A 230,686-nucleotide genomic window follows, 5' to 3' on the forward strand; every position below is an offset into this window, starting at 1 on the left:
GCGGTAAAATAGCCCACCGCGCCGCCGTAGCTACCGCGGCGAGTTTTCTCACTCTCGGCAATCAACTGCATTGCCCGAACTTTCGGCGCACCGCTCAGCGTGCCCATATTCATGCAGGCGCGGTAGGCGTGCAGCACATCCAGATCTTCACGCAGCGTCCCCACCACGCGAGAGACCAAATGCATGACGAAGGAATAGCGGTCAACTTTGGTCAGATCGGCAACGTAACGGCTGCCGGGCTGACAGATGCGCGCCAGATCGTTACGGGCTAAATCCACCAACATCAGATGTTCAGCCAGCTCTTTATGGTCGGTACGCATTTCTAACTCAATACGGCTATCGAGATCGCGATCCAGCGAACCATCGGCGCGGCGACCACGCGGGCGGGTACCCGCAATCGGGTAAATTTCGATTTGGCGGCTGTCGGCATCGTATTTCAGTGAGCTTTCCGGCGAGGCGCCGAACAGCGTGAAGTCCTGATCCTGCATGTAAAACATGTAAGGACTCGGGTTGTTATCTTTCAGCGTTTGGTAAGCGGCCAGCGGTGAAGGACACGGCAGAGAAAAACGGCGTGACGGCACGACCTGGAAAATTTCACCGATGCGGATGGCTTCCTGCATCTGGCTGACAACCTCGCCGAAGGCTTCATCGCTCTGATTGCAGCTCAACGTCATATTCTCGATGGACTGACGCGGCAGTGCGGGAGCGGGCTGGGTAAGCTGAAACTGTAGCTGTTCCAGACGCTGTTGCAGCCGCTGCTTTTCGCTGTGGTTTGGCGTAAACAGGCTGGCTTGCAGCGCGGTCACGCGTTTTTGGTGATCGAGCACCAGCAGTGTTTCTGCCAGATAGAAGCAAAAGTCCGGGCAGCGCTGTTGTTGGCTCAGCGTGGGTAACGCTTCAAACCCGGCAACCAAATCGTAGGCAAACAGGCCACCGAGGAACATGGCTTCACGCTCCTCTGCCGGGCTGGCAACCAGCGTCAAAATTTGACGTAAGGCATCAAAGACCGACAGCGAACGCAGACGAGCGTCTTCATCTTGCATGACGTCTGCCAGTGGAAAAGTGAGCTCACGACCGTTCGGACGCGGTTGATTAATAATTTCCGCTGGCAGTGCGGCATCCAGAAGCGGCAGGAGGCTGGCACCGTTCGCCGTTAATGCCTGAATGGAAACGTGCTGGCCCAGCGCAGTAATGCGTAGCGCGCTATCAACGATTAACAGGCTTTTCAGGTTTTCCTTACTGTCGATTTCAGCCGACTCTAACAGCAACGTGGCTGGTCTGGCACCGCAGAGCTGATGGAAGATGGCGCTGGGGTCGTTACGGTAAACGGCCTCGGTACGCAGCAGTTCCAGTTTAGGTTGTGTTGTTTGCATTCTTGCTACCCGTTTAATGTTGTGCCCATCAAATAAAAAGCCCGCTTAGTTAAGCGGGCCTGGGAATATCTGCATGTGTGATAACAGCGATGCGTGATTAGTCCACCCGCGATAGGGAAGAGTGCCACCAACCATGCTTCATCATTTTCTGCGTTGCCATTATCATCATCTCGCTGTTTGTGTTCGGATTACTGCGCTGAGCTTGTGTACTAGTTAACTGGTTCGTCGATAAAATGTCAACACCTGCAATAGGATTATTTTATCCATGCTTTACGTCATAAAAAGGCAGCAGTTATGTCATTTCATGGGCAAGCATGCCTTCCTGCCACCTCTCTCGCGAAAGAATCCAGGAGATGACCTGAACCAGCGCAGGCATGCTCGGTGGAAGCTGCTGAGCTCTTTATATCCAACCAATTCAGCAACTTGAGAAAGTGGGTATTGGCTATATATGAGGTAATATTCTGCAAGATTCATTTTTACTTCCTCAAGTATATCCTTGAAATAAGCCCCTTCTTCTTCCAGACGCCTCTGCAATGTCCGTGGAGTCATAAAGAGGTCAGATGCGACAGAATGAATATTGCATGAACCGGTTTCTAGTCTTTTGCTAATGCTGTCTCTTACCCGGCCCTTTATTGTTTTATTAAAAAGAATGTCGATCAAGCAGGTTGCGTGTTTTTCGTGCAACTTGAAAAGTGATGCATTGGACGTAACTAATGGCATTAACAGTGTTTCTGCATTCAGATAAACACGATTTCGATCTGTGCCAAAGGTCATTGGGCAAGCAAATAGCGTTTCGTATTTTCTTATGCTATAGGGTTGTGGATAACTAAACTCCATGGCAGAAAAATGAGTAAAATTAGCCGCAGTGAGCCACTGGCAATAAGCCAGTAAACTGGCGACTGTTAATTCATGAAATTGACGGATGATTTCGTTGTTTTTATCTTGTGGATAGAGATAAGTAAATCCAATACAGTATGTTTTTGTGTTTTTTTTATCTAACGTTAGTTGGCATCCGCTGTATAACAGTCTGGAAAAACGGCAAAGGCATTCAAGCGCATGTAATAGATTGTCACTACTCATCATAATGTAATTAACAATGTCATAATCACCAGGATGAAAATATTCATAAGATAGTAGCCCAAAACTTTCTTTTCCCTGGCTGGCATAGGCAATGTCAAGCAACGCTTGAATGTTATAAACACTGGTGAATTCATCATCACTTTCTTCACCCCTGTCACGTATTGTTGTATCGTTTGATAGTGCGTCTACGTTTACCCCTTCCTTTTTTAATATAGTCTCTAATGATGTTATATATTTTCTTCTTATTAAATACATGATGTAATACTCCTTGTTTTATTGTTTTTATCTCATCCAATAAGTAACTTCATGAGATAAAATTTAATTTATCAAAAATGTCATTTAATGGCAAAACAGTGTCATTGATAAGTATTGTCATATGTGGGGTTTTTTGACATAGATAATCAAAATAATGTCATCGTTTGTCATTAATCATAAGTTGGCGAATAAGTATATTAATACTGCGTTAACCATGAAGGTTATAATCATTAGGGTGTTGTAATGTCACTACATTATTTTGTGAAAATTATCATTCCCTGATTATTTCAAATTTTTTTAATGGGATTTTTTAATGTTTGAATTTATCTCTCTTGATAGAGACGGGATTTTATATATTGCAGCTTTTTTGGTGATGATAAGATCTGTGTCACTATATATTTTTTCAAAAGGAAACTATGGTGAGAAGGCCAATGTCAACGTATTGATGCTGGTTTTTTTTCTGTTATTTATGGCGGCATCTTTCCTGTCATCGTGGCCGCTTATTTATTTTTTGGTACTGTTCTTCGTCGGCAGTATGATCTCTTTCACATGGTACAGATACTCAGGAATGATAACCCCCTTCGGTTCGGGTCTTACAGCAATTAGTACTACTTTGCTTTTATGTCTGCTCAGTTATGTATTTTCTTTTTATGAGATGTTTGTCGAACATGGCCTTCAGGCTATTTTTATTACTATCTTTTCATTTTCAATAATAACGTCGATTTATTCATTTTACTATTCCCCGTTTTCTCAAAACTCTTTGTTTTATCTTAATTTTAAGCGAAATAAAAAAGTGGCGCATATTCAGGATTGTAGTGAGATATATTCACCAAAAGTCACTATTCACCTGCCTTGTTATTCAGAGCCGCCTGAAATAGTAATTAATACACTTAATAGTATTTTTGCATTAGATTATGACAATTATGAAGTTATCGTCATAGATAATAATACTCAGGATGAAGCACTCTGGAACCCCGTAAAAAAGCATTGTGACATGTTGGGTGAGAAATTCAGATTTTATCATATTCCTGTACTTGCAGGAGCAAAAGCTGGAGCGCTGAATTACGCATTAAAAATTACGTCTTTTGATACTGAGTTAATCGCTGTTATTGATGCAGATTATATTACTGAGCCAGATTTCATTCGACGTTATGTCAGAATATTTAAAGATGAAAACGTCGGCTTTGTTCAGACTAGCCATGATTACTATAATCATCAATCAAGCCATGTTATGGAAGGTGCCTATTACTTTTGGACATTATTTCATAAAGTAGAGCTGCCATCATATACAGAAATTAACTCTGCATTTACCGTCGGGACGATGTGTATTTTGAGGAAAAATATATTGGAGAAGGTAGGAGGATGGGATGAAACCGCATTGACAGAGGATTCCGAGCTTGCAGTGAGAATGCATGCGCAAGGATATATAGGTTATGTATTTGCCGACACAGTAGGAAGAGGACTGATTCCCACCACTTTTTCTGATATGAAAAAACAGCAAATCAGATGGACTGCGGGACCTGTTCAACAATTACTTAAACATTGGCGACTGTACTTTGGTTTTTCTAGTGAAAATAAAATGACCCTCAATCAAAGAATCATGGAAATTAGACATAGCACATCTAGAGTCAAACCCATTCTTTCGCTAGTATCACTTCATATTATGGTGATGATGAGCCTTTTCCTCTTGAGTGAAAATGTTTATTTAGCTATGCCTTATGAAGTGATTTTTTTCTTTTTATGCATGTTAATAAGTGCCTTTATTGAAAAAATGGCCTGTTTTAGAATGCTTAATTGCTCAAGGGTTCTTTCTGTTTTTTATTATGGGATTATGGCTCGGGCGTTAGAGTGGACTTTTATTTACGGAGTCATTTCATCTCTGTTTGGTCTTTCAATAAAATGGGACAGGACAAATAAATTTGAAAATTCGAAGAGCATTAAACGTGCATTGCTAGCATCAAAAACAGAGGTGGTAATGAGCAGCTTTTTTTTCTTATATTCGTTTTTTTTATTATCTGGGAATCATTCTGGCTATAATGATTTTGTTTTCCTTACAGGTATTGCATGCTTTGTTAAAGGGATAAGTTTCCTGTGTGCGTTGTTTGTGGCTTCCTTATTGGAAAACAATTTGCGTATCTTGGAAGTACCTTAAAAATCTCGCAGGAAAAGGAGAGAAAAGGGCACTTATAGATAGATGAGAATTACCCTTTTCCTCCCATTGATGGCATCATGCGGTCTTCGCATTATTCTTGTTAATGGATAGGCTTGTGCCAGAAGATTCTCAACCGATATCGTCGTTCCCACTTTATGATTTGCATAGCCATACCACGGCATCTGACGGTCTTTTAACGCCGACGGCGCTGGTCAGTCGCGCGGTAGACATGCGGGTGAGCGTGCTGGCGATTACCGATCACGACACGACGGCTGGGCTTGAAGAAGCGCAGAATGCGATTGCACAACAGGGGCTGCCGCTGAGATTGATTCCCGGCGTGGAGATCTCCACGCTGTGGGAAAACCATGAGATCCATATTGTCGGATTGGGGATGGATAGTGCACACTCAGCGCTGACGAGGTTGCTGCAACAGCAGGCGGAGTGTCGACAGAGTCGGGCGGAACAGATCGCGGCTCGTCTGGAAAAAAACCGCATTCCTGATGCGCTGGCTGGCGCACAGCGTCTGGCCACGGGCGGACAGATTACACGCGCGCATTTTGCACGTTATCTGATCGAACTGGGCATCGCGGCGAATATGAATCAGGTGTTCAAAAAATATCTGGCGAAAGGCAAAATCGGTTATGTGCCACCGCAGTGGTGCACCATACCGCAAGCGATCGAGGCTATTCATCAATCCGGCGGTGTATCGGTGTTGGCGCATCCGGGGCGCTACGATTTGACGGCCAAATGGCTAAAGCGTCTGTTAGCTACCTTCGCAGAAAACGGCGGGATCGCGATGGAAGTGGCGCAATGCCAACAGGCACCAGATGAACGGACGCAGTTGGGGCGCTATGCGCGGGATTTCAACCTGATGGCGTCACAAGGATCGGATTTCCACCTGCCGTGTGCCTGGATTGAGCTGGGCCGCAAGCTGTGGCTGCCTGCCGATGTCGAACCTGTTTGGCATCATCCCGTGTTGGTAAATTAACGCTGGCCTGTTCTCTGAATAACCGCGTGCGTTACTCAGTCATATACCTGAAAATAATATTGCTGTTGGACATTCTTTCAACTGCATTGTTGTGCATGTTGATGCCCTGAGGCTGGCTGATAAACGCCCATCCGCCCTGTCTGTTATCAAAATGCATGATGTTAGCCGCGACAGGCATTAATAAAGCATTATTGTGCTGAAAATATTCACTTTCAGTAAAAGCATCGACTTTGCTGCCTGCGATTTCGTCAATAAGGTCCGTCTGTACCTGGCTGGTTGGATGCTGATTATGAAAAATTCGATAATAATTATCGCGAGTGGGATGTTCTCTCACTTCTAACGCGCATCCATTCATGCCGGGCGTAAAGGCAAAAATCGCACTGTCGTCACGTGGCGCATGATGTGGAATTTTCGGAATATCTGTATATCCAGGCGTGACATTACCGCTCTTGAACGGGATCCAGTGTGCGTAAATGACATTTTCTGCCTCTGCCACCGTGGAAACATTGACGGGTTTGAGATGAAATTTACTATTTCCATTTTCGGATGGAATGAGGGCGAAATACCCTTTTTTAAGAACATCATTGAGCATGGAGGTAGTGCTCGTTCGATCATTACTCTTCATTACGCCTGATATATCCAAGATATTTTGCGCCAAAAATCTCTCCGGATTCGACTTGAAGTCCTTCATCGCCTGAAGTGAACCCTTTGATAAATCAGAGGTGCGTATAATATTAGCAATATCTGAAGATGCGCTTGCTTGTGCAGGGTGTGAAGCGCGGATAAACATGGTATGTCCTTTTTAAAACAAGTTAATGGTTTTATGCGTTACCCAATATCTATGAGTAGTAAAACCGGGCGGTGAGTTCCGACTGAATAAAATAAATTTTTTTACAGTAAACACGTTCTACAATAGTCAGTTAGAAGATGGAACATTCGGACTTTGTCACCGACGTGAACGCATTGCACGATGCGCACGGTTGAGGTTCGGGAGTATTGTTACGATGTTGTATGATGCGCGGTCAGGGTGCACAACGCTGCGCAATGTCAGACGTATGAGGTAGGGTCATGAGCCAGTTTTTCTATATTCACCCGCAGAATCCGCAGCCGCGATTGATCAACCAATCGGTGGAGTTTCTGCATAAAGGTGGGGTGATTGTTTATCCCACGGATTCCGGTTATGCGTTGGGCTGTATGTTGGGCGAAAAAAACGCGCTGGAACGTATCTGCCGGATTCGCGATCTGGGTAGCGATCATAACTTCACGTTGATGTGCCGCGATTTGTCCGAACTCTCGACGTATGCCCATGTTGATAACGCGGCTTTCCGGTTAATTAAAAATAATACGCCGGGCAACTACACCTTCATTCTGAAAGCGACGAAAGAAGTCCCTCGCCGCTTAATGAACGAAAAGCGTAAAACCATCGGCCTGCGCGTGCCGTCCAATCCCATCGCGTTGGAACTGCTGGCCGCGTTGAATGAACCGTTGATGTCGACAACGCTGATGTTGCCGGGAAATGATTTCGCCGAGTCCGATCCCGAAGAAATTCAGGAAAGATTGGGAAAACAAGTGGATTTGATTATTCACGGTGGCTCGCTGGGTCAACAGCCGACAACGGTTATCGACCTGACTGAATCCGCACCGCGCGTTGCCCGCGAAGGCACTGGCGATGTCACGCCATTCTTATAGAAGACGCTGCGACAGGTTGTAACAATGGGAATACAAATGGCGCGAAGATCGGTATAATCGCGCCAGCATTGAATACTACGAACGATTTTTACGTACACACTATTTTTACGTAACTAGCTGAATTTTATCAGCAGTTATGACTCCCCCCGACGCCTGGGAAGGCGACACTAGAGGTTGCTCAATGAGCGAAAAGTTACAAAAAGTTCTGGCGCGCGCCGGACATGGCTCACGCCGCGAAATTGAAGGTATCATTCAGGCTGGACGCGTCAGCGTTGACGGTAAAGTTGCCACACTGGGCGACCGCGTTGAAGTGACGAAAGCCACCAAAATCCGTATTGATGGTCATGTGGTTACCGTTAAGGAAACCGAAGAAACCGTGTGTCGCGTGCTGGTGTATTACAAACCAGAAGGCGAGCTGTGTACCCGCAACGATCCTGATGGCCGCCCGACGGTGTTTGACCGTCTGCCGAAAATTCAGGGCTCTCGCTGGGTGGCGGTAGGGCGTCTCGACGTGAACACGTCCGGTCTGCTGCTGTTCACGACCGACGGTGAGTTAGCCAATCGCCTGATGCATCCTAGCCGTGAGGTTGAGCGTGAATACGCCGTGCGGGTCTTCGGTGAAGTGGACGACGAAAAGATCAAACAACTGAGCAAAGGCGTCCAGTTGGAAGACGGCCCAGCGTCGTTCCGTACGATCCGCTATCAGGGCGGTGAAGGTCTGAACCAGTGGTATAACGTGACGCTGACAGAAGGGCGTAACCGTGAAGTTCGCCGTCTGTGGGAAGCGGTTGGCGTGCAGGTGAGCCGCCTGATTCGCGTGCGCTATGGCGATATTACGCTGCCGAAAGGTCTGCCGCGCGGTGGCTGGGCAGAAATGCCGCTGGAACAGCTGAATTATCTGCGTGAGCTGGTGCAGCTTCCGGCAGAAACGGTATCGAAGCTGCCAGTTGAGCGCGAACGTCGTCGGGTGAAAGCGAATCAAATCCGTCGTGCGGTAAAACGCCACAGCCAGATTAGTACCGCTCCGGCCCGCCGTACGTCTCCGAAACCGAAACGCAACGGCTAATATCATTATTTCTATGCTTCACGGGCAGCTTGCGCTGCCCGTTTTCATTTCACGATATTTCTTTTCTCACTGATGGCGGTTTTACCAGTCAATGCCTTGCTGTGCCTGAATCCCGTTATCAAACGCATGTTTGACAGGGCGCATTTCCGTCACGGTATCGGCCATTTCCAGCAAATCACGATGGCAACCACGACCAGTAATAATGACCGTTTGTCCGGCAGGGCGCTGCTTCAGTGCAGTGACAACGTCACTTAAATCCAGATAGTCATAACTAATCATATACGTCAGTTCGTCTAACACGACGAGATCAAGCTGTGTATCGGCCAGCATTCGTTTGCCATGCTGCCAGACATGCTGCGCTGCTTCCGTATCCGTTTGACGGTTCTGCGTCTCCCAGGTAAAGCCGGTCGACATGACCTGAAATTCCACGCCGTGCTGTTGCAACAGGTTCTTCTCACCGTTTGGCCATTCGCCTTTGATAAACTGGATCACGCCTGCTCGTAATCCGTGGCCGATTGCCCGCGTGACGGTGCCAAACGCGGCCGTGGTTTTTCCTTTCCCGTTACCGGTGAAGACAATCAGGATACCGCGCGTTTCATTTGCGGCGGCAATACGGGTGTCGACCTTTTCTTTCAGGCGTTGCTGGCGCTGCTGGTGGCGTTCATCGCTCATCGTACGTGTTCTGCTCTCTTATTCGGCTGGACCGGCTTTTCTGCCCGGCTGTGCGTCAAAACTCATCCCCGTCTTGCGGCGGCTGTCATCACCCATCAGATAAAGATACAGCGGCATAATATCTGCTGGCGTTTTCAGCCTCATCGGATCTTCATTGGGGAACGCCGATGCACGCATTCCCGTACGCGTTCCGCCGGGGTTAATACAATTCACGCGCAGGTTTTGTGAGCGATATTCTTCTGCCAGTACTTGCATCAGGCCTTCTGTCGCGAACTTGGATACGGAGTAAGCTCCCCAGCCAGCTCGACCTTCGCGACCTACGCTCGAACTGGTGAAAACCAGAGACGCGCAAGATGATTTCAATAACAGCGGCAGCAGCGCCTGTGTCAGCATGAAGGTGGCGTTGACGTTAACCTGCATAACCTGATGCCAGATCTCTGGCGTTTGCTGTGTGATAGGCACGATTTCCCCGAGCAGCCCGGCGTTGTGAAGAACACCGTCCAGATGCGGTACAACCTGTGCCAGTTCGTCAGCCAGTTGAAAGCACTGTGCGGAGGATAAGGCCAGCATATCGCAGACCACAACGTGTGCTGGCGTACCGTGTTCCTGCTCGATTTGCTGTTTAACCGCCTGAAGTTTACTTTCTGTTCGTCCTAATAAAATGACGTGTGCCCCGTAGCGAGCGTAGGTCAACGCGGCTTCCCGGCCAATGCCGTCACCGGCACCAGTGATCAGAATGATGCGGTTTTGCAGTAAATCGATTTTAGGCTGGTAATGCACAATGAATTCCTCTTGCCGTGGCGCAAAACAGCCACGCTTCAGATAATGAACCTGCCATTGAGTGTCGGCACGGCGAGATGTATCGGGGCGTACCGCTCAGAACGCCAGATGACGGCGCATCCGGGCAGGGTGAATGGGGGTGTTATGCCTCAAATGTCGTACGTTTTCAATGAGACTGTCTCTATTTATCCCTGTGCTGTTGTAAAAATCAGCAATAGGCATAAAAAACGCAGGAATAACATCGCCATATTGCGTGCCATCAGTTAGGTTATAGGAAGGGTATGGCGCACGACGTCAATGCCACGGTTGGTGAGTAAACCAACATTAATTAATACGCAGTCAATGAGGACGGTGTTTGTGGAATTACTTTCTCTGTACGGTTTATTCCTGGCTAAGGTACTCACTATCGTGGTGGCTATTGGTGCGTTAGTCGTTCTGGCATTCGGGATGACGCAGCGTAAGCGCCAGCATAAAGGTGAGTTGCAGGTCACGAATCTGGGCGAGCAATATCAGGAAATGCAGCGCGAAATGCAGACTGCCTGTATGAGCGACACCGAACGTAAGCTGCTATCGAAACAAGAAAAGAAGAAAGACAAAGAAACCGCGAAACAAGATAAACAGCGCGCCAAACGTGGTGAAGAGAAAAGTGTCAAACCGTGCCTGTACGTTCTCGATTTCAACGGCAGTATGGATGCGGGCGAGGTCAGTTCACTGCGCGAAGAGATTTCCGCCGTACTGGCTGTCGCGAAGCCGCAGGATGAAGTGCTGTTGCGTCTCGAAAGCCCCGGTGGTGTGGTGCACGGCTATGGGCTAGCGGCTTCGCAATTACAACGTTTACGTCAGGGCGGTGTGCGTTTGACCGTAGCCGTGGATAAAGTGGCTGCCAGCGGTGGTTATATGATGGCCTGCGTGGCTGACCGTATTGTAGCGGCTCCTTTTGCGATTGTGGGTTCTATTGGTGTCGTGGCACAAATTCCCAATTTCCACCGTTTGCTGAAAAACAAAGACATTGATGTTGAGCTGCACACCGCCGGTGAATTCAAGCGTACGTTGACGCTGTTTGGTGAGAATACCGAACAAGGCCGTGAGAAATTTCGCGAAGATCTGAATGTCACGCATACGCTGTTTAAGGATTTTGTGCAGCAGATGCGCCCTTCGTTGGATATTGATTCGGTTGCGACAGGAGAGCACTGGTTTGGCACGCAGGCGAAAGATCTGGGATTGATTGACGCCATTGGCACCAGTGACGATCTGCTGATTGCTGAAATGGCCAGCCATGAAGTATTAAGTGTGCGTTATACGCGCCGTAAACGCCTGTTGGATCGCCTGACGGGCAGCGCTGGGGATACGGCAGAACGACTGATGCTGCGCTGGTGGCAACGTGGTTCAAAGCCCCTGTTGTAATCGCTCCAGTTAAGCACTACACGATCAAATGCCCGCAGTTCGCGGGCATTTGCTTTTAATCAATCAGATAATATTTTTCGGATAAAACATGTGCAAGATGCTTGAACATGTTAAATACCGCAGTGCTTTTTAAGGTTGGCATTCCATTCTCATCGAGAAAAAACTCACCGCGAAAAACCAGCACGCCGTTTTTTTGTTCTACGCTATCAGCGACCATGCCATGCAAATAGTCATCGTGATGTTTAATGATGTCATTGGCTTCAACTAATAAGCTCTGGCGGTCAATAGGACGCTTTTCTTCGTTAACCTGATGTTCAGGTGACATGATTCTTACTCCTGTACTCACCCTTGAAAAGGGGGTAGTTGCACGCAATCTACAATGCGCGGTCTATCAACGGAATGCGATTTATTAACGACGTTACTTCGAAAACCGATACCGCTATTTCAACAATCAATAGGGCTATTTCAAATAGTCGCATCAAGGGAAAGGGTACTGCGATACGGTTTCAGCGTAAAGGGTAGATTATAATGCAAATGGGCTACATTTTAGGGGCTTACCTGCCGATATTCCGTATGGCAGGAAGCGGATAAAACCGGATTTCCATGCTAATTAGGTTGCGTGGCAGTATTTATCAGGTAGAGTGTGGGATTTTGCGCAGTCAGTAGAATCCGCTCTGGATGCCCCGAAAAATATCTGATTTTCAGAAGAATTCAGCAGGTAATAGTACATATGGGTAAAGCTCTCGTTATCGTCGAGTCCCCGGCAAAAGCCAAAACGATCAATAAGTATTTAGGCAATGACTACGTGGTGAAATCCAGCGTCGGTCATGTACGCGATTTGCCGACGAGTGGCTCAGTCAGTAAAAAGAGCGCGGACTCAACGACTAAAGATAAAACGAAAAAGAAAGTCAAAAAGGATGAAAAATCCGCGCTGGTTAATCGTATGGGCGTCGACCCTTACCATGGCTGGCAAGCCAACTACGAAATACTGCCGGGTAAGGAGAAGGTTGTCTCCGAATTAAAAACGCTGGCGGAAAATGCCGACCACATCTATCTCGCAACCGACCTTGACCGCGAAGGGGAAGCCATTGCCTGGCACCTGCGGGAAATCATTGGTGGTGAAGATGAGCGTTTCAGTCGCGTGGTGTTTAACGAAATCACGAAAAATGCCATTAAACAGGCGTTTGAAAAGCCAGACACGTTGAATATTGATCGCGTTAATGCACAGCAGGCGCGTCGGTTTATGGATCGCGTGGTGGGTTACATGGTATCCCCGCTGCTGTGGAAAAAAATCGCCCGCGGCCTGTCTGCCGGACGCGTGCAGTCGGTTGCGGTTCGCCTGATTGTCGATCGCGAACGCGAGATCAAGGCGTTTGTGCCGGAAGAATATTGGGAACTGCACGCCGATTTGCTGGCAGGCAGCGATATTCAACTGCAAATGCAGGTAACGCACCATAGCGGCAAGCCGTTTAAACCGGTTAATAAAGAACAAACACAGGCTGCGGTTAGCCTGCTTGAAAACGCCCGCTATGTGGTTGCCGATCGTGAAGATAAACCGACCAGCAGCAAACCGGGCGCGCCGTTCATTACCTCAACGCTGCAACAGGCCGCCAGTACACGCCTTGGCTTTGGCGTGAAAAAAACCATGATGATGGCACAGCGTCTGTATGAAGCGGGCTACATCACTTACATGCGTACTGACTCAACGAACCTCAGTCAGGATGCCTTGACGATGGTGCGTGGCTATATTGGCGAAGAATTCGGCAAACGTTATCTGCCCGAATCTGCGAACCTTTACAGCAGCAAAGAAAACTCTCAAGAAGCGCACGAAGCAATTCGTCCTTCCGATGTTGGCGTGCTGGCCGACAGCCTGAAAGATATGGAAACCGATGCGCAGAAGTTGTATCAGTTGATTTGGCGTCAGTTCGTCGCCTGTCAAATGACACCTGCGCAATACGATTCCACCACGTTAATCGTGGAAGCGGCCGATTATCAACTGCGTGCGAAAGGCCGTACGCTGCGTTTCGATGGTTGGACGAAAGTCATGCCTGCGCTGCGTAAAAATGATGAAGATCGCACGCTGCCAACCGTGGCGGTGGGCGAAGCGCTGTCACTGCAGAAACTGCTGCCTGGACAACACTTCACTAAACCGCCTGCACGTTACAGCGATGCATCACTGGTTAAAGAACTGGAAAAACGCGGTATTGGTCGACCTTCTACCTACGCGTCTATTATTTCAACCATTCAGGATCGCGGCTATGTTCGAGTGGAGAACCGCCGTTTCTACGCCGAGAAGATGGGCGAAATCGTTACCGATCGGCTGGAAGAAAACTTCCGCGAATTGATGAATTACGATTTCACCGCGCGGATGGAAAGCCGTCTCGATCAGGTCGCCAATAATCAGGCGGAATGGAAAGCGGTGTTGGATGAGTTCTTCAACGAATTCAGCCAGCAGTTGGAAAAGGCAGAGCAGGATCCGGAAGAAGGCGGCATGCGTCCCAATGCGATGGTGTTGACCAGCATTGACTGTCCGACGTGCTCTCGCAAAATGGGGATTCGTACTGCCAGCACCGGGGTGTTTCTGGGCTGTTCCGGTTATGCACTGTCGCCGAAAGAGCGCTGCAAAACCACGATCAACCTGATACCGGAAAACGAAGTGCTGAACGTGTTGGAAGGCGATGATGCTGAAACCAACGCGCTGCGTGCCCGTCGTCGCTGTGAAAAATGTGGTACGGCGATGGACAGCTACCTGATTGATAATCAGCGCAAGCTGCACGTTTGCGGGAATAACCCAGCCTGTGACGGGTATGAGATCGAAACCGGCGAGTTCCGCATCAAAGGCTATGATGGCCCGATTGTTGAGTGCGAAAAGTGTGGTTCCGAGATGCATCTCAAAATGGGACGCTTCGGTAAGTACATGGCGTGCACCAGCGAGACGTGTACTAACACGCGTAAGATCTTGCGTAATGGCGATGTTGCGCCACCGAAGGAAGATCCGGTGCCGTTGCCTGAGCTGCCTTGCGAGAAGTCCGATGCTTATTTCGTGTTGCGTGACGGTGCAGCAGGGGTGTTCCTTGCCGCTAATACGTTCCCGAAATCTCGTGAAACGCGGGCACCGCTGGTAGAAGAATTAGTGCGCTTCAAGGATCGTCTGCCGGAAAAACTGCGCTATTTGGCGGAAGCGCCAGTGGTCGATAAAGATGGCAACAAGACGCAGGTGCGTTTCAGCCGTAAGACCAAACAGCAATATGTCTCGTCAGAAAAAGACGGCAAGGCAACGGGCTGGTCAGCGTTTTATATCGATGGCAAATGGGTTGAAGGCAAGAAGTAACCACCTTCTGCCATCTTACGCATAATCCCGTTATGTGTGAGCAATAGCGACATCAAGCCAGCCGCAAGGCTGGCTTTTTCGATCGCAGAAAATCTCCAGATAAAACAGAGGTATGAAGATTGTCCTGCGGTAGCATGAGGATTGTTGATCCGTGATAGAGAATCATGCGGTTTACCTCGGTGATAATCGCACGTACTGCGTTCTTTATCGCTATCACCATGTAAAAATGGTTATATAAAAATAATTTTTATGATTAAATGACATTAATTGATGGAAATATACGCCAGATGGTTAAGGCGTAGTCAGATCAATAAAACGGAACGTCGTCAGAACGTCGTGAGATGCCACGTGCACACTTCAATTGGGAATGGGATAAATTATGAAACTACAACAGCTTCGTTATATTGTTGAAGTTGTTAATCACAACCTGAATGTGTCTTCTACCGCAGAAGGGTTGTACACCTCCCAGCCGGGGATCAGTAAGCAGGTCCGCATGCTGGAGGATGAGTTGGGCATTCAGATTTTTGCCCGTAGTGGAAAACACCTGACACAGGTGACACCAGCCGGACAGGAAGTCATCCGCATTGCACGTGAAGTGTTGTCGAAAGTCGATGCCATCAAAGCGGTTGCCGGAGAGCACACTTATCCCGATAAAGGGTCGTTGTACGTGGCGACCACGCATACGCAGGCACGCTATGCGCTGCCAAGTGTGATTAAAGGCTTTATCGATCGCTATCCCCGCGTGTCGCTGCACATGCATCAGGGGTCACCGACGCAGATTGCGGAGGCTGTTGCGAAAGGGTCTGCGGATTTTGCTATTGCGACCGAAGCGCTCCACCTGTACGACGATCTGATCATGCTGCCGTGCTACCACTGGAACCGCGCGGTGGTGGTAAAACCCGATCACCCGCTGGCCTCCAAAACAGATATCTCCATTGAAGAGCTGGCTGCTTATCCCATCGTCACCTATACCTTTGGTTTTACGGGGCGCTCCGAGCTGGATACCGCGTTTAACCGTGCGGGGCTGACGCCGCGTATCGTCTTTACTGCCACGGATGCCGATGTAATTAAAACCTACGTGCGTTTAGGTCTGGGTGTAGGGGTGATTGCTAATATGGCGGTCGATCCGCAAACGGAAACCGATCTGGTGACCATCAACGCGAACAGTATTTTCAGCTACAGCACAACGAAAATTGGCTTCCGTCGCAGTACGTTCCTGCGTAGTTACATGTATGACTTTATCCAGCGTTTTGCTCCGCATTTAACGCGTGATGTCGTCGATACTGCCGTTGCGCTGCGTTCAAATGATGAAATAGAAGCGATGTTCAAGGATGTCACGTTGCCGGTGAAGTAAGCGTCATTCAGGGCGGATAAACCAACGTAAAAAAGCCAGACATTGTCTGGCTTTTTATCATTTATATCATCAAACGCTTTGCTCATCGCACCTCACACGTTCATTGGCGTGAGGTGCTCAGGCTGGTTATCAGGCGGATGCTGTCGTAGTGGCGGCGTCCGCAGGAACGTCGGTAGCGACATCTTGCGTCATGCGCGTCAGTTTTGGCGCGGTCAGCAGCATTAGAACGGCGATGATGCCCGTAACGATACCAATCTGCATGAAGACATTGCTGTAAACCTCAAGGGATACGTGCGGGTCTACGACGTTCTCAGGCACGGCCATCATGTTAGCGACGTAGCCTGCGATAATGGCGGCACCCGCTGATGTCAGGAACCAGGCACCCATGATGAAGCCCATCAGGCGCTGTGGCACCAATTGAGCGACCATCGCCAGCCCCAGACCGGAAATCATTAATTCCCCGATACTTTGCAGGCCATAGCAGAGGATCAGCCAGTTAACGGACACGATACCCTGTTCGTTTGCCATGCTGGCGCCCCACGGCAGTACCAGGAACGCGCCGGAGCACAGCACCATACCAATCGCAAACTTGTGCGCCATCGGCAGTTGGTCGCCCATTTTGTTGTAAACCGCAGCCAGAAGCGGGCTGGCAACCATGATCCAGAATGGGTTGAGTGCCTGATACTGCTCCGGCTCAAAGGCAAAACCTAAAATAGAGTGCTCAACGTTGCGAATCGCAAAGAAGTTCAGCGATGTTGGCATCTGGTTGTACAACACAAAGAAGACCACGGCCTCCAGCATGAGCAGAAGCGCAACGATCATTTTCCGGCGTTCAGCACCGCTCACCGCCAGCATTTCTTTGATGAAGATGGCGACAACGGCCAGTGAAATGATGGTCAGAATCCAACGGGCAACGCCCTGATTGTGCAGCAGCCAGGTGGAGAGCGCGACCAGCACCACGATACCCGCGAGGGTAATGACCAATTTTTTCAGGTTGATTGGTTGGAAATCTGGCTGAGAACCTTGTGTGCTAACCCACTTACGGCAGAACATGAAGTTAACCAGCGTCAGAATCATACCGACTACGCTCAGGGAGAAGGCAACGCTCCAGCCATAGTTCGCTGCAAGCACCGGCGTTGCCAGCATAGAGAAGAAGGAACCAATGTTCACCGCCATGTAGTACATGGTGAAGGCGCCATCCAGACGTGGATCGTCCTTCGCATAGCAGGTAGACAGCAGGGCTGACGGGTTGGCTTTAAACAATCCGTTACCGACGGCAATGGTTGCCATACCGATATAAACCCACGCCACGCTGTGGCCTGAATAGGCAATCATGGTGTAACCGATCGCCAGCACGATAGCACCCAGCACGATCACACGTTTGGTGCCGAGGACCTTATCACCCAGCCAGCCGCCAATAGCGACGAAACCGTATACCAGCGCGCTGAACGAGGAGAAAAGGGTGATGGAGTCGGTTTCGGACATGCCCAGCATTTTGACCAGATAAACGGCCATGATGCCTTGCAGGCCGTAGTAACCAAAACGCTCCCACAGCTCAATGCTAAAGATGAGATAAAACGCTTTTGGTTGTTTGAAAGCGTTCATGCTGACGCTTTCGGTAGATTCGCTGTTGTTGTTTGCTGTTGACACAAAGACCTCTGATTTTACATATCTCGTTTTTTTTAACGAGAAAATAACAAGAGTGAAACAGTGAAACTGCGTCCTCTTTTCATTGTTATGGGGAGGAAAAACGGCGTTATATTGACGTTATTTTACGGACAGGCAAGCTTTTTGACATGTTTTGTTACAAGTGGGTTTTGTTACGGGATAAAACCATAAATCAAATGTTATGCAGAGTTTAATTTCATATCTTGCTTTCACTTCAAATTATTATCTCGGTTTTACGTTTTTGTTTTCCCGTGAAGGGATATAATCTGCCTTTTAGTTAAAACCAAGACAATATCATTAACTATGAATGAATATGCGGTTTAATCTTTTGCATATTACTAAATATGCAGTGAGTATAAAAATCGATCAAATGCACGTAATAAGATGAATATAGGGATAATCACTCTAAGTGACTTTCAATCACTAAATTTTCTATTAAAAATAACTTATTAGCCTTAAATAGTGGTTATGTGTGTTTTTATACAGGCTTTTTGATAGAAGAATATGCTACAACATAGGATTTGGGGAGCAGCGAAACAGTAACCGCAGTTAAGCGGTTACTTTAAATAGCCATTAAATTAAATATTAATGTGCTACGCCATTATTCTAATGATGTTGAAATGAAGGCCGGAAAGGTCGAACTGGACATTGCCACCTCAAAACTCTCTGCTTCAGTGTTCAAAAGCCCCTTCGCAAACAGATAAAAACAATAAACGTCGCGGAAGTTCGAACCCAGACCAAGTGAAACACGTATTGCTCCGCAGTGGCCCTTGCTGAGGATCTTGTCATCAAAGGTTTTGCAGTCGAGGATTTTTTCATACTTATCAAGCTCACAGTGTTCCGCTCCGGCAGTAGTGTATGTCGCCTGCTGAACAGTGCCCAGATTGCAGAAACACCCGTTACGCACAATGATTCCCACGTTCTCCAAAGCTTGCCTGATCAAGGCGTGGGAGAAGATGGCGTTATTGCAGTCGAAAAAATTTAGCATCACTGTGGCCCCTTTATTTTTCACCGACAGTCCATACACCTGACAGAGAGGGGTACCGAGTTTAGTGCTGTGCCGAAGTTCTGACAGTTTCAGCTCAAGCCATCGCGCAAGAGCAGATGAACGTCTCTCAACCTCTTCAAGTCCCAACTCGGAGAGAAACTGAAATCCCAAGGCAATGGCATGGAAGGAGGCATAGTTTGGCGTACCGATCTCAAATCGCCGACCATCATCACGGTACAGCAGTCGCTCCGTTGGAGACCACGGTCCCGAGTAGTAGCACACGGCACCGCCAGCAAAGGAGTGCGGCACCAGTTTATCCAGCGATGATCTCCTGGCAATAAGACAACCAGCCCCGGTCGGATAACCAAACATCTTGTAAAAGGAGATAGTCATAAAATCTGGCTGGTGTTGCGAATAATCCAGTCTGGACTGCGGGACAAACGCAGCTGCATCCAGCAAAACCATGGCTCCCTTCTCCTGTGCGGCATTAACCCACTTCAGGCTGTGCCTGATACCGGTGGCGTTTGACTGCGCTGGGTAGGCCAGCAGATGGGTATGCCTGGGGGACAAATTATCCAGTGCCCGCCGCATTGAACTGTCAGGGATCTGGAGAGCCTGGTCCAGGGGAATATATTTTACCTGTGCCCCCTTTGATTTAGCGTATTCCCGAATGCTGTGGACAGAGGTGTGGTTATCTTTGGTCAGCAGAACTTCTGTTCCATTTTCGTAGGGGAACGATTCCGCCACAAGGCGGATAGCACTACTGGCGTTAGCGGTGAAGATGATTTCATACTCATCTGGTGAACAGTTGAAAAAGTGATAGATCGCCTGACGGGCCTGCTCATAAATTTCCTCGGAAGTCCTGGAACCACTGTGTGGATTGCCCAGGATAGTGTTCCTGAGCATCTGGTAATTCCCTTCAATAAGACACAGTGGTGCCAGCGTGCCACCTACATGGTCCAGATAGGTCACCTTGCGAGACTCCATACGTGAAAAGTTGCGTGCACGAAGCGCCTCAACCTTGGCTTCAGGGTATGTGGGATATTCGGACAAGAATACCTGCTTCATTGCCAGGTACTGCTGTAGTGGTTGAGAATTTTGCAGCAAGGGCGGTAATGTCTTTCTCTTCCTGAATGCTTCTGGCGTTAGTTGATAAAACGCGGCCAACGCTGCAAATTCAGGACCCGGAGCCTTTTTAACAGATGTGTTGCCCGTTTTATCGACCTGTCCGCGTATCAGCCAGGCTTCGACCTGATAGTGTCGGTCCGGAACCTGCGCATTAAAAGCGCGGAGCATGGTATCCAGATGTTGCTCTCGCATGACGCTGTCACACTGGTTGAACTCTTCCAGAAGAATGCAGGCATTAAAGAGGAATTCACGCGTATCATCGTCACTAAGCTGAAAACTCATGGGGTACAGGGTGACGCTCTCATCGGTATTCTGACACAGTCCCTCAAGGGAGAAGGCCTGGGTGATAGGGGAGTGATCGCTCAGGCTAAGCGCTGCGTCCATAATTGCAGAGGGGATACCAAAATATTTCTGCGATTCACTCCGCGCCAGATCGAATAACACGTTGTAATGAAAAACCGTGCCGTAAATTTTTCCACCGGAACGTAGCACCCGTTTAAACTCACGGGCGATCCGAACTTTGTCCGGCGGGAACATCAGCCCAAAGCCACACACGATAATGTCAAAACTGTTGTCTGCAAAAGGCATATCGGCCATGTCCACATCCGCCATGAAGGTGACATCCCGCCTCATCTCATCACTGACCACACGCTGTGCCATGTCAATTGCGATCTTCGACAAATCGGTCGCGGTGAGTTGGATATTTAGTGGCTTTGCCAGCCCCTCATAGATTGCAGTGGTGATTCGGCCTGTTCCACAAGCTACCTCCAGGATGCGGGTGGGCGGCGTCCTGGTATCAATATCTTTTCGAATCTCGTTGACAAGCAGTTCTCCATAGGGTTTGTAGAGTCTGGATCCTAGGACTCGCTCATAGAATTCCGTGAACGTACTCAATGACCATTGTTGATCTGACACAACCTTGCAGTGATGCTGTGCTGAATTATTCATTGTCGGGTATCCAAAATTATCGTGGTCAACGATAACAGACCACAGTTTTAGCATTGTTTCGGAATCTTTTTCCGATTCATCGGGCGTCACTCCGCTGGGGCCTGTGCATAATTTCAGGGTTCTATGAACCGTCTGATTCATACAGGCCTGTATACCGCTTCAAAACGTAGTTCATACTATTCTTTGTGCAAATCCCGTGAAAATGGACGGCTGAACGTTATGTCCATAATGAAAATAAACGAGGAAATGACAGGGTCATTCTGACTGTAGGATAACTAAAGACGAGGCGGAGTGAGGAATAACGGAGAAGGCGGTCTGGTGAGTGGGTTTCTACCAGACCACAAGAGATTAGGCGTCGATCTTCTCACCAAATTCGCACAAATCTTCAATCAGGCAGGAACCACAGCGTGGTTTGCGTGCGATGCAGGTGTAACGACCATGCAGAATTAGCCAGTGATGGCAGTCGACTTTAAATTCTGCTGGAACGACTTTCAGCAGTTTTTCCTCTACCTGCTCAACGTTTTTACCCGGCGCAAACCCTGTGCGGTTGCTGACACGAAATATGTGGGTATCAACAGCAATGGTCGGCCAGCCAAATGCGGTATTCAGAACTACGTTTGCGGTTTTCCGTCCGACACCCGGTAAGGCTTCCAGTGCCGCGCGATCTTCAGGAACCTGTCCCTGATGCTTTTCCAGCAATAGACGGCAGGTTTTGATGACGTTCTCCGCCTTGCTGTTAAACAGACCGATGGTCTTGATGTAGTCTTTCACGCCGTCCACACCGAGTGCGAGCAGGGTTTCCGGCGTATTCGCGACAGGGTAGAGTTTTGCCGTTGCCTTGTTGACGCTGACATCGGTTGCCTGCGCGGAAAGCAGAACGGCGATGAGCAGCTCAAACGCTGTACTGAACTGCAATTCAGTCGTGGGATGAGGATTGTTAGCGCGTAAACGCGTCAAGATCTCAATCCGTTTGGCTTTGTTCACAGCGATTCCCCTACGGTGCCGGTTGCCGGAGCGGCTTTCTCTTCGGTGGCAGCGGCGCGAGCTCGACGTTGTTTCATTTTCTCATCGATCAAATATTTCGCAGCCAGCAACAGTCCCAGACCAATAAAGGCGCCCGGTGGCAGCATCGCCAGCAGGAACGGGGAGTCAAGGTGTACAACCTCGATACGGAGAGATTTAGCCCAACTACCCAACAGCAAATCCGCGCCGTCGAACAGCGTGCCGTTACCCAGAATTTCACGTAAAGAACCGAGCACTACCAGCGCGCTGGTGGCTCCCAGCCCCATCGCCAGGCCGTCAATAGCCGAAGGGAAGACGGCATTCTTGGACGCGAAGGCTTCGGCGCGACCGATAACGATACAGTTCGTCACAATCAGAGGAATAAAGATCCCCAGCGACTGATATAAGCCGTAGGCATAGGCGTTGATCAACATCTGCACGGTGCTGACCACCGAGGCGATGATCATGACGTAAATAGGAATACGAATTTCCGCTGGCACCCAGCAGCGTAGCGCAGAGACGGCCATATTGGTACAGGTGAGTACCAGCGTGGTTGCCAGTCCGAGCCCCAACGCGTTCGTTGCGGTGGATGACACGGCGAGCAGGGGGCAAAGACCCAGCAATTGAACCAGTGCCGAGTTGTTCTTCCATAACCCTTCAATAAAAAGCGCTTTGGTCTGACTCATTGGTTCTCTCCACAGGCGGATAGCGTGTTGATTTGTGACGGCAGCGTTTGCAGGTAAAGCGCGCTGCGTTTTACGCTATTAATGACGGCGCGTGGCGTAATCGTGGCCCCGGTAAATTGATCAAACATTCCGCCTTCTTTCTTCACTGCCCAGCGGGCATCTTGCTCGCTCTGTACCGTTTGTCCGCTGAATCGGGTGATCCAGTCAGAGATGCGTATTTCGATTTTATCACCCAGCCCCGGCGTTTCATGATGCTCGGTCACACGAACGCCGAGTACCTTGCCATGAAAATCGGCGCCAACCAGCAGCCGAATAGCACCAGAATAGCCATCTGGCGCGGTACTTTCTAGTGCTGCTGCAACAGGTTCACCGTCCTGACGGGCGATGAACACGCGGTGCGGCGCTGACGATCCTAATGCTGGGTTAGTGACAACGTAACACTCTTTTTGCATGTCACTGTTGTATAGCTCTGCCGGAACTACCTGATCCAACAGCATCTTTTGCTGCAACATTGCCTGATGCGAGATCGTGGGTTCCGTCAGCATGTTCACCACGGCAGTGACTGCGGTAGTGAAGGCGGCAAACAGGGCCAGTGTTGTCGCGTGGCGACGCATTGTTGTTATCATGAACGTCCCCTCAGCGACGGTGGCCGTAAGCGCGCGGCTTGGTGTAATAGTCGATCAGCGGCACGGTAATATTCGCCAGCAAAACGGCAAACGCGACGCCGTCCGGATAGCCACCGTAGGTTCGAATCAACCAGACCAGTAATCCAATTAGCGCGCCAAAAATCAGACGGCCACGGTTTGTGGTCGAGGCGGTAACGGGATCGGTCGCAATGAAAAAGGCACCGAGCATGGTGGCGCCGGACAGTAAATGCAGCATCGGCGGAGCGAATTTCTCCGGTGCGATAACCCAGCTTAGCGAAGCGCAGAACATCAGTGACAGCAGGAAACTGACCGGAATATGCCAGCGAATGGTGCCGCGCATTAGCAAAAACAGCCCGCCGATGAGAAAACCGATATTCACCCACTGCCAGCCAATGCCAGACAGCGATTGCGCAAACATCGGCTGTTGCAGAATGCTCTGCGGCGTTTGACCGGATCGCAGGCTGGTTTTAAAGGTATCCAGTGGGGTAGCCTGACTGATGCCGTCAACGTTATGCATCAGCTGCTGCATGGTGTATCCGTCAGGCGTATGTCCGGTAAAAATAATGACTAACGCATCATGGAAACCGACGGGGATGGTTTGCAGTGGCACAGGTGGCAGCCAGCTTGTCATCTGCACCGGGAAAGAGATCAGTAGCACCACATAGCCAATCATCGCGGGATTAAAGGGGTTTTGCCCTAAGCCGCCATACAGCTGTTTGGCGATAATGATAGCGAAGACGGTTGCCATGACCACCATCCACCAGGGGGCAAGCGGCGGCAGGCTGATGCCGAGCAGCACGGCAGTCAATAGTGCAGAATTATCCGCCAGCGTCGTACGTACGGCAAACTTTCTGAGTGACAGTGTCACGCCTTCTGCGATGAGTGCCGTGGCTGACGCTAGCCCGACCTGAATCAGGTTGCCGTAACCAAAGAAATAGACCTGTGCCAGCATGCCGGGCAGACAGGCCAGAATCACCAACAGCATGATGCGCTGTGTGCGCTGTTGGTTATGTGTAAACGGTGAACTCGCAATTCTAAAAGCCATTTATTCCTCTTGATGTGACGATGCCTGCGCGGCTTTACGGGCTTTAACGCGAGCTATAGCGGCAGCAACAGCAGCCTTGCGGGGATCTTCCGGCTCTTGTGTTTCAACAACCGCAACAGGTTCTGCAACTATGTCAGAGGCAACCGATGAAACGGATCCCTCGACGTTTGTCGCCGTCTGCTGGGCAGCCTTACGGGCTTTAACGCGAGCGATAGCGGCAGCAACAGCAGCCTTGCGCGGATCTGCCGGCTCTTGTGTCTCAACGACCGCGACAGGTTCTGCAACTACGTCAGGGGCAACCGATGAAACGGGAGCTTCTGCGTTTGTCGCCGTCTGCTGGGCAGCCTTACGGGCTTTAACGCGAGCGATGGCGGCGGCAACAGCAGCCTTGCGTGGATCGTCCGGCTCTTGTGTTTCAGCGGCCGCGACAGGTTCTGCAACTACGTCAGAGGTAACCGATGAAACGGGAGCTTCTGCGTTTGTCGCCGTCTGCTGTGCAGCCTTACGCGCTTTAACGCGTGCAAGAGCGGCGGCGACTGCCGCTTTGCGAGGATCATCCAGCTCGGTGGAAGGCACGTCGACCGTTGGTGTTTCCTGTTGCGCCTGGTTTTCACGCGCTCGCTCTTCACGAACTAATGCCTTCCGTGCCGCGCGTGCGGCGATGGCAGCGCTGTTATCCGGCTGCGCATCAGGCATAACCGCGATTGGTGCCCCAATCTCTGTTGTGGCGCTTTGCTTGCGACGCACGCGTTCCAGCGCTGCCTGGACGGCATCTTTATCGCTAGTGGATACGCCAGCCGCTGCCTGTTTATGGCGCAGTTCGCGCGCGGCTTTTTCCCGTTCCAGACGCGCCTGTTTAGCATCAAAGCGCACTTTAGCCTGCGCGGCACGCTGTGCGTCTTCGTCAATTGCCCGAATTTCGGCTTTTTCCTGACGGTAATACTGAACCAGTGGGATGTTGCTGGGGCAGACGTAAGCGCAGGCACCGCATTCGATGCAGTCAAACAGATGGTGATTGCGCGCTTTTTCGTGTTCCTGCCCGCGGCTGAACCAGTAAAGCTGCTGTGGCAAAAGGCCTGCCGGACAGGCATCGGCACATTGGCTACAGCGAATACAGGACTGCTCTTCGGCAACGGGCTCCATTTCCGTATGTGACGGTGCAAGCAGGCAGTTGCTGATTTTGACGATCGGCACATCCAGCGACGGCAGGGTAAAGCCCATCAGCGGACCACCCATCACTACCATCGGCTGCTTATTGACATGGAAGCCGCCCTGTTTAAGCAGGTGACGTACGGGAGTCCCCAGCCGCGCCCACACATTACCGGGTTGGCGTAAGGCTTCACCAGTGAGTGTCACCACGCGTTCGGTGAGCGGCTCGCCGTCGATCACCGCACGTTTGATGGCGAAGGCCGTACCGACGTTCTGCATTAGCACGCCAATCGCGGCGGAGTGTTTCCCGAACGGGACTTCTTTGCCCGTCAGAATCTTGGTGAGCTGCTTGGCGCCGCCTGATGGATACTTGGTGGGGATGACGCGCAACTGCATATCGCTGCGTTTACCCAATGCCAGCCGCAGGGCGCTGATGGCTTCTGGTTTGTTATCTTCGATCCCGAACAGAATACGTTTCGGTTGCAACAGGAATGACAGAATCTCGACGCCCTGAATTATCTCGTCGGCGCACTCCTGCATGAGTCGATCGTCGGCGGTGATATAGGGTTCACATTCTGCGCCGTTGATGATCAGGGTTTCAATCCCACGCATCCCACCCTGTAACTTGGCGGCGGTAGGGAACCCTGCGCCGCCCAGTCCTGCAATACCCGCCTGATGCAAGTGGGCAAGCAGGGTGTCGGTGCTCTGTGTTTGATAATCCGCCAAAGTCTGGCGATCGCACCAGCGATCTTCACCATCCGGCACGATAATGATGCTGAGTTCGGACAAACCAGAAGGATGTGCCGTCGTGTGCTGACGGATTGCGTTCACCGTTCCCGACGTCGGTGCGTGAACGGGCAAGGTGCGGCCTCTGCCTCGGGTGAGCGGTTGGCCGCGCAGCACTTTATCGCCGACGCTGACGCAGATCTCTCCTTCCGGCCCAAGATGCTGCTTGAGTGGAATAATGAACTGTTCTGGCAGAGGAATTTGGCGCAGTGGCGTCCGGCTGGACTGCGTCTTCATTTCCGGCGGATGAATGCCGCCGTCGAAATCCCAAATCCTGTCTTTTTTAAAGGCGGAAAACAGCTTAAGCATGTCGTTCTACTTGAATAACGCGTACTGGAATCGTATCAAGATCCCATTTCCAGTTAGCGGGAGTCGGAGCGATAGGACGTAACTCGATACAGTCCGTCGGGCAAGGGGCGACGCAGAGATCGCAGCCAGTACATAAATCGCTCACGACGGTGTGTACCGCTTTGGTACTGCCGATGATGGCATCAACCGGGCAGGCCTGAATGCACTTGGTACAACCGATGCAGTTGTTTTCGTCGATCCAGGCAACCTGACGCGCAGGTGCTTGCACATCGGCATCGCCTTCCAGCGGCTGCGGTTCGACGTTAAGTTTTTCAGCCAGCTTCAACATCATCGCTTCGCCGCCGGGGCCGCACTTATTAATATTTTCCCCATTCAGCGCGACGGCTTCGGCGTAAGGTCGGCAGCCAGGATAGCCACACTGGCCGCACTGGCTTTGTGGCAGCATCGCTTCCACTTCTTCTACGATCGGATCATTTTCGACTTCAAACCGACGGGAGGCGTAGCCGAGCACCAGACCGAATGCCAGCGCGAGTGCGCTTAATGCCGCAATGGCAATCCAGATAGCGCTCATCAGAATTTCACCAGTCCGGTAAAGCCCATAAACGCCAACGACATGAGGCCTGCGGTGATTAGCGCGATAGAAGAACCCCGGAACGGTGCGGGAATATCCGACACGGCGAGGCGTTCGCGAATAGCGGCGAAAAGCACCATCACCAGCGAGAAGCCTGCAGCACCGCCGAAGCCATAAATCGTCGATTGCAGGAAACCGTGCGATAGATTGATGTTAAGCAGGACGACACCAAGCACCGCACAGTTGGTGGTAATCAGCGGCAGAAAAATCCCCAGCAGGCGGTACAGCTCCGGGCTGACTTTGCGTACGAACATTTCGGAGAACTGCACCACAACGGCGAGCACCAGAATAAACGCCATGGTGCGTAGATAGAGAATATCGAGCGGAACGAGAATAAACTCGTTGATCAGCCAGGAAAACATGGAGCCCAGCGTCATCACGAACGTGGTCGCCATTCCCATGCCAATCGCCGTCTCCAGCTTTTTGGACACGCCCATAAAGGGGCACAGCCCAAGAAACTTCACTAAGACGAAATTATTTACCAGAAGGATGCTAACAAAGAGCAATGCGTATTCGGTCATTACGGTGCCTACAAAACAAAACCGGACTATTATCAGGCATTGTCGGGTTTTCGACAACATACCCAAAGTAGGGTTATCGACGACCCCAGCAAGGGGCGAAAGGTTAGTTGTTCTGAATAAGAGAAACGCCGGGCTGTCAGACAGTCACGCAAAGTACGTTCTGAGCCATTGCCCGGATGGAAATTATTGCATAATTATTCTTTTTATCGCTGATAACTATTTATCACTACAGGACGTGATGCCAGACGGATTTTGGCACGCAGCCGATATCGAATAAGCGCCCGCCAGACACCAGTTCAGCCCGCCGATGATCCGCGGCACGATACATGTTGATGATTTCCTGACTGTCTGTCAGAGAGTAATTGAGGTGATCAAAGAGTTTTTCCAGACTTTCTGTTGAGCTGACTTTTCTGAATTTAAGCAAATAGTCATGAACGGTCATGGTGATTGGTCTAATAGTTATGTGATTGAGATGACTAAGTATATGCAAGCGATAAAGCCTGTCTAGAGGGCGATGTAATAAAGTACGCTTATTTTTCAACAACAAACAAATGAAAATGAAAAATAATGAATTGACACGAAAAGATGCCGAATGCTAAGTCGACGCGCTAAATAGCGCGTGGGAAGGGTGAATGCCTATAAAGGGGCAGATTATGTGGGAATCTGCCCCTGATGTTTGCTTCTAACGATGCTTCTAGCGACTACACAGCTTGTAGTACACCTCATTCCAGCGCAGCGCATCTTTGAATTCGTGGAGTCGGGTTTCGTTGTCGATGACCAACAGTTCAATGTTCTGCATCTCGGCGTAGAGCCGCATGTGTTCGAGATCTAACGCCTGACTAAAGACAGTGTGGTGCGCACCGCCAGCCAGAATCCAGGCTTCGGCCGCCACGTCCAGCGACGGCTGCGCTTTCCAGATGGCACGGGCAACCGGCAATTTCGGCAATGGGTGCGGCTGTTCGATCGTATCGACCAGATTAACCAGCATTCTGAAACGGTCGCCCATGTCGATCACACTGGCATTCAGTGACGGCCCGGCTGGTGTGGAGAAAATCAAGCGAGCAGGGTCGGCTTTTCCTCCAATACCAAGGTATTGCGCATCCAGAATCGGTTTCTGTTCTTTCGCAATGGTGGGGCAGACTTCCAGCATGTGGGAGCCAACGACCAGATCGTTACCGTTCTGGAAGTTATAGGTGTAATCCTCCATGAAGGACGTTCCGCCCGACAAACCGCCGGCCATCACTTTCATGATGCGCAGTAGCGCGGCGGTTTTCCAGTCGCCTTCGCCACCGAAACCATAGCCCTGTTGCATCAGACGCTGTACCGCCAGCCCCGGCAGCTGTTTCAGACCATACAGGTTTTCAAAATCGGTAGTGAACGCATGGTAGCCGCCTTGTTCCAGAAAGCGTTTCATCCCGAGTTCGATCTGCGCTGCATCCAGCAGGTTCTGGCGGTTAGCGCCGTTGAGTTTCACCGCATCCGTTAACTGGTAGCTGGCTTCGTATTCGTCGACCAGCGCATTGATATCGCCTTTGGATACGGCATCAACCACGGCAGTTAAATCACCCAGTCCCCAGGCGCTGACGGAATAACCGAACTGGATCTGCGCGCCGACTTTATCGCCTTCGGTGACGGCGACTTCACGCATGTTGTCGCCAAAGCGCGCGACCTTCAGCTGTTTACTTTCCTGAATGGCGGCTGCTACCCGCATCCATTTCCCGATACGGGTATGGGCGTTTTTATCCTGCCAGTGGCCGACGACCACCTGATGCGCCTGCCGCATCCGGGCGCCGATAAAGCCAAATTCGCGTCCGCCGTGCGCGGTCTGGTTCAGGTTCATAAAATCCATGTCCATGGTATCCCACGGCACTTCGGCATTGAACTGGGTGTGGAATTGCAGCAGTGGTTTACTGAGTATGCTCAGGCCACCAATCCACATTTTGGCTGGAGAGAACGTATGCAGCCAGGTCAGCAGGCCGATACAGTTATCCTGATAGTTGGCATCGCGACACAGCGCCAGAATTTCGTCCGGTGTTTTCACCAGCGGTTTCAGCACCAGCTTAACCGGCAGGTTCGCCTGTTGATTCAACCCGGCGACGACCTTTTCCGCGTTCTCTTTTACCTGACGCAACGTTTCCGGCCCGTAGAGGTGCTGGCTACCGATGACGAACCAGACTTCAAGCTGCTTAAAATGATCCATGATGACTCCTGTAACGTGATCCCCAGAGGGATAAAATTAGTTTTTTGCCGTAGACGTTGGGCTATAGGCCGGTTCCGCGAGGCGACACCACTGCTGATAGCGCGCATAAAGCTGCTGATAACGGGCAACGCGCTGGCTGTCCGGCATTAAAGTGCGTTCGATGCCGCTGGCCATATGCTGCTGTGCTGTTGGGATATCGCCGTGAACGCCGGCAGCGACGGCGGCAAAGATTGCCGCGCCGAGCGCACAGCACTGATCGGAAGCGACGATCTGCAAAGGACGATTCATCACGTCGGTACAGACTTGCATGATGACGGGAGATTTCCGCGCGATGCCGCCCAGAGCCAGCACGTTCTCGACGGGGACACCCTGATCTTCAAAGCATTCCATAATCGCGCGAGCCCCAAAGGCGGTCGCCGCAATAAAGCCGCCGAACAGCGTGGGGGCGTCGGTCCCCAGATTGAGATCGGTAATCACGCCTTTTAGGCGCTGATTGGCGAACGGCGTTCTACGGCCGTTAAACCAGTCCAGCACGACAGGCAAGTGATCCAGCGTGGGATTTTCCGCCCAACAACGGGTAAGCCGCTCCAGCAGCTTGGCTTCCATCGCCTCTAATGACGTTTTGAGTTCGGGATGACCTTGTTCGGCATAGTCTTTTGCCGCTTCCTGTAACGACCAGCCCAGCAGTCGCCCAAACCAGGCGTACATATCGCCGAAGGCGGACTGTCCGGCTTCGAGACCGATATAGCCAGGGATGACGCTGCCGTCGACCTGTCCACAAATACCAGCGATGGTGCGATCGGCAATACGTGCGTCGTCGGCAATCAGAATGTCGCAGGTAGACGTACCAATCACTTTAACCAGCGTATACGGCTGTGCGCCTGCGCCGACGGTGCCGACGTGGCAGTCAAATGCACCGCCCGCCAGAATAACCGTCTCGGGAATGCCGAGCCGCTGCGCCCATTCGGCGGTAATCGTGCCGACCGGCTGTTCGGCGGTCCAGGTATCGGTAAACAGCGGGTACTGTAATGTCTCGGTCAGGCAGGGATCGAGTGCGTGTAGGAAGTCTTTTGGCGGCAGTCCACCCCAGCTTGGGTGCCAGAGTGATTTATGTCCGGCACTGCATCGACCACGGCGGATATCGGCAGGCGCCTGCGTACCGGAAAGCAGGGCGGGCACCCAGTCGCACAGTTCTATCCAGGAGACCGCAGCCTGACGCACGGCGGCATCTTCACGCGAGACATGCAGGATTTTGGCCCAGAACCATTCGGACGAGTAAACGCCACCGATATAACGGGTGTAATCCGGAAATTGGCCGCTCCGGCACAGCGTATTAATCGCTTCCGCTTCTTCTATTGCCGTGTGGTCTTTCCACAGCACAAACATCGCATTGGGGTTATCAGCAAATTCGGGGCGCAGCGCGAGGATCTGACCGTGTTCATCAATCGGTGCGGGGGTGGATCCGGTCGAATCCACGCCGATGCCGATGATGTGTTGTCGCTGTTCGTTCGTCAGGCGGGAAACCACCACCTTAATCGCCTGTTCCAGCGATTCGATATAGTCCAGTGGATGGTGTCGGAACTGGTTGTTGGCAGGCTGACAATATTTACCCTCGCGCCAGCGGGGGTAGTAGACCACTTCTGTTTCCAGCTCTTGCCCGCTTTGGCAGTCAACGGCTAAGGCGCGTACCGAATCACTGCCGAAGTCGAGGCCAATCGTAATAGCGCCCGCACTCATGCTTTGCTCCTCATTAATCCCAGATCGTTGGTGTTTACGATAGGCAGGGAGACGAAGAGGCGGTTAGGAGCGGTTAGCTGGAAGTATGTATTTTTCTGTCGCCAGCAGCCATTTTGTGAAGCCCGTCAAAGGTTAATGATTGGTTAAAATCGCTAAATGTATGTACAAACCTGCCATTGTTCCGGGATGTGATAAAGCTCTATATTCGGACCGAAAATAACGACTAAAACATAAAGCGTCTGAATGCTACTGAGTAAAGGATTGCGCTAAGTCTGTGTTTTTCCTTTATCCAGACCGGAAATACCTTACCCACAACGTGAACGCGTTTCGGCGTTGCTGGCGAACGAAAAGATAATTACACCGGAGAACATCATGCATAAATTCACTAAGGCGCTGGCAGCAATCGGGTTGGCTGCGGTTATGTCACAATCAGCTATGGCAGAGAACTTAAAGCTGGGATTTCTGGTTAAACAACCGGAAGAACCCTGGTTCCAGACCGAATGGAAATTCGCGGATAAAGCAGGAAAAGATCTCGGTTTTGACGTGATAAAAATTGCGGTTCCCGATGGGGAAAAGACCCTGAACGCGATTGACAGCCTGGCGGCCAGTGGAGCAAAAGGTTTCGTTATCTGTACGCCCGATCCGAAATTAGGGCCTGCCATTATGGCGAAAGCGCGCAGCTACGATCTGAAAGTGATCGCGGTTGACGATCAGTTTGTGAATGCCAAAGGCCAGCCGATGGATACCGTACCGCTGGTGATGATGGCCGCTACCAAGATCGGTGAGCGTCAGGGGCAGGAACTGTATAAAGAAATGAACAAACGCGGCTGGAAAGTGGACGAAACGGCCGTGATGGCGATTACCGCGAACGAACTGGACACCGCGCGTCGCCGTACCTCGGGTTCTATGGATGCGCTGAAGGCCGCAGGCTTCCCGGAAAAACAGATCTATCAGGTGCCGACCAAATCTAACGATATCCCCGGTGCGTTTGATGCCGCTAACTCCATGCTGGTGCAGCACCCCGGTGTGAAAAACTGGCTGATTATCGGTATGAACGACAATACCGTGCTGGGCGGCGTGCGTGCGACGGAAGGTCAGGGCTTTAAAGCGGAAAACGTGATTGGTATCGGTATCAACGGCGTGGATGCGGTCAGCGAGCTGTCCAAAGGTCAGGCGACAGGCTTCTTTGGTTCACTGCTGCCAAGCCCGGATATTCACGGCTACAAGAGTATCCAGATGCTGAATGACTGGGTCACCAAAGGCGTAGAGCCCGAGAAATTTACCGAAGTAACCGATGTGGTGCTGATCACTCGTGACAACTTTAAGGTCGAACTGGAGAAAAAAGGCCTGATGTAATCACGCCTGATTTCGTAAAGACGCGGATAACGCCGATCGGCATACGCTGGTCGACGTTATCCTGATCGAAGTTATCCGCGCTCTACCTGCATCGTTATGAGGAAACAGACATGACAGCACAGTCACCCTATTTGTCGTTTCATGGGATTGGCAAAGAATTTCCCGGTGTTAAGGCACTTTCGGATATCAGTTTTGCCTGCCATGCCGGCCAGATCCATGCATTGATGGGGGAAAACGGGGCGGGCAAATCGACGCTGTTAAAGATCCTGAGCGGCAACTATTCTCCGTCAGCGGGTGAAATCTATATTCAGGGCAAACCCGTGCAGTTTACTAACACGATGGATGCCCTGAATGCGGGTGTTGCCATCATTTATCAGGAACTGCACCTGGTGCCGGAAATGACGGTCGCCGAGAACATCTATCTGGGGCAACTGCCACATAAATACGGCATGGTGAATTATTCGCTGCTGCGCTATGAAGCCAAGCTCCAGTTACAGCATCTGGGATTGGATATCGATCCTGATACCCCGCTGAAATACCTGTCTATCGGGCAATGGCAGATGGTGGAAATCGCCAAGGCGCTGGCCCGTAACGCCAAAATTATTGCTTTTGATGAACCGACCAGTTCGCTGTCTGCCCGTGAGATCGAGCAACTGTTCCGCGTGATTACGGAATTGCGCAGCGAAGGCCGGGTCATTTTGTACGTTTCGCACCGGATGGAAGAAATTTTTGCGCTGAGCGATGCCATTACCGTGTTTAAAGATGGCCGCTATGTGCGCACGTTTGACGATATGCAGCAGGTAAACCATGAATCGCTGGTTCAGGCGATGGTAGGGCGTAACCTGGGGGATATCTATGGCTATGCGCCGCGTCCGCACGGTGAAGAACGTTTGACGCTGAAAGACGTGAAAGCGCCGGGCGTGAAATCTACCGTTTCCCTGAACGTGAAGCAGGGGGAAATTGTCGGGCTATTTGGTCTGGTTGGAGCTGGCCGCAGCGAGCTGATGAAAGGGCTGTTTGGCGCGACCAAAATCACCGGCGGTCAGGTGCTGCTGGATGGCAAGCCGCTGGTGGTGAATTCTCCTATCGACGCGATTCGTCAGGGCGTGATGCTCTGCCCAGAAGATCGTAAAGCGGACGGTATCATTCCTGTCCACTCGGTGCGTGACAACATCAATATCAGTGCGCGGCGTAAGAGCCTGAAAGCCGGTTTTATTATTAATAACCAGTGGGAAGCGGATAACGCCTCGAAACGGATTGCGGCGCTGAATATCAAAACGCCGTCCGATGAACAGCTGATTATGAATCTTTCCGGCGGTAACCAGCAGAAAGCCATTCTTGGCCGCTGGCTGTCCGAAGAGATGAAGGTCATTTTGCTCGATGAGCCCACGCGCGGTATTGACGTCGGCGCGAAGCACGAAATTTATCATGTCATCTATGAACTGGCGAATCAGGGGATCGCGGTGCTGTTTGCTTCCAGCGATTTACCAGAAGTGCTTGGGCTGGCCGACCGGATTATCGTCATGCGCGAAGGGGCTATCTCCGGCGAGCTGCTGCATGCCGATGCCACAGAGCAGAAGGTGCTCAGTCTGGCTATGTTACGAACCCCCGATATCGAATCTGCGGTTGCCTGACCGCGAAGGAGCAAAATAATGTCAACGGTTACATCTGCAACCTCAGAAAAGAAGACCGGCAGTTCGGGGTTTTCCCGGATTTGGGATAACTACGGCATGCTGGTGGTGTTTGCCGTGCTGTTTCTTGGCTGTGCGATTTTCGTCCCGAATTTCGCGACGTTTATCAATATGAAAGGGCTGGGGTTAGCGATCTCGATGTCCGGTATGGTGGCCTGCGGGATGCTGTTCTGTCTGGCATCTGGCGATTTTGACCTGTCGGTGGCCTCCATCATCGCCTGCGCAGGGGTAGCCACGGCAGTGGTGATCAATATCAGTGAAAGCCTGTGGATTGGTGTCAGTGCCGGGCTGCTGCTGGGCGTGGCGTTCGGTTTGCTCAATGGTTTTGTGATTGCCCGTTTGAAGATCAACGCGTTGATCACCACGCTGGCGACGATGCAGATTGCGCGTGGTCTGGCGTACATCATTTCCGATGGTAAAGCGGTAGGGATTGAAGATGAGCGCTTCTTCGCACTGGGTTATGCCAACTGGCTGGGTTTGCCCGCGCCAATCTGGATCACCATCGGCTGCATGATTCTGTTTGGGCTGCTGCTGAACAAAACCACATTTGGCCGCAATACGCTGGCGATTGGGGGCAATGAAGAAGCGGCGCGTCTGGCTGGGGTACCAGTGGTGCGTACCAAGATCATCATTTTCGCTTTGTCCGGCCTGGTGTCAGCCGCTGCGGGGATCATTTTGGCCTCGCGCATGACCAGTGGCCAGCCGATGACCTCCATCGGGTATGAGTTGATCGTAATTTCTGCCTGTGTGCTGGGTGGTGTGTCGCTGAAAGGTGGGATCGGTAAAATTTCTTACGTGGTGGCTGGTGTACTGATTTTGGGGACGGTGGAAAACGCGATGAACCTGCTGAACATCTCTCCATTTGCCCAGTATGTGGTGCGCGGTCTGATTCTGCTGGCGGCGGTTATCTTCGACCGCTACAAACAGCTGGCGAAGAAAACGGTGTAAATGCCTGTGCGGCAGGTAAGAGCCTGCCGCTTTCTTTCTTATTAGCGTGTACCGGAGGCTCGATGTATCACCGTATGGCGCATGAATCTCAGCCTAATCCGCTGCTGCCGGGATATTCGTTCAACGCTTACCTCGTGGCAGGCCTGACGCCGATTCTGGCAGAAGGACCGCTCGATTTCTTTATCGATCGTCCCGATGGTATGAAAGGCTACATCATTAACCTCACCATGAAAGGACAGGGTCAGGTCTTTGACGGCGATGAGACCTTTTTCTGTAATCCTGGCGATCTGCTGTTGTTCCCGCCGAAATCGAAACATTTTTATGGTCGTTCGCCGAGCAGCGACTGCTGGTATCACCGCTGGGTCTATTTTCGCCCGCGCGCCTACTGGGCGGACTGGCTGGAATGGCATACTAAAAGCAGCGGCATTGGCCGCATGAGCCTGCCGAATAACCAATTGCTGCTGGAGTTCGACAGGCTGTTTGCCAATATCGAGCAGACGCAGCGTTCCGGGCGGCGTTTTTCAGAAGAGTTGGGCATGAATTTGCTGGAGCGCTTGTTGCTGCGAGCGATGGAGGAAGATCCGCAGAGTCCGCAGAAGATCATGGATCCGCGCGTGATAGAAGCCTGCCAGTTCATTACCAGCAATCTGGCTGGGGAGCTGCGTATTGACGAAGTGGCGCGTCACGTTTGTCTGTCGCCGTCGCGGCTGGCGCATCTGTTCCGTGAGCAGGTGGGCATTAATATTCTGCGCTGGCGTGAAGATCAGCGCGTGATTCGCGCCAAACTGTTGTTGCAGACGACGCAGGAGTCTATCGCCAATATTGGCCGCGTGGTGGGGTATGACGATCAGCTTTATTTCTCACGCGTATTCCGTAAGCGAGTCGGCGTTAGCCCCAGTGATTTCCGCCGCCGTAGCAGTGAAATCAATTACCCGGCGGCCAAAACGCTGCCTATGGCGTGGGGAGAGCGAATGCCCAATGTCGTAAGCGGTTAATATTCCGAAACGAGTCAGATTCCCCTGACTGTTATCCCTCTCTGCACTCTGGCGGATGACGGGTATATACTGAGTGAGAAATCACAAAGTCAAAATAAGTTAAGGGGAATCGTCATGAGTGAGACCGTTCGTGTTGGGTTGCTGGGCTACGGTTATGCCAGTAAGACATTCCACGCGCCGTTGATTGCAGGTACGGCTGGTATGGAACTGGTCGCGGTATCCAGCAGTAGTGCTGAAAAAGTGCATGCGGATTGGGCAAATCTGCGAGTAGAGAAAGACCCTCAGGCGTTGTTTAACGATCCCGATATTGACCTCATTGTTATTCCTACCCCCAATGACACGCACTTCCCGCTGGCAAAACAGGCGTTGGAAGCGGGCAAGCATGTCGTCGTCGATAAACCTTTCACCGTGACGTTGTCACAAGCATACGACTTAGGCGCGATTGCCGAACACGTCGGAAAAGTGCTTTCTGTGTTCCATAACCGCCGCTGGGACAGCGATTTTCTGACGCTGAAACAGCTGCTGTCAGCGGGAACGTTAGGAAATGTGGTGTATATGGAATCGCATTTCGATCGCTTCCGTCCTGAAGTGCGTCAGCGCTGGCGTGAAGATGGCAGCGAAGGCAGTGGGATTTGGTACGATCTGGGGCCGCACTTGCTGGATCAAGCATTAGAGCTGTTTGGTTTGCCGGTCGCGATTCAGGTGGACATGGCGCAACTGAGGCCGGGGAGTAAGGCAACGGATTATTTCCATGCGACGCTGATTTACCCGCAGCGCCGGGTGGTCCTGCACGCCAGTATGCTGGTGGCCGCGGCTTCTGCACGCTATACCGTGCACGGCACGCGTGGCAGTTTCGTCAAATACGGGCTCGACCCGCAGGAAGATCGCCTGAAAGCGGGCGAACGTCCACCGTTAGCCGACTGGGGACAGGATAAGCATGATGGTGTGCTGACGTTGTCTCGCGATGGCATAACGGCAGAGCAAACGATCGCCACGATTCCAGGTAACTATCCCGCCTACTATGCGGCGGTGCGCGATGCGCTGCTCGGTAAAGGGGAAAACCCCGTCAGTGTGCATCAGGCGATTCAGGTGATGGAGTTGATCGAGCTGGGACTGCTTTCCCATGAGCAGAAAAAAGCCGTCACGCTGAAAAATAGCTAGATTTACTGCACTTTATTCCAGATAGTTAACGGTTTGTTTATACAGGCGGTCTTAGGATCGCCGTAGACTGCCATTTTGGGCGATCTTCGGGTCGCCCGTCTTGTTAGGGTGTTCATCAGATAAATAACAGGCTAGAGGAAAGGTGTCAGGCATGGGGTGGTTACAACGGTTACGCATTGATAAGTTTTTATTGGTTCTGATTCTGGTTGTGCTGACGGCGTCGATTCTTCCAGCTGAAGGCGGCGTGAAGGTCTTCTTTGAGTATCTGACAACGGCGGCGATTGCTCTCCTGTTCTTTATGCATGGCGCAAAGCTCTCGCGCGAAGCGATTACCGCAGGGATGGGACACTGGCGTTTACATCTGGTGGTGTTTGCCAGCACGTTTATTCTGTTCCCGCTGCTGGGCATCGGCATGAGCCTGCTGTCGCCGGTTGTGCTGACGCCAACGTTGTATCTTGGTTTTCTCTATCTGTGTGCGCTGCCTGCGACGGTGCAGTCGGCGATTGCGTATACCTCAATGGCTGGCGGTAACGTAGCGGCTGCTATCTGTAGCGCATCGGCATCCAGTATTTTGGGCGTGTTTCTTTCGCCGATTCTGGTTGGTTTGCTGATGCACACGCAGGGCGGAGAAACGGATACGCTGCATGCTATCGGTTCCATTATTATGCAGCTGATGGTGCCTTTCGTGATTGGGCATCTGTCTCGTCCGTTGATTGCTGGCTGGGTCGATCGCCACCGTAAGCTGATTAATATCACTGACCGGTCATCGATTCTTTTAGTGGTGTACGTCGCTTTCAGCGAGGCGGTTGTGCAGGGGATCTGGGGACAAATCAACGGCTGGTCATTGCTCGCCGTCGTCGGCTGTTCGATGGTGCTGTTAGCGATTGTGCTGGTGGTGAATACGCTGGCCGCGCGCAAGCTGGGCTTTAACACCGCCGATGAAATCACTATTGTCTTCTGTGGTTCGAAGAAGAGCCTGGCGAATGGGATCCCGATGGCAAACGTGCTATTTCCTGCCGCAGCGGTAGGGGCGATGGTGCTGCCGCTGATGATTTTCCACCAAATTCAGTTGATGGTGTGTGCGGCTCTGGCTCAGCGTTATGTCAAGCGACTACACAAGGAACAGAATACGCCTAACCAATAAGCGGTGATCGTTCTCTCAACATGATAAACGCCCCCGGTCTTACACAGGCCAGGGGCGTTGTTATTTTCCGCTATCACTTGTAACTACTCGGAAATACAATAAATAATCTATTGCAGTGATAGTTACGTAGATTTATTACTTTTTCGATCCGTTACGTTATAACGAGTGTGGCTCATCGAGAGACGTTATCGATAGAGCAGGACGCAGTTAACGATAATTATTAGTTGAGATCGAATGAATATGTTAAAAAAAACGGTGTTAACTTTCGCGATGTTAGGGACGTTGGCCTCCGCATCTGTGCAGGCGGCTCAGAGTACCGAGTGTGTGAAAACCAGTAAAAAAGAGATTGCATCGTTATTTGACCGTTGGAATGCATCGTTACAAACAGGGGATGCGAAGAAAGTTAATAAAAACTATGCGTCGGATGCCGTTTTGTTGCCGACACTATCGGGTAAACCGCGTACAACTGACGCGGAGCGCATTGATTACTTCGAGCACTTTCTGGCGAAAAAGCCGGTAGGTAAGATTGATACCAGCACGATCCGTATTGGCTGTAATGACGCTATCGATACCGGAACATACACGTTCAGGTTTGGTGATGGGAGTGAAGCGAAGGCACGTTACACTTATACCTACATCTGGGACGTGAAGCAGAAACAGTGGCTGATTAGTTCACACCATTCCTCGGCGACCCCGAACGACTGATATCTGTGACTCGTTGGAAACAAAATCATGTCAAACGGCTAACAAAAGTTAGCCATTTTTTCGTGAGTTTTGGCTCGGCGTGACGATACGACGCTATCAGGCTGTGCCACGTTTACGCAGTACCTTTTCACGCAGTTGCTGCTTTTCCTGCTCGCTGATAAACGCAATGTTCAGGCCGTTTTCCTGTGCTTTACGCGTTTCTACCGCTGTCAGGCCAGCAAGTGGGGCGGCAATCTCATATTCATGGCGGATTTCTATGCCTTGAACCGCCGGATCGTCCGTATTGATGGTGGCGGGGATTTCATAGCGCAGGAAGTGGACGAGCGGATGTTTATCCAGCGATTCCACCGTGCTGGTCTGAATGTTGGAGGTCAGGCAAGATTCAATCCCGATCCCGTTTTCTGCCATATGTGTCATCAGGTGAGGATCGATAATGGCAGTCACGCCGTGTCCGATTCGCTCGGCACCCAGATGAGTAATCGCCTGCCAGATACTTTCCGGACCGGCTGCTTCACCGGCGTGAACCGTGATGTGCCAGCCGGCATCGCGCGCCTGTCGGAAATGAGAAGTGAATAGCGCACCAGGGTGCCCCAGTTCATCGCCAGCCAGATCGAGTGCGACGATACGGTCACGCTGGGACAGCAACGCGTCCAGCTCTTGCTGGCACGCCTCAGTGCCGAAGGTGCGGCTCATGATGCCAATCAGGCGAATGTCGGTATCGAAATCACGGCAGCCGGCGGTAATACCGTCGATCACCGCTTCCACCACGCCAGCAACCGGAAGCTTATGGTTCATCGCCATATAGTAGGGAGAGAAACGCAGTTCGGCGTAATCCAGCCCGGCTTTCACGGCATCTTCAACGTTCTCGTAAGCGACGCGGCGACAGGCGTCCAGTGAACCGAGCACGGCCACGCCCCAGTCAAGTTTTTGTAAAAAACTCACCAGATCAGGTTCATTTTTGGTGACCTGAACGTGAGGGCGAAGCGCCTCAAGATCGCGGGCGGGTAACGCTACATTGTACTGGTGTCCTAGCTCCAGAATACTCTGGGCGCGGATATTGCCATCCAAATGGCGGTGGATATCCGTCAATGGCAGGAGTAAATCGATCATAATATTATTGTCTGATTACTGTTTTTCATACGACAAAGTATAAAAAGAAATCGTGGTAAATAGCCAATTGTTACCGCCGAAACGCGACTCCCTGAGCAATCATTGAGCAAAAACAAACGCCTATCGCTTTTCCTGCCTAGAGTTACACGCGTTCAGCTTAGGAATAACCCGGATATAAATAAGCTCGCTGAGTAGCTCCACTAACGTTTGGCTGACGATGACCGCAGGAAGTAGCGGTAGCGCACCGGGTATAGCCAGCGCTAATGGCAAGATAACCAGAGAATTACGCGTGCTGGCGCTAAAGGCTACGGCGCGTCCGCCAGTGGAGTCCAACCGGAAAACGCGGCCAGTGAACCAACCGAGTAGCGGTGCCAGCAGCGCGAAGAGTAGATAAAATGGCACTGCGAGCAACACCGATGCCCAAGTGGCGCGCAGTTGTGGAATCACCGCAGCCACTACGACAAATAGTACCAGCGCGGTAGCCGGAACGGGGAAATAGCCCAATGCATCCGCAAAGACTGTCATCGTACGTTGGCGTGCTGCCAGCCATTGCAGAATCGCCGCCAGCGCTAAAGGCACGGCAATCAACCAGATAAACGCATCGATAAAAGGCGCGAAGACGATGAGTCCGGCGGCATCATGGCCGAGAAACAGCGTCAGGTAGAAGGGCAAGGCCAACATTTGCAGCAACAGTAAAATAGGCGTTGCGGCCAACAGACGGGCGGCATCGGCACGACCCAGATGCGCGAATGTTACGACGTAGTCAATACACGGCGCGAGTAACACCAGTATGATGCCCAGCTTGACCAGCGGTTCGGCAGGAAGAAAGGGTAACAGCGCCGCAACCAGTAAGGGGATCACGATGAAATTGGCAACGAGCAGTGCGCCGATGAATCTGACCTGAGTGAGGCTTTTTCCGATCGTAGTCAGCGGAACTTGCAGAAACGTGACAAACAGCATCAGCGCCAGCGCCGGATTAATCACGACATCCCACTGCTCCGTTCCTGGCAGCATCATGGCCGTTGCTACCGCTGCAATCACGGCAACAAAGTAGATTGCCGCCTGATGAGATTCCAAAAAGGGTTTTAACGCAGACATGGTGTCATCTCGACATCAAACTGAATAAGCGGGCAGAAAAAACGGTGGCTGCAAGTGCGGCCACCGTGTGTTTTAGCACGTAGTCTTACCGTGTACGGGCTTATTGTGCCGGTGGCGTGACGGGTTCTTCCTGTGCGCCAGGCAGTGATTCTTCACCTTGTTCCGTTGGAACGGAGAAATAAGGGGCGATGAAATCGGCCAGTGCTATTTTGTTGCCGTTGAAGTCAATTTGACCTTCGGCATAGTGCAGCGAGCTGGTAATCGCGTTGTCTTTGGTGACGCTCAGTTGGTTCATTTGACCGATGTCTGCCATCATCTTCGCTTGTTGCTGCGCCATTTCTGTCGCCTGCTTTTGCTCTTCATCGTTAGCTGGTTTTGGTCCTGCCTGTACCATTAATTCTGTCAGCATATCCAAAGGCACATTGAGCTTGGCATCGAGTTTTTTGACGGACTGACGAATGATTTTTTCTTCGTCAGATACCGCTGATTCAGCGGCTTTATCCGTGCTTTGCAAGGGATCGGTTAAATCCAGCGCCAGTGTGAACGTTCCTTCACCTTTGCTGTTTTTCCAACTGATCGGGGAGATAGCAATGTTCGGGTTGCCTTTCAACAGCTGCGGCAGGTATTGCAGAACAGACATAACAACTTCGTGCTGATACGTGTCGGGATCCATGGCGGCCGGATCCTGCAACAGCTTCTGCACTTTTTCCTGATAGGCGGTGAGGAATTGCTTGGTGCCCGCGCCATCAAGCTGTGAGATAGACATGTTTACGTTACCCGACCCCAGATTGCGGTCGCCGATGATTAACGAACCCAGCGTCACAGCCATGTTGCCCGCTAGATTTTTGTCATCTTCCGTTGCGCTACTTTTTAAAGAAAAATCGTTCAACGTAACGGGTTCGCCACCTTCTACGGTAAACGTCATCGCTTTAAGAGACAGTGCGCCATCGCCTAAATCAAGATCGAATTTGCCTTTTTGATTGGTTCCTTTGATGGAGAAATCGGTGACATCGACATTCTCTGTCTGGCCCCAGGCATTTTTCCTTTCCATCTTCACGCTGCTGATGGTGGTATCCAGCTTGCTGCTACGCAAATCGTGCCCGATATCCAGTAGCGCTTCCGCACCGCTGAAAGAAAACTTTTGTTCTGGTGACTGATGGTCGATAGGAGCCAACGTAATGAGTGACTGAGTATCCCCGCTGTAGGCGACGCGAGTTTCGGACGTAAAGAACGGTTTATCTTTAGTCAAATCAAACCATGCTTTGACGGCCGGCGTGTTGGCTAACTCGGTATGGACAGAGGCCATTGCCGGAATGAGGTTGAATTTCTTGAGCTGTGCCAGCGGGAACGGTCCGTGAGACACGGTTTCGTTGAAAACGAGTTCTTCACCGGGCGCCAGGAACTGTGCGCCTTTTGCCGAGCCGTCTGCCTGCAAAACATAGGCCAGAGTACTAGTGAATACGCCGCCCTGATAGTCGCGATAGACTACTTTCAATCCGGCGTTCGGGTAGTTTTGCTTGAGTTTAGTATTCAGCATATCGGTAAAACCATCAATCTGCTGAGCTACCTGCTTGCCGGTGTACCAGGATGCGCCGGTCCAGACGGCACCCAGAGCAACAATAACGCCTACGGTGACTAACGACTTTTTCATTTTTATTCATCCTTTAGTAAAAAAATGCGCGTTTTCAACGCGAAACGCTGGCAGCTTACCCATAGGTAGCCGCCGCGTATAGAACAAGTTATCGGTTAAATACGCGAGCGAGACGCCCCTGTCCCTCAACAGTTATCGGTGACTCACTGGCGGAAATAAAGCAGGATTCTCCCGGACGTAGCGAGAGTCGCTGCTCATTTTTTTGCAGGACGGCGTGGCCGTCAACACAAAATACAATCGCGGCACTGTTCTGGCTGAGCGTTTGCGGGCTCTGCGTCAGTTCGTGCAGCGAAAAAGCAAAATCATCAACAGGGATCGGGAAGCTGAATTCATGGCCTTGGCGGAGTGGCGTCGTCAGCAATTGGTTGGCGGGTTTGGCCTCAAACACGACATTATCCAGCAGTTCTGGAATATCAATGTATTTCGGCGTTAGCCCAGCGCGCAGCACGTTATCCGAGTTTGCCATGACTTCTAATGCCACGCCTTTCAGATAGGCATGCGGTGTTTGAGCAAACAGGAACATGGCTTCGCCAGGCTGAAGCGTGATGACGTTTAGCAACAGCGGGGAGAATAACCCGCTGTCATCAGAATAGTATTGGGTAATCGCGCGAATGGTCGCCCAGGGTTCGTCATTCTGGCTGTTTAGCGCAGCCTTCAACACACCGAGCGCCCGCGATTTTTGCTCACCTTCCATGCTTAGCAGATTGGTGAACAGCATGGCGAGGTTCTTCGCGTCGGGCTGTTGTAAAAACGCAGTGATTGACGGATGTGCGCTGGCAACTGGCTCCAGCAAGCGTACAATTTCAGATAATTCTCGGAACCCGTTCATCGCTTGAAAAGGCGTTAATGCATAGACCAGTTCCGGTTTGTGATTGGCATCTTTGTAGTTTCTTTCGGCCGCATCTAACGGGATGCCTGCTGCATTTTCTTTCGCAAACCCTTGTTCTGCCGATGCTTTACTTGGGTGAACTTGAATGGAAAGCGGCTGTTCCGCGCACAAAACCTTAAACAAAAAGGGCAGTTCGCCGAAACGTTGTGCAATCGTTGCACCAAGATGCGTCGTTGCGTCTTCGGCAATCACGTCCCGCAGGTTACGGGTGTTGCCTTTTTCATCAATAATCGCAGAGCTACTTTTAGGATGGGCGCCCATCCACAGTTCTGCCATCGGTAAATTATTAGGATTATCAATGCTGTATAGCTCGGTTAAAGCGTTTTTGCTGCCCCAGGCGTAGTGCTGGATACAGTTAAGCATTTTTTGCATGTCGGCTTCCTGCTATTACATTAATTGTTAATTTCTGTGATGCTGGCTGTTAATTACCTGAGTGATTATGAATACACTGCATCTTCTTCGCTTCATGGTAATGTTTTATGTAGCGTGATACCAGACAGTGTTAGTAGACCAATAAGTGTTATCAGGCCAGTGAGTGTCATCAGAATAGGCCCAGCGATGTGATCCAATGTCTTCTACTAGTTGAATGTGTTTTTTAAGGAGGAAAGGTAATGAGCACGACGCGTAGTGAAAAAGACTCAATGGGACCGATTGATGTTCCTGCTGAACGTTTGTGGGGCGCACAAACGCAGCGCTCGCTGGAACACTTCCGTATTTCTGAAGAGAAAATGCCACGTGCGCTGATTTATGCGTTGGCGCAAACCAAGCGTGCGGCGGCTCGCGTCAACATGGATCTCACGCTTCTGCCTGCCGAACGGGGAAATGCGATTATTCAGGCGGCGGACGAAGTGTTGGCAGGCAAGCATGCCGGGGAGTTCCCGTTAGCGATTTGGCAGACGGGGTCGGGCACGCAAAGCAATATGAATATGAACGAGGTGTTGGCTAACCGCGCCAGTGAGCTGCTGGGAGGAGAGCGGGGCAACAATCGACTGGTGCATCCCAATGATGATGTCAACAAAAGTCAGAGTTCTAACGACGTATTCCCCACGGCGATGCATGTCGCGGCCGTGGTCGCGCTCAACGAACATCTGATTCCTGAATTGAAGGCGCTGCACGCCACGCTGGCGTCGAAGGCTGAGCAGTTTAAGGATATCGTCAAGATTGGCCGTACGCATCTACAGGATGCGACGCCGCTGACGCTGGGGCAGGAAATCTCCGGCTGGGCCGCGATGTTGCAACATAACCTGAAACATATCGAAAATAGCGTGCCGCACATTTGCGAGCTGGCGCTGGGCGGTACTGCCGTCGGTACGGGGCTCAACACGCACCCAGAGTATGCGGTGCGTGTGGCGGCGGAACTGGCGAAACTCACCGGTCAGCCGTTTGTGACGTCACCGAATAAATTCGAAGCGCTGGCGACCTGCGATGCGTTGGTTCACGGGCACGGAGCCTTGAAGGGGCTTGCTGCTTCGTTGATGAAGATTGCCAACGATGTTCGCTGGCTGGCTTCTGGCCCGCGCTGTGGTATCGGCGAACTGAGTATTCCTGAAAACGAACCAGGCAGTTCCATCATGCCGGGCAAGGTCAATCCAACCCAGTGTGAAGCGCTGACGATGCTGTGTTGTCAGGTGATGGGCAATGACGTTGCGGTGAATATCGGTGGGGCATCCGGTAATTTTGAGCTGAACGTGTATCGCCCTATGGTGATTCATAACTTCCTGCAATCGATTCGCCTGCTGGCTGATGGCATGAAGAGCTTTGATGAGCACTGTGCGGTAGGTATCGAACCGAATCGCGATCGCATCAATCAGTTGTTGAACGAATCGTTAATGCTGGTAACCGCGCTGAATACGCACATTGGCTATGACAAAGCGGCAGAAATTGCCAAAAAAGCGCACAAAGAAGGGCTGACGCTGAAGGCCTCTGCGCTCAAACTGAACTACCTAACCGAAGCGCAGTTTGATGAGTGGGTCCGGCCGGAAGATATGGTCGGCAGCCTGAAAAAGTAATGTAGTTCGCGCGTTATCCTGTAGCCTGCTGGTGTGGATCAGCAGGCTTTTTCTTTTTCATTCCGGCGCATCGGTATACAGATGCAAACGCGGAATGAGCAGACGAAGTTCGGCCGCTTTGGGTTTGTGCTTATGCTTGATGTTGTTGGCGTCATAAGGATTGAGTTCACCGATAATTGGTACGTCGCCGCCGGACTCCTGCTGGCAAAGCACAAGCAGGGGGGATGGGCAGGGATGCTGAACCTGTTTCTGCTGTTCGGGATACCACACGCGTGCGATGGGCTGTACTTTCACCGGCCGTTTGATCTTCAAGACGGCGTCTTCCGGCAGCGGTAATACCGCGTCAATCTCCTGCTCGATATGCTCAATCCACTGCGCTTTGGTGTATGGTGCTGTATGTTTTGCTGCATTCCGACTTTTTGTCAGTTGCTCCAGCAGTTCCCCACGTGTCATATTTTTGATGACGTGCTTATTCGCCCAGCCAAAACGGACTGAGGCAGGGTTCGTTAGGAGCGTCAACGAACGGTAAGCACTCAGCGTAATTAAGCCTTTCAAATGCGTGTGGACGAACTCAAAGCGCTGTTCCGGTTCCAGACCAGACTCGACGGTGATGATCTGCTCCAGCTCTTTTTTCAGCGCGTTGATTTCCGTGATAAGCGATTGTGCCTGCTGATATTGTGTGGCGTTGACGGAAAAACAGAGGGCTCCGGGTAAGCGAATCGCGCTTTTACTGCTGAGCGTTTCCGGATAGTGGTGAATGAACAAACGCTGAAAGTGCGCTAACCCTTTATCACGCGCGTCTTGCCCGACGTACTGTGTTACGGCGATATGCTCGATAGGATCGTGCTCCGTTCCTTTTTCCACAGGGGGAAGGGAATAGACGCGACCTGCCAGCAGTCGATAGTCGGCAAACTGTTGTTGCATTACGGCAAGTTTCTTTTCTAACGTTTGGAAACAGCGGTTCATGCGATCGATTAGCGTGTAGCGATTCATCAATAAGCTCACTTTAGTTACAACATACTTATCTTTATACTAACAAACATACGCATCAGCAACTGTGGATACCATCATTTTTAGCAGGGCTGGTAGGGCTGTATAAGGGGAGTGAACAGGAGCAGTCTGGAGTTTACCCAGACTCAGGTAAACTCCGGTAAGAAAGGTGTTTAAAGCCGTTTTTTGAGTATCAGGCTGACTCCCAGCGCGAGCAGTAAGAGTGCGCTCAGAAATACGGTGATGCCCGTCCAGCCAAATGAATGCCAGAATAATCCCCCGAGCGTACCAGCCAGGCTCGATCCAAGATAGTAAGAAAAGAGATACATGGATGACGCCTGACCTTTCGCGCGCCGTGCCCGTTGGCCAATCCAACTGCTGGCTACCGAGTGTGCTGCGAAGAAGCCAGCGGTAAAGAGCATCATCCCACCAAAGATAGCAAATACCGGCGTCAGTGCCGTTATTCCCAGACCTGTCAGCATCAGGAGGATAGAAATGCTGAGTACGGGGCCGCGTCCGTAGCGAGCCGTTAATGCTCCGGCTTTTGGCGAACTGTAACTTCCAGTGAGATAAACCACGGAAAGTAAGCCAACTACCGCCTGACTGAGTAAATACGGTGAGGCTAACAGCCGATATCCAATGTAGTTAAACAGAGTAACGAACGCGCCCATCAGTAAAAATCCCTGAAGGAACAGCAGCGGTAACCCCGCATCGCGCCAGTGCAGTTTGCTATTCAGCAGCAGCGTTTTCGGTCGTAGCGATCCGGGGCGGAAATGGCGGGATTCGGGCAGAATACGCCAGAAGGTTATCGCCGCAATGAGCGCCAGTACGCCGATCGTGCCGATGGCAACTCGCCACGGGAAATAGTCCGTCAAGACGCCGCTCACCAGACGTCCGCTCATACCGCCAATCGAGTTGCCGCTGATATATAACCCCATCGAGAACGCCAGCACGCTGGGATGAATTTCTTCACTCAGGTAGCTCATGGCGACCGCCGCGACGCCGCTTAGTGACAGACCAATCATCGCCCGCATGATCAATATGCCGTTCCAGCTGGTCATAAATGCGCAAATCACGGTACAGAGCGCAGCCAGCATCAAAGAGACGACCATGACATTCTTACGACCGATGGTGTCGGAGAGCGGGCCGGTGAACAGTAGCCCAAACGCCAGCATTACCGTCGATACGGAAAGCGACAAGCTACTGGTAGCTGGCGAAATACCGAAATCCTGAGAGAGCACAGGCAGCAAGGGCTGAACACAATACAGCAGCGCAAACGTCGCTAATCCGGCAGAAAACAGCGCCAGCGTGACGCGCATAAATTGTGGCGTACCACGAGCAATATAAGGCATTTTTCCCGAAGTTCTCAGGGCAATATCATCCGCATCGTCGGCCGTAGAAAGGGGCCAGTCGTTCGGTGCAGAAGATGGCAGGTTACTCACAATAATTCCTTACCGGAAAAGGTAAATCAGGCGTAAAACAACAGTAGGACGATCATAGAAGAGTGATATTATTTTGTATAATATATTAATAATCATGATTGATACGTTTAAAGTATGAGTATCGAACTACGTCACCTTCGCTATTTTATTGCGGTCGCTGAAGAGCTGCATTTTGGTCGAGCCGCAGAAAGATTACGCATTTCACAGCCGCCACTGAGCCAGCAGATTCAAATTCTGGAGGAGCAGGTGGGAGCGAAACTGCTGGCGCGCAATAACCGTAATGTCCAGCTTACCCCGGCGGGCGAGATGTTCCTGAAAGAAGCCTGGTCGATTATCAGCCAGGTTGATCAGGCGGCTGAGCGAGCGTCCCGCATTCAACGCGGCGAAATTGGGGAATTAACGATTGGTTTTACCTCGTCCGCGCCGTTTATCAAAAAGATCTCCAGCAGCCTGCTGCGCTTTCGTCAAACGTACCCGGAAGTGCATATTCAGATGATGGAGCTCAACACCAAGCAGCAAATTGAACCGCTGCTGAACGGTAAGCTCGATATCGGCATTATGCGCAATAACCCGCTGCCGGACGCGCTGGATCATCAGTTGTTATTACGTGAACCGCTGATTGCCGTCGTGCAGGAATCCCATCCCTTAGCTCAGCAGGCCGCTGGGCGGGCAATCAATATCACACAGTTGGCGAATGAACCGTTCGTTTTCTTCTCTCGTGCGGTGGGAACCGCACTGTATGACGACACGCTGACGTTGCTGAAACGCTATGGCATCAGCCCCTACATTACGCAAGAAGTGGGCGAGGCGATGACTATCGTCGGGCTGGTGTCGGCGGGGTTAGGCGTATCCATTTTGCCGGCATCGTTTTTGCGTATTCGGGTCGATGGCGTGAAATATTTGCTGCTGGAAGAAGAAGACGCCACAACGGAAGTCTGGCTGGTTACCGCGCGGCACCATCCGCAAAGTGCGGCGGCAAAAATGCTAATGTCGCTGATGTTGGGCGGATAATCGTTAAAATATGCGGGCTAAATCACATAACGAATCAAATATTTGACGAGTTTAGTGAAAAGCCCCACCATACCCGCAGTTTTTTTATTTTGCAGCGTGAAAAATAGTCATACCGCAATAATAAAGATAAATTTTTCAACAGCAGTGCCAGATATACCCTAAATAATTCGGGGTGCAGGAAGGCGGCAAGGGAAGGAATCCCGATGAGCTTACTCAGGTAAGTGATTCGGGTGACTGACTGAAGCCAACGCACATGCAGCTTGAAGTATGACGGGTATATAATGAGTAGGAGCCAGGTTTGTGATATCCGACGGTCAACCAGGACACATCGATCAAATCAAACAAATGAATGCCGGCGCGGTGTATCGGCTGATCGATAAGTACGGCCCGATATCACGTATCGAACTGTCCAAACGCGCTCAGCTCGCGCCCGCCAGTATTACCAAAATCGTCCGCGAACTGCTGGAAGCCCATCTGGTGCAGGAAACCGAATACCAGGATGTGGGTAGCAGGGGGCGTCCTGCTATCGGGCTGATCCTGGATACCGAAGCCTGGCACTATCTTTCCGCCCGCATCAGCCACAATAGTATTTCCTTGGCGTTGCGCGATCTCAGCAGCAAGCTGGTTGTAGAAGAAGATATCCCGCTTCCCGCAGAAGCGCCGCAACCGCTGCTTGATCGTATTTTGAATGAAATCGACCAGTTTTTTATTCGTCACCAGAAACGACTGGAGCGATTAACCGCAATCGCGATTACCGCGCCGGGCATGATTGACGCCAACAAGGGCGTTATTCACCGCATGCCGTTCTATGACGTTGAGGAAATGGCGATTGGCCCGGCGCTGGAACAGCGTACGGGGCTACCCGTGTATTTGCAGCACGATATTTGTGCCTGGACGATGGCCGAAGCGTTATACGGCGCGGCGCGCGATTGTCAAAATGTCATTCAGGTGGTAATCGACCATAACGTTGGCGCAGGTGTGATTACCGGCGGACGCATCCTGCACGCGAGAAGCCGGAATCTGGTTGAAATCGGGCATACGCAGGTCGATCCCTATGGTAAACGTTGCTATTGCGGCAATCACGGCTGTCTGGAAACGGTCGCCAGCACGGAAAATATGCTGGAGTTAGCGCAGCAGCGCATGAATACATCCATGAGTTCGCTCCTGCATGGTTCACCGCTTAACGTTGAGAATCTGTGTGATGCGGCGCTCAAAGGCGATCAATTAGCCAAAGATATCATCAACGATGTCGGCAATAACGTAGGCCGAATTGTTGCCATCATGGTGAATCTCTTCAACCCCGATAAAATTCTGGTGGGTTCCCCCCTGAATAAAGCGGCCAGCATTTTGCACCCCGCCATTTTAGGCTGCATTCAACAGCAGTCATTCCCACCCTATAGCCATAACATTCAGGTAGAAGCGACCCAGTTCTACAATCAGGGGACGATGCCCGGTGCAGCATTGGTAAAAGACGCTCTCTATAACGGATCGCTGCTGGTTAAACTACTACAGGGATAACCAGAAAGGCGTAGAGCAACAAAACATTGCGCTAACGCAAACCGCCCGAATGAGGCATAGCCTAGACTTTCACGCTTGGAAAGCATTTTAGCTGTGCTTGTTTTTTGGTATTCAGGTGGTCTGGAGTTATCCCATGTTGAAACGTATTTTTGTCACTGGTACTGATACCGCCGTTGGCAAAACAGTGGTATCCAAGGCGCTACTGCAAAAACTAGCGCTGGCAGGCAAATCGGTTGCGGGCTACAAACCGATAGCGAAAGGGTGCGAAGAGACGGAAGCGGGCCTGCGTAATAAAGATGCACTGCTGCTACAGGCGGCTTCCACACTGGAATTGCCCTATAACATGGTTAACCCCATCGCTCTGCGAGAGGATGAAATCAGCGCCAGTGAAGGAACGATTGATTACTGCACGATGACGCAGGGTCTGCGCCACATGAGCGAGGCAGCGGATATTGTGGTGGTCGAAGGCACGGGCGGATGGCGAACCGTCATGAACGATCTGCGTCCGTATTCCGAATGGGTCGTACAGGAACAACTGCCCGTTGTGCTGGTTGTTGGCATCAAACTGGGCTGTATCAGCCATGCGTTGCTGACGGCGCAGGCAATCATCAACGATGGTTTGCCGCTGGTTGGCTGGGTCGCTAACCGTATTAACCCCGGTCTGGCGAATTACGCCGAAATCATTCACGTTCTGCGGAAAAAAATTCCGGCACCACAACTGGGCGAGCTACCTTACTTACCGCGTGCCGAACAGCGGGATCTCTCGCCTTATATCGATCTTTCTGCCGTCAGCAATTAATTTCTGTCGTCTTCTATTCCCGCTGCTCTGCGGGAATAAATTTTCTCCGCCACATCACCTGTTATACTCACAGGCAGTTTTTCTTCTTATCCTGAAAATATAATGAAAACAGAGAATAACCAGAAACAAACGCCTGTCCCACATCGCCACTGGATTTTGATTGCCTGTATGCTGGCCATGTTTACGGCGGCGATTGAAGTGACGATTGTCGCCACGGCGCTGCCCACCATCATCGCGGATTTAGGCGGATTCTCCCTATTAGGATGGGTTTTTGCGGGTTATTTGCTGACACAATCAATCAGCATTCCGATTTATGGCCGCCTTGCCGATCTCTATGGCCGCAAAAAGATTTTCTTCTTCGGCATGATGGTATTCCTGCTGGGATCGGTTCTGTGCGGATTTTCGACACAGATGGGCTGGCTGATAGTCTTCCGTACCTTGCAAGGGTTGGGCGCAGGCGCGATAACCCCGATTGCATTCACCATTGTTGCCGATGTATACAGCTCGACCGAACGCCCGAAAATACAGGGTTATCTGTCCAGCGTGTGGGGCGTTTCCGCGATTATCGGCCCGCTGTTGGGCGCGTTTATCGTCCAACACTTCAACTGGGCACTGGTTTTCTGGGTCAATGTGCCGATTGGACTGTTTTCCATCTTCCTGCTGGCTCGTTACCTGCCGACGATCAACGCCGTGCGCCAGCACCAGTTGGACTGGGTGGGGGCGTTCTATCTGGTTGTGTCCGTCGCCAGCCTGCTGATGGCACTGCTACAGGCTGAGGTGTTTGGCTACTGGGTAATCCCGCTGCTTGCGATTTCTGCGGTGGGTTGCATCCTGCTGGTCCGACAGGAAAAACGCACGGCAGAGCCGCTGTTCCCGCTGGCACTCTGGCGCAATCGGGTCATTATCGCCGGTAATCTCGGAGGATTAGTCGTCGGTGCTGCGATGATGGGCGTGAGCGCTTTTCTGCCGACGTTTATTCAGGGTGTGATGGGTAAAACGCCGCTGGAAGCAGGCAGTATCTTGGCGATGATGTCGATTGGCTGGCCGCTGGCCAGTACGCTGAGCGGACGCTTAATGCTGTGGACGTCTTATCGCTTTACGGCAATGCTCGGCGGTATCGTGCTGATTATCGGCAGTCTGACGCTGTTAACCGTTCAACCAGACAGCAATCTCATGTGGGCGCGGCTAGCGGCATTTCTGATCGGTTCGGGAATGGGGCTGAGCAGCACCACGTTTCTGGTATCGATACAAAACTCGGTGGATTACTCTATCCGCGGCATTGCGACGGCTTCCGCCATGTTTACCCGCATGCTGGGTTCCGCGTTGGGAACCGCAATTCTTGGCGCCACGCTGAACATCAATCTACACTGGCGATTGCCGGACGTGAGCGATCCACTCCAGACGCTCATGGATCCGGCCAAGCGTATCCTACTGAGCGTCAACCAGCTCGATACGCTGGCCTCGCAAGTCGCCTCGTCAATTCACGGCGTATTTATCGTTTCCGCACTCATCGCTGCTATCACACTGCTTTCCGCCAGAATGATCCCCGCAAGCCAGCGACCGGGGCAGGTTGAAACCAGAGAGAAATAACGGCAAAAGAAAAGGCGCGAAAGCGCCTTTTGAACATGTATTTTGAACATCCAGAGGAAGAGATTACGGTGTTGTGGTCGGCTGGCCTTCTGCGGGTGCAGATGCATTTCCCGTATTAGCGTCGCCTTCAGCATGACGAGTGTAAACAATCTTGTGCGAATCGTTTTCGCAGTGACCCACCACCAGACCACCGGCTTGATTTACCTGATCGTTCGGGACAATATCCAGCGTAAAACCGGATTCTGGCACGCCATTGGCGATGATTTTCTGGGCAATATCTGCTTTCACGCTCTCGCAAGATGCCAGTGCAGCCAACGGAGCGACCAGGAATAACGCGGTACCCAAAATGACGGTTTTTTTCATCTTTTGATCCTTTTCTCTGAAAAAAGTCTCTTTGAGTATATCAAACGATGAAAATAACGCGAAAAAGCCGCGGAATTAGACCATCAATGATGGCCCAAACCGATTAAACACAGGGCCCGGTGGCGCAGCCGTACATCATAAACAGCGGGAAAAGGACGACAGCCGGAATCATGAGAGGAGCAAGCAGTACCTCTTTGCCAGAGTTATCGCTGCTATTGATGACGACGGGAATAGGCTGCGGCAGACGCCCATTTTGGGTCGGGCTGACCAGTGAGCCTTCTTTCTTACTGAATGTGCCGCTTGCGCTAAAGGTGACTTCACCTTTTCCCATTGTCGTGGGAATGTTCGCCGCGAAGAGTTCGCGTAAATCGACTTTCTGCTCTTTGGTCAATCGGCGAGTATCAATCACGTTTTTATACTTCGCGTAGACCTGACCATTTCGGAGAGAAAAATCGACCCTCACGCCAAGGATAATGTCTTTGTAATCACGATAAAACGCGTAATAGTCCTGATACTCTTTTTGTGCTCTGGCGTCGGAGAATTTATAAACGTAGGTATCGGACTCAGCAACAATCGTTCCGTTGTTATTGGTGATAGTCGTGATGTTGTCCGTCTCCGGGTACGAGCTTGCGCACGAGCTGGCCAGTAGGCACATGATGAGCACGCCCCACAGTTTGATGTGAAAAGCGCGTGAAAATAATCGTGCTAAATCCATATTCATCCTGATGCACTCCATTTTCTGGATAAACCCCATGTTGCAACGTTATAGAACGATAATCGTTGAATTGAAAGGGAATGTCATCTTTTGAGAGTAAGGGAATGTGCCGTAATACGAAGGGAAAAGGGGAAAACCCACGCCAGAAGGCGTGGGTGAAGAATCAAGGGGTAACCGGGCGACCAGTACGACGATCGAGGCAACGATCGGTCGTGTTTTCCCAGTAAGCATTGACGTTGTAGCTGGCGTTGCATTTTTCACGCCCATCAATGGCTTTTTCCGTTTTATCGAATTCTTTCTCAACGCGGCTATTCACTTTATTACGCAGTGAGCGGGTTGAGTCCCATTGCTCTTTACTTTGACGCGCCGCTTCTTTCGACAAGGTGCTGTCGCCGGAGTCGACAATGATATGGCGCGTATCTGCCAGAGCGGCAGGCTGCCAGGCAGCGGAAACGATAACCAGAGAAAGCGGGATGAAGGCCCGAATCAAAGAAGAAAAAGAGTAGTGGTTCATGTTTCACCTTGACAGAACAAATGATAAAAACAAACGCCGATGCCGCAAAACGATAAAGCGCACGGCAAGCGATAGACAACAAAAGGCGACCGGCGTTCCCTGTAACCTTCGCGCGTCGTGCAAAACGAAAGGTTGCCTATAACAAGAAGTATACATCCTTCGCTTCAACGGCACTATAACCACGCAGTATCTGGCAAACGTCTGACGTGTGAAGCTATAGAAAAGGGCATGAAACCGTGTTCATGCCCTTAATACTGGTGTGCCGAAAATTATTAACCTTCGCGGTGTACGCTTAATCCAGCAAAAGACTGGCTGACTGGCATCATTTCCAGCGTGTTGATGTTGACGTGCGCTGGCAGGGTGGCCACCCAGAAAACGGCTTCAGACACATCTTCAGCTGTCAGCGGCGTAGTGTTGTCGTAGGTTTTACTGACTTTTTCATCATTGCCTTTGAAGCGCACCGCAGAGAACTCGGTTCCACCGACCAGACCTGGTTCGATATTCGTTACGCGAATTCGAGTGCCAGACAGATCAGCACGCAATCCCAGGCTAAACTGCTGCACGAACGCCTTGCTGGCGCCGTAAACGTTACCGCCTGCGTATGGCCAGTTTCCGGCGGTAGAGCCGATGTTAATGACGTGACCGATATTACGTTCCACCATCGCTGGCAGCAGCGCGCGCGTCATGAACACCAGCCCTTTGTTATTGGTATCGATCATATTTTCCCAATCGTCTACCGACGCTTTATGCGCAGGTTCCAGACCCAGCGCCAGTCCGGCGTTGTTCACCAGCACATCAATCGCCCGCCATTCAGCCGGCAGGGCGGCAACGGCTTGTTCAATCGCCTGACGATCGCGTACGTCCAGTTTTACCGTATACAGCGCATCGCCCAGTTCTGCCTTCAGCGCATCCAGACGTTCCTGACGGCGGCCCGTCGCAATCACTTTATGGCCTGCACTAATAAATTTACGCGTAATTGACTCACCAAACCCAGCCGTTGCACCGGTAACAAAAATAATCATGCTCTTATTTCTCCCTGACCGTTTTCATATTCTGCTTGTGCCTGATATCAATATAAATAATGAAAGGCATGAGGTCATTTAGCCGCGCAATTCCCCGCGGGTCAAGCGTTACTCAGGTTTCAACGGTATGGTTCAGGAATAATCACCCCTCAGAAAGAGGGGCGGATGTCTTACCCTTTCGGTGCGACAAGAGCGGTATAACGGAGAATTAAATCCAGTTCTTGTTACGGAATTCGCGCATGGTATCGGCTACCCATTGCATTTCCTGCGGTGTTCCTAATGAGATACGGCACCAGTTATCCGCAGGAGGGAACGCGCGACCAATCAGTACGCCTGCATCTGCCATATGCTTTTGGTAATCCTTAAGCGGCACGACCAACTGGTGGAAAACAAAGTTTCCTTCTGACGGTAAGTAAGGCAGTTTCAGGTCATCCAGCGCCTTCAGCAGGATTTGGCGCGACACATCATTACTCTTTTTGCTGTAGGTAATGAACGCCGAGTCGTCCAGAGATGCCAATGCCGCATCCACGCCGCTAAAGTTAATTTTCTCACCTGCAACATACCGACCCATTAACGCGATGACTTTAGGATGTGCAACGGCATAGCCAACGCGCATACCGGCCATTGCATGTATTTTAGAGAACGTTTTGAGCAAAATAATGTTCTCCGCGCCCTGGGTAATCATCGGCGAAATAGAACGAAAACGCGGATCGTTGACGAACTCGGCGTAGGCTTCATCGACGATAAACATCGTATTGGCAGGTTTGCTGGCAATCCACGGTTCAATTAAATCCGCCGGCGTAATCGTGCCCGTGGGGTTATTGGGATTGACCAGATAAACGATGGAAGGGCCGCTATAACCGGCAACCGCGGCTTTTAACCCTTCAATATCGAATGCCCAGTTATCGAGCATCTTGACTTTCGTTACCTTGATTCCGGCAATTTTGGCGAAGTGCTCGCCATCGCCGTAGGTTAATTCAGGAATAACCAGTTGTGCATCCAGCGACGCGTAGGCTTCAATCGCCGCCCGGATGCCTTCAGACGATCCGGCCGTCAACAAGACGGAAGACGCTTCAACCTGATGGTGTGCGGCCAACTTATTGCCAAGCATTAAGATTTCATCCTTTGCATAGCGATTGGCTTTCACGACAGCGTCACGTGCGGCGGCTTGTGCCTTCGGTGACATACCCAGTGGATGTAAGGGATCCATCATGACGCATAAAATGATGCATCATGATGCGCTTGCCCTATGAGGTCGCGAGGAAGGCGTTATGTTTCCTGATTGTCGGCTTCTACCGCAGCGTACAGTCGTTCTAGGATATCGGGAAAAGCCGACTGCACGCGGTTCCAGCTAGGGACAAAGGGTTTATCGCCCGGGCTATCACTATAAACATGGCCAGCATGGGTGATCACATCAGAGAAGAGCTCCACCGCGGATTCCTCTTTATGACGATCGAAACTCAGGCCGTTCATGCGCGCGTCATGTTCGAAAGCATCGATCATATCAAGAGCGGTACGATAGTAGGTCGCCCGCAGGACGCGGAAAGAATCCGAGGTGATATTCACGCCGAGAATCGCCAGCTTGCGATACAGCGCTTTGGTGATATCCGCTGCCATGCGCTGTAACCCTGCGTTCGGGTCGTCTTCAGACATCGGCTGATGTTTATGGTCGTAGCGATCCGCGATATCTACCTGACAAATACGCCGGGTAGCGGTGCCGCGATGAATTTCTGACAGCACGCCAATTTCCAGCCCCCAATCACTCGGAATACGCAGGTTGTTCAGAATGGTGGTGCGCATCGCAAACTCGCCAGAAAGCGGATAGCGATAACTGCGCATGTAATCCAGATAGTCGGAATTGCCATAAACCTTTTGCAGCGATTTCAGTAACGGATAAACCAGCAGGCGTCCCACACGGCCATTCAGTTTTCCTTCAGCGACGCGGGCGTAATAGCCTTTGCAGAAATCATAATTAAAGTGCGGATTCGCTACGGGATAGAGCAGGCGAGCCAGCATCGCCCGATCATACGTGACAATGTCACAGTCATGCAGGGCAACACAGGCTGAACGGCGCGATGCCAACGTATAGCCGACGCAAAACCAGACATTGCGGCCTTTACCGGGCTCCTGCGGTGCCAGCGATTTCTCTGCCAGTTCATCGCTGAGCGCTTTCAGGCGTGGGCCATCGTTCCACAGAATACGGTGCCGGTGTGGCAGGCGAGAGAAAAACTGTCGTGCGTAAAGAAATTGCTCCCGATCGGCGCGATCCAACCCAATCACAATTTCGCCAAGGTAAGAAACCTGAGAGAGCTGGTCGATAATGTGGCTTAGCGCAGGACCTTCCAGCTCAGAATACAGCGAGGGCAGAATCAACCCCATGCTGCTTTGTCCGGAAAATACCTGAAGTTCATACTCCAGCTCTTCCGTCTTTCTCTGGGTGAGATTGTGAAAATTGGTAATGATGCCATCTTGATAAAATTCGCTCATCACGTGCTCCCATACCATCTTGCGGCTGTTTTATGCCGAGAAATGACCCTTGCCGATAAAATGTGCCAGTCCTTCACTCCAGCCCTGAGGCCCTGGCGCTTGCGTGTAATAGTGCTTTCCGCTATGCGATTCCGGCAGGGTAACAATATGATTTCCCTTACCTTTAATTAATACGGCGTAGTCCATCGCGCATAACAGGGATACATCGTTCGGGCCATCTCCCAGACCAAGCGTTTTGATATCAGTACCGTACTTCTTGATATACTGTGTTTTTATCCAGTTAACCATGAATCCCTTACTCGTTTGGGTGCTCATGACGTGATAGAAGCGCCCCCCTTGTGTCAGAGCCAGACCGGCCTCTGCCAGTAACTGACTGAAACGCGGTAGCGCAGTGGGCTCATCCAGCCACACCAGCGGTTCAGATCCTTCACGCTGTTGCGCTCGTTGGGCATCTTGCTCGTTTAACCCTGTCACTTCTGCTATCTCCGCGCTGCTCATATCGCCAAAGCCTTTGAAGCGAAAACCGGACGTGCGCAACTGCGCTAACTGAGTACGGATGACGGAATATTCCACGCAGCTCCTCTTGCGTGGGTAATCGGGATGCGTTTGCCATGTCGGAGGGAGTACGGCAATAGCGCCGTTTTCCGCAATATAGGGATAATGATCCAGCCCGAGCGCCTGCCGTAAGGGGGCAACTTCGGCCGCCGTTTTACTGGTGGTGATAATCAGTGGAATTGCCTCGTTTGCCAGTCGCGTCAGCCACGGCTGCGCGGCGTCCCACCGATAAGTCTCATGATCGAGCAACGATCCGTCGAGATCGCTGAAAATAATCAGCTTCGTGTTACACGTTTGCATGGGTTCTCCATGTTTTATCGTGGATAAACTGGGTGTCACGATGGACGATTAACGTTAGTCAGAAAGGGCGCGTGTTTGTCAGTGAGGTGTTGTATTCGTGGTGGCAATGACTGTGATCACCATCACATTTTAAGCGTAGGCGACGATTTGTATCTTCACCAATAACATAATGATCTCGCTACTTTCCTGTTCGCGATGAAAACGAGCGGACGCTGCTTTTATCCTGAAACGTTTTACGCCAGTCGGTCGGGCTAACGCTAAAACGCTATTTGAACGGCTAACTGAAATACCTGCCTCAGGATGAGGCAGGTATAAGGGCAATGGTTTTGCATCTTCACATTCGCCTAACTACCAACCCTGAATACCCATTTGTTGGGCGGCAGCATGAATCGCATTGTAATGAGCCTGCGTCATTTCCGACTGAAGATTAGGTTTGCCTCTATCTGCAGTACGAAATTCATCTCGTGAGCCTCTCAACAGACTCTGCCCGTGGCCATCGGGAGAGCCTGTACCTTGCGTGTGTTTTTCGTGTGAAGCTCGCGCCGAATTACTTCCCGCAGCGATGAGGATCGCGCGAGCCCGGTTGTAGTCATTATCGCTAATTGCCATTGATGAACTCCTTCATATTGATATAGATACCGTGTGGACGTACCGTTATCTATCCACTCGGTTGATTTACGCTTTCGACTGTATGCGATCGCGATACCGGTTTAGTTCTTCCAGTTTGGCCGATGCGGCCTGCTTACGTTTGAAGGCGATGTCCTCGATCTGGCTTGCCGAGGTAGTGAGATAGGATTTCAGTTCATCACCCGTCAGGTACGTGCCGCTCAATTTATTCAGCTTGCTCCAACCGTCTTTAAAGTTATCCACAAACTTGGCTGACACGATGCCAACGGCCTGCCATTCAGCCGTTTGAGTGATGAAGAAATCATTTGTGTTCCGTTTGATGCGCTTAGTGAAACTTTTCGTCGGTTGATTCCGATCGAGCGCTTTCTGGAGCAGATCTGACTGCTCGGTCGAACTGTCTACGACGCTCTGCATGAAATTCGCAAACGTTTTGAAGAAAAAAGAGATTTCGACAATAATTTCACGCATCCGCTTCAGCGCTTTGAGGCTCAGTCCCAGAGACTGGATCGCCAGTTGAATGGTTTCTTCTTCGGTTCGTTGTCCCTTTAGCAGGGCGTTGATTTTTACCAGCTCTGCCGCTTGGGTACGTTTCTCTTTTTCATAAGCCTCGACCTTTTCCAGCATTTTCATCTGCATGTCGCGGAGACCCGTCGCCTGTTTTTCTTGTTTCTCTGCCATTTTCCCCATGTTATCGCCAAGGGATTCCAGCGCGGCATTTAAGGCTTTCAGCGCGGTTTCTGCCGCCGAAATCTTGCTGACCTTTTCTTTGATTTCTGCACTGTTGTCTTTGATTCTATTATCGAGAGATTCCAGCTGTACCGCTTTCGCGTCTGCATCGATCTGTGCGTCCTCTTCAATTTTTTCCTTTTCGGCCGTCAGCTCCTGATTCTTCTTCTCCAGCTCAGCTTTTTCACGCTCAGCGGTCGTTTTTTCGGTACGTTTGTCAGCAATTTTTCCCTTAGTTTCTATCGCCTTCGCTGTTGTGTCGTTCTCTTCTGTCGCAGTTTCCGCATTGATCAACTGCCGTGCCGTAGAGTTGACTGAGGCGGCAACCAGCGATGCGCCTCCCGTGGCGACCCCTGTGATGCCAGCGGTAATTGCCGGAACCATGGATGAAATCATCTGTGCGCCGACGCTCACGATAGACATGATAAAAGCGCGGTCCTCGGCCGTTTCTGCTTGCGATTTATATTCGTTCGCCATTTTTTCATACTTGGCGATATCGTTTTGCAGGTCTTGTACCAGGCTGTCCAGTTTTTCGCGTTGTGCGTTGTTCTCAGCAATTTCTTTTTCTATCTTTTCCTTATTTTTCAAACGCGTAGATAGCGCCAGCTCTCCCTGCTGTGTCGTCTTGGTGGTATCGTCAATAATGCTATCGTAGGTATTCGCGATCTTTGTCAAATCGGCACTGACCCGCTCAGCCCGTTTCTTGATTTCTTTGGCCAGATCCACTAAATCCTCGCCAATGAAATCTTGCAGGTCCTGAGGATCATTGCTGTCACGGGCCTCCGTCCAGTCACTGAACAGGGTGCGTAATAATTTGAGAATCCGTTCAGCATCCGTCGACGCGCCGCGCATTTTCTGTTCGCTTTCCTGCTGAGCCGCAATCAGGCGACTCATCAACTTATCAATTTCAACCCTGATCTTTCCTTCTTCCTGGGGCGTTGTGTTGTAGGCGATATAAAGCAAATCGATAGCGTTATCGGTGTCTTCCTTGGATCGGGAAACGTCATAGGTGCCCTCAATCCTCCTGATGTAATCCTCAACCAGAGGGTGGTTAACATCAGGCAACGCCACATTATTACTGTCCAGAATTTCCTCGACTTGGGCATCAATACGTTTATTGACATCGAACTCGATACTGATGATTTTATTTTCAGCAGCCATGTTTCTCTCCTCAGATTCAGCAAAAAGGTTAGTTTGTGCAGATACGCTCGCCATCCGGAAGTTGCAGGCCGTTTATGTCGAGCAATTCTTGAGACTTAAGCAGTAAAACATTCAACGATTCAGATTCTTGGTGCAGGCGATTCACAATAAACCGCCGGTCTGAGGCCGGGTCGAGACCGTTAAGTTCCGCAATAGAGTCGGTAAACCTGGCGAGTAGGGTGGCGTTATCCTGTTTGAGTTTTCTGATCTCGGTCAGTGACGCCTTGATTACACTGATCTTGTTTTCGACTGTCGCAATATCAGTCCTGTTTTGCTCAGTCCTCATCAGGCTTTCCTTTAACCGTGTTTCAGCCTGACTTTTTTTGTCGGAGGCATTCTTTAAATATTCTCTGGATGCTCTGACTTTTATGTCGAGTTGCTGTCTTTCGTTATCTAGATTTCTTAGATCACTGTTCAGGCCAGAAATCTCGGCATAAAGCTCACATCCGATATAAGTAAAGGGGCTCAAAATGTCGTCAAAAAAGGAGCCCGTTGGTCTTTTGCAAGAATCAAGCTCGCTCTCTTTTTTCCTGATTTGATTTTTGACATGTGACATGCGTTGTTCTAAGCCATTCTTTTGCTCTAACTCCTTATCTAACGCCTCTGAAAACGCCTTAACTTCAGATTCTGCACTCGTCAACTCAGCAACCAGTTGCTGTTCCTGACGGTGCAGTTCACCAGCCGTTTCCTCTAACCGATGACTATTCGCCTCAAGCTCAGTATCTTTGTCGGCGTAGCACTGTCCTTTAGCGACCAGCGCTGTATCAATACGCTGTGCGTTGGCAATCTGCGCATTGAATGCTTCAATTTCGGATGGCGTCAGCGTTTGAGTTGCCGCTGACAGAGAAAGGGATGTAGCAAAAAATATGGTGAGAAAAGCAGCCCAAAGATAGTTCAAACACCGCATGTTGGATTCTCCCTATTAATGTTACCCGTGAGGGGCCGTCATTCTACGGGCTACGGTAACAATAGGGCGCAATGCTGCCTATACGGCATTTAGCCGGTGGTTTGGCGAATGTCGTACGCGTTGGAGGTAATATCTGAGAACATGATGTTATTTGTGCGCGGTGCCGTCTTCATACACAATGACTAGCTTATCAACGTGCTGTTGCATCACTGAAAAGGACTACCTATGCCACATATTGATGTCAAACACTTCCCAAGAAACCTGTCTGAAGAAGAGAAGAAAGTCATTGCTGAAGATCTTGCTGCGGTTCTGAAGAAGCACTTCGGTTCTTCTGACGATTCGCTTTCTGTCGCGTTCAACGAAATTCAGCCCGATCGCTGGAAGGATGAGGTTTACGATCCGATCATCAAACCGCATTTGGATACGTTGGCGAAAAAACCGGGATACTCATATTAATTCGCCCCGCATCCTGACATGTTAGTTTGCCTGCTCCGAGACTTTTTTTAATGTAGCGGAGCGGGTTGACCACCAACACAGTAGCGATCCCAGACTAACCATCGCCGCGCCTTGCCAAAAGGCAACGGTTAACGTCGAGTTAAGAATAAATGCCGCAAGCGCTGCGGAAATGACGGGAATGAAATAAGATGCTGTCGCCAGAACGGTGACGTTGCCGTGAAGAATACCCACGTTCCACGCGGCGTAACCAAAAGCCATGGCGCCGGCGGCAAGAAACAGGCTGATGATAACGGGCGTGCGGATAATAAACGCGGGTTGAGGAGCAAGCAGATAGTTAACCCACAGCGTTAACGCCGTTAGTATAAAGAAGAGGGTAATACCGTTCGCACCATTAGCGATTTTCTTGGTCACCGCGCAGTAAATTGCCCAGATAATCGCGCCACCAAAAGCCAGCCCATAACTTAATGGATTGCTATACAGGTTAGCAATAATGCTGCTTAAGGATAATCCTTCATCACCGCCTAATACCCAGCCAATCCCCGTGATAGCCAGTAATATACCGGGGATAATCACCAGGCTGGTTTTTTGCCGATTGACCAATACGGATAACAAGATTGTCAGGCTGGGCCAGAGGTAGTTAACCATGCCGACTTCTATTGCCTGAGTGCTGTTGTTGGCATAGCCAAGAGATAAGGAGAGACACAGTTCGTAGCAGACAAACAGAACGCTGCCGATGATGAGATAAGACCTCGGGAAGGTGTTAATTTTAGGAAAGCCCACCGTAATGAATAACATCACCGAGCTTAACGTATAGACCATCGCCGCGCCGCCAGCCGCGCCGAATCCTTCACTCACACTCCGAATTAGCCCGACGATAGTGCTCCAAAGCACGACCGCGATTAACCCGATTAGCGTTGCTTTTTGTGATGTCATTTATTCATCTATCCCAGAATTTCTATTTATTCCGTAGCCACGGCATCAGGCGCTTGCGAAATAATACGGCCAGAAAACCCAATATGATGAAGTATGAGACGGTATGGGTTCAACTACTCTGATGAGAAACATCGTGTCATCACGCATCCCTGTTTGACGGTGGGCAATAAAAAACATCGGGAGCGTTTTCAACGTTGTGCAGCAACGGCCTGTAGGGGGCGAGCAGGAAGCTCATCATAAAAAAGCCGATAACCTGTTATTGTTATCGGCTTTTCACGATGCGGTGAAGCAGGGGGATTACGCAGTCAACAGCGGCTGTGCGGTGCTTTCAACCAGCGCCAGCAGGACTTTAACATCGTCCAGACTAACGGTTGGGTTCAGTAACGTCAGCTTCAGACAAGTCACGCCATTAAACTCGGTTACCCCTACGTTGGCGCGGCCCGATTCCAACAGAGCATCGCCAATGCGCTGGTTAAGCAATGCGATAGTCGCATCATTCGCTGCCGCCAGCTGTTGCGGACGGAAACGGAACAATACGCTCGCCAGCTGTGGCTGCATCACCAACTCCAGCGAAGCGTGTTCAGCGACATACTGTGCAACCTGCTGTGCCAGTGTGACGCCGTGATCGATGATCGCGGCGTACTGCTGTTGGCCTAACGCTTCCAGACCCATCCACAGTTTCAGCGCATCAAAACGACGCGTCGTCTGTAGTGATTTCGACACCAGGTTAGGAACGCCCTGTGCTTCATCAAACTCAGAGTTCAGATAAGCCGCCTGATAGCGCATCAGCTCATAATGGCGAGCTTCTTTCAGCAAGAATGCGCCACAGCTGATGGTCTGGAAGAACTGCTTGTGGAAATCCAACGTAATGGAATCCACCAGTTCAATGCCATCCAGATAATCGCGATACTTCTCGGACAGCAGCAGTGCGCCGCCCCAGGCTGCATCGACGTGAACCCAAATCTGATGTTCCGCAGCCAGTGTCGCAATCGCCCGCAGAGGATCGATCGCCCCCGCATCTGTGGTTCCTGCCGTTGCGACAATCGCCAGAATCTGCTCGCCGTTAGCTTCGGCTTGCGCTACTTTCTCTGCTAAATCGTTCAGATCCATCCGCGCGAAGCGATCGGTTTTCACCAGCGTCACACATTGATAACCCAGCCCCAGTAAAGCCATGTTCTTTTGCACCGAGAAATGGGCATTTTCAGAACAGAACACTTTAATTTTCTTCAGGTTACCAACTAATCCATCTTGCTGGATTGAATGTCCCTGACGGGCAAAGAAAGCATCACGCGCCAGCATCAACCCCATCAGGTTACTCTGGGTGCCGCCGCTGGTGAATACGCCAGCGTCGCCAGATTGATAGCCAACCTGAGTACGCAGCCATTCAATCAGCTTCATCTCGATGATGGTCGCTGACGGGCTTTGATCCCAGGAGTCCATGCTCTGGTTCGTGGCATTAATCAAGACTTCAGCCGCCTGGCTGACCACCAGACTTGGGCAGTGCAGGTGAGCGACACACTGTGGGTGATGCACCGACAGGCTGTCTTTCAAAAAGTACTCAATCGCACGCTCAATAGCGGCCTGGTTGCCCAGGCCCTGAGGATTAAAATCCAGCGTGATGCGTTCACGCAGTTCAGCAACGGTTTTTCCCTGATACATCTCAGGCTGTTGCAGCCACTGCATAACGGCTTGGCTACTCTGCGTAATCGCTTCCTGATAGGCTTCGATACTCTGCGCAGAAGAGGCCAAAATCGGGTTAACTGCTGTTTTTACTAATTGGGACATCGTGGTCATTCGCTCCACTCAGACTGGCTTCACGCCAGCAGACAGCAGGGCGTTTTCAAATTTATCCAGGAAGATTTCCAATTCAGCATTGCTGATCAGCAGGGAAGGCAGCAGACGCAGAACGCAACCGTTACGGCCACCGCGCTCCAGAATCAGGCCTGATTCAAAGCATTTTTTCTGTAACAGGGCAGACAGCTCGCCGTCAGACGGGTAGCAACCCATGTGATCCTGCGCTTCGCCAGGTTTAACAATCTCAATCCCGATCATTAATCCCAGACCGCGAATGTGACCGATCACCGGATAACGTTTTTGCAGCTCAGCCAGTTTGGCTTTCAGCCATTCACCTTGCTCGGCGACTTTGTTTGCCACCTGATTATCTTTCAGGTGCTTCAGCGTCGTCAGGCCGGTTGCCATCGCCAGTTGGTTACCGCGGAAAGTCCCCGTGTGGTGACCCGGTGCCCAGGCATCGAACTGCTTCTTGATACCCAGTACGGCTAATGGCAAACCGCCACCAACGGCTTTGGACATCACGATGATATCGGGCTCAATGCCGGCGTGTTCAAAGGCGAAGAATTTACCGGTACGAGCAAAACCAGCCTGAACTTCGTCGATGATCAGCAGAATACCGTGTTCCTGCGTCACTTTACGGATGCGCTGTAACCACTCGGCAGGTGCCGGGTTAACGCCGCCTTCACCCTGAACGGCTTCCAGAATGACAGCCGCCGGTTTGCGTACGCCACTCTCAACGTCGTTGATCAGGTTTTCAAAATAGTAGGTTAATGCTTTAACGCCAGCTTCACCGCCAATGCCCAGCGGGCAGCGGTATTGATGCGGGTAAGGCATAAACTGAACTTCAGGCATCATGCCGTCGACGGCTTCTTTCGGAGACAGGTTACCGGTTACGGACAGCGCGCCATGCGTCATGCCGTGATAGCCGCCGGAGAAGCTGATCACACCAGAACGGCCAGTGTATTTTTTTGCCAGTTTCAGCGCGGCTTCAACCGCATCGGCGCCAGACGGGCCCGTAAACTGGAGGCAGTACTCTTTGCCGTGGCCAGGCAATAAGGAAAGCAGGTATTCGGAGAACTGATCTTTCAACGGCGTTGTCAGATCAAGTGTATGTAACGGCAAGCCGCTAGTAATGACACTTTGGATGCTTTGCAGCACGTCAGGATGGTTGTGTCCCAGCGCGAGCGTACCCGCACCCGCCAGACAATCAAGATATTGATTATTTTCAACATCAGTGATCCACACGCCTTCAGCTTTCGCAATTGCCAGAGGCAATTTGCGTGGATAACTCCTCACGTTCGATTCAAATTCAGCTTGTCTTGCCAAATAGGTTTCATTGTTTCCGGTTAATGAATTCGCACCTAAACTGTCAATACGGACTTTATCCGTCATCATATCTCTCCTACAACCGTGTGCTCGCAGGCAACCACAGTTGAATAAATGAATTAAACACGTAACTGCTATAAGAAAAACGCGGCCAATATAGGTTTTTTCAGTCACCGACTCAATGATTTATTTCGTTTCGAAACTTTTATTTTTTTACATAAAAATCAATTGGTTGATTGCATTGTCGCGAATTATGATGCCATGTGTATCTTACATGCTTATTAAATAAGCAAAAAAAATCCTCCAACAGCAGGATTCCTGAACCGAAAACGTGGCAACAACAGAGGAAAACAGCACGTTTAGCTAGCGCGTTCAGGGGAGAACCACACGTTTGGGAGAGGGGATTTCAGGCGTGAGCCAGCACAAAAGGAAGATGCAGAGGTTTTGGCAACCTCCACAACTCGTTAAATAGGATTCCAACGGTTCCTGAGGTAATTCACGGCTTCCTGGGTCTGTGGTTGATTGAGATAGTTTTCTCTGAACAGAATCGTACCGTTAATATTTGGCATAGACTCGTTCAAATCGAGCTGCTTTTTCAGTTCCGGCACGCCGCCATTGATCGTCCAGTCTGGCTCATTCTTTGACGGTTCACCCACTTTATACAGTGCAACGCCAATATAGAGGCGTGTGTTCGTCGGCTTCACCACATCCGCCCACCATTTTGCCAATACATCGTAGCGAGCCGCGTCGCGCGCGAACGGCCAGTATAGCTGCGGTGCAATGTAATCCAGCAGCCCTTGCTGTACCCACAGACGGGTATCGGCATACGCTTCATCATAGGCGGCTGCCCCTCGCGTGTCGGAACCCGCCGTATCGTGTGATCGGTTGCGCCATACGCCAGCGGGGCTAACGCCGAATTCAACCTCAGGTTTCAACTGCTTGATGGTGTGGGAAACCTGTTCAATCAACTGTTGAGTATTGTGCCGCCGCCAGTCCGCTTTTGAGATAAACCCTTGACCATACTTTTTAAAGCTCTCGCTATCGTTAAGAACGGAGCTGGATGATTCCGCATAGAAGTAATCATCGAATTGCACACCGTCAATAGCGTAGCGGGTAACGACTTCGGCTACGATACTGGTGATCCAGCTTCGTGCTTCCGGGATACCAGGGTCGAGCACAAAGCGATCGCCTGCTGTACGGATCCAGTCTCGATGCAAGACAAATACGCTGGCCGGATTCTGCGACAGCGTGCGATTTAATTCCGTCACGGTTGCAGCTTTGGTGTTAACGGAGACGCGATAGGGATTAAACCAGGCATGAACTTTCATACCGCGCTTGTGCGCTTCATCCAGCATGAACTGGAGCGGATCGTAGCCAGGATCTTCACCAATATGGCCTGTCAGCATATCTGACCAGGGCAATATTTTAGAGGGCCAGAGCGCGGTGCCATCAGGCTTAACCTGGAAAAAGACGGTATTGATACCGAGGCTTTTCAACTTATCCAGCTTGCCTTTCAGCGCTTCCTGCTGCTGAGTAATACGGAGAGCGGGACTACTGGCATTGACGGATGCCACTGGCGGCCAATCGAGGCGGGAGACCGTTGCCAGCCAAACCCCGCGCATCGGTTCCTGACTTTGCTGCGGTTTCGTCGGGAGCGGTTGTTGAACAGGGGGAAGCGGGGTAACCAGCGAACTCGGTGGTTTCGACGCGCAACTGACAAGTAGAAGCGCAGCAGCAATCAGTACGACTGGCTTTTTCACGTTAATTAGCTCTTATTTCTGCGGCTATTGGCCCAGGGATCAACGACGCTATCATCTGGTTTTACGGAAGAGGTTTCATCCAGAGAATCAAGATACAGCGCTTCAACTTCAGCGCGAGCCCAGGGCGTCCGACGCAAGAACTTTAAACTGGACTTGACGCTTGGATCGTTTTTAAAGCAATTGATGTTGACCAGCTTGCCCAGTTGAACCCAACCAAAACGCGCAACCAGCGCATTAACTTGCATTTCAAGCGTTACGCCATGCAAAGGATCTTTAGAAGTATGAGCGGTCATGTAGTCGAAGTCCGGTAGTTTCAGATGTTGTGTTCAGAATTGGGCTGTTAGCAAGGGAAGGGTACAAGAAAGCAGGGCGAGCGACAATGCTATGCGGTTATGTGAGTATAACGATGTTCGTTCTGATACACAGGATTACATCAGCAACGTGCTAATCTTACACACTAAACAATAATAAATAAGGGATTTTAATGTTCTGCAAATCGACATTGGTGACTTTACCTCTGCTAGTGACATCGGTATTCCTGCTGACAGGATGCCCCGCAGCACCGGATCTAATGATGTGGCAACGTCCTAATACAGATACTGATGGCGTGCGCGTCGCGATGGGTAAATGCGGGGTGCAGCTTCCTGGGTCCGATATTCCCAAAACGGATAATGAGTCAGTTCTGTATTACCAATGCATGGAGAGTATGGGGTTTACCCGTAAAGACGGATTCAAAATTTGCAGCGTTCGTGTTTACCATGATACCCCCGCCTGCCTCAAACAAGAGCGGGGATCTCCTTTGAGCCAGAGCCAGTTGGAAGCGCTGCCTTTTGTTGCAGACAGAGGGTTTCACCCGATTAAGCCAGATTCCGGCATGAGCCAGTTTTCCTTGATTACCTGGCGTAAAGCTGGAGCGTCACTGCATTTTTCTCATGAAGTCGAAAACGACAAACAAGCACTGGAGGTGATGTATCAATGCGGTTATCCGCAGCCTTTGGGCTCGGTGCCTTACGTGCCGACACTGCGTAAAGCCGCAGATGTTCAGAGATGCATGCTGGATAAAGACTTCGAGCCGAAGAACAAACTTAATCTAGTCTGTCGCAATTACCCGCAAGTCACGGGCTGCCAATAAATGAAGTCAATGATTTTGGAACGAATAAATTTGGCCAGTTTTACCTGGCCACTACATTAATAAATGGCAGGTTTTCAATTGCTATAGCGCGCTGCTGCACGACTGTTGCTAAACCCCTGAGCCAGCAGCATTCTTGCGTGTTCAAATGAATTCCATTCCTCAATGTCAGGAACAGGAGGGATCGTTACCAGTTCCTGGCGGTCAAAACCGATAAGTGCAGCGTTGACTAATTCTTCTACTTCCATGACATCAGGCACGTTGCTGATATCAGCTCCGATACGCTCGTAAATTTCAGTGCGTGTGGCGGCAGGCAGAACGGCCTGGATATAAATATCTTTAGCATTTAGCTCAGTTGCCAGGCTTTGAGAGAGCGTCAGAACATAAGACTTAGTGGCTGCATAAATACCCTGAGAGTATTCGGGTAACAGTGCCAGCACTGAGGCAATATTAATGACAGAGCCACGACCTTCCTTTACCATCTCCTTTATCGCAGCGGAAGCGAGAAGGGTAGGCGCAACAACGTTAAGCTGCAGAAGATTTTGCATCTTCGCTGACTCTGCTTCTGCAAATCCGCCCGCCAAACCTGCACCTGCATTGTTGACAAGAATATCAATGAAAGGGCCGTTCTGGAGGCGCTGAACCACCTGTTCGAGTTGAGTATTATCTGTCAGATCGGCAGTGATCACCTCGATGTCAACGGCATGAGCGCTGCGCAATTTAGTAGCCAGGCTTTCGAGACGTTCAGTTGCGCGTGCAACCAGTACCAGGTTGTGACCACGCGCTGCGAGGCGGCGTGCGTATTCAGCACCGATGCCACTGGAAGCACCGGTAATAAGGGCTGTTGTCATATTTTATATTTCCTAATCATTATTCAATAATGAATATGTAAAAAAGAGAGTTAACATCACGATAAAAATCATGTTACCTGCATCGCGTAGCCGTTTAAAGAAAGCGGATATATCATGAGCTTGAATCTATTGGTAAATAAATACTCACCTTGTACCGTCAATAAGTAATAAAATTATTACTCATCATGAAATAGAATTATCAACCACGAATTTTAAGGCTGAGCATCACATAATGCTCATAATATCCCACGCCATTTTTCACAACCGGATCTTGTGACGTTAGTTCACTGATATCCTGTTCATCGGCGATTTGAAATAGCGATACGCCATAACCACCATTTTCATCAATGACAGGGCCATGAGCAATGATAATGCCACGATCCATCAGGCTATTAAGGTAAATACCATGCTGAGTCATCAATGATTTCTCATGCTCGGTCATTGTTGACAGAAAGTCACTTCTTGGAGGGATAAACTTGCACAAATAAGATTTCATAATTTCCTCCTGGTACAGGATGTTTTTTAATATGAACAGATGTTAATTAACACGGTTCAGAATCATCATAATCACCGCAGATTTAATCCGGAATATGATCAAAGCACATTCATCACACAGAGTTATTTAAACAGGAATTATCTCAATGCATGAATGTAAAACTTCCTCGTGTCAGCTCAGAAAAATATGTGAATGATGATTACCCGGCACTCTTCACACTCTTAATAATTGAACTTTCAAACATGCCAGGCGCATACTGTTGCAGGAAAAGAATCATCCCTGTCATCTTGCCAACTGGATTACTGAATTTAGGTTTTTTGGCTTCAATGAGATTACCGATAGTTCTCACTACAGCTTCAGGAGATTCGGCGTCCTCAATTTTTAGTGAATATTATGAAAAATAAAGATTTCTCAACCGGATCTTGTCCTATTGCAAGAAGCCTCGTTTTTTTAGGGGATGCATGGACAGTGCTGATACTCAGGGATGCCCATGCCGGAATGACTCGCTTTGATCAATTCCGTAAAAGTCTGGGGATTGTGCCAACGATGTTAACCAAGCGACTAGCCTCATTGACTCAGGAAAATCTTCTGCAAAAGAGGCTGTATTCGGAGCATCCGCCACGCGAGGAATACGTTCTGACAGAGTCGGGACGGGACTTTTTACCTGTGCTGTTTATGTATGAAGCATGGGGACGAAAATACCGCGGTGAAGGTGAACTTATGCGGATCCTTGATGATGAAACCGGACTTGAAGTGCAGCCCGTCGCGATAGACCGTATTACCGGTGCTGAAATAGGTACCAGACCGTTTCACATCGTGCAGCCTAAAGACAGTGAAAATATAACTCAAGATGGAGGCAGTAATGACATTGTCGGGAACTGAGCAAAATGCATGGATAAATCGTCCTGAATATTCAGAAATTAGCGAAGACAGAATAGTCATAGTGAGTGATGCGCACACTGACTTTTGGGAAAACACGCACTATGACTTCAGCCATTACACCGGGCATGCGTACGGGAAAGAAACTGAGAGCGATTTCACTTTTCAGGTCAGAATCAAAGCGGATTTCAAAATCCTGTACGATCAGGCAGGGATTTTCATTGGAGGAACAGAGACTGTCTGGATTAAGGCCGGAATAGAATTTAATGATGGACAGCCAGCTATCGGATGCGTTGTCACTGACAATAACTCTGACTGGTCGACAGGGGTTTTTCCGGGAAATCCAGGCAACTTTTGGATGCGAGTAACATCTAGAAGCGACGTCATACGCATCCAATATTCTATTGACGGAAAAAACTGGCCTCTGCTCAGGTTGTGTAGATGGCCAGGGGCAGGGAAGAAATTCATTGGTGTGATGTGCTGTTCTCCTAAAAGAAAAGGATTAAGCGCCGAGTTTACCGACATCTTATTGACACATCCGCTCGATAAGGAGCTTCACGACCTTTCATAGTAACAAGCCAAGATGATCTACATATACCGCAGAGGCTGGCTGCTCCAAACATCCGATGTCAGTGGTTGATGTTGAGTGAGGGGGATGTGATTTATCGCAACGTGGATGTGGCTTATGAACTTATTTACCATTACAGGTTATTTAACATAATATACATTATGCGAATCAAGAGAGGTGCTCGAAGGAAATGGCCGTTCCGCTAAGCAATCCCCACATTCGCAAAAACTCTTTTTCTGGCATCAAAAAACTAAGAAAAGAAAAACCATGCTGTATTAATAAGCCCGTTATCTACCTCAAAAACGGCAATGCTTTCTATTGGCGCCGCTGAAAGCCCATAAATGAGCTCATGATCGAATACTTTATTACCTAATACTGTACGAGATACCAGTTCAGCCCTCAGTTCCGGGTTATTGAATCGGTTATTCACGTAAAACGCTCTCAGCGCCTCTTTTCCTACCATCGACGGTGTTTCAGACGGCATGCGGTACGCTTTAAAATCTGGCGAAAAACAGGCCACGAATGCATCTATATCATGTTCGTTGTATGCTTTAAATTGCGCTGCTACAGGCAACTCTGGTGACATTATTTCTCTCCGCTATACGTTTATATTCATCGGCTACTGTGTCTGAATAATCAGGCGATTTATCTGGGACTCTGCGTGTTTTCCTCTACAATGTATTTCACCGGTCGCTTATTAGGTTCATTCCCATGCAAAGACTGACTCAGAAAGACATGACAGAAAGTGAACAACGCCAACTTAAAACGTTACTCGATCAGGCAAGAAAAAAACAAGACCGCCCGCTGACCAACTCTGAAAGTAATCACATTAAAGATGATTACATCGATAAACTCATGAAGGAACGTGAAGCCGTGGCAAAGCAAGCGCGAGCCGAGAAGAAGAAAAATAAATTCAAGCCAGACGCCTCCACAACCTATGAATGGTCTGCTAATACGAATTTACGAGGCCGCCGCTAACGTACCGGCTCCAGTGATTGAAAAAGATGCCTAACAGCCGCCGCTCGCACGCTCTGGCTCAACGCCTCCAACGATGCAGAGCGGATATTCCAGCGGTGCCAGTACAGGCGGATATCAACCGGATCGCCAACCTGAAACGGTACTAATTCGCCTTTTTCCGTATGTGATGATGCCATATGTTCCGGAATCATCCCCCACCCTAGCCCTCTGAAAATGGCGCCAACAAAGGCTGCGGTTGAAGGGACAAATTGCTGTGGCGGCTCGATCACTTCTGGGACCAGTGATTCGATGAATAAGGACTGTAGTCTGTCCTTATTGTTAAATATCAGGAGCGGCGCGTTCTGCAGGCTGTCCACATTAATGCCGTCAGCAAAGTACGTATCGTGAAATGTCTGTGAGCAATAGGCGCGATAACGCATCGTTCCTAAATACTCTACGCCACAGCCTTGAATCGGTTCTGGGCTGGCGCTGACCGCTGCCATGACCCGACCTTCACGTAATAAAGTCGCGGAGTGATCCTGATCCTCGACAAGAATATCGAGCAATATATCGGACTGATGACAGGCATTTTCCATCGCATCCAAAAACCATCCATCGATTGAATCCGCGTTCACCGCCACTGAAATACGCTGTCTGGCCGGCATTTCAAGCGTGCTGAAAAGTTCGCTCTCCAACATATCGATCTGTTCCGCGTGCCGAAGGAGCGCTTGCCCTGTTGACGTCGCCCGGCAGGGATTGCCCCTTACGATCAATACCTGACCAAGCTGATCCTCCAATTGCTTGATACGCTGGCTAATGGCCGACTGCGTGACATGAAGTTTACGGGCCGCAATATCAAAACTGCCGCTGCGGACAATCTCCATGAACGCTCTCAGGCAAGGATAATTCAGATGCATGGTTATTTTTTCTTAACAATATCAGGATGATTTAATCTGCCTTAATTAAGGCGACGATACAACTTTCACAACGGTGCGGATACAACAGTCGATATTGGAGGAATGTGGGTAAGCATGGCAGGTGTGCCGAATAGATTAACCCGGCGACCTTGTGGTCACCGGGTGATAACGTGCCTTTGTTACTTTAAGAGCGCATGGGGTAACGCATGCTGCTGCTCCAAACGGAAATGCTCGATCGTTTGCGCCAACAGCATGGACTGATCTTCCAGTGAGCTGGCCGCAGCAGACATCTGCTGTACCAGCGCGGAGTTTTGCTGCGTAACGCCATCCATTTCATTGACGGCAATCGTAACCTGGCTAATGCCTTTCGCCTGCTCATCCGATGCCGTGACAATTTCACCGATGATACTTTGTACCGAACTGACGGCGTGAGTCATATCCTGCATGGTTTTACCGGCATCATTCACCAGCTTAACGCCGCTTTCAACGCGCTGGCTGGATTCCTCAATCAGCGCGGCAATCTCTTTCACCGCGCTGGCGCTGCGCTGTGCCAGGTTGCGAACTTCCGATGCGACCACTGCGAACCCTCTTCCCTGCTCGCCCGCGCGCGCCGCTTCTACCGCCGCGTTAAGCGCCAGAATATTGGTCTGGAAAGCGATGCTGTTAATCATGGTGGTAATATCGCCAATCTTCTTCGCACTCTCATCAATCTGCGCCATTGTCTGGACCACCTGACCGACCAGCGATTCACCGCGCTGGGCTATCTTCGTGGCGTTCTCGGTGAGCGTCGTAGCCTGATGAGCATTATTGGCGTTGTGTTTCACGGTTGCGGTGATCTCTTCCATACTTGCCGCGGTTTGCTCCAATGCGGCAGCCTGCTGCTCCGTACGTGATGCAAGGTTGAGGTTGCCGCTGGCAATTTCCCCCGCACCCTGTCGCACGGAATCGCTGGCTTCTTTGATCTGCCCGACCACCTGACGCAACTGTGATTGCATGGTGTGCAGAGCGAAAAACAAGCTGCTGCGATCGTTGGGCTTCACGTCAATCACATTACTCAGGCGGCCTTCTGCTACGGCCAGCGCAATGGTGGCAGCTTCACGTGGTTCACCACCCAGCGGTTTCAGGACTTTACGACTGAATACCCAGCCCAGCAGCGCACTCACCAGCAGTATGCTGATCACCATCATGATGACGGCATTCATTAACTGACGTTGAGAAGCGGCCATCACCTGGCTCACCGGAGCGACAACGCCCAGATACCATTTCTCCGTGCTGTTACCGATGGTAACCGGCTGCCAGGTTACCAGCGCCTGCTCACCCAGAATCGCATCGTCATGTTGCACCACTGAGGATGTGAAATTGTCCGTCGGCCCTTGCCAGACTTTGCTCGTCTGAGACTTATCAGGATAAGAGATAACTTTACTCGCACTGGATAGCAGCATCGTGTAGCCGCCGCCTTCCCAAGGTTTAATCTGGTTAACTTTTTGCTGCAATGACGCAAGAGAAATATCGGAAGTGACAACGCCCCACAGTTTCCCTTGGCTGACAATCGGTGCGGCGACTGACGTCAGCAGCGTTGGAACGCCGTTATAAGCATAGGTATAGGGTTCGATTAACGTATCTTTCTGACTCTTTTGCGGCAGCAGGTAGTAATCGCCCTGTCCAGGAGTCAGATAAGAAAGCAGAGGATGCATCTTATAATTGCCAGTCTGATCGCGGTCGACAAACCAGGCATAGCGGCCTTTTGGTGCCTGACCCGGTTGATCGGCAAACTCGGCATCACGCCCGTCAAACGCATTTTCTTCAAAAATGACGGAGATCGAGAGGTATTCCGGGTTATCCCGCAGAGCATACTCCATCATTTTATCGACCACGGCGCGGTCTTTAATTCCTGCGGTGGGCAAGGCAACCAGCCCTTGACCAAGGTTATGCGCTACATCACGGGCGTAGTTAAGCTCCTGTTGAATTTTTAGTGCTTCGCTTTGAGCTATCTGCTGTAAATAGCGTTCGGCTAGAGATTTTTGTTCACGGCTAGACTGCCAGCTGAGCACACCGATGGTGACAGCGAAACCGAGTGCGATGGTTAATGCGCCGGTTAACAATACTTGGGCGCGGGTGCTCATTGTCTTTTTTTGTATTAATTGCTTGGCCATTATGGCTCTCCTGGTGTTGACTCTTATCGTAATCAACATTCCCTTGCAATGAGTTCCCTACTATTTGTCTATCGGCGTTTTTTTTTTGAACTTTAGCGACGCAGAAATGAACAAGGAATAAGGACTGGAGGCCAATGGCTGGCTGAGATCGTTTTTTACGTCATAGACTTAGCCGCAGTCTGACGATGCATCCGGTTCCAGATTTTTATGCATGTTAAAACCGGTAATCTGGAAACCACTTTTTTCATATAACGCTCTGGCAACGGGATTATGTACAGCCACTCTGAGCCCAATTTCACCAATACCTAACGCCACGAGTGCAGCATCCATCGCGGCAAGTGCTGCTTTACCAAAACCACGGCCCCGCCACGCTGGCAAGAGACAAAAATCAGATACCCAGGCGGCGTTCTCTTTCAGAATCACCCACAAGTAGCCGATGACGGCGTCTTCATTCTCCGCAGAATGAATGCACCATAATTTATTGGCTGCCGTGTGAACACTTTGTGGCAGTGCAATATCGATCGATTGCGTGGCGATCGCCCTCGCCTTTTCCGCGTCATAGCCCCGGGATTCCTGTAAATCCTGAGCATATTCAAGAATAAAAAACTGCCGATATTCAGGGTAATCCCCCTCGGCCATATCCGTTAAATTTACCATTGTGTTCACTTTCCCAGATCGACGTGACGGCCAGTCTCACAATCGTGATGCATCACGTTATTTATCATCAATGTCATCAACATAGTGACACACACTGCGCGGTTCCGGTAACACGAAACGAAACCGCTCAGGAACGTCAGGATGGGGTTTCCGATGCAGCTCTGATTGAACGTTCTCGGGCAGAAGATGAACAGACGAAGGCCAGAATCACCATAAAAAGAACCGGCAGCATGGCGATGCGTAGCCCTGCGACCTCGCCAAGAAAGCCCAGCGCAGGCGGGCCGACGAGAAAAGCAAAGTAACCTAGCGTTGCGGCAATGGTGACGCGAACAGCGCTATTTTCTCCACTGCCTGCGGCGGAAATGGTGAGCGGGAACCCCAGCGATGCGCCAATCCCCCAGAAGATAACCGCAGCCGCGGCCAGCATCGGCGCATCCGAGAAAATGACCAGCGTCAGCCCCAGTGCGGCAGACGCGGCGCTGAAGCGGAGCATATTGACCTTGCCGAAGCGATCGACAAAATACCCGCCGGCAAAGCGGCCCAGCGTCATACCAGCAGTGAACCCGACATAAACCAGCGTTCCCGTCGTGTGGCCAAAGTTGTGACCATCGATCATCAATAATGGTAACCAGTCGTTGGCAGACCCTTCTGCCAGCGCCATCGCAAGAATCACCACACCGAGAATCAACAGCCGGCTGTCTTTAAGTTCATTGAAGACCTGAGTCTTGTAATCCCCCTTTTCTTCTTGCTCCGCACTGGCCAGGTCACTCAGCCACGGCATCTGACGCATCAGCATGATCGCGGTAAGTATCGACAGTGCCACAACGACGACAAAATGCAGCGTCGTGTTAATGCCGAAAGCCGTCATCGCCATCCCTGTCAGGGCACCGACCAGCGTTCCCAGACTGAAAAAACCGTGCAGCGTTGTCATCAGGCTTTTATTCAGGTGCTGTTCAAACGCCGCCCCTTCGATATTGATAGCGATATCAACCAAGCCGACTCCGGCGCCGAAAATCAACAGCCCCATAAAAGCACTGGGCGTGCTCTGAATCGACAGCGAAGCGGCAAGCACGAGTAGCCCAAGCAGAAGCAGCAGAAACCCGCCGGCCATGGTTTTACGAATACCGAGGACATTAATGACCTTTCCTGCTCCCAATACGCCGAGCATAGAACCACATGAAAAGCCAAACAGGATCATGCCCATCGTTTCCGTTGAGGCATTCAGTACGTCGCGCATCACAGGGGTTCGGGTTACCCAGGTTGCCCACGTAAAACCGGGGATGAACATCAGTCCAAACAGGGCAAATTTATTGATAGCAGGCTTTGTGGTCATCGTTTTCGTCGTCTTTATTTAAATGTATTCGTACATATGTACGAATAACTATCGCACGAATGCGCATCGCTTTGCACCTGTTTAATTGCGTTCTTTTTTAACTGAGAAGAAGCCTGGAGAGATCGCTCCAGGCGGGATCAGGACGTGAGTTTTATCACCGTATTGAGAATGTCTTCACGGCTAACGGCTTCATTATTGAGATAATTATGGATCGTATACCCTTCAATCATGGCATCCAGTGAGCATGCTGTCGCAATACTGAAATGGAGATGAAGCGATTTTCTGCTGCGCGTCATCCACTCCTGCAATATTAGCCGATACTCTTCTTTCCGCGATGCCAGTGCGTACAGTTCAAAACTTAATGTCAGGTGGCGTGGCGTCGCCCAGATGTCGCCACAGATCAGGTCAACCACGGCTTCGCGCGCGCTGTCGATATCCTTTGCCTGCTTGAGGCGGACACGAAATGCGTGTGAGATACCATCCACCATATAAACGAACGCGCTATTCAACAGCAATTCAATACTGCTGTAGCGATAGGTCAGCGTCCCCGGCGACAACCCGGCTCGCTGCGCGATTTTTCGATAGGTTGCCCCTCTCACGCCATGATCCAGTATGGTTTCCAGCGCGGCCTCAAGAATTCTGCTTTGCGTATCTTTGCCATCATTCATCGTATCGTGTGATGGTGACGTCATTCTATTCCCCCCTTAACTGGCAATCCTGACCGTCTAACCTTTATAACAAAAAAAGCCGCCAGTGGGTTCGCTCTCCACTGGCGGCTTATGGTAAACGAAAAGCGGCTTAGCCTCTCAATTTACTGTGATATTCGCCTTTCAAGGTATTGATTTCAGCTAATACGGCTTTGGCTTCGCTCAGTTTTCCGGCATCCGCCAGAGCCTGTGCGCTATCAACTTTTTGCAAAATCTTATCCAGACCTTCCACATAGGCTTTTCTGTCTGGGCCATCTGCTGGCTGCTTGGCGAAATCAGGCGGCACCTGCGTTTTAGCGTGCTCGACGTGCTCACGGAATGTGCTCAGCGCGGTTTTCAGCGCGGCGGCATCATCCGCTTTTGTCGCGGCGGTATAGCTTTTTTGCATACCGCGCATGTCTTCCGACGTGGTAGCGTTTGCCAAAACAGGTGTCAGCAAACTACCGGCCAACAGCACAGAAAAACAGATCTTGGTCATCTTATTCATCTTGAACTCTCGCTTGTGTTCCACAGCACGACATACTCAGAGAATCTGGCCTTCACAAATCGGCCAGCCCAATATTGCTCTTGTTATATTGCGTCCTACGCCATGACCAGATTACAACGTAATGGCTATTCTGATTTTATGGTTATTACTGTAAAGATGTTAAATTATTTTTAATCATTCCGCTTTTTTAAATTGTATAAATGTAAAAAGGCTTGCCGGTACGATTCCGGTAAGCCTTTTTATCAGCACAATTTTTAGCGTTAACACAGGGGGAACCGCCTTCATTCAGCGGTTCGCCCTTAATTCAGTTGCCCGGTCTTAGTTCAACTGCCAGGACTTAGTTCAGTTGCCAGGACTTAGTTCAACTGATAGTCCAACGTGATATCGGCTTTGAGCACTTTTGACACCGGGCAACCCGCCTTCGCCTTTTGGATAATGCTATCGAACGTGGCGTCATCAATACCCGCCAACTTCACCTTACTGTGCAGCGCGATTTTGGTGATCGCAAACCCGCCATCGACTTTATCCAGCGATACATCCGCAGTGGTATCAATCGACTCAGGTTTATGGCCTTCTTCACCTAACATCAGCGATAGCGCCATGGAGAAACAGGCCGCATGCGCCGCGCCAATCAGCTCTTCCGGATTCGTGCCGGGCTTACCTTCAAAACGGGTATTGAAGCCGTAAGGTTGCTGCTGCAGTGCACCGCTTTCCGTTGAGACGGTGCCTTTCCCCTGCTTGATATCACCTTCCCAATGCGCGTGCCCTTTTTTGTGAATGGTCATGCTATCTCCTCTTCATTATGGATTAGCCATTGGCAGCTATTCGCGTTGGTGCGAAATGATGCTGTCGTCATACCCTTTAAACCGTAGAACATATTGAGAAGAAACCCAAATCGATTATTTCATTTGCATAATAATTTCACCGCAAAGAAATAAACCTGCTGATATATTCACTGCTTTATTATTTTAAGAAAAAACCGATTTACCTATTTATACAAAAGCCTGATTATCAATACGCCAAAACAATGGGGTTTCAAAAATGGATTTCCGTTTTGGCATTGTTATTTTCACCACTCACCTATGTTATTAATCTTGAATCATATTGGATGTGAAACATGAATAAAATAACTTCATTAGCATTATCTGCATTATGCGTTATCCCCCTGATTAATACCGCTCACGCCCAGTGGGAACTGGACGACATCTGTTACGGCTACGCCACTGCAACGGGCTCTGGCTATCAGGGCGGCGCGCTCTTGCTGGATCCGATTCCACAGAACATGGAGATTACGGCGTTAAACCGGAACCAGTTGGATTATCGCGGCGTGAAGGCATCACTGGCCGGAGCCTATCTGAAAGTAAACGGGCCAAAAGGCAGTACGGTGGTTTATGTCACAGACCTTTACCCTGAAGGTGGCGATTGTGCATTAGATTTATCGTTTAACGCCTTTGAAAAAATAGGCGATCTACGGGATGGGAAAATTAATATCGACTGGACGCTCATTGAAGCGCCGGTAAATGGCAACGTTATTTATCGTATAAAGGAAGGGTCAAATCCTTATTGGGCTGCGGTGCAATTCAGAAATGTAAAATATCCGGTTATTGAGATGAAATATATGCGCAATAACCAATGGATTGCCGCCCAGAAAACCGATTACAACCACTTTATTGTTGAACACGTTGGAATGAACGATATTCCTATTGAGTTTACCGACGTAAAAGGCAACGTCCTCAGTGATACACTGCCGCCGATGTCACAAAGCACCTCATCTGCTTACCTGATCACGGGCAACGTCCAGCTTTAATCCTCACTGCCTTGAGGGAGGCTGACATCGCGCAGCGTCCCTCGTTTCTGCTCTGCAACGCCACAGATCGGCAAAATCATAGCGGAAAACGTAAGCATCGTTTTTGTCAGCCTTTTCATCACATTATCTGGACGTTATCTGCTGCACGTGCGTACACTTCGTGTTTCCCACTTTTTCTATTGCTCAAATATTTGTTAGTTTTATCACTTCTTTAAGCGTTTGATTCGCCATCATTCGCACTACAGTATACCCTGTCGCAGATTACATTCTCTTTTCTGCTTTAGGCATCATTACAAAAGGTCTCTTTTGCGTGGCAAAATTATTTTTACGTAGTGGAAGTTTGGATGATTTTCTGGCGCTGGGCGAGAACGGGCAGCCAGTTTACGCATCGGCACTTCAATTGCGGGAAACGTTACGTCTCAGAAAACAGCAACAGATTGCCGATTGTCTGGCGATTCCCCAACCCAATGAACATGGCGACCGCATTGACTGGTATTCACCCGTTGACGGTAAAGTCACCTCCTGGATTGCCGCGAGCGAAGAAGAACGAGAAAAAGCGCTGGCATTACTGGAAACCTATCAGGCCGCCGTGGCCGACATCAGCCAGCGTGCGCAAAATGCAGAGAAAGCCGGGCAGAAACTTTTCGGTGTTCTGCTGGCAAAAGCGATACAGTTCCCTGGGGCAAACCACGTCTATCTGGTTGATGGCAAACCGGTCTTAACGTTCTGGGGCTTCGTCAATCTCGATAAGAAATCCCGTCTTGATGCGTTGGACTGCCTGCGGCCTGTCATCAAGGAAGCGGAACCGCTTTTTGTTGCTCCGGCACCCGCAGCAACATTGCCGCTTGTCGATCCTGTTCCCGAGCCCGAACCACAGCCTGTTCGTCCACCGGAACCCGTCGAACCAGCGCCTGCACCTGCTGCCGCTGCGGCAGCCGTCCCTGTTCGTCCGCCGTTCTTCCGTTTGTGGTGGCTGTTACCTGCCGCCGCGCTGTTAGCGATTCTGTCATTGCAGATACGCGGCTGCGTGTCTGGGCAAGACGACAAACCAGCATCTGATTTGGCTGCAACGGTCAAACCGGAAAAACGTGCCCTGCCTTCTTCCACACCAGTTGAACCTGCGCCGCAGCAAGAAAGTGCACCGGTTCCGCCTGTCGCAGAAAAAGAGGCGATAAAAGCGGTGGAGCCAGCGCCGCCTGTTGCTGCCGTGCCAGCAGCAGAAGCGACTAAACCGGAAGCCCCTGCGGCAACGGAACCGAAAGAGCCTGTTACGCCACCGGCTGAGCCCGTTGTGGAGCAAGTACCATCGATCCCTGCGGGTAAAGATGATTTAGTCATGCCTGCTGACGCGGTGAAAATCGGTTCCATCAAGTTCCTGAACGGCAACTGGCGCGTCATTGTGGATGGTAAAGCGCCGATTACCGGCAGGCCGCCTAGCCTGCGTTACCAGATTCAAAATGGAAAAGGTACCGCACGAATTACTCATGGTGACGGTGTCACGTGTCGTGCCAACGTTGAAGCAGGGTTAATGAGCTCTGGCAATCTGATCATCAACAGCCGTTCTGGCGCACGCTGTTCCGATAATTCTCGTTTCCAAATGCCAGAACTGGTCTGTAAACAAGGTGCTTCCGGCACTGCTGCTGAGTGTATCGGCCGTTATGATGCAGACACCGTTTTCCCGATGACGATAAAGCGCGAGAGTAAATAATCATGCTGGCGACCATTACCGATTATAAACAACGCATTACGTTGATTCAGGACAGCGGAATTCAGTTTTTGGATTTTGCGTTAAAGCCACAGTTTTCGGCTGAACAGCCTAACTGTTACGTGCGTAAAAGCGCCAACGGCCCCCTGCTGCACCTGCTTTACGATGAACATACGGAAAAATTCCTGCTGCCTTCCGCTACTGGGATGCCGCCGGAAGTCGTGAAGCCAGAGTTGAGCATTCCGCTTGAGCAATCGCTGAAGCTGCTGGAGAAAATCTGGCTGCCGCTGCCCTTTTTCCGTTTTAATCCGCCACGCACCTTTATGGGCGGGCCTGATAACTGGGCGCGGATGCAGATACTGGCATTAGAGACACCCGATCAGGACGGCAACACGCACCGCATCTGTCTGGCGTTCGATACCAAGACTTATCCAGAAGGCCACGAATACGAATCGCTGGCGCCGAATGCCAATGACATCAAGACCGGCGGAAGTTTCGCGCTGGCTTATCACAGCGACGAGCTGGGTGAATTTCTTGATGAAACCTGGGTCGACGGCTGGCTGCGCGAAGTCTTTACTCAGCGGGTTAAAGCGCTGGAAAACCGGGATAGCCACGATGTGAAAGTGGCGCTCAGAGGGTTTGAATATCAGGCACATTACCTGAATGTGTTGGATATGCTGGGCAACCAGCTCGAAATACCGGAAATTCGCATCAATACCAGCACGTTGCAGGAACCGGCAGTGAACGTTGATCTGATTTTGGACGTCGGTAACTCCCATACCTGCGGCATTCTGGTTGAGGATCACGCAGACGAAAGCAACGGCCTGAAGCAGACCTATGAACTGCAATTGCGCGATCTGAGTGAGCCGCATTATCTATACAACGAACTGTTCGAGAGTCGCGTTGAGTTTTCACAGGCGAAGTTCGGTAAAGAAAACTTCTCCGTAGAAAGTGGTCGTGATGATGCCTTTATCTGGCCGTCCATCACCCGTGTCGGACGAGAAGCCAGCCACATGGCGCTGCTGCGTCAGGGAACGGAAGGTTCAAGCGGTATTTCCAGCCCGCGTCGCTACCTGTGGGATGAAGAAAGCTATGCCCCAGGCTGGCGTTTTAGCCAAACAGATGCACATTCACAGACCGAACCGCTAGCGACAGCCATGCCGTTGACCATCATGCTGAATGATGAAGGTCAGCCGCTCTACAACCAACCGCTGGAAGAACGCTTACCGGTGTTTTCCCCGCACTATAGCCGCAGTTCGATCATGACCTTCATGCTCTCCGAACTACTGGCACAGGCGCTCATGCAGATGAACAGCGCCGCACAGCGGTTGAAGATGATCCACAGCACCGCGCCGCGCCAACTGCGAAATATCATTCTGACGTTGCCTTCCGCGATGCCGAAACCCGAGCGTGAAATTTTCCGCCGCCGGATGCATGAAGCGATCGCGCTGGTCTGGAAAGCGATGGACTGGCACCCTATGGATGAGGATTTCACCACGCCAGCCGACAAGCAGCAGAGCCGCGTTCCGGTGCCTGACGTGCAAATCGAATGGGATGAAGCCACCTGCGGGCAGATGGTTTACCTGTATAACGAAGCGCAGGTGAACTTTGGCGGCCGTGCGGAAGATTTCTTCGCCAGTATGGCGCGCCCGGATAAAGAGCTCGACGAGGGGGAACCCGCAGGCAAAACGCTGCGCATCGCCTCAATCGATATCGGAGGCGGCACCACTGACCTCGCGATTACCCAATATCTGCTTGATGATGGCGTCGGCAGCAACGTTAAAATCATTCCGCGTCTGCTGTTCCGTGAGGGCTTTAAGGTCGCAGGCGACGATATTCTGCTGGATGTAATTCAGCTCTATATCCTTCCTGCGTTACAGGCCGCGCTGAAAACGGCCGGACTGGCCAGCCCGGATGCGCTGATGGCGAAGCTGTTCGGCAATGAAGGCCGTATGGACGCCCAGCTTACGCTGCGCCAACAGGTGACGTTGCAGGTCTTCATTCCGATCGGTCGCGCGATCCTGGAAGCCTATGAGCGCTTTGACCCGCTGGATACCAGCGCCGAAATCGAATCCACCTTCGGCGAATTGCTGGATCAGGCGCCGACGGAAAAAGTGCTGGAATACATCAATACGGAAGTACAGCGCGAACTGCCGGTTAGCGATAGCGTATTTGATATCTTGCAGGTTCCGCTCATCCTCAAGCTGAGCAAGCTGCATGGCGAATTCCTGTCGAACAAAATGAACATCACGCAGAATCTGCGCCTGATGTCTGAAGTGGTGTCGCTGTATTCATGCGATGTGCTGCTGCTGACCGGACGCCCTTCGCGCTTCCCTGGCATTCAGGCGCTGTTCCGCCACCTGCAACCGCTACCGATTAACCGAATGCTGTCGCTGGATGGGTATCACACCAATGACTGGTATCCGTTTAACAAACGTGGACGCATCGATAACCCGAAATCCACCGCCGCCGTCGGTGCGATGCTGTGCCTGCTCGCGCTCGATCTGCGCCTGCCGGGCTTTTACTTTAAGGTCGGTGATTTCCAACCTTATTCGACGGTACGCTACCTCGGTATGATGGACAGCAACAACGCGCTGACGCTGGATAACGTTTATTACAGCGATATCGATCTGGATGCGCCGGATTTCGTGCTTGACCCACAGCATAGCTTCCAGGTACGTGGCTCACTCTGCCTTGGCTTCCGCCAGTTGGACAACGAGCGCTGGCCGGCATCCTCGCTTTATATGCTCTCGATTGTCGATCAGGATTTAGCCCGTAAAGTCGTCGGCGACAGTAAACTGCGCGTCCGGCTAGCCGTGACGAAGAGCGACGATCAAGATAGCCCTGAGCGCTTTGAAATTGCCGATGCGGTGTTGGAAGACGGCACCCGCGTTCCGCCACAGCATTTACGACTCAAATTGAACACATTATCCGCTAACGGTTCAGGAGCGACCCATTATTGGATCGATAGTGGGAGTGTATTTAAAAAATGAAACGATTAACGCCCAAACAGCTTTCTACCCGACTCCATGGCCAGCTACAGGCCGTTGCGCAAGGTGTTGAACAGGCTATCGACTGGGTTGAAACTACCCGTCAGAACGCCCCGCGTCTGGATATCGAAGCCGATCGTCTGATCGTCAAACTGCGCCGTAACCACAACAAAGCGCAGCACTTGTCCGATGTGGCGCAGAAAGAGATCGCCATTGGCTTTTTTGGCCTGTCTCAGGCGGGGAAATCCTATCTGATCGCGTCGCTGGCCGGGGGAGAAAACGGCAAGCTGGAAACCTCATTTGAAGGGCAACAGCTGGATTTTATCGATCATATTAACCCGTCCGACCGGGCAACGGCTCTCGTTACGCGTTTTAGCCGGCAGTCGGGCATGAAGAACAAGTCGTTTCCCGTTCAGCTACAGCTGCTTAGCGAACTGGATATCGGCAAGATTATGGCCAATGCATTTTTGAACGATCTCAACCACGAGACCACGTTTGAAGAGCTGGATGAGCGCCATATTGCCGAACACATTAAAACGCTGCTGATGCACCGTCAGCCAGAATCCGTTGAAGGCATGAGCCGCGATGAAGTGGTCGAACTCTGGGATTATCTCGCGCGTCACGATGTTAAACGGCAAAAACAGCTGGAAGCACACTTCTGGCCAGTTGCGATTGAATTAGCGCCTTACCTCACCGTTGATGACCGCGCCCAGCTCTTCTCCGTATTGTGGGGCGAACTGAATGCGCTGACCACTGCGTATCGCCATTTCAGCCACACGCTGCAACACCTGTCCGGTGCGAGTAAGCTGTTGGCACCGCTACGTACACTGGTCGATGATGAGTTAAATCCGGCAGACGGTCTGATCGACGGTTCGGCGCTGGAACGGCTACACAGCGCTGACGATCCCGGCGTGCTGGTGCGGCCGGTTCAGAATGGCCGCGCTGGGAAAACGACGGAGCTTTCGCTGGCTGAGTTAACCATGCTGACGGCAGAACTGCTTATCCCACTCCATTTGCCGCCCAAAGAAGCATTGTTTGAACAGGTTGATGTGCTGGATTTCCCCGGTTTTGGTGAACTCCGCGAAACACGGGACGAGCCACCAGCAAGACGCCAAGCCACACAGCATCCACTGGCGCACACATTATTGCGGGCGAAGCGCGCCTATCTGCTGGAACGCTATACCGATAATCAGGAAATGAACGTACTGATGGTATGCAGCGCCGCAGGCGATCGGGGTGACGTTAAAGTGGTCGGCAAGGCGCTGGATCACTGGGTTAAACAGACTCAGGGCGAAAACGCGCAGGTAAGGAGCCACCGTAAACCGGGGCTGATTTGGGCGGTTACCCGTCACGATCGCCGTATTACGCACGGGCAAAACTACGACGCAGCGGTACAACGCTATGTGGGTAATCCGGGCGATGCCTGGGGAACGATGTTGGCGATGGACAAACGCGGCGTAGCGCGTATGGCAACATGGCTGGGGGCTGAGGTTCATCGTGAAGTCAAACTGGGGCGCATCAGCGAACAGCTCAGCGAGCTTCAACGCGAACTCAGCGATAACCTACTGGGTAACTGGTATCTGCCTGTCGATGTTGACGATCCGGCAGAAAAACAGCGCGTCGCAGAGACCTTACTCAAATCGCTCCAGACCCGTACCGGCGTGCATGGCGAACTGCTGGAGCGGCTTTTGCCTTCGCGTGATGAACTGCGTCGTCTGTATCTGCAACAGCAAGGGGCAAGCTATGGCGGTTTCCATACCGATGCTGAGGACCTTTCTGCCCCGTTGGCCAATAGCGATCCGTTTGGTGTCGGGATCGAAATCGATCTGTTTGCCGATGAACCGATCGCGCTCGACCAGCCTGTAACACCTGTATTGACGCTCGATCATGGCTATGAGGCCGACTACGCGCACAGCGTTTACCGTTTCTGGATTAACCACCTTCGTAGCCTGCCAGAGAATGCGCCGCTCATTGACCTGCTCAACGTGTCGAAATCCACGATCGAAATGCTGGTAGAAGAATTGATTACCGGTAGCATCCGTTTGAGGATCGAAGAAGCGCTGGTCGACATGCTGGTTGATGGTGAGCAGTTGGGCATCAACCGCGAGAATAAAGCTGACCGTCAGGTTTCACGCGTGCTGACCATTCTTGGTGACTTTGTCGCCTGGCTCGGCTTCCAGCAGCTTGATGAATCCCTGCGCCCTGCCAGCCGCATCAATCGCGGTCATAAAATTTTCGCCAAGCCCGAAAAACAGGCGGTCAGCTTTGGTGCTTCACAGCGCTTAACCAAGTTGTCACTGACACCTACCAACAATACGGCGTTCTATATCTATGACTGGCTGGTTGGCCTGAATGAGATGATTATCCAGAATGCGGGCTATTCCGCGGCGCGAGAAGTCAGTGCGGAACAGCGCGAACAGCTGGGCACGATTTTGGCGTTGATTAAGCCTGCGGAGAAATAACGCTCAATTTATCGCTACCGATCTAAAAAACATGGCGTGACATTGTCACCAATTTTGCGCCATGTTTCCTTCTTTCTGCCACATTCTTCCCTCCTGCTGTGTTTATCGCCCACAACCGTTCCTCAAAATCTTATTTGACGAACGATGGATTCAATCTATACCTAAGTTGATGACTTTCAATTAATAAGCGTTGAGTTCCTCTATCTGTTAGCCATTTCCATCGTGTGGAATGGGTGACCTTAACAGGAGTGGTTATGACGATAGAAAAAGCGCGCGAGGAAGACGGCATCTCGGTAGAAAATGGTGAATATGAGCCTATTATTTTGAAAATAAAGGCATTCTATCGCGAACTGACAAACGAAGGGTTAACGACACTGGGTGATATCTACCATCAGGATATTCATTTCATCGATCCCGTTTCCAGCCATCATGGGCTCAGTGCCTTGCACAGTTACTTTTCTCATTCACTCGAAAATCTGAGCTATTGTCAGTTCGATATCAGCGATATCCACACCTTTCGCGGCGGTGCAACGATGTTCTGGACAATGCACTATGCCCATCCGTCGCTAAAGCATAATGCGCCGTTGACGCTAGCAGGCTGTAGCCACCTGCTCTTTGCTGACGACAGAGTTATCTACCACCGTGATTATTACGACATGGGCGCAATGCTTTATCAGCATGTTCCCTTGCTGGGTTCGTTAATCCATTATCTAAAATCGAGGCTTCAGGCATGAAGCGCGTGTTGATTACCGGTGCCAGCTCTGGAATCGGTCAGCAACTGGCACTGGATTATGCCCGAGACGGCTGGGGCGTCCTCGCCTGCGGGCGTGACGAACAGCGGCTCCATGCGTTGACTGTTGCCTTTCCAGCCATTCGTACAATGGCATTTGATATGACGAACCTGGCCGAGACGCAGCAGGCATTAGGCGGTGTTACCGCCGATCTGGTGATTCTTTGCGCGGGGACCTGTGAATATCTGGATAACGGTGTCGTTGAAGCGGAAAAAGTCAGTCGGGTGCTAACAACCAACGTAATCGGCCCGGTGAATTGTCTGTCAGTGCTATTGCCACAGCTTGCGAACGGTAGCCATCTGGCGTTGGTGGGGTCGACCGCCAGCCTTGTTGCACTGCCAAGAGCAGAAGCCTATGGCGCGTCAAAAGCGGCACTGGCCTATTTTGCCCGCAGTCTGTCGCTGGATTTGCAAGCGCGTGATATCACCGTATCGCTGATCCTGCCCGGTTTTGTCGATACGCCACTGACTGCACGCAATGACTTCCCGATGCCGATGCTGATTTCTGTGTCACACGCTGCGGAGGCAATTCGTCGCGGGCTGGCAAAGAGAAAACGCGAGATCGCCTTCCCTCTGCGCTTTGCGCTGTTGCTCAAATGCGTTTCTGTGCTTCCACAATCGTGGCAACGTTTCCTCACCAGCCGGTTAGTAAGGTAAAAGGTAAAAGGTAAACAGTATGAAGATTGCCATTATTGGCAGCGGCATTTCCGGCCTAACCTGCGCACTCAAATTATCGGATCGCTTTCAGGTCTCGGTATTTGAAGCGAACGATTATTTGGGTGGCCACACGGCAACGGTCGATGTGGTTCATGATGGCGTTACCTATGCCATCGATACGGGATTTATTGTCTATAACGAGCGGACCTATCCCCATTTTATTGCACTATTGGACGAACTGGGGTTAACCGGCCAACCCACAGAAATGAGCTTCTCGGTGAGTAATCCGGTTTCGGGTCTGGAATATAACGGGCATACGTTAAACACGCTGTTCGCCCAGCGCGGCAACCTATTTCGCCTCAGTTTCTATCGTTTCGTTGCGGAGATTGTGCGCTTTAACCGCGTGTGCAAGCGGTATCTTGCCAACGGCGATTATCAGGGGCTGACGCTAAGCCATTTATTGCAGCAGGAAAAATTCTCACCATTTTTTGCCCAGCACTATCTTTTGCCGATGGGTGCAGCGATCTGGTCGTCGTCGCTTGAGGATATGCGACATTTTCCTCTGTCGCTTTTCCTGACCTTCTTTAACCATCATGGGCTACTGGATTTGGTCAACCGTCCTCAGTGGATGGTGGTACCTGGCGGTTCACGGGAATATGTACGGCGTATCGCAGAACGTATCCACGATCGCGCGACGATCCATCTCCACACGCCAGTCAGTCAGGTAACGCGGGATGACGCAGGTGTTACCGTGCATACCGCCGCGCAGGCTTATCGGTTCGATCAGGTTATTTTCGCCTGCCATTCCGATCAGACGCTGGCGTTACTGGATACGAGCACGCCCGATGAGCAGCGCATCCTCGGCGGCATCAGCTATCAGCCTAACCACGTCATTTTGCATACCGACACTCACCTTCTTCCCCATAACCGGCGGGCATGGGCGAGTTGGAATTATCGTCTGCCGGTCGATCAGGCGTTTAGCCGTGCACGTGCCTCCGTCACCTACAATATGAACATCCTGCAAGGTATTCGCTCATCGACCACGTTCTGTGTCTCGCTGAACCCTCAGCAGGATATCGACCCGAATAAAATATTGTATCGCACGATTTATCATCACCCGGTCTTTACTCAGCAGACCACAGAGCACCAACAACAGCGTGAGCGTATTAATGGGCACAACCGCAGCTGGTTTTGTGGTGCCTATTGGTACAACGGCTTTCACGAAGATGGCGTAAAAAGCGCGCTGGATGTCGTTAGCCAACTTCACCAGAGCGTGCAATATGAATAGTGCGCTGTATGTGGGTAAGGTTCGCCATCGACGCTTCACGCCCGTTACGCATCGCTTTGACTATGCGCTATTCATGACGTTAATCGATTTAGATGAAATTCCCGCCTTGCCACACGTGGGTATCGCCCTGGAGCGTTTTGCTCCTGCGTCATTTTGTCGCGGTGATTATCTGGGCGGTGGCGATATCAAAACCAAGGCACAGGATCGGATTGCGGAACTGACTGGGGAACGCCTCACGGGGAAAGTGTTGTTGCTGTGCCAACTGCGCTATCTGGGCTGCTATTTCAACCCGGTCAATTTCTATTATTTGTACGATGAGCATAACGAACTACGCTGGTTATTGGCAGAGGTGCGTAATACTCCGTGGAACGAACGCCATACTTATGCCGTCGTCCCCGATGGTTCTACGCCTGTCGCCAAAGCGTTTCATGTGTCGCCTTTTAACCCGATGGATATGGTGTACCACTGGCGGCTCACACCACCCGTCGATCGTCTGAGGATCCACATCGAGAATCACAGACAAGGACGCGAGTTTGATGCCACGCTGCTGTTGCACCGTCAGCCGCTCACTCGCGCCGCCCTGCGCGCTCAGCTTTGGTCTCTGCCGTTAATGACGATGAAAACCGCCTGCACCATATATTGGCAGGCTTTGAAACTGTGGATTAAACGCTCGCCCGTTTATCCCCATCCGCAGTCTGGAAAGAAGGATACCTCATGAGCTCAACGCAAACACAGGTGGTTCGTCACCCGAGCAATATCACTCGCTATACCCGAGCCCGAAAAGTGCTATTTCTCCTGCTTAGCCGAATAGAAGGCGGAGGATTACGTCTTCGTGAACCCGAAGGCCATGAAACGTTATTCGGGGATCGGCACGCGCCCCTGCAAGGCGAAATCACGATACACCATCATCGCGTTTATCGCCGGGTATTGCTGGGAGGAAGTATCGCAGCTGGAGAAAGTTATATCGATGGGGACTGGAGCGCCACGAACCTCACGCCCGTTCTCCAGCTTCTGGCGCAAAATCAGGCGCTGATCGATACGCTTGAAACGCGTTTTGGCTGGTTGATAGCGCCACTTCATCGGTTTATCCACTGGTGCCGCCGTAATCGGCCACAGCAGGCGCAGAAAAATATCGCCGCCCATTACGACCTGGGCAACCACTTTTACCGTAGCTTTCTCGATAGCGAAATGCACTACTCCAGCGCCTGGTATCAGCACCCCGACATGACGCTGGAAGAAGCACAGCAAGCCAAGTTGCGTCGCCTCTGCGAACAGCTGGCACTGCGCGAAACGGATCATTTACTGGAAATTGGCACTGGCTGGGGAGGATTAGCCGAACTGGCCGCACGTGAGTATGGTTGCCATGTCACCACGACCACGTTGTCACAACAGCAGTATGATTACGCCGTTGAGCGCATTCAGCAGGCAGGACTAAGCCATAAGGTGACGGTGCTGTTGCAGGATTATCGTACTTTGACGGGTCAATACGACAAGTTGGTGTCGGTCGAAATGATCGAGGCAGTCGGCAAAGCCTATTTACCCACCTTCTTCAAGCGCTGCCAGCAATTGCTGCGTCCACAAGGCCGCATGGTGCTTCAGGCCATCACAATTGCCGACCAGCGTTACAGTCGCTACTGCCGCAATGTGGATTTTATCCAACGCTACATTTTCCCTGGCGGTTTTCTACCCTCAATTACCGCGATGACCACCACCATGACACGGCATACCGACTTTATCACTCGCGATCTGTTTGATATCGGTCAGGATTATGCCAGAACGCTCAGCGAATGGCGGCAGCGCTTTTATCAGCAGTGGCATACGCTGAATACGCAGGGCTTTGATGAATCTTTCCAGCGCCTGTGGGTGTTTTACCTTTGCTATTGTGAAGCAGGCTTTCGCGCACGCACCATCAGCACGGTACAGCTCACCGCGGAAAGGCCATGAGTAAAAAGCATCGCGGTCGTCCTTTCTTTACACTCAACCCTAAGAGGCAAAAGACAATGAAACTGAAGGCACTCATCCTGACAGGCGTGTTCTTTTCCTGTTCCACCTTCGCAGCCAGCACCACAGTGACGCTGAATGAGGCGCTGCCAACGGGCGCTGGCAGCAGTATCGGTGAGGTATCCATTACGGAAACACCGTACGGCCTGCTTTTCACGCCGAACTTGAAAGGACTGGAAGCGGGTATTCACGGGTTCCACGTGCATGAAAACGCCAGCTGTGAACCTGCCGAGCAGGATGGTAAACCAGTTCCTGCGCTAGCAGCGGGCGGCCATCTCGACCCGAAAAAAACCGGTAAACACCTTGGGCCTTATGACGATCAGGGACATTTGGGTGATTTGCCCGGTCTGGTTGTGAATGCCGATGGCACAGCAACCTATCCTATTCTGGCTCCGAGGATAAAATCATTATCTGAGGTGAAAAATCACGCGTTGATGGTTCACGTCGGCGGGGATAACTATGCTGATACGCCGGCAAAACTGGGCGGCGGCGGTGCCAGAATGGCGTGTGGTGTGATTAAGTAAGGTATCGCACTCCGAGCGTGCGATGCCATACGGCATCGCACATTAACCACGGTGGCTATCGAATCGCACGTTTTAATATGCGGTTAGCGCCGTTGAGGAAGTCATCGGCCACCTTATTCACCTCTCCGTTACCGTAATCCAGTTTTTGCAGACTGGTCGTCCACAGCTGAACCAGCTCCTGATTTTCCATAAACGGTGAAACAGGCACCTTAGAGGCAGGTTGTTCCGCCGCGGCGCGATAGGCATTTGCTAACAGGTTACCGGGATTGATCACGCCAATATCTTCCAGCAATTTTTGTGCCTTCGGATTAGCGGGCATCCCGTTTTGCAGCCCAAGCGCTTTCACGCCTTCAGGATTACTGAGCATGAAACTCATCAGCATCGCTGCTTCTTTAGGGTGCTTACTGTTCTTGCTGATCGCAAACAGCGAAGACGGTTTACTCGTCAGCCCTGAATCTTTGGCGTTTGGCATGGTGATGAACGGCCCGGTTTCCAGCACCACCTCTTTCGGCATATTGCTGGAATAGGTGTAGATGGCCGAATCCCACAGGTACATACCGGCTAACTCACCGTTAATCCACGGACGAATCTCATAGACATTAGTGCGCCCGAACGACGAGAAATAGCGCTGGTCGGGGATCACATGGGAATCAACCAGCTTTTTATAAAAGCCGAAGAGTTCACGCACCTGATCGCGGCTGTAGGCGATACTCTGCTTCTTCTCATCAATGAGGTCGATACCGTATTTCTGTGCCATGTAGCTACGGCCGAGTGTGAGGATATCCAACACATCACTTGCACCCTGGGCAACGCCAAGCGGGTAATAATTGTCGCCCAGTTTTTGTTTAAATACCGGACCGGCAGCAAACAGTTCGTCCCAGGTTTTCGGGTAGGCAACACCCGCTTTGTCCCAGGTGGCTTTGTTGTAAATCATGCTGCGGGACGTCATCGAAATCGGAAGACCTTGCAGCTTCCCTTTGACATCCGAGGTTTGCAGGTAGTTAGGCGGGAAATCTCCCAGCGTCAGAATCTCTTTTTGCTTATTCAAATCATAAAAGCCGTCGCCATTGCGGGAAAACTGCGGCAGCCAGTTCCAGTCAATACGAATAACATCCGGTTCCTGCCCGCCAGCCATCTGGGTTGACAGGCGGGAAAGATAGCCGTCCCAACCGGCGTATTCGGCTTTGACGGTAATGGTCGGATTGGCTTTCTGAAACGCGTTAATCGCCGCGAGTGTCGCCTCGTGCCGTTGGTTGCCGCCCCACCAGGAGATGCGGATCTCGGCAGCATCAGCAGAATGAGAAAATGTCGCGCCGAAAGGAAGCGCAGCACAGAGCAGGAGTAGGTGAGATAATGTGTTCCGTGTTTTCGCCATAATAAAACCCTTATAATAGTATTCGGAGGTTTCCACCTGTCTGCCGATATGCAGGCAGGCAGACAGGTACTACGGATGCGGAAGCGTTTTCTGCCTGCAATATTCAGGCAGATACTCTGATTAATTCCCTCTTTTCAGGTTAACGGCCAGTTCGCTTATTTTCACTGGCAGTTCGGTGCGTAATGATCGATTGGCCGCAATGCCGGTTAGAATAGACATCGCCCCATCACGATAATCTGCTGCACGATGTAATGGATCGGGTTCCGGTGTACCAAACAGATCGTTTAACATGACCTGATCGCCGCCGCCATGTCCGCCGGCTTTAAATTCAACGGGCACGACATAAGGCTCATCAAACATCGGATAGATCTTTATTTCACATTCATTCAGCACACCTTCATCCTCTTTTTGTCCGCCTCCGTTTACGTAAGATTTTTCCACCAGCTTCATTTCCAACCGGCCCTTGCTGCCATTAAATACTACGTTCAGCCCTTCCCAGGGCAAATACGCGTTGAGTGAGTACGTCATAATGGCTTTGCTCTTATAACGCACCATTACACCCAGTACATCTTCAATATTAATTCCGTCATCGAACACGCTTTTATCGCGGTAATAGCCATCTTCATGTTCGGCATCTAAATATAATGCGGTGAGCTGTTCGCTTTGATTCATATGTAATGCAAACGGATCGTTTTCTGCCGCCGCGCTATTATGTGAACGTGAATAAAATTCTGTAACCCCGCGTGCTTCGGCATTCGCTTTGCCGTAAAAACGCAAATCCCCTTGCGCATAGACCGTTTCCGGTTCGCTATTCAGCCAGAAATTCACCAGGTCAAAATGGTGTGTGGACTTGTGCACCAACAGCCCACCACTGTTGCGCTTGTCACGGTGCCAACGACGGAAATAATCGGCCCCATGCTCAGTATTCAACAGCCACTCAAAATGAACCGAATAAACTTCGCCAATCACCCCTGCGGCGATCAGTTCACGGACTTTGCTGTGATGCGGAGCGTAGCGGTAATTAAAGGTCACCCGTAATTTACGGCCGGTACGGTTAATCGCATCGATAATCGCCTGACATTTCTCTTCATCGATCGTCATCGGCTTTTCACTGATGACATCACAGCCTAATTCCATTGCACGGATAATATAATGATGATGCGTCCGGTCCAGCGATGTCACAATAACCACATCGGGTTTGGTTTCCGCGATCATCTGCTCGAACTGTTCGGCGCGATATGTCGGCACATTATCGTGTCCATATTTATGGACAATCTGGTTGGCGTAATTCATTCGGGTCTGGTTTGTATCGCAAAACGCAACAAACAACCCCTGATCCTGATAATCCCTGGCAATTGACTCCAAATAAAGGCCTGCGCGGCCCCCCGTTCCCACAACGGCATATTTCTTTTTCATTCTGCGCATTTCCTCCAAATAACGTCGGGCACATAGCTATTCGTACATAAAACGCCTGTGCCATAAAAAATAGAGCATACCAACATCGTTCACCTTCATATTATTGCCATGCGAGGGTGTTATCTGGCAGTAGGATAAAGATTGACATGCTCCATCTCTCATAAATACAAATTGAATATTTACTATATTACTGTTTGATTTTATTGGTAATGTTAGATGCAATTTATCCCACACACCTCACACTGCATGCGCATCGTTCTTCCTAAGTGCTCATGCGCCAACAGAATTCTCCCCACATAGCGTAGCCCGTTCATGCAAAGCCCTGCGATTCTTGCCAGGTTGAGATGCCGAAGCGACACGGGGTTACGATCGTGATGGTTTTCTCTTTTCTCACCTCCCTGCGTGACATACCTCGCATTTTATTTTCAATCCACCTGAGGATGCCGGATAATCGGCACGTAACTAATGAGAGAAGCAAGAAAGCGACACGCGCGTAAGGAATCACTATGCAGACTTTTTTTCAGGACACCATGGCAACGCCGCTCGGGGAGTTATTGATTATTGCTGATGAAAATAATCATTTGCGTGCCGTCGAGTGGCGCGAGTATGAAGACGATTTATTTCGCTCGCTCAATCGTAGTTATCGAAATGATCCCTTTTCGTTGCAGGCGCGTCATAATCCCGGCGGTCTGACAGACAGTCTGCAACGCTATTTTGAGGGTGAATTAACGATTATTGATACGCTGCCTGTGGCTTCCATAGGGACTGAATTTCAACAGCAAGTCTGGCGGGAATTACGCCGCATTCCCTGCGGAGAAATTACCACGTATGGTGAACTCGCGACGCTGTTGGGACGCACTGGGGCAGCACGCGCGGTCGGCATGGCAAACGGCTCAAACCCAGTCAGCATCGTGGTTCCGTGCCATCGCGTCATCGGTACTGGCGGTGCGTTGACGGGCTATGCTGGCGGCATTCACCGTAAACAATGGCTGTTAGCTCATGAAGGGTATTTACCTCAACAGCTATTTACACTTGACTGAATAGCTTACCGTTATAATTTTTTGCGCTTCCGAAACGCAGAAATGACCTGCCGAATTGCTTATCGCCGTAAGCAATTCGGATTAATCAATGTGTTAACCGTTCGGTAACGTAATGGAAAAAAATATTATCTCCGACGGGCCTTATATATCGGAATATTTTCCAGCAAAATCGAAAAATTATAGTTAGTTCACTATTTATTGGCCTATTCCAGTGATTGCCGCTCTTATCACAGCCGATAAAAGCTGTTAAAATTGACCAATATCAATTATTGCCTGAGCAAAGCCTATGATCCCGGAAAAGCGAATTATTCGACGCATCCAGTCTGGCGGTTGTGCAATCCACTGTCAGGATTGCAGTATCAGTCAGCTATGCATCCCTTTCACCCTGAATGAACACGAGCTCGATCAGCTCGACAACATCATTGAAAGGAAGAAGCCTATCCAGAAGGGGCAAGCGCTGTTTAAAGCAGGCGATGAACTGAGATCGCTGTACGCCATTCGCTCTGGGACGATAAAAAGCTATACCATTACGGAGCAAGGCGACGAGCAGATCACCGGTTTTCATCTTGCAGGCGATTTGGTGGGCTTTGATGCTATCGGTACCGCTCAGCATCCGAGTTTCGCTCAGGCGCTGGAAACGTCAATGGTCTGCGAAATTCCGTTCGAGACGCTGGACGATCTCTCCGGGAAAATGCCTAACCTGCGCCAACAGATGATGCGCCTGATGAGCGGCGAAATCCGTGGCGATCAAGACATGATTCTGCTGCTGTCGAAGAAGAATGCTGAAGAACGTCTGGCAGCGTTTGTCTACAACCTCTCCCGTCGTTTTGCTCAGCGTGGTTTCTCTCCACGTGAGTTCCGCCTGACCATGACGCGTGGTGATATCGGCAACTATCTGGGGCTGACCGTTGAAACCATCAGCCGTCTGCTGGGGCGTTTCCAGAAAAGCGGCACGCTGGCGGTAAAAGGGAAATACATCACGATCGAGAATCTTGATGCGCTTTCTGAATTAGCCGGCTCATCACGTAAATAATCGTTACTGCCTAACTCGTTGACGCTGCCACTTTTTCTACCGTAGCAGCGTCAACACCTTTCCCCTTCCCGCCTCATCCGTGATATTTCCTATTTTGTTATTCTGCTGCGTATCTCTGTTGTCCAAAACGATTCCATTGCGGTACTCTTGATTAACAGGCTGTGGAGTAACAGCTGTTTGGAGGAGCTATGGCAAAGTATCAGAACTTACTGGTAGCTATTGACCCAAATCAGGATGACCAACCAGCGCTGCGTCGGGCGGTTTACCTGGTTCAGCGACTTGGCGGCCGCATCAAGGCATTTCTGCCGATTTATGATTTCTCTTATGAAATGACAACCCTGCTTTCTCCCGATGAAAGGGTGGAAATGCGTCAGGGCGTTATCCAGCAGCGGACAGAGTGGATTGCCGAACAGTGCAAATACTACATTGAAGCGGGCGTTCCCATCGAAATCAAAGTGGTATGGCACAATAAGCCCTTTGAAGCCATCATTCGGGAAGTAATTTCCGGCCAGCACGACCTGTTGTTGAAAATGGCACATCAGCACGATCGGCTGGAAGCCGTCATCTTTACGCCAACCGACTGGCAATTGCTGCGCAAATGCCCTTGCCCTGTGTGGATGGTAAAAGATCAACCCTGGCCAACCGAAGGTCGAGCGTTGGTTGCCGTCAATTTGGCTAGCGAAGACCCTTATCACGATCCGCTCAATATTAAACTGGTATCGGAAACGCTGGAGCTGGCGAAGCAGGTTGACCAGACCGAAGTTCATCTGGTTGGTGCTTATCCCATTACCCCCATCAATATTGCCATTGAACTGCCTGATTTCGATCCCAGCGTCTACAACGACGCGATTCGCGGGCAACACCTTATCGCGATGAAATCGCTACGGCAGAAATTCGGTCTGGATGAACGTGTGACGCACGTAGAAAAAGGCCTGCCAGAAGAAGTGATTCCCGACCTTGCCGAACATTTGCAGGCCGGTGTCGTGGTATTGGGGTCACTGGGCAGAACTGGCCTTTCCGCTGCTTTTATCGGAAATACCGTCGAGCATGTCATCGATCACCTGAAATGTGATCTGCTTGCGATCAAGCCCGATGATTTCGTGTCACCGCTGACGTTGGAAGACGGCGATAACAGCTGATTTCTTGTTTTACTTTATTCGAACCACCTAATGCCAGCCTCTCAGCGCTGGCATTATTTTTTTGCAGCGGACAAACGATAAGACGCAAAAAAGGGGCGATATTCGCCCCTTTCGTTTTCTACGTTCTGTCACGCTTACAGCGCTTTCAGAATCGCCTCAACGCTGTCTTTGGCATCGCCAAACAGCATTTGTGTGTTCTCTTTAAAGAACAGCGGGTTCTGCACGCCAGCGTAGCCGGTATTCATGGAACGTTTGAACACGATAACATTCTGCGCTTTCCACACTTCCAACACTGGCATGCCTGCGATTGGGCTATGTGGATCTTCCTGCGCTGCCGGGTTAACGGTGTCATTCGCGCCAATGACCAGCACGACATCGGTATCGGTGAAATCGTCATTAATTTCATCCATTTCCAATACGATGTCGTAAGGCACTTTCGCTTCAGCCAACAGCACGTTCATATGGCCAGGCAAACGCCCTGCCACCGGGTGGATACCAAAGCGAACGTTGATACCGCGCGCGCGCAGCTTTGCGGTGATGTCATGCACAGGGTACTGCGCCTGCGCCACAGCCATACCGTATCCCGGCGTGATGATGACTGAGGTTGAGTTCTTGAGCAAATCAGCCACGTCTTCCGCTGAAGCCTCACGATATTCCCCGACCTCTTCGCTCTCACTGGAGGAAACGCCGTCCGTACCAAAACCACCGGCAATGACGCTGATGAAAGAGCGGTTCATCGCTTTACACATGATGTAAGACAGAATCGCACCTGAAGAACCTACCAGAGCACCCGTCACGATCAGCAGGTCATTGCTCAGCATAAAGCCTGCTGCCGCTGCCGCCCAACCGGAGTAGGAGTTCAGCATAGAGACAACGACTGGCATGTCAGCACCGCCAATCGATGCAACCAGATGCCAACCAAACACCAGTGCAATGGCCGTCATCAGAATCAACGCCAGCACCTGCAGCGCTACACTGCCCGTATTGACGAAAACCAGAAGCAGCAGGAAGGACACAACCAACGCCGCCAGATTCATTTTATGGCGATGAGGCAGCATCAACGGCTTGGAAGAGATCTTGCCGCGCAGCTTACCGAATGCGATAACCGAACCCGTGAAGGTCACCGCACCGATGAAGATACCCAGGAAGACTTCCGTCAAATGGATATTGACCATCACCGGATCGGTGATTTCGCCGTGATCGAGGAAACTGTTAAAGCCAACCAGCACCGCAGCCAGACCCACAAAACTGTGAAGAATAGCGACCAGCTCTGGCATTTCAGTCATTTCAACCTTACGCGCCAGATAAATACCGATTGATCCACCGATCACCATCGCAACGATGATCCAGCCAACGTTGCCAGAATCCGGTCCCAGAATCGTCGCGATCAGCGCAAGCGCCATCCCGCTGATACCGAAAATGTTCCCTTGTTGCGACGTTTCGTGCTTGGACAACCCGGCCAAACTGAAAATAAAGAGAATTGCGGCAACAATGTATGCAGCAGTTACTAATCCACCAGACATGTGTTACCCCTTAGTTTTTACGGAACATTTTCAGCATGCGCTGAGTCACGGTGAAACCACCGAAAATATTGATGCTGGCGATCAGTACGGCAATGAATGAGAAGAACGACACCCATCCGCCGTGGCCGATCTGCAACAATGCTCCGACAACGATAATGCCTGATATCGCATTAGTGACTGACATCAATGGCGTGTGCAATGCGTGACTGACATTCCAGACCACGTAGTACCCCACCACGCAGGACAGTGCAAAAACGGTAAAGTGAGACAGGAACTCTTTCGGTGCGGCATCAGCCAGCCAGCCAAACAGCAGAATAGCAATCGCGAGGAACGCGTATTTCTTCCACGGCGATGTCGGTTTGGCTTCTTCCTTCACCACGGCAGCGGCAGGTTTTGCCTGCTGTGGCTGCGCTGATACTTGAATTGGCGGTGCCGGCCAGGTGATTTCACCCTCTTTAATGACAGTCACGCCGCGAATAACGGTATCGTCAAAATCGACGTCGATTTCGCCGTTTTTCTCTTTGCAGAGCAATTTCAGCAGGTTAACCAGGTTTGTGCCGTAAAGCTGTGAGGACTGCGTCGGCAGACGGCTGGGTAAATCGGTATAACCGATAATTTTGACGCCGTTTTCCGTCACGGTGACGCGATCGGCCACGGTCAGTTCGCAGTTTCCGCCCGTTTGCGCGGCTAAATCAACAATCACGCTGCCGGGCTTCATGCTCAGCACCATTTCTTTGGTGATCAGTCGCGGTGCCGGTTTTCCGGGAATCAGTGCGGTAGTGACGATAATGTCGACTTCTTTCGCCTGTGCAGCAAACAGTTCCATTTCGGCTTTGATAAAGGCTTCAGACATGACCTTGGCATAGCCGTCACCGCTGCCCGCTTCTTCTTCAAAGTCGAGTTCGAGGAACTCGGCCCCCATGCTCTTAACCTGCTCTTTTACTTCAGGGCGGGTATCAAAAGCACGAACGATAGCACCTAAGCTACCTGCTGCGCCGATCGCGGCCAAACCGGCTACACCTGCGCCGATAATCATCACTTTGGCAGGAGGAACTTTACCTGCAGCGGTAATTTGCCCGGTAAAGAAGCGACCAAACTCGTGGGCTGCTTCAACAATAGCGCGATAGCCAGCAATGTTGGCCATCGAGCTGAGCGCATCGAGTGACTGCGCGCGTGAAATACGTGGCACGGAATCCATGGCCATTACCGTCACCTGACGGGCTGCCAGTTTTTCCAGCAGTGCCGGGTTTTGCGCGGGCCAGATAAAGCTGACAACCGTACTGCCCGCACGGGTCAGCTCGATTTCGTCATCCTGCGGCGCATTCACCTTCAGGACGATATCGGATTGCCAGACTTCCGAACTGTCAACAATCGACGCGCCAGCTTCTTCATATGCCGCATCGTCAAAACTTGCCAGTTTTCCCGCTTCACGTTCTATCGAGACCGTAAAACCCAGTTTCAACAGCTGTTCAACCGTTTTCGGCGTCGCTGCTACACGGGCTTCATTGGCCAACCGCTCTCTTGGTACACCAATACGCATACTGATACCCTTTTCGCTTATTTTTAACGAAGGTTATTATTCTCACCCTACTCTGTTATACGAATTCGCCGAGACCTGCTGCACCCTGTATCCCCGCATTCACGCGGTAGGAAGAGGGTCTTATCATCTTCTTGCCACACGCTTTTTTTGGGGCGTCTCACTGTAGGCGAACTCATTTATAACGTACTGAAAATGTGATCGATGATCCATAAATAAAATGAATTTCACAGAAAAGCCGAGTTATCACAGGTTATGCCAGCCTTTCTTGGTCGAAAATCATGCTCTTCTCTGCCTTTTGTAGCATTATTACAGAAGTATTTTTCGGTGCTGTTTCACAAAAATGGTGTGTTACAAGGTTGTTAATGCGATAAATCACATAAATATCACTTATGATGGCAAAACAATCATTAACCGTTATTATTAGCACTTTTCTTGTTCAGAGCCGAAGCATTACGGCTTTTCAGCACCGCTGAAAATGCTAAAGCACAAGAATTTATTCCGTGCGATAATCAGCCCTATTCCGTTACAGGTTGATTGCTATACCTTAAATAATTCGAGTTGCAGGAAGGCGAAAGGATTTTTTATGAAGCTGAAGACTACTGTTATTGCATCTACATTGTTGTTATCACTCTCGGCATTTTCAGCGCAGGCGGCACAGGAACTGACTCCTGAGCAGGCAAAATCCCTGCAACCTTTTGAACGAATTACGTTCAAGGGGCGTTTTAATGCGATCAATGAAGCGGTTGCCGCAGCCTCAACACGAGCAGACAAGTTGGGTGCAGAGTCATTTTATGTTCAGTCTATGACGGATACTAATTCAGGCGATTCCTGGAATGTGACTGTCGATCTGTACCATAAAGATGCCCCTAAAGCGAAACAGAACGTGCAATATCGCACCGTCTACGGCGTAAAAGAATTGCCGAAAGATGCGGCTTATTTGCTAGAACCTTATGACACCGTTACGGTAAGTGGTTTATTCAGCACTCAGCCTGATCTGATCGATGCGATTGCAAAAGCGGCAAAAGAGAAAAATGCCGATTCGTTCTACATCGTGCGCCAAATCGATGTGAACTCGAATAGCGCGAATCAGAGGGCTACCGCGTTTATCTATAAAGCCGATGCGCCAAAACGCCAGCTTCAGAAACCTGATGCGATCCCTGCCGATTCTGATGCGGGTCGCGCTGCGCTGGCTGCCGGTGGTGCAGAAGCCGCGAAGGTTGAAATCCCTGGCGTTGCTTACTCGGATAGCCCTAGCCGCAGCGTGGGCAACTTCTTTGAAACGCAATCCTCGAAAGGTGGACGTTACACGGTAACGCTATCTGATGGCACTCAGATTCAGGAACTGAACAATGCTACCGCAGCGCAGATGGTGCCTTTCGACTCTATCCAGTTCCGCGGCAACTACACTAACGGCACTCAGATATCCGAAGCTGTTGCTAAACGTGCGGGCGAGAAAGGTGCCAAGTACTACCACGTCACCAGACAGTGGGAAGGTAAAGGCAACAACATGACGATAAGTGCCGATCTCTATAAATAACAGCGATTGCGCAGCGTTGTAGAAAACGACGAACGTTTATAAACACAAAAACCCGCGATATCGCGGGTTTTTTTACGTCAGTAATCAATCTTGCGGTAAATAGAAGATTACTTACTGGTATCCAGCTCCGGGAAACTTTTCACCAGATCGTCAATTGCTTTGATCTGTTGCAGGAACGGTTCCAGTTTGTCCAGCGGCAGCGCAGACGGGCCATCGCATTTTGCATTTGCAGGATCCGGGTGAGCTTCAATGAATAGCCCTGCCAGACCAACAGCCATACCGGCGCGCGCCAACTCCGTCACTTGTCCACGACGACCGCTGGACGCCGCACCAAACGGGTCGCGGCACTGTAACGCATGCGTAACGTCAAAAATCACCGGTGAACCGTTAGAAACCTGCTTCATGACATTGAAGCCGAGCATATCAACAACCAGATTGTCGTAACCGAAGTTGCTGCCGCGATCACACAGAATGACCTGATCGTTGCCGCCTTCGATGAACTTATCGACGATGTTGCCCATTTGCCCTGGGCTGACGAACTGCGGTTTTTTCACATTAATTACCGCACCCGTTTTCGCCATCGCTTCGACCAGGTCAGTTTGACGCGCCAGAAACGCAGGAAGCTGGATGACATCAACCACATCAGCAACAGGCTGCGCCTGATGTGCTTCATGCACGTCAGTGATAATTTTTACGCCAAAGGTTTGTTTCAGTTCCTGGAAGATTTTCATCCCTTCTTCCAGACCGGGACCACGGTAAGAGTGAATCGAGGAGCGGTTAGCCTTATCGAATGACGCTTTGAACACGTAAGGAATACCCAACTTCTGCGTGACCGTGACATAATGCTCACAAATACGCATCGCCAGATCGCGTGATTCAAGAACATTCATGCCGCCAAACAGCACAAAAGGCAGATTATTGGCGACGGGGATATCCCCTATCTTGACCACTTTATTCGTCATACTTTTACCTTCATGTCGGGAAATAAATTAACGCTGCATTACTGCAAAACGGGTTCTTAATGTAAGACTGTTTTTTTAATGCAAGACAATCTGTTTCTGCTCTATCGAGTGAATCTGCACTTTTATCATTTCACTCACTGGATCTTCCGGACACTGTTCAACAAAATAGTTGAGATCGGAAAGCGCAATGTGGTCGCAATCCAGTTGCGCATAAATCAGGCCGCGATCGCGAATTTCATACGGATCGTCCGGGTCAAATTGCAGCACAGCTTCGCTGGCTCTTAACGCCAGCTCCATCTGTTTTTCTTCCATCAGTGCAACTTTCAACGTATCGAGCATCTTACGCACAATCAGGACGTTTTCAGCTTCATCCAGATCTTCATCTAGCAGGCGGGTTGATGGACCGATGTTACCTTTCAACCAGACTTCCAACACATGTTCGCTCAGCGTATCGCCGTTTAACGGGTTGATCAGCCACATCTCTTCGTCGAGCCAGTCGGCACGCAGAATCAGCTGTGTTGGGAAAATGACTGGCATCAGCGGCAAACCCAGTTCATTGGCGATATGCAGGAAGATAACGCCAAGTGACACGGGCATGCCCTGACGCGATTCAAGTACCTGATCGAGCCACAGTGCATCAGACAGGCGATAAACGCCGCCCGCACCGCCGAATCCCCAGGTGTGGTAAAACAGCTCAATCAGCTTTTCAAGCTGAAGATCTTGCTCAAGATCTTCAGGAATAGCGGATCGAGCGCTCTCAACCAGCTGTTGCAGATTTTGCCGCACATCCTGAGCGGGAAAGTCGCGGCGAATAGCCTGTGAAACCAACACGACACCATCACTTAGCAGCGACTGGTTGAATTCAAAATCAGCAATAGCACTCATAATTATTCCATCAGCAACGGTGACTGAGTCAGTGCCAACAGCACGACCACACCAAAGCACATTAAAGCAGATACAAACGCCAGCCAGCGAACTTTCTGGCTACGGGGGCGTTTCCCCAAGGCGATCGCGCCAAGAAGGATATAAATAATAACGCCAAACAGTTTTTCCGTCAGCCAGCTTTGCTCGGGAGTAAACGGATAAGTATGGCTAAGCGTGATTAAACCAATACCGCTGATTAATAACAAGGTATCGTTAATATGCGGCAGGATTTTCACCCAACGCTGTTGCAGCATCGCTGATTGCCGGCACAGCCAGAAAAAACGAATAATAAACAGAGAAATACTGATGCCAACCGTTGCCAGATGCAGATATATCGTGGCTGGGTAAAGAGTTATCACGTCCATTGCTCCTAATGCGTTGGGGCATCCAACCAGCGTCCTAACGACACGCGGTCATTACCACCATAGTCCTGACAAGTTTCTATTTGTGTGAATCCGCGTGCCTGTAAAAGCTGACGTACAGCATCAGCTTGCTGCCAGCCATGTTCCAATAGCAACCAGCCACCGGCCGCTAAATAATGCGGGGCAGATTCAATAATGGTGCGTAAATCAGCCAGCCCGTTGTCGGCAGCAATCAGTGCGCTGGCCGGTTCAAAACGAACATCGCCCTGCGACAGATGCACATCATCCGCATCGATATAGGGTGGATTACTGGCGATGAGTGCAAAGCGCGTTTGATCAAGCGGTGAATACCAGCTTCCGGACAAGAAATGGGCGTTATCGAGACCCAATTGCTGGGCATTCTTTGTCGCTAACGCGACGGCATCCGATTGAACATCAACGCCCGTCACCCGGCAATCGCGCCGCTCACTGGCCAGCGCCAGCGCGATCGCTCCGGTTCCGGTACCCAAATCCAACACGGAACACGGTATTTGAGGCAAGCGCAGCAGTGCCTGTTCAACCAGGCACTCGGTATCGGGACGGGGAATCAGCGTCGCGGGCGACACAGACAGCGGCAGTGACCAGAACTCACGCTCGCCGATCAAATAGGCAATCGGTTCGCCCTGTTCGCGGCGAGCTAACAGTTCAGATAACTGCTGCTGTTCAGCCGCGCTTAGCGCTGTTTCACCAAATGCCAGCAGGAACGTACGGCGCTTGCCGGTCACAAAGCCCAGCAAAATTTCCGCATCTCGCTTCGGACTTTCTCCCGCCGCAAGCCGTGCCGTCGCAGAGATTAACCAATCCTGATAGGTCATTATTCCTGCTCGGACAGCGCGGCAAGCTGATCGGCCTGGTATTCCTGCACGACTGGCTGAATCAACGTATCCAATTTTCCTTCCATGACTTCGTCCAGGCGGTATAACGTCAGGTTAATTCGGTGATCGGTCACCCTTCCCTGTGGGAAGTTGTAGGTGCGGATGCGGTCAGAGCGATCGCCACTGCCGAGAAGGTTACGGCGGGTTGAGGCTTCTTCCTGCTGACGTTTCTGCACTTCTGCGGCACGAATACGCGCGCCCAACACTGACAGCGCTTTGGCTTTGTTCTTGTGTTGTGAACGCTCGTCCTGGCATTCCACGACAATACCCGTTGGCAAGTGAGTAATACGAATGGCCGAATCGGTGGTGTTAACGTGCTGACCGCCCGCGCCAGAAGAACGGAAGGTATCGATACGCAAATCCGCAGGGTTGATGTCCGGCAGTTCCGCTTCCGGCACTTCCGCCATCACGGCGACCGTACAGGCTGAGGTATGAATACGTCCTTGAGATTCTGTGGCAGGAACACGCTGCACGCGATGGCCGCCGGATTCAAATTTAAGCTGGCCGTACACGCCGTCGCCGGAGATTTTAGCGATAACTTCTTTATAACCGCCATGTTCGCCATCGCTGGCGCTCATCACCTCAACACGCCAGCGGCGAGACTCGGCATAACGACTGTACATACGGAACAGATCGCCGGCAAAAATCGCGGCTTCGTCGCCGCCCGTTCCTGCACGCACTTCCAGAAAACAGCCGCGTTCATCGTCGGGATCTTTCGGCAACAGCAGCACCTGAAGCTGTTGCTCCAACGCTTCAATCGTCGCTTTACCCTCTTTCAATTCTTCCTGCGCCATATCGCGCATTTCAGGATCGTCCAGCATCATTTCTGCGGTCTGCTGATCCTCTTGTGCCTGCTGCCATTGCTGGAAACAGCGAGTAATATCAGTGAGTTGAGCATATTCTCGCGACAGCGCGCGAAAACGATCCATATCAGCGATGACGCTGGGCTCACCGAGTAACGCCTGGACTTCTTCATGGCGTTCTTGTAACGCTTCCAGTTTAGCAACAATAGAAGGCTTCATGCGGGCGGTTAAATCCTGTAATAGAGATGAATGCTAGTCCAGCCCAAGGCTGTCACGTAAAATTTGTAACCGATTTTGGTCGCCGTCACGAGCGGCTTGCTGAAGGGATTTGGTCGGCGCGTGAATCAGGCGGTTGGTTAAACGGTGCGTCAGTTCCTGAATCACCGCTTCAACGTCATTGCCTTGTTGGATGGCAGCCAGCGCCTTGGCCGTCATTTCCGCACGCAGTTCATCGGCCTGAGCGCGATAATCGCGAATGGTCTCCACCGCTGACTGCGCACGCAGCCACGCCATGAAGTCGGAACTTTCCTGCTGCACGATGGATTCGGCCTGCACCGCCGCCGCTTTGCGCTGCGCGAGGTTATGCTGAATAATCGCGTGCAGATCGTCCACGCTGTAGAGATAAACGTTCGGCAATTTGCCGACTTCCGGCTCAATATCACGCGGAACCGCAATATCCACCATCAGCATTGGCTGATTCCGTCTCGCCTTCAGCGTCCGTTCCATCATCCCTTTTCCGATAATCGGCAGCGTGCTGGCCGTTGAACTGATCACAATATCAGCCTGAACGAGCTGTTCATCCAACTCTGCCAGCGTGATGACCTCTGCGCCCACTTCCGTTGCCAGCGCCTGCGCACGTTCACGGGTACGGTTTGCGATCACCATTTTCTGTACGTTGTGTTCACGAAGATAGCGAGCGACCAGTTCAATGGTTTCTCCGGCACCGACCAGCAGCACCGTGACATCCGCCAGTGACTCAAAAATCTGCCGCGCCAGCGTACAGGCGGCAAATGCCACCGACACCGCGCTGGCACCGATATCCGTTTCCGTACGAACGCGTTTGGCCACGGTAAAAGACTTCTGGAACAAACGTTCCAGCTCGCTGGACAGGGAATGACCACGCTGTGATTCGGCAAACGCTTTCTTCACCTGCCCCAAAATCTGCGGTTCGCCTAATACCAGAGAATCCAGACCGCTCGCCACGCGCATCAGATGACTAACAGCGGCATTATCCTGATGCCAGTAAAGACTGCCGTTGACGTCTTCCGGGCGCAATTGATGATATTCACACAACCAGCGAATCAACTGTTCACGCTGGTTTTCCTGTTCGTCAACGCTAAGATAGAGTTCCGTACGATTGCAGGTAGACAGCACAACGCCGCCCTGCACCAGCGGTTGCTGTAGCAGACTGTCGAGGGCCACTCCGAGTTTATCTGGTGAGAACACAACGCGTTCACGCAGAGAAACCGGTGCGGTTTTGTGATTAATACCAAGCGCAAGCAGGGTCATTAGGCTGTTTCTGAGTAATACCGGTCTTAGTATGGATTTCGTTTGAATCGCATTCTACTTGATGCAGGGGTGCAAGAAAAGCGACAGCACGCGATACACCTCGTCTGAGGTAGTCACTTTTTGACAAAAAACAATAAACGCCATTAACGAATAACAATGATTGACGCTGAGCGGTAAGCCCGTTAGCGTGACGTATTTCACGAACTCCGTTCATTTACAGGATACGACCGACATGCCAACCCAAACCGTCCGATGCCTGCGTTTACTGCCTTTAGCCAGCGTATTGCTAGCCGCCTGTAGCGTTCATCAACCCACCCAAACGGGTAAAAGCCCCACCTCGCCAGAGTGGCAACAGCATCAGCAAAAAGTACAGCAACTCAGCCAATATCAAACTCGCGGCGCTTTTGCCTATATCTCCGATAGCAAAAGAGTATCAGCCAATTTTTTCTGGCAGGACACACCGCCGCAGCGTTATCGACTGCTGCTGACCAACCCGCTCGGCAGCACCGAATTAGAACTGCGCGCCCAACCTGACGGCGTACAGATCACCGATAACCAAGGCAAACGCTACGTGGGGAAAGATGCTGAATACATGATTCAGCAGCTCACCGGCATGGCGATCCCGCTGAACAATCTGCGTCAGTGGATCCTCGGTATCCCAGGCGACGCCACCGAATTCACGTTGGATGAACGCTATCTGCTGAAAACCGTTACCTACCGTCAGGGTAACCAAAACTGGAATGTCAGCTATCAAAGCTACAACACCGAGCTGACGCCGCCGCTCCCAACCAGTCTGGAGCTGGTTCAGGGCGAACAGCGTATTAAGCTGAAAATGAATAACTGGATGGTTAAATAAGCGATGCAACCGACGGTTATCGAGACATGGCCAGCACCCGCCAAACTGAATTTGTTTCTTTATATTACTGGTCAGAGACAGGACGGGTATCACCTACTGCAAACGCTATTCCAATTTCTGGATTACGGTGACACCCTGACGATTCAGCCACGTGATGACGACCAGATTAACCTGCTTACCCCCGTGGACGGTGTAGAGAACGAGCAAAACCTGATCGTCCGCGCCGCACGCTTATTACAGCAGCACTGTAAACGTCATAATATTCACCCTGCCCAGTTCGGTGCAGATATCCGTATCGATAAATGTCTGCCCATGGGCGGCGGGCTGGGCGGTGGTTCATCCAATGCAGCTACCGTTTTGGTCGCCCTTAACCATTTATGGCACAGCGGGCTGAGCGTTGATACGTTGGCCGATCTGGGGTTGCAATTAGGTGCGGATGTTCCCGTCTTTGTTCGTGGGCATGCCGCCTTTGCCGAAGGCATTGGTGAGCGGTTAACACCAGCAAATCCGCCAGAGAAATGGTATCTGGTGGCTCACCCTGGCGTGAGTATCGCCACCCCGTTGATTTTCGGCGATCCGGAGTTGACGCGTAATTCGCCAGTTCGTGATTTAGATACTTTATTAAACCAGACCTTCGTCAATGATTGTGAAGCTATCGCAAGAAAACGTTTTCGTGAGGTTGAACAGCTACTTTCATGGCTGCTAGAATATGCCCCGGCGCGCCTGACTGGAACGGGAGCTTGTGTGTTTGCAGAGTTTGACACCGAGTTCGCAGCCCGTCAGGTGCTTGACCAGGCCCCGGAATGGCTAAACGGTTTCGTCGCGCGAGGCGTTAACGTCTCTCCGCTACAACGTACGCTTTCCGGGCAACTTTAGGTTTTGCCACACACCGGCTGCCATGCGGCCAGTCTGTAGCAAACTTAATTCATACACCCGTATGCATATTGTGCCTGTTGCTCTCCCTGCCTGGCAGGCGCAATATTTCTCTGGACGCAAGCCTGAGGTTCTTCTCGTGCCTGATATGAAGCTTTTTGCTGGTAACGCCATCCCGGAACTAGCACAACGTATTGCCAACCGTTTGTACACTAGCCTTGGCGACGCCGCTGTCGGTCGTTTTAGCGATGGCGAAGTCAGCGTGCAAATCAATGAAAATGTACGCGGTGGTGATATTTTCATCATCCAGTCCACCTGTGCACCCACCAATGACAACCTGATGGAACTGGTTGTGATGGTCGATGCTCTGCGTCGCGCTTCCGCGGGACGTATTACCGCCGTTATCCCCTACTTCGGCTATGCCCGTCAGGACCGCCGTGTGCGTTCCGCACGTGTGCCAATCACCGCGAAAGTCGTTGCTGACTTCCTGTCCAGCGTCGGTGTTGACCGTGTTCTGACCGTCGATTTGCACGCTGAGCAGATTCAGGGTTTCTTCGATGTACCAGTAGATAACGTATTCGGTAGCCCGATCCTGCTGGAAGATATGCTGCAACAGAATCTGGAAAACCCAATCGTGGTTTCTCCTGATATCGGTGGCGTTGTGCGTGCCCGCGCAATCGCTAAACTGCTGAACGATACCGACATGGCAATCATCGACAAGCGCCGTCCTCGCGCCAACGTTTCTCAGGTGATGCACATCATCGGTGACGTCGCTGGCCGTGACTGTGTGCTGGTTGACGATATGATCGACACTGGCGGTACGCTGTGCAAAGCAGCGGAAGCGCTGAAGGAACGTGGGGCTAAACGTGTATTCGCTTATGCCACACACCCGATTTTCTCAGGCAATGCTTACGAGAACATCAAGAACTCTGTAATTGATGAAGTGATTGTCTGCGATACCATTCCGCTGGCGGAAAACATTCGTTCACTGCCGAATGTTCGTACGTTGACGCTGTCCGGTATGTTGGCCGAAGCGATTCGTCGTATCAGCAACGAAGAATCTATTTCTGCGATGTTTGAGCATTAATCATTGCTGATCGGGTAACCGCTCGCAAACGATAATGAGGGAGCCACCTGTAACAAGGTGGCTTTCTTATTTTTATCACTGTAAAAAACGCTATCGCTATAAAAAAACAAAAAACCGCCATAGCAAAGCTACAGCGGCTCCCATGTTCAATTTTCATTAGCACCGATGGCGCCTTAACGGTTATGGGTGACGTTGGCGGCGGCAACGCTTATCGAAGTGTTTAACCCACCAATAACGATCTGCGACTTCCTCACGCCCGCTAATACGTGCTCCCACTAACCAAAATATTGCACCAGAAAAAATACCGACCAGATCAATATAAGTCATATATTCAGGGACATTCAGTTTAGGGAACTGGCTGGCGATGGAAAAACCAATACCGCCAATCATCAGAATCATACCGAGCCCCATCAACATGTTACCCAATACTGTCACGTTTTTACGTTTCATCTGCCACCTCCAGATTAATTCTGTGGATGAATCGGAGTGCCATTACCGCTGACTTTCTTATTATTGATGTAATTATAGACAATAGTATGCTTGGATGATTGCGGGAGGGATCACAGATAAAAGGAATGATTAATATTTTTTTACGTTTAAACAAATAAATAGACGAAACTCGGAATAGTCACATCGCTGAACAAATAACATTGTATTTACATTCCAACACCGAGATTTTGCTATCCACCACACGGTGTGTAAACTAGCGCTTTCGTTTATCACGCTACCCTGCGTAAGTTTAAGCACGTAATCTGGAATATACCGTGAGCAGCATTAAATTAATTGTCGGCCTGGCGAATCCCGGCGCTGAATATGCCGCCACCCGCCATAATGCGGGCGCCTGGTTTGTTGACCGTCTGGCGGACGCGTATCGTCAACCGCTGAAAGAAGAAAGCAAATTTTTTGGTTACACGTCCCGCCTGAATCTAGCTGGGCAAGATGTACGCCTGCTGGTTCCCACCACGTTCATGAATCTGAGTGGTAAAGCCGTCGCGGCAATGGCGACCTTCTATCGCATCCAGCCCGATGAAATTCTGGTTGCACACGATGAACTGGATTTATTACCGGGGATTGCCAAACTTAAACTGGGTGGCGGACACGGCGGTCACAACGGACTGAAAGACATCATTAGTAAATTGGGTAATAACCCGAACTTTCATCGTTTACGCATTGGTATCGGCCATCCGGGTGATAAAAGCAAAGTTACTGGCTTTGTGTTGGGAAAACCACCGACAAGCGAGCAGACGTTGATCGACGACGCTATTGACGAAGCCGTACGCTGCACAGAAATTCTGATGAAAGAAGACATGATCAAAGCGATGAACCGTTTGCATGCCTTCAAACCGGCATAAACTGGTCAGAATGCGGATGGGAGATCGAGATAAATCGCCATTCCGTGTATAATCGGCCGAAATGTTTCCATTCTGACAGGCAAAATATAGCAATTGCCTGATTAATAAGTTATTTAAGGTGATATAAACATGGGATTCAAATGCGGTATCGTTGGGCTGCCTAACGTCGGTAAATCCACTCTGTTCAATGCGTTGACCAAAGCCGGCATCGAAGCGGCCAACTTCCCGTTTTGTACCATCGAGCCAAATACTGGCGTCGTGCCGATGCCCGATCCACGTCTGGACAAACTGGCCGAAATCGTTAAGCCACAGCGTATCCTCCCTACCACCATGGAGTTTGTTGATATCGCTGGTCTGGTAAAAGGCGCGTCTAAAGGTGAAGGTTTGGGTAACCAGTTCCTGACCAACATCCGTGAGACGGAAGCTATTGGCCACGTTGTGCGCTGCTTCGAAAATGACAATATCATCCACGTAAACAACAAAGTTGACCCAGCGGATGACATCGACGTGATCAACACTGAGCTGGCGTTGTCTGACCTCGATACCTGTGAACGCGCCATTCATCGCGTGCAGAAAAGAGCCAAAGGCGGCGATAAAGATGCTAAAGCTGAATTGGCTGCGCTGGAGAAATGCTTACCGCAGTTGGAGAACGCTGGGATGCTGCGCTCGCTGGATTTAAGCGATGAAGACAAAGCAGCGATCAAATACCTGAGCTTCCTGACGCTGAAACCAACCATGTACATCGCCAACGTTAACGAAGACGGTTTCGAAAATAACCCGTACCTCGATAAAGTGCGCGAAATCGCTGCCGCTGAAGGTTCTGTCGTCGTGGCCGTCTGTGCCGCCGTTGAATCAGATATCGCGGAATTGGATGACGCTGACCGCGAAGAGTTTATGGCTGAGTTAGGTCTGGAAGAACCTGGCCTGAACCGTGTTATCCGTGCAGGCTATGAACTGCTGAACCTGCAAACCTACTTCACCGCGGGTGTGAAAGAAGTTCGTGCATGGACCATCCCTGTCGGCGCTACCGCCCCGCAGGCCGCTGGTAAGATTCACACCGACTTCGAGAAAGGCTTCATCCGCGCGCAAACTATCGCCTATGAAGATTTCATTACCTACAAAGGTGAGCAAGGCGCGAAAGAAGCCGGAAAAATGCGTTCAGAAGGCAAGGACTACATCGTAAAAGATGGCGACGTCATGAACTTCCTGTTCAACGTCTAAATAGCTTCTGTTGTCTCATGCGATCTCAACACATCGCATGACGACTGATAAAACCTCTAAAATCCACGCAATTGCGTGGATTTTTGTTTTCATGACTCTCATTTCATCTCATAAATGTCCCGTAATGAATCAACGCCGCTGTTCCGCGTTTCGTCTCCCTAGTGCAAAGCACATCATGGGCAGAGGGAGCGTGACAATAAGCAGCATCCATAACAACGTATACACGGCATCCACCCCGTCATTTTGTAGATTGGTGTACAGCTTGACGGGAATTCCTTGAGGGAAGTAGGCGAAGATCATCACAATACCAAACTCACCGACAGCGCGAACCCATGCCAGGGTTACGGCGGAGGCCAAGCCGGGAAAGGCGATGGGCAGAGCTAGATAGCGAAAGCGGTTCCACGCTGATGCGCCAAGAGTTTGACCGGCCTCGAGGATATCTTTCGGCACCGTGGCAAATGCGGAGCGTGCCACCACAATGAAATAAGGTAATGAGCCGTATATTTGCGCCAACACAAAAGCCGCCGGGTTGTTGACCAGCGTAATTCCAATTTTTGATACCCACGACCCGAACAGCCCGTATGGCCCCAGCGCGGAAACCAGCAGGATCCCCATCGCCAGTGGTGGCGTGAGCAGTGGGATCATGACTAGCAACTCACCTATCAGCCTATATTTTCCAGTGGCCTGCGACAGCCACCAGGAAACGGGTAAGCCGATAGCGACCGTAATGCAGAGCGCTAGTCCGCCTAGCCCCATCGACACGGCAATCGCGTTATCGTCTCGCCATGCCAACTGTAAATGGTGCCACGGGGTTACGCTAAGTAGGGTAATAAACGGAAGGCTCAATAGGAGAATAGCAGGCAGGGAAAGCCAGCCAGCTATTCTGCCTGGACGACTTAACGAGCGTATAGGTTGTCCCCTTTAGGCTCCGCGTAGCCGTATTGTTTAAATAGAGCCTGACCCTGAGCGCTCTGCATAAATTTGACGAATTTATCCCCCTGCTCAACGCCGTTAGGCGCATTTTTCAGCACGGCAGCGTAGAACACCATTGGTTGAGTATGCAGAACCAGATCTTTGCCCTGGCTGTCTTTGATGGTGAAGCTCACAGTGTCATACCACTGCTTCGCCATGGCCGGATTGCTCAGGTTAATTTCATCCGGCAGCGCCACGTATGGCTGGTGTGCGGAGCGAATTTCGCTTTCATAACCAGCGGCGGCATCAACCTGCCCGCTTTCAAGACGCGATATCAGACCACCTTCCTGGTGGGTCTGCTGTGGGTTTTGCAGGCTGCCGAGGATCTTCATCGCGATGCCAGGCTGCTGATAATATTTTTCTGCCAACATCAGGGTAAAGACGATGTTCTGGCCTTTTGGATCGACGTACGGGTCGGTACGCCCGAAACTGATATCTTTCTTCGCCAGCAGGTTTAGCCATGAACCATCGTTTTTCTTGCTAGCTTCGGCAAACTGCTCGCCATATTTGCCTTTCGGGTTGTAGGCAAGCACCATGCTGGTACTGGCAACGGGAACCGCTTCGTCAATTAGCCCAGCATCTTTCAGGATCTGCATTGGACCTGGGTTGATAGAAACAAATACATCTGCCTCAATTTTGTGGCTGGCTAACAGACGAGCCATGCCGTAAGCCCCCTGCCCTTGGCCTTGATATTCGCCACTCTCAACCTTACTAAAGGCGGGACCGAGACCTTGATCCATCACTTTACCCATTGAGCCAGCATAAGTGACGCGGATATCTTTTGCGAATACTGTTGGTGTGCAAACCATCAGTGCCAAAATCCCGTACTTCATTTTTCCTGAAACCATCGAACTGCCTCATTATATATTTTTTTACATAACGATTTTTCATCAAAACGAGAGGACGAACAACTCCGGCGAGACGGCCGTTGAGCTTAAGTTGAAAAAATACTCACAGCGAGGTAGTCATGTCATCCCTGTCTGAGCAATCGGTGGTGTTGTTTCTGTCTTACTGACTAAGAAGCTTAAGCGCTTATTATTAGTCTCTTTGGCCAGGAGCGCCCATACAGTCCTCGCATGCTTATTCATCATCCCAAGATTCTGAAGCATGCCGAAATCATTTCAGGCAATCGGGAGGAATATTCATATGCGGCAACACCGATTTCAGAATATCGCCAAAAATAGGCGCAGCCACAGAACCACCAAAGTGAGCTCCGGCCGTAGGGTTGTTTACTAACACCACTAACGCCAGTGTTGGGTGATCCACAGGAACAACGCCGGCCATGTAGTTAACATACCCACCGTCGTATTTCCCCTTCTCCCCGAGTTTTTCCGCCGTTCCTGTTTTTGTTGCCATGCAGTAACCTGGAATAGCAGCCTTGACCCCAGTCCCCCCGGGAAGGACATCACTTTCCATCATGTGAACGACGGTCCTGACGGTATCAGGATCGGCCACCTGAACCCCGGTTACCGGCGGAGTCACTTTGGTGATTGACAGATTTCGATAAAAACCAAAAGCCCCGAGCGTTGCATATTCGCGCGCTATTTGAAGGGGGGTCACGCGCAGCCCATATCCAAACGAAAACGTTGCTCGTTCAATATCGCTCCAGCGTTGTCGGTGAAGAGGAAAGTAACCCACACTTTCTCCGGTCAGACCAAGATTTGTCGATTTGCCGAGACCAAAGTCATGATACAGATTGACCAGTACTGACGCTGGCATGGCCAGAGCGATGTGAGAAACCCCTATATCACTCGATTTTTGCAGGATCCCGGTGATCGTCAAGCGGGGCCAGATGCCTACGTCACGGATTAAATGCCCGTTAATCTGGTAAGGTGAAGTATTCAGCAACGTGTTGGGTTGAATGATGTGATGTTCCAGACCCGCCAATACCACAAGGGGTTTGACTGTTGATCCCGGTTCAAAGCTGTCATTAATGGCAACATTTCGCATTTCTGCAGGCGTTGCCGTGGCAAAATTATTGGGATTAAACGATGGATAGGATGCCATAGCCAGTATTTCACCGGTCTCGATTTTAACCAATACCGCTGTGCCAGACTCTGCCTTGTTCAGTAATACGCCCTTTTTCAGGGCCGTATACACGACGTATTGTTCAAAACTGTCGATACTGAGCTGCACTTGTGGGGCGATCGGGGGCTCATCATCATTACTGACAGAAATCTGGTGCCCCAAAGAATCCTGACGGTAGGTTTTCTTCCCTGATACACCTTGCAAGATAGCGTTGTAACTATGCTCAATTCCTTCGACACCATCATTTTCAGCCCCCACAATACCTATCAAGGGTGCGGCGGCTTCGCTCGCTGGGTAAAACCGCTTTTCATCATCTTCTTCACTGATGCCAGAAAGATGAAGATTGTTTATGCCTGATGATGTCTCCAGGTCAACATTCTTCTTAATAAAGAGAAAATGCCGTTTGGGATGCTCCAGAATGTCATGATAGATCTCGTCAGGTGTCGTATTCAGCACGGAGGCGAGGTATTGCCATTTGGGGGTTTTAATATCTGGCGATGATTCAATAACCCTGACAGGGTCGGCAATAATATCCTTGGAAGGCACACTCACCGCTAAGGGATTTCCATTCCGATCGGTGATTGTCCCTCGGCTGGCGGTGACAACGGTGGTACGCAGGGAGCGTAAATCGGCTTCGTGCTCGAGCATTTTGCGTTTTACTATTTGTAAATCGGCTGTCCTTACAAGCAAAGTCACTAAACAAACCGCGATACCAGCACACACTAATTGGTATCGGTAAGGATTAAAGTATGTACGAGCATTTTTATTCACATTCTTTTTGTTAACAACAGCCATTAATACAGTCCGATTAAATCCTGAAAAATACTATCCACCGCGTGGATTTAGCCATGTATGTACCTAACATGGCTCTTTTTGCTATAACAACACGAGGGTTGGAGAGGTTTTCACGGCGAAACCCAGTCAACATTGTTCCCGGATAACTGCGCTTCTCCATCCTGAACATCCACCGCCACCTGCTTTTGCCAACCCGATACATAACGGCTCTGTAACCCCGTTTTCGCCGTAATATGTACCGATTCCAGATGGATATTCTTTAACGGTGCCTCCGGTAATCCACTGATAATCCCAGCATGGGTTGCACCGCTTGCCTCGATATGTTGAAGGGTAACATCGTGAATGTTGGGAGTGGTGGTGGTCAGCGTCTGGTATTTTATCGGGCTAACGCTGTCAGACGAGTACCCCCCATTGCCACCATAACTGTCGGTAATCACCAGTGGTGTTTTAACCTGCTGCATAGTGACATTACGGATAATTACCGGGCCGATATTTGCGCCACGATCGCGCCCGGACTTAATGCGCACACCGTTTTCGGTACCCGTAAAATGCAGGTCCTGTAGGGTGACCTTGCCAATACCATTAATGGTTTCACTGCCAATTGAGATGCCGTGTCCATTTTCCGACTGAATATGGTCAATAGTGATATCACGGCTTTCTGCATCATCAGCCCGTTTTGCCAGACCCGACTTAACCGAAATGTTGTCATCACCGGTGGAGATATTCAGATGGTGGAGGTGGACCTGACGAGAGGAAATAATATCGATGCCATCGGTATTGGGTGAATCGGACGGATTGGTGATGGTGCTGTTAGTAACTTCTATATGTTGACTGTCGCGGATGACCAGATTCCACATGGGAGAATTTTCTATCCCGATACCGGAGATTTTCCCCTGTGACACATTGGCAAATTCAATCAGCCATGGGCGCGGCATGCCATTGGCCGTCGGAATGCCCGGATAGTGTTGGGTAAACCAGTTGGTATCCCCATGCTTGAGGTGATTACGAGCCTCGGTGGCAAGTGGCCACCAACGCTGCTGCCCCTGACCATCAATGACACCGGGCCCTGCAATCGCAATGTTTTTTACATCTTTCGCCAGAATAAACGCTTCACCTTCATGCGCTGGAGCCGAAATGAACCCCGGTTTAAACGCATCGCCCTGATAACTGGCTGTCAACCGGCTTCCCGCCGCCAGATACAATTCTACATTATCTTTTAATAACAACGGCCCACTTTGCCATACCCCAGCAGAAAGCTCGACGCGGCCACCGCCAGCTTGTGAACATTGGTCAATCGCATGCTGAATAGCCGATGTTTCGAGGGCGCTCCCTTCGCTAACAACCGGAGGGCGGCATGCCTGAGCACCTAATGATAAGAAAGCGAAACTGATACATACAGGCAAGAAAGATAACGTCGTTCTCATTGTTTCCACGTTTTAGGGTCAGTAAATTTTCAGGCAACACCATAGAACGTTGATGATTTTCAAAACGTTATTATTCGCAAATAAATATTTTCATTAATGCGACGCAAATAGGAAACGTAGATGAGTATGGTTAGCTTGCCGATCCGACGTTCCTATGTCACCCGTCAGCGGTAACGGATATGATGATTGTTTTTTGCACTCCCTCCTCGGTCACCTCGAACGAAGAGGAGTATGGCGTACTCAGTTTGTTGGCGCTGAGAATAGCCTGTATGTCTATACCTCGACTCGCAAGTTCACTCATTGCAGACGCTGGCAAAATCAGAGCAAGCATGTTTACGGCGAATGCGGGCACACCAAAACTGTTTTCCAGACTTCCAGCAGCGAATTTTTCCACGTTGATTTTTGACACAAGATACTCCTTATGAGAGTGAATAGGCTAACGACTGAGTAACGAAACAACTCAAATCGCCTCACGACATGGCGAAAACACATCCAGTTCGGGTTGGTATACGTGGCTGTGAACACCAAATAAGCCCAGCATGGAGTGATAAAAATTGTCGTGACTGTAATCTTTGTTGTCCGCGTTGTTACGCAGGCAGGCAAGATTGAAACCAGCATCTTGCGCAAATTTCGGTGAGAACCACATCACCATGGGCACCTGCGTTTGCTCTTTAGGCGCAATCAGGTAAGGCGTGCCATGCAGGTAGATCCCGCGCTCTCCTAAGGACTCACCGTGATCGGAAAGGTAGATCATGGCTACATCACGTTGCCCCGAATAGCGTTGCAACAAATCGATGGTTTTGCCCAGCATCCGATCGGTGTAGACCAGCGTATTGTCGTAAGTGTTGGTCAGCGCTTCGTTGCTGCACTTCTGAATCTGGTTGCTATCACAGGTGGGGCTGAAGATTTTTTCCTGCGCCGGATAACGTTCGAAATAGGTTGGCCCATGACTGCCCAACTGGTGCAGCACGATTAATGCGTCGCCCGACATGGCATCAATGCGTGAACTGAGTTGGTGCAGTAGTACGTCGTCATAACAGGTGCCGTCCTTGTTGACGCATTGTTCAGTAATTTTCAGTATCGGCATGTCATCGGTGGGCACGCGCTCGCACACGCCTTTACAACCGCCATTATTGTTGTTTCGCCAAAGTATTTGCACACCGGTGCGTCGCAGGATATCGAGCAGGTTCTCTTCCGTCGCTGCACGTACTTCATCGTATTGCGTACGAGTCATACGGGAGAATATACAGGGCAGTGAAATGGCTGTAGCCGTGCCACAGGATGAGACGTTTTTGAAACTGATGATGTTTTCGCGCTGCGACAGAGATGGGTTGGTCGCTCGCGGATAACCATTAAGCTGGAAGTTCTGTGCCCGCGCGGTTTCCCCCACCACGGCAATCACGAGTTTGGGCCGCTCTCCGGTCTCAGGGCGCGTGGCATCTTCTGCTACAGTTCGCAACAGCTGAGATGTCGTGCGTTTCAGATAACGTTTCAGGTAGCCGTTGGTGTTGCGCACAAAATTGAAGGGTAGCACTTGATCCCTGATTTGCAGGTTGTTGCGCAGCAACGAGGCGTAGTCCTTGTAGAACAGCATCGTCACCGCAGCCAGCACGACGAATGTCACCAGTACATTGCCCAGCCACCATAGCGCGTTTTGCAAGGGATGCTCAGTCTGTTTGGTGGGTAAACAAACCATCACCGCCGCAGGTAGCACACCCAGTACAAGAATGGTGAGCAACAAGGGGATTGAAAAGTACGAGGCGAGCTCTGCCTGATTGGTCTCAAAGACGTTCTGCACCATGCTGCGATCGATCAGCACGTTATAGTTGAGCATAAAGTAACTGCAGCTGGCGCTGATGACGACCAATAGTGCCAATAGCGGCTTACGCACGTAAGGTAATGCCAGAACGGGCGTAAGCAACAGGTTGATAAGACAGAAAAAGAAAACCGGTAGGCTGATGAAAAACAGCAAGCTGTGCAGGCTGTTAATCTCCACTTTGGACCATAGCATTTGCCACAGTCCAACGTTGCCAATGGTGGTAAAGAACAGAGCGGCTACCCAGGTCAGTTGTACCGGGTTGAGCCGCAAGGATGACAGACGTTGAAACACGCGCAATCCCCAATGAGTTGAAAGTGCGCGTAGTATCAAAAAGCGTATGTCAGGAAGTTGTTAGGATATCGATTATCTATTTATAATTTCGATTATTTATCTATAAGTCTGCTTACTATGACACGCCTGCTCATCATCGAAGACAACCCGGAGTTGGTGGCCAACCTATACGAATTTTTCGAGCCGCTGGGCTATGTGCTGGATGATGCACGCGATGGTGCCACTGGTCTGCGTATGGCCACGCAAAATGATTACGATGCCATTTTGTTGGACCTGATGCTACCGCGACTGGACGGCATGACGCTGTGCCGAAAACTCCGCCAGGAATTTCAAAACCCGGTACCGGTGTTGATGCTGACCGCTCGCGATCCGATAGATGACCGCGTGCAGGGCCTTGCCCTGGGCGCTGACGATTATCTGGTGAAACCCTTTTCACTCAAGGAACTGGACGCGCGTATCAAGGCACTGGTGCGCCGCTCCCAAGGCCGACAGGTGCAAGGCACGCTAGTCTGGGAAGATCTACAGGTGGACACCCGTGCCCCACAGGCCCAGCGACAGGGCCACACTATCAACCTGACCCCTACCACGCATAAATTGCTGCTGTGCCTGATACGATCCGCACCTGATGTCGTTAAAAAACAGGAGATGGAGTACTTACTCTGGGGCGACGAACCGCCTGACAGTGGCGCTTTGCGCACACACATTCATGACTTGCGTCAGCGGATTGACAAAAATTTCACATCTGCGCTGATAGAAACGGTGCATGGCATCGGTTTACGCCTGCATAAGCCTGAAAAGGCTGCACCGGAATAATCATATAAGGGCAGAGTAATCATCATGAAATCCATTTACCAACAGGTGACGCTCAAGACGCGCATTATGGTTTCCTTCGTGCTGCTGATGGTGGCCGTCATGGCATTTGTGGTTGTCGCGGATCAACTCGACTACGATGAATTGAGAGCCTATGTGATCTCGGAGAATCTGCGCAACGAGGTGCAGCCTCGGCTGGAGGCTGATATTACCAAAGGCATCACCCCTATCATGCCTGAAGGTAACCTGCTCTATGATGCGCAGAGCGCGCCCGATGTTCTGCGCCAGTACGCACCGGGCTACCACCGCATGGAAAAGCCCGCTGGCTGGCATCTGCTGGTGTTTGAACTCAACGATCGTCGCTACTACCTGTTGCAGGATGGTAAGGATTACGAGTATCTGGAGTACATGATTGACGGCTTCGCGCCGCTGGTCATCTTGCTGTGCATTCTGTGTGCGTTCTGGATTGGGCGACTGACTTCAGCGCGCGTTACCGTCCCCATCACACGCTTGGCCGACGTTGTGCAGCGTAAGCAAAAACCCTTCCCTTTTCAGGATTCTAGTGACGAAATCGGGGTGCTCGCGCGCGCATTTGCGCAACACAGCGATGAGCTGGAGCGGTTTCTACAGCGAGAGCGATGCTTTGTGAGCGATGCCAGCCATGAATTGCGCACACCGCTGGCCATCATTGGCGGTGCGGCGGAAACCATCGTGCACCAATTGCCTACCGGTAGTCACCTGATGCCTAGTGCTGAGCGCATCGTGCGCACTACGCAGGAAATGCAACGCCAGTTGACTTGCCTGTTACTGCTTTCGCGCGATCCGCAAACCTTACCTCTCGCCGACGTGCCTCTACGTCCATTGTTCGAGGAATGCATAACGCGCTGCCAACCCTGGCTGGCGAAAAAGCCAGTGGCACTCACACTGGATGTCCCGCAAAACGTCCATGTGCACACCAATGCCGAACTGGCGCGCAGTGTGGTCTGGAATCTACTGCGCAATGCCTGCCAGTACACGGATGAAGGCGAAGTGCGCATTGCCCTGCATGGCACAACTCTGATCATTTCTGACACAGGGCCAGGCCTGCCGCCCAGCATCGACCCGCAGCAATTTCAACGTTTTCTGCCTAGCTCACGTGAAAGTGGCGAAGGGCTTGGCTTATCCATTGTGCAGCGCATCGTGGAGCATCTGGGGTGGAACATGACGGTCGAAAGCTCAGAAAAAGGCTGCCGCTTTACGCTGGAAATGCGCTGCGCGGCATAATCGGGAATGGCGGTATTTATCAAAGTGGTCTGTTTCCGCCTATCTCAACATCTATCCAGACGGGTGGGAGCAGCCATTCCGTCTGTCACTCAGCACGGGTCATTTCATTAATAACCCCGAATAACGCCTACGTATTATGTTTGCAGCACAGTGATTCCCGCTCATACGAACCTTAGTGCTACCACCACTGACTAAACGACTGCTGCGGGTTATCAACCTGAACACGTTCACCAATGCGCGGCGTCATCAGCCGCCAGTCCTGATTTTCACTCGCCTGCGAAATACGCTCCAACGGATCGTTCCAGCGGTGGTGCGCCAACTTAAATTTGCTGTTATGGCTCGGTAGTACCGCTTTAGCCTGCAAATCACTGGCAGCCAGTGCGCTCTCTTCCGGCGTCATGTGCACATGAGGCCAGTCCCGATCGTATTGTCCGCATTCCAGTATCGCGATATCGAACCCGCCCAGACGCGCGGCGATCTCTTTGTAGTGTGCGCCATAGCCGCTGTCCCCGCCGAGATACAACCGATGCTGTGGCGTGATCAGCGCAAACGATCCCCACAGCGTTTGGTTATGCTTGAGGAGTCGACCGGAAAAATGCTGTGTCGGCAGCACATGAATTTCTACCCCGTTCTCTTTCAGATTGCTGAACCAGCCACCTTCCGTAATATCTTTCTGCGGGAAGCCCCACTTCACAAAATAGGAACCCACACCGGTTGGCGTGACGATGCGGCGGATTTTTCCGCGTAGCGCATTCAGAGTGGGGTAATCCAGATGATCCCAGTGATCGTGGGTAATCAACAGATAGTCGATTTCGGGAACGTCTTCCGGTAAATACACATTGCTGCCTTTGAAGGCGATATTAGTACGCGGCACTGGTGACGCGTTGTCGCTAAATACCGGATCCAGCAGGAAAGTTTTCCCTTCCAGTTGAATAAAATAGCTGGAATGTCCCATCCAAATAATGACGTTTTCCGTTTTACTTAACTGATGCAGATCGGTCTTTTCCGACGGCAGGCGGGTATCGGGCAATGCACCAGCATCTTTCTCAAAAAGAAAGCGGTACAGCAGAGCCCAGCGGTTCTGACTCGCCACCGTTGGGCGGGCGACCAGGTTATGAAACGCACCATCGCGAAAGAGTGGGTTTTCCGGTTGGGGTTCTACCTCTGGTGACACATATTGTGGCTGCTTTAACCAGCCGTAAACGACCACTGCAATCACAGCCAAAACGAGTAACAAAAGCATAAGGTTTATCCGGTGTCGTTTCGTGATAAAAATTGTGTGTAATGCGTACGTTTTCGTAATGATAATTTCAGGTATCGACTCTCTGGCTCCGGCAGTTATGCATGAACGCCAGGAATCTGGCAAGGGTGTATCAAGGGATTTTTGGTGCAAAAAAAGCGAAGGCACGTTCGTCTTCGCTTTCAGAGTCTGATCAGTCTGTCATCGGTGACGCCCGTTCTGGTGCGTCAGGCGTGATTATTTTTTCAGCGCCAGCAGCGTTTTTCCCATCCCGATAACGAACTCATTCTGCTGTCCGATAACTTTATGCAACCCGGCTTCATCCTGAATATTTTCGACCGTATTGATGGCCTGCACTTCCAGCACGCGCCCTTTAATCAGTGTCGAACACAGCGAATGCAGGATCTTATTGTTCAGAATCGTTTGTAAGCAGCGAAAAGGCGTCGCATCGTCAATGTTCCCCGCGCGCTGATCGGGTTTGATACGCTGGCGCAGCATCTCTTTTTCCGTGCTGGCGATTACCGCATCCAGATCGCTGGGCGTCGAAGCGATGGGAATCGTGCCCTTGCTGTTTGGCGGTAACATATACAGTGAAACCAGCGCCTTATTGCCTGTCGTAGGATCGACATATTCGGTCTGAACCATGTGGTTTGCCGCATCGACCACTTTGTCTCGCTGAATCATGTTCAGCAGTTGCGCAGGTAATGCATCGGTTAAATCCTGCGTGGTATAGCCGACGAACAAATCGGGATCTTTTGTCTCTGCGACACCGTACAACGGCAGCGCCAGTAACAGTCCCACAATCCCTTTCTTTATCACACTGATTTTCATTATATTCCTCGACGATTCATTGTGTGCATTCCCCTATCCCACCACGCGTTATTTTTAGTACGCTAACGTGGATAACCTCTGGCCTTTTTACCACGTTTACGCACAGCAACGCATTCTACAACTACAGGAAAGAATAGCATTTTTTATACAAAAACTTGTTGTCCGGGGATTCCTTCGCTAGAATCGCGCCGTTTACTCACCCTCAATGTGTCATTTGGAGCCCCAAAGTGCCCTGTACGTCAGCCTCCCACTAACCGCCGACGACTGCATTAAGCAGCCTCGATTCGGCGCAGTCTGCGCCAGCGTTGGCTGCGGTACGAGTTCCCTTCTTTCCCCGCTATTGTGCGGAGCAGAGAATGAATCTCCCGCTTCCTCCCCCGCGACTCTGACCTCTGGAATGCCAGCGGCCAGCTATTGACTCGCGCCAGAACACGTTCGTCGGCCCTCTTTTTTACCGTAGATGGGCCTGGCTGCGCCAATAACGCAGCAGGCGAAAAATATGAATTTACATTCAATACCGTTATTAAAGTATCCGCGTACCCCTCATCTGGAAGGTTCGCGCTTACAGCCCGGCGATGATGCGTCGGACCAAATCGCACTGAAAGCGCTGGTAGGCCGTTACGTCGTGATCGAAGAAAAGATCGATGGCGCAAACAGCGGCGTGTCCTTTAATGAAACGGCTGAGCTCTTGCTTCAGTCGCGCGGCCACTATCTGGCTGGCGGCTCGCGGGAACGGCAATTCAACCAGTTCAAGCTCTGGGCCACCGCGCACGAAATGCGGTTTCTTGAGCTACTGGAAGACCGCTTCGTGATGTACGGCGAATGGGCTTACAGCAAGCATTCCGTGTTTTATGACCGTTTACCGCACTACTTTCATGAATTTGATATTTACGATCGTCGTGACGGCATTTTTTTATCGACGGCCCGCCGACACGCAATGCTAGCCGGCTCGCCTGTGTTGTCCGTTCCGGTGATCTATGCCGGGGAGATGCCAACAAATCCGGCATTGCTGTGGAAGCTGGTGTTCCGCTCTCTGGCAAAAAGCCAAGACTGGAAGACCGTCTTTGAATCCACCGTGCAGCGTGAAAGTTTGCCGCTCGCGCTGTGCTGGCAGCAAACCGATAAATCGGATCGTTCGGAAGGTCTGTATCTGAAGGTGGAAGATGATGAACAGGTACTGGCGCGCTACAAGCTGGTACGCCATGACTTCATCCAGACCATTCTGGACAGCGGCTCGCATCATTCCCGACGCCCTATTTTGCCGAACCAACTGGCTGAAGGCGTTGATTTGTACGCGCCTTGTCCAACCGTATCCTGGGAAATGCTGGGGCTGAATACGCTGCGTTCTTTGGACGCGCTCGCCGCCGCCATGCCCGATAAATAAGGAGTATGACAATCATGGATTGGAATACCATCAGGGGATTGGTCCCCGCGTCTGGCGCACAGCCAGATTTTGCTGATTGTCTGGACGCATTTCCGATGCTTCAACGCGCCAAAGAAACGCCGCAGGAGCCGCGCTACCACGGTGAAGGCGATGTCTGGACACATACTATGATGGTGATCGCGTCGCTATTGCAGCTTCCCGATTACCAGACGGCCACTCGCGAGCAGCAGGAAATCTTGTTTCTTGCCGCATTGCTGCATGACGTTGCGAAATACCGAACGACAGTGATTGACCCGGTGACAGGGCAAATTGGTCAACCGGGACATTCGCGCAAAGGGGCAATCGACGCCCGAGTACTGCTGTGGGACGCAGGCGTTCCGTTTGCGATTCGGGAAGCGATTTGCCGATTAATTGCGGTGCATCAGGTACCGTTTTACTGCCTTGAGGATGAACACCGTCGGGTGTCCCCACTCTTCACGATTCGCGAATTATCGTGGCAGTTAAGCATTCCGCTGCTGGCAACGCTGGCGGAAGCGGATATGCGTGGGCGCATCTGTCAGGATCAAGCGCGTGTGCTCGACAGTATTGAGCTGTTCCGCGAGCTGGCGCGGGAAGAAGGCTGTTACGGCCAGCCGAGATCGTTTGTCGATGCCCACACGCGCCTGAGCTACTTTCACGGTGCTGATGTTCATCCAGACTATCCGTTGTTTCAGGAGCCGGGATCGAAAGTCACCGTGATGTGCGGTTTGCCCGCTGCGGGTAAAGACACGTGGGTACGAACACATCGGCGCGATTTACCCGTGGTTTCGTTCGACGATGCGCGAACAGAACTGGGGTTGAAACACGGCGAGAATGAAGGAAAAGCAGTGCATTGGGCGACCGACAAAGCACGTTCACTGCTGCGAACGCATGAACCGTTCGTGTGGAATGCCACGCATCTGAGCCAGCAAATGCGCACCCGCACGTTGGATCTGTGCTATGCCTACGGCGCAGAAGTGGAGATCGTGTATCTGGAGCGCCCGCGTCAGGAATTACTGCGTCGCAACGGTAAACGGGACACCACATTGAGCAATAAAACGCTGCAAGGTATGCTGACGAAATGGGAGCTTCCCGCACCGACAGAAGCGCATGTTGTTCGCTATGAACCTTAATGCAGCCGAAGCGCGGTAAACGGGCTCTCGTATTCCGTGATACTGCGTCTTTCTGCACCCAAATACTGTTTTTCATAGATCAATTTATCGTCCTCGAAACGCACGGGGACGATAAATCCCCCACCATCTGAAAAATCAGATCTTTTCTAGATTCCCCACGCTTTATGACGCAAACCAAGGCTCTATCGGGTCCGGATAATCTAACCACATCGCCAGACCTTCTGCCATTTCTTTGTCCGTCAGCAGCGCGGTTTCCAGACGGGCTCGCAACGTGAGTTCATCCATATCGATACCGATAAACACCAGTTCCTGTCGCGCATCACCCACGCCATCCACCCATATGGAACGAATGTAATTGAGCGATTCACTATCTGTCGGCCACTTTGCTTTTGGCACGCTGACCCACCATGAACCAGCCAGCCCCTGACGCGCCACGCCGCCTGCCTGAGACCACGAGCCGGCATATTCCGGGCGGCTTGCTAACCAAAAATAGCCTTTGGATCTGACAACCCCGGTGAGCGAATTTTCCATGACCTGTGCGAAGCGGGCAGGATGAAACGGCCGACGCGCGCGAAAAACAAAACTGGCGATGCCATACTCCTCAGTTTCAGGCGTATGTTCACCGCGTAATTCTTTCAACCATCCGGGAGCCTGCGCCGCTTTGTCAAAATCAAATAATCCTGTGTTGAGCACCTCGTTCAGCGGCACAGCTCCAAATTGTGCATGAAGTATTTTCGCACCTGGATTCAGTGAACGGATAATCGCAACCAGCTTCTGCTGTTGCGCCACATCAATAAGGTCGATTTTGTTGAGAATAACCACATTGCAGAACTCGATCTGATCGATCAGCAGATCCACCACGTTGCGCTCGTCACCTTCTCCTAACGATTCTCCACGAGAGTGAATGCTGTCCACCGAAGCGTAATCTTTTAAAAAATTATACCCGTCAACAACGGTCACCATCGTATCCAGCCGCGCCACTTCAGAAAGGCTTTCTCCATCATCACCCGCAAACGTGAACGTTTCTGCGACAGGAAGCGGCTCTGCGATACCGGTTGATTCAATGACCAACTGATCAAAACGCCCTTCTTTCGCCAGCCGATTAACCTCGATCAGTAGATCTTCACGCAACGTACAACAGATACAGCCGTTACTCATCTCCACCAACTTTTCGTCCGTCCGTGAAAGTTCAGCGCCACCCTCCCTCACCAGTGCAGCATCAATATTCACTTCTGACATGTCGTTGACGATCACCGCGACGCGGAGACCAGCGCGATTATTCAGAATATGGTTAAGTAACGTGGTCTTTCCCGCACCGAGAAAGCCAGATAGTACGGTCACAGGTAATCTTGCATCTGCGCTCTGTCGAGCTACTACGTCAGCCATATTTCACACTCTCTGATGATTTAAAGTCGTTTGCAGTTTTACTTTTTCGCTGCGGGATGATTCATCACCATGAATATTTCGCTTTTAAACACTCGCCGCGATAATCACCCTGCACTTGATTTGTTATGTTATAACATAACAAAAAGGGCATGAAAAATCATTGAGCGTTTGATTTTGTTTAATCATATTAAGAAATAGGCTGGAGACACCCGCTGTTATTGCATTGAGCCAGCAGGTTCAGTCAGAACTAGAGAAGTGGGGGCTTGTTCGCGCTTATAAGGAGCAGTTGACAGCGTTGCTGTCCACAGGCACTCACGTGCCGACAATGCTCACCGATCGTGACGTCACACAGTTCGATGCGCTATTCCATGGGAAGATTGAGAGTTCACCCCAACCGCAGCGCACTCCAGCGCGAAAGCGCGGTAAATGGGATCTCGTATTCCGTGGTACCGTTCCTTTCTGCACCAAAATACTGTTTTTCATAGATCAACGTATCGTCCTCGAAACGTATGGGGACAATAAATCCTCCCACCGCCTGAGAAATCTGGCACTGCCTTTCTTCGATCACATCAATACAGAGTAAAGCCGTTTGCGGGCCATCGCGTTCCGCCGTGGAGAGCCACTCTTGCACTGCCAGATAGCGTGAATCCGGCGACCACAGTAGTTCCTTGCCAAAAACGCGCCCTTCCAGAGCGTTACCGTCGATCGAGAGTGAAAAATAAGGCGGACCAAACCGAATTTCACCGACGTAAATCAGCATCGCGGTATGTTGTTGATCGAATGAGGACAGTTTGTGCAGCATACGAAAGGGGTCCGAATCAGTCTGAGGTTATCTCTATCAGATTACCATCAGGATCGCTGACGATCGCCTCATAAAAACCGTCTCCCGTCATGCGCGGTGGGGCAACCAAAATGCCGCGTTCTGCTGCTTTGCTGGCTAATGCCTCAACATCAGCCTTGCTTCCGACGGAAATCGCCACATGCGCCCAGCCGCAGCTTTCTTTATTGGTTAACGCTTCCGCCAACACCGGCAGCGTCATCAACTCAATCGATGCCCCTTCACTCAGTTGAACGAAATGCGATTCAAACCCAGGACGATTCCGGCTCACATATTTTTCTCCGACCTGAGCGGCGAAAAATTCCTGCCAAAATGCTGCCTGCGCGGCCAAGTCGGCCGTCCATAACGCAACGTGTGCCACTTTCATCATGATTCCTTCTTAAGCGTTGTCTTTCACATCATCGGGGTATGTGATACAAAACGGCGGCTATGACCGCGTTCCGTTCAGAATGGCTAAAACCTGCTGATGCAGCGCTGGGTTACCAGTCGCAACTACCGTGCCACCCGCTTCCGCTCGCTGCCCGTTGAGATCGGTGATGATACCGCCCGCCTGTTCAATAATCGGGATCAACGCGACAATGTCGTAGGGCTGCAATGCAAATTCCACGCAGATGTCAATCTGGCCTGCCGCCAGCATCGCCATGGCGTAACATTCTCCGCCATAGCGCGTCATCAACGTGCATTCGGTGAGTGCAGTAAAGCGAACGGTCGGGTGCATGCTCAGCGCTTCTGGCGCAGTTGTGTGCAAAATCGCCTGTTCGAGCGACACACCTTTGCGCGTGCTTAAACGCACTTCCCCATTGCGGTCGCTACGCCAGGCCTGTGAACCATCAGCCCAGAAACACTCTCCGGTAAACGGCTGGCTCATCATCCCCATTACGCCACGTTCATGGTGCAGCAGACCGATAAGTGTTCCCCACACGGGTAGCCCACATAAGAAAGGTCGGGTGCCATCAACCGGATCTAAAACCCAACGCACTGGGCCTTCCCCACTCAGGCCAAATTCTTCCCCCATGATCGCGTGTTCGGGATAATGGCGCGTGATGTGCTCACGGATGACCCGCTCAGCTTCCCGATCGGCTTCCGTCACCGGATCAAAACGAAAACCCTCTTTTGGCTTGGTTTCAATTTGATTGGCGGTAAGAGAACGAAAACGCGGTAACGTTTCCTGACTGGCCAGCCTGGCGAGTTCATGAAAGAAGGCAATATCGGGAAGCAACTGACTCATGGTGTTTACCTTCCTGCGCGTTTATAGACGGTATTATTGAACATTGATAATAAACCACAATGCTCACTATTGCTCGATTATGAGATATTATCATAATGAATACCACTAAACATGCAAAATCAAGCAAAAGACTACAATTCATATTCCCTGTATCTGGGCAAAAAATGTCTGGGTAAAAAAATAGCCCCCAAACGTTACCGTTAGAGGGCTATAACAAGAATAGCTAAACGCGACTACTTCATTCAGCTCAGATCGGCGCCGTTGCTGGCAATCACTTTCTTATACCAGTAGAACGATTTCTTTTTCTTTCTGGCTAATGTGCCTTCGCCACGGTCATCGCGATCGACATAGATGAAACCATAGCGTTTACTCATTTCACCGGTGGAAGCCGCAACCAGATCGATACAGCCCCATGAGGTATAGCCGATGACCGGGATTCCGTCGCCGATGGCATCCGCCATCGCGCTGATGTGCTCACGCAGGTAGCTGATGCGATAGTCATCATCAATCTCGCCCTGTGCGTTAATCTCGTCCTTCGCACCTAGCCCGTTCTCTACCAGAAACAGCGGCTTCTGATAGCGGTCATACATCATATTCATGGTGATCCGCAGGCCCAGCGGGTCGATTCCCCAACCCCATTCACTCGCCTTGATGTGCGGGTTCTTTAACGATTTAACGATGTTCGCCGCGCTGCTGTTGTGCTCGTTCATGTCTGCCGAGGCGCAGCGAGAGGCGTAATAGCTAAAGGACACAAAATCTACCGTGTTCTTGAGAATCTCATCATCACCCGGCTCTGACGCAATCGTGATGCCCTTCTCTTTAAACAACCGGCCGGTATATGCCGGATAGGTGCCGCGCGCCTGCACGTCGATAAAGAACAGGTTCTCACGATCTTTATTCAGCGCCGCCCAGACATCTTCCGGTTTGCACGACCACGGATAGAAATTACCGCCAGCCAACATACAGCCGACCTGATTTTCCGGGTTAACCTCATGCGCAATCTTCGTCGCCAGCGCGCTCGCCACCAGTTCATGGTGCGCAGCCTGATATTTCACCTGCTCCTGATTTTCACCATCGGCAAAGACCAGACCCGCGCCGGAAAATGGGCTATGCAGCAAAATATTGATTTCATTGAACGTTAGCCAGTATTTCACCAGTCCGTCAAAGGCTTCAAAACAGGTTCGGGCGTAACGAGCGAAGAATTCCACCATTTTCCGGTTACGCCATGAGCCGTATTCAGTGACCAGATGCATTGGCACATCGAAATGGCACAGCGTCACCAGCGGCTCGATGTTGTATTTCTTGCACTCGGCAAACATATCGCGATAAAAGGCGATGCCTTCCGCGTTGGGCGTCAGCTCATCCCCGTTCGGGTAAAGTCGGCTCCAGGCGATGGAGGTACGGAACACCGTGAACCCCATTTCCGCCATCAGCGCGATATCTTCCTTATAGCGATGATAGAAATCGATCGCCTGATGGCTGGGATAAAATTCATCCTCGCGCAGTGCGAAACGCGGTTCTTGCCCCAGTTTCACCGGCAGACGATTCACGCCGTGGGGAATCATATCTACCGTCGTCAGCCCTTTACCGCCTTCAAGGTACGCGCCTTCTGCCTGATTGGCCGCAATCGCGCCCCCCCATAAAAACCCATTGGGAAATGTTGATGCAGACATACGCTATTCTCCTTCGTATTAGTGCTTCATTTAATTCGTGTTCGTGGCGCGTTGCGGCGCGGAAAAATCATCACCCTGCACGTGTTTCTCTTCCGGTTTCTCTTCTACCGGAATGTCTTCAAAGCCCAGCAGCAAGGTGACGAAGAAAGAAATCACGACAGACAGAATCATGACGCCGAACACCCAGGCAATGCTCATCGGATTCGCGGGATCGAAGAATTGCACGCTGGTAAACAGCCCCGGCGATGCCATTGAATGACTGGCCAGCCCGCCGATACCGGCAACGGCGCCACAGATGAAACCGGTAATTAGACAGGCGATCAGCGGACGCTTCAGGCGCAAAGCTACACCGTACAGTGCGGGTTCAGAAATCCCGGCAACAATCGCCGAGGCGGCCGCGGCCAGCGCCGTCTGGCGCAGTTCCGGGTTTTTGGTGCGCCAGGCGACCGCCAGTGAAGAACCACCAAGCGACAGGTTCGCGCCAATTTCAGACGGCATCACCATGCCTTCTTTTCCCGTTTCGGCGATGGTTTGAATAATAGTCGGGGTAAACACGCGGTGCATACCGGTCATCACCAGCAGCGGCCAAATGGCACCCATGATGGCAACGGACAGCCAGCCCAGATAATCATGCACGGTGTAGACGACAGCAGAAATACCGCTACCGATCCAGATTCCAATCGGGCCAATAAGCATGATGGCAATCGGGGAGGCAATCAGCACGATTAACATCGGCTTCAGGAAGTTTTTGGTCACCGCAGGCGTAATGCGATCTACCCATTTTTCAATGTAAGACAGAATCCAGGTCATACACAGCGCCGGAATCACAGTGTAGGTGTACTTCACCGCGGTAACGGACAGCCCCATAAACACCACTTGCTGCCCCTGTGCCGCTTTTGCCATCAAATCGATAAACGTCGGATGCACCAGCACCCCAGCGATAGCAATCGCCAGCGACATATTGGTTTTGAATTTTACCGCCGCAGATGCTGCCACCATGATCGGCAGGAAGAAGAATGCACCGTCGCCAATCACGTTCAGAATCGTCAGCGTGGAAGATCCCTTCTCAAATATGCCGGTCATATCCAGGATCATGGCGAGCAATTTCACCATCGATCCGCCGATAATCGCCGGAATGAGCGGCGACATCGTACCAATCAACGCATCCAGAATGCCCGCACCAATGCGTCGCAGCGTAATTTTATTGTTCACCGGCACCGCTTTTTCCGCCGCCGCGCCTTCCGGCAGCAGCTTCACCACCTCGGCATAGGCCTGAGAAACGGTGTTGCCGATAATGACCTGGCACTGGTTATCGTTTTTTACGACGCCCAACACGCCGCTTATCGCCTTCAATTCAGCCACATTCGCTGCATCGTTATCTTTCAGCACGAAGCGCAGGCGGGTCATACAGTGTGTCACGGCGGCGATGTTATCAGCACCACCGATGGCATCGACGATCGAACGGGATACAGCCGCATAATTCTTTGACATGGATAGACAATCTCTCGTAATCGCGCACGCTCTCCCTGAATCAACAAACGGCTTAACGCGTTCGAAACGGGGACATTACCTGATGCACGCACATTTATTATTCAGTTTCATACAGTTATGAAAGTATTCATGCCGGTATTCCTGCTCCCTATAACGTGATGAAACGCTAATGGGTAACCGGTTCCACATGATAGTGTTTATATGTGAATTCAATTTCAATAGATTTGTTATGAATATTTTACTTATGTGATAACGATCGTCGTGAATAGCCTCTTCCTTTACCCGCTAGCCTCGCTTCTGCGCTCATCACCCTGCTGCCAGTCCATATCCTAAATAATTCGAGTTTCAGGCAGGCGGCAAGAGAAGGCATCCCGATGAGCTTACTCAAGTAAGTGATTCGGGTGACAAATCTGCCGGGAGCAGATTTGAACGCTGCTTGCAGCGGCCCTTCAGGGCGAGGCCCACGACGGGCCGAGTATTTAAACGCAGCCAACGCACATGCAACTTGAAGTATGACGGATATAAAGTGTGTAAAATGATACAGGTGTTCAACGTGTCAGGATGTCCCATGTCGACAATGCAGGAAGTGGCGAAGAAAGCAGGCGTATCAAAAGCGACGGTATCGCGCGTGCTATCGGGCAAAGGCTATACCAGTGAAGAAACCAAAGCGCTGGTTTATCAGGCCATTGAGGAGACGGGATATCGGCCCAATTTACTGGCACGGAACCTGGCGACCAGCAAATCCGCCTGTATTGGTTTGGTGGTGACTAACACGCTCTATAACGGCAGCTATTTTAACGAGCTGCTGTCACAGGCCGCCAAGAAACTGGAGGACAATGGACGTCAGTTGATTCTGGTTGATGGCAAGCACAGCGCCGATGAAGAGAGAGCCGCGATTCAATTCCTGCTGGGGTTGCGCTGCGATGCGATTATCATCTATCCCCGTTTTCTTAGCGTGGATGAAATGGATGACATCATCGAGAAACACAAGCAACCGATCATGGTGGTTAACCGTAAACTGCGTAAGCACCAGAGCCACTGCATCTGCTGCGATCACAAAGGTTCCAGCTATAACGCCACGCAGCATTTGATCGCACGCGGCCATAGAGAGATTGCCTTTATCACCGGTTCGCTGGACTCGCCGACCGCGATCGAACGCCTTTCCGGCTATAAAGAGGCCCTGACGGCGGCGAATATCACGGTACGGGATGAATTAATTGTGAAAGGAAAATGGACGCCGCGCTGCGGATCGCTCGCTATTACCACCCTGCGCGATAATCGGGTCTCGTTCAGCGCCGTTCTCGCCAGCAATGACGACATGGCAATTGGCGCGATAAAAGCGCTGGATGACGCTGGCATTGCCGTACCGCACGACGTTTCTGTCGTCGGGTTCGATGATATTCCCACTGCCCCATTTTTAAAGCCGTCACTCTCCAGCGTCAAAGATCCGGTAAGCGATATGATCAACGAAGTGATTAACCGCCTGATCGCGATGCTGGACGGCGGCTATTTCTCGAAAGACAATCTGTTCTTGTCCGAACTCCGAGTCAGAGATTCCATTCAGAACGGGCCGTACAATAACCAGCCCGCCTGAATGCGATGCGGGGTCGTTTCAGACCCCATTTAACGCCGAATTTCCCTTCAGCAGCTAAGTCCGCTCTTCACAGCAACAGGTTTAGAATTGCCACTGCACGCCTACACTATAGCGCGTTTGATCGCCATCCCGATGACCGAAACGGCTACCGACCTCGGAATACAGATTCAGATTTTCTGCCGCAAGCCACTGCACACCAACGGTTGCGCGACCGAAGTTCTTATCCTGCTCCCCAACCGCAATACGGCGGTTTGCACCATCGACGTGATCTTTCACCGTAAAGCTGGAATCGAGCCCATCGGCTAATTCACGCACCCACGCCACCGTAGCATAAGGTTGCAGAGACGCTTTGTTGCTGAATTCCACCTTGCCACGCACGCGCCAGCCCAGACTGGCTTCCAGCGAATCGACATCTTGTTTTTCATACCGCACGCCAGTTCGCAGGTTACCTTTATCATCAAACGCATTGATGCGATAACGCGCATAATCCAACCCGACAACCGGACCAGTCCGCAGTCCGCCTAGCGAAAAATCATAGCCGCCAGTTACGCGAGCACCGACAAATTGCGCTTCGGTATTGCCATCCAGCGTGTTGTCCAACAGCACCGGACCGCCCGCAGATTGCAGATACACCGAGCGGCGTGACGCAATCGCTGCCCGGCCCGCCGTCACGTCGCTACCCAACCAGGCTGGACCTCCCTGATTCAGCAAACCATATACGCCAGCTTGCCAGGTATCGCTTTCAATATGTCCATTACGCTCAAGCTTATCCTTGCTACGCAGCAGGCTCAGACTGCCACCAACGGTGACACCGTCACTTAATTGATAATCGACCAGCGCATAAGCCATCGCCTGACGAGAACGCTGCTGCGGTGCACGGTCAAAGCCATTTGACGGAGTCACATCGCCTTCAATCCCGACTGCCGTATCCAGCGTACCTGCACTACGAGTGGTATTTTGCAGCAGTAACCAGCGCTGATTATGCAAATCACTCAATGATTGGCGCTGACGCTTCAGGCTCTCCTCCATTGCCTGTTGCATCGCAGCGGCGGAATAGGCCGAATGCAGCAAATCGGTATTGGAAATTTCCAGTAGCAGTCGTGTCACCAACCGTGAAACGTCGCGCAGGCGCTGGTCAATGCGTTCCTTACCCAGCACGCTGGTCAGAAAGGCTTCGTTATCAACCGTAGGATCATGCCATGTCGCGCCCCCCGGCACCGCAGGGTTCGTGGTTTGCTCATAGCCGTCCTGATCGCCGATATCCCAATTGGTGGCCTCCATATAGAGTACGGGAATATCAAACGCGGCGTTGAAGCTATCGCCGTCACTGCAACAGCCAGTTCCTGCCGGATAACTCGCATTTAACCCTGGGTTGGTAAACAGTTCGATGCCCAGTTCGTTCGCGATACGCAACGTCTGTTCACGCAGGCTTGCCAGCGCAGGATTCGCTACACTGTTATCGCCAGCATGCGCGTAGAGTTTGTCGCCGGTAATCATGCTGTCCATGTTAATCATGGCCGTAAGGCCGCCAGCAGTTCCTTGCGCAATCAGATCGTTAACCATTGCACGCGAACCGCGTAGCCCCTCTTCTTCTGCCCCGAAGGCCGCAAAGACCAGCGTTTTTTCCGTCTGGATGCCGCTAAAATTACGCGCCACTTCTGTCAGGATCGATGCACCGGATGCGTTGTCATCCAGCCCTTGCAGCGTCGGCCGCCCGAAGAAGGTATCAAAGTGCGCGCCAGTAATAATGTATTCGCTGCTCAGCCCGACATTAGAGGCCAGCACATTCTGTGACGAACGCGTCGTACCGCCTGCCGTCCAGGAGAAATCCTGCCTGACAGTGGTATAACCGGGCGCCATCCGCTGCGTCATCCAGTCCGCCGCACCGGCAAAATTTGCCGTACCGCGATAGCGCCCCGGATAATCATTAATGAGCGTATCTACGGTCTCGCGCGCATAATCACCGTAATCATAAGCCCATGCTGGTACAGATAAACACGCCATCCCTACCGCAACTGCGACTTGCTTGAACATGAACACCACTCCCTTTTCTCGTTATAAATCGAATCTTATCGTTATCAACACGGGTCATTCTTAACCGCGTTACCAGAGGAACCTTATTCAGGTCATGTCGTTGTTAAAGAAAGGAAAATAACAGCAATATTCATTCCAAGGCTATGGAACAAAAGAAAATGTGATGAAATATGTCAAGATGCGGCAAATCGAAAGGAAATCGTCAGAATTGTGTAATGCTGATTAATCATAGGGTTAAGCGTGGATGACATCGGGGATGGTCAAGTGACTAACAGAGAAGAAAAAAGAATGGAAACGCGGCGGAGATGGTGGCAATACGGGATAAAGATGCTTTTTGAAAATAAAACGAAAACAAAGAGAGCAAGCACGCACCGAAAACGATCGTTTACAGCACGCGATTGCCCATCTTGCCCGTTTGATACCATCCTAAACATAAACGTTAAGCTGGTTAGTTTCCGTTGGGCGGTTAATCCCATCCGCTATGGGCGGCTTAAAGATTGAAGCACTATTTTCGTACGTTGTCCGGGTTCGGGTAGAAGCATCAGGCTGAGGGTAACCAGACAGCTGCGACGAGCGGGAAATACCCTGAACATGATCAGGTTTGTCCGGCATGGCGTAATATGACACTGGAGAAACAAGGTTGAGACCAATCATTTTTCTTCCCCCTCTTCATCTCATCTGTCAGTAAAAATTATCTTGCTTATTACTGAGTATAGAACAATCAAGGAGGGGGAATATGTAAGGTTTTGTCTGAAAAAACGCCGCTAACGCGCCGACACGCAGGAAAACAAGACCAAAAAATTAGCCCTCTATTTTCTATTTATTATCATGATGTTGCTTGTTTTCTCCCACGCGCGCAGGCGTCCTGCCGCATTTTTATAAGGCGAAGCGGTGTTGAATTGAATCATCCGACCCCGCGTCCACTTACCGTACCAGCATTCACCGTAGAGCTGTGCATCGGTATAACGCTCAACCAGCGCAATGATCTCCCGTTTATTCGCGACAAACCGCGCGACCAGATCAGACCATTCGGTGATGTGGGCGAAGTCCTGATAGAATTTTTGCGCCAGCAAACCGAGCTGATTCCACTGGTAACCCGTCTCTGGGAAATCAATCTGCTTGCCCTGCTCTTCATTTTTATGCCATTTCAGCACCAGATTGCCCCAGCCCAGCAAATACGCCACCAGATTTGCCGGGCTCATCTGCGTTCCCTGCGCATGCCCAGCCAGTTCCGGCACGAATGCACAATCGGCGGGAACGGCTTCGATGCGTTTCATTAACAGCGTAAACTGACTATTGATTGCCTTGATCAAGGCATCCTTGTTCTCCGGCACCGCCATTATTTTCCCCGATTATGTTGCTATAGACAAAATCAGGTTACTGTCCACAATGCGACACCACCTTGTCATCGCTCACGTTTTTCGCTATTACTCAGCGCGATGCCAGCAGGCGGATCGATGCCTCACGCTCGCGGGGGGACGTCACGGGCGTATGGATGATGAACTCATCTACGCCAAAGCGCTGATGATAACGTTCCAGCTGCTGGTGAATGTGCGCTGGCGTGCCGTAAAGCACATTGCGCGGCTCCTGCACGATGCGAAAATCCGTTGCACCCGCCTGCCGAACAAAATTGTCGGCCTGTTCCTGACTTCCTACCGTCAGCGGCGGCTTGTTCTCAATATAAACCTTGTAGTTATGCTGCGTACTAGCTAGCGCCTCCGCATCCTCATGACGTTCAGCGGCAATCACCGACAGCGACAGCAGCGTCTGGGCGCTGGCGGGCTTCAATTCCCGGTAGCTCAGAAGTGATTCCGTCAGCAACGTCTCACTGGCGTTAATGAACCCGGCGAAGACAAAGTTCCAGCCTAGCGATGCGGCTAATCGCGCACTCTCCTGACTGGCTCCCAGCAGAAAGCGCTGTGGCGTGTGTTCCGGTAACGGCGTGGCATTCAGGCGCTCTGCCGTTTCGTCATGGCTATCGAGAAAACGGTTGAGCTGCTGTAATTTCTCTGTGAAGGAAGCGCGCTCTGCCTCGCCGATTTCCTGCTGTAGCGCCCGCGTGGCCAGCGGCAGTCCACCCGGCGCTTTACCGATCCCTAAATCCACCCGACCGCCCGCCAGCGCGCCGATCACATGGAAGTTCTCTGCAACTTTATACGGGCTATAGTGCTGTAACATCACCCCGCCGGAACCGATGCGCAGCGTTGTCGTGTGCGCCAACAGCCAGGTGATTAATACCTCGGGAGAGGACCCCGCCAACTCATCAGAGTTATGATGTTCGGAAACCCAAAAGCGGTAATAGCCAAGCGCTTCTGCCACTTTCGCCAGCGATACGGTTTGCGCCAACGCCTGTTCCACGCTCATTCCTTCGGCGATGGGGCTTTGATCTAATAAACTGAGCTTATATCCCACGATGTTTCCTTATTTTCAGTGATTATTCGTCAGCATTGTTTATTAAAAGTAACGGCTTATTTCAAAATCACTCGATACAACTATATTTACCCAAGCATATTATTCTAAATAGAGCCTCACGATAAAATTAGTCCAGATAAAAAACAGAATAAGAAGCATGTTGTATAACGGTGTGAAATATAAATATCAATAACGGGTTTTGTTAGCAGAAATATTCATAATAAATGAATGCAAAATCGACCGCATAAAAAGACATGAAATATAACCAGACGGTATTTATCCATAGCGCGGCTATCGGCTACCTTTACGATGTATAAGTTTTGTTAAGGAGGTGTATTGATATGGCTGAATCTATCCCCTGTTGTGATACGTCATTTGAGCAGCAGCTTATTCACTGGCGACGGCACTTGCATCAGTACCCGGAACTGTCCAATCAGGAACACCAAACCACCGCGCACATCACCCGCTGGCTACAAGAGAAAAACATCCGCCTGTTGCCTCTGGCGCTAACGACTGGCGTCGTTGCCGAGATCGGTCACGGTAGCGGTCCGACGATTGCGCTGAGAGCGGATATTGATGCGCTACCGATAGAAGAACTGGTGGATGTTCCCTTTCGCTCTCAGCACGCGGGCGTCATGCATGCCTGCGGACACGACTTCCACACCGCAGTGATGCTGGGTGCGGCCTGTTTGCTGAAAAAACGCGAATCTGTCTTACCGGGTAAAATCAGGGTGTTTTTCCAACCCGCAGAAGAAGTTTCTACCGGCGCCAAACAGTTCATTCGTGCCGGTGCGCTTGCCGATGTGGCTGCTGTTTTTGGCCTGCATAACGCGCCCGAGCTCCCCGCTGGCACCTTCGCCACCCGCAGCGGCCCGTTTTATGCCAACGTCGATCGCTTCTCTATTCACATTACGGGCAAAGGTGCGCATGCCGCCAAACCCGAACAGGGTATCGACAGCATCGTCACCGCCTGCAATATCGTCAATGCGCTGCAAACCCTGCCCAGCCGTAGTTTCAGTTCACTGGAATCGCTAGTCATCAGCGTCACGCGCATTCAGGGTGGCAACACCTGGAACGTACTGCCGCAAACGGTAGAACTGGAAGGTACGGTACGCACCTACAATGCCGCGATTCGTGCAGAAATACCGGCGCGAATTGAGCAATTGATCGGCGGCATTGCTCTTGCGCTGGGCGCAAAAGCGGAGCTGAAATGGTATCCCGGCCCGCCTGCGGTCGTGAACACCAGCGAATGGGCAGACTTCAGCAAGCAAATTGCCCGAGACGCAGGCTATCAGGTAGAAAACGCTGAACTGCAAATGAGCGGTGAGGACTTTGCGCTTTACCTTCAGGACGTGCCGGGCACGTTCGTCAGCATTGGCTCAAACAGCGAATTTGGCCTGCACCATCCTCAATTCAACCCGGATGAAAGCGCGATTGCGCCAGCCTCACGCTATTTCGCACAGCTGGCGGAGGCTGCGCTGCACCGTCTGCGTACCACGAAAGTTACCCCTCCGCAGGCGGTAATGCCGATCGTTTGACGAGCGAGATACCCGGAGCAACCACGGGGTGAGGCATCCCTGCGGGAACCTCATCCCCGTGTCTCTCCTAATATCGGACTGACGTAATCAACTCATCACCTCCGCCAGATTGATCTGACGGAGGCAGCAATTTTTATAAATCAATTAATTACGATGAGTGCATTAGGAGAGAAAGTTATACCGATTAACCCCGAACGGCATGATAACGGCGGGAAAAATACACCAGACCATCCGTGCCTTCACCCTGCTTAATCGCTAATACCCGGCAAATAAAGATATCGTGCGTCGCCGCACTCACAACTTCCTCAACCCGGCAGTCAAACGCGACCAGCGCATCCCGCAACACCGGTGAGCCCGTATGCAACACATCCCACTCCGCCGCCGCAAACCGTTCTTCGGTTGATGACGGGCTGCCAAACAGCGTCGACAGCGTTTCATGATGAGCGGCCAGCGTATTGATGCACAAATGTGTATTCGCCTGAAACGTGGGATATACCGACGAACCGCGATTCAGGCACACCAGCAGCGTGCCGGGCGTATCGCTGACGCTGGATACGGCGGATGCCGTAAATCCAGCCTTACCTGCCGGGCCATCCGTCGTAACGACATTGACCGCTGCGCTCAGCTTTGCCATCGCATCGCGAAACGCCTGCCGGTCAACCGTAACAGTCGCCGCAGAAAGCGTTGCGTCATTCGCGGTTACGTGTCGTTCAACTATCAGATCAGACATGGATATTTTCCTTTAAATACGGCGAGAGACATGATCGTTAACATTATACTAACAAAATAAGCCGCGTCATCATCTGAAATTTTTGAATTTTATTATCCATTTTTGTTGTTTTACATCATGCCCCGTCTCATCAATAGTGAAAACACGCTATTAACGTCTAATTAACCTTTCATTGAATACGTGAATCCCTCGTGATGGCTTGTTTATTGATAGCCGATTTAGTGATGGATTATTTTCACTTTCATGAAGGTTAATTCAACTAACAATATGTTCGCTCAATTAATAACAAACACATTCAATTAATAAAAAGGTTCCTGATAATGAGTGAAAAGCAACTCTCCACCAAGCGACAATTAAGACTGGGTTTAATATTACAAGGCGCTGCGGGAAATATGTCCGCATGGCGACATAAAAACGTCGTACCCGATGCCAGTATTAATTTTGGTTTTGTTCTGGATGCGGTAAAAAAAGCCGAACAAGGGAAATTTGATTTCGTCTTCGTGGCTGACGGTCTGTATATCAACGAAAAATCCATCCCGCATTTTCTCAATCGCTTTGAACCGTTAACGCTACTGTCCGCACTGGCCACCGTCACCACCCATATTGGCCTGGTCGGCACGCTCTCGACATCCTATTCGGAACCCTTTACTACCGCTCGGCAGTTTGCCAGCCTCGATCATCTGAGCAACGGCCGTGCAGGCTGGAACGTGGTGACCTCCCCGCTGGAAGGGTCGGCGAAAAATTTTTCCCGCGCGCAACACCCAGAACATGCACTACGTTACCGCATTGCCGATGAATTCCTTCAGGTGGCGAAAGGCTTGTGGGACTCCTGGGAAGACGACGCCTTTATTCGTGACAAAACCAGCGGACAGTTCTTCGATCCAGAGAAGCTGCACACGCTGAACCATAAAGGGGAATTCTTCTCGGTACAAGGGCCGCTGAATATTGGCCGATCCGCGCAAGGTCGCCCTATTGTATTTCAGGCTGGTGCGTCTGAAGACGGCCAAAAACTGGCCGCCAAACACGCCGATGCCATCTTCACCCACCAACACACGTTGGAAGAGTCGCAGCGTTATTACCGCGAGGTAAAACAGAAACTGGAAGAAAACGGTCGTCGAGCCGATCAGCTACACGTCTTTCAGGGCGTCAGCGTGATTGTCGGCAACGATGCGGAAGACGTGGAGCGTCAGTATCAGGAAACCGCACAACTGGTGACAATTGAGGACGCGCTCAATTATCTGGGCCGCTACTTTGAGCACTACGACTTCTCACAACATCCGCTGGATGCGCCCTTCCCTGATATCGGCGATCTGGGGAAAAACAGCTTCCGCAGCACCACCGACGAAATCAAGCGCAACGCCCAGGAAAAAGGCTTAACGCTGCGACAGGTCGCGCTGGAAGCGGCCTCACCGCGCCCAGTCTTCAGCGGCACGCCCGAACAGGTAGCAGATGGCTTGCAGCTCTGGTTTGAAAACGGTGCCGCCGACGGCTTCATCATTCAGGGCGGTACGCCGGATACGCTCAATCATTTTGTCGATCGCGTCGTGCCTCTGCTGCAACAGCGCGGCCTGTTCCGTCAGGAGTATCCCGGCTATACGCTGCGGGAAAATCTGGCGCTGGATTATCCGGTGAATCAATTCACGCGCTAATTCGCGCAACAGGAGATTCACCGTGAAGCGTTCCTCTTTTATCACCACGACGGGCATGGCGACATTATTGAGCACCGCGCTGGTCACTCACGTGCAGGCGCAAGATGCGGGATTCGTCAGCCGTATTGATCTGAAGGCCAACCAGATTCCCATTCGTATCGTGAAAAATGACGAGGCCATCGCGCAGATCCCGGCTCATTTCAAATTCGTGACGCCGGGTAAGCTAACGATTGCCGTCTCGGCGCTCAGCTCACCGCCGCTGTCGCTGCTGGCTGACGACAACAAAACGATTGTTGGCAGTGATGCGGATATCGCGCGACTGGTGGCCGACGGACTCGGGCTGGAACTGAAACTGGTTCCCGCCTCCTGGGAAGACTGGCCGTTGGGGATCACGGCGGGAAAATACGACGCTGCCATTTTTAATATCGCCGTGACGAAACTCCGTAAGGAGAAGTTCGATTTCGCCACGTACCGCATTGATACGCTGGGTTTCTACGTGAAATCAACCAGCAAGATTACGTCGATTAACAAACCGGAGGACGTTGCAGGTCTGAAGGTGATTGTTGGTTCCGGCACCAATCAGGAAAACATTCTGCTGGGTTGGGATCGGCAAAACCGCGCCAACGGCCTTCCGCCCGTGCAGCCTGTCTACGTCACCGATGATGCCGCCGCCAACCTGAGCATTCAGTCGGGGCGCGTTGATGCCTTTTTCGGTCCCCATTCTATCGGAGCCTATAAAGCGGCGCTGACGGGCAAGACACGCATGGTCGGCAAAGGTCCGACGGTCGCTTACGTCGCGGTCACCACGCAGAAAGGTAACGGTCTGGCGCAGGCAATCAGCACTGCCATCAATGGCGCGATCCACAACGGCAGCTATGCACAGATACTGGATCGCTGGGGTGAAGACGATGAAAAGATCGCGCAGTCCGTCGTGAATCCGCCGGGTATCGGCGATTAAGTCACAGTAACTCACCTTAAAAGTGACAATGTCACCATTATAACTAATAACCTGCAAGGGAAAGACAGATGCAAAAAGAGATTGTCCACACCATCGCACAAACGGTCGCAGCCCCGCGCGTACGCACATCGTTTTTGACAAGGCTACTGACGGGATCGCTGCTGCTCGGCACATTTTCGGTCACGACAGCACAGGCGGCCATCGACCTGAAAGCCAATCAGCAGCCGATCCATGCCCCGAAGAACGCGGAGGCTATCGCACAGATTCCGGCTGATTTTAAATTCGTCACACCGGGTAAATTCACCGTGGCGATTGCCGCACTGGGTTCGTCACCACCGCTGGCGTTTCTGGCCGACGACAACAAAACCGTGGTGGGCAGTGAGCCGGATATCGCCCGGCTGGTGGCCGACAGTCTCGGGCTGGAATTGAACATCGTCCCTACTTCGTGGGAAGACTGGCCGCTCGGTGTGTCCTCCGGCAAGTACGACGCTGCCATCATCAACATTACCGTCACTAAAGAACGCAAGGAAAAGTTCGATTTCGCCACCTACCGCGTCGACTCACTCGGCTTCTATGTGAAATCCACCAGTAAGATTCAGTCCATTAAGGAAGCGAAAGACATCGCCGGGCTGAAGATTATTGTCGGCTCCGGCACTAATCAGGAAGCAGTGCTACTGGCATGGGATAAGCAAAATCGCGCCAACGGCCTGCCCGCCTTTCAGCCGATTTATGTCACGGATGATGCGGCCGCCAACCTGAGCCTGCAATCCGGTCGCTCAGACGCTTATTTCGGCCCCAACGTGATCGGCGCGTACAAAGCAGAGTTAACCGGCAAGGTTAAGCATGTCGGTACGGTCAACGGCGGCTCCCCCAACATCGCGCATATTGCGGTCACCACGCGCAAAGGTAGCGGGCTGGTACAGCCGATTAATACGGCGCTAAACGGCGTGATTAAAAGTGGCGAATACGACCAGGTGCTAAACCGCTGGGGAGAAAGCATTGAGCGTATCGATCGTTCAGAAATCAATCCACCGGGACTGGGCGATTAATAGCGCCCGATGGCTATCGGGATACCACGATCGAAACGTCACGGTCACCGATAGCCCGTATAGGTAAATGAATCAGGAGCACGCCATGTCCGATGACATCTTCATTGTTACTCAGCCCGAAGACCCTATCGTGGCCCCGATTATCGACGGCCTGTTCGCGGAATATGAACAGCGCTATGGCGACTTTTTTGGCGAGCGGGAAAGCGATCCGCCGGGAATTTACCAGCAGCCACACGGCATTTTTATTGCGCTGCTACGTCAAGGTGTACCAATTGCTACTGGCGCGTTTAAACGCTACGACAGTACCACCGCCGAAATTAAGCGGGTATGGACGGATAACGCACTACGCCGCCAGGGGTTGGCAGGGAAAGTCATGCAAGAGTTGGAGCAACACGCTCGCCGGTTAGGCTATCAGCACTTTTTCCTGACGACCGGTTTCCGACAGCCCGAAGCTGTGAGGCTCTATCTGAGCCACGGTTACTCGCCTCAGTTCGATATCAGCGTCGATCCGGTGACCTACAGTATTCCGCCTTACGATGGGCGACTGCCGTTTAAGAAAGCGTTGTTTGACGCGACGACGACGCGGGCAGCCCGGCAAACGGAAGTCGATCTTATCGCTCGCCATTTGAAAGTGTGTTAACCCAGCGCACCGCGACTCACCCTGTGCGGTGATGAAGAGCAAAGGACATTTTTCAAAATCACCTGCAAAGAGTATCGATTATGACGCAATCTCTACATACGTCTTCTCAGCAAGCACCGCTAAGCCAGGCGCAGGACGCGCCGTTGCGCATCGTTCCTGCGCGTTATCCTTTTCGTTTTGCCGGCGCGCTGTTTTCGCTGTTTATTTTTGCCGCGATTATTCAGTCAATTGCGCTGAATCCACGCTGGGAATGGTCGGTATTTGCCGAGTGGTTTTTTAATCCGGTTATTCTCACCGGTCTGGGGCAAACGCTGCTGCTGACCGCACTTGGCACATTATTCAGCATTGTTTTCGGCACCGCGTTAGCGCTGGCTCGGCTTTCGCCGTCTTATCTGCTCTCCACTCTGTCGTGGCTGTATATCTGGCTATTCCGGTCACTGCCGCTGATTCTGGTGCTGATTATTCTCTACAATTTCTCGTATCTCTATGACGAGCTGGCGTTCGGGATTCCCTTCACTTCCGTTGTCTTTCTGCGCTACCCGACGATTGATTTGCTGGATCAATTTTCCGTCGCCGTGCTTGGCCTGACGCTGGTGCAGTCCGCCTATACGGCGGAAATTATTCGCGGCGGGATTCTCGGTGTGGATGCTGGCCAGTTTGAAGCCTCGGCCGCACTCGGCCTACCCGGCGGTCGCCGGACAGTACGTATCATTCTGCCGCAGGCGCTGCGCTCCATTCTGCCCACCGGTTTCAACGAGATCATCAGTTTGGCGAAAGGTACGTCGATCGTTTATGTGCTGGCACTGCCGGAGCTGTTCTATACCGTTCAGGTCATCTACAACCGTACGCAGCAAGTTATCCCACTGCTGATGGTCGCCACCATCTGGTATCTGCTGATCACCACGGTGCTATCCGTCATCCAATACTACGTGGAACGCTATGTGTCTCGCGGTGCCGTGCGTGAAATGCCGCCGACGCCGCGCCAGAGACTCGTCCGTATCCTGACGCGCAAGCGCGCACGTTAACTCACCCGATTCTGGAGATTCACCATGTCTGAAGCTATCGACTACTTTGCTCACACGCGCTCCACCGCTCAGCCACAAGCAGAAAGCGCGCGTGGGCTGATTGAGATTCGCAACGTGGCGAAGCATTTTGGTCAACACAAAGCGCTGGAGGATATCAATCTGACGCTGGCGCCCGGTTCCGTCACGGTAATCCTCGGCCCATCCGGTTCGGGGAAATCCACGCTGCTACGCACGATTAACCATCTTGAACGCGTAGATGAAGGGTTTATCCGCATCGACGGCGACTACATCGGCTATCGCCGCAAAGGGAATACGCTCTATGAATTGAAAGAAAAGGACGTGCTGCGTCAGCGCATCAATGTCGGTTATGTGTTTCAGAACTTCAATCTGTTCCCCCACCTTTCCGTGTTGGAAAACATCATTGAAGCTCCGCTGGCACATAAGCTGTATTCACGTCAGGAGGCGGAAGATATCGCCTTTACCCTGTTGGAAAGCGTCGGTCTGCGTCACAAGGCGCAATCTTATCCCCGCCACCTTTCCGGTGGTCAGCAGCAGCGCGTCGCCATCGCCCGCGCGCTGGCGCTTAAGCCGAAAGTAATGCTGTTTGATGAACCGACGTCCGCCCTCGATCCCGAACTGGTCGGCGAGGTGCTGGACGTAATCAAATCACTTGCCCGCTCCGGCGTGACGTTGGTTGTTGTCACACATGAAATCGGCTTTGCGCGCGAAGTGGCCGACCGCGTGGTGTTTATGGTCGATGGCAAAATCGTCGAAAGCGGAGATTCCTGGCAGGTACTAAATCACCCCCGCCACCCGCGGACAATCAACTTTTTGAATAAGGTGCTGTAAAGAAATAAAAGTGTCAGTTATCGATAACAATCGGAAAGGCTCACTGCGAGTGAGCCTGACGAGAGCATGCATAAATCATTATTTTGCAGATAATGGCTCAATATACGGGCTGCTATAAACCTGAACCATCACGCTTTTATCCGTATCAAACGTCGCAACCGTCACAACCTCATTAGTGCCAGCCACTCGCCAACATTCAGCCTCAACATCGCAACGCTCCTGCTTCTTATAACCCATCGACGTCAGATAAGTATGAACCTTGTTGGTATCTTCAGTGCCATAGAAGTTCACCGTCCATACTTTAGCTTCCGGGCCGGTTACGTTCGAAAAATTGAAGTCATAGCGTGCGGTAATGCGCGGCATATTTTTCAGAATATCGGGGGTATAGAACGCATATTCCCTTTCATCCTGTTCGCTATAGTGCGCGCTACTGGCAAAATTCATTTTGACATAGGGCCATATCGTACCGATCACAGCCGCAACAACGATGATGCCGATAATAGCAAACATTTTCAGCGGTTTACTCATCCTTAAGTTCCTTTTAACTCTTGCTCGCTCGGTCTGAAATTTTTGTACTCACGGCATGAAGCTAAAGTCAAATCGCGACCAGTCCCCGTACGCCGTCCTGTTCCATCGTTTCACCTCGCCCACGCTGTATAATTTCCCCGCGTGACATCACCAGATAGCTATCGGCAAGCTCGGCGGCGAAGTCGTAAAACTGCTCAACCAGCAGAATCGCCATATCGCCACGCTGCGCCAGTTGGCGAATCACCGCGCCAATCTCTTTGATCACCGACGGCTGTATGCCTTCTGTCGGTTCATCCAGAATCAGCAACTGTGGTTTACAGGCCAGCGCCCGCCCGATCGCCAACTGTTGCTGTTGCCCACCGGACAAATCGCCGCCACGTCGCTGCTTCATTTCGTCCAGCACCGGGAAAAACTGATAGATCTCATCCGGCACTTGCCTCGCCTGTTTGCCTGGAAAGCGCGACAGCCCCATTAGTAGATTTTCTTCTACCGTCAGGCGAGGAAAAATCTCTCGTCCCTGTGGCACATAGGCAATTCCAGACTGCACTCGCTGATAGGGCTTGCGCGTATTGATCGCTTCTCCCTGCCAGCGAATCGTGCCAGACTTCGCCGGAATCAGCCCCATCAAACATTTCAGCAGCGTGGTTTTCCCCACGCCATTGCGCCCTAACAGGCAGGTAATTTCGCCGGGATTTACCTCAAAAGATAAGCCGCGCAGAATGTGACTACCGCCATAATATTGATTCAGTTCTGAAATCTCTAACATCTTAGCGCCCCAGATAAACGTCAATGACCTGCTCGTTCGCCTGCACCTCGCGCAGCGAGCCTTCCGCCAGCACCTGTCCCTGATGCAACACCGTAACGTGGTCAGCAATGCTCTCGACAAAACCCATATCGTGTTCCACTACCATCAGCGAGTGTTTGCCTGCCAGGCTGCGGAACAGCTCGGCGGTATAGGCGGTTTCTGCGTCAGTCATCCCGGCTGCGGGTTCATCGAGCAACAGCAGATGCGGTTCCTGAACCAACAGCATGCCGATCTCCAGAAACTGTTTTTGCCCGTGCGACAACAGCCCCGCAGGCCGCTGCCGTTCGTGGCCGAGCCGCAACAGCGTCAGCGTCTCGTCAATCCGGTCACGTTGTTCGCCGTTCAGCCTGGCACGCAGGCTTGCCCACACCGATTTATCCGTTTTCAATGCGATTTCGAGGTTTTCGAACACCGTCAGCGCTTCAAACACCGTCGGTTTTTGGAATTTCCGCCCTATTCCCGCACGGGCAATGTCCACTGGCGATAGTGTCGTCAGGTCAGTGAACTGATCGTAAAACACCTTACCGCTATCCGGGCGCGTTTTACCGGTAATGACATCCATCAGCGTGGTTTTCCCCGCGCCGTTAGGACCGATGATGCAACGCAACTCCCCCACACCAATCTGCAACGAGAGATCGGTCAGCGCCCGGAAACCGTCAAAACTCACATTAATCTTGTCGAGTTGCAGTACCGGGTCGGTCTGGTGCCGATGGCGATCTGACGGGTGTCGCTGAGCAAATTGGGTCTGTGAAGCAACCGACGGTGCCGCCACTGAGGATACAGATACAGGCTCAGTCATGTTTCTTCCTCCTCAACAATCCAATCACCCCACGCGGTAAAAATAGCGTGACGAGAATAAACATCAGTCCTAGAAAGAACAGCCAGTACTCAGGAAAGGCCACGGTAAACCAGCTTTTCGCCCCGTTGACGATACCCGCACCGAGCAGCGGTCCGATCAGCGTCCCACGTCCACCCAGCGCCACCCAAATGGCGGCTTCGATAGAATTGGTTGGCGACATTTCGCTGGGATTGATGATACCGACCTGTGGTACGTACAGCGCCCCCGCCAGCCCGCACAACACGGCGGAAAGCGTCCAGACAAACAGCTTGAAGCCTTTCGGATCGTAACCGCAGAACATCAGCCGGTTTTCCGCATCGCGCACCGCCGTCAGCACACGGCCAAATTTACTGCGCGCCAGCGCAAATCCCACCAGCAGGCTGGCAATCAACAACAATACGGTGGCGACAAACAGCCCAATGCGCGTACCCGTGGCCGTAATGGGGAATCCCAGCAGCGTAGTAAAACCGGTAAATCCGTTATTGCCACCAAAGCCGGTTTCGTTACGGAAGAACAGCAGCATGCCAGCGTAGGTCAACGCCTGTGTCATGATTGAGAAATACACGCCCTTGATTTTGGAGCGGAATGCGAACCAGCCGAACACAAACGCCAGCACACCCGGCACCAGCACGATCAGGCACAGCGCCCAGGCGAAATACTGGGTTCCTGCCCAAAACCACGGCAGTTCCGTCCACGACAGAAAGGACATAAACGCAGGCATGCCCTCACCAGCAGCCTGCCGCATTAGGTACATGCCCATCGCGTAGCCTCCCAGCGTGAAAAACAGACCATGACCGAGCGATAACAGCCCAGCATAGCCCCACACCAGATCCAGCGCGACGGCAACAATCGCGTAGCACAGAATTTTACCGATCAACGTCAGCGTATAGGTGGAGATCGCCAGCGGGTTCTCTGCGGGCAGCAGCGCGAGAAATGGCAGGATTAGCAAGGCCAGCAACATCGTTGAACCGAGGCCAAGCACGATCCGCGGCGCGCGCTGCGTCAGGGTTAGTGTTATGGGTTGCGTCATCAGTCAATCACCCGTCCTTTGAATGCAAACAACCCCTGTGGCCGTTTCTGAATAAACAGCACGATCAGGACCAGAATGACGATTTTTCCCAGCACTGCACCAATCTGCGGTTCCAGTACCTTATTAAGAATGCCGAGGCTGAACGCGGCCACCACCGTTCCCGCAAGCTGCCCGACGCCACCCAACACGACGACGAGGAAGGAATCAATGATGTAACCTTGTCCCAATTCCGGCCCGACGTTGCCCAATTGCGACAGCGCCACACCGCCAAGACCTGCGATGCCCGAACCAAGACCAAAAGCCAGCATATCAACGCGTCCAGTCGGCACACCGCAGCAGTCCGCCATCGCCCGGTTTTGCGTCACCGCCCGCACATTCATGCCAAGGCGGGTTTTATTGAGTAGGATCCAGGTGAGCAGCAGCACGCCGAGGACAAACAGGATGACTGCGATACGGTTATACGGCAGCACCAGATTCGGCAATACTCGCAACCCGCCAGACAGCCACGCGGGGTTCGCCACTTCCAGGTTCTGCGTCCCGAACAGCATCCGCACCAGTTGTATCAGCATCAGGCTAATCCCCCAGGTCGCCAGCAGCGTTTCCAGTGGTCGGCCATAAAGATGACGAATCACCGTGCGCTCCAGCGCCATCCCGACGCCAGCGGTAATGAAAAAAGCGACAGGCAGCGCCAGCAGCGGGTAATACGCCAACCAGCCAGGCGCAAACTGTTGACACAGCGACTGCACCAGCCAGGTTGCGTATGCTCCCAGCATCAGCATTTCACCGTGCGCCATGTTGATGACGCCCAGCAGCCCGTAGGTGATTGCCAGCCCCAGCGCCGCCAGCAGTAAAATAGAGCCGAGCGACAGGCCGGTAAACGCCTGCCCCAGCAGATCGCCGACGATCAAACTTTGTTTAATCTGATCCAGGCTCGCCTGCGCCGCCGCACGTACGCCGGTATCTGATTCATTTTGTGCCTGCGTCAACGGCTGTAACAGCGCCTGCATTTGCGGATCGCCGGTTTGTCCTAAGCGTTTGACCGCGTCAAGTCGCACCAGCGGATTGGCATCACTTAACTGCCGGGTCGCAATGGCGATATTCAGCGCATCGTGAACCTGTGCGTCTTTTTCTACCTCAAGGCGCTGCATCAACAGCGGCAGTTGCTCTGCACTGCTCTCGCTCTGCAACTGCCGAACGGCATTCAGGCGAGTAGCGACATCGTCGCTGACAAGCTGATGTGAGGCCAGCGCGGTGGCAACCAGCACGCGCAGGCGGTTATTCATAAAGAGTTTTTTCGTCGCGCCAACCGGTTCCGCGTTCCCTTCCAGCGGCGTTAACCTACCCTGCATATCCCTAAACGGCTGCTGATTCTGATCGAGTACCACCGATTCATTACGCAACGCCTGTAACAGCGGCAAACGCGCCGGTTCCGGCGCTGCGGCCCATTGCTGCAACAGTTCGGCCTGCTGCGTGCGGCTGGCGGCGGCGAAATCGGCCGCAGGCCCAGCTTGTGCCAGCCAGGGAAGCATCAGACACAGCGACAGCACAAACGTAGATAATTGACGATTAATCATCGCAATGTCCGCCATATAAGAGGAATTATCCCCGTCCTACATGCTGGACGGGGCGTGTAGGAACGATGCTTACTGTGCGGCTTTGATTGGATTATCGGGTTTCTTATCATTGCCAGCGATGTACGGGCTCCACGGCTGCGCACGGACCGGTTTATCCGTTTGCCAGACCACGTTGAACTGGCCGTTTTCCTCAATCTCGCCAATCATCACTGGCTTGTGCAGATGGTGGTTGGTCTTGTCCATCGTCAGCGTAAAGCCATCTGGCGCGGCAAAGGTTTGGCCAGCCATCGCGGCGCGGACTTTATCCACGTCCGTGGTACCTGCTTTCTCTACCGCCTGCGCCCACATATGAATGCCCACATAGGTCGCTTCCATCGGATCGTTAGTCACCACCGTGCTGGCGTTCGGCAGGTTTTTCGCTTTGGCATAGGCTTTGTAGGCTTCTACGAAGTCGGCGTTGGTTGGGTTATCTACCGATTCAAAGTAGTTCCATGCCGCTAAATGACCGACCAGCGGTTTAGTGTCGATGCCACGCAGTTCCTCTTCACCGACCGAGAATGCAACAACGGGGACATCGGTCGCTTTGATTCCCTGATTCGCCAGCTCTTTATAGAACGGCACGTTGGAATCACCGTTGATGGTGGATACGACGGCGGTCTTGCCACCCGTCGAGAATTTCTTAATATTGGACACGATGGTCTGGTAATCGCTGTGACCAAACGGTGTATAGACTTCCTCAATATCTTTGTCCTGAACGCCTTTGGAATGCAGGAAGGCGCGCAAAATCTTATTGGTGGTACGCGGATACACATAGTCCGTGCCCAGCAGGAAGAAGCGCTTCGCCGCCCCGCCGTCTTCGCTCATCAGGTATTCCACCGCAGGGATCGCCTGCTGATTCGGTGCCGCGCCGGTGTAGAACACATTTGGCGACATTTCTTCGCCTTCATACTGCACCGGATAGAACAGCAACCCGTTTAGTTCCTCAAATACTGGCAGAACCGATTTACGCGACACAGATGTCCAGCAGCCGAACACCACCGCTGCTTTATCCTGCGTCAGCAATTGGCGTGCTTTCTCGGCAAACAGCGGCCAGTTCGAGGCGGGGTCGACCACCACCGGTTCCAGTTTTTTACCCAACACGCCGCCTTTGGCATTGATTTCATCAATGGTCATCAGCGCGACATCCTTCAGTGGCGTTTCTGAAATCGCCATCGTGCCGGACAGCGAATGCATAATGCCGACTTTGATGGTGTCTGCCGCCTGCACGCTCCAGGTCAACCCCATGCCAACCACCGTCGCAGAAAGCGCAAAAACTTTTAGCAATGAACGTCTTTTCATTTATTAGCCCTTAAGTCGTGTTGAGTGAGAATGGAATCGTGTGATGCGTCAGGTGGAACCACTTCCGTTGAAACGGATTGCGTTGGAGCCGATTGCGTTGAAACCGATTGAGGCCGCGCCTGCTGTAACATGTGTAAGGTAATTTTCCTCACCTCGGCCTTACTGACGGCAATGTGGTCGGTCAGAATGCGCTGCGCCTCCTCAGTGTGCTGTTGCAATATCGCCAGCAGGATGCGGGCATGTTCTTTATAGGTCGCGTCGATACGATCCTCACGGGTGAAATCAAGACGACGAATAATGCGGATTTTCTCCGTCAGCTCACCGTGAACTCGCGCCATTTCGCTGTTGCCCGCCGCCGTCACCAGCCCCCGGTGAAATCCTTCGTCGTAGCGGGAGACGGTCTTGCCGTCATCCAGACGCGGTTCCTCAATCCAGAAGCGTTTCAGGTCAGCCAATAGCTCGGTGCAGCGCCCCGGCGGCATCCCACACAGTCGCCGAATGGCTTCCCGCTCCAGTACGATGCGGAAGTCATACAGTTCTTCAAAATAGGCGAAATCAAACGGACGAACCTGCCAGCCGCTGCGGAAATAGACTTCGACATAGCCTTCCCGCTCCAGCCAGAACAGCGCCTGACGCACTGGTGTACGACTGACCGACATCCGCTCGGCAATTTCATTTTCACTAAAGCGATCGCCCGGCATCAGGTGAAAGTCGAAAATGTCGTTTTTCAGCGTTTGATAGACCCGCTCCGCTAGCGCTTCCGGGCGATCTTTGCTGCTCTTTTGTGTGCCTGCTCGCATCGTTTTCTCTGCCTCGTCGTTATTTCCGTTCGTCCGTTGGTTCAGGCGCGTCCCTTTATTGCTGCCTGTCTTTTACTCCAGCCATAGCAACGCATCGCCGGGGCTGACCGGTCGACCCGGCTGGCAGCCGATGCGTTTCACCCGACCAGACTGCGGCGCGCTAATCGTCAGTTCCATCTTCATGGCTTCGACGATAATCAGTGGCTGTCCGGCTTCGATGGCATCCCCTACGTTCACCAGCACTTTCCAGATGTTGCCGTTCATGTCCGCACTCACCTGAAACGCGCTCTCGTCGTTCTCCACAGGCGCGGTAGAAACGATTTCCTGCGGCGTACTCTCATCCTCCTGCTGCCACAGCGCGACTTCTGTTTCAAACGCCGTGGCCTGACGCTGACGGAAAGCGGCAATGTCGTCGGCCTGATCCGTCAGGAAACGTGAGTGCTCAGCAAAATCAAACTCGGCTTCTTCGATGCGAATCGCGGCGCGTCCTTCACGGAAGTCATCACGCAGCGCCGTCAGTTCGGCTTCGCTGACCGGATAAAACCGCACCTGATCGAAGAAACGCAGCAGCCAGGGTTCACCCGTAATGAACTGATCGTTTTTGAGGAATTTGTTCCAGATAGGCAGCGTGCGCCCCACCAGTTGATAGCCGCCCGGCGAATCCATGCCATAGATGCACATGTACATGCCGCCGATGCCGACCGTGCCTTCGGCGGTAAAGGTGCGTGCCGGACTGTATTTGGAACTCAATAAGCGGTGACGCGGATCGACTGGCACCGCACAGGGCGCGCCGAGATAAACGTCACCCAGCCCCAGAATCAGGTAGCTGGCATCAAAAATGATGTCGCGCACGTCATCACGGCTCGCCAAGCCATTAATGCGTTGAATAAAATCGACATTATTCGGCAGCCAGGGCGCGCTGGCGCGTACGGTTTCACGGTAACGTTCCACCGCGCCGAGCGTGGCGCTGTCTTCAAACGCCATCGGCAAATGGACGATACGCGACGGCACTGTCATCTGGCTGACGTCGCCCAGTTGGCTTTCCAGATGCAGCAATACGTCCAGCAGCGCACGTTGACGGAGAACCCGACTGTCGTAACGCACCTGTAGCGAACGCACGCCGGGCGACAGTTCTTCGATCCCCGCGGTCTCTGAAGCGCGGATCGCCGCCATTAACAGATGAACGCGCAGCCGCAGTGCCAGATCCAGCACGTTCTCACCGTATTCAATCAGGATGTAGTTATCCCCTGCCTGACGATACGCGGCGGCTGGCATAGTCGCGGTGGCCGGTACCGCAGCCAGCACGGTTGCAGAACCGTGTTCTGTCGTCGCCAGCGAGGGGACGTCAAACGCAGGTGCATGAGCGGCTGCCAGCGTGGAAACGCAGTCAGACTGCGCTTGTTCCAATGCCAGTGCTTCATCCGCGCTGATGGGATGGAAACGAATACGATCGCCGGGCTTAACTTGACCGACTTTCCACAGTTCCGCTTTGGCAATCGTCACCGGACAGACAAATCCACCCAGACTCGGCCCGTCACGCGTGAGGATCACCGGGAAATCACCCGTAAAATTCACTGCGCCGATGGCGTATTCACAGTCGTGAACGTTGGAAGGATGCAGACCCGCCTCGCCGCCGTTCGCCCGCGTCCAGGTAGGTTTTGGCCCGACCAGACGCACGCCCAGTCGGTTTGAGTTGTAGTGCACCTGCCATTCTGCCGCGAAAAACTCATCAATTGCCGCGTGGGTAAAGAAATCCGGCGCGCCGTGCGGGCCATAGAGCACACCAATACGCCACTCATCGCCGTATTGCGGAATCAGCGCCACGTCCACGGCCTGCGGCGCGCTTACGGGCGCGGGTGTGGTGCAAGCGGGTAAATGGGGTTGAGAAATCGCCAGCATATCCGCTACGCGCAGCGTTCTTCCGGCATGGCCGCCAAATTCCCCGAGCGCGAACGTCGAACGGCTACCGAGATACTGCGGCACATCGATGCCGTTACGCACCGCCAGATAGGTGCGACAGCCAGACTGTGCACGCCCCAGCGTCAGCGTTTGCCCAGCGGTTACCGTCACAGGCTGCCAATATGGCACCTTTTCACCATCCAACATCGCCGGGCAGTCAGCGCCCGTCAGTGCAATCACTGCCTCGCAGTGGAAGCGCAGCGTCGGCCCTTGTAACGTAAATTCCAGCCCTGCGGCGGCCTCATCGTTACCGACGATGCGATTCGCCAACCGAAACGCAAAATCGTCCATCGGGCCGGACGGCGGCACGCCGATATCCCAATAGCCAAGGCGTCCGGGATAGTCCTGCACGCTGCTCCAGGTACCGGGTTGAATCACTTCAATCACCGAGGCAGACGGCGTAAAGCTGTCGAGCATCCGCGTCCACACGGTTCCATTGCGGAATGCGTCGGTAGCGACAATCTGGCGCAGGTAATCGAGGTTGGTGGCAATACCGTGCAAACGCGTAGCATTCAGCGCCTGCTGCATCTTCTCCAGCGCCAGTTCGCGATTTTCCGCATGAACGATCAGCTTAGCGATCATCGGATCGTAATATGACGATACTTCGGTGCCGGTGCTTACCCAGCCGTCGACCCGCACACCGTCGGGAAACGCCACTTCGGTCAGCACGCCGGGGCTGGGCTGGAAGTTTTTCAGCGGATCTTCCGCATAAAGGCGGACTTCAATCGCGGCACCACGCGGTGCCTGCGTCAATGGCGTCCAGTCCAGCGCTTCATCCGCCGCAACACGCAGCATACATTCGACCAGATCCAGCCCGGTGACACACTCCGTCACCGGATGCTCCACCTGTAAACGGGTATTCACTTCGAGGAAAAAGAACGCATCGCGTTCGGCATCGTAGATATACTCCACCGTTCCCGCACTGCGATAGTTAACCAGCTCACCCAGCTTCACCGCCGAGGCCAGTAGCGCCGCGCGTGTAGCGTCCGGCAAGTGCGGTGCAGGCGTTTCTTCCACCACTTTCTGGTTGCGCCGCTGCAATGAGCAATCACGTTCGCCCAGCGCCACCACGCGACCTTTACCATCGCCAAAAATCTGTACTTCGACGTGACGCGCCCGATCGATACAGCGTTCGAGAAAGACGCCTGCATCGCTAAAGAATTGCTCGCCCAAACGGCGCACGCTCTCCCACGCGGCCTGTAACGCCACGGCATCCGCACAGCGAGTCAGGCCAATGCCGCCGCCCCCGGCGGTACTTTTCAGCATCACCGGATAGCCGATGTCTTCGGCAGCGGACAGCGCATCCTCCAGCGAGGCCAGTAGCGGCGTTCCCGGCGTCATCGGTACCCCCGCCGCGGCCGCCAATTCACGGGCGCGGTGCTTCAGACCGAATTCGCCAATTTGCTGGGCGGTTGGCCCGACAAACACAATGCCGGCTTTTTCACACGCAGCGGCAAACGGCAGGCTCTCTGACAGAAAACCGTACCCCGGCCAGACAGCCTCTGCCCCCGCCTGCTGTGCGGCGGCCAGTACCTTATCGATACACAAATAGCTGTCGCTGGCCTTCTCGCCGCCAATGGGTACGGCAATGTCTGCCTCTTTCACATGCTGTGCGTTTTTATCCGCATCGGAATAAATCGCTACGCTGGTTATCCCCAAACGCTTCAGCGTGCGTATGGCGCGGCAGGCAATTTCACCGCGGTTAGCGATCAGTACGGTCTTAAACATGAGACGCCTCCTGACGGGCAAGCCAGTTGCGCCAGCCGCCGAATTCCGTGATATCCACGGCGTCGCTCAGCGCAGCCGGTTCGCAAATAAAGCCTTTAACCTGCCGTCCGTCGGATAACGTCAGCGTGCCAATACCCAGCGGCGCCGGAATCTCTGCGACAAACTCACCAAAACGCGCCAGCGGGATGTCCCACAGCTCGACGATAATCGCCGCACCATCGGTGCTTTTCGCTAAACCGGGTTTCGCCGGTTGCGTATTCGCCAGCGCATAAAGACGATAGTTTTCCGCCGTGCGCGTCTCTTCCACCCGTACGGCATCACGGCGGGTCAACTGATGGTTCAACGGCATGCCCGTCAGGTGCGCACCGACGACGGCAAGACGAACGTATAATGCGGAAGGCGGCAAGGTAGCCTGTCCTACAGGCAGCGTTTTTCCTGTTGCCCCCAGCGTAAGCGCCAGCTGTGCCTGCCAGCGCAAGCCAAAGCTCGCTAATGCACGGTCGTGCCAGGCGGGCGCAATCAACGTGATTCCCGCAGGCAAACCATCCGTGCGGAAAGGGGCTGGCAGCGCCAGTGCCGAGAGATCGGCCAGATTGGTAAAGTTGGTGTAGGCGCCCAACTGGGAGTTGTAGCGCACCGGTTCCTGTTTCATCGCTTCACGCGTGTGGATGGTCGGCGACGTCGGCACGACTAACGCATCAAACGACGCCAGCGTCTGCTGAATCTGACGCGCCAGTTCAGCACGCAGGTACTCGGCTTTAAACGCCTCTACCGCACTGAAGCGTTCGCCGCTCGCCACAATACCGTGCACCACAGGATCCATGTTCTCGGGTTGCCGCAGCATGTCGCCCACCGCGACGGTGCGTTCTGCCACCCAGGGGCCTTGATAAAGTTGCTCGGCTAGCTGCGTGAACATACTGAAATCGATCGGATGTAGCGTCGCACCCGTCGCTTCCAATTCGACCAGTGCGTGTTGCCAGGCCGCCTGAGCGACAGCGTCAGCAAAGAAAGTGGGATCGCTGGGGATAGCAAAGCGCGGCGTCGCTGGCAGCGCCGCAGGCGCACTGGCGGGATGGCTGCGCGAGTAGGCATCCGCGGCATCGTATCCGCCAGCCAGTTCAGCGACGGTAAAGGCGTCTTCAACGGTCAGCGCAAATACCGAGATAGTGTCATTCAGGCGACAGGCCGGTACGACACCGCTTGCCGATAACCACCCTTTTGTCGGCTTCAGGCCGACAATATTGTTAAACCCGGCAGGAACGCGCCCCGATCCAGCGGTATCGGTTCCCAGCGAAAACGCAACCAGCCCGCGCGCCAGCACCGAGGCCGAACCTGAACTGGAACCGCCGCTAACATAGTCCGCGTTAAAGGTGTTTGGCACCTCACCAAACGGTGAGCGCGTACCGACCAGACCGGTCGCAAACTGATCGAGATTGGTTTTGCCAATGACAATCGCCCCTGCCGCTTTCAGTTTGGCAACGGCAGTCGCATCGTTGTCGGCCAGATAGGTAAACGCCGGACACGCCGCGCTCGTCGGCCAGCCTGCAACATCAATATTGTCTTTGACGGCAAAAGGAACGCCGAACAGCGGCAGCGCGTCTGGATTTTCACGATACCGAGGCAAGAGCGCCGCGATCTGTGCCTGAAGCAATTCAGGGGTTGCCAGCGCGATCCACGCCGGATCGTCCGTCGACAAACTGGCGAGCAGCGCGCCTAGCGTTTCACCAACGCGATCGGCCTGCTGGTGATAATGCTGTTTCCATTCCTGAAGCGTGAGTCCTGTCATTCTTGGCATGATGTGAATCCCATCTGGTATACAAGATTGAATTCACTAAAGCGAAAACCATGCCAGATTTTATTTCATTGATTTTTATGAAATTAAATGAGAGGGGTTTGTTGCCATGCACAGAAAAGGAACAACCATGCGCCATTGCGGAGCACGGTTGTCAGGAGGAATACGCAGAACAAGCGTTCTTTTAAACGATCTTCTTCGCGGCCTGCTGCGCCAGAATCGACAGTTCCGTCGCTTTGAAGATATGCGCTTGCGACATCGCCAGCTCGGTGCGCTCACGGCAGTCATGCAAAAAATTCGGGAAAAAGGTGCGCTCGACGCAGCCTGCGGGGGTAAAGCGCTGTTCACCTTTACCATTCACCAGATAAACGACGTTGCTTTCGCCGCGCGTCAAATCGACATACTTTCTGATTTCGATATAACCTTCTGTCCCCAGTATCGTCAGACGGCCGTCACCCCAGACGCTCAACCCATCCGGCGTAAACCAGTCACAGCGAAAATAGCCCGTTGCCCCATTGTCACCCAGCAGCATCGCATCGCCAAAATCCTCAAATTCTGGCTGATGCGAGTGGTGATAATTCGCCGTCTGGCTGGTCACCACTTGCGCATCGGTGTTGCCGGTAAAATAGAGAAACTGTTCGATCTGATGAATACCGATATCGCAGAGGATCCCGCCGTACTGACGCTTTTGATAAAACCAGTCAGGCCGCACGCCGCGTTCACGATGGGGGCCAACACCGATCGTCTGAATCACTCGACCGATCTCACCCTGTTGCACCAGTTCACCGGCAAACAGCGCGCTATCCACATTGATTCGCTCATTAAAGTACACGGCAAACTTGCGGCCGGTTTCTGCTACCCGACGCTGGACGGCATCCAACTGCTCCAGCGTGGTCAGCGGCGGTTTGGCGGTGAAGAAATCTTTGCCTGAATCCAGCGTGCGCAGCGCCAGTTCGGCTCGGTCGTTGGGAATAACGGCACAGGCGATGAGATCGATAGAGGCGTCGCCAATCAGCTGTTCCGCAGAATCAGCAAAAGGTACGGAGGGGAAAAGCGAGATGAATTTTTCCCAATTATTTGGGTCGGACTCGAACACGCCAACCAGTTCCGCTCCTGCATCAACCAGTTGCCGACACATGTCATAAATGTGGTTGTGCGCTAACCCAATCGCCGCAAATCGAATCTTTTTCATCTTCCGCCCTGCCGATACCATCACGCCAAACGACTACAATAAGGTGGAAATCGAGCAGGCTAAAGACAAAAGCCGCGTAACGCGTTAGAATTTTTCCTGTTTTTTTAACATACACACATTTTTTGCAACGCAACCAAGAAAGATAGCCATGAAAAGAAAACGTATTCTTATCCCTCTCATCATTCTGATCCTGTTTGTGCTCTATCTGAATCGCGATGCGTTGAACCCTTTTGCGCCTGACTGCAAAAACCTTCCTGCGAACCAACCCAAACCCGAAGTGTGTAAAAAACCAGTAAAAGAAGTCGCTCCTGGCTTTGAAATTTAAGCTCGAAATTTAAGCTGGCGTATCAGCGCGGTTTGGGAATATTGAACTGTTCCAGTGCGGGGTTAACCGTTTTGGCAAAATCCTCCCGCCGGTTCTTGAGTTTGCTTTTGGCATTGAAAAAGTTCACCAGTTCCGCAATCCCCATACCGATGCTGAGCGCCCCGCTCACTGCCCATCCCACCGGCCCTGCGGCCGCGCCAACGGCAGAGGCGGCTGCCGCACCAGCGGCCTCACCCGCGATAGCCCCCACGACTTTTCCGGCAATCGCTGCGCCCGCTTTACCAGCAAGCCCAATGGCCGTTTTACTCCCCGCCGCCTTGGTTAAATCCTCTGCGTGTAGCGACGATTTAGCAAAACTCATCACGCTGCGCCCAGCCTCTTTCACCGCCTGCACATCGCTTTTTACTCCCATCCCCTCATGTGATGCAGCCGAGGGGGAAGCATCAAGTCCAACCGTTCGCGGCGCGGTCGGTGATATCGTAGAGAAACGTTGGCTCATCGCCGCCTGCGCAAGCAGCGGATCGGACAGTAAAATGGTGTTTATTTCACGCGGCACCGCCTGCTCAAAATGCTGAATCACATCTCTGTCTTTCTGTAGCGCTTCAATGCGTTGATTTAACACCTTTTCTGTTTCTTCGGTATTCCGGTATTCACGCCCCGCCATGACCTGCTCCAGCGTCTGTTGCAGTTTGACCAACGTCGCCGACTTTTGCGCCCCGCTGTACTGCTGCGGTCGGGTAAAAACGGCTCCATTCAACGTACTGATATCGGTTTTTGCCGCCAGTCCCAACGCCGCCGCATTGTGTAACGTATCTGCCGCTTCCTGATGGTTCACTGGTGCCTGTTCGCGGATCCAACTTTTCATGTCCTTCATCATCAGTTTGCCATCATGTGGGACTCGTGCCAGTTTTTCTCCTTTGACATCCGCATGTTCCAGAATCCCGAACAGCCCGGGATTAGACCACAGTCGGGCAGCCGCTTTTAGCTGAGGTGATAGCGTCGGGTTGTCGGTCATGATCGCGTTCAGATCGGTCAGGGTGCTGGTGCGATCGTTCTTTTGCGGCGGAGAATGCGTGTAGGATTTTTTTGCATCGGCAGCATTAAGCAGCGGCTCGTTGGCGAGCAAAAGCGCGGAAGATTGCACTAACCGCAGCGACTGTGCATCGGCTGTCGGATTTTTTTCCCGATATTCCTGCACAACATGGCTGGCATCGCTGGCACGTCGCTCCATGCTTTTAATAAAGGATTTGGTATCCCGATTCGAGATATGTCCGTCGGCTCTACCGCCATCCTTTGCCGTATCCATCGCAGTGTAGATCGCCGGATTTTCACGCAGATAGACAAGCGCTTTTTCCGCGTTCGTGCCGCCCTCTTGTAACATTTTCGCCGCCGCCAGCGGGCGATTCAGCTCCTTTGCCGCCTTTTCGCGTTCGTTTTCCGGCAGATCGCTCAACAATGCCGACCACTTTTCCAATGCCCTGGCGTTACTGTGCTCCGAGCTATCTATCGCCTGAAGATCGACGGAAGGCTTGGGTTCCGCAATCAGTGAACTGTCGGCAATTTGCATAGTTGACAGCACGCGCGCGGGTGACATTGATCTCTGGCCAGAAGGCACTGGCGACAGGCTCGGCGACGCGTCGCCAAAATCGATTGAGCGCGAACCCGACCGTGCCGTGGGCAATGCCGCCGTTTGTCCACCCTGCCGACTCGCTTCTGTATTGTGTGGCGCAGGCAAAGGCGCGGTATTTCCCCACCGATTTCCGTTCTCAATACGATTGATCATTACTGTCTCCATTCTGCTGTCGTCAGGCTTAACAAACGAGTCTCCCGCGTCATTTGAGTACAGAAAGGCCAGCAAGCGTGCCGCTCGCAGGATGACGGGTATAAGTGAGTGGAATGAAAACGCGATAGGTTCCCTGAAAATATTCAGGGGTATTTGATGGCTATTGGCCGCTTATTCATTTTTATGGAAATCGCTTTCTACAGAATATTCACGGAATGATGTGGAGAATAAGACAGATAACCGGTTAACAGCTGTTCAATTACATATCACCATCATCATTAACGATCAAGAGATACATCTCCCAACCTGACAACAACGATCGTCGTTACCGCCCTTCTTTACTCTTACAATAATCAGACGAAATGATTACAAAAAATCTCAAAGAGTAACCAAATGTGTGATCCACATAAATGAAACAGCGTTTCCTTTTCACCATAATGCCACACGACCTAATTATCAAGTCTGCTGATAATTAGGACAACCAGTAAGTGGTATAAATTATCGACATTCACTCATCAGCCTAAGCCATTTCGCTGATTGAAATACCCACAAACAAAATCATATATAAGGGAGCATCGATGAACTGATAGAAATCTGATTTACCAGGGATCTCGCCCTGTCTGACATTATTAATGGCGTCATCATCATTTCTGGTGATTCTATTTTTACGCCCAAAAAATGGCATCCACTGTCTGGTTTTAAAGATAGAGACTGCACTCGCCAATAATATTATTTATTCATCAAGAAAGAGAAAGACAGAATGAAAATATACACACGTAACCTACTCATCGTTTGTGCCGGATTCGCTCCTTTCCTCACTCAGGCAGAAACCGATGGCAAAACGACCTTTCAGTACGAACATAACTGGAAGACGGAAGACCGCCGCCACGCAGACTCCATCAAGCTCATTCACAAGAAAACCAACGGCTGGTCGTACGAGGTCAAATTCAGTACGTCGGCTGGTGGGAACAAACGCTACGACGTTGCCTATGACGATATGCAGGGCGGCTCTGGCGGCATGGTGATCGGTAAGGACTTCAAGCTAAGCAAGGCCGCTACCTTAACGCCGAGCTTTGAATTCTCCATCGGTAATGCCAGCATGATGTATCAGCCGGGGCTGAAATATAACTATCGAATTAACAGCGACTGGTCCACTTATGGCCGCTACCGTTATGAATATAAAAAACCGTCTCGCAGCTCGCGTTATTCGACCATTTCCGCGTCTGACAAATATGGTCACGCAGGAGAGTCTTATTTGTCAACATCCGACACTGGACGCCACCGTCTGGATGCTGGGGTAACGTATTCTGGTTTTGATAAAATTAATCTAACTTACGTCTTTAACTACTATATCGGTGATAACACCACAAAATCGTATAAATATAGCAAGGGTGAATTCACGGAAAAAGAATACGCCGTCTATGACAATGGTAAAACGGATTATGAACATCAGTTCAAAGTTCAATATAAGTTAAACAAACAGCTAACTCCTTACATTGAGTATGATGATATTAACAAATCCAGCACATCATCAAGCCGTCAGGGGAAAATCAAAGTTGGTTTCAACTACGTTTTCTAAGAAATACCGAATTTTATAAAGGAAACACGCCGTATTTCGTGCCGCGTTGAGGGAAAAATAAATTCATGAATGAATTTTGTCTATCAGCGCACAGTTTTCACAATTAACGACCAATATTAATGGTGCCCATAATGAAAAAACGCTACCTTGTGGCCGGTATTCTCTTTGCCCAAATTTATGCTATTTCCGCCTCTGCCTCTGATACCAAACTCAGCTATGAACATAGCTGGGGAACGATGAATCGCTACCACGGTGATCAAATCGGCATGCGGCATTTTATGGATAATGGCCTGTACGTTGGCGTTGAGCTGAACTTTTATAATAAGAATAAAGATCTGACCATCGATGATGTCGTCTCGAATTCTTATGCTTTTTATACCGGCTATGCCTACAGCTTAACGCCTGAACTAACCTTAACGCCGAATCTGGAAGCGCGCTTCTACTCCGGCGGCACCAGCGGTGAAGGCACCGTAGGCGATATCGGTGCCAGCCAGAGTTCCGGCGCACGCTATACGCCAGGTTTGAAACTGACCTGGGCGGTGACTGACAAGACGGATCTTCATACGCAATATCGCTATGACCTCAGAAAAATCACCCGCAGCAAGCGTACCAGCACGGATGATGATACCCACCGTCACCGCTATGAAGCGGGTGTGGCCTACAAGGGTTTCGATAACTTCACACTGGCGTACACCGCTTACTACTACCACGCGGATTACGTGCTGCAAAACAACAAAAAGCATGATTATCAGCAGGATTTTGATGTGTCTTACACCATCAACGACAACTGGACGGCACACGTTGGCGTTGAAGATGTCGCCAGCGGGCGCGATGTGAAATCGCGTGAAGGAAAAGGGAAAGTCGGCTTCACCTATACGTTCTAACAACGACTTAGCTTTCTAACAATAGCTGACTGCTATGCCATGTTTCTCGGGGATCCTGTTTATCAAGCAGGATCCCTTTATTACAAAAGCTATACAGGTAGATAAAAATGAAAAAATTTGCGCTGTCGCTTCTTGCAGGTCTGGTTGCTTTACAGGCCAGCGCCGCTACACCAGACCGTCTCACTATCGTCAATCAGTATGTTGATAACGTGCTGACCAAAGCCGGTGACCAGTATCACGGTCAATCACCCACACCGCTGCTCGCCGATGGTATCGATCCGCGTACTGGCAAGCAGATGGAATGGATCTTCCCTGACGGCCGCCATGCCGTGTTGTCTAACTTCTCCGCGCAGCAAAACCTGATGCGCGTGCTGGTCGGGTTAAGTAACCTGAGCGGCAACCCCAGCTATAAGCAGCGCGCCGAAGCGATTGTGAAGTATCACTTCCAGCACTATCAGGATGAGAGCGGCCTGCTGATTTGGGGCGGTCACCGTTTCGTTGATTTAAAAACGCTGCAGCCGGAAGGCCCGAGCGAAAAAGAGATGGTGCATGAGCTGAAAAATGCCTATCCCTACTACGATTTGATGTTCAGCGTTGATAAAGAGGCCACCGCACGCTTTATTCGCGGTTTCTGGAATGCGCACGTTTATGACTGGAAAATCATGGAAACCAGTCGCCACGGTAAATACGGGCAAAAAATGGGCGCGCTCTGGCAAAGTCCGTTTGAGCAACAGCCGCCCTTCTTCGCCACCAAAGGCCTCAGTTTCCTGAATGCGGGGAACGATCTGATCTATTCCGCCTCGCTACTGTACAAATACAATAAAGAAGACGGCGCGCTGGTCTGGGCAAAACGTCTGGCACAGCAGTATGTGCTGCCACGGGATAAAGCAACCGGACTTGGCGTGTATCAGTTTACTCAGGCGCTGAAGCGTGATGAAACCACCGACGATGCCGATACGCATTCCAAATATGGCGATCGCGCCCAGCGTCAGTTCGGCCCAGAGTTCGGCCCTACCGCGCTGGAAGGCAATATGATGCTGAAAGGACGCACCAGTACGATCTATTCCGAAAATGCGCTCATGCAGCTTCAGTTGGGTAAAGATTTAGGCGCGGAAGGCAAGGAACTGTTGACCTGGACAACCGATGGCCTGAAAGCCTTTGCCAAGTATGCCTATAACGAGTCCGATAACACGTTCCGCCCGATGCTCGCTAACGGCAAAGATCTCTCCAACTACGTTCTGCCACGTGATGGTTACTACGGTAAAAAAGGCACGGTGATCAAGCCTTATCCCGCAGATAACTCATTCTTGCTGTCGTATGCTCGCGCCTATACCGTTTTACCGGACGCCGAACTGTGGCGTGTCGCACGCGGCATCGCTCGCGCACAAGGGCTGGGTGAGTTAGGTTCAGCGGCGGGTAAAGACGTCAAAGTGGATCTCGCTACCAAGAACAACGATCCTTACGCCTTGTTCGCGCTGCTGGATCTGTATCAGGCGAGCAAAGTGAAAGACTATCTGTCGCTGGCGGAAAAAGTGGGCGATAACATTATCAGCACGCGTTATAAGAACGGCTTCTTCATGGCCGATCCCAACAGACAATATGCTGATGTCGATACCATCGAGCCTTATGCTCTGTTAGCGCTGGAAGCGGCGGTACGCAATCAGCCACAGTCCGTTGCCCCATTCCTGAATGGTGCGGGCTTCACCGAGGGCGGCTACCGTATGGAAGACGGTTCAACTCGCATATCTACTCGCGATAACGAAATCTTCCTGCTGAACGTTGGCGAAACCTTGAAACCCAACAATAAGAAGTAAGCGTTAATCCTCAACATGCCAATGGTGGTTCGCTGCCATTGGCAATCTTCTCTTACTTACCCTGCTCACCCCTTTACCGAACAAGACCGCCATTATCGGGCTTGATATTTAATCGCGTAGTGCTAATCGAGGGGTACTTAACACGTGGAACTTACAGAACGTAATGCCGGCCACGATGAACGTGACCAGCATGAAGTAACGCAATAATTTCAAACGTTAGTTAACCAGAGGCACCTCTGGGTGCACGCCAAGCCAGCCCGGCGTCGGTTCGCCTTTCGCTTCACCGACATACAGGCTCATCTGTGCGCGGAAACGTTCGACCGCACCACGATCGTACATGAAATCAGCAAACGCCTGCGGGCGGGTGTTACGGTATTCCCAGATAGGCTTGTAACCCTCTGGCGGCGCAACGTCAGTACGCACAGACCACATACGCGAAACCTGAGTTTGCGTTTGCGGATCCAGTACCCAGCTCAGGTACAGCTTGGCGCTTTCTGGGTGCTTAGCCTGTTTGAAGATAGCGGCGCGTTGCGCCCAGGAAACAAAAGGATCGGACTTCGGCAACACAAAGCGGGTCACAGCATCCGCAGCCGGAACGAGCGCGCCGGAGCTGGTAAACGTTGCGCTATATTTTCCCGTTGCGATTTCAGCACCGGGGACATTAGTGCCGCGCACGTAGACGGGGTCCTGCTCCTGTAGTTTTTTAACAAAATCCCAGCCGTATTTATCCACGACCAGCTTGTACCAGAACAGCACCGCATCGTCGTCATTAGGATAGGCCAGAATCAGGTTGCCCCTCAGATTGGGACGAAGGTAATCATTAGCTTCACGCGGCCAGGATTTTTCATCCAGAAGCTGGGTGTTGACCAAATTACTGAATGCGATGACATAGGCACCGGTCCAGGCACCATCTGCATCACGAAATTCCGGATAGATTTTATCCCAGCCACGCGCTTTGTAGTTCAGCAGCACCCCTTCCTTTTTCCAGCGTGGGAAATTCTGCACCGTTTGCAGTTGCACCACATCAGGAATCAGCGTACCGGTCGCCAGTTGATTATCGATACGGGCATCATGGTATTTGCTGTAATCGACAATCACATTCAGTTTCATGCCAGGAAAACGTGTCTCAAATGCCCGCTTGAAACCAGCCTGCTGCGACTGCACGTCACCGCCAGCGTAAACGGTAACCGTTCCGCCTTCTCTCAACGCACTCTTATAGATTTGATCCAGCGAGCGCGTTTCAATTTCGACGCCAGCCTGACTTTGCCCGACGCTGAGACCGGCCATCATAGCCAGCATCAGCACTGTTTTCTTCAGGTACTTCCCAGTGTATTGCATTGTGATTTCCTTCACTTAATGAATAAAACCCATACCGACAAACGACAACTATCCGCCGTTAAAACGGCAACGGTGTGACCAGCGGATCGCAAGCCAGCGACGCGCAGGATTGGATCGACGTTAGAGGATCGTCAAAAATAAAATCAAAATAGAAGCACGTGAGCCATCGTCGTTATATCGACCATTCGAGGCTAATCTCCCTGCTTCGACTAGGGGAATTAAGTATTGAGTTTACAGGATTAAATAAAAGCACATACGAAGAAAAAGCGAACAATATAGTTAAAAATATTGAATGGATAAAAAATGGAATTATTGTGTTTAGTGCAGGTTAAGCATGGCAGGTGAAAATAAGATAGCATTGCATTACTTACCTTTCGCAATAATTTCATTTTTAATGATATTATTTGACATTATAACAAAATAAAAACATTAGAGTTGCTATTCCTCCCATTTTGCATTAAAAAATAAACTCTGGGAGTTATTACTCTCCACTTTAAATGAACATCTATCAATCACGACGTAATAATAAAACATTGTTAACATTCACATTATATCTATCATGGTTCGGGACGTATGTGATTACGCTAAGAACTGCTTGCCAGATAAACAGATAATAAAATAAAGAACACAGCATTGATCCTATTCAGTAGTGTATTATCTTCACGATTAAAAATAGACTTCGCCTTATAGGCAATCGTCGCATATGTTGCATGCGCGCAGACAAACGCTAAACAGAAGATTCCCACCAGAGATAAAAATTGCAGTAAGTAATCCTGTCGCCTATCAATAAAGTGAGGAAAAATAGAAAAGAAAAACAAAATAGCATTTGGGTTCGTAAATTGTAAGAGCACGCCTTCTGTGAAAATACGTCTTTTTCTAACGACTTTCGCATTCTCAATCGTCATAACTTTACTTTGAGTAAACCACAACTTCACACCAAGATAGAACAAATAAAGAGCACCGCAATAAGAGATGGCTTTAAAGGCATGTGGTGATGAGACAAGGAGCAACCCCAGGCTGGTTGCAGAGAGCCCGGCAACCGCACAGACACCGATGGTTAATCCAGAAATGCCAACGATAGACCCTTTTAGTCCATAGTTTATTGAGTTGGCGATCGACTTTACTGTTCCTGGCCCTGGCATGAAAACAACGGTCAGTGCAATAGCGGCAAAACTCAGATAACTGTTCACAATCGTATTTCATCCTAAATGTCTGTGGCATACGACATTGTGGAGAGGTTGAGTAATAAAGTGAAATACCAATTACCTAATAGGTTAATACGGATTTCTTATTAGCCACGTATTGCGTTAGCCACTTAACCCCATATTCAACAAGAGGATGACCGTTACCAGGATTCCAAACTAAAGCAGCGGTTACTATTTTTATTGATTCTTTGAGAGGAATTAAACGGACATTACCAGGAATAAAGCGACTCATGCTCAAAGGGACAAGAGCAGCGCCTTGTCCACAACTCACATAAGCAATTTGCGCCGTCACTGAACGAACTTCATACAGAATTCGTGGATTAAAACCATTTTCTCTGCAAGCCGAGGTCAATATATCAAAATATGTCGGGTTCACACGTCGTGATGACATAACGAATGCTTCATCTTTCAGATCGCCAAGCCGAATTTCATTATTACAGGCCATAGGATGTTCTACAGGCAATGCGACTCCCAATAAATCTTCTGTCAGCGGTATAGATTTCAGCGTCTGTCCAATATCCCCCTCAACCCTGACAAAAGCCATATCCAATTTCCCAGATAATAATGATGAAATAGCTTCAGCACTGTCGATCTCATTAACAAAAACAGTTACGTCGGGATAGTGATGTTTAAAATAGTTTAGAAATTCAGGGACAACATCAAACATCGCCGATGTAATTGCACCTATATGGATCACACCGACCTTTCCCTGAGCGACTTCTTTCACCATTTTTTCTAACGACGCCATATGGTCAACAAATCTTTTGACCTGCGGCAAAATAGCTTTTCCGGCAGGGCTAAGGGTCGTCCCACGCCGTGAACGTTCGAATAATGTTAACTTCAAAGATTGCTCGAGTATTTTTATCTGTTCAGTCAGCGGAGGCTGAGACATCCCAAGTCGCGCTGCCGCCCGACCAAAATGCTCTTCTTCAGCAACAGCAAGGAATAAATACAATTGCTTGATTAATCTATAATCGATTTTACTCAATGTATTGCCTCCGCCTGATAGACCAATCAACACTATGCGAGTGGAATGTAAAGTTCTATTCTTATTTTAGTATCATACAGATACATAAAAACGAATTTACATATCAATACAGACAGATGAAAGTAGCCAATTTCCACCTATTTAAGGTCACCATGGCTCCTTTTGAGAAACAGCAATTCTCTAAATCAATCGATGGAATTCATGTCACTATCTCTGCCATAACACGTCATGGAGAAAAAGCGCCGATTGTTTTTTTACATGGATTCGGCTCGACTAAGGAGGACTACGCAGATATCGTTCTACACCCTGATTTCGATGGTCATCCTTTTCTGGCTTATGACGCACCGGGATGTGGTGAAACACAATGTAACGATGTTACGTCAGTTTCCATCCCCTTTCTTGTAAAAACAGCAATTTCCATGCTGGATGCGATGGGATTTCTAGAATGTCATTTAGTCGGCCATTCGATGGGCGGATTAACCGCATTACTCTTGGCAGATCAGAACCCCGAACGCGTATTATCTTTTACCAATATAGAGGGAAATATCGCACCTGAAGATTGTTTTTTGAGCCGTCAGATTATAAATTATCCTAGTGATAACGCTGGTGAGTTTTTTGAACACTTCATTGAAAGAACACGTTTTTCGCCTTATTTTTCCAGCGCTCTCTACGCAGCTAATTTACCAAATAAAGTACACGTCGATGCGGTAAAGGGCATTTTTAGCTCGATGGTTCATCTATCCGATCACGGCGCATTGATGGACAAATTTCTCAAACTGCCATGCCCTAAAATGTTCATGTTTGGTGAACAGAATCGCTCCCTGAGCTATCTTGAAAATATAGAGAAACACGGTGTTTTACTAGCAGAAGTCTCTCACTGCGGACACTTCCCTATGTATTCCAACCCATCTTACATGTGGGAAAAAATTGCAGAAAATATAGTGTTAGGCCAGCGTCAGCAGCATTATTCTTACTGCCCAGAGTAAAGAGGGAAACGATCTATGTCCCTGATATTCTATACGTTACCGTTGAGCATGGTACGCTGGTGATTGAGTCTGAGGATCGGCAAAGTGACGATCATAACAATTTGGTTGGGATCTTTGTTAGCTTAAGTTTTTTTTCCTTTTTTTATAATCCTGTAAATATTTTTCAATAGGATATGCAGTTCCTAATGAATGTATTTCGCCACTATCTTTATCAATGATGAATGGAGCATTACCCGCCAATAGCGCAGATGAATCTCCAGTTTCAAGATACTCTCTTGATTGAAAGCAGAAAACCCACCCTTCAGTAAAACGGCCAATCAACGTTATTACAACGGAAGGCTCATCACCTTCCAAATATTTATTAGCTTTCTCTAAAGCATCGTCAAAGCTGATCATGTATTTATCTATAAAAAAGAAGTCATAAACAGGCAAGAAATAACGCATGGCTGCGACACTCGAGCACCGCAACCAACTAAGTGAGGTAGTTAATCATGGCTGAACGCGATTCTAAACCAGAGCCCCACACGACTAAAGTAAAAGAGCTCCAGCGGCGGGAAAAAACCGCCCAGCCTGCAGCTTAAGCTTACAACAATTGGCTGGAAGAATTCGATTTTAATGCTGGACAGTCGGTGATTGTGAATGTTGAATGCGGACCGACTGGTCATTGAAACTGAGGTGCGGTTCTAAGGTCAGATAAAAAACCCCGGCCTTTTTAGGGCCGGGGTTTTTTACGATTACTTTTATTGAGTCAGGAAATTTTCATTACTGCCCAAAATTTTTCCACGATAGCGCGTGCTTTTTTGATTCAGTATAGAGACAACTTTCAATTTTTTTCCACATAGACTCATTTTCATCGGTGGTTGTAACTAAAGACTCAATAAGCCCAGTTGCTACCGCCGTTGCCAAGTCATCATTGTCTGACATCATTCCGGTTTCGATGTGCTGGAAAAAAATTGATTTATCTGACTGCTCTAATGTGGCTAATTGGCTAACTAGCGCTTTACCTACTAGCGAAAATAATAAAATTGTCGGCGGTGGATCTGGATACCAATACTCGAAACTCTTATTTACTTCATTTTTTATATATTCCGACTTCTGAATAAAAATACTCAGATACTCATTAACATACTTATCCATCACTTCTTACCCTTAAGAGCATTTTGCATATCTTTCAGAACGTTTTCCGCCGCAGTTCTATCACTTGAAGGGGCCTGAGGATTTTTATTCAACCGCCCTAGCCGTATCCTGACCCGACAGTTGGGCAACTACCGCCCCCACCACCGCGTTGGTCGCGATATCCGACGCCGTGATTTTGCTTTCATCCTTCGGTAGCGTGACGTCTTTCACTAGTTGCGCCAGGTACGGCGACGCACCGCTGGCTATCGCTTTCTGCATCTCGGCTTTGTAGGTCGGCGATTCCGTCAGCGCCTTTTTATAGTCCTCCCACATCGCGACCGAATCACCCGTCTTTCGAACCCTCGACGGTGGCATCGCCTTTCGCTTCCGCCGCTTTCTGCGTCTTCAGCTCACCCTCGGTGCGCACGATATCCATCAACTGCGCGCCGATTTCACCTATCAGCTGCGCCTGTTTCAGGCGTTTCTGCTCTTTCTCTTTGTTAAAGATCGGGCTGAGCGCGTTGTTCGAATGCTCAACGTCACGGCTCAGCGTGGTGATTCTTGCACTGGATTTGCGACCGATACCCCGGTCGTTATCACTGTTGAACAGGGACAACTGGTGATACGGCCTGCGGTTGAGTGACAGACAAAAAATCCCGGCCTTTTTAGGGGCCGGGATTCTATCATTACTCACTAATATGGCAAGCAATAGGAGCCTTCTAAAGATTCATATTGTGTAACTGCCGCAAGGCCTTCAGCTAAATATTCTACGTCTATAGGTTCCGGTGGATAATCCTCAGTATAAGAACCGTCCAAAAAGGAGCGATACTGTTCCAATACATATAATGTTTGTTCAATAGTTAAAAGTACCTGTTGCTCTTCAACATATTCACAACCAATGAAAACTTTACCTTGGGTCACCATCACCCAATGGGCATTACCTATACCAAAATTACCATCGGTAATTTTTCCAGAAGCTAAAGCCGTTAAATTTTTTACCCAGATATCAACAGAATGGGTTCCATATTGAATGTCATTAGATAACCACCCTGCAATTTCACGCGCTCCATAACCCAATACCCCCCCCCCCAAGCTATCACGTATCTTCCCCCCAATAGGAATAAATAGCTTGCTTTTCTCATTCCACCAAAAAGTAATCCGATCATTCAACATTACTTTTTCCCTCCTTTATATACAGGCCATGCGGTTGCACCTGTTCCATCGGGCTTACCGTAAAAACCTTGAATTTCCAGCCCACTAGATGATTTTCCGCTCCACATTTCTGTATTAGGTATTCTTTCAGAATTTTTAAACGCACTCTCGATCTCTTGGGCAGTTTGGCGTTTTGACCATTGCACAGGGAAAAACGTAGTCTGTGCTTTCTTACTAACCCACTCGCCTGTAGATAGATCCCTCACAGAAATATAACCAGTTGAAACACCATTAGCATCTGGAACTCCCGTTATCTCATCGATCTTAATATTTGAATCGCGAATATAATGCCCGCCAGAGCCAACTTTTGTTCCATTCTTCAAAGTTTTCACTTCACCGTTTAGGATGTGATCCATCCTGATATATGCAGTTTGTGAACCTTTTTCAGCCTGTTCCATGACCAATTCCAGTGGACTAGGCGAGGGTTTAAAGTCGTCAAGATACTCACCAACCTTCCATGGTGGACTATTCTTAGCAGCATTAGCTGCCACAGCCTCAGCCTTAGCCACCGTTGCTTCTGCAACCGTCCTGCCAACCCCGATAGCCCCAGCAGCACCCACACCTCCCGGTGTGACAGCTTCCGCTACCTGCAATCCGGCATTGTTCAGACAAATCGTCGGCGCAGCCTTACACCCTTCCAATGCCGCTTTTGCCGCCGCCACGATTTCCGGCGTGGCCCCCACGATCATTGCGCCACCGGCAACGCCTGCCACACCGGCTGATACCACGAGATTACCCTCAGCAATGCCTTTCGCAATCTCCGCCTTACAGACAACACCACATTCGTCGCTTTTGCCTAACCAGAACCCTAACGCCGTCCCGGCATCCGCACCCAAAGCATTATTCTCCACCGCATTGCGCCCGGACTGTGCACCGCTGGCGGCGGTGGCCGTGCTGTTGCCAGCCAGACCCGATACCAGCCCGGCGGCCAGCGTCGAGAGCGCGCTGACCGACTGTTTTTCCGCTTCCGTCAGGTCGTTCGCCGTCTTGCCGGGATATTGCAAGGCCATAATCGTACGGGCGGCCAGTTCACCGCTGGAGGCACCAATCGCCCCCGCCGCCGCATCCTGTCCCGACAGTTGGGCGACCACTGCACCCACCACCGCGTGCGCCATCGCATTGGCCGCGATATCCGACGCCGTGATTTTGCTCTCATCCTTCGGTAGCGTGACGTCTTTCACCAGTTGCGCCAGGTACGGCGACGCACCGCTGGCTATCGCTTTCTGGATATCCCCGCCCGCCAGGGCCTGAATCGCCGCCGTCGCCGCCTGTGCCGCACGCTGGAAGTCGCTGCCCGTGCCGTATTTCTGCATCTCGGCCTTGTAGGTCGGCGATTCCGTCAGCGCCTTTTTATAGACTTCCCATTCCTGCGCTGAATCCCCCTCTTGCGGACGTTTGACGGTGGCATCGCCCTTGGCCTCCGCCGCTTTCTGCGCCTTCAGCTCGCCTTCCGTGCGCACGATATCCATCACCTGCGCGCCGATTTCACCTATCAGCTGCGCCTGTTTCAGGCGTTTCTGCTCTTTCTCTTTGTTAAAGATCGGGCTGAGCGCGTTGTTCGCGTGCTCAACGTCACGGCTCAGCGTGGCGATATCCTGCACCTGCTTCGCTGTATCCCGCAGCAGCAGGGTGCCGTCACTCACCGCCGCATAGGTGGTGCTGGACGCATTGCCGCTGCTCCCCAGCGCCATCAGCGCCGACGGCACGTTCATCGCCAGCGTCGACAGCATACTGCCGTTCAGGGACGGGCTGGCGCTGAACCCGGCACCGCTGTGCTCCACCTTGAATTCAGCTTTATTGTTGAGCCCGCTCCAGCCCAGCGTCCCCGTTTCCAGCCGGTTTTTCTCGGCGTTGGCGGTGGAGGCAATGACCGCAGCGTCAAGCTGGGTATGTTCTCCGGTCTTTATACCAAATCCGTCTTTACCGGCAAAGAGCCCCGTCTGCTGCTGCACACTGTCATAATTGCTGTGCATCTTGTCCTTGCTGAGGCTGATATAGCCGCTGCCGCCCCCGCCGCCCCAGGTAAAGCTGCCGCCCGCCGACCCGCTCACCTGGCTGGAGTCATAGCGGTCGCTGTCCTGCTGACTTTGCAGCAGCAGGTTACGCCCGGCGTCAACATCAATGCGTTCGCCGTTCACCTGCGCGCCGGTCAGTCGCGTGTCGCGTTCGCTTTTCAGCGTGACGTGATTGCCCGCATCCACCGTGGTTTCTGACCAGGTGTTGCCCGTGCCGGTTTCCCGTCCTTTCGCCGCATTGACGTTGGCGAAAATACTGAGCCCCGCGCTGCCGTTGCTTAAGCCCAGACTGACGCCGATATTGCCGCCGCTGCTGCTGTTTTTGCCGCTCAGCGCTTCACTATTACGGGCAGAGAGCAGGTGAATATCCTGCGCCGCGTTCATCAGGACATCGCCGCCCGCCTTAAGCTGGCTGCCCGCGACCGTGATATCCCCGGTGCGCGATTCGATACCGATATCCCCGGCCGCATTCAGCGTCGAGCCAAAACTCTGTTTCTGCTCGCTGGTCTGGCTGGAGCGTGAGTTCTGCGCCCCGAGGGAAATGCTGACGCCGACAAAAGACGCTTCCCCCTTGTTGTTCAGCTCGGACTGGCTGCCCTGATAGGCCTGATACCCCGCCAGCCCGGCCTTCATGCCCTGCAGCAGCGCCAGCCGGCCATCGCTTTCACTTTTTGCCGCCTGAATGCTCTGCACCGCGCTGTTGAGCGCCGAGCCCACCACGCCGGAGAGCGCCACGGTCAGCCCTGCGCTTTTCTGCTCAAACTCCTGCTGCTGTTTGCGCGTGTCGTAGCCCGGGTCGAGGGTGACATTGTTACCCTGCAGGAGAATGTCCTTCCCGGCCACCATGTCGGTGCCGCTGATGCTGACATCGTTCCCGGCCTTCACCGTCACCGAGTCGGTCGTGCTGCCGAGGGTGCTGATGCTCTGACTTTGGGTCGCCGCCTGGTCACGCAGTTTCTGGCTGGTTGACGTTGAACCGATGGTAAAGCCAATGCCGCCGCCGCTGAACAGCCCGCTCTTTTTCTTGCTGTACTCTTCATAATTCTGGTAGTTCTCCACGCTGGCAGCGGTGTTGACGTCGTTGTTCGCCAGCAGCGTCACCTGCTTGTCACCGACCACCGAGGAGCCCTGCAGGTTGATATCCTGATTAGCCGCTAGCGTGACACTGTCACCCGACAACAGGCTGCCTTTCTCATTCGTCTGCAACGTTTCCTGCAGCGTATGCGTTACCGTCTTCGAAAACCGCTTCTTCTTGACCTGGGTTTCTTCAAAGAAGGTGTGCTGCGTTTCGGTCGCCGACAGCAGGTTGATGTTGTTGCCCGCCTGCGCCGTCACCGCGCCGCTCGCCACGCCCTGCGCCGCCTGCAGATTGATGTCTCTGCCGGCCTGCAGGTTCAGGCCCTGGCCCGTCGTGAGTTCGGTGCTCTGCTGGGTGATGTTTTGCTGCCAGTCAGCGTGGCGGTTCCACCAATTGCCGCTGTAGGTTTCTTCGGTTTCAGACAGCAGATTCAGGTCGCGTCCGGCCGCCAGTGTCGCCGTGCCTTTGGCGTTCAGGCTGGCCGCCTCGGACAGCACATCCCGTCCGGCCACCAGACTCAACTCGCCACCGCTCAGCAGCTGAGCATTAGCCACCTCCTGCGTGCGACGCTGCGCGGTGCTGCCGCCCTGATACAGCGTCTCTTTCAGCGTGTCCTGTGCGGTCAGGCGAATGTCGTTACCCGCCGCCAGCGTCAGCGCCGTGCCACCGGAAAGCGCGCTGGCATCAATCTGAATATCCTGACCCGCGACCGCTTTCAGCGTACCGCCCGCCGTGACGGTGCTGCCCTGTACGGCCGTATTCAGCGCGGTGTTGCTGCTGCCCCCGCCGATATCGACACGGTTGTTGGTCAGCGTCAGTGCCTCCATCGCCACATTGCCTTTGGCGTTCAGCGCCATGTCCTGACCGGCGTTGAGCGTGGCCGCCACGTTGCGGATATCCTTGCCCGCGCTGAGCGTCAGGCTGTTGCCCGCGACGATTTCGGCGGTTTTGCCCAGTTCGGTGAAGACCAGCGAGCCGGTGCCGCTATGGGAAGCCGTCGGCTGCGCGGTCTGGAAGTTGCGGCTTTCGGTGCGGTTGATGATGTCGCCGTTGATGCTGGCGAGCTGCAGCGTGTTGCCCTCCATCCGGCTGCCGCTGTTGGTGATATTGTTGAGCGCCACCAGATTCAGGCCGCCGTCTGACTTGATCAGCCCGCCTTCGTGGTTATCAATTTTATCGCCGCTGGCGATTGCCAACACGTCAACCGCCCTGAGCGTACCGCTGTTGGTGACGCTGCCGCCGGCGTTCAGTTCAACCTTGTTCGCGACAATCGCGCTGCCCTGCAGGTTACTTTTATCCGCCTGCGCCAGATACAGCTTCGGTGCCAGCACGGTCTGCCCGTTGACCTCGATATTTTCCCACCAGACCAGACTCTGGCTGAGGTTGGCGACCTGCTCCGGCGTCAGGCTGACGCCCAGTTGCAGGTTCATGCCTTTCTGCGCCACCGCCGCATTATCCAGCAGCATTTGCATCTGTGCCAAATCGGAGCCCGTGCCGTTCAGGTGACGCTGGCCGCTCTGTTTCAATACCGCCTGGCTGATGTAGCGGGTATCAAACTCCGCATCCCCGAGGAAGCGGTAATCGTGGTCTGCATCCAGATTCAGCTTGTCCAGCAGGTAGGACGAGCCCAGCACCCGGTCGGTCTGCGTCCACTGCGAGCGCGTCTCAACCGGCACCACCGTTGACGGCTGTTGCCCCAGCAGCGTCTGCAAATCGCTGAACAGCGCATTGTCGACCTGTCCCAGCTGTTCCAGTTTCGGGTTGGTGTGGATCAGGTAGCGGCTGTCGGCATTCGGGTCGACCACCAGCAGCCCGTTATTGCCGGTCGGCAGCGGGTACTCGGCAAGTGGGTTGGTGCTCAGGTTTTGCAGCCCGTTGCCGATGGCGCTCAGCAAGTCTGCGGCAGAGAGAGGTTGTGGTACAGCAGGTGCAGTTCCGCCCGGCGGGGTGTCTGCACTGACCGTTGGCTTCGGTGCATCAATCACGGCCATGCCCGGTGTTGCTAACGCAGCAGGCGTGCCCACCGTGCCCGCTATCGTGATACCCGCCGCGGTGTTGTCCACGTTAACCGGCGTCAGGCTCTTGCCCGCATCAGGCCGCTGGCCTGTTGACGTCAGCGCAACGGCATCAGGGTTGCTGACATGGCCGGAGGTTGAAGGTTGTAACGCCACCGCACCGTCGGTGTTCAGCGTCAGCGGCCCTGTAGTAGTCGGTGTCGCGATGACTGAGGAGATATTCTCCGCCTGCGCACCGGTTTGCAGCGAGGTCCCAGACTGCGGCGTCAGCACGACCGCATTAGGATTATTGACGTGGCTGGAAGCAGAAGGCGGCAACACCACCGTGTCACCGGTGTTCAGCGTCAGTGGCCCTGTAGTAGTCGGTGTCGCGATGGTCGCCGTGATGTTGTCCGCCTGCGCGCCCGCCTGCAGTGCGGTGCCAGACTGTGGCGTCAGCGTGACTGCTTTACCCGTCGCCGCCACGCCTGCGGCATTGCCCGCCAGCGCAGCCTGCCCGTCGCCGGCTTTGGTGACGTCTACAGCCCCGGCATTAAACGACGAATCCTGACTGACCAGCTGGCGCGTGGTTTGCTTCTGCAACGGTGACAGCGTGGTGATGGCATCCAGCACCGGCTTGGTGGAGGCCGGCATAAACCCACCGCTGCCCGGCTGTAATGTGGTATTACTGATATCCTGTTTGAAATTGGCGGTAATGGTGCCGCCTGCCTGAATTAAGGCGTTATAGCTTTCGCCAACGGTTTTTTCGGTAGTTGGGGTATTTTTCAAGATATAAGTAAGATATGGGGAAAAATTGGCCAACATGTAATCAAAACTAGATGGTGTATATTTAACTTTTGAAAGCACACCATTTATATAATACTGTGCTGGTTTGTACTTAGTATTTTCATACTGATATGTTAAATATTTTTTTGTAACCCCAGTTTGATATGACTGATTACTTATACTATCTCCAATTAACTCTATTTTTTTTCCTGAAACAATCTGAGAGGCATCATTAATTAGGAGAATTGAATTTATAGAAATATTATTCCCAGAATAAATTCGGCCATCATAACCTAGTACAGATATATTAATTTCCTTATTTGCTATTATGATATTTTTAATATAAGCATGTTCGTAGGGAACATATAACGAAGATGATGGCTTCATACCATATATTATTGATTCATCACTAGAATATCCATCACCTCTATAAACAGATATGAAACTTGCGACCCCATAATCCTCAGCTTTAAACCATTCAATAGGAATATTCGCCGTTGTTCTCCCAACCCAATCCGGCACCGAGTCCCCAGCCAATTCCGTTTCCGTCACAACCAGTCCTTCCCGCTGATTGGTCAGCGTGCCGGTGTTGATCGTGATATCGCCGGACTGGGTTTCAATCGTGCCGGAGCTGTTGAGCAGCGAGGTGCTGGCAGTGCCCTGTGCATCGCGCTGCACCCACAGGTTATTGCCCGCCAGAATGGTGCCGAACACGTTGGTCAGCGAATCCGACAGCAGGCGCATATTGCCGCCCGCGTAAAGCATGCTGCTGTTGTGTAGCAAGCCGCCGGCCTGCACCAGCAGGTCGCCCGTGGTGCCAATCAGCCCCTTGTTATTCAGCGTATTGTCGCTTATCAGTGTCAGATTACCGCCCGCCTGAATGCTGCCCGCTTCCAGCTGTACGATATCTTTTGCACTGACGCGCGATTCCCCACCGCCCGCCAGAATATTGCCCTGATTGGTCAGCGTGCCGGTGCTGGTCAGTTGGACGGATTGGCCCTGCAGGGTGCCGCGCTGGTCGAGGTCGCCCGCCACGTTCAGCGTCAGCTGTTTCCCGGCCGCCATACTTTGGGTAAAGGTCAGCGGCCCGGTAATGTCGGCACTCAGGTTGCCCAGCGCCACCAGTTGCCCGTCCTGCTGCAGTGTATGGGTTTTCAGGCGCAGCTCCTGCGCGCTGTAGAGCTTCGCCCCCTGACGGTTAATCAGCCGCTGCGTCTGCAGCGCCAGCTGTGTCAGGCCCAGCAGCGTGCCATGGTTGTCGAGTTCGTCGGCGATAATCTCCAGTTCACCGGCCTGCACCAGCCCGTTATTCACCCACCGCGGAATGGATAACGTCAGTTTATCCTGTGCCATCAGGCTGCCCTGCTGGGTTAGCTGCGCGGTGTTCACCGCCAGCCCGCGCCCCTGCAGCCAGCCGAGGTTGTCCACCGCCGCCGCGTTCAGCGTGGTAGTGCCATCGGACAACAATTGCCCGCCCTGCTGGTTGACGATGCGGTCTGTCGCGTCCAGTTGCAATGCCGTGGTGCCCTGCACCGTGCCGCCGTTGGTCACGGTATTCCCCGTCAGTGTGGTAGTCGCGGCTTTGATGTCACCCTGATTGGCCAGCGTCGCCGCCTGCACGTTCAGCGTGCCGTCGCTGCTCAGACGTGCCTGCGAGGCATTGGTAAACTGACGGGAGACCGTCGCGTCAAGCGCGCTATTGCCACGCAACGTACCGTGGTTCGTGAGTTCATCGGCACCCAGCGTCAGGGTGCTGCCCTGTATCTGCCCGCGGTTGGTGATGTCATGCGCCGTCAGTCTCAGGTCGCCACCGCTGACCAGTTGGCTGCCCTGCGCGCCCTGATACGAGCCGCTCAGTTGCAGCGTCCCGCGCTGTACGCCCAGCAGATTGCCCTGCTGCTCAAGGTCACGGGCGGTCAGTTGTAACGCGTCCGACTGCCACAGTCCCTGATTGCGCAGCACACCGGTGGTCAGTTCGCCCGTGCCGCCGCTGAGCAGTCGCCCCGTCGCCAGGTTATCGACACGGTCGGTGAGATTCAGCGTAAAGCCGCCGATGCCCGTCAGCGTGCCGCCGTTCTCCAGCATCTTGCCGGTTAACGTCACCGTGCCCTGCGAGAACACTTCTCCCTGATTGTTGAGTGCGTCACCGTTGAGCGACAGACGGTTCAGCCCCGCCACCGTGCCGGTATTGCTGAACGATTCACCGTTCAGCGTCAGCGTACCTGCCTGCCATAATCCGGCATTGTCCGCCCGTGTGGCATGCAGTGTCGCGACACCGTTGCTGAGCAGTTGACTGCTTTTATTGCCGACATAGCGCAGCACGTCGAGCAGACGTAGCGCGTCGGTACCCTGAATGCGGCCCTGATTATCTATTTCACCAGACCGCAGTTGCAGGTCATTCGCCTGCAGCGTACCGGCATTGCGCAGCGTGCCGCTGTCGAGGCGGCCTGCGCCGTTGGTCAGCAGCTCGCCGCCGGCACGGTTAAGCAGTTCATCACGGTTGGTGACTGTCAGGCCATTGCTGCCCAGCACGCGCCCGCTGTTATCCAGCGTGGTGGTGGTCAGGCTCAGCGTGCCCGCGGCTATCTCACCGCTCTGCGTCAGGCGGTCAGCCGTGATAACAGCCTCGCCGTCGCTCAGCAGACGTGACTGGCCATTTCCCTGATAGGTGCCCAGCAAATCAAGCCGCAGCCCGTCCTGTCCGAGCAGCGTGCCGCCGTTTGTCAGGTCGTTTGCGGACAGCGCCAGCGTGTTCCCCTGCCAGAATCCGTCGTTAATGACAGCACCGGCCTGCGCCAGCAATACCCCATTGGTCAGAATCTGGCCGGTGCTGCCGACCGTCAGGCCGTCACGCAGTTCCAGCGTGATACCGCGCTCACCGATAACCGTGCCGGTGTTGCTGAACGTCCCCCCGTTTAGCGCCAGCGCCCGGCTTTCCCAGCGTCCGCTATTGTGCAACTGATTGCCGCGCAGCGTCAGCGTGTCGGCAGTATGCAACAGGCCTGCCCCCTGATAGTCGCCATTGAGCGTCAGCGCCCCGTCGGCAATCACGTTGCCCGCATTGTTTATCGCACCGCTGTCGAGCGTCACCTTACCCACGCCGGACACGGTACCCTGATTATCGAGCAGGCTGGCGCTCAGCCAGCCGTCACCGCCGGAGAGCAGCGTCCCCTGATTCGTGAGCAGGCTGGCCGGATTAGCGCGATCCAGCGTAATGGCTAACCCGTGGTCCCCTTGCATCCGCCCGCGGTTGGTCAGTTGCTGCGCGTCAAACGTCAGGCGGTCTGCCTGTACGTCGCCGTCGTTTGTCACGCTCGCCGCGCGTAATACCGCGATGCCCTGCGACAGCAGTGTGCCGCCTTGCTGGTTGCCAAGGTCATTTGTGGTCGTCAGCGACAACCCATTGATACCAAAAATCTGTCCACGGTTAGTCAGGTCAGTGGCCTGCAGCGTGATATCGCCCGCCTGCCACTGCCCCTGATTGTCGACCCGATCCGCCGTCAGCGTGCTGCTGCCCTGACTCAGCCATTTGCCCTGATTGCGGGCCGTCCCTGCAATCGCCAGCGTCAGCGCATCCACGCCCAGCATCTTGCCGTGGTTATCCAGCGTCTGCGCGTCCACCCTCAGCGCGCGCGCTTCCAGCGTCCCCTGCTGGTCGATATCGTTCGCAACGATATCCAGTGTAGTGCTACCGCTGATTAAACCGCGGTTATCCAGTTTATTACGCAGATCCAGTTGCAGATCGTCCGCGCCCAGCATCTGCCCGTGGTTGAGCACGTCCGCCGCGGTGATACCGATACGCTGACTGGTGAGGTCACCGGTGTTGGTCAGGGTGCCGTCCAGCGTCAGTTGCAGACTGCGCGTGCCGTTAAACAGTCCGCCGTTGGTCACGTCGCGAGCAGCAATGGCGAGCGCCTGGCTGTTCAGCGCGCTCTGATTATCCAGATGATTACCAAGCTCCAGCGTCAGCCCGTTCACGCCCGTCAGGGTGCCGTGGTTGACGACGTCATTGGCCTTGAGCATCAGCGCCGTGCTGCTGATGTCACGGGTATTATTCAGCGTTCCGTTCAACCCCAGGGACAGGCTGTCGACGCCGGTGATTGTGCCGCTGTTGGTCAGGTCGTTCGCGTTCAGCGCCAGCGCCGCCCCGTACAGCGAGCCCTGATTATCAAGGCCATTGCCAACGGTCAGGTCGAGCCGGTCAAGACCGTTGATTTTCCCGCTATTGTCGAGGCTGCCTGCCTGCGCGGTCAGTTGATAGCTGCTCAGTGCGCCATGATTGGTTAAGGCGTCAGCCAGCGCCAGTTGAAGACCGTCAACGCCAGTGATCTCACCCGCGTTGCTCAGCGTGCGGGCAGCGATGTCGGCGCTCCTGCTCCACAGCGCCCCCTGATTGGTGACATCACCGTTTGCCAGCGTCATCCTCAGTGACTGGTCGCCTTGAATGTGACCGGTGTTGGTCAGTTGCTGCGCCTCCAGCGTCAGGCTGTCCGCCTGCCATTCGCCGTCATTACTCACCTCAGCCGCGTTCAGCACTGCCAGTCCCCGTGTGAGCAACTTGCCATTTTGCGTATTGGTCAGACGGTTTTTCGCCGTCAGCGTCAGCGACGACAGTCCCAGCAGTTGCCCGGCATTCCCGACGTCATCGGCCGTCAGCGACAGTGTGTTGCCCTGCCAGAACCCGTCGTTACTGACATTGCCCGCCTGCGCCAGCAAGGCACCGTTGGTCAGCAGTTGACCCGCACTGCCGACCGTCAGGCCGTCACGCAGCTCCAGCGTGATGCCGCGCTCACCGATGACGGTACCGGTGTTGCTGAACGTCCCTCCGTTCAGCGCCAGCGCCCGGCTTTCCCAGCGTCCGCGGTTGTTCAGTTGATTGCCGCGCAGCGTCAGGGTATCGGCAGTATGCAACAGGCCTGCGCCCTGATAGTCGCCAGTAAGCGTCAGCGCCCCGTCGGCAATCACGCTGCCCGAATTGTTTATCGCCCCGCTGTCGAGCGTCACCTTACCCACGCCGGACACGGTGCCCTGGTTATCGAGCAGGCTGGCGCTCAGCCAGCTGTCACCGCCGGAGATCAGCGTGCCCTGATTGGTTAACCGACTGGCCGGATTGGTACGCTCCAGCGTGATGGCCAACCCGTGGTCCCCCTGAATGCGCCCGCGGTTGGTCAACTGCTGTGCGTCAACCGTCAGGCGATCTGCCTGCGCGTCGCCGTCGTTTGTCACGCTCGCGGCGCGCAGTACCGCGACGCCCTGCGACAGCAGTTTCCCGTTTTGCTGATTCGTCAGGCCGTTGGCGGCGCTCAGCGACAACGCGTTAATACCAAAAATCTGTCCACTGTTGACCAGATCGCTAGCCTGCAGCGTAATGTCGCCCGCCTGCCACTGGCCGCCGTTATTGTCGACCCGATCCGCCGTCAGTGTGCTGCTGCCCTGACTCAGCCATTTACCCTGATTGCGTGCCGTATCCGTAATTGCCAGCGTCAGCGCATCGACACCCAGCATCTTGCCGTGGTTATCCAGCGTCTGCGCCTCCACCTTCAGCGCGCGCGCTTCCAGCGTCCCCTGCTGGTCGATATGGTTTGCAACGATACCCAATGTAGTGCTGCCGCTGATTAAACCGCGGTTATCCAGCGTATTGCGCAAATCAACTTGCAGATCGTCAGAGCCCAGCATCTGCCCGTGGTTCAGTACGTCCGCCGCGGTGATACCGATGCGCTGGCTGGTGAGGTCACCGGTGTTGATCAGGGTGCCGGCGAGCGTCAGTTGCAGACTGCGCGTGCCATTAAGCAGTCCGCCGTTGGTCACGTCGCGGGCAGTAATCGCGAGCGCCTGGCTGTTCAGCGTTCCCTGATTGTCGAGGTGGTTACCGAGCAGGAACGTTAACCCGTTCACGCCCGTCAGGGTGCCGTGGTTGACGACATCATTGGCGTTGAGCGTCAGCGCCGTGCTGCTGATGTCACGGGTATTATTCAGCGTTCCGTTCAGCTCCAGAGACAGACTGTCAATACCGGTAAGCGTGCCGCGGTTGCTCAGGTCGTTCGCATTCAGCATTACCGCCGCCCCGTACAGCGAGCCCTGATTATCAAGACCGTTGCCAACGGTCAGCTCGAGCCGGTCAAGGCCGTTGATTTTCCCGCTATTGTCCAGCCTGTCGGCCTGCGCAATCATCTGATAGCTGCTCAGCGCCCCCTGATTGGTTAAGGCGTCATCCAGCGTCAGTTGAAGTCCGTTCACGCCGGTGATCTCACCCGCATTGGTCAGCGTGCGGGCGGCAATATCGGCACGCTTGCTCCACAGTGTGCCCTGATTGTCTACATCACCGTTTTCCAGCGTCACCGTCAGCGATGTATCACCCTGAATATGCCCGCGGTTGTTCAGGGTTTGCGCCTCCAGCGTCAGGCTGTCCGCCTGCCATTCGCCGTCATTGCTCGCCTCAGCCGCGTTCAGCACTGCCAGTCCCTGCGTGAGCAGCGTGCCGGTTTGCGTATTGGTCAGACGGTTTTTCGCCGTCAGCGACAGCGACGACAGTCCCAGCAGTTGCCCGGCATTCTGGACGTCATCGCCCGTCAGCGTCAGCGTCTTCGCCTGCACCTGGCCTGTGTTCTCCAGCTGTCTGGCGGTCAGCGTGCTGTCGCCCTGACTCAGCCACTTCCCGCTGTTGCGGGCCGTGGTGTTAATCGCCAGCGTCAGCGCATCCACGCCCAGCATCGTGCCCTGGTTGTCCAGAGTGTTCGCCTGCACCTGCAGCCGGCGGCTTTCCAGTGAACCCGACTGTTCGACCTGATCCGCCTCCAGCTGTACCTGCTGGCTGCCGCTAATCAGACCGCTGTTGTGCACCGTCTCCTGCAGCGTCAGATGCAGGTCGTCACCGGAGAGTTCCCCCTGATTGAACAGGCCGGTCGCCGACAGCCCCAGCGTCGCCCCGTAGAGCTCGCCCTGATTGGTCAGGCGCTCAGCAAGGGTTAGCTGCAGTGCGTTAACCCCGGCAATTTCGCCGCCGTTAAACAGGGTATCGGCCGTGATGTCCGTCCGCTGCCCCAGCAGCGAGCCCTGATTCTCCAGCGTGAGCCCCTGTAACTGAATGGCATTCGCCTGCCAGCGCCCGCGGTTGGTGAGCGTGGTACCGGACCAGTCCAGCCGCCCGTCGGTCTGCAGCGCCCCGCTGCCCTGATAATCCCCCGTCAGCGACAGGGATGTCAGGGCGACCACGGCACCGTCATTCTGGATCGTGTTGCCGGTCAGGGTTGCCGTGCCGTTACCGGAAAGTGAGCCCTGATTGACGATCTGCGTGGCCTGCAGCTGCAGGTCACCACCCGACACCAGCGTACCCCGGTTGTCCAGTACACCGTCTGTTGCTCCGTCGCTCTGGCGTGAAGATGAGGCGTTGAGTTGCTGAATATCTGCCGCCAGCGACAGCGCCATCGGCAGGAATGAACGTTGACGCGCGGCACTTACGGGCGCAACGGTGACGCTAAGTTCACGATCGGCCTGCACCCGCCCTGTATTGTTGAAACGTTCGGCCTGCAGCGTCAGGTTATCCGCCAGCCACTCGCCGTGGTTCGCCGCCTGAGCGGCCTGTAACACTGCCGCGCCCTGCGTCAGCAGTTTGCCGCGTTGTTGGTTGGTCAGCCCGCCCTGTGCCGTTACCGACAGCGCCTGAATACCGAGCAGTTGCCCCGCATTGGTCACGTCATCCACTTCCAGCGTGAGGTTTTCGGCCTGCATCAGCCCGCTATTGTTTATCTGCTGTGCCGTTACTACGCCCGTTTTCTGGGTCAGGAGATTGCCGTCATTGGAAAAATTACCGGCAATCGACAGCGTCAGCGCATCCACACCCAGGATCTTGCCCTGATTGACCAGCGAGGCGGCGTCCAGCGTAACGCTTTTCCCTTCCAGCGTGCCGCCCTGCTTGACGTCACCGGCTGTCACCGCCACAGACTGGCTGCCGCTGATGACGCCCGCGTTATCCAGCAGCCCGGTGGTGTTCAGTTGCAGGGTATTGATGCCCTGCATGTCGCCACGGTTGTTCGCGCCCGCCGCCGTAACAGACAGGTTGTTGCTGCGCAGTTCGCCGCCGTTATCCAGACCGCCCGATAACACGATCCCCAACGAATCGGTGCCCACAACGCCGCCGAGGTTCGTCAGACGGTTCGCCGTTATCGTCACGTCATTACCCAGCACCGTGCCCTGATTGGTAAAGTGCTTCCCTTGCAGGGACAGCGCCCGGCTTTCCCAGTGTCCGCCGTTAACCAGCGTGTCGCCGTGCAGCGCCAATGTACCCGCCGTATTCAGCAGGCCACGTCCCTGATAGTCGCCGCGCAGCGACAGTCCTGTCGCCGCCACCAGACGGCCGTCGTTCATCAGCGACAGGCCCGTCAGTGTCGCGTGGCCCCGGCTGGACAGCGTGCCCGGATTCTCCATCAGGCGCGCGAACAGCGTGGCGTCACCGCCCGTGGTCAGCGTGCCGCGGTTGATTAACCTCCCTGTGCCATCGGTCGTTGGCAGCGTCAGGGACAAGGCGTCATCGCCCTGGATCTGGCCGTCATTGGTGAGATTATTTGCCGTCAGCGTCAGGGTTTTCGCCTGCCAGTCTCCGGCATTCACCACCTCCGCCGCGGTGAGCACCGCCGCGCCCTGAGACAGCAGTTTTCCCGCCTGCTGGTTGGTGAGCCGATTGGCCGCCGTCAGCGCCAGTGAGGACACACCAAAGATTTTCCCCGCGTTATCCAGTTCATCCACCTGCAGCGCGACGTTTTTCGCCTGCAACGTGCCCTGATTATCGAACCGTTTAGCCCTGGTGCTGCTGTCACCGTCACTCAGCAGTGTTCCCTGATTAGACAGGTTGCCGGTTATCGCCAGCGTCAGCGCGTCGGTGCCCCGCAGCGTACCCTGATTGTCGAGCTGCGCGGCATCCACACGAAGCTGGTTACCCTGCAGCGTGCCGGTATTATCCAGACCGTCGGTGATGGACAGCGTCAGTGCATCGGTACCGTGAAGCGTGCCCTGATTGGTCAGCTGTGCGGCCTCCGCATGAAGCTGATTGCCCTGCAGCGTGCCGGTGTTAGTCAGGTTGCCGTTCAGGAAGAGCGACAGGTTAGTGATACCGCTAATCGTGCCACGGTTGTCGAGAGACGCCCCCTCCGCCGTCAGGGTTAGCGCCTGCAGCGTGCCCCGGTTTTCGGACTTTGCCGCCTGAAGACGCAGCGACTCTCCGCTGAGCCAGTCGCCACTATTGGTAAAGGTATCAGTGACGGTCAGGTTCACCGCGCCCCGCGCCTGTGCCTGTCCGCTGCTTGTAAGAGTATTGGCCTGAAGGGTCAGAGCATTTCCCTGCAACGCCCCGGCCTGGCTGACGACATCGCTGTGAATGGTCCAGTTGCCCGCCGTCAACAGGTTGCCGCGGTTGTCCAGATGAGTGGCCGAAATCTGTCCGTCGCCGGTAAGACTGGTTTTGCCCGTATTCAGCCAGCGTTCGGCATTTAGCAGGAACTGCTGCGCCTGAATCGCGCCATCGGTCTCGGCCTGTCCGGCGTTCACCGTCAGGTCCGTGCCGGCCAGCAGCGTGCCGCTCGCGGATTGCGTCAGCGCACGCGTGGCCTCAAGCTGCAGTGCGTTGTCGGCCTGCAGCGTCCCCTGATTGGCAAGTGTGCCGGTGCGCAACTGTAAATCAGGCGCGGTGAACGTGCCGTCATTGCTGAGACGGTCGGCGGTCACCTGCAGGGTGTTGCCGGCCTGCATCAGGCCACGGTTATCCAGCGTGTCACCCAGCGTCAGTGCCAGTTTTTCACCCGCACTGAGCGTGCCGCGGTTCACCAGACTGCCGCCGTGCAGCGCCAGCATCTGCCGCGCATTGATAGTGCCGTGGTTTTCTGTTGTCTGGCTGGTCAGGTCGAGAGTGTTCGCGGTCACCTCGCCCTGACTGGTCAACTGGTTAGCCTGCGCACTCAGCGTCGCGGCCTGCAGTGTGCCGCCGTTGGTGATGGTGTCAGCCAGCAAAAACAGCTGATTATCCGTCAGGATGTTACCCTGATTGTTCAGTACCGTTTGCAGCTCAAGCGTCACGTCATGGCGGGCGCTGAGTAACCCGCTGTTGTCCAGACGCTGTGCGTTAACCGCCAACCGCTCGGCCGCCGCCAGCGTGCCGCGGTTCGTCATGTCACCGCCGCTGAACGTCAGCCCCTGCCGCGCGGCGATATCGCCCCGGTTATCCAGCGCATCCAGCGTCAGCGTGAGGGTTTTCCCTGCCAGTGTGCCGCGCTGTACCAGACGTCCGCCGTCAACGGTGAGCACATTACCGGCGGTCAGGTTTCCCTGCCAGTCGCCCTGCTGCGCCACACGCACCGTGGCGTTGTTTTTCGCCTGAAGCTGCGCGCTGCCGGCACCGGTAAGGGTCTTCGCCGCCAGTCGCACGTTTTCAGCGCCCGCACTCCCCGCCAGCGACACCGCGTCGCCGCGTATATCAAGCACCGACTCCGCCTTGATACCACTTGCCGCATCCTGCTGCAGCGACTGGCCCGCGTTGACCGTCACCTTGCCGGCGGCAAGCTGGGTGGCACCAAGCGTGACAGCGTCACCGATAAGGGATAATTGATTGGCGGGTTTGACGGTGCCCTGCGCATCGACACCCGCGCTGATGACGCTGTTTTGCGCCTTCAGCCCACCACCCGATGACAGCGCGATGTCTTGTCCGGCACGCAGCGTGGCGTCCTGCAGTGTGATGTCCTGTTTGGCATTCAGCGTCAGCGCGTCACCCGCCTGCTGCTTGCCCCGCAGCGCCAGCGCGTCCGCGTCGGCCTGAATATTCCCCTGTGCCACCGTATCGCCGAGGCTGAGTTTACCGTTGGCCGACAGCGTAATATCCCCGCTGCGCGCACTGAGATTGCCGACGTTGACGCCCACGCCCTTATCGCTGGAAACCAGCCTGATGCGGTTGGTGTACATCCCGCCCAGTGCGCCCGTATCCAGTGCGACCTTCACACCGCTGTCTGCTGCCTGCGCCGTCACCTTGCCCGTTGCGTCAACCTGATTGGTACCCAGCACAATCTGGGTATCGTTGGCATTCAGCCCGGCATTAATCTGCGCAGTGCGGGCAATCAGGCTGAGGTAGTCACTCTTGCTCGCATCCAGCCCCTGCCCGGTCAGCGTGATATCACCACGCTTCACGTCGATATGTTGTAGGTTCCCCTGCGCATCCAGCTGCGGTTTGCCGGTGGTCAGCGTCACCTGCGGAGTATTGATAAAGCCGCAGCCGTCGCAGGTAATGCCGTTGGGGTTGGCCACGATGACGCTGGCCTGTTTGCCGCCCACTTCCAGATACCCCGCCAGCGTACTGCGGTTGGTCGACACCACTTCGTTGATAATGGCATCGGCGGCCTTGCCTTTCAGGTTCGGGTTGTTCTGGATCAGCCCGCCAAGCTGGGTGGGATTGAGCTGCGCCGTGCCGTTATTCAGGATCAAACCGGGTTTATCAACGTTAAAATCCTGATACTGGTTGTGGGAAATTCCCGCACTGTTTGGCGTGGCGATATTGATGACCGGGACGCCGTTACCGGCCTGATCCAGCGCGGTGTTGCCCGTCGCGACCTGCACGCCCGCGGCCATGGCCGGCAGCAGCGGCTGAAACGCAATCAGGTGGATCAGCGTGTACGCCAGCAGGCGCTGTGTGGTTTTTACTGGTTTCATCCCTGATCCCCGGTCTTAACGATGCACAATTAGCAAAGAAAAATTAACAACGAATAATTAAAACGACAGCCCAACGCGGTAATACACCACGGCGCTATCCGGTTTTAGCCAGTCGGGGTGTGCCAACGGCCAGCCAACCGTGATTTGTTGTGAGAGATATTGATTCGCGACGCCAGCCCCTACCGCCGCGCCCCACAGCGTACCCGCCGATTCGCTTTCAGCTTTCTGTGAGAAAAGATGCCCGCCGTCCACCGCCGCCGTCAGGGTAACGCTGCCCAACAGCGGCAACTGTGCCGCCCGCCAGTTGAGTTCGTTGCGCCAGTAACCGCCACGATTGCCGGAGAGATACTGCTCTTTGAAACCCCGTACGGAAGTTTCCCCGCCCAGCGTGACCTGTTCACTGCCATACAGGCGCTGCGGTGAATACTGACCATAGAGGTTGGTGAGGTAATGGAGGTTGTCAGCAATCGGGTAGTAATAACTGGCCGCCAGCGTCACTTTGTTGAATTCGGCACGCAGCGCATCATCAGATTTCCCTTCATCGCTTTCCGCGCCGAACCAGCGCGTTCCCCGGCTATAAGCAGGGTTGAGCGTCGCCAGCCCGCCCCACAGTTTCTGGCTGTGATTGATGCCGATAATCGCACTGCTGAGCTTACGACTGCTGGATTGCAGCAGAACACTGTTCAGGTAGTTCTGCCCGATACGGTGCGACATGCCTGCCGAGAGGCTGGTTTTCATGTCACCGTTGCGGAATATCACGCGTGACAGCGTGGCGCGGTGCGTTTGACTATCACCCGTTGAATGCCAGAGAAAATCCCGGTTGATGAAATCGTTACGGTAACGGCTTTGAGAATAGTCGTAGCTGAGCGTCCAGTAGCCGTAAGGCAGCGAGACGCCCGCCTGCAGGCTTTCGGCATTGCGACTATCGCGAAATTCGCTACTGTGTCCACCGTTGATAAACCACTGGTCGGCCAGCCCCAGCACGTTATCCGCCCACAGGCCGCCGTTTAGCTGCCGTTCCCCGGTGCTTTTCTGCCCGCTATTATCGAAACCGATATTTGCCGTCAGCGGAATTTGCTTTTTACTGGTCAGGTTGACGATGGAATAACCGGGCTGGTTGCCGGGCTGAATTTCGATGCTCACCTGCTGCGTCGGCATGCGGTTGAGCTGTTCCATGCCCTGTTCGATATCCCGGAGATTGAGAATTTCGCCTTCCAGGCCTGGGAAAACCTGTTTTAATGCCCACGTTGATTGGTTATTAAGATTAATAGATTCGAGACGACCTTCCAGAATATCGATCTGCAATACGCCGCCAGAAAGATCCTGCTCAGCAATAAAAGCGCGACTGGTAATATAACCCCGTTCGATATACCAATTACTGACGTCATGAATCAGCTGATTTATATCATTAACATTAAGGCAACGATTAATATAATCTTTATTTAACCTGTTTTTATCTCTTTCACGCAGCAGCGAGCTATTGTAATAATGAATATCTTTAATGAAAAAACAGTGTCCGGCATTACTTCCGCCTGTGGGATTCACCGTTGTTTGTGGCTGATTTAATTGCAATAAGGAATCGCGCTGCTGCCGGGATTGATCGATCACCTCGGCCTGGCGCTGCTGAATGTCATTTCGGTCTGCCGGATTAAGCGGCGCGGAAAATACGGTATAAGAAAATAGCGCAGGCATGATAGCAATCAGCCTGAAAAAACCACGCATGGTTTCATCCCTGATGATAATAATTTTTTTGGCATAGTAGAGCCGTTAATTACCAAGCTCAATATGTCAGGTAATATATAATTTTATGATAATGGATTTGCGTTAAGTCGCGATAAAATATTTCCTTAACCAATAATTTCAGCTCTGTTACACCTCGTCACACAATGCTGCGCATTTCATGACCTTTTCTTGTCGATTCGTCAACCGACAGACACCTCGCCCATAGCTTCGTTGATGCATCATATTGTATATTAGCGCCTCATCGCCGTAGGTTATTGCGGCACTCACTTATATTTATCTCACCACGTTGCGCAGCGCTTCTCTCTGGGGGAACAGTGAATTATCCAATCGGGCAGATCAATCACAGCTATCTGGGCTCCAGCGTTTATACCATGCTGCGCGAAGCGTTAATTACCGGCCAACTCAAACCGGACGACCGCCTGAGAATACGGGAGCTTGCCGCACAGGTGGGTACCAGCGTCACACCAGTGCGAGATGCGATCCTGCAATTGGCGAAAGAACAGGCGCTGGTGCTCAAAACGCCGCGTGATATCCGTGTTCCCCAGTTGACCGAAGCGCAATTTATCGAGATCCGCACATTGCGGCTGGCGCTGGAAGGCACGGGAGCCGAGCAGGCTGCCGCACACATTACGCCGAAGATGCTGGAGCAGATTGAAGAGAATATTCGCCAGAATCGTCTGGCAATTGACGAGAAAAATCTACGCGAAGCGCTGCGATTAAATAGTGAGTTTCACCTGTTTCTGGCGCAGGCGGCGCGTATGCCGCTGTTGACGCAGTTCATCGGCAGCTTGTGGATGCGCACCGGCCCGCTGATTGCACAGGCCTATGCGCATTTTTCCGTGCAGATGGCGATCGAACATCATGAAGATGTCCTTGCCGCGCTACAGCAGCACGATGCCAGCAGCGCCCGACAGGCCATCCAATCCGATATTCTGGATGGCAGCGAAACAATGTTGGCCTTTATTGCGATAGAACAATAGGTTATCGCGTTATGCCGCCATGAGTCGTGGCAACAAGCCGCGAATCAGCAGTCGGATTTCTTTTGCCTGACTGATAAACGCGGGCAGCAACGCGGTAAAGCCGGGTTCATCGAGCGATTCTGCGGTGTGCTGAGTGCACAAACGCAGCGTGGAATTCTCATCCAGCGCCAGCCAGCAGCCTTTCATCGCCGCCATTTCAAAGTTAATCATCAGCATGAGCTGATAAACCGCCGTGCTGACATCCCCCTGAAATCGCATCACATCGCTGTGTAATAGCAGCACGCTGCTGCTGGTGGGGACCTCTAACACCACCGCTTCCTGTCCGTCAGATTCGCGTAGCGCACAGATGCCGTCCTGCAGACTCAGTTGAGTACGGCTGAGCGAACCGTAATGGCGCAGTAGGCGAGTAATATGCTGTTGTGTGGGTGTCATCCTGTTCTCCTTTAATCACCGTGTGTTATTTACGATCAGCCGTTAAGTTGCAGGCCTTCCTGCTGTAACTGCTGCAGGGCGTTGGCGGTAGCCGGACTGGCTTTAGCAATTTCGCCGCTCAGTTTGTAGCTTTGCGGTACGTTTTGATCCTGCCCGTAACTGAAGCTGACGCTACCGAGCAGTTTATTCATGCTGACGCCCGCGCTGCTTGAGGCGTTAATGATGACCGCTGGGGTATTGAACCCTTCGCTCTTCTTCACCGTCTGCGAGACATCAATACTGGCGAGACGTAAATTATTGCCGTCTTTAAACAGCGCGATGACGTCATCTTTGCCGTGCGTTTTGTCCTGAATGCCCTTCTCTATCTTCTCCCGCACATCGTCTTTCAGCTCCAGCGCAACCGTCACCGACGCTCTGTCGTTATCCTGCAAGCGGCTCACGATATCCTTCAGTGCAGGGTTGTCCGCAATCAGTTGATTAATGCGATCGGCATTACTCGGCGGCAGCGAAGAAAACAAATGGTTGCCGATGACCTGGAACAGCCCGTTTTCCGTCAATTTACTGAGATTGGTGTAGGACGTCGTGTGTTTGACGCTATCCAGCGTGGCTCCGTCGCGCTGCGCAACATCCTGCCGCACGTTCAGCTTTTTCAGGCTCATCAATCCCTGATGCTGATCGTCAGTTTTTGCCGTTTTATCCGCAAAGTGCTCATTCAGTATGGCTAATTGATCGTCCGGCTCCGCCATTTTTTTCACACCGTCAATCAAAAGCTGACTGGCCGGATCGTTAAACGCGGAGTTCAGCGTTTTGGTCAGCGAATCGATGTCCTTTTTCTCCAGCGGTTCGGCTTTCTTCAAGCCCAGACTGATCGACTGGTTAGTGCGTGAGTCTGCTGCCACATTCACCCCGATACTGGCCGAGGTGAAGAACGGAACGGTGCCATCCGATGTCGTTCTGGCCGCACCGGCACTCAGGGTCGCGTTTGCCCCCATCGCGGCCTGATTCATGAAACGCAGGCGGTTGTCGGATTCCGTGTAGGTTGTGGATTTTTCACCTTGTGCAACGCTGGACGAACTGGTGGCAGACAGCACATTGGCGCTTGCCGTCAGACCGACGGATCCGCGCAGCGTAGCGCTGGTTGGCGCCGCACCTTTTTCCGTCAGGTTTATGCCGCCGCGCAGCTCCAGCGCCGCGTTGCTATCCAGATTGAAGCTAACCGTTTTACCGGCCTTCACGCTGTGCTGCTCCCCTTTATCCAGCAGGGCAAGCGGGTTGATCGTGCCGCTCGACAGGCCGTCAATAAATCCAGGCAGTTCTTCTTCGCTGAGGGTGAAATTCAGGGCGTTTTGCTGCGCCATTTGCAGGCTGGCGGATACGCCGAATGAGGCGCGGACATCCGGTGCAAAGCTGTGTTTACTGTTAATACTTTGCGTCATCTGCTCCGTGGTTTTCCCTGTCAGATACTGGCTGACGTCATACCCGCCGGAGTAGCTCACTTTACCGGTGATGCCACCTGAACGCTCGAAGGCGACATTGATGCCGTTTTCACCGCGAGAAAAACTCAGATTGTAATTCCGTTCGCCGCTGACACCACCACCCGGCACCGGAGGAAAAGGCAATGGCGTGCCGCTGACCACAAACGACATGGATGCTCCACCGCCATAGGTTCGGTTAAAGGCGATGCTTTCGTTGCTATCCAACGATAGGACGGTCGCCTTCATTTTATCGATCATGTCCGTCTGGTTGGCCGCCTGCATCACGGTTTTCGACGTTACGCTGACGGCATTCTCTTCTTTCCTGAACGCCTTCATAAAGGTTTTCACCGAGTCATAATCCGCTTCCAGCGCCTTATGGTTGGTGAACCCCATGTCGGTCATCTTCTTCACTGGGTTTTCGCCGTAGTCCCCCTGACGCAGCGCGTTAAGCTCTTTCATCATCGAGGCCAGTTCCGCTTCACCCGGCGATGTGCCAGATAACGTATCAATGCGATCGGTCAGCTTATGCAAATCCCCCATCACCAGGGTATCCAGCACCAGCCGCGTTTTCGCCAGCGACAGGGCGTCGCTGGTATCCCGCTGCTGCCCAAACGCGTCACTATTCGGCTTTTGAGCAATCGGCGTTTTGCTGTCTACAAAGGCTTTGATCAACGTACCCGCCGTACTCGTTTTCGATGAAGGGTTACTTTCCATCGCCGCCAGCAGCACCGGAGCCAGATCTTTTTCTCTGCCGTGCACGCTGGCAGGCTTGCCTTCCGTGTTTATGACACCGTTATCGTTCACCACGCCCTGTTGCCTGCCAATAAGCAGGGCTGCTTTGGCCGAACTGCTTTCCAGTTCGGTATGGAACTGTTTGAGCAAGTTCACCAACGGTTTCCCTTTCTCCCCCAGATCCAGCTTATCTAGCTTACTTTCCAGATCCATCGCCGCGCTCTGCGGCTGGCCCGTTGTGGCATCCAGTTTTTTCAGTAACTCCGTCTGCATGTCGTAAACGGGCTTCAATCCTTCACGCCCGCTGATCTGGTGCTGAACATGGTCAGCAACGGTTTTTAACGGCCGGGGGACTTCCATGGAGAACGAGACAACATGCGCTCTGAGCAAATCTGACAGCTTGCTTTTCACCTGCTGTGACTCTTCGCCGGTTTTACCCAGAACCTGCACATCGGCTTTAACCGTGACCCCGGTCAACGGTATCTTCGTCCCTTTTGTCGCGACATCAAGCCGGCCAAACACCGTTTCTGCGGCACGCGCTTCCGAGGGTAATGGCGTTTCCCCTTTCGGCACCGTCGTTTTCCACGCCTTGCCTTGCTGGGTATGGAGCTCATGATCGTCATGCGCCACCTGCAAATGATGCTGCGCATCCGTGCTCAGCGAATTGACTTTCCCCTCAATCGGCGTCTTCACCGGCTGCCATTGGGCAGAGTCATGATTAGCCGCATTTTGCCAGTCGGCCTTCGGCAGTTGGAAAAGCTGTCCGTCTTTGTTCAAGGCGAAGAGCGTCTGCTGGTGATCCAGCGTGATGTCTTGAATCTCACCGGACAACCCATTTTTAGGCAACGCCAGCGGTGGCGCGGCGAGTTTATCCGTTCCCGGTTTGATCTGATGGAAATGCAGATCGCCCTGCTTATCGACGGCAATAAATTTATTGCGGTTGAGCACCGCCATCGCCGATACGCCGTCGTCCTTGGCGATCCCAGGAAGCGCCGTGCCCGCAGACGGCGTCATTCGCACCTGCGGCAGCGCAAACACAGTGTTGTCACCGTGTGTAAAAGAGCCGGATTTCTGGTTGATGGACAGCGGCGTGATTTCACCGTCTTTCAGCGTGTAAGCCTGATTGTCTAGTCCGCGCTTCAGTTGGCTGGCTTCAACGCTGGATGCCTCCCAGTTTTGGGTATTGCCGTTGTGAAAATGGACTTTGCCGTCCTGTAACCCAATTTGCCCTAGTCGCCCCAGATCTAAGGTGTCTTTCGCGGCTGGGGCTGTCGTCGTCAGCCCCAGTTTGTTATCGACGACCAGACTGTCGCTCAGGTTCCACCCCGGCGTTGGCGACAGCCCATTTTGTCCGAGAGAAGCGACGTGTTTTTGTCCCTGACGATCGGTGGCGAGCGCCTGCGGCTGGCCGTGTTCATCATGGGCAAATCCAGTAATACGATGGTCGTTGCCCAGCACCGCATTCAATTCCGGCGTACTGACGGGGGTTAATGTAACCTGTTGTTCACCCGTTTCAGGCCGTGGTGCGTGGTAAAGTTTGCCGTCATTATCGGCAATCAGCAGATGTTCTGCGGTTAACCCCACCGCTTTTGCATACACCGGTTCACCGCTTGCCAGTTTGAGATCCACCGGCTGCGGCGCAGCATCCAACGCGCTCATCAGATGCAGTTGCGTAAGGTGATCCTGCTCGGTCAGCACAGCCGATTGCCCATTCTGATTAGCGGAGAACGCCGTAATCTTATCGCTGAACGTGGCTGATTCCGTTCCCGCCGAGAGATTACTCAGCGTGTGATTATCTTTAACCGCATACAGTTGCCCATCCCCCTGCCGGGATAACTGGCTGTGGGCGACATCGCTGCTTTGTTGCCAGACGCCAAACTCGGTGTTTAACGCAAAAAGTTTGCCGTCATGCAGGCGCAATTGCTCGCCCGCGCCTGAAGCTGAATCAGGCTGTCGGTGAATACCGGTCAACAGCTCATGGTTCATGCGCCCAGATAGCGGCACGTTGGTGGATTTCCCCGCTTTTGTTTGTAGGGAGAGATGCTCTGGCGTGGATTCCAGCTTTACGCTACCTGCGCTCGATTTGCCCGTCGGCATCGCGCTGCGGCCGCTGCTGTGAAGCGCAATATGCTGATCGTCATTGCTTTGAATCACGAACAATCGCCCTGATTTATCGACTAGCGCATGCTGCTGCGTATCCTGATTTTCATGGTGGGCAACGAACGGCTGGCCATTTTTCCCGATGGTCTGTTGTAACAGCGTGGTCAGCGCCTCCGGCAAGCCTTTGCCGAACTGAAGCTTACCGTGGCTGTTCAGCGTGATATCGGATTTAGCCGCAGGTGGCGCGGCACTGCTACTGCTGATTTTGCTCTCAGCCGCCGCGATGGAGGCAAAACGCGGCAGGCTCTGGATAGGTCCGCCTGACGCCAGCGAATCGCGCGATGGACGCGCTAAGGCCTTCCCCATGTCTTCCGATGAAAATAGTTCGCGTAAGGTCGTTGATCGCGTCCCCTGACTCTTCACCTGGCTGCTGCTTCCCTGCTCCAGCTCGGGCGGTCTGTTTTTATCATGCAAACCTTGCTGAATCAGAGATTGCGCGCCTTTCTGGCTCGCACTGGTGCTACTGCCCTGCGATAACGATGTTTTAGCTAACGTAGCTGGTGCAATCTCCGAAATGGACAGACCAGGCTGAACATGCTGGATTTTCTGCATAACAAGTTCCAAAGGTGATGAGGTGAACGTATCGGTTAAGTGGTCGTTTTCCCCTTCTGGTTCCCATCATCTTTCTCTTCCTTACGGGGAACCACATCACGCCTCTCCTCACTTAATACGCAACAGACGTAAGCCTGTTAATAACCCATCACGATTCACTTTCAAGGAGATGTTATGGCTGATATGACGATTACGCTCAGCATACAACCCGGCGCAGGCCTGTCCTCAACAGGCCTGAATTCCCCGCTTTCAGGCAGCAACAGCGGGGCATCGCAACGCTCTGCACAGCAAGATAGCCAGCTCATGGAGGCGCTGGGCACCCTGCTCAGCGCGCTCTTGCCTAATGCACAGGGCAATACACCGTCCTCGACCGATGGCAGTCCGCTAGGCCAGACGGGCGCGGGCAACGGAGGGAGCTCGGCGTTAGGACAAAACGGTAGCCCCGCCGATATGCTGATGAAACTGTTGGAAGCGCTAATTCCAGGGAAAAACGGGCAGGAAGCAGGGAATCCGCTCTCTTCCGGTTCGTCGGGTGCGGCAGGTGGCAATAGTGGTGCCTCACCGCTGACGGGATCATCTGGCCCTGGTGGCGCAGGCAGCGCACAAAACCCAGAAGATCTGAGCCGCTCTCTGCTGCAAGATTCGGCTGGCAGCGCATTAGATAATGCCATTAGCCCAACGGCGGACGGCGGCGGCCAACTGAGCGGTAACGATCTGTTAAAAGCGCTGCTGGAATTGATCGGCAATCTGATGGATTCACAGAAAGGTGAGTTTGGCCAACCGCAAGGTAGCGGCCAATCCCAAGGTGGCGGATCGCCGTCAGTGGGCGCACCGCAGGCTGCATCCGGCGGTGGCGGTGGATCGCCTGCCGCACCGTCTGCTGGCGGCGGCGGTTCACCTGCTGCACCATCAGCGCCCTCTTCACCCGTTGGAGGCGGCGGCGCAGCACCCGCTCCACTAACGGCCACACCATCTGGCATTGGTGGCGGTTCGGCAGCATCCCCCACGACATCAACAGCAGGTGCTGGCCCAGTCTCTTTCCCAACCGCCAGCGGTGATGCCACGGTGGTAAATGAAACCATTAAAGTCGGCCCTGGAGAAACCTTTGACGGCGGTGGTAAAACCTTTACTGCCGGCAGCAAGTTAGGTGACGGTGGCCAGGCTGAAGGCCAGAAACCAGTATTTGAGCTGGCTCCGGGCGCGACGCTGAAAAATGTGGTGTTTGGTGATAACGCAGCGGATGGTGTGCACGTTCGCGGCGATGCCAAGATTGATAACGTACACTGGACCAACGTGGGTGAAGATGCGCTGACGGTGAAATCCAATACTGGCAAACCTGCTAACGTGGAAATCACCAACAGTAGCGCTCAGGGCGCTGCCGACAAGATTTTCCAGTTGAACGCAGACGCCAATCTGACCATCGATAATTTCAAAGCGAAAGATTTCGGTACATTTGTTCGCACCAACGGCGGACAACAGGGTAACTGGAATTTGAACCTGAGTAACATTGATGCAGAAAACGGCAAGTTCTCATTCGTGAAAAGCGACAGTGAAGGGTTGAACGTTAAAGGCAGCAATATCAACCTGACGAATGTCAATAATCACTACAAAGTGCCTGATTCCGCCAACTTGCAGGTGAATTAAGATGCCAAACACGATGACCACTCCCACACCGACACGCTGGGCAGATCTCGCCAGACAAGGCGGATACATCACGCCTGCTCAGCGTGAATCATTCACTCAGGCCATCCACCTGGTGAGAGCACAGTTGAACACCGTACTTGGTCAGTCAGGATCGCTGCGGCGGGGTGAGTTCGAGTTCGACGCCTTTGTGGATTCGCTGGAGCAGGATTTCCTGCATCAGGCCGATATCCATACGAAGAACGGGCTACACAGCGACGTGGCGCAGACCTCGTTCTGGGTCGCCCGCCTCATCGCCGATCGTTTTATTGCGGTGCGTCAAATGTAATACCTGCGCCATACCGCACCGGGGAAAAGCCAGCCAGGGAAACCTGTGCTGGCTTTATTACTTACTGACTATAAAAAAGAAGATAACCATTCCTGATACTATTTTTCTTATTCTTCCTGCATCACCAGATCATTTAGTATTGTGGGTAACGCGTTTCCCAATTTTTCTTGAAGTGACTTTCATTCACGCCAAATGTCTGCTCTATGAAGGCCATACATTTATAGAAATCATCGAAGGTATAATAGTCGTCACCCTTCACATGTGCCGCGAAAACCTCGGAGTCAGAGTCTTCCAGATATTGCTTTTCAATATCGCAAACATTTAGGTTATAGAGCCAGAAAACATTGTTTCTATCAGGAACGTAGCCTAATGCTTTTACTTCCGGGTACATTTCTTCCAGCGTCAGCATTCCTTTTTCCAGAAAACCCATTTCTCTTTCAAACATCTCTTCAGGGAAATAAGCTCTGGGTCTGATGATAATAAAACGTGAATCCTTACCGCCATTGATATCCATTTCACAGTAGGAACCGTCTCTAACATCCCCTCTAAAGCCGTAGGGGTATGGGTTATAGGGGGTGATTTTCTCGGTCATGACTTACGTCCTTACTGTGCCCAGTATCGTGATTGCCGACGGTAGCAGGCATAACCCACGGTTGCATTTCTTATGAACCCGTTGATTAAAAACCAGGTGAGTGGTTTAAGTCTGGCTAAAGACAACTCGTTGAGGGCAATGGGCTTACGCAACAAGAGGCAGGCTTGACGAGGCAGAATAGAATAATGAAAACGTTCCATGTGGTTCCTTGACGCAAGTCCCGTTAAGAAAAAGTCGCGCGTAAAGGATAGCAAGCGAAGTGAAAACGCCATAATGCAAAGAAAGGACTAAAACGGAGCAAGCTGATTGAATTGATTTAAATTGAATTGAAATAATCACATTAAAACTAATAGAAAGGGAGCAGCGCTTCCGCCCTGCTCCCTGTCGTTTTTTCGCCTTTTTTCGTTTTAGCTGGCGAGCTTTTGCAGCCCCATATTGACGATGCGGTCACCAATCATGGCCGCATCAATACCCAGAGACGAGCCACCATTGCCGCGAGCGTTCAGGTTGGTATTGCCGGTATCACCGGCGACCGCGCTCTTGATCATACCCACAGCCTTCATGAATTTATCCATGCTGCCTTTGGTCATGCCGTCGTCATCCGGTTTGCTCAGCGCTTTCGCCCAGGATTTGTCATCCTGCTTCGCCGTCTGCCAGTTATCTTTCTGATATTCCGGCTTGCCGAAGACTTCAGGATATTGATCCATAAACTGACCAATTTCTTTCGCCATCGCCCGATCTTCTTTATCCACGAAGTAACGGGTCGGACTGTCATTGTGTGTGCTGATGTTGTTCAGCTCCTGCAAACCGGCTTTTTGCCCAACGCTCATCCCCAGCGTGCTGCCCAGTTGATTGAAAGCGCCAGCGCCACTCAAGCCTTGCAAACCGTTGTTACCCAGTTGCAGCGGTGAAGTTTGCCCTTTCGCCTGGCTCAGGCCGTTGCCCAAAATGGCGGACAGCGCATCGTTAACGCCCTGGGTATAGGCAGAAATTTCCGGCGACGCTGGCTGCTTGTTGCCGAAAAGTCCACCCTGTTGCTGCGACATGCCGCCGCCCAGCAGATCTTCCAGTGCGCTAAACAACAGGCTGCCCATCATGGCCGATGGATTCATGGCATTCATACCGGCACCCAGCGCCCCGCCCAAGCCACCGCCGAGTGCGCTGCCCAGTCCGCTACCGAGGCTGCTGCCAAGACCGCCACCCAGCCCTCCGCCCAACAAACCGCCACCTAATCCACCCAGGCTGCTGCCCAAACCACCGAGCCCACCGCCTAAACCACCACCCAGGCCGCCGCCCATCAGGCTGCCCATGAACATCATGGTCGTCATGATATCGGACAGCTGCTCTGCGATGTTGCTGCGCTGGCCACCAAACGCCGACTGCGACGGCGAGCCGCCCTGTTGTGAAGACTGAGATTGAAATAAACCGCCGTTACCACCCGCCTTGATCGTGATTTGCAGAGAGGTTCCGCCACCAAGAGAATTAAGCATAATGTTTCCTCAATGAGTAAATGGGTTATGAAAGCGCCAATGGATGTGCGGTCAGCCCGCGTAATTGTGACACTCCCCCATTAAGTGATTTTCTTGCCTGCGCGGTTCCCGTCTGATGCATAAAAACGCCTGACTTTTTCACCGTTCAGCGCGGCGGCAGACCCGCCAGACGCCACAGTTCATCGATCGCCGTGAGCGACTCATTTAATGTGGATAATGTGCGGCGTAAGCGCAGATGTTGCTGTTCATCCAGACTCAGGCTACAGGCTGGCAGCGCGTCAGCCTCCAGAAAGCGGCGTTGTAATATTTGCCGCAACATACCGGGATAATGGTGAGCCGGCGCCAACGCTAAGACGAGTGCGGCCTGACGCGCCGAGATCGCCGTAAACCACAGCGTGACGCCCGGCTGTACGACCCAGCAGGCCGTCGGTGTGGTTTCCAGCGCCATGAGAAAATCATGCTGATTGTCGAATACGGCCGCTACCTCACTCATCCACGCTAACCCTGCTGTAATCTGCCGGGCCGCTCCGCAGATCGGGCTGCCACCAGATGATGAGCTGCCGCGTTTCCGGCTGCGGACGACAAGTGACCGAGGCACAGTTGGCTACCTGCCGCGGTGCATTACAGGCGCTCAGCAGGAGTGCTATCAGCGCGATAGACAGTGCTTTGTAGTTCATGAAAATATCCTTTATTAGCTTGGGCAATTAACGAGATGAGCGGGCTGACATATCGACCTTGCCCTCCCAGCTTCCCACTTTCACAGGAGGCGTTCGGGAGGGGGGAAATGTCCTGAGGGCATCAGCCCACGCGACCGTTTATCGGGATGTCAGCACATGACGCCGGGCGGTCTGAGACGCGAGCGCGGGCTGTAACGCCAGGAATACCTCGCTGGATTCCCCCGGTGCCAGCGTCGTTTTTGGCCATACGGCTACCGCCAGCGTGCGGCTACTGGCACAGGCGGCTTCATCAAAACGCTGCGGCTGTGTTCCGCCGTTGCGCACAACGCCGACGCTCAGGCGCACCTGACCGTTGTCGTACCACTGATAGCGAGAGCTGTCGTAGATCAGACCTGACTGCGAGCGACACACCTCGCCCAAGCGCGCGCCGTTGCTGACAGTCTTAAATCCGGCGGGAAGCTGACGGCTGGCGAGATCGCGAAAGGCGCCTTCAATCTGGCTATAGAGATCCGTTTTACCGTTGCGCTGCGCGACGCGATTCATCGCACCGTTCAACTGCTGGCGATTGGCGGAGGAAACATAGCGCGTGGGATCGGTTTGATCGCCGACAAGGTGTGGCGTCAGGATAAACAGGCGTTCACGGCGGGAGACTTCGTGGCGCGTCGAGGTAAACAGTTTCCCCAACAGCGGGATATCCCCGAGGATCGGAATGCGACGATCGCGATCGCCGCTCTCCTCGACGTGGAAACCACCCAGCACCAGCGCACGGTTCTCACCGATCAGCGCCTGCGTGCTGACGGTGCCCCGCTTCACGCCCGACGCTTCACCTTCGCGCCCTGTCTCGACCTGACCATCTTCGATATCAATAACCAACTGGATGCTGCGCTGTGCGCCTTCGCCGACCACACGAGGTGTCACCTGCAGACTGGTGCCGGCAGTCACCGGTTGAATGTCTGCAACACGTTCGCCCGTAGCAGTGATAAATGCCGTCCGGCTGAAATCGACAATCGCAGGCTGATTCTCCAGCGTCAGTACGGAAGGATTAGCGACAATGGAGGCCGTTCCTTCCCCTTCCAACGCCTGAATATCGGCGAAGAAGCGTTTGAAATCGCTCACAAACAGGGTGCTTCGCCCCATCATCATGGTACTGCCCGCGCTCACATTGCCGAGCTGCGCCTGCCAGTTTGCTTCCAGCCGCGACAGAGCGGTACGGTCCACATCCAGAATAATGGCATCAATGTTGACCAGATTTTGCGGTACGTCGATATGATCGACGAGCTGCTGATACTCCGCCCGGCGTTTTTCATCATCCCGAATCAACAACGCGTTATTGCGTACATCGGCAGAAATCTTGCCGCTTAGCGTCACGCGGCTCGATGCATCCCCACTGCGACCGGGATTATTACGGGTTGCCAGGCGGGTCATCAGCGAACGCGTGCTGTCCCGCATCGCTTCCATCCCCGTATCCGGCTGCACAGGCATCGGCCCCGATGCACCCGCTGGTGCCGCACGCTGACCATCCATCAGCTCATTGAGAATGGTCGCAACACCGGGAATGGTGACCTTCTGATCGCGATATTGCAGCGTCCGGTCGGATACCGAGGCATAGCGCAAAGGAAAAATCATGACCTTACGCCGTTCGTCCTGTTTTTCCCGCTGCTGGCTAAAATTACGGATCAGATCGATATATGCCTGCGGGCCAGTGACCAGCACTACGCCTTCTTCCGGTAACTCCCCCCAGCCGAAGCGCGCATCGAGCAACCCGATACCACTGAGCGCCTGTTTAATATCAGGCGCAGCATCCGGGGAAATCTCCAGACGCACCGATGCCTGTTCATCCTGCGGGCTGACATACAGTGCGTTGTTATACACAAACCACTGAAAACGGTGCTCCAACGCCAGCCTGTCGAGAAACAGCGCGGGGGTCTCCGCCCGAATTTTCGCCGTGACGTCATTGTCCGCAATGTTGCCCAGCACCAAATCTACGCCGTGACTGTTGGCAAAATCCGTCAGAATCGCAGACAGCGGTGTTTGTTCGGCAGAATAGGCGTATGCCCCCTTGTTCCAATCGGCTGGCGTGGCGGCGTGCGCCAGAGAAATCACCCCATTTATAGGGATAATCCCCATTAACACCACCGCCCAGCAAAACCAGCGATAGACCGCCAGCAAAATGCTATACGATCGATGACGCATCAATCCCTTACGCATGTCGTTCTCCTTGCAAAAAAGCCAGCGTGTTCAGATTCAATGGAGCGGAAACGGGCACCTTTGCGCGCGGCGTGAGCATGCTCAGCCAAACGTCCCGTTGATTGAGTAGGGTTTCCAGGCTGCGGCAGAGCTGCATGACGTCATCAGCATCGGGCCGCATCCATAGCCAGAGTTGTTCATCCTGCGCAGAGAGCGACAGGATGGCGGTGTCATCCTGAAACTGGGCGTGGGCGGCATCGGCCAGTTGCAATGCTCGTGTCAGCATCGGCTCATCCGGCAACGTGCGCAGCGGAATGACCGCGCGGCACGTCACGCCCGATGACTGCCGCACCATCGCCACCGCGCCGCCGTCAATCTCCAGCTTCAACGTCGACGTTCCGCCGTTTAGCCACCGCTCCAGCATCGCGGCCAACTCAGTTGAAGTCATTGATGATGGCCTTTGCCAGACCGTGTTTAACGCTCAACAACTGCCCGACAGCCCAGCTGGCATTAGAATAATCCATGCTGGCCTCAAAAAAGGCGTAGCTATCCGCCTGACTGGCGCCGCCTTCGGCAACATTCAGCGCAATATCATCCAGTTGTTTCTGCGAATCGACCAGGTGCGCGTCAAGACGACGCTGGATTGGGTTAAGGGACATCGCACGCTCTCCTCATTAAGGTAGTTTCCTCACAACACAGGTTTGGGTCGTTGACCTAAAAATGGGTCATTGACCTGATAGTGAGTGGTTAACCCCGGCGTGCAGTTCCCGTTGTCAGTCGCAATTTTGTCAGCCGCAATGTCACATCGCGGCAGGATACTCCGGCGGCATGAGCTGTTTTACCGCCTGCCGCCAGCTCAACGACATCACGCCGTGCGCCGTAATCAGCTTCATGGCATCGTTATCCAGCGCTTCATCGCTGGCAAGACGCCATTCCAGATGCGCATGGGCATCCAGCCAATGCTGCACATCGGCAAGCTGGGCGGGATGGCAATACAGCGTTCCCCGGCTTTCCCCCTGCTGTTGCTTCAACAACTGCCGCAGTAAAGCGTGATGGCGCGACGGCGCAGGTGTTTTATCCAGCACATGTGCCAGCGCATCGCGCAGTAGCTGTCCGGCTTGCGTAATCATGACCTGCTCCATCTGCATTCGGTCTTGCCGAACCCCCTGCAACAGCACATTTGCCTGCTGCCAGAATTCCGCTTCTGCCTGTTCTACTGCCTGCTCACACAGCGTTCGGGCACGTTCGTGCGCCTGCGCCACGATCGTATCGGCCTGCGCATTGGCCTCTTCCCAAAGTGTCCGACTGCGCCGATGTGCCGCGACTCGCTCCGCCGGAATAATCACCGTTTCATCCCGACTGGCATCGGGTAATGTCACAAACGTTTTCGTCGTCAGCATGCTTCGTCCTTAGCAAAATGAATGAAAATGAGGGGATTATGCGGGCGCCGATGCTTTCCAGATCAGGGCATCGCACAGCGCATTGAGTCTGGCGGCAGGCAATGACACCGCAGAGATAAGGTGATGATCGGGCCAATCGCGTGGAAAGAGCAGCCGTAGACGTGACCAGTACACTTCACCATAACGAATACGCAGCAGCAGCAATGCATCCTGATAGCCGGTTGCGGAGGACTCCGACAGCGATGGCGCGGCAGATGACGCAGAAAAGGTCATCTCCGCCGGTAGCCATAAGCCAGGCCGCAATGCCTTTGCCAGCCGCTCACACCATATGCCCTCGGCATCAGCACGATCCGGATTACGTATGGGCTGACAAACCCGCGCCATCAGGCGTAATACCGTTTCCCGCTGCGCGGTATCCAGCTCGCCGATGTGCATGAGTGAAGCAAGCGGATCCGGTGGCAACCGCTGTGGCAGAGATAAATGGCGATGAAGCTGTTCGGCGTTCACATGCAGCCAGTCGCGGCGCTGCGGCGACTCGGGTAACGCTACCTTCCCGCGCCACCAGCTGGGATCGGCCTGTAACAAACAATCTTTTACCCACCAGGTCAGCCATGCCAGCGCGGTGGCATCACCCAGCGTCAACGCCCTGCGGTGCTCTTGTGTTGTCATTGTGACGACGGCTCCCCGGCTTTTTTCTGCTGCCATTGGCGCAGGTAAGGCATGCCAACGCGCCAGCCTAATAGTCCAGCCAATAGCAGGCCAAACAGCCCCGCGCTCCACTGCCAGCGTCGCATCTCATCCGGCGTGAGCGTGAACGGCCCCAGCGTGACAACCGGGATCGTGTCCTGATACGGTTCGGCCGGAACAAAGACGATCGCCAGTTCTTTATCATCCTTGCCGGACAGGCCGGGGATACTGCTGGCCACCATACGGCGGATGCGCGGCTCCATCCCATCAGGTTCCAGTTCAGCACGATATTTGATAAACACCGCTGCCGAGGCAGGCTGAACCGGCTCGCCGGGGGCGATACGCTCCGGCAGCACCACGTGCACCCGCGCCACCAGTACGCCATCAATCTGCGCCAGCGTTGCTTCCACTTCCTGCGATAAGGCATAGATATAGCGGGCGCGCTCTTCCAACGGCGTCGAAATCACACCACTTTTCTGAAAGACCTCGCCCAGATTAGTACGTGATTGCTTCGGTAAGCCCGCCGCATTGAGAATATTGACGGCACGTTCCATGTTTTTTGCGTCGATCACCAGCGTAACGCCGGTTTTGTCCACCCGTTTCTCCGCGCCGATCTGATAACGGCCAAGCATCGAAATCGCTTCGTTGGCATCGTTCTCCGACAGCCCGCGATTCAGCTCAATCGGCTCGCCGCAGCCAGCCAATAGCCCGATCAGCAGAAGAAACACTCGCTTATCGATTTTCATAGGCCGCTACTGTAAGTTGGTGAGTTTTTCCAGACTCTGTACACTTTTCGCCACCAGTTTGGCGCTCAGCAGACTTTCCAGATAGAACGAGGACAGCGTTCGGGTCGCATCCAGCACATCCTTTGGATTATTGGAACGCATCGACTGGCTGACGTCGCGTTCGGCGGATTTAAAGACGCCGTTCAGTCCCTGAGATTTTTCCGCCAGCGCGCCCAGCCACTGACTATTACCGCTTTCTGCCGTCATTGGTGCCGACGACAGCGCCGCGCTGAACCAGGACACATCCTGATTCGTGGCGGAAAAGGAAAAAGACGTGCCGTTGTCCGCCAGCGGCGCATCCCCCGGCTGAGACAGCGTAGTGGCATGATTAATTTTCATGGTGTGGATTCCATCACGGACGGATAAAATAAAGCCGGAGCAAGGCTCCGGCTCGTTGACTCACAATCAGAACTGGATAGCTTTTGCCGCTTTCTGCCCGGAGTTCAGTGATTTGGACGCAGAATCCATCTGACCATCCAGAATGGAGTTTTCCGTATCCAGCGCAATTTTCTGTGCCTGAGCGCCTGCTGCACGCGTCAGAGAACCAGCCATCGCGGTATCCAGAGTCTGAGAAGCCGCCTGAGATGCAACCTGAGAAAGTCCTAAAGCCATGATATATCTCCAAATATGATGAATGTTTACGGTGGTGAACTGTCATGCTGTACATACAGTCATCTTGTTCATTCATTAAGTGGGAGAGCGGGTCAGTGAGTTCCCGCAGAAAGGAAATTCTTTCGGTAATAACAAGATTCTTTCGACAAGAACAGTGTGAGGGGCAGAACTAGCCTAGTTTTCGCTGTGTTTCCGGCCGTTAGTTATCGTAGATTTTCTTTTAAAATAATAAAAAGCGTTATTGCCTTACCGAAAGATCGTAAGTTATTTCCGATTTGCAGGAACGTTTTACCCTGTGTAACTGGCAAGGATGCGATATCTGAACCCATGCCGTACTATTCTCGTCACGCTGCCAGATGGTCGCTATGCTCACCTTAACTACCAACACCGGATTGTGGTTCAGACTTGTTTTGATTTCGTTTGCCAGCGCTTTGCTGGCGCTGTTTATTGGGCAAGGCATTTTAGCCCGGCTGGAACAGACGCAGTTGCAGCACTATAGTCAGGACGTCCTCAATCAGGGAATCGCCGTCGCGAATGAAGGTCGGGAAACCATCAACCGGGTGCTGACGCTGAATAACGCGCCTTGTTCCAGCGCCGACTTGAAAGAGTTACGTCTGATCTCCTTTTACTCCGTTTATCTGCGTGATATCGGGCGTATCAAGGACAACTATCTCATCTGCTCCGCAGGCTGGGGGATTCTCAACCCACCAATTTATCTGCTGCCGCCGAACCTGACGACGCCAGAGGGCGTGCAGCTATGGACCGCGATGAAAGACGTGGTTGATCCACGTATTACTGCCGATATGGCAAGCCTGAACGGTGTCGTCACGATTACCGCCGCCGCCGCATTTCGCCGTTTCATTCATCCGCCTGCCGAATACAACGCCATGCTGATAACACGCAATCTGGGTCATATCTATCAGACCTTTGGCGATATCGATCTCTCGGCGTTCAAGCAGACACAGCAGCAGAAGAACGCGTGGCTGACCATGGGAAAACGCCAGACGTTTTTCTGTGCGGCAAACCGGGATATCTGCGTACTGGCTCAGTTAGATTCTGCGGGTATTCTGTATCGTCCCTGGTATATCATCACCGCCCTGTTTTTTGTCGGGGCGCTCATCGGCGCCAGTTTTACCCTGTCCTATCAACTCTACGACGATCGGCATCAGGCTTTGCCATCACAGCTAAAACGCGCAATCAAACACCAGCGACTGCATGTACATTACCAGCCGCTGATCAGCCTGCCACAGCGTGCAATTATTGGTGTAGAAGCGCTGGCACGTTGGAAGAATGAGCGTGGTGATAATGTCTCGCCAGAGCTTTTTATCGGTATTGCTGAAAAAATGGGCTATTCCGCCGAGCTAACCCGCATCATCACGCGTCAGGCGCTGCGGGATATGCAGCCGTACCTCACGCAGGAATCGCCCTTTCTTCTTAGCATTAATCTGTCTGTGTCTGACATTGTGTCGTCTGATTATCATCACTTCCTACAGCAGTTGTGCGACGAACTGGGGATAGACAGAACACGTGTCATGTTAGAACTGACTGAGCGGTCGAGCACATCCCATAAAACACTGGCAGACGGCCTTGAGGCCTTACGCCGTTCGGGCTATAAGGTTGCGCTTGATGATTTCGGTACCGGATATTCCAACCTCGATTATCTGAGCCATTTACCGTTCGATATGATCAAGATCGACAAGATTTTTGTCGGCGCCATCGGTACCGACTCGGTGAATGCCGCTATGGCAGATCTGTTATTCACCCTGGTCAAAAAACTGGACGTCCCTGTGATCATCGAAGGGGTAGAAACCCGCGAGCAAGCCGCTTACATCCTGCAACATTGCCCATCGGCGATTATTCAAGGATGGTATTTCAGTCGGGCGGTGGCGTTGCACGATCTCCCGGATATCCATCACTATCCGTGCCCGCCGATAGAAACGGCGTAGCCAGAAACGGTGCAAATAGAAACAGCGCAACCTGAACGTTGACCTGTCGGGGTACCGCAGGTCAACGTTCGATATTCAGCCTTCATGCCTGACAGGCTTCCCCGCCCCCGGCGCACATCTCTCGCACCGTCACATTCAGCACTTTCAGGCGATGATAGAGTGTCCGCTTGGGGATCCCCAGTTCCACAATCACATCGTCAATGCAGTGGTCGTGGCGACGCAGCGCATCCTGAATCAGAAATTTTTCAATCCGCTTTAACCGATCTTTGAGTTGCAAAGGACGCGGGTGCAGCAGCGGCTGAATTTCAGCCAAGGGCGACAGCCCCATTGCCCAGCGATCCGCCGCCGCCTTCAGTTCACGGATATTGCCTGGCCAGCTGTGAGTCAGCAGCTGCTCGTAAATCTCTGCCGTCATCGGTGGTTGCGTCATTCTCAGGCGTACCGCCGCTTCCTGACTAAAGCGTTGAAACAGCGGCAGAATGAGATCGCTACGGGAGCGCAGCGTCGGCAGTTGAATCTTGACCGTATCAAGACGGAAATAGAGATCGCGTCGAAACAGCCCTTTTTCCACCAGTTGCAGCAAAGGCGTTTGCGTCGCCACAATCACACGCATATCCACGGGCGTAAACTGGGTACTTCCCAACCGCTTTACGCCACGGCTTTCCAGCACACGTAGCATCTTGGCTTGTAGCGTCATCGGCATACTGTCGATCTCATCCAGAAACAGAATCCCCTTATCCGCACTTTCCAGATAGCCCGCGCGGGATCGGTTCGCGCCGGTATAAGCGCCCGACACTACGCCGAACAGTTCGCTTTCGGCCAGATTTTCCGGTACGGCGGCACAGTTCACCGCTACCAGTGGGCCGCTGCATCGGGACAGCCGATGAATGCGATTCGCCAGTGTGTCTTTTCCCGTACCGGTTTCACCTTCCAGCACGATATCGACATTAAGGGGAGCAATAACATTGATGATTGGCGACAGCGATGAGTGAATATCATCAGTCGTAGACGATGGCGGCAGGGAATAGTCGAATGATGACGCCTTCTCTACGGGTGAATGATCGAATGATGAATACTCGAGTGATGAATCGTGTTGTCTGTCCTGACGGTAATGATTATTCATTGACTACTCCTGGAGCCCAAACGGGCTAACTGACTGCCTTCCATAACGTGGGGTCCACCGAAAATCCGTGGCGTTTCTCCGCATAACGCACACCGATTTCATCACCGGTGGAACGATGACAAGCATTACCGCCATTGAATAATGAAACCATCAGGCATCGCTGAACATCAGGTAGGAATTCCAGAGCAATTTGTAGGGAAATACCTACAAAAAAACGACCAAAGCAAGAAAAAACAGCCCATTACCTTTTCAAGTAATACACAAGAAAGCGAAAGAATATCGTTAGGAAATCGTAAGGGTCAGTAAAGGGATTCAGCGACGGTTGAATCCCTTTTATCTGTTCTCCTTTTCACCGCGGTTCCCACTGCTAGGGAATCAGCTTCTTACTCACAACATATTTCACAATCTCCACATTGGTACTGAACTGCATTTTTTCCATCAGACGCGCCTTATGAGTGCTGACCGTTTTATTGCTGATGGCCAACTCATTGGCGATGGCATTGATGCCCATCCCCTGCGCAAACATAATCATGATCTGGTGCTCTCTGGCCGTCAGCACATCGTGCTCGGCTCTGCCCCCCTCCGTGTAGTTGGAAAACACCAGCTGCTCGGCAATCGTGTGGTCGATATAGCGAGCCCCCTGCGCCACACGTCGGATCGCCGACAGCAGGGCTTCCGGGTCTTTATCTTTGGTGATGTAACCTCTGGCGCCGCTCTTCAGCGCATGCTGTGCAATCTGCGCTTCGCTGTACATGCTGAGCACCAGAATCGGCAGACGCGGATATTGCGCCACCACGCGTGAAATCAATGCTTCACCGCTGATACCGGGCATCGACATATCCAGCAGCAGCAAATCAGGCGTCACGCTGCGCAGTTGTGCCAGTACCTGTGCGCCATTTCCGGCTTCGGCGACGACGCTCAGCGATTCATCCAGCGCGAAGATCTGCTTGAGCCCTTCACGCATGATGACGTGATCGTCTGCGATCATTAAACGTATTGGTTTACCCATCGCTCATTTCTTCCTTTTGTTGTTATTATCCCGCGATTAACGGGTATCGCCATTTTTAGGAAACGTTAACTGCACCAGCGTGCCTTTACCGGGCTCACTTTCAATCACGACTTCTCCCCCCAGCATCCGCCCTCGCTCTTTCATACTCATGAGCCCGAAAGCGTTTTTATTTTTAGCTTGGGAATCAAAACCTTTGCCGTTGTCTTTAATGCACAGCACCACACAGTCAGGCTGATTATCCAGCGTAATGCGTACCTGGGTAGCGGCGGCGTAGCGCGCGACGTTAGTCAACGATTCCTGCACGACGCGGAATGCCGCCGTGGTGCTTTCGTCATTGAGCGCCAACGGTTCCCCCAACGTTCGTAGCAGACAGGTGGCGCTGTAGTGCCGGTTAAATTCGTCGCACAGCCATTCCAGCGCAGGTGTAAGCCCCATATTCAACACATTCGGCCTAAGCCGGGTCGACACGTTACGCACCACCTGAATCGTTTGGTCAGCCAACTGCATCAGCTTTTGCAAATGCGCCTGCATGTCAGGGTTTTCCTTGGCAAAACACATGCGCATCAGCGACAGGCTCATGCGGATCGTGGTCAAATGCTGCCCCAGCTCATCGTGAATTTCCTGCGCGATATGCTTACGTTCCTCCTCACGCGATATCTCGCGCTGGCGTGCCAGCAAACGCAGTTGCATATGCGAATCAGCCAGTTTTTTCTCCGCATAGCGAATCGCGGTAATGTCCCGCCCTACGGTCAGAATCGACACCAGCGCGCCATGCTGATCAAACTCCGGCACACAGCGAATATGGTGAATACTTTGATGGCGCTGATCGCCTTTCCCCCGCGACTCCATCACTTCACCTTCCGCGCTGCTGCGGGTATCAACCACCTGCTGCACCAGTTGTTCCATACGGATTGCACACCCAACACCGGGCATTAACTCCGTAATCATACGGCCCCGAAGTTGCTCTACGGTGAAATCCAGATGTTTCAAACTGGCCGCGTTGGCGTACAGGCAATTCAGGTTGGGATCGAAGCGAATAATCAAATCCGGCGTGTTCTCAACCAGCGCGCGAAATTCCTGCTCTCGCGCATAGGCTAACTGTTCAATATGTTTACGTTCCCTGATATCTCTGACGACACACATGCTGTAGCTACGTCCTCTGTGTTGGAAATGTGTGAGATTAACTTCTACCGGAATAGTCATGCCGTAGCGGGTGAGGTGTCGGGTTTCAAACGTGGTCCCCACGCCTGATTCGTACTCCTGCAGCCAGTCCGGTGACCGATGATCGGCGCTCCATAGCGGGTCGATGTCGACAACGCTCAGATGCATGAATTCCGTAATGCTGTAGCCCAGTGTCTGGCTGGCGGCCTCATTGACATAACAAAAACGCTGATCTTCATTGACGATATAAATCGCGTCCTTGATGCGACCAAATGCAAAATCCACCAATTCCAGCTCGGGAGCCTTGGTTTTTTCATCGGAACGAAACGGTTGGGTGAACATCATTGCCATCTCCTTATTTTGAATTAAGACACTTGTGCAGCCACCCGCCGTGCAGGTAGCGCGATACGGCGTCTCAACATTCCAGAAGATGGACAGGAAACCCTGCAACGGCATAAATGCGACCTGATATCACGGCGTGCGACCCACTCACTGAGCGGCAACCGCCACCTTGAGCAAGGCGGTTACCACAGCAGTCAGTGAAAAACGGTAGGTACAGGCTCGCCCTTTCGTCCCGTGAAATGCCGTCAGGACTCAACGGCCTGACGGATCACCCCTCGGGCACGAGACAGCCGTGACCGCACCGTACCGATGGGGATCTCCAACTGCAACGCAAGATCCTGATAACTGGCATCGGTATCCAGCAACTGCATCAGCATCTGACGGGTATCCTCAGGCAGTGAGACGATGGCATCCATTGCGCGTTTCAATGCCCGCTGGCTTTCAGCGATCGCGCCGGGATCGAGATCTATCGCAATATGCTCCAGCATCTCATCACCCATTTCCTGAGCGCGCTGCCGTGCCTGCTTGAAATAGTTGCGAACCAGATTGAGGGCAATACCAAATACCCACGTCTCCGGCCGCGATGCTCCCGCAAATTTATCCTGATGTTTGAGCACTTCCAGGTAGGTCATTTGCTGTAAATCCTCAACGTCGTCATGGTTGCTGACGCGCTTGCGGATGAAGTTATGCAATTTCTTTCCGTGTTGACGAAACACCTGTTCCCAATCGACAGCGAGCGCCGGGTAAAGCGAAGGGGTCGGTTCGATGTGTTTCAGGGTAGACATATCCATTTGCTGACTCTCCGTTGTTGTGCCCCATTGGCAAAAACGGAAGAGCAAGCCCTGTGCCAGCCCGGAATTGTTTTTATAACACTGATTTTTAATCAGTTATTTTTCACCTCGCCTATTATCGTGCCATTTTTTGCCAGCGCCCACAGCACGAAATTGCAAGTTATTGCAATCAGTAAAACGGCATTTCACCCAATCCGCCATCAAATTCAGCCTGCTCCGATGACTTCACGCGGGGGAACCCATTCTTTTCAGATTCCACACAGCAATACATGCATATCGCTGCACGTTCACACCACGACACGTAGCCGACTTATTCAGGATGACACCATGATCAAAATGCCGACCGTCCTTCCCTCTAGCAACGCCCTGCCGCGCCCTGTCGTCGTGGATGACGACCCCGTGCCGCAGGCCGCGGTGCAGCAGACCAGTTCTCACCACGCGGCTCCCGGATCGCCGTTATCTACCTCAATGGAAGAGGTAGCGATGGCGTTTGGCGAGCAGGCTGAGCGGAGAAGTAAATCGCTGAATCGACGACAAATCGCCCAGCAGCCAGAGGCTCGCGCCACTGCGAATGTCGAACGGATTGAGAAGCTGACGGAACTGTTCAGGATGCTGGAAAACCCGTCGCAAAGTACGCTCGACCAGCAGTTGAGCCGCATGCGCGATCTGCTGATGCAGAAAGGTTCGCCGTCGCTTGACGCCATCCTGGAAGCCGCAGGCAACGATCCGGCGCGCGGCGATATCCTGCTGCGCCACATCCAGCAGCAATCTGCCCAGCAGCCAGAACTGGCGACGGCGGCAAAGACTGCACTACAGCAGTTGCATCAAGAGAAAGGGCCGGAAGTCCGAGCGGGTCTGAATACCGCGACGGCCATTGCGTTGTTCAGCACCCAGCCGGAACAGAAACAGGCGATGCGCGATCTGTACTACCAGAAAATCGTGCATCAGCAATCGGCCAGCGCACTGCTGGACTCTCTTTTGGAACGCTTTGATGCCGCCACATTCTCCATTGGGCTGCGCACGTTGCAGCGGGCGCTGGCGGCGGATATCGCCTCGCTGACACCCTCTATTTCAAAGGCCGTTCTTAGCAAAATGCTGAGCAACCTCAATGATTCCCGCCACCTGAGCCATACGCTGTCATCCAGCCAGACGCTGCTAACGCGGCTGGCGAACAAAGTGCCAGCCTTTACGCTCGGCGCCGTGGAGCTGACCCGTCGCCTGATTGGCCTGAGCGCCAACGGTGCCTATGCCCGCGACCTGCATAATCTCGGGCGGGAAGTCGCCGGGACGCAGGTACAGCATCAGGCAATGTTTTTCAGCGCCCTGCTGCCACTCGTCAGCGACCTGCCGCATCCGCTGTGGCGGGACAGTAAAAACCGGCAAACGGCGCTTCAGCTGATACGCGGCATGATTGGCGATATCGCCCGATACGAAAAGCAACAGGCCAATAATTCTCAGCATAACGAACGGGCACCGCGTGACGCCGCATCGCCGCAAAAACAGGACGCGCGCGACTCGGATAAGGAGCAGCCATGAATCTGCTGATTACCTGGCTGAACCGTATTGCGCTGAGCGCGATGCAGCGCTCCGAGGTCGTTGGTGCGGTCATCGTGATGTCTATCGTTTTCATGATGATCATCCCGCTGCCTACCGGGCTGATCGATGTGCTCATCGCGCTCAACATCTGCGCCTCTTCTCTGCTGATCGTGCTGGCGATGTATCTGCCCAAGCCGCTGGCCTTCTCGACGTTTCCCGCGGTGCTGTTGTTGACCACCATGTTCCGACTGGCGATCTCCATTTCCACCACACGCCAAATCCTGCTTCAGCAGGACGGTGGCCATATCGTTGAGGCCTTCGGTAACTACGTGGTAGGCGGGAATCTGGCGGTCGGTCTGGTTATCTTTCTGATTCTGACGGTGGTGAACTTTCTGGTGATCACCAAAGGCTCCGAGCGCGTAGCTGAGGTAGCGGCACGTTTCACGCTGGATGCGATGCCCGGCAAACAGATGTCCATCGACAGCGATCTGCGTGCCGGGCTGATCGAAGCCCATCAGGCGCGGCAGCGGCGCGAAAATCTGGCAAAAGAGAGTCAGTTATTCGGGGCGATGGACGGCGCGATGAAGTTCGTCAAAGGCGATGCCATTGCGTCGCTGGTTATCGTGTTCATCAACATGATCGGCGGTTTCGCCATCGGCGTGTTGCAGCACAATATGGCCGCGTCCGATGCCATGCACGTCTACTCGGTTCTGACTATCGGCGACGGACTGATCGCCCAGATCCCGGCGCTACTGATATCGCTGACTGCGGGGATGATCATCACCCGCGTCTCAGCCGATGGGCAAAAAGTGGATGCCAATATTGGTCGGGAAATCGCGGAACAGCTCACCAGCCAGCCCAAAGCGTGGATCATCTCCTCCATCGGCATGTTTGGCTTTGCGCTGCTGCCGGGGATGCCGACGCTGGTGTTTGTCGCAATCAGTCTGGCGTCGCTCGGCAGTGGTCTGTTTCAGCTTTGGCGCATCAAGCAGCAAGGTCAGTTGGATGCCAGCCAGTCGGAGGCGGACAACATGCCAGCCGAACAGAATGGCTATCAGGATCTGCGGCGTTTCAACCCCACCCGTGCCTATCTGCTGCTGTTTCATCCCATCTGGCAAGGACAGCCGACGGCGACGGCGCTGGTGCAGAATATCCGCCGCCTGCGTAACAAACTGGTCTATCGCTTCGGTTTTACGCTGCCGTCTTTTGATATCGAATTCAGCGATCGGCTGGCGGAGGATGAGTTTCAGTTTTGCGTCTATGAAATTCCCTACGTGAAAGCCACCTTTGTCACCGATCGGTTGGCTGTTGCCAGTGCTGCCGTTGAACAGGTTGATACCGAGCTTGCCACGCCGGGTCCCACGCTGCGGGATGAAAGCCAATGGCTCTGGCTGCCGTTGGCTCATGTTTCGCAGCAGCCCGACGACGTACCGCGCTGGACAGCGGATGAGCTGATTCTGGCACGTATGGAGCAGGCTATTCATCGTACCGGTTCACAATTCATCGGCTTGCAGGAAACCAAATCCATTCTGGCCTGGCTGGAGAGCGAACAGCCGGAATTGGCGCAGGAGCTACAGCGCATCATGCCGCTCTCGCGTTTCGCCAGCGTGCTGCAACGGCTGGCTTCCGAACGCGTGCCGCTTCGATCGGTGCGCCCCATCGCCGAGGCGCTGATTGAAGTCGGCCAGCATGAGCGGGATACGCTGGCGCTGACCGACTACGTGCGCCTGGCGCTCAAATCGCAAATCTGCCACCAGTACAGCGATGAAAACAGCCTTGCCGTCTGGCTACTGACGCCGGAAAGCGAGGAACTGCTGCGTGATGCGCTGCGCCAGACGCAGAACGAAACCTTCTTCGCCCTGACACAGGACTACGCCTCAACGCTGCTCAGCCAACTGCGGCAGGCATTTCCGCCGCTCTCGTCGCAGCGCAGTCTGGTGCTGGTGGCGCAGGATTTACGCAGTCCGCTGCGTACCCTGTTACAAGACGAATTTCACCACGTTCCGGTGCTGTCCTTCACCGAACTGGAATCCACCCTGTCGATCAACGTCATTGGGCGTCTCGATCTTTACGACTCCCCCGATCCCTTTAGCGCATAGGAACACACCATGTTTGAATTACGCGTGCTGACTGGTTTACATCGCGGTGCGGCGCTGCCGCTCTGTGGAAACGCCTGGCGCATCGGTGCAGCCGATGATGCCGATCTCGTGCTCTACGATCCCGGTATAGCGCCTTGCCACGGCCAGTTAGAGAAGACCGCTGACGGCTGGGCGCTCAGCGCACAGGATGGTGCGTTATGTAATGCGGAAGGCCATACCGTCGAACAGATTGACGCACTGCCGCCCGGCACGCCCTTTGCGCTGGGGCAGATTTGGCTCTGCATTGTCGCGGCGGATACCCCCTGGCCTGACGACAGCGAAACGCCTCCGACCGCAGAAGAAGATGTTCCCCCAGTGGAACCATCCGCCGACGAACCGCCAGTTCATATCGCGGCGCCTATCCCTACGCCCGCGCCACGCCTGCCGCTGTGGGCCAAAGCCAGCTATCTGCTGCTTGGCGCATTGTTGCTGGTGATGGTAGGCAGTTGGCAACTACAGGAGAGCGTCGCGATGCCTGCCGCCCCGCCGCCGCAGGATACCCGCAAACCGCTCAGCACGCTGCCACAGCTAGAAAGCACGCTGCGCATCATGTTGCAGGAGCGGGAACTGAGCGCGGCCGTGAAAGTGGCGGCGTATCAGGATCGCGTCACGCTCACCGGACAATTAACGCCGGACGATCAAAAAAAGCTGGAACGGATGCTCGCCCAACTCCACCAACGTTATAGAACCGCGCTGTCCGTGGATAACCGGACGCAGCTGAAAACGGAACAACTGCCGTTTCAGATCGTTCAGGTGACGAGCGGGTCGCGGGCGAATGTCGTCACGGCGGATGGCCAGCGCTTTTTCATCGGCGATGAGATCGACAACCTGCGTCTGGTGAAAATTGATGAGCACCAGATTGAATTCAGCGGCAGACAACAGATAACGGTGAACTGGTAATGCAGACACAACCTTCTTCTTTCCCCCTGCTCGATCAGTGGGTCGCACGGCAGCGCCAGCATTTGGCAGGTTATGCGCCCGTGGAGAAAAAAGGCCGCGTCATGGCCGTCAGCGGCATCTTGCTGGAGTGCAGTCTGCCGCAGGCGCGCATTGGCGACCTGTGCTGGGTGGCACGCCAGGACGACAGCCAGATGATGGCCGAAGTCGTAGGGTTTAGCCCAGACAATACCTTTCTCTCCGCGCTCGGGGCGCTGGACGGCATCGCTCAGGGTGCAACCGTGACGCCGCTGTATCAGCCGCACTGCATTCAGGTGTCGGAACGTTTGCTGGGCAGCGTGCTGGACGGGTTTGGGCGGGCGCTGGAGGACGATGGTGAGAGCGCGTTTGTCGAACCCGGTCATGCTACAGGTCGCACGCAGCCGGTGCTGGGCGATGCCCCGCCGCCGACCTCCCGACCGCGCATCAGCCAGCCGCTCCCCACCGGATTGCGCGCCGTCGATGGCCTACTAACCATCGGTCAGGGGCAACGCGTCGGCATCTTCGCCGGCGCGGGCTGCGGCAAAACCACGCTACTGGCCGAACTGGCACGTAATACGCCGTGCGACGCCATTGTTTTCGGGCTGATTGGCGAACGTGGCCGCGAACTGCGCGAGTTTCTCGATCACGAACTGGACGATGAACTGCGCAGTCGCACCGTGCTGGTGTGTTCCACCTCCGACCGCAGCAGCATGGAACGTGCGCGCGCGGCGTTCACTGCCACGGCTATCGCCGAGGCTTACCGCGCCGAAGGCCGTCAGGTGCTGCTGATTATTGATTCCCTGACGCGTTTCGCTCGTGCCCAGCGCGAAATCGGTCTGGCGCTCGGGGAACCGCAGGGGCGCGGCGGACTGCCGCCGTCGGTCTATACGCTGCTGCCGCGGTTGGTCGAACGCGCCGGACAAACGGAAGACGGCGCCATCACCGCGCTCTATTCCGTGCTGATTGAACAGGATTCCATGAACGATCCGGTCGCCGACGAAGTCCGTTCATTGATTGACGGGCACATCGTGCTCGCCCGACGTTTGGCGGAACAGGGGCATTATCCGGCTATCGACGTGCTGGCCAGCCTGAGCCGCACCATGAGTAACGTCGTAGATACCGATCACACCCGCAACGCGGGCGGCGTACGGCGTCTGATGGCGGCGTACAAACAGGTTGAGATGCTAATTCGCCTCGGCGAATACCAGCCCGGCCATGATGTACTGACCGATTCCGCCGTCAACGCCCATGCAGAAATCACGCAGTTTCTTCGTCAGTCAATGCGTGAACCGATGCCTTATGGCGTGATTCAGCAACAGCTCGCCGGAGTCAGCCGCTATGCCCCATAACACCGAACGCGATGCCGAATTACAGACCGTGTTGAATCTGCTGATGCCGATACGCCGTCAACGCTTAAGCCGCAGCGAGCGCCAACAGCGGCAGGAAGAACAGCAGTTGATCCGGATTGCGGAGCAGCAGCAGCGTCATCAGCAACAGGTTGACGCGCTGCAACAAGCTAGCCAGACGCAGCGCGACCAGTTTGCCCGAGACACTCAGGGGCAACGCCAAACGCTGGAAAATCTGAAAAAGCGCCTTGCCGCCGAACAGCGCTTACTCGGCGAGATAGCGGCAGAAACGCAGCAGGTACAAGCCACACAACAGCAATATCACGATCAGCAGCGCCAGGTTGATCACGCCCGAGAGGCCACTCGCCAATGCCAGAAGGCAGTGGAGAAACTGGAATATCTGCTGACGTTACCTCAGGAGCACGTATGAACAACCGACAGATTGCGTCATCCGAATCTACGGCGACGCAGAACGCGCAGGCCGTACTGCACGGTAAATCCTCTCGCGCAGACGGCTCACAGCATGATCCACAACCCGATCTACAACATAGCGATTTCTGGGAAGCCTTCACATTTTCAGATGGCTTTGAAGACGCGTTCTATCAGGATACGCCAGTCGCTTTATCACCGAGCGGTGCTCTCAATGCCCCGTTGCCGTTGCAGACTGACGCGTCGGACAACCCACAATATGTGACACCGTCACCGTGGCAGCCACTGCAATGTGAACTGATTGAAGCGATGGACAACATCTGCGCCCCGCCGTTTGCCTTTAGCCTGCAACTGCCGCAGTTAGGCGATATCGATGCACGCTTAGCCACTCTGGTACCGCGCGGCTGGGATATTTCTCTGCGTTTTAGCCGGGAAAGCTACCACCAGTTAAAAGATAGGCGCGAAGCCTGCCGCCATTCGCTCGCCAGCGCGTTGGATTGCCCGATAAACCTGCGTTTTGACGCCAGGGAGTATGAGCGATGAGTTCAAATTCCCCACACATTCGAACGCTGACACTGCCGACGCTGCGTGCGCAGCACGCCCGCATCCGCTCGATGCTGGCCACAGGGCTAGTGCTGCCGTTTATCCGCGAGGGGTACGAGGGCCGACTGCATCTTCAACTGACGAACGAATGCGTGCTGGCAGAGGAATCGTTCTCTGCACAACCACACGGTTGGCGTAGCGATATTGGCGATATCTCACTGACCGATCCGTTCCCGGTGCTCAGCCTGCTGTCGGACTGCCCGCTGCTGCCGCTATCTGAAGACGATGATGCGGCACAGGAGTGGTACTGGACGCTCTACAACCAGTCACTTAATCCCGTCCTGCGCGCGCTCGTCGGCGAGATTTATCCGCTGGGTATGGGTCATGAAACGCCGCACGACAAGGGTGCCGCCCTCTGTGCCTGGCTTTGTGTTAGCTGGAATGGCATTACCGCACGCAGCCGGATGCAGGCCGCTGACGCTGTCTGGCTGGCATTGTTTTCTCGCGCAGGCTGGCACCGTCAGCGCCGTGCACTCCCCGGAGGAATGACGATCGCTCTGCCACTCACACTGGCTGATGCCGTAGTGCCGCTGCCCGCGTTACACCATTTGTGTACGGGTGACCTCATTCTGCCCAACCGTCCGTGGTTTACCCCCTCTGGAGAAGGAACATTGTCATCCGGCACGCTGCGCCTGCACGGCACATTACAGCTCACCGCACATGCACCCTATACCTTTACCATTACCGACATGGAGACTGTCTCAATGCCCTCGTCTGCTACCGATACAATGTTCGCCGATCCTCACTCAGAGGCATCGGCATTTGAATTCACGCAAGAAAGTGACAATGTCACCGAAAACTTGCCACCGCTGCCGGTTACCTTACACCTTCGCTGCGGCAGCCTGACGATGACGCTAACGGAATTGCAGCATCTTGCCAACGGTAGCGTGTTAACACTGCGCGACGTGGTGCCGGGACAAGCCTGGCTGTATTACGGCGATATCGCTCTGGCGAGCGGTGATCTGGTCGATGTGGAAGGCCGGCTGGGGCTACAGATTACCCAGCGCTTTGCTGCACCGACACATTTTTCCGCACCAACACAAAGTCTGCCGGCAGTGGATGAGGATCACGCCGTCGAACCGGAGCTGGCACCATGACCTCCGGCGCATTCGACCCGTTGATGTTTGCGCTCTTCCTGGGCGCACTCTCCCTGATTCCGCTGATGATGATTGTCTGCACCTGCTTTCTGAAGATTGCCATTGTGCTGTTGATCACCCGCAACGCCATCGGGGTACAGCAAGTACCGCCCAATATGGCGCTGTACGGCATCGCGCTCGCGGCAACGCTGTTTGTGATGGCGCCGGTCTTTCAGGACATCAGCAAGCGCGTGCAGGAAAAGCCGCTGGATATGACCGATATCACGTCGCTTCAGGCCAGCGTGACCTACGGTCTGGAACCGCTGCAAACCTTTATGTCGCGCAACGTTGACCCGGATATTCTCACCCATCTGCATGAGAACAGCCTGCAAATGTGGCCCGCGTCGCTATCCGAAAAGGTGAATACGCAAAATCTGCTGCTGGTGATCCCGGCTTTCGTGCTGTCGGAGCTACAGGCTGGGTTCAAAATCGGCTTCCTGATTTATATCCCGTTTATCGTCATCGACCTCATCGTCTCCAACGTGCTACTGGCGCTGGGGATGCAGATGGTCGCGCCAATGACGCTGTCGCTGCCGTTAAAGCTGCTGCTGTTCGTGCTGGTGAACGGCTGGACACGGCTGCTTGACGGCCTGTTTTACAGCTATCTGTGAGGCCGCGATGGAAATAATCACACTTTTCCGTCAGGCCATGGTGATGGTCGTGCTGCTCTCGGCGCCGCCGCTGCTGGTTGCGGTGATCGTCGGCGTGCTGATCTCGCTGCTACAGGCGGTGATGCAGTTACAGGATCAAACGCTGCCCTTCGCCGTCAAGCTGATTTCCGTCGGGTTGGCGTTGGCGCTCTGCGGACGCTGGATTGGCGTAGAGCTGATGCAGTTGGCTATTACCGCATTCAACATGATTGCGCAGACCGGGGTATAAATCCGCATGATCGCCACCATTCAGCACGTTTACGACTTTATCATCGCCATAACGCTCGGTATCGCCCGGCTGTATCCCTGCTTTATTCTGGTGCCGGTTCTTTCACTCAACGTGCTGAAAGGCATGATGCGCAACGCGGTGGTGATTTCCCTGACGCTGCTGCCTGCTCCCATCGTGCAACAGCAACTCCTGCTGACGCCGCTGTCCTGGCCGATGCTGCCCGGCCTGCTGTTGAAAGAGATTATTGTCGGGCTGCTCATCGCATTGATTCTGGCGATGCCGTTCTGGCTGTTTGAATCCGTCGGCGCCCTGTTCGATAACCAGCGCGGCGCGTTGATGGGCGGTCAGCTCAACCCTGCACTGGGCTCGGACGCCACGCCGCTTGGCCATCTACTGAAACAGACCCTGATTCTGCTGCTGATTATTGGTATCGGCCTGAAGGGACTAACGCAGCTGATATGGGACAGCTACCAGATCTGGCCGGTACTGTCCTGGCTGCCCGCGCCGGGCGAACAAGGGTTTGAGGTCTACCTCGATCTGCTGGCCGATACCTTCACCCATCTGGTGGTGTACGCCGGGCCACTGGTGGCGCTACTGCTGCTGTTGGAATTCAGTATTGCGCTACTCAGTCTGTATAGCCCACAGCTTCAGGTCTTCGTCCTCTCCATTCCGGCTAAGTGTCTGGTCGGGATGGCCTTTTTCATCGTCTACCTGCCAGTGTTGCAGTATCTGGGCAGTGACAGACTGAAGGGACTACCGGATCTTAAGCACCTGCTCCCACTACTTTTTACGGCATCGAATAGCTAATCAGGCGGAACCATGAGCGAGAAAACGGAACAGCCCACAGATAAAAAGCTGGAAGACGCGCGCCGTAAAGGAGAAGTCGGACAAAGTCAGGATGTGCCCAAGCTGCTGATCTGCGTCGGTCTACTGGAGTGCGTGTTGGCATTAGCGGACAGCACCATGGGGAAACTCCAAACGCTGGTGCAATTGCCGCTACAACGGCTGGATGCGCCGTTTGCGCAGGTGGCGAAAGAAGTCTTTCATGACGCCGCCGTGCTGGCAGGCACACTCTGCCTGTTAGCCGCCGCGATTGCCGTCTTGCTGCGCATTGTGGGCGGCTGGATCCAGTATGGCCCGCTGTTTGCGCCCGAAGCGCTGAAGCTCGATCTCAATC

Annotated in this window: 192 protein-coding genes and 1 other annotated feature (2 of these 193 cut by a window edge); of the genes, 75 read left to right on the forward strand and 117 right to left on the reverse strand. The window is 52.6% G+C overall.

All coding sequences use genetic code 11. The annotated features are described in order from the left end of the window. Positions 1-1,373, reverse strand: the 5' portion of a protein-coding gene (locus I2D83_RS10890; RefSeq protein ID WP_180776831.1) for an anthranilate synthase component 1. It extends 190 nt beyond the left edge of the window; the window shows 1,373 of its 1,563 coding nt (coding positions 1-1,373); the start codon lies at positions 1,371-1,373; its stop codon lies beyond the left edge, outside the window. A gap of 31 nt (positions 1,374-1,404) precedes the next feature. Next, positions 1,405-1,509, reverse strand: a sequence feature (Trp leader region). A gap of 161 nt (positions 1,510-1,670) precedes the next feature. Then, entirely contained in the window at positions 1,671-2,708 is a 1,038-nt protein-coding gene (locus tag I2D83_RS10895; protein WP_181828507.1) for an AraC family transcriptional regulator, read from the reverse strand. 313 nt (positions 2,709-3,021) lie between these two features. Between I2D83_RS10895 and I2D83_RS10900 the strand changes: the two genes are divergently transcribed. Together I2D83_RS10900 and rnm are read left to right on the forward strand one after the other, a co-directional pair. Then, the gene (locus I2D83_RS10900) at positions 3,022-4,860 is read left to right on the forward strand and encodes a glycosyltransferase family 2 protein (RefSeq protein WP_205948082.1); all 1,839 of its coding nucleotides are present in this window, start codon (positions 3,022-3,024) and stop codon (positions 4,858-4,860) included. A 103-nt stretch (positions 4,861-4,963) separates the two neighbouring features. Next, a complete protein-coding gene (gene rnm / locus I2D83_RS10905; RefSeq protein ID WP_181846737.1) occupies positions 4,964-5,848 on the forward strand; it encodes an RNase RNM in 885 nt (294 codons plus the stop codon). Positions 5,849-5,879: 31 nt separating this feature from the next. Here rnm and I2D83_RS10910 read toward each other — a convergent pair whose 3' ends face one another. Then, a complete protein-coding gene (locus I2D83_RS10910; protein WP_181846738.1) occupies positions 5,880-6,638 on the reverse strand; it encodes a hypothetical protein in 759 nt (252 codons plus the stop codon). 278 nt (positions 6,639-6,916) lie between these two features. On the opposite strand from I2D83_RS10910, the gene I2D83_RS10915 reads away from it, so the two are divergent. Together I2D83_RS10915 and rluB are read left to right on the forward strand one after the other, a co-directional pair. Then, positions 6,917-7,537, forward strand: coding sequence for an L-threonylcarbamoyladenylate synthase (locus I2D83_RS10915; RefSeq protein WP_180776829.1), 621 nt, complete (start codon positions 6,917-6,919; stop codon positions 7,535-7,537). A 181-nt stretch (positions 7,538-7,718) separates the two neighbouring features. Then, on the forward strand, positions 7,719-8,603 hold the full coding sequence (gene rluB / locus I2D83_RS10920; protein WP_015840244.1) for a 23S rRNA pseudouridine(2605) synthase RluB: 885 nt from the start codon (positions 7,719-7,721) through the stop codon (positions 8,601-8,603). 81 nt (positions 8,604-8,684) lie between these two features. On the opposite strand, the gene cobO is transcribed toward rluB, so the two are convergent. Both cobO and I2D83_RS10930 read right to left on the reverse strand, forming a co-directional pair. Further along, positions 8,685-9,275 (reverse strand): cob(I)yrinic acid a,c-diamide adenosyltransferase, encoded by a 591-nt coding sequence (cobO, locus tag I2D83_RS10925; RefSeq protein ID WP_205948083.1) that lies wholly within the window; start codon positions 9,273-9,275, stop codon positions 8,685-8,687. Positions 9,276-9,293: 18 nt separating this feature from the next. Continuing rightward, positions 9,294-10,055, reverse strand: coding sequence for a YciK family oxidoreductase (locus tag I2D83_RS10930; RefSeq protein ID WP_205948084.1), 762 nt, complete (start codon positions 10,053-10,055; stop codon positions 9,294-9,296). Between the two features lie 357 nt (positions 10,056-10,412). Between I2D83_RS10930 and sohB the strand changes: the two genes are divergently transcribed. Next, positions 10,413-11,459 carry a protease SohB gene (gene sohB, locus I2D83_RS10935; RefSeq protein ID WP_180776825.1) on the forward strand — a complete coding sequence of 349 codons (1,047 nt, stop codon included), beginning with the start codon at positions 10,413-10,415 and terminating at the stop codon, positions 11,457-11,459. A gap of 55 nt (positions 11,460-11,514) precedes the next feature. Here sohB and I2D83_RS10940 read toward each other — a convergent pair whose 3' ends face one another. Beyond that, positions 11,515-11,784 (reverse strand): YciN family protein, encoded by a 270-nt coding sequence (locus I2D83_RS10940; protein ID WP_180776824.1) that lies wholly within the window; start codon positions 11,782-11,784, stop codon positions 11,515-11,517. Positions 11,785-12,189: 405 nt separating this feature from the next. Between I2D83_RS10940 and topA the strand changes: the two genes are divergently transcribed. Then, positions 12,190-14,790, forward strand: a complete 2,601-nt coding sequence (gene topA, locus I2D83_RS10945) for a type I DNA topoisomerase (RefSeq protein ID WP_182099697.1) — start codon at positions 12,190-12,192, stop codon at positions 14,788-14,790. A 379-nt stretch (positions 14,791-15,169) separates the two neighbouring features. After that, positions 15,170-16,144 (forward strand): HTH-type transcriptional regulator CysB, encoded by a 975-nt coding sequence (gene cysB, locus I2D83_RS10950; RefSeq protein ID WP_015840250.1) that lies wholly within the window; start codon positions 15,170-15,172, stop codon positions 16,142-16,144. A gap of 129 nt (positions 16,145-16,273) precedes the next feature. Here cysB and dtpA read toward each other — a convergent pair whose 3' ends face one another. From dtpA to I2D83_RS11010, 12 genes are all read right to left on the reverse strand, one after another. Beyond that, complete coding sequence (gene dtpA / locus I2D83_RS10955) at positions 16,274-17,794, reverse strand: dipeptide/tripeptide permease DtpA (protein WP_180776822.1); 1,521 nt, start codon at positions 17,792-17,794, stop codon at positions 16,274-16,276. A 619-nt stretch (positions 17,795-18,413) separates the two neighbouring features. After that, a complete protein-coding gene (locus I2D83_RS10960; protein ID WP_241007298.1) occupies positions 18,414-20,876 on the reverse strand; it encodes an aminotransferase class V-fold PLP-dependent enzyme in 2,463 nt (820 codons plus the stop codon). A gap of 348 nt (positions 20,877-21,224) precedes the next feature. Then, positions 21,225-21,860, reverse strand: a complete 636-nt coding sequence (gene nth, locus I2D83_RS10965) for an endonuclease III (RefSeq protein WP_205948086.1) — start codon at positions 21,858-21,860, stop codon at positions 21,225-21,227. Beyond that, positions 21,857-22,564 (reverse strand): electron transport complex subunit E, encoded by a 708-nt coding sequence (locus I2D83_RS10970; RefSeq protein WP_205948087.1) that lies wholly within the window; start codon positions 22,562-22,564, stop codon positions 21,857-21,859. Before I2D83_RS10970 ends, nth begins: the two co-directional genes overlap by 4 nt. Next, positions 22,561-23,190 carry an electron transport complex subunit RsxG gene (gene rsxG, locus I2D83_RS10975; protein ID WP_205948088.1) on the reverse strand — a complete coding sequence of 210 codons (630 nt, stop codon included), beginning with the start codon at positions 23,188-23,190 and terminating at the stop codon, positions 22,561-22,563. The genes I2D83_RS10970 and rsxG overlap by 4 nt, the downstream gene beginning before the upstream one ends. A gap of 10 nt (positions 23,191-23,200) precedes the next feature. Continuing rightward, positions 23,201-24,256, reverse strand: a complete 1,056-nt coding sequence (gene rsxD / locus I2D83_RS10980; protein ID WP_015840256.1) for an electron transport complex subunit RsxD — start codon at positions 24,254-24,256, stop codon at positions 23,201-23,203. Then, positions 24,257-26,500: an electron transport complex subunit RsxC gene (gene rsxC / locus I2D83_RS10985; protein WP_205948089.1), complete on the reverse strand. Its 2,244-nt coding sequence runs from the start codon at positions 26,498-26,500 to the stop codon at positions 24,257-24,259. Then, the gene (gene rsxB, locus I2D83_RS10990) at positions 26,493-27,071 is read right to left on the reverse strand and encodes an electron transport complex subunit RsxB (protein WP_181844986.1); all 579 of its coding nucleotides are present in this window, start codon (positions 27,069-27,071) and stop codon (positions 26,493-26,495) included. The genes rsxC and rsxB overlap by 8 nt, the downstream gene beginning before the upstream one ends. Next, positions 27,071-27,652: an electron transport complex subunit RsxA gene (rsxA, locus tag I2D83_RS10995; RefSeq protein WP_011093834.1), complete on the reverse strand. Its 582-nt coding sequence runs from the start codon at positions 27,650-27,652 to the stop codon at positions 27,071-27,073. Before rsxA ends, rsxB begins: the two co-directional genes overlap by 1 nt. Positions 27,653-27,878: 226 nt before the next feature. Then, positions 27,879-28,094 (reverse strand): transcription modulator YdgT, encoded by a 216-nt coding sequence (gene ydgT, locus I2D83_RS11000; RefSeq protein WP_129707925.1) that lies wholly within the window; start codon positions 28,092-28,094, stop codon positions 27,879-27,881. Positions 28,095-28,346: 252 nt separating this feature from the next. Then, a complete protein-coding gene (gene araA / locus I2D83_RS11005; protein ID WP_181846746.1) occupies positions 28,347-29,852 on the reverse strand; it encodes an L-arabinose isomerase in 1,506 nt (501 codons plus the stop codon). 36 nt (positions 29,853-29,888) lie between these two features. Next, entirely contained in the window at positions 29,889-31,589 is a 1,701-nt protein-coding gene (locus I2D83_RS11010) for a ribulokinase (RefSeq protein ID WP_205948090.1), read from the reverse strand. Positions 31,590-31,961: 372 nt separating this feature from the next. Between I2D83_RS11010 and I2D83_RS11015 the strand changes: the two genes are divergently transcribed. From I2D83_RS11015 to I2D83_RS11045, 7 genes are all read left to right on the forward strand, one after another. After that, positions 31,962-32,945, forward strand: coding sequence for an arabinose ABC transporter substrate-binding protein (locus tag I2D83_RS11015; RefSeq protein ID WP_015840263.1), 984 nt, complete (start codon positions 31,962-31,964; stop codon positions 32,943-32,945). 110 nt (positions 32,946-33,055) lie between these two features. Further along, a complete protein-coding gene (gene araG / locus I2D83_RS11020) occupies positions 33,056-34,579 on the forward strand; it encodes an L-arabinose ABC transporter ATP-binding protein AraG (protein WP_205948091.1) in 1,524 nt (507 codons plus the stop codon). 18 nt (positions 34,580-34,597) lie between these two features. Beyond that, positions 34,598-35,584 (forward strand): L-arabinose ABC transporter permease AraH, encoded by a 987-nt coding sequence (gene araH, locus I2D83_RS11025; protein WP_205948092.1) that lies wholly within the window; start codon positions 34,598-34,600, stop codon positions 35,582-35,584. Between the two features lie 62 nt (positions 35,585-35,646). Beyond that, the gene (araC, locus tag I2D83_RS11030; protein ID WP_015840266.1) at positions 35,647-36,579 is read left to right on the forward strand and encodes an arabinose operon transcriptional regulator AraC; all 933 of its coding nucleotides are present in this window, start codon (positions 35,647-35,649) and stop codon (positions 36,577-36,579) included. Positions 36,580-36,693: 114 nt separating this feature from the next. Continuing rightward, on the forward strand, positions 36,694-37,740 hold the full coding sequence (locus I2D83_RS11035) for an oxidoreductase (RefSeq protein WP_015840267.1): 1,047 nt from the start codon (positions 36,694-36,696) through the stop codon (positions 37,738-37,740). A gap of 151 nt (positions 37,741-37,891) precedes the next feature. Then, positions 37,892-38,884 (forward strand): bile acid:sodium symporter family protein, encoded by a 993-nt coding sequence (locus I2D83_RS11040; protein ID WP_205948093.1) that lies wholly within the window; start codon positions 37,892-37,894, stop codon positions 38,882-38,884. Positions 38,885-39,124: 240 nt separating this feature from the next. Beyond that, complete coding sequence (locus I2D83_RS11045) at positions 39,125-39,589, forward strand: SgcJ/EcaC family oxidoreductase (protein WP_180777328.1); 465 nt, start codon at positions 39,125-39,127, stop codon at positions 39,587-39,589. 96 nt (positions 39,590-39,685) lie between these two features. Here I2D83_RS11045 and add read toward each other — a convergent pair whose 3' ends face one another. The 4 genes from add to manA form a co-directional block, all read right to left on the reverse strand. Beyond that, positions 39,686-40,699 (reverse strand): adenosine deaminase, encoded by a 1,014-nt coding sequence (gene add / locus I2D83_RS11050; RefSeq protein WP_205948094.1) that lies wholly within the window; start codon positions 40,697-40,699, stop codon positions 39,686-39,688. 120 nt (positions 40,700-40,819) lie between these two features. Continuing rightward, positions 40,820-41,797 carry a bile acid:sodium symporter gene (locus tag I2D83_RS11055; protein ID WP_205948095.1) on the reverse strand — a complete coding sequence of 326 codons (978 nt, stop codon included), beginning with the start codon at positions 41,795-41,797 and terminating at the stop codon, positions 40,820-40,822. A 100-nt stretch (positions 41,798-41,897) separates the two neighbouring features. After that, positions 41,898-43,448, reverse strand: a complete 1,551-nt coding sequence (locus tag I2D83_RS11060; RefSeq protein WP_205948096.1) for a YdgA family protein — start codon at positions 43,446-43,448, stop codon at positions 41,898-41,900. Positions 43,449-43,536: 88 nt separating this feature from the next. Next, entirely contained in the window at positions 43,537-44,709 is a 1,173-nt protein-coding gene (manA, locus tag I2D83_RS11065; protein WP_205948097.1) for a mannose-6-phosphate isomerase, read from the reverse strand. A 239-nt stretch (positions 44,710-44,948) separates the two neighbouring features. Here manA and fumC point away from each other — a divergent pair, with 239 nt between their 5' ends. Further along, positions 44,949-46,346: a class II fumarate hydratase gene (gene fumC, locus I2D83_RS11070; protein WP_205948098.1), complete on the forward strand. Its 1,398-nt coding sequence runs from the start codon at positions 44,949-44,951 to the stop codon at positions 46,344-46,346. A gap of 57 nt (positions 46,347-46,403) precedes the next feature. Here fumC and tus read toward each other — a convergent pair whose 3' ends face one another. Together tus and I2D83_RS11080 are read right to left on the reverse strand one after the other, a co-directional pair. Next, positions 46,404-47,339 carry a DNA replication terminus site-binding protein gene (gene tus / locus I2D83_RS11075; RefSeq protein ID WP_205948099.1) on the reverse strand — a complete coding sequence of 312 codons (936 nt, stop codon included), beginning with the start codon at positions 47,337-47,339 and terminating at the stop codon, positions 46,404-46,406. Between the two features lie 170 nt (positions 47,340-47,509). Continuing rightward, positions 47,510-48,778 (reverse strand): MFS transporter, encoded by a 1,269-nt coding sequence (locus tag I2D83_RS11080; RefSeq protein ID WP_205948100.1) that lies wholly within the window; start codon positions 48,776-48,778, stop codon positions 47,510-47,512. A 114-nt stretch (positions 48,779-48,892) separates the two neighbouring features. Between I2D83_RS11080 and I2D83_RS11085 the strand changes: the two genes are divergently transcribed. The 4 genes from I2D83_RS11085 to I2D83_RS11100 all read left to right on the forward strand — a co-directional run bounded on the left by I2D83_RS11085 (position 48,893) and on the right by I2D83_RS11100 (position 53,696). Next, a complete protein-coding gene (locus I2D83_RS11085; protein ID WP_015840277.1) occupies positions 48,893-49,789 on the forward strand; it encodes a LysR family transcriptional regulator in 897 nt (298 codons plus the stop codon). A gap of 300 nt (positions 49,790-50,089) precedes the next feature. Next, positions 50,090-51,307: a sugar metabolism global transcriptional regulator Mlc gene (gene mlc / locus I2D83_RS11090; RefSeq protein ID WP_015840278.1), complete on the forward strand. Its 1,218-nt coding sequence runs from the start codon at positions 50,090-50,092 to the stop codon at positions 51,305-51,307. 133 nt (positions 51,308-51,440) lie between these two features. Then, a complete protein-coding gene (gene bioD / locus I2D83_RS11095) occupies positions 51,441-52,106 on the forward strand; it encodes a dethiobiotin synthase (RefSeq protein ID WP_015840279.1) in 666 nt (221 codons plus the stop codon). Between the two features lie 102 nt (positions 52,107-52,208). Further along, positions 52,209-53,696, forward strand: coding sequence for an MDR family MFS transporter (locus I2D83_RS11100; protein WP_180776804.1), 1,488 nt, complete (start codon positions 52,209-52,211; stop codon positions 53,694-53,696). Between the two features lie 63 nt (positions 53,697-53,759). Here I2D83_RS11100 and I2D83_RS11105 read toward each other — a convergent pair whose 3' ends face one another. The 10 genes from I2D83_RS11105 to I2D83_RS11150 all read right to left on the reverse strand — a co-directional run bounded on the left by I2D83_RS11105 (position 53,760) and on the right by I2D83_RS11150 (position 63,112). Beyond that, a complete protein-coding gene (locus tag I2D83_RS11105) occupies positions 53,760-54,059 on the reverse strand; it encodes a DUF1161 domain-containing protein (RefSeq protein ID WP_181828530.1) in 300 nt (99 codons plus the stop codon). A 103-nt stretch (positions 54,060-54,162) separates the two neighbouring features. Next, positions 54,163-54,780, reverse strand: coding sequence for a hypothetical protein (locus I2D83_RS11110; protein ID WP_205948101.1), 618 nt, complete (start codon positions 54,778-54,780; stop codon positions 54,163-54,165). A 157-nt stretch (positions 54,781-54,937) separates the two neighbouring features. Beyond that, on the reverse strand, positions 54,938-55,288 hold the full coding sequence (locus tag I2D83_RS11115) for a DUF1283 family protein (protein ID WP_180776801.1): 351 nt from the start codon (positions 55,286-55,288) through the stop codon (positions 54,938-54,940). Between the two features lie 272 nt (positions 55,289-55,560). After that, positions 55,561-56,310, reverse strand: coding sequence for a bifunctional NADP-dependent 3-hydroxy acid dehydrogenase/3-hydroxypropionate dehydrogenase YdfG (gene ydfG / locus I2D83_RS11120; protein ID WP_015840284.1), 750 nt, complete (start codon positions 56,308-56,310; stop codon positions 55,561-55,563). Between the two features lie 208 nt (positions 56,311-56,518). Further along, positions 56,519-57,523, reverse strand: coding sequence for a pyridoxal phosphate-dependent aminotransferase (locus tag I2D83_RS11125; RefSeq protein ID WP_241007300.1), 1,005 nt, complete (start codon positions 57,521-57,523; stop codon positions 56,519-56,521). Between the two features lie 56 nt (positions 57,524-57,579). Continuing rightward, positions 57,580-58,797, reverse strand: coding sequence for a glycosyltransferase family protein (locus tag I2D83_RS11130; protein ID WP_180776799.1), 1,218 nt, complete (start codon positions 58,795-58,797; stop codon positions 57,580-57,582). Between the two features lie 30 nt (positions 58,798-58,827). After that, positions 58,828-59,652 carry a mannosyl-3-phosphoglycerate phosphatase-related protein gene (locus I2D83_RS11135; protein WP_205948102.1) on the reverse strand — a complete coding sequence of 275 codons (825 nt, stop codon included), beginning with the start codon at positions 59,650-59,652 and terminating at the stop codon, positions 58,828-58,830. A 348-nt stretch (positions 59,653-60,000) separates the two neighbouring features. After that, on the reverse strand, positions 60,001-60,261 hold the full coding sequence (locus I2D83_RS11140; RefSeq protein WP_015840288.1) for a hypothetical protein: 261 nt from the start codon (positions 60,259-60,261) through the stop codon (positions 60,001-60,003). Positions 60,262-60,327: 66 nt separating this feature from the next. After that, a complete protein-coding gene (locus tag I2D83_RS11145) occupies positions 60,328-62,166 on the reverse strand; it encodes an AAA family ATPase (RefSeq protein WP_181846759.1) in 1,839 nt (612 codons plus the stop codon). 28 nt (positions 62,167-62,194) lie between these two features. Then, positions 62,195-63,112 carry a coiled-coil domain-containing protein gene (locus I2D83_RS11150; RefSeq protein ID WP_205948103.1) on the reverse strand — a complete coding sequence of 306 codons (918 nt, stop codon included), beginning with the start codon at positions 63,110-63,112 and terminating at the stop codon, positions 62,195-62,197. Between the two features lie 225 nt (positions 63,113-63,337). Between I2D83_RS11150 and pptA the strand changes: the two genes are divergently transcribed. Next, positions 63,338-63,568 (forward strand): tautomerase PptA, encoded by a 231-nt coding sequence (pptA, locus tag I2D83_RS11155; RefSeq protein WP_015840291.1) that lies wholly within the window; start codon positions 63,338-63,340, stop codon positions 63,566-63,568. A 21-nt stretch (positions 63,569-63,589) separates the two neighbouring features. Here pptA and yddG read toward each other — a convergent pair whose 3' ends face one another. From yddG to I2D83_RS11180, 5 genes are all read right to left on the reverse strand, one after another. Then, the gene (yddG, locus tag I2D83_RS11160; RefSeq protein ID WP_205948104.1) at positions 63,590-64,501 is read right to left on the reverse strand and encodes an aromatic amino acid DMT transporter YddG; all 912 of its coding nucleotides are present in this window, start codon (positions 64,499-64,501) and stop codon (positions 63,590-63,592) included. Between the two features lie 297 nt (positions 64,502-64,798). Continuing rightward, on the reverse strand, positions 64,799-66,295 hold the full coding sequence (locus I2D83_RS11165) for a pyridoxal phosphate-dependent decarboxylase family protein (RefSeq protein WP_205948105.1): 1,497 nt from the start codon (positions 66,293-66,295) through the stop codon (positions 64,799-64,801). 9 nt (positions 66,296-66,304) lie between these two features. Beyond that, complete coding sequence (locus I2D83_RS11170; protein ID WP_205948106.1) at positions 66,305-67,690, reverse strand: diaminobutyrate--2-oxoglutarate transaminase; 1,386 nt, start codon at positions 67,688-67,690, stop codon at positions 66,305-66,307. A 395-nt stretch (positions 67,691-68,085) separates the two neighbouring features. After that, the gene (locus I2D83_RS11175; RefSeq protein WP_181828541.1) at positions 68,086-69,381 is read right to left on the reverse strand and encodes a glycoside hydrolase family 10-like protein; all 1,296 of its coding nucleotides are present in this window, start codon (positions 69,379-69,381) and stop codon (positions 68,086-68,088) included. 5 nt (positions 69,382-69,386) lie between these two features. Next, positions 69,387-69,674, reverse strand: coding sequence for a VF530 family protein (locus tag I2D83_RS11180; RefSeq protein ID WP_181828542.1), 288 nt, complete (start codon positions 69,672-69,674; stop codon positions 69,387-69,389). A 191-nt stretch (positions 69,675-69,865) separates the two neighbouring features. Here I2D83_RS11180 and I2D83_RS11185 point away from each other — a divergent pair, with 191 nt between their 5' ends. After that, positions 69,866-70,513 (forward strand): hypothetical protein, encoded by a 648-nt coding sequence (locus tag I2D83_RS11185; protein ID WP_205948107.1) that lies wholly within the window; start codon positions 69,866-69,868, stop codon positions 70,511-70,513. 74 nt (positions 70,514-70,587) lie between these two features. Here I2D83_RS11185 and I2D83_RS11190 read toward each other — a convergent pair whose 3' ends face one another. Further along, positions 70,588-71,361 carry an SDR family NAD(P)-dependent oxidoreductase gene (locus tag I2D83_RS11190; protein WP_205948108.1) on the reverse strand — a complete coding sequence of 258 codons (774 nt, stop codon included), beginning with the start codon at positions 71,359-71,361 and terminating at the stop codon, positions 70,588-70,590. 199 nt (positions 71,362-71,560) lie between these two features. After that, on the reverse strand, positions 71,561-71,857 hold the full coding sequence (locus I2D83_RS11195) for a YciI family protein (RefSeq protein ID WP_205948109.1): 297 nt from the start codon (positions 71,855-71,857) through the stop codon (positions 71,561-71,563). Between the two features lie 393 nt (positions 71,858-72,250). Between I2D83_RS11195 and I2D83_RS11200 the strand changes: the two genes are divergently transcribed. Together I2D83_RS11200 and I2D83_RS11205 are read left to right on the forward strand one after the other, a co-directional pair. Then, on the forward strand, positions 72,251-72,739 hold the full coding sequence (locus I2D83_RS11200) for a winged helix-turn-helix transcriptional regulator (RefSeq protein WP_205948110.1): 489 nt from the start codon (positions 72,251-72,253) through the stop codon (positions 72,737-72,739). Beyond that, positions 72,708-73,307 carry a DUF1349 domain-containing protein gene (locus I2D83_RS11205; protein WP_205948111.1) on the forward strand — a complete coding sequence of 200 codons (600 nt, stop codon included), beginning with the start codon at positions 72,708-72,710 and terminating at the stop codon, positions 73,305-73,307. The genes I2D83_RS11200 and I2D83_RS11205 overlap by 32 nt, the downstream gene beginning before the upstream one ends. A 247-nt stretch (positions 73,308-73,554) precedes the next feature. Here the strand turns inward: I2D83_RS11205 and I2D83_RS11210 are convergent, their stop codons facing one another. Continuing rightward, complete coding sequence (locus tag I2D83_RS11210; RefSeq protein ID WP_205948112.1) at positions 73,555-73,890, reverse strand: nuclear transport factor 2 family protein; 336 nt, start codon at positions 73,888-73,890, stop codon at positions 73,555-73,557. A gap of 125 nt (positions 73,891-74,015) precedes the next feature. Here I2D83_RS11210 and I2D83_RS11215 point away from each other — a divergent pair, with 125 nt between their 5' ends. Next, positions 74,016-74,282, forward strand: coding sequence for a YjbD family protein (locus tag I2D83_RS11215; protein WP_015840317.1), 267 nt, complete (start codon positions 74,016-74,018; stop codon positions 74,280-74,282). On the opposite strand, the gene I2D83_RS11220 is transcribed toward I2D83_RS11215, so the two are convergent. From I2D83_RS11220 to I2D83_RS11250, 7 genes are all read right to left on the reverse strand, one after another. Beyond that, positions 74,279-75,178, reverse strand: coding sequence for an HTH-type transcriptional regulator ArgP (locus I2D83_RS11220; RefSeq protein ID WP_205948113.1), 900 nt, complete (start codon positions 75,176-75,178; stop codon positions 74,279-74,281). The genes I2D83_RS11215 and I2D83_RS11220 overlap by 4 nt on opposite strands. A 179-nt stretch (positions 75,179-75,357) precedes the next feature. Continuing rightward, positions 75,358-77,331: a methyl-accepting chemotaxis protein gene (locus tag I2D83_RS11225; protein ID WP_205948114.1), complete on the reverse strand. Its 1,974-nt coding sequence runs from the start codon at positions 77,329-77,331 to the stop codon at positions 75,358-75,360. 168 nt (positions 77,332-77,499) lie between these two features. Then, the gene (locus I2D83_RS11230) at positions 77,500-77,988 is read right to left on the reverse strand and encodes a GNAT family N-acetyltransferase (protein ID WP_015840320.1); all 489 of its coding nucleotides are present in this window, start codon (positions 77,986-77,988) and stop codon (positions 77,500-77,502) included. A 136-nt stretch (positions 77,989-78,124) separates the two neighbouring features. Further along, positions 78,125-79,321: an MFS transporter gene (locus tag I2D83_RS11235; protein WP_181828549.1), complete on the reverse strand. Its 1,197-nt coding sequence runs from the start codon at positions 79,319-79,321 to the stop codon at positions 78,125-78,127. Between the two features lie 137 nt (positions 79,322-79,458). After that, on the reverse strand, positions 79,459-80,013 hold the full coding sequence (locus I2D83_RS11240; protein ID WP_181828550.1) for a TetR/AcrR family transcriptional regulator: 555 nt from the start codon (positions 80,011-80,013) through the stop codon (positions 79,459-79,461). 106 nt (positions 80,014-80,119) lie between these two features. Beyond that, positions 80,120-80,515 carry a cytochrome b562 gene (locus tag I2D83_RS11245; RefSeq protein WP_010275013.1) on the reverse strand — a complete coding sequence of 132 codons (396 nt, stop codon included), beginning with the start codon at positions 80,513-80,515 and terminating at the stop codon, positions 80,120-80,122. A gap of 356 nt (positions 80,516-80,871) precedes the next feature. Next, on the reverse strand, positions 80,872-81,300 hold the full coding sequence (locus tag I2D83_RS11250) for an OsmC family protein (RefSeq protein ID WP_015840323.1): 429 nt from the start codon (positions 81,298-81,300) through the stop codon (positions 80,872-80,874). Positions 81,301-81,632: 332 nt separating this feature from the next. Here I2D83_RS11250 and I2D83_RS11255 point away from each other — a divergent pair, with 332 nt between their 5' ends. From I2D83_RS11255 to sodC, 10 genes are all read left to right on the forward strand, one after another. Next, positions 81,633-82,322 (forward strand): expansin EXLX1 family cellulose-binding protein, encoded by a 690-nt coding sequence (locus I2D83_RS11255; RefSeq protein WP_010275007.1) that lies wholly within the window; start codon positions 81,633-81,635, stop codon positions 82,320-82,322. A gap of 310 nt (positions 82,323-82,632) precedes the next feature. After that, positions 82,633-84,030, forward strand: coding sequence for an SrfA family protein (locus I2D83_RS11260; RefSeq protein WP_205946520.1), 1,398 nt, complete (start codon positions 82,633-82,635; stop codon positions 84,028-84,030). Positions 84,031-84,032: 2 nt separating this feature from the next. Then, a complete protein-coding gene (locus tag I2D83_RS11265) occupies positions 84,033-87,020 on the forward strand; it encodes a virulence factor SrfB (protein ID WP_015840326.1) in 2,988 nt (995 codons plus the stop codon). After that, entirely contained in the window at positions 87,017-89,479 is a 2,463-nt protein-coding gene (locus I2D83_RS11270; protein ID WP_015840327.1) for a putative virulence factor, read from the forward strand. The genes I2D83_RS11265 and I2D83_RS11270 overlap by 4 nt, the downstream gene beginning before the upstream one ends. Before the next feature lie 254 nt (positions 89,480-89,733). Further along, positions 89,734-90,213 (forward strand): nuclear transport factor 2 family protein, encoded by a 480-nt coding sequence (locus I2D83_RS11275; RefSeq protein ID WP_205946521.1) that lies wholly within the window; start codon positions 89,734-89,736, stop codon positions 90,211-90,213. After that, on the forward strand, positions 90,210-90,926 hold the full coding sequence (locus I2D83_RS11280) for an SDR family NAD(P)-dependent oxidoreductase (protein WP_205946522.1): 717 nt from the start codon (positions 90,210-90,212) through the stop codon (positions 90,924-90,926). Before I2D83_RS11275 ends, I2D83_RS11280 begins: the two co-directional genes overlap by 4 nt. Before the next feature lie 19 nt (positions 90,927-90,945). After that, a complete protein-coding gene (locus I2D83_RS11285; RefSeq protein ID WP_205946523.1) occupies positions 90,946-92,214 on the forward strand; it encodes an NAD(P)/FAD-dependent oxidoreductase in 1,269 nt (422 codons plus the stop codon). Then, a complete protein-coding gene (locus I2D83_RS11290) occupies positions 92,207-92,932 on the forward strand; it encodes a DUF1365 domain-containing protein (RefSeq protein ID WP_182100260.1) in 726 nt (241 codons plus the stop codon). The genes I2D83_RS11285 and I2D83_RS11290 overlap by 8 nt, the downstream gene beginning before the upstream one ends. Continuing rightward, the gene (locus tag I2D83_RS11295; RefSeq protein ID WP_205946524.1) at positions 92,929-94,158 is read left to right on the forward strand and encodes an SAM-dependent methyltransferase; all 1,230 of its coding nucleotides are present in this window, start codon (positions 92,929-92,931) and stop codon (positions 94,156-94,158) included. The genes I2D83_RS11290 and I2D83_RS11295 overlap by 4 nt, the downstream gene beginning before the upstream one ends. Positions 94,159-94,214: 56 nt before the next feature. Continuing rightward, positions 94,215-94,739 carry a superoxide dismutase family protein gene (gene sodC, locus I2D83_RS11300; protein ID WP_205946525.1) on the forward strand — a complete coding sequence of 175 codons (525 nt, stop codon included), beginning with the start codon at positions 94,215-94,217 and terminating at the stop codon, positions 94,737-94,739. Positions 94,740-94,794: 55 nt separating this feature from the next. On the opposite strand, the gene I2D83_RS11305 is transcribed toward sodC, so the two are convergent. Continuing rightward, positions 94,795-96,114, reverse strand: coding sequence for an ABC transporter substrate-binding protein (locus tag I2D83_RS11305; protein ID WP_181828559.1), 1,320 nt, complete (start codon positions 96,112-96,114; stop codon positions 94,795-94,797). A 120-nt stretch (positions 96,115-96,234) separates the two neighbouring features. Beyond that, positions 96,235-97,530: a Gfo/Idh/MocA family oxidoreductase gene (locus tag I2D83_RS11310; RefSeq protein ID WP_205946526.1), complete on the reverse strand. Its 1,296-nt coding sequence runs from the start codon at positions 97,528-97,530 to the stop codon at positions 96,235-96,237. Between the two features lie 506 nt (positions 97,531-98,036). Here I2D83_RS11310 and ogt point away from each other — a divergent pair. The 3 genes from ogt to uspE all read left to right on the forward strand — a co-directional run bounded on the left by ogt (position 98,037) and on the right by uspE (position 100,742). Beyond that, positions 98,037-98,570 carry a methylated-DNA--[protein]-cysteine S-methyltransferase gene (gene ogt / locus I2D83_RS11315; protein WP_181828561.1) on the forward strand — a complete coding sequence of 178 codons (534 nt, stop codon included), beginning with the start codon at positions 98,037-98,039 and terminating at the stop codon, positions 98,568-98,570. Between the two features lie 286 nt (positions 98,571-98,856). Continuing rightward, the gene (fnr, locus tag I2D83_RS11320; protein ID WP_010274971.1) at positions 98,857-99,603 is read left to right on the forward strand and encodes a fumarate/nitrate reduction transcriptional regulator Fnr; all 747 of its coding nucleotides are present in this window, start codon (positions 98,857-98,859) and stop codon (positions 99,601-99,603) included. A gap of 188 nt (positions 99,604-99,791) precedes the next feature. Continuing rightward, positions 99,792-100,742, forward strand: a complete 951-nt coding sequence (uspE, locus tag I2D83_RS11325; protein WP_015840337.1) for a universal stress protein UspE — start codon at positions 99,792-99,794, stop codon at positions 100,740-100,742. Between the two features lie 134 nt (positions 100,743-100,876). On the opposite strand, the gene pntB is transcribed toward uspE, so the two are convergent. Beyond that, on the reverse strand, positions 100,877-102,265 hold the full coding sequence (pntB, locus tag I2D83_RS11330; protein ID WP_180778974.1) for a Re/Si-specific NAD(P)(+) transhydrogenase subunit beta: 1,389 nt from the start codon (positions 102,263-102,265) through the stop codon (positions 100,877-100,879). 10 nt (positions 102,266-102,275) lie between these two features. Next, complete coding sequence (gene pntA / locus I2D83_RS11335) at positions 102,276-103,805, reverse strand: Re/Si-specific NAD(P)(+) transhydrogenase subunit alpha (protein ID WP_015840339.1); 1,530 nt, start codon at positions 103,803-103,805, stop codon at positions 102,276-102,278. A gap of 583 nt (positions 103,806-104,388) precedes the next feature. Between pntA and ydgH the strand changes: the two genes are divergently transcribed. After that, positions 104,389-105,342 carry a DUF1471 family protein YdgH gene (ydgH, locus tag I2D83_RS11340; protein ID WP_181846775.1) on the forward strand — a complete coding sequence of 318 codons (954 nt, stop codon included), beginning with the start codon at positions 104,389-104,391 and terminating at the stop codon, positions 105,340-105,342. A gap of 107 nt (positions 105,343-105,449) precedes the next feature. Here the strand turns inward: ydgH and kdsA are convergent, their stop codons facing one another. From kdsA to hemA, 6 genes are all read right to left on the reverse strand, one after another. After that, positions 105,450-106,304 carry a 3-deoxy-8-phosphooctulonate synthase gene (gene kdsA, locus I2D83_RS11345; protein ID WP_181846776.1) on the reverse strand — a complete coding sequence of 285 codons (855 nt, stop codon included), beginning with the start codon at positions 106,302-106,304 and terminating at the stop codon, positions 105,450-105,452. 75 nt (positions 106,305-106,379) lie between these two features. Then, on the reverse strand, positions 106,380-107,189 hold the full coding sequence (gene sirB1 / locus I2D83_RS11350; protein ID WP_180778978.1) for an invasion regulator SirB1: 810 nt from the start codon (positions 107,187-107,189) through the stop codon (positions 106,380-106,382). 2 nt (positions 107,190-107,191) lie between these two features. After that, complete coding sequence (locus I2D83_RS11355; protein ID WP_181846778.1) at positions 107,192-107,593, reverse strand: SirB2 family protein; 402 nt, start codon at positions 107,591-107,593, stop codon at positions 107,192-107,194. Positions 107,594-107,598: 5 nt separating this feature from the next. Continuing rightward, on the reverse strand, positions 107,599-108,444 hold the full coding sequence (prmC, locus tag I2D83_RS11360) for a peptide chain release factor N(5)-glutamine methyltransferase (RefSeq protein ID WP_181828565.1): 846 nt from the start codon (positions 108,442-108,444) through the stop codon (positions 107,599-107,601). Beyond that, positions 108,444-109,526 (reverse strand): peptide chain release factor 1, encoded by a 1,083-nt coding sequence (prfA, locus tag I2D83_RS11365; RefSeq protein ID WP_015840345.1) that lies wholly within the window; start codon positions 109,524-109,526, stop codon positions 108,444-108,446. Before prfA ends, prmC begins: the two co-directional genes overlap by 1 nt. A 33-nt stretch (positions 109,527-109,559) precedes the next feature. Then, on the reverse strand, positions 109,560-110,816 hold the full coding sequence (gene hemA, locus I2D83_RS11370; RefSeq protein WP_015840346.1) for a glutamyl-tRNA reductase: 1,257 nt from the start codon (positions 110,814-110,816) through the stop codon (positions 109,560-109,562). A 232-nt stretch (positions 110,817-111,048) separates the two neighbouring features. Here hemA and lolB point away from each other — a divergent pair, with 232 nt between their 5' ends. From lolB to prs, 3 genes are all read left to right on the forward strand, one after another. Beyond that, entirely contained in the window at positions 111,049-111,672 is a 624-nt protein-coding gene (gene lolB / locus I2D83_RS11375; protein WP_181828567.1) for a lipoprotein insertase outer membrane protein LolB, read from the forward strand. Positions 111,673-111,675: 3 nt separating this feature from the next. After that, on the forward strand, positions 111,676-112,548 hold the full coding sequence (gene ispE / locus I2D83_RS11380; protein WP_205946527.1) for a 4-(cytidine 5'-diphospho)-2-C-methyl-D-erythritol kinase: 873 nt from the start codon (positions 111,676-111,678) through the stop codon (positions 112,546-112,548). A 136-nt stretch (positions 112,549-112,684) separates the two neighbouring features. Next, positions 112,685-113,632 carry a ribose-phosphate diphosphokinase gene (prs, locus tag I2D83_RS11385; protein ID WP_010274915.1) on the forward strand — a complete coding sequence of 316 codons (948 nt, stop codon included), beginning with the start codon at positions 112,685-112,687 and terminating at the stop codon, positions 113,630-113,632. 180 nt (positions 113,633-113,812) lie between these two features. Here the strand turns inward: prs and ychH are convergent, their stop codons facing one another. Next, on the reverse strand, positions 113,813-114,082 hold the full coding sequence (gene ychH / locus I2D83_RS11390; RefSeq protein WP_205946528.1) for a stress-induced protein YchH: 270 nt from the start codon (positions 114,080-114,082) through the stop codon (positions 113,813-113,815). A 314-nt stretch (positions 114,083-114,396) separates the two neighbouring features. On the opposite strand from ychH, the gene pth reads away from it, so the two are divergent. After that, positions 114,397-114,984, forward strand: coding sequence for an aminoacyl-tRNA hydrolase (gene pth, locus I2D83_RS11395; RefSeq protein WP_015840350.1), 588 nt, complete (start codon positions 114,397-114,399; stop codon positions 114,982-114,984). Positions 114,985-115,113: 129 nt separating this feature from the next. After that, on the forward strand, positions 115,114-116,205 hold the full coding sequence (ychF, locus tag I2D83_RS11400; protein ID WP_015840351.1) for a redox-regulated ATPase YchF: 1,092 nt from the start codon (positions 115,114-115,116) through the stop codon (positions 116,203-116,205). Between the two features lie 129 nt (positions 116,206-116,334). Here the strand turns inward: ychF and I2D83_RS11405 are convergent, their stop codons facing one another. The 6 genes from I2D83_RS11405 to I2D83_RS11430 all read right to left on the reverse strand — a co-directional run bounded on the left by I2D83_RS11405 (position 116,335) and on the right by I2D83_RS11430 (position 123,534). Then, on the reverse strand, positions 116,335-117,087 hold the full coding sequence (locus tag I2D83_RS11405; protein WP_205948175.1) for a molybdate ABC transporter permease subunit: 753 nt from the start codon (positions 117,085-117,087) through the stop codon (positions 116,335-116,337). A 14-nt stretch (positions 117,088-117,101) separates the two neighbouring features. Next, entirely contained in the window at positions 117,102-118,010 is a 909-nt protein-coding gene (locus I2D83_RS11410) for an extracellular solute-binding protein (protein WP_180779025.1), read from the reverse strand. 283 nt (positions 118,011-118,293) lie between these two features. After that, entirely contained in the window at positions 118,294-120,000 is a 1,707-nt protein-coding gene (locus I2D83_RS11415) for a penicillin-binding transpeptidase domain-containing protein (RefSeq protein WP_205946529.1), read from the reverse strand. A 110-nt stretch (positions 120,001-120,110) separates the two neighbouring features. Beyond that, positions 120,111-121,424, reverse strand: coding sequence for a glycoside hydrolase family 28 protein (locus I2D83_RS11420; RefSeq protein ID WP_205946530.1), 1,314 nt, complete (start codon positions 121,422-121,424; stop codon positions 120,111-120,113). Between the two features lie 157 nt (positions 121,425-121,581). Beyond that, on the reverse strand, positions 121,582-121,833 hold the full coding sequence (locus I2D83_RS11425; RefSeq protein ID WP_181828574.1) for a hypothetical protein: 252 nt from the start codon (positions 121,831-121,833) through the stop codon (positions 121,582-121,584). A gap of 51 nt (positions 121,834-121,884) precedes the next feature. Then, on the reverse strand, positions 121,885-123,534 hold the full coding sequence (locus I2D83_RS11430) for a phosphoethanolamine transferase (protein ID WP_205946531.1): 1,650 nt from the start codon (positions 123,532-123,534) through the stop codon (positions 121,885-121,887). Between the two features lie 117 nt (positions 123,535-123,651). Here I2D83_RS11430 and I2D83_RS11435 point away from each other — a divergent pair, with 117 nt between their 5' ends. Together I2D83_RS11435 and I2D83_RS11440 are read left to right on the forward strand one after the other, a co-directional pair. After that, on the forward strand, positions 123,652-124,347 hold the full coding sequence (locus I2D83_RS11435; protein ID WP_181844943.1) for a response regulator transcription factor: 696 nt from the start codon (positions 123,652-123,654) through the stop codon (positions 124,345-124,347). 24 nt (positions 124,348-124,371) lie between these two features. Beyond that, positions 124,372-125,607, forward strand: coding sequence for a sensor histidine kinase (locus I2D83_RS11440; RefSeq protein ID WP_015840359.1), 1,236 nt, complete (start codon positions 124,372-124,374; stop codon positions 125,605-125,607). A gap of 178 nt (positions 125,608-125,785) precedes the next feature. Here I2D83_RS11440 and I2D83_RS11445 read toward each other — a convergent pair whose 3' ends face one another. Both I2D83_RS11445 and I2D83_RS11450 read right to left on the reverse strand, forming a co-directional pair. Then, positions 125,786-126,850 (reverse strand): MBL fold metallo-hydrolase, encoded by a 1,065-nt coding sequence (locus I2D83_RS11445; RefSeq protein WP_205946532.1) that lies wholly within the window; start codon positions 126,848-126,850, stop codon positions 125,786-125,788. A 234-nt stretch (positions 126,851-127,084) separates the two neighbouring features. After that, complete coding sequence (locus I2D83_RS11450) at positions 127,085-127,678, reverse strand: hypothetical protein (protein ID WP_181828578.1); 594 nt, start codon at positions 127,676-127,678, stop codon at positions 127,085-127,087. 499 nt (positions 127,679-128,177) lie between these two features. Between I2D83_RS11450 and I2D83_RS11455 the strand changes: the two genes are divergently transcribed. After that, positions 128,178-129,062, forward strand: coding sequence for an RNA ligase family protein (locus I2D83_RS11455; protein ID WP_205946533.1), 885 nt, complete (start codon positions 128,178-128,180; stop codon positions 129,060-129,062). Positions 129,063-129,067: 5 nt separating this feature from the next. After that, a complete protein-coding gene (locus I2D83_RS11460) occupies positions 129,068-130,213 on the forward strand; it encodes an AAA family ATPase (protein ID WP_205946534.1) in 1,146 nt (381 codons plus the stop codon). Between the two features lie 162 nt (positions 130,214-130,375). On the opposite strand, the gene zigA is transcribed toward I2D83_RS11460, so the two are convergent. The 6 genes from zigA to ascF all read right to left on the reverse strand — a co-directional run bounded on the left by zigA (position 130,376) and on the right by ascF (position 136,829). Continuing rightward, positions 130,376-131,599, reverse strand: coding sequence for a zinc metallochaperone GTPase ZigA (gene zigA, locus I2D83_RS11465; protein ID WP_205946535.1), 1,224 nt, complete (start codon positions 131,597-131,599; stop codon positions 130,376-130,378). A gap of 385 nt (positions 131,600-131,984) precedes the next feature. Then, the gene (locus I2D83_RS11470) at positions 131,985-132,401 is read right to left on the reverse strand and encodes a hypothetical protein (protein WP_181844936.1); all 417 of its coding nucleotides are present in this window, start codon (positions 132,399-132,401) and stop codon (positions 131,985-131,987) included. Positions 132,402-132,417: 16 nt separating this feature from the next. After that, positions 132,418-132,804, reverse strand: a complete 387-nt coding sequence (locus I2D83_RS11475; protein ID WP_180779027.1) for a VOC family protein — start codon at positions 132,802-132,804, stop codon at positions 132,418-132,420. A gap of 60 nt (positions 132,805-132,864) precedes the next feature. After that, a complete protein-coding gene (gene hisN / locus I2D83_RS11480; protein ID WP_205946536.1) occupies positions 132,865-133,665 on the reverse strand; it encodes a histidinol-phosphatase in 801 nt (266 codons plus the stop codon). A 242-nt stretch (positions 133,666-133,907) separates the two neighbouring features. Then, positions 133,908-135,338 (reverse strand): 6-phospho-beta-glucosidase, encoded by a 1,431-nt coding sequence (locus tag I2D83_RS11485; RefSeq protein ID WP_181828584.1) that lies wholly within the window; start codon positions 135,336-135,338, stop codon positions 133,908-133,910. Positions 135,339-135,368: 30 nt separating this feature from the next. Then, positions 135,369-136,829, reverse strand: a complete 1,461-nt coding sequence (gene ascF / locus I2D83_RS11490) for a PTS cellobiose/arbutin/salicin transporter subunit IIBC (protein ID WP_181828585.1) — start codon at positions 136,827-136,829, stop codon at positions 135,369-135,371. Between the two features lie 568 nt (positions 136,830-137,397). On the opposite strand from ascF, the gene I2D83_RS11495 reads away from it, so the two are divergent. Beyond that, entirely contained in the window at positions 137,398-138,423 is a 1,026-nt protein-coding gene (locus I2D83_RS11495) for a LacI family DNA-binding transcriptional regulator (RefSeq protein ID WP_205946537.1), read from the forward strand. An 81-nt stretch (positions 138,424-138,504) separates the two neighbouring features. Here I2D83_RS11495 and I2D83_RS11500 read toward each other — a convergent pair whose 3' ends face one another. The 3 genes from I2D83_RS11500 to I2D83_RS11510 form a co-directional block, all read right to left on the reverse strand. Then, positions 138,505-140,457 carry an autotransporter domain-containing protein gene (locus I2D83_RS11500; protein ID WP_205946538.1) on the reverse strand — a complete coding sequence of 651 codons (1,953 nt, stop codon included), beginning with the start codon at positions 140,455-140,457 and terminating at the stop codon, positions 138,505-138,507. Between the two features lie 809 nt (positions 140,458-141,266). Continuing rightward, entirely contained in the window at positions 141,267-141,797 is a 531-nt protein-coding gene (locus I2D83_RS11505) for a ClbS/DfsB family four-helix bundle protein (protein WP_205946539.1), read from the reverse strand. A 91-nt stretch (positions 141,798-141,888) separates the two neighbouring features. After that, positions 141,889-142,869 carry an LLM class flavin-dependent oxidoreductase gene (locus I2D83_RS11510; RefSeq protein WP_205946540.1) on the reverse strand — a complete coding sequence of 327 codons (981 nt, stop codon included), beginning with the start codon at positions 142,867-142,869 and terminating at the stop codon, positions 141,889-141,891. A gap of 341 nt (positions 142,870-143,210) precedes the next feature. Between I2D83_RS11510 and I2D83_RS11515 the strand changes: the two genes are divergently transcribed. Beyond that, a complete protein-coding gene (locus I2D83_RS11515; protein WP_205946541.1) occupies positions 143,211-144,407 on the forward strand; it encodes a M20 peptidase aminoacylase family protein in 1,197 nt (398 codons plus the stop codon). Positions 144,408-144,591: 184 nt separating this feature from the next. Here I2D83_RS11515 and I2D83_RS11520 read toward each other — a convergent pair whose 3' ends face one another. Continuing rightward, positions 144,592-145,137: a flavin reductase gene (locus tag I2D83_RS11520; protein ID WP_015840377.1), complete on the reverse strand. Its 546-nt coding sequence runs from the start codon at positions 145,135-145,137 to the stop codon at positions 144,592-144,594. A 320-nt stretch (positions 145,138-145,457) separates the two neighbouring features. Here I2D83_RS11520 and I2D83_RS11525 point away from each other — a divergent pair, with 320 nt between their 5' ends. The 6 genes from I2D83_RS11525 to I2D83_RS11550 all read left to right on the forward strand — a co-directional run bounded on the left by I2D83_RS11525 (position 145,458) and on the right by I2D83_RS11550 (position 151,307). After that, complete coding sequence (locus I2D83_RS11525) at positions 145,458-146,786, forward strand: LLM class flavin-dependent oxidoreductase (RefSeq protein WP_015840378.1); 1,329 nt, start codon at positions 145,458-145,460, stop codon at positions 146,784-146,786. A 22-nt stretch (positions 146,787-146,808) separates the two neighbouring features. Beyond that, a complete protein-coding gene (locus I2D83_RS11530) occupies positions 146,809-147,744 on the forward strand; it encodes an ABC transporter substrate-binding protein (protein WP_194430232.1) in 936 nt (311 codons plus the stop codon). A gap of 68 nt (positions 147,745-147,812) precedes the next feature. Beyond that, positions 147,813-148,793, forward strand: a complete 981-nt coding sequence (locus I2D83_RS11535) for an ABC transporter substrate-binding protein (RefSeq protein ID WP_205946542.1) — start codon at positions 147,813-147,815, stop codon at positions 148,791-148,793. Positions 148,794-148,878: 85 nt separating this feature from the next. After that, complete coding sequence (locus I2D83_RS11540) at positions 148,879-149,433, forward strand: GNAT family N-acetyltransferase (RefSeq protein WP_205946543.1); 555 nt, start codon at positions 148,879-148,881, stop codon at positions 149,431-149,433. An 80-nt stretch (positions 149,434-149,513) separates the two neighbouring features. Continuing rightward, positions 149,514-150,458: an amino acid ABC transporter permease gene (locus tag I2D83_RS11545; protein WP_205946544.1), complete on the forward strand. Its 945-nt coding sequence runs from the start codon at positions 149,514-149,516 to the stop codon at positions 150,456-150,458. A gap of 24 nt (positions 150,459-150,482) precedes the next feature. Then, positions 150,483-151,307: an amino acid ABC transporter ATP-binding protein gene (locus I2D83_RS11550; protein ID WP_241007214.1), complete on the forward strand. Its 825-nt coding sequence runs from the start codon at positions 150,483-150,485 to the stop codon at positions 151,305-151,307. A 78-nt stretch (positions 151,308-151,385) separates the two neighbouring features. Here I2D83_RS11550 and I2D83_RS11555 read toward each other — a convergent pair whose 3' ends face one another. The 10 genes from I2D83_RS11555 to I2D83_RS11600 form a co-directional block, all read right to left on the reverse strand. Further along, positions 151,386-151,835 (reverse strand): hypothetical protein, encoded by a 450-nt coding sequence (locus I2D83_RS11555; RefSeq protein ID WP_205946545.1) that lies wholly within the window; start codon positions 151,833-151,835, stop codon positions 151,386-151,388. Between the two features lie 67 nt (positions 151,836-151,902). After that, positions 151,903-152,601 (reverse strand): urea ABC transporter ATP-binding subunit UrtE, encoded by a 699-nt coding sequence (gene urtE, locus I2D83_RS11560; protein WP_205946546.1) that lies wholly within the window; start codon positions 152,599-152,601, stop codon positions 151,903-151,905. Position 152,602: 1 nt separating this feature from the next. Beyond that, positions 152,603-153,439, reverse strand: a complete 837-nt coding sequence (gene urtD, locus I2D83_RS11565) for an urea ABC transporter ATP-binding protein UrtD (RefSeq protein WP_225182529.1) — start codon at positions 153,437-153,439, stop codon at positions 152,603-152,605. After that, positions 153,432-154,508, reverse strand: a complete 1,077-nt coding sequence (gene urtC / locus I2D83_RS11570) for an urea ABC transporter permease subunit UrtC (protein WP_205946547.1) — start codon at positions 154,506-154,508, stop codon at positions 153,432-153,434. Before urtC ends, urtD begins: the two co-directional genes overlap by 8 nt. Continuing rightward, the gene (urtB, locus tag I2D83_RS11575; RefSeq protein ID WP_205946548.1) at positions 154,508-156,097 is read right to left on the reverse strand and encodes an urea ABC transporter permease subunit UrtB; all 1,590 of its coding nucleotides are present in this window, start codon (positions 156,095-156,097) and stop codon (positions 154,508-154,510) included. The genes urtC and urtB overlap by 1 nt, the downstream gene beginning before the upstream one ends. 54 nt (positions 156,098-156,151) lie before the next feature. Continuing rightward, complete coding sequence (urtA, locus tag I2D83_RS11580) at positions 156,152-157,420, reverse strand: urea ABC transporter substrate-binding protein (RefSeq protein WP_205946549.1); 1,269 nt, start codon at positions 157,418-157,420, stop codon at positions 156,152-156,154. Further along, the gene (locus tag I2D83_RS11585; RefSeq protein ID WP_205946550.1) at positions 157,417-158,220 is read right to left on the reverse strand and encodes a GntR family transcriptional regulator; all 804 of its coding nucleotides are present in this window, start codon (positions 158,218-158,220) and stop codon (positions 157,417-157,419) included. Before I2D83_RS11585 ends, urtA begins: the two co-directional genes overlap by 4 nt. 72 nt (positions 158,221-158,292) lie before the next feature. Further along, complete coding sequence (gene uca, locus I2D83_RS11590; RefSeq protein WP_205946551.1) at positions 158,293-161,907, reverse strand: urea carboxylase; 3,615 nt, start codon at positions 161,905-161,907, stop codon at positions 158,293-158,295. Further along, positions 161,900-163,702, reverse strand: a complete 1,803-nt coding sequence (atzF, locus tag I2D83_RS11595; protein ID WP_205946552.1) for an allophanate hydrolase — start codon at positions 163,700-163,702, stop codon at positions 161,900-161,902. Before atzF ends, uca begins: the two co-directional genes overlap by 8 nt. A gap of 181 nt (positions 163,703-163,883) precedes the next feature. Further along, positions 163,884-164,891, reverse strand: coding sequence for a Gfo/Idh/MocA family protein (locus I2D83_RS11600; RefSeq protein WP_205946553.1), 1,008 nt, complete (start codon positions 164,889-164,891; stop codon positions 163,884-163,886). Between the two features lie 148 nt (positions 164,892-165,039). Here I2D83_RS11600 and I2D83_RS11605 point away from each other — a divergent pair, with 148 nt between their 5' ends. Further along, positions 165,040-165,216: a hypothetical protein gene (locus I2D83_RS11605; RefSeq protein WP_015840395.1), complete on the forward strand. Its 177-nt coding sequence runs from the start codon at positions 165,040-165,042 to the stop codon at positions 165,214-165,216. Between the two features lie 22 nt (positions 165,217-165,238). Here I2D83_RS11605 and I2D83_RS11610 read toward each other — a convergent pair whose 3' ends face one another. Continuing rightward, the gene (locus I2D83_RS11610; protein ID WP_205946554.1) at positions 165,239-166,999 is read right to left on the reverse strand and encodes a type III effector HrpK domain-containing protein; all 1,761 of its coding nucleotides are present in this window, start codon (positions 166,997-166,999) and stop codon (positions 165,239-165,241) included. Between the two features lie 760 nt (positions 167,000-167,759). On the opposite strand from I2D83_RS11610, the gene I2D83_RS11615 reads away from it, so the two are divergent. The 3 genes from I2D83_RS11615 (at position 167,760) to I2D83_RS11625 (ending at position 171,276) form a co-directional block, all read left to right on the forward strand. Then, positions 167,760-168,578 carry an oligogalacturonate-specific porin KdgM family protein gene (locus tag I2D83_RS11615; RefSeq protein WP_180779017.1) on the forward strand — a complete coding sequence of 273 codons (819 nt, stop codon included), beginning with the start codon at positions 167,760-167,762 and terminating at the stop codon, positions 168,576-168,578. A 131-nt stretch (positions 168,579-168,709) separates the two neighbouring features. After that, positions 168,710-169,462, forward strand: coding sequence for an oligogalacturonate-specific porin KdgM family protein (locus I2D83_RS11620; RefSeq protein ID WP_205946555.1), 753 nt, complete (start codon positions 168,710-168,712; stop codon positions 169,460-169,462). 107 nt (positions 169,463-169,569) lie between these two features. Further along, positions 169,570-171,276 (forward strand): pectate lyase, encoded by a 1,707-nt coding sequence (locus I2D83_RS11625; RefSeq protein WP_180779019.1) that lies wholly within the window; start codon positions 169,570-169,572, stop codon positions 171,274-171,276. 216 nt (positions 171,277-171,492) lie between these two features. Here I2D83_RS11625 and I2D83_RS11630 read toward each other — a convergent pair whose 3' ends face one another. From I2D83_RS11630 to I2D83_RS11640, 3 genes are all read right to left on the reverse strand, one after another. Beyond that, positions 171,493-172,614: an ABC transporter substrate-binding protein gene (locus I2D83_RS11630; RefSeq protein ID WP_015840400.1), complete on the reverse strand. Its 1,122-nt coding sequence runs from the start codon at positions 172,612-172,614 to the stop codon at positions 171,493-171,495. 584 nt (positions 172,615-173,198) lie between these two features. Next, positions 173,199-173,804, reverse strand: coding sequence for a LysE family translocator (locus tag I2D83_RS11635; RefSeq protein ID WP_205946556.1), 606 nt, complete (start codon positions 173,802-173,804; stop codon positions 173,199-173,201). 76 nt (positions 173,805-173,880) lie between these two features. Further along, on the reverse strand, positions 173,881-174,807 hold the full coding sequence (locus tag I2D83_RS11640) for a LysR substrate-binding domain-containing protein (RefSeq protein ID WP_205946557.1): 927 nt from the start codon (positions 174,805-174,807) through the stop codon (positions 173,881-173,883). Between the two features lie 116 nt (positions 174,808-174,923). On the opposite strand from I2D83_RS11640, the gene I2D83_RS11645 reads away from it, so the two are divergent. Beyond that, positions 174,924-175,793 carry an alpha/beta fold hydrolase gene (locus I2D83_RS11645; RefSeq protein ID WP_241007215.1) on the forward strand — a complete coding sequence of 290 codons (870 nt, stop codon included), beginning with the start codon at positions 174,924-174,926 and terminating at the stop codon, positions 175,791-175,793. A gap of 117 nt (positions 175,794-175,910) precedes the next feature. Here I2D83_RS11645 and I2D83_RS11650 read toward each other — a convergent pair whose 3' ends face one another. The 7 genes from I2D83_RS11650 to I2D83_RS11680 form a co-directional block, all read right to left on the reverse strand. Continuing rightward, positions 175,911-176,189, reverse strand: a complete 279-nt coding sequence (locus I2D83_RS11650; RefSeq protein ID WP_205948178.1) for a YrhB domain-containing protein — start codon at positions 176,187-176,189, stop codon at positions 175,911-175,913. 366 nt (positions 176,190-176,555) lie between these two features. Beyond that, positions 176,556-176,930 carry a hypothetical protein gene (locus I2D83_RS11655; protein ID WP_205946558.1) on the reverse strand — a complete coding sequence of 125 codons (375 nt, stop codon included), beginning with the start codon at positions 176,928-176,930 and terminating at the stop codon, positions 176,556-176,558. An 84-nt stretch (positions 176,931-177,014) separates the two neighbouring features. Continuing rightward, on the reverse strand, positions 177,015-177,242 hold the full coding sequence (locus I2D83_RS11660; protein ID WP_205946559.1) for a hypothetical protein: 228 nt from the start codon (positions 177,240-177,242) through the stop codon (positions 177,015-177,017). Between the two features lie 10 nt (positions 177,243-177,252). Beyond that, positions 177,253-177,603 carry a hypothetical protein gene (locus I2D83_RS11665; protein ID WP_241007216.1) on the reverse strand — a complete coding sequence of 117 codons (351 nt, stop codon included), beginning with the start codon at positions 177,601-177,603 and terminating at the stop codon, positions 177,253-177,255. Further along, positions 177,603-178,082: a hypothetical protein gene (locus I2D83_RS11670; protein ID WP_205946560.1), complete on the reverse strand. Its 480-nt coding sequence runs from the start codon at positions 178,080-178,082 to the stop codon at positions 177,603-177,605. The genes I2D83_RS11665 and I2D83_RS11670 overlap by 1 nt, the downstream gene beginning before the upstream one ends. Continuing rightward, entirely contained in the window at positions 178,082-195,679 is a 17,598-nt protein-coding gene (locus I2D83_RS22490) for a hemagglutinin repeat-containing protein (protein WP_205946561.1), read from the reverse strand. Before I2D83_RS22490 ends, I2D83_RS11670 begins: the two co-directional genes overlap by 1 nt. A 57-nt stretch (positions 195,680-195,736) precedes the next feature. After that, positions 195,737-197,401, reverse strand: a complete 1,665-nt coding sequence (locus I2D83_RS11680) for a ShlB/FhaC/HecB family hemolysin secretion/activation protein (RefSeq protein ID WP_205946562.1) — start codon at positions 197,399-197,401, stop codon at positions 195,737-195,739. A gap of 335 nt (positions 197,402-197,736) precedes the next feature. Between I2D83_RS11680 and I2D83_RS11685 the strand changes: the two genes are divergently transcribed. Continuing rightward, positions 197,737-198,402, forward strand: coding sequence for a GntR family transcriptional regulator (locus tag I2D83_RS11685; protein ID WP_182100217.1), 666 nt, complete (start codon positions 197,737-197,739; stop codon positions 198,400-198,402). Positions 198,403-198,411: 9 nt separating this feature from the next. Here the strand turns inward: I2D83_RS11685 and I2D83_RS11690 are convergent, their stop codons facing one another. Beyond that, positions 198,412-198,834: a type III secretion system chaperone gene (locus I2D83_RS11690; protein ID WP_181846845.1), complete on the reverse strand. Its 423-nt coding sequence runs from the start codon at positions 198,832-198,834 to the stop codon at positions 198,412-198,414. 35 nt (positions 198,835-198,869) lie between these two features. Next, positions 198,870-203,753 (reverse strand): AvrE-family type 3 secretion system effector, encoded by a 4,884-nt coding sequence (locus I2D83_RS11695; RefSeq protein WP_205946563.1) that lies wholly within the window; start codon positions 203,751-203,753, stop codon positions 198,870-198,872. Positions 203,754-203,927: 174 nt separating this feature from the next. On the opposite strand from I2D83_RS11695, the gene I2D83_RS11700 reads away from it, so the two are divergent. After that, positions 203,928-205,397 (forward strand): pectate lyase, encoded by a 1,470-nt coding sequence (locus I2D83_RS11700; protein ID WP_205946564.1) that lies wholly within the window; start codon positions 203,928-203,930, stop codon positions 205,395-205,397. Between the two features lies 1 nt (position 205,398). Continuing rightward, complete coding sequence (locus tag I2D83_RS11705; protein ID WP_181828617.1) at positions 205,399-205,722, forward strand: DNA-binding protein; 324 nt, start codon at positions 205,399-205,401, stop codon at positions 205,720-205,722. Between the two features lie 133 nt (positions 205,723-205,855). On the opposite strand, the gene I2D83_RS11710 is transcribed toward I2D83_RS11705, so the two are convergent. The 12 genes from I2D83_RS11710 to I2D83_RS11765 form a co-directional block, all read right to left on the reverse strand. Beyond that, complete coding sequence (locus tag I2D83_RS11710) at positions 205,856-206,314, reverse strand: hypothetical protein (protein WP_205946565.1); 459 nt, start codon at positions 206,312-206,314, stop codon at positions 205,856-205,858. Between the two features lie 407 nt (positions 206,315-206,721). Beyond that, positions 206,722-207,804, reverse strand: coding sequence for a harpin HrpZ family protein (locus tag I2D83_RS11715; protein ID WP_220273741.1), 1,083 nt, complete (start codon positions 207,802-207,804; stop codon positions 206,722-206,724). 145 nt (positions 207,805-207,949) lie between these two features. Further along, complete coding sequence (locus I2D83_RS11720) at positions 207,950-208,297, reverse strand: type III secretion protein (RefSeq protein WP_181846849.1); 348 nt, start codon at positions 208,295-208,297, stop codon at positions 207,950-207,952. Beyond that, positions 208,290-208,481, reverse strand: a complete 192-nt coding sequence (gene hrpT / locus I2D83_RS11725; RefSeq protein ID WP_015840420.1) for an HrpT family type III secretion system protein — start codon at positions 208,479-208,481, stop codon at positions 208,290-208,292. The genes I2D83_RS11720 and hrpT overlap by 8 nt, the downstream gene beginning before the upstream one ends. Before the next feature lie 138 nt (positions 208,482-208,619). After that, complete coding sequence (gene sctC / locus I2D83_RS11730; RefSeq protein WP_205946566.1) at positions 208,620-210,689, reverse strand: type III secretion system outer membrane ring subunit SctC; 2,070 nt, start codon at positions 210,687-210,689, stop codon at positions 208,620-208,622. Continuing rightward, on the reverse strand, positions 210,682-211,116 hold the full coding sequence (locus tag I2D83_RS11735) for a type III secretion system chaperone (protein WP_181828624.1): 435 nt from the start codon (positions 211,114-211,116) through the stop codon (positions 210,682-210,684). Before I2D83_RS11735 ends, sctC begins: the two co-directional genes overlap by 8 nt. Beyond that, positions 211,103-211,327 carry a type III secretion protein HrpF gene (locus I2D83_RS11740; protein WP_015840423.1) on the reverse strand — a complete coding sequence of 75 codons (225 nt, stop codon included), beginning with the start codon at positions 211,325-211,327 and terminating at the stop codon, positions 211,103-211,105. Before I2D83_RS11740 ends, I2D83_RS11735 begins: the two co-directional genes overlap by 14 nt. Positions 211,328-211,468: 141 nt before the next feature. Beyond that, positions 211,469-212,068 carry a type III secretion system stator protein SctL gene (gene sctL, locus I2D83_RS11745; protein ID WP_180779644.1) on the reverse strand — a complete coding sequence of 200 codons (600 nt, stop codon included), beginning with the start codon at positions 212,066-212,068 and terminating at the stop codon, positions 211,469-211,471. Between the two features lie 36 nt (positions 212,069-212,104). Beyond that, the gene (locus tag I2D83_RS11750) at positions 212,105-212,737 is read right to left on the reverse strand and encodes a type III secretion protein (protein WP_205946567.1); all 633 of its coding nucleotides are present in this window, start codon (positions 212,735-212,737) and stop codon (positions 212,105-212,107) included. Beyond that, positions 212,734-213,501, reverse strand: coding sequence for a type III secretion system inner membrane ring lipoprotein SctJ (sctJ, locus tag I2D83_RS11755; protein WP_015840426.1), 768 nt, complete (start codon positions 213,499-213,501; stop codon positions 212,734-212,736). The genes I2D83_RS11750 and sctJ overlap by 4 nt, the downstream gene beginning before the upstream one ends. A gap of 6 nt (positions 213,502-213,507) precedes the next feature. Beyond that, a complete protein-coding gene (locus I2D83_RS11760; RefSeq protein ID WP_015840427.1) occupies positions 213,508-213,879 on the reverse strand; it encodes an EscI/YscI/HrpB family type III secretion system inner rod protein in 372 nt (123 codons plus the stop codon). A 66-nt stretch (positions 213,880-213,945) separates the two neighbouring features. Further along, entirely contained in the window at positions 213,946-214,152 is a 207-nt protein-coding gene (locus I2D83_RS11765) for a type III secretion system major pilin HrpA (RefSeq protein WP_009112561.1), read from the reverse strand. A gap of 365 nt (positions 214,153-214,517) precedes the next feature. Here I2D83_RS11765 and I2D83_RS11770 point away from each other — a divergent pair, with 365 nt between their 5' ends. Then, positions 214,518-216,098: an EAL domain-containing protein gene (locus tag I2D83_RS11770; protein WP_205946568.1), complete on the forward strand. Its 1,581-nt coding sequence runs from the start codon at positions 214,518-214,520 to the stop codon at positions 216,096-216,098. A gap of 82 nt (positions 216,099-216,180) precedes the next feature. Here I2D83_RS11770 and I2D83_RS11775 read toward each other — a convergent pair whose 3' ends face one another. The 4 genes from I2D83_RS11775 to I2D83_RS11790 form a co-directional block, all read right to left on the reverse strand. Further along, positions 216,181-217,221, reverse strand: coding sequence for a sigma 54-interacting transcriptional regulator (locus I2D83_RS11775; protein WP_181846854.1), 1,041 nt, complete (start codon positions 217,219-217,221; stop codon positions 216,181-216,183). Positions 217,222-217,588: 367 nt separating this feature from the next. Next, the gene (locus tag I2D83_RS11780; protein WP_015840430.1) at positions 217,589-218,230 is read right to left on the reverse strand and encodes a response regulator transcription factor; all 642 of its coding nucleotides are present in this window, start codon (positions 218,228-218,230) and stop codon (positions 217,589-217,591) included. A 36-nt stretch (positions 218,231-218,266) separates the two neighbouring features. Next, positions 218,267-219,736: a PAS domain-containing sensor histidine kinase gene (locus I2D83_RS11785; protein WP_181846855.1), complete on the reverse strand. Its 1,470-nt coding sequence runs from the start codon at positions 219,734-219,736 to the stop codon at positions 218,267-218,269. Positions 219,737-219,978: 242 nt separating this feature from the next. Continuing rightward, a complete protein-coding gene (locus tag I2D83_RS11790; protein WP_015840432.1) occupies positions 219,979-220,524 on the reverse strand; it encodes an RNA polymerase sigma factor in 546 nt (181 codons plus the stop codon). A gap of 327 nt (positions 220,525-220,851) precedes the next feature. On the opposite strand from I2D83_RS11790, the gene sctW reads away from it, so the two are divergent. The 11 genes in view from sctW to sctU are tightly spaced (at most 12 nt apart) and all read left to right on the forward strand, a layout consistent with a single transcriptional unit that may run on beyond the window. Continuing rightward, positions 220,852-222,060 (forward strand): type III secretion system gatekeeper subunit SctW, encoded by a 1,209-nt coding sequence (gene sctW / locus I2D83_RS11795; RefSeq protein ID WP_205946569.1) that lies wholly within the window; start codon positions 220,852-220,854, stop codon positions 222,058-222,060. After that, a complete protein-coding gene (gene sctV, locus I2D83_RS11800; protein WP_180779650.1) occupies positions 222,057-224,159 on the forward strand; it encodes a type III secretion system export apparatus subunit SctV in 2,103 nt (700 codons plus the stop codon). The genes sctW and sctV overlap by 4 nt, the downstream gene beginning before the upstream one ends. A 9-nt stretch (positions 224,160-224,168) precedes the next feature. Next, on the forward strand, positions 224,169-225,098 hold the full coding sequence (locus I2D83_RS11805; protein WP_181846857.1) for an FHA domain-containing protein: 930 nt from the start codon (positions 224,169-224,171) through the stop codon (positions 225,096-225,098). Further along, entirely contained in the window at positions 225,098-226,465 is a 1,368-nt protein-coding gene (gene sctN, locus I2D83_RS11810) for a type III secretion system ATPase SctN (protein WP_181828633.1), read from the forward strand. Before I2D83_RS11805 ends, sctN begins: the two co-directional genes overlap by 1 nt. Beyond that, positions 226,455-226,892: a hypothetical protein gene (locus I2D83_RS11815; protein ID WP_015840437.1), complete on the forward strand. Its 438-nt coding sequence runs from the start codon at positions 226,455-226,457 to the stop codon at positions 226,890-226,892. The genes sctN and I2D83_RS11815 overlap by 11 nt, the downstream gene beginning before the upstream one ends. Then, positions 226,889-227,434, forward strand: a complete 546-nt coding sequence (locus I2D83_RS11820; protein WP_205946570.1) for a type III secretion system HrpP C-terminal domain-containing protein — start codon at positions 226,889-226,891, stop codon at positions 227,432-227,434. Before I2D83_RS11815 ends, I2D83_RS11820 begins: the two co-directional genes overlap by 4 nt. Then, positions 227,431-228,591: a type III secretion system cytoplasmic ring protein SctQ gene (sctQ, locus tag I2D83_RS11825; RefSeq protein ID WP_205946571.1), complete on the forward strand. Its 1,161-nt coding sequence runs from the start codon at positions 227,431-227,433 to the stop codon at positions 228,589-228,591. Before I2D83_RS11820 ends, sctQ begins: the two co-directional genes overlap by 4 nt. Beyond that, on the forward strand, positions 228,588-229,241 hold the full coding sequence (sctR, locus tag I2D83_RS11830; protein ID WP_010681683.1) for a type III secretion system export apparatus subunit SctR: 654 nt from the start codon (positions 228,588-228,590) through the stop codon (positions 229,239-229,241). Before sctQ ends, sctR begins: the two co-directional genes overlap by 4 nt. Positions 229,242-229,248: 7 nt before the next feature. Then, positions 229,249-229,509: a type III secretion system export apparatus subunit SctS gene (gene sctS, locus I2D83_RS11835; protein ID WP_015840440.1), complete on the forward strand. Its 261-nt coding sequence runs from the start codon at positions 229,249-229,251 to the stop codon at positions 229,507-229,509. Between the two features lie 6 nt (positions 229,510-229,515). Next, positions 229,516-230,316: a type III secretion system export apparatus subunit SctT gene (gene sctT, locus I2D83_RS11840; RefSeq protein WP_205946572.1), complete on the forward strand. Its 801-nt coding sequence runs from the start codon at positions 229,516-229,518 to the stop codon at positions 230,314-230,316. Positions 230,317-230,328: 12 nt separating this feature from the next. Then, a protein-coding gene (gene sctU, locus I2D83_RS11845) for a type III secretion system export apparatus subunit SctU (protein WP_015840442.1) crosses the window boundary here: on the forward strand, positions 230,329-230,686 show its 5' end (the start). Its footprint extends 722 nt past the window's final position; the window shows 358 of its 1,080 coding nt (coding positions 1-358); it begins with the start codon at positions 230,329-230,331; its stop codon lies beyond the right edge, outside the window.

Source organism: Pectobacterium aroidearum (genome assembly GCF_015689195.1).
Classification (GTDB): Bacteria; Pseudomonadota; Gammaproteobacteria; order Enterobacterales; family Enterobacteriaceae; genus Pectobacterium; species Pectobacterium aroidearum.

Bases quoted from the DNA above. Each gene is read 5' to 3' on its own strand.
- araA (WP_181846746.1), bottom strand. From the start codon at position 29,852: ATGGATCATTTTAAGCAGCTTGAAGTCTGGTTCGTCATCGGTAGCCAG.
- I2D83_RS10970 (WP_205948087.1), bottom strand. From the start codon at position 22,564: ATGAGTCAGACCAAAGCGCTTTTTATTGAAGGGTTATGGAAGAACAAC.
- urtB (WP_205946548.1), bottom strand. From the start codon at position 156,097: ATGGCGGACATTGCGATGATTAATCGTCAATTATCTACGTTTGTGCTG.
- I2D83_RS11085 (WP_015840277.1), top strand. From the start codon at position 48,893: ATGAGTATCGAACTACGTCACCTTCGCTATTTTATTGCGGTCGCTGAA.
- lolB (WP_181828567.1), top strand. From the start codon at position 111,049: ATGCCAACCCAAACCGTCCGATGCCTGCGTTTACTGCCTTTAGCCAGC.
- I2D83_RS11505 (WP_205946539.1), bottom strand. From the start codon at position 141,797: ATGGCGGTGCCGGAGAACAAGGATGCCTTGATCAAGGCAATCAATAGT.
- I2D83_RS11715 (WP_220273741.1), bottom strand. From the start codon at position 207,804: ATGCTTAATTCTCTTGGTGGCGGAACCTCTCTGCAAATCACGATCAAG.
- I2D83_RS11190 (WP_205948108.1), bottom strand. From the start codon at position 71,361: ATGACAACAGCCCTTATTACCGGTGCTTCCAGTGGCATCGGTGCTGAA.
- hemA (WP_015840346.1), bottom strand. From the start codon at position 110,816: ATGACCCTGCTTGCGCTTGGTATTAATCACAAAACCGCACCGGTTTCT.
- sirB1 (WP_180778978.1), bottom strand. From the start codon at position 107,189: ATGAGTGCTATTGCTGATTTTGAATTCAACCAGTCGCTGCTAAGTGAT.
- rluB (WP_015840244.1), top strand. From the start codon at position 7,719: ATGAGCGAAAAGTTACAAAAAGTTCTGGCGCGCGCCGGACATGGCTCA.
- I2D83_RS11410 (WP_180779025.1), bottom strand. From the start codon at position 118,010: ATGAAGTACGGGATTTTGGCACTGATGGTTTGCACACCAACAGTATTC.
- I2D83_RS10960 (WP_241007298.1), bottom strand. From the start codon at position 20,876: ATGAATAATTCAGCACAGCATCACTGCAAGGTTGTGTCAGATCAACAA.
- I2D83_RS11200 (WP_205948110.1), top strand. From the start codon at position 72,251: ATGAAAAATAAAGATTTCTCAACCGGATCTTGTCCTATTGCAAGAAGC.
- I2D83_RS11765 (WP_009112561.1), bottom strand. From the start codon at position 214,152: ATGGCTTTAGGACTTTCTCAGGTTGCATCTCAGGCGGCTTCTCAGACT.
- ydgT (WP_129707925.1), bottom strand. From the start codon at position 28,094: ATGACCGTTCATGACTATTTGCTTAAATTCAGAAAAGTCAGCTCAACA.
- I2D83_RS11620 (WP_205946555.1), top strand. From the start codon at position 168,710: ATGAAAAAACGCTACCTTGTGGCCGGTATTCTCTTTGCCCAAATTTAT.
- I2D83_RS11275 (WP_205946521.1), top strand. From the start codon at position 89,734: ATGACGATAGAAAAAGCGCGCGAGGAAGACGGCATCTCGGTAGAAAAT.
- I2D83_RS11555 (WP_205946545.1), bottom strand. From the start codon at position 151,835: ATGAGTAAACCGCTGAAAATGTTTGCTATTATCGGCATCATCGTTGTT.
- I2D83_RS11470 (WP_181844936.1), bottom strand. From the start codon at position 132,401: ATGCTGCACAAACTGTCCTCATTCGATCAACAACATACCGCGATGCTG.
- I2D83_RS11700 (WP_205946564.1), top strand. From the start codon at position 203,928: ATGGCTGATATGACGATTACGCTCAGCATACAACCCGGCGCAGGCCTG.
- I2D83_RS11135 (WP_205948102.1), bottom strand. From the start codon at position 59,652: ATGCAAACGTGTAACACGAAGCTGATTATTTTCAGCGATCTCGACGGA.
- I2D83_RS11545 (WP_205946544.1), top strand. From the start codon at position 149,514: ATGACGCAATCTCTACATACGTCTTCTCAGCAAGCACCGCTAAGCCAG.
- I2D83_RS11605 (WP_015840395.1), top strand. From the start codon at position 165,040: ATGAAAAGAAAACGTATTCTTATCCCTCTCATCATTCTGATCCTGTTT.
- sctQ (WP_205946571.1), top strand. From the start codon at position 227,431: ATGAGTTCAAATTCCCCACACATTCGAACGCTGACACTGCCGACGCTG.
- sctT (WP_205946572.1), top strand. From the start codon at position 229,516: ATGATCGCCACCATTCAGCACGTTTACGACTTTATCATCGCCATAACG.
- ychH (WP_205946528.1), bottom strand. From the start codon at position 114,082: ATGAAACGTAAAAACGTGACAGTATTGGGTAACATGTTGATGGGGCTC.
- I2D83_RS11445 (WP_205946532.1), bottom strand. From the start codon at position 126,850: ATGCTTTTGTTACTCGTTTTGGCTGTGATTGCAGTGGTCGTTTACGGC.
- araG (WP_205948091.1), top strand. From the start codon at position 33,056: ATGACAGCACAGTCACCCTATTTGTCGTTTCATGGGATTGGCAAAGAA.
- fnr (WP_010274971.1), top strand. From the start codon at position 98,857: ATGATCCCGGAAAAGCGAATTATTCGACGCATCCAGTCTGGCGGTTGT.
- I2D83_RS11130 (WP_180776799.1), bottom strand. From the start codon at position 58,797: ATGAGCGAATTTTATCAAGATGGCATCATTACCAATTTTCACAATCTC.
- I2D83_RS11720 (WP_181846849.1), bottom strand. From the start codon at position 208,297: ATGAGTGAGGTAGCGGCCGTATTCGACAATCAGCATGATTTTCTCATG.
- I2D83_RS11600 (WP_205946553.1), bottom strand. From the start codon at position 164,891: ATGAAAAAGATTCGATTTGCGGCGATTGGGTTAGCGCACAACCACATT.
- I2D83_RS11115 (WP_180776801.1), bottom strand. From the start codon at position 55,288: ATGAACCACTACTCTTTTTCTTCTTTGATTCGGGCCTTCATCCCGCTT.
- I2D83_RS11750 (WP_205946567.1), bottom strand. From the start codon at position 212,737: ATGACAACACAAGAGCACCGCAGGGCGTTGACGCTGGGTGATGCCACC.
- araC (WP_015840266.1), top strand. From the start codon at position 35,647: ATGTATCACCGTATGGCGCATGAATCTCAGCCTAATCCGCTGCTGCCG.
- I2D83_RS11235 (WP_181828549.1), bottom strand. From the start codon at position 79,321: ATGACCACAAAGCCTGCTATCAATAAATTTGCCCTGTTTGGACTGATG.
- I2D83_RS11245 (WP_010275013.1), bottom strand. From the start codon at position 80,515: ATGAATAAGATGACCAAGATCTGTTTTTCTGTGCTGTTGGCCGGTAGT.
- I2D83_RS11790 (WP_015840432.1), bottom strand. From the start codon at position 220,524: ATGGATATGTCTACCCTGAAACACATCGAACCGACCCCTTCGCTTTAC.
- I2D83_RS11305 (WP_181828559.1), bottom strand. From the start codon at position 96,114: ATGGCGAAAACACGGAACACATTATCTCACCTACTCCTGCTCTGTGCT.
- I2D83_RS11710 (WP_205946565.1), bottom strand. From the start codon at position 206,314: ATGACCGAGAAAATCACCCCCTATAACCCATACCCCTACGGCTTTAGA.
- zigA (WP_205946535.1), bottom strand. From the start codon at position 131,599: ATGGCTGACGTAGTAGCTCGACAGAGCGCAGATGCAAGATTACCTGTG.
- ychF (WP_015840351.1), top strand. From the start codon at position 115,114: ATGGGATTCAAATGCGGTATCGTTGGGCTGCCTAACGTCGGTAAATCC.
- hrpT (WP_015840420.1), bottom strand. From the start codon at position 208,481: ATGAACTACAAAGCACTGTCTATCGCGCTGATAGCACTCCTGCTGAGC.
- sctL (WP_180779644.1), bottom strand. From the start codon at position 212,068: ATGCTGACGACGAAAACGTTTGTGACATTACCCGATGCCAGTCGGGAT.
- I2D83_RS11125 (WP_241007300.1), bottom strand. From the start codon at position 57,523: ATGATGGATCCCTTACATCCACTGGGTATGTCACCGAAGGCACAAGCC.
- I2D83_RS11100 (WP_180776804.1), top strand. From the start codon at position 52,209: ATGAAAACAGAGAATAACCAGAAACAAACGCCTGTCCCACATCGCCAC.
- I2D83_RS11055 (WP_205948095.1), bottom strand. From the start codon at position 41,797: ATGTCTGCGTTAAAACCCTTTTTGGAATCTCATCAGGCGGCAATCTAC.
- I2D83_RS11815 (WP_015840437.1), top strand. From the start codon at position 226,455: ATGCCCCATAACACCGAACGCGATGCCGAATTACAGACCGTGTTGAAT.
- I2D83_RS11010 (WP_205948090.1), bottom strand. From the start codon at position 31,589: ATGAGTGCGGGCGCTATTACGATTGGCCTCGACTTCGGCAGTGATTCG.
- I2D83_RS22490 (WP_205946561.1), bottom strand. From the start codon at position 195,679: ATGAAACCAGTAAAAACCACACAGCGCCTGCTGGCGTACACGCTGATC.
- rsxG (WP_205948088.1), bottom strand. From the start codon at position 23,190: ATGATAACAACAATGCGTCGCCACGCGACAACACTGGCCCTGTTTGCC.
- I2D83_RS11270 (WP_015840327.1), top strand. From the start codon at position 87,017: ATGAAACGATTAACGCCCAAACAGCTTTCTACCCGACTCCATGGCCAG.
- I2D83_RS11550 (WP_241007214.1), top strand. From the start codon at position 150,483: ATGTCTGAAGCTATCGACTACTTTGCTCACACGCGCTCCACCGCTCAG.
- I2D83_RS11165 (WP_205948105.1), bottom strand. From the start codon at position 66,295: ATGACCACGATGTCCCAATTAGTAAAAACAGCAGTTAACCCGATTTTG.
- kdsA (WP_181846776.1), bottom strand. From the start codon at position 106,304: ATGACGAATAAAGTGGTCAAGATAGGGGATATCCCCGTCGCCAATAAT.
- I2D83_RS11225 (WP_205948114.1), bottom strand. From the start codon at position 77,331: ATGGCCAAGCAATTAATACAAAAAAAGACAATGAGCACCCGCGCCCAA.
- I2D83_RS11310 (WP_205946526.1), bottom strand. From the start codon at position 97,530: ATGAAAAAGAAATATGCCGTTGTGGGAACGGGGGGCCGCGCAGGCCTT.
- I2D83_RS11420 (WP_205946530.1), bottom strand. From the start codon at position 121,424: ATGAGAACGACGTTATCTTTCTTGCCTGTATGTATCAGTTTCGCTTTC.
- ispE (WP_205946527.1), top strand. From the start codon at position 111,676: ATGCAACCGACGGTTATCGAGACATGGCCAGCACCCGCCAAACTGAAT.
- I2D83_RS11495 (WP_205946537.1), top strand. From the start codon at position 137,398: ATGTCGACAATGCAGGAAGTGGCGAAGAAAGCAGGCGTATCAAAAGCG.
- ydgH (WP_181846775.1), top strand. From the start codon at position 104,389: ATGAAGCTGAAGACTACTGTTATTGCATCTACATTGTTGTTATCACTC.
- pntB (WP_180778974.1), bottom strand. From the start codon at position 102,265: ATGTCTGGTGGATTAGTAACTGCTGCATACATTGTTGCCGCAATTCTC.
- I2D83_RS11205 (WP_205948111.1), top strand. From the start codon at position 72,708: ATGGAGGCAGTAATGACATTGTCGGGAACTGAGCAAAATGCATGGATA.
- I2D83_RS11415 (WP_205946529.1), bottom strand. From the start codon at position 120,000: ATGGCTGTTGTTAACAAAAAGAATGTGAATAAAAATGCTCGTACATAC.
- I2D83_RS11610 (WP_205946554.1), bottom strand. From the start codon at position 166,999: ATGATCAATCGTATTGAGAACGGAAATCGGTGGGGAAATACCGCGCCT.
- sctN (WP_181828633.1), top strand. From the start codon at position 225,098: ATGCAGACACAACCTTCTTCTTTCCCCCTGCTCGATCAGTGGGTCGCA.
- I2D83_RS11660 (WP_205946559.1), bottom strand. From the start codon at position 177,242: ATGTGGGAGGACTATAAAAAGGCGCTGACGGAATCGCCGACCTACAAA.
- I2D83_RS11250 (WP_015840323.1), bottom strand. From the start codon at position 81,300: ATGACCATTCACAAAAAAGGGCACGCGCATTGGGAAGGTGATATCAAG.
- I2D83_RS11295 (WP_205946524.1), top strand. From the start codon at position 92,929: ATGAGCTCAACGCAAACACAGGTGGTTCGTCACCCGAGCAATATCACT.
- ogt (WP_181828561.1), top strand. From the start codon at position 98,037: ATGCAGACTTTTTTTCAGGACACCATGGCAACGCCGCTCGGGGAGTTA.
- I2D83_RS11520 (WP_015840377.1), bottom strand. From the start codon at position 145,137: ATGTCTGATCTGATAGTTGAACGACACGTAACCGCGAATGACGCAACG.
- I2D83_RS11615 (WP_180779017.1), top strand. From the start codon at position 167,760: ATGAAAATATACACACGTAACCTACTCATCGTTTGTGCCGGATTCGCT.
- I2D83_RS10910 (WP_181846738.1), bottom strand. From the start codon at position 6,638: ATGTTTATCCGCGCTTCACACCCTGCACAAGCAAGCGCATCTTCAGAT.
- I2D83_RS11625 (WP_180779019.1), top strand. From the start codon at position 169,570: ATGAAAAAATTTGCGCTGTCGCTTCTTGCAGGTCTGGTTGCTTTACAG.
- manA (WP_205948097.1), bottom strand. From the start codon at position 44,709: ATGCAAAAAATGCTTAACTGTATCCAGCACTACGCCTGGGGCAGCAAA.
- I2D83_RS11585 (WP_205946550.1), bottom strand. From the start codon at position 158,220: ATGCGAGCAGGCACACAAAAGAGCAGCAAAGATCGCCCGGAAGCGCTA.
- I2D83_RS11650 (WP_205948178.1), bottom strand. From the start codon at position 176,189: ATGATCAGCTTTGACGATGCTTTAGAGAAAGCTAATAAATATTTGGAA.
- I2D83_RS11035 (WP_015840267.1), top strand. From the start codon at position 36,694: ATGAGTGAGACCGTTCGTGTTGGGTTGCTGGGCTACGGTTATGCCAGT.
- I2D83_RS11145 (WP_181846759.1), bottom strand. From the start codon at position 62,166: ATGGCTGCTGAAAATAAAATCATCAGTATCGAGTTCGATGTCAATAAA.
- I2D83_RS11355 (WP_181846778.1), bottom strand. From the start codon at position 107,593: ATGGACGTGATAACTCTTTACCCAGCCACGATATATCTGCATCTGGCA.
- sodC (WP_205946525.1), top strand. From the start codon at position 94,215: ATGAAACTGAAGGCACTCATCCTGACAGGCGTGTTCTTTTCCTGTTCC.
- rsxB (WP_181844986.1), bottom strand. From the start codon at position 27,071: ATGAGCGCTATCTGGATTGCCATTGCGGCATTAAGCGCACTCGCGCTG.
- fumC (WP_205948098.1), top strand. From the start codon at position 44,949: ATGAGCACGACGCGTAGTGAAAAAGACTCAATGGGACCGATTGATGTT.
- I2D83_RS11460 (WP_205946534.1), top strand. From the start codon at position 129,068: ATGACAATCATGGATTGGAATACCATCAGGGGATTGGTCCCCGCGTCT.
- I2D83_RS11760 (WP_015840427.1), bottom strand. From the start codon at position 213,879: ATGAAAATTAATCATGCCACTACGCTGTCTCAGCCGGGGGATGCGCCG.
- I2D83_RS11290 (WP_182100260.1), top strand. From the start codon at position 92,207: ATGAATAGTGCGCTGTATGTGGGTAAGGTTCGCCATCGACGCTTCACG.
- I2D83_RS10895 (WP_181828507.1), bottom strand. From the start codon at position 2,708: ATGTATTTAATAAGAAGAAAATATATAACATCATTAGAGACTATATTA.
- I2D83_RS11735 (WP_181828624.1), bottom strand. From the start codon at position 211,116: ATGACTTCAACTGAGTTGGCCGCGATGCTGGAGCGGTGGCTAAACGGC.
- I2D83_RS11215 (WP_015840317.1), top strand. From the start codon at position 74,016: ATGCAAAGACTGACTCAGAAAGACATGACAGAAAGTGAACAACGCCAA.
- I2D83_RS10940 (WP_180776824.1), bottom strand. From the start codon at position 11,784: ATGTCACCTGAACATCAGGTTAACGAAGAAAAGCGTCCTATTGACCGC.
- I2D83_RS11440 (WP_015840359.1), top strand. From the start codon at position 124,372: ATGAAATCCATTTACCAACAGGTGACGCTCAAGACGCGCATTATGGTT.
- I2D83_RS11455 (WP_205946533.1), top strand. From the start codon at position 128,178: ATGAATTTACATTCAATACCGTTATTAAAGTATCCGCGTACCCCTCAT.
- bioD (WP_015840279.1), top strand. From the start codon at position 51,441: ATGTTGAAACGTATTTTTGTCACTGGTACTGATACCGCCGTTGGCAAA.
- sctW (WP_205946569.1), top strand. From the start codon at position 220,852: ATGATCAAAATGCCGACCGTCCTTCCCTCTAGCAACGCCCTGCCGCGC.
- I2D83_RS11770 (WP_205946568.1), top strand. From the start codon at position 214,518: ATGCTCACCTTAACTACCAACACCGGATTGTGGTTCAGACTTGTTTTG.
- pntA (WP_015840339.1), bottom strand. From the start codon at position 103,805: ATGCGTATTGGTGTACCAAGAGAGCGGTTGGCCAATGAAGCCCGTGTA.
- I2D83_RS11525 (WP_015840378.1), top strand. From the start codon at position 145,458: ATGAGTGAAAAGCAACTCTCCACCAAGCGACAATTAAGACTGGGTTTA.
- I2D83_RS11105 (WP_181828530.1), bottom strand. From the start codon at position 54,059: ATGAAAAAAACCGTCATTTTGGGTACCGCGTTATTCCTGGTCGCTCCG.
- sctV (WP_180779650.1), top strand. From the start codon at position 222,057: ATGAATCTGCTGATTACCTGGCTGAACCGTATTGCGCTGAGCGCGATG.
- I2D83_RS11060 (WP_205948096.1), bottom strand. From the start codon at position 43,448: ATGAAAAAGTCGTTAGTCACCGTAGGCGTTATTGTTGCTCTGGGTGCC.
- I2D83_RS11150 (WP_205948103.1), bottom strand. From the start codon at position 63,112: ATGCGGTGTTTGAACTATCTTTGGGCTGCTTTTCTCACCATATTTTTT.
- urtC (WP_205946547.1), bottom strand. From the start codon at position 154,508: ATGACGCAACCCATAACACTAACCCTGACGCAGCGCGCGCCGCGGATC.
- topA (WP_182099697.1), top strand. From the start codon at position 12,190: ATGGGTAAAGCTCTCGTTATCGTCGAGTCCCCGGCAAAAGCCAAAACG.
- I2D83_RS11515 (WP_205946541.1), top strand. From the start codon at position 143,211: ATGGCTGAATCTATCCCCTGTTGTGATACGTCATTTGAGCAGCAGCTT.
- I2D83_RS11220 (WP_205948113.1), bottom strand. From the start codon at position 75,178: ATGCATCTGAATTATCCTTGCCTGAGAGCGTTCATGGAGATTGTCCGC.
- I2D83_RS11185 (WP_205948107.1), top strand. From the start codon at position 69,866: ATGTTCTGCAAATCGACATTGGTGACTTTACCTCTGCTAGTGACATCG.
- I2D83_RS11500 (WP_205946538.1), bottom strand. From the start codon at position 140,457: ATGTTCAAGCAAGTCGCAGTTGCGGTAGGGATGGCGTGTTTATCTGTA.
- hisN (WP_205946536.1), bottom strand. From the start codon at position 133,665: ATGAGTCAGTTGCTTCCCGATATTGCCTTCTTTCATGAACTCGCCAGG.
- I2D83_RS11435 (WP_181844943.1), top strand. From the start codon at position 123,652: ATGACACGCCTGCTCATCATCGAAGACAACCCGGAGTTGGTGGCCAAC.
- I2D83_RS11780 (WP_015840430.1), bottom strand. From the start codon at position 218,230: ATGGGTAAACCAATACGTTTAATGATCGCAGACGATCACGTCATCATG.
- I2D83_RS10915 (WP_180776829.1), top strand. From the start codon at position 6,917: ATGAGCCAGTTTTTCTATATTCACCCGCAGAATCCGCAGCCGCGATTG.
- I2D83_RS11045 (WP_180777328.1), top strand. From the start codon at position 39,125: ATGTTAAAAAAAACGGTGTTAACTTTCGCGATGTTAGGGACGTTGGCC.
- prfA (WP_015840345.1), bottom strand. From the start codon at position 109,526: ATGAAGCCTTCTATTGTTGCTAAACTGGAAGCGTTACAAGAACGCCAT.
- I2D83_RS11655 (WP_205946558.1), bottom strand. From the start codon at position 176,930: ATGGATAAGTATGTTAATGAGTATCTGAGTATTTTTATTCAGAAGTCG.
- sctR (WP_010681683.1), top strand. From the start codon at position 228,588: ATGACCTCCGGCGCATTCGACCCGTTGATGTTTGCGCTCTTCCTGGGC.
- I2D83_RS11680 (WP_205946562.1), bottom strand. From the start codon at position 197,401: ATGCGTGGTTTTTTCAGGCTGATTGCTATCATGCCTGCGCTATTTTCT.
- I2D83_RS11775 (WP_181846854.1), bottom strand. From the start codon at position 217,221: ATGAATAATCATTACCGTCAGGACAGACAACACGATTCATCACTCGAG.
- rsxD (WP_015840256.1), bottom strand. From the start codon at position 24,256: ATGGCTTTTAGAATTGCGAGTTCACCGTTTACACATAACCAACAGCGC.
- tus (WP_205948099.1), bottom strand. From the start codon at position 47,339: ATGAATCGCTACACGCTAATCGATCGCATGAACCGCTGTTTCCAAACG.
- I2D83_RS11240 (WP_181828550.1), bottom strand. From the start codon at position 80,013: ATGACGTCACCATCACACGATACGATGAATGATGGCAAAGATACGCAA.
- uspE (WP_015840337.1), top strand. From the start codon at position 99,792: ATGGCAAAGTATCAGAACTTACTGGTAGCTATTGACCCAAATCAGGAT.
- I2D83_RS11040 (WP_205948093.1), top strand. From the start codon at position 37,892: ATGGGGTGGTTACAACGGTTACGCATTGATAAGTTTTTATTGGTTCTG.
- I2D83_RS11285 (WP_205946523.1), top strand. From the start codon at position 90,946: ATGAAGATTGCCATTATTGGCAGCGGCATTTCCGGCCTAACCTGCGCA.
- I2D83_RS11670 (WP_205946560.1), bottom strand. From the start codon at position 178,082: ATGTTGAATGATCGGATTACTTTTTGGTGGAATGAGAAAAGCAAGCTA.
- I2D83_RS11475 (WP_180779027.1), bottom strand. From the start codon at position 132,804: ATGAAAGTGGCACACGTTGCGTTATGGACGGCCGACTTGGCCGCGCAG.
- cobO (WP_205948083.1), bottom strand. From the start codon at position 9,275: ATGAGCGATGAACGCCACCAGCAGCGCCAGCAACGCCTGAAAGAAAAG.
- araH (WP_205948092.1), top strand. From the start codon at position 34,598: ATGTCAACGGTTACATCTGCAACCTCAGAAAAGAAGACCGGCAGTTCG.
- I2D83_RS11265 (WP_015840326.1), top strand. From the start codon at position 84,033: ATGCTGGCGACCATTACCGATTATAAACAACGCATTACGTTGATTCAG.
- ascF (WP_181828585.1), bottom strand. From the start codon at position 136,829: ATGTCAAAGAATTATGCGGCTGTATCCCGTTCGATCGTCGATGCCATC.
- sctS (WP_015840440.1), top strand. From the start codon at position 229,249: ATGGAAATAATCACACTTTTCCGTCAGGCCATGGTGATGGTCGTGCTG.
- I2D83_RS11195 (WP_205948109.1), bottom strand. From the start codon at position 71,857: ATGAAATCTTATTTGTGCAAGTTTATCCCTCCAAGAAGTGACTTTCTG.
- rnm (WP_181846737.1), top strand. From the start codon at position 4,964: ATGGATAGGCTTGTGCCAGAAGATTCTCAACCGATATCGTCGTTCCCA.
- I2D83_RS11015 (WP_015840263.1), top strand. From the start codon at position 31,962: ATGCATAAATTCACTAAGGCGCTGGCAGCAATCGGGTTGGCTGCGGTT.
- I2D83_RS11140 (WP_015840288.1), bottom strand. From the start codon at position 60,261: ATGGCAATTAGCGATAATGACTACAACCGGGCTCGCGCGATCCTCATC.
- I2D83_RS11645 (WP_241007215.1), top strand. From the start codon at position 174,924: ATGAAAGTAGCCAATTTCCACCTATTTAAGGTCACCATGGCTCCTTTT.
- I2D83_RS11740 (WP_015840423.1), bottom strand. From the start codon at position 211,327: ATGTCCCTTAACCCAATCCAGCGTCGTCTTGACGCGCACCTGGTCGAT.
- I2D83_RS11695 (WP_205946563.1), bottom strand. From the start codon at position 203,753: ATGCAGAAAATCCAGCATGTTCAGCCTGGTCTGTCCATTTCGGAGATT.
- I2D83_RS11450 (WP_181828578.1), bottom strand. From the start codon at position 127,678: ATGAAAATCAGTGTGATAAAGAAAGGGATTGTGGGACTGTTACTGGCG.
- prmC (WP_181828565.1), bottom strand. From the start codon at position 108,444: ATGACCTATCAGGATTGGTTAATCTCTGCGACGGCACGGCTTGCGGCG.
- add (WP_205948094.1), bottom strand. From the start codon at position 40,699: ATGATCGATTTACTCCTGCCATTGACGGATATCCACCGCCATTTGGAT.
- I2D83_RS11630 (WP_015840400.1), bottom strand. From the start codon at position 172,614: ATGCAATACACTGGGAAGTACCTGAAGAAAACAGTGCTGATGCTGGCT.
- I2D83_RS11180 (WP_181828542.1), bottom strand. From the start codon at position 69,674: ATGACCGCTCATACTTCTAAAGATCCTTTGCATGGCGTAACGCTTGAA.
- urtD (WP_225182529.1), bottom strand. From the start codon at position 153,439: ATGACTGAGCCTGTATCTGTATCCTCAGTGGCGGCACCGTCGGTTGCT.
- I2D83_RS11210 (WP_205948112.1), bottom strand. From the start codon at position 73,890: ATGTCACCAGAGTTGCCTGTAGCAGCGCAATTTAAAGCATACAACGAA.
- pptA (WP_015840291.1), top strand. From the start codon at position 63,338: ATGCCACATATTGATGTCAAACACTTCCCAAGAAACCTGTCTGAAGAA.
- I2D83_RS11705 (WP_181828617.1), top strand. From the start codon at position 205,399: ATGCCAAACACGATGACCACTCCCACACCGACACGCTGGGCAGATCTC.
- I2D83_RS11820 (WP_205946570.1), top strand. From the start codon at position 226,889: ATGAACAACCGACAGATTGCGTCATCCGAATCTACGGCGACGCAGAAC.
- ydfG (WP_015840284.1), bottom strand. From the start codon at position 56,310: ATGATTATTTTTGTTACCGGTGCAACGGCTGGGTTTGGTGAGTCAATT.
- uca (WP_205946551.1), bottom strand. From the start codon at position 161,907: ATGTTTAAGACCGTACTGATCGCTAACCGCGGTGAAATTGCCTGCCGC.
- rsxC (WP_205948089.1), bottom strand. From the start codon at position 26,500: ATGCTTAAGCTGTTTTCCGCCTTTAAAAAAGACAGGATTTGGGATTTC.
- I2D83_RS10900 (WP_205948082.1), top strand. From the start codon at position 3,022: ATGTTTGAATTTATCTCTCTTGATAGAGACGGGATTTTATATATTGCA.
- atzF (WP_205946552.1), bottom strand. From the start codon at position 163,702: ATGCCAAGAATGACAGGACTCACGCTTCAGGAATGGAAACAGCATTAT.
- sctJ (WP_015840426.1), bottom strand. From the start codon at position 213,501: ATGAAAATCGATAAGCGAGTGTTTCTTCTGCTGATCGGGCTATTGGCT.
- I2D83_RS11535 (WP_205946542.1), top strand. From the start codon at position 147,813: ATGCAAAAAGAGATTGTCCACACCATCGCACAAACGGTCGCAGCCCCG.
- I2D83_RS11785 (WP_181846855.1), bottom strand. From the start codon at position 219,736: ATGATGTTCACCCAACCGTTTCGTTCCGATGAAAAAACCAAGGCTCCC.
- sctC (WP_205946566.1), bottom strand. From the start codon at position 210,689: ATGCGTAAGGGATTGATGCGTCATCGATCGTATAGCATTTTGCTGGCG.
- yddG (WP_205948104.1), bottom strand. From the start codon at position 64,501: ATGACATCACAAAAAGCAACGCTAATCGGGTTAATCGCGGTCGTGCTT.
- I2D83_RS11280 (WP_205946522.1), top strand. From the start codon at position 90,210: ATGAAGCGCGTGTTGATTACCGGTGCCAGCTCTGGAATCGGTCAGCAA.
- I2D83_RS11690 (WP_181846845.1), bottom strand. From the start codon at position 198,834: ATGACACCCACACAACAGCATATTACTCGCCTACTGCGCCATTACGGT.
- I2D83_RS11230 (WP_015840320.1), bottom strand. From the start codon at position 77,988: ATGGTAAATTTAACGGATATGGCCGAGGGGGATTACCCTGAATATCGG.
- I2D83_RS11255 (WP_010275007.1), top strand. From the start codon at position 81,633: ATGAATAAAATAACTTCATTAGCATTATCTGCATTATGCGTTATCCCC.
- urtE (WP_205946546.1), bottom strand. From the start codon at position 152,601: ATGTTAGAGATTTCAGAACTGAATCAATATTATGGCGGTAGTCACATT.
- I2D83_RS11110 (WP_205948101.1), bottom strand. From the start codon at position 54,780: ATGAATATGGATTTAGCACGATTATTTTCACGCGCTTTTCACATCAAA.
- I2D83_RS11540 (WP_205946543.1), top strand. From the start codon at position 148,879: ATGTCCGATGACATCTTCATTGTTACTCAGCCCGAAGACCCTATCGTG.
- cysB (WP_015840250.1), top strand. From the start codon at position 15,170: ATGAAACTACAACAGCTTCGTTATATTGTTGAAGTTGTTAATCACAAC.
- I2D83_RS11170 (WP_205948106.1), bottom strand. From the start codon at position 67,690: ATGATGACGGATAAAGTCCGTATTGACAGTTTAGGTGCGAATTCATTA.
- urtA (WP_205946549.1), bottom strand. From the start codon at position 157,420: ATGAAAAGACGTTCATTGCTAAAAGTTTTTGCGCTTTCTGCGACGGTG.
- rsxA (WP_011093834.1), bottom strand. From the start codon at position 27,652: ATGACCGAATACGCATTGCTCTTTGTTAGCATCCTTCTGGTAAATAAT.
- I2D83_RS11485 (WP_181828584.1), bottom strand. From the start codon at position 135,338: ATGTCTGCATCAACATTTCCCAATGGGTTTTTATGGGGGGGCGCGATT.
- I2D83_RS11805 (WP_181846857.1), top strand. From the start codon at position 224,169: ATGTTTGAATTACGCGTGCTGACTGGTTTACATCGCGGTGCGGCGCTG.